215 protein-coding genes and 2 tRNA genes (1 of these 217 cut by a window edge) are annotated in these 230,686 nt (G+C 43.6%); 131 read left to right on the top strand and 86 right to left on the bottom strand.

Annotated elements, in window-relative coordinates; genetic code table 11:
• The 4 genes from J3998_RS01080 to J3998_RS01065 form a co-directional block, all read left to right on the top strand.
• Positions 1–972, top strand: partial view of an Arm DNA-binding domain-containing protein gene (locus J3998_RS01080; protein WP_208146556.1) — the 3' portion only. Its footprint begins 324 nt before the window's first position; only the last 972 of its 1,296 coding nucleotides appear in the window; its start codon lies off the left edge, out of view; its stop codon occupies positions 970–972.
• On the top strand, positions 965–2,197 hold the full coding sequence (locus J3998_RS01075; RefSeq protein WP_208146554.1) for a tyrosine-type recombinase/integrase: 1,233 nt from the start codon (positions 965–967) through the stop codon (positions 2,195–2,197). The genes J3998_RS01080 and J3998_RS01075 overlap by 8 nt, the downstream gene beginning before the upstream one ends.
• On the top strand, positions 2,194–3,120 hold the full coding sequence (locus J3998_RS01070) for a TraI domain-containing protein (protein ID WP_208146552.1): 927 nt from the start codon (positions 2,194–2,196) through the stop codon (positions 3,118–3,120). Before J3998_RS01075 ends, J3998_RS01070 begins: the two co-directional genes overlap by 4 nt.
• Positions 3,121–3,501: 381 nt before the next feature.
• Positions 3,502–4,506: a hypothetical protein gene (locus J3998_RS01065; protein WP_208146541.1), complete on the top strand. Its 1,005-nt coding sequence runs from the start codon at positions 3,502–3,504 to the stop codon at positions 4,504–4,506.
• Here the strand turns inward: J3998_RS01065 and J3998_RS01060 are convergent.
• A complete protein-coding gene (locus tag J3998_RS01060) occupies positions 4,487–9,910 on the bottom strand; it encodes a site-specific integrase (RefSeq protein ID WP_208146539.1) in 5,424 nt (1,807 codons plus the stop codon). The two genes, J3998_RS01065 and J3998_RS01060, sit on opposite strands and share 20 nt — an antisense overlap.
• Positions 9,911–10,648: 738 nt before the next feature.
• Here J3998_RS01060 and J3998_RS01055 point away from each other — a divergent pair.
• The 6 genes from J3998_RS01055 to nirB all read left to right on the top strand — a co-directional run bounded on the left by J3998_RS01055 (position 10,649) and on the right by nirB (position 19,238).
• The gene (locus J3998_RS01055; protein ID WP_208146537.1) at positions 10,649–11,842 is read left to right on the top strand and encodes a nitrate regulatory protein; all 1,194 of its coding nucleotides are present in this window, start codon (positions 10,649–10,651) and stop codon (positions 11,840–11,842) included.
• 266 nt (positions 11,843–12,108) lie between these two features.
• Positions 12,109–13,479, top strand: coding sequence for a CmpA/NrtA family ABC transporter substrate-binding protein (locus J3998_RS01050; protein WP_208146535.1), 1,371 nt, complete (start codon positions 12,109–12,111; stop codon positions 13,477–13,479).
• A 60-nt stretch (positions 13,480–13,539) separates the two neighbouring features.
• Positions 13,540–14,538 (top strand): ABC transporter permease, encoded by a 999-nt coding sequence (locus J3998_RS01045; RefSeq protein WP_208146533.1) that lies wholly within the window; start codon positions 13,540–13,542, stop codon positions 14,536–14,538.
• A 10-nt stretch (positions 14,539–14,548) separates the two neighbouring features.
• Positions 14,549–15,343, top strand: coding sequence for an ABC transporter ATP-binding protein (locus J3998_RS01040; protein ID WP_208146531.1), 795 nt, complete (start codon positions 14,549–14,551; stop codon positions 15,341–15,343).
• 12 nt (positions 15,344–15,355) lie between these two features.
• Positions 15,356–16,618 carry an NAD(P)/FAD-dependent oxidoreductase gene (locus tag J3998_RS01035; RefSeq protein ID WP_208146529.1) on the top strand — a complete coding sequence of 421 codons (1,263 nt, stop codon included), beginning with the start codon at positions 15,356–15,358 and terminating at the stop codon, positions 16,616–16,618.
• 52 nt (positions 16,619–16,670) lie between these two features.
• On the top strand, positions 16,671–19,238 hold the full coding sequence (gene nirB, locus J3998_RS01030; protein ID WP_208146527.1) for a nitrite reductase large subunit NirB: 2,568 nt from the start codon (positions 16,671–16,673) through the stop codon (positions 19,236–19,238).
• Between the two features lie 135 nt (positions 19,239–19,373).
• On the opposite strand, the gene J3998_RS01025 is transcribed toward nirB, so the two are convergent.
• The 3 genes from J3998_RS01025 to exaC all read right to left on the bottom strand — a co-directional run bounded on the left by J3998_RS01025 (position 19,374) and on the right by exaC (position 22,920).
• Entirely contained in the window at positions 19,374–19,988 is a 615-nt protein-coding gene (locus J3998_RS01025; RefSeq protein ID WP_208146525.1) for a D-alanyl-D-alanine carboxypeptidase, read from the bottom strand.
• A gap of 204 nt (positions 19,989–20,192) precedes the next feature.
• Positions 20,193–21,236, bottom strand: a complete 1,044-nt coding sequence (locus J3998_RS01020; RefSeq protein WP_208146523.1) for a protein adenylyltransferase SelO family protein — start codon at positions 21,234–21,236, stop codon at positions 20,193–20,195.
• Positions 21,237–21,399: 163 nt separating this feature from the next.
• Complete coding sequence (gene exaC / locus J3998_RS01015) at positions 21,400–22,920, bottom strand: acetaldehyde dehydrogenase ExaC (protein ID WP_208146521.1); 1,521 nt, start codon at positions 22,918–22,920, stop codon at positions 21,400–21,402.
• 321 nt (positions 22,921–23,241) lie between these two features.
• Between exaC and J3998_RS01010 the strand changes: the two genes are divergently transcribed.
• Positions 23,242–24,408 carry a helix-turn-helix domain-containing protein gene (locus J3998_RS01010; protein WP_208146519.1) on the top strand — a complete coding sequence of 389 codons (1,167 nt, stop codon included), beginning with the start codon at positions 23,242–23,244 and terminating at the stop codon, positions 24,406–24,408.
• A 133-nt stretch (positions 24,409–24,541) separates the two neighbouring features.
• Here the strand turns inward: J3998_RS01010 and J3998_RS01005 are convergent, their stop codons facing one another.
• From J3998_RS01005 to J3998_RS00990, 4 genes are all read right to left on the bottom strand, one after another.
• Complete coding sequence (locus J3998_RS01005; RefSeq protein ID WP_208146517.1) at positions 24,542–24,745, bottom strand: zf-HC2 domain-containing protein; 204 nt, start codon at positions 24,743–24,745, stop codon at positions 24,542–24,544.
• Complete coding sequence (locus J3998_RS01000) at positions 24,742–25,332, bottom strand: sigma-70 family RNA polymerase sigma factor (RefSeq protein ID WP_208146515.1); 591 nt, start codon at positions 25,330–25,332, stop codon at positions 24,742–24,744. Before J3998_RS01000 ends, J3998_RS01005 begins: the two co-directional genes overlap by 4 nt.
• Before the next feature lie 22 nt (positions 25,333–25,354).
• A complete protein-coding gene (locus J3998_RS00995) occupies positions 25,355–25,975 on the bottom strand; it encodes an HvfX family Cu-binding RiPP maturation protein (protein ID WP_208146513.1) in 621 nt (206 codons plus the stop codon).
• An 80-nt stretch (positions 25,976–26,055) separates the two neighbouring features.
• Positions 26,056–26,343 (bottom strand): HvfA family oxazolone/thioamide-modified RiPP metallophore, encoded by a 288-nt coding sequence (locus tag J3998_RS00990; RefSeq protein ID WP_208146511.1) that lies wholly within the window; start codon positions 26,341–26,343, stop codon positions 26,056–26,058.
• 507 nt (positions 26,344–26,850) lie between these two features.
• Here J3998_RS00990 and J3998_RS00985 point away from each other — a divergent pair.
• The 8 genes from J3998_RS00985 to J3998_RS00950 all read left to right on the top strand — a co-directional run bounded on the left by J3998_RS00985 (position 26,851) and on the right by J3998_RS00950 (position 38,054).
• Positions 26,851–28,308: an MFS transporter gene (locus tag J3998_RS00985; RefSeq protein ID WP_208146509.1), complete on the top strand. Its 1,458-nt coding sequence runs from the start codon at positions 26,851–26,853 to the stop codon at positions 28,306–28,308.
• A 350-nt stretch (positions 28,309–28,658) separates the two neighbouring features.
• Entirely contained in the window at positions 28,659–30,377 is a 1,719-nt protein-coding gene (locus J3998_RS00980) for a protein kinase domain-containing protein (protein ID WP_208146507.1), read from the top strand.
• Positions 30,378–30,652: 275 nt separating this feature from the next.
• Entirely contained in the window at positions 30,653–30,973 is a 321-nt protein-coding gene (gene nirD, locus J3998_RS00975) for a nitrite reductase small subunit NirD (RefSeq protein WP_208146505.1), read from the top strand.
• Between the two features lie 11 nt (positions 30,974–30,984).
• Complete coding sequence (locus J3998_RS00970) at positions 30,985–33,726, top strand: nitrate reductase (RefSeq protein WP_208146503.1); 2,742 nt, start codon at positions 30,985–30,987, stop codon at positions 33,724–33,726.
• Between the two features lie 29 nt (positions 33,727–33,755).
• Positions 33,756–35,207: a siroheme synthase CysG gene (gene cysG, locus J3998_RS00965; RefSeq protein WP_208146501.1), complete on the top strand. Its 1,452-nt coding sequence runs from the start codon at positions 33,756–33,758 to the stop codon at positions 35,205–35,207.
• On the top strand, positions 35,204–36,262 hold the full coding sequence (locus tag J3998_RS00960) for a glycosyl transferase family protein (RefSeq protein WP_208146499.1): 1,059 nt from the start codon (positions 35,204–35,206) through the stop codon (positions 36,260–36,262). Before cysG ends, J3998_RS00960 begins: the two co-directional genes overlap by 4 nt.
• Positions 36,262–37,473, top strand: a complete 1,212-nt coding sequence (locus J3998_RS00955) for a molybdopterin molybdotransferase MoeA (protein ID WP_208146497.1) — start codon at positions 36,262–36,264, stop codon at positions 37,471–37,473. The genes J3998_RS00960 and J3998_RS00955 overlap by 1 nt, the downstream gene beginning before the upstream one ends.
• Positions 37,470–38,054, top strand: coding sequence for an NTP transferase domain-containing protein (locus tag J3998_RS00950; protein ID WP_208146495.1), 585 nt, complete (start codon positions 37,470–37,472; stop codon positions 38,052–38,054). The genes J3998_RS00955 and J3998_RS00950 overlap by 4 nt, the downstream gene beginning before the upstream one ends.
• A gap of 195 nt (positions 38,055–38,249) precedes the next feature.
• Here J3998_RS00950 and J3998_RS00945 read toward each other — a convergent pair whose 3' ends face one another.
• The 8 genes from J3998_RS00945 to J3998_RS00910 all read right to left on the bottom strand — a co-directional run bounded on the left by J3998_RS00945 (position 38,250) and on the right by J3998_RS00910 (position 45,024).
• The gene (locus J3998_RS00945; protein ID WP_208146493.1) at positions 38,250–38,495 is read right to left on the bottom strand and encodes a hypothetical protein; all 246 of its coding nucleotides are present in this window, start codon (positions 38,493–38,495) and stop codon (positions 38,250–38,252) included.
• A gap of 283 nt (positions 38,496–38,778) precedes the next feature.
• Complete coding sequence (locus tag J3998_RS00940) at positions 38,779–39,390, bottom strand: DUF2238 domain-containing protein (protein ID WP_208146491.1); 612 nt, start codon at positions 39,388–39,390, stop codon at positions 38,779–38,781.
• Between the two features lie 141 nt (positions 39,391–39,531).
• Entirely contained in the window at positions 39,532–40,041 is a 510-nt protein-coding gene (locus J3998_RS00935) for a cytochrome P460 family protein (protein ID WP_208146488.1), read from the bottom strand.
• A 233-nt stretch (positions 40,042–40,274) separates the two neighbouring features.
• Positions 40,275–41,039 (bottom strand): anti-sigma factor, encoded by a 765-nt coding sequence (locus tag J3998_RS00930; protein ID WP_208146486.1) that lies wholly within the window; start codon positions 41,037–41,039, stop codon positions 40,275–40,277.
• Entirely contained in the window at positions 41,036–41,596 is a 561-nt protein-coding gene (locus J3998_RS00925; protein ID WP_208146484.1) for a sigma-70 family RNA polymerase sigma factor, read from the bottom strand. Before J3998_RS00925 ends, J3998_RS00930 begins: the two co-directional genes overlap by 4 nt.
• Positions 41,597–41,896: 300 nt before the next feature.
• Positions 41,897–42,196: a low-complexity protein gene (locus tag J3998_RS00920; protein WP_208146482.1), complete on the bottom strand. Its 300-nt coding sequence runs from the start codon at positions 42,194–42,196 to the stop codon at positions 41,897–41,899.
• A gap of 268 nt (positions 42,197–42,464) precedes the next feature.
• A complete protein-coding gene (locus tag J3998_RS00915) occupies positions 42,465–43,748 on the bottom strand; it encodes a 6-phosphofructokinase (RefSeq protein ID WP_208146480.1) in 1,284 nt (427 codons plus the stop codon).
• 70 nt (positions 43,749–43,818) lie between these two features.
• Complete coding sequence (locus J3998_RS00910; RefSeq protein ID WP_208146478.1) at positions 43,819–45,024, bottom strand: ribonuclease D; 1,206 nt, start codon at positions 45,022–45,024, stop codon at positions 43,819–43,821.
• 143 nt (positions 45,025–45,167) lie between these two features.
• Between J3998_RS00910 and mpl the strand changes: the two genes are divergently transcribed.
• A complete protein-coding gene (gene mpl, locus J3998_RS00905) occupies positions 45,168–46,523 on the top strand; it encodes a UDP-N-acetylmuramate:L-alanyl-gamma-D-glutamyl-meso-diaminopimelate ligase (protein ID WP_208146467.1) in 1,356 nt (451 codons plus the stop codon).
• Between the two features lie 113 nt (positions 46,524–46,636).
• On the opposite strand, the gene J3998_RS00900 is transcribed toward mpl, so the two are convergent.
• The 3 genes from J3998_RS00900 to J3998_RS00890 all read right to left on the bottom strand — a co-directional run bounded on the left by J3998_RS00900 (position 46,637) and on the right by J3998_RS00890 (position 48,655).
• On the bottom strand, positions 46,637–46,957 hold the full coding sequence (locus J3998_RS00900; RefSeq protein ID WP_208146465.1) for a hypothetical protein: 321 nt from the start codon (positions 46,955–46,957) through the stop codon (positions 46,637–46,639).
• Between the two features lie 210 nt (positions 46,958–47,167).
• Positions 47,168–47,692, bottom strand: a complete 525-nt coding sequence (locus J3998_RS00895) for an elongation factor P hydroxylase (protein ID WP_208146463.1) — start codon at positions 47,690–47,692, stop codon at positions 47,168–47,170.
• Between the two features lie 75 nt (positions 47,693–47,767).
• Positions 47,768–48,655: a DUF6502 family protein gene (locus J3998_RS00890; protein WP_208146460.1), complete on the bottom strand. Its 888-nt coding sequence runs from the start codon at positions 48,653–48,655 to the stop codon at positions 47,768–47,770.
• Positions 48,656–48,871: 216 nt separating this feature from the next.
• Between J3998_RS00890 and hrpB the strand changes: the two genes are divergently transcribed.
• Positions 48,872–51,403 carry an ATP-dependent helicase HrpB gene (gene hrpB, locus J3998_RS00885; protein WP_208146458.1) on the top strand — a complete coding sequence of 844 codons (2,532 nt, stop codon included), beginning with the start codon at positions 48,872–48,874 and terminating at the stop codon, positions 51,401–51,403.
• A gap of 170 nt (positions 51,404–51,573) precedes the next feature.
• Here hrpB and hemL read toward each other — a convergent pair whose 3' ends face one another.
• The 8 genes from hemL to J3998_RS00845 all read right to left on the bottom strand — a co-directional run bounded on the left by hemL (position 51,574) and on the right by J3998_RS00845 (position 59,047).
• Positions 51,574–52,854: a glutamate-1-semialdehyde 2,1-aminomutase gene (gene hemL, locus J3998_RS00880; protein WP_208146456.1), complete on the bottom strand. Its 1,281-nt coding sequence runs from the start codon at positions 52,852–52,854 to the stop codon at positions 51,574–51,576.
• Positions 52,855–52,927: 73 nt separating this feature from the next.
• A complete protein-coding gene (gene thiE, locus J3998_RS00875) occupies positions 52,928–53,569 on the bottom strand; it encodes a thiamine phosphate synthase (RefSeq protein WP_208146453.1) in 642 nt (213 codons plus the stop codon).
• Between the two features lie 66 nt (positions 53,570–53,635).
• A complete protein-coding gene (locus J3998_RS00870) occupies positions 53,636–54,139 on the bottom strand; it encodes a peroxiredoxin family protein (protein WP_208146451.1) in 504 nt (167 codons plus the stop codon).
• A 107-nt stretch (positions 54,140–54,246) separates the two neighbouring features.
• A complete protein-coding gene (rpiA, locus tag J3998_RS00865) occupies positions 54,247–54,912 on the bottom strand; it encodes a ribose-5-phosphate isomerase RpiA (RefSeq protein ID WP_208146449.1) in 666 nt (221 codons plus the stop codon).
• Between the two features lie 204 nt (positions 54,913–55,116).
• Entirely contained in the window at positions 55,117–55,617 is a 501-nt protein-coding gene (locus J3998_RS00860) for a hypothetical protein (protein ID WP_208146447.1), read from the bottom strand.
• 93 nt (positions 55,618–55,710) lie between these two features.
• The gene (locus tag J3998_RS00855) at positions 55,711–56,232 is read right to left on the bottom strand and encodes a copper chaperone PCu(A)C (RefSeq protein WP_208146445.1); all 522 of its coding nucleotides are present in this window, start codon (positions 56,230–56,232) and stop codon (positions 55,711–55,713) included.
• 36 nt (positions 56,233–56,268) lie between these two features.
• Complete coding sequence (locus J3998_RS00850) at positions 56,269–56,871, bottom strand: SCO family protein (protein ID WP_208146443.1); 603 nt, start codon at positions 56,869–56,871, stop codon at positions 56,269–56,271.
• Between the two features lie 160 nt (positions 56,872–57,031).
• Entirely contained in the window at positions 57,032–59,047 is a 2,016-nt protein-coding gene (locus tag J3998_RS00845; RefSeq protein ID WP_208146441.1) for a TonB-dependent receptor domain-containing protein, read from the bottom strand.
• A gap of 434 nt (positions 59,048–59,481) precedes the next feature.
• Between J3998_RS00845 and ilvA the strand changes: the two genes are divergently transcribed.
• Entirely contained in the window at positions 59,482–61,011 is a 1,530-nt protein-coding gene (gene ilvA, locus J3998_RS00840; protein WP_208146439.1) for a threonine ammonia-lyase, biosynthetic, read from the top strand.
• A gap of 43 nt (positions 61,012–61,054) precedes the next feature.
• On the opposite strand, the gene gshB is transcribed toward ilvA, so the two are convergent.
• From gshB to purM, 5 genes are all read right to left on the bottom strand, one after another.
• Entirely contained in the window at positions 61,055–62,098 is a 1,044-nt protein-coding gene (gene gshB / locus J3998_RS00835) for a glutathione synthase (protein WP_208146437.1), read from the bottom strand.
• A gap of 426 nt (positions 62,099–62,524) precedes the next feature.
• A complete protein-coding gene (gene dcd, locus J3998_RS00830; protein WP_208146435.1) occupies positions 62,525–63,160 on the bottom strand; it encodes a dCTP deaminase in 636 nt (211 codons plus the stop codon).
• 12 nt (positions 63,161–63,172) lie between these two features.
• Entirely contained in the window at positions 63,173–63,979 is an 807-nt protein-coding gene (locus tag J3998_RS00825) for a DUF3108 domain-containing protein (protein WP_208146433.1), read from the bottom strand.
• A 19-nt stretch (positions 63,980–63,998) separates the two neighbouring features.
• Complete coding sequence (purN, locus tag J3998_RS00820; protein WP_208146431.1) at positions 63,999–64,676, bottom strand: phosphoribosylglycinamide formyltransferase; 678 nt, start codon at positions 64,674–64,676, stop codon at positions 63,999–64,001.
• Positions 64,677–64,758: 82 nt separating this feature from the next.
• Positions 64,759–65,808, bottom strand: a complete 1,050-nt coding sequence (purM, locus tag J3998_RS00815; RefSeq protein ID WP_208146429.1) for a phosphoribosylformylglycinamidine cyclo-ligase — start codon at positions 65,806–65,808, stop codon at positions 64,759–64,761.
• Positions 65,809–65,979: 171 nt separating this feature from the next.
• Between purM and J3998_RS00810 the strand changes: the two genes are divergently transcribed.
• From J3998_RS00810 to J3998_RS00775, 8 genes are all read left to right on the top strand, one after another.
• A complete protein-coding gene (locus J3998_RS00810; protein WP_208146427.1) occupies positions 65,980–67,215 on the top strand; it encodes a DUF2066 domain-containing protein in 1,236 nt (411 codons plus the stop codon).
• 105 nt (positions 67,216–67,320) lie between these two features.
• Complete coding sequence (hda, locus tag J3998_RS00805; protein WP_208146425.1) at positions 67,321–68,037, top strand: DnaA regulatory inactivator Hda; 717 nt, start codon at positions 67,321–67,323, stop codon at positions 68,035–68,037.
• A gap of 135 nt (positions 68,038–68,172) precedes the next feature.
• Complete coding sequence (locus J3998_RS00800; RefSeq protein WP_208146415.1) at positions 68,173–68,679, top strand: TlpA family protein disulfide reductase; 507 nt, start codon at positions 68,173–68,175, stop codon at positions 68,677–68,679.
• Between the two features lie 227 nt (positions 68,680–68,906).
• On the top strand, positions 68,907–69,482 hold the full coding sequence (locus J3998_RS00795; RefSeq protein ID WP_208146413.1) for a thioredoxin family protein: 576 nt from the start codon (positions 68,907–68,909) through the stop codon (positions 69,480–69,482).
• A gap of 23 nt (positions 69,483–69,505) precedes the next feature.
• On the top strand, positions 69,506–70,936 hold the full coding sequence (locus tag J3998_RS00790; RefSeq protein WP_208146411.1) for a TolC family protein: 1,431 nt from the start codon (positions 69,506–69,508) through the stop codon (positions 70,934–70,936).
• A gap of 20 nt (positions 70,937–70,956) precedes the next feature.
• Complete coding sequence (locus tag J3998_RS00785; protein WP_243750529.1) at positions 70,957–71,484, top strand: efflux RND transporter periplasmic adaptor subunit; 528 nt, start codon at positions 70,957–70,959, stop codon at positions 71,482–71,484.
• A gap of 15 nt (positions 71,485–71,499) precedes the next feature.
• A complete protein-coding gene (locus tag J3998_RS00780) occupies positions 71,500–71,769 on the top strand; it encodes a hypothetical protein (RefSeq protein WP_208146409.1) in 270 nt (89 codons plus the stop codon).
• A 21-nt stretch (positions 71,770–71,790) separates the two neighbouring features.
• Complete coding sequence (locus J3998_RS00775) at positions 71,791–72,651, top strand: PilZ domain-containing protein (RefSeq protein ID WP_208146407.1); 861 nt, start codon at positions 71,791–71,793, stop codon at positions 72,649–72,651.
• Positions 72,652–72,737: 86 nt separating this feature from the next.
• Here J3998_RS00775 and J3998_RS00770 read toward each other — a convergent pair whose 3' ends face one another.
• Positions 72,738–74,042, bottom strand: coding sequence for an OprD family outer membrane porin (locus J3998_RS00770; RefSeq protein ID WP_208146405.1), 1,305 nt, complete (start codon positions 74,040–74,042; stop codon positions 72,738–72,740).
• A gap of 255 nt (positions 74,043–74,297) precedes the next feature.
• Here J3998_RS00770 and J3998_RS00765 point away from each other — a divergent pair, with 255 nt between their 5' ends.
• A complete protein-coding gene (locus J3998_RS00765; RefSeq protein WP_208146392.1) occupies positions 74,298–75,119 on the top strand; it encodes a metal-dependent hydrolase in 822 nt (273 codons plus the stop codon).
• A gap of 84 nt (positions 75,120–75,203) precedes the next feature.
• Here the strand turns inward: J3998_RS00765 and J3998_RS00760 are convergent, their stop codons facing one another.
• The 7 genes from J3998_RS00760 to J3998_RS00730 all read right to left on the bottom strand — a co-directional run bounded on the left by J3998_RS00760 (position 75,204) and on the right by J3998_RS00730 (position 85,045).
• Positions 75,204–76,121, bottom strand: a complete 918-nt coding sequence (locus tag J3998_RS00760) for a helix-turn-helix domain-containing protein (protein WP_208146390.1) — start codon at positions 76,119–76,121, stop codon at positions 75,204–75,206.
• Positions 76,122–76,634: 513 nt separating this feature from the next.
• Complete coding sequence (ylqF, locus tag J3998_RS00755) at positions 76,635–77,579, bottom strand: ribosome biogenesis GTPase YlqF (RefSeq protein ID WP_208146388.1); 945 nt, start codon at positions 77,577–77,579, stop codon at positions 76,635–76,637.
• Positions 77,580–77,655: 76 nt separating this feature from the next.
• On the bottom strand, positions 77,656–78,372 hold the full coding sequence (locus tag J3998_RS00750; RefSeq protein ID WP_208146386.1) for a DUF3581 family protein: 717 nt from the start codon (positions 78,370–78,372) through the stop codon (positions 77,656–77,658).
• Positions 78,373–78,382: 10 nt separating this feature from the next.
• Positions 78,383–80,098: a proline--tRNA ligase gene (locus J3998_RS00745; RefSeq protein WP_208146384.1), complete on the bottom strand. Its 1,716-nt coding sequence runs from the start codon at positions 80,096–80,098 to the stop codon at positions 78,383–78,385.
• Between the two features lie 225 nt (positions 80,099–80,323).
• Positions 80,324–80,851, bottom strand: coding sequence for a DUF2062 domain-containing protein (locus tag J3998_RS00740; RefSeq protein WP_208146382.1), 528 nt, complete (start codon positions 80,849–80,851; stop codon positions 80,324–80,326).
• Between the two features lie 159 nt (positions 80,852–81,010).
• On the bottom strand, positions 81,011–82,366 hold the full coding sequence (locus tag J3998_RS00735) for a Y-family DNA polymerase (protein WP_208146380.1): 1,356 nt from the start codon (positions 82,364–82,366) through the stop codon (positions 81,011–81,013).
• A gap of 171 nt (positions 82,367–82,537) precedes the next feature.
• Positions 82,538–85,045: an AsmA family protein gene (locus tag J3998_RS00730; RefSeq protein ID WP_208146378.1), complete on the bottom strand. Its 2,508-nt coding sequence runs from the start codon at positions 85,043–85,045 to the stop codon at positions 82,538–82,540.
• A gap of 253 nt (positions 85,046–85,298) precedes the next feature.
• On the opposite strand from J3998_RS00730, the gene J3998_RS00725 reads away from it, so the two are divergent.
• The gene (locus J3998_RS00725; RefSeq protein WP_208146366.1) at positions 85,299–86,657 is read left to right on the top strand and encodes an anti-phage deoxyguanosine triphosphatase; all 1,359 of its coding nucleotides are present in this window, start codon (positions 85,299–85,301) and stop codon (positions 86,655–86,657) included.
• A gap of 5 nt (positions 86,658–86,662) precedes the next feature.
• Here the strand turns inward: J3998_RS00725 and queG are convergent, their stop codons facing one another.
• Positions 86,663–87,910: a tRNA epoxyqueuosine(34) reductase QueG gene (gene queG / locus J3998_RS00720; protein WP_208146364.1), complete on the bottom strand. Its 1,248-nt coding sequence runs from the start codon at positions 87,908–87,910 to the stop codon at positions 86,663–86,665.
• Positions 87,911–87,992: 82 nt separating this feature from the next.
• Here queG and tsaE point away from each other — a divergent pair, with 82 nt between their 5' ends.
• Together tsaE and J3998_RS00710 are read left to right on the top strand one after the other, a co-directional pair.
• Positions 87,993–88,514 carry a tRNA (adenosine(37)-N6)-threonylcarbamoyltransferase complex ATPase subunit type 1 TsaE gene (gene tsaE / locus J3998_RS00715; protein WP_243750527.1) on the top strand — a complete coding sequence of 174 codons (522 nt, stop codon included), beginning with the start codon at positions 87,993–87,995 and terminating at the stop codon, positions 88,512–88,514.
• Between the two features lie 111 nt (positions 88,515–88,625).
• Positions 88,626–90,548 carry an N-acetylmuramoyl-L-alanine amidase gene (locus J3998_RS00710; protein ID WP_341829236.1) on the top strand — a complete coding sequence of 641 codons (1,923 nt, stop codon included), beginning with the start codon at positions 88,626–88,628 and terminating at the stop codon, positions 90,546–90,548.
• Here the strand turns inward: J3998_RS00710 and J3998_RS00705 are convergent.
• On the bottom strand, positions 90,541–91,155 hold the full coding sequence (locus J3998_RS00705) for a 5-formyltetrahydrofolate cyclo-ligase (protein ID WP_208146345.1): 615 nt from the start codon (positions 91,153–91,155) through the stop codon (positions 90,541–90,543). The two genes, J3998_RS00710 and J3998_RS00705, sit on opposite strands and share 8 nt — an antisense overlap.
• A gap of 480 nt (positions 91,156–91,635) precedes the next feature.
• Entirely contained in the window at positions 91,636–91,941 is a 306-nt protein-coding gene (locus J3998_RS00700) for a cell division protein ZapA (RefSeq protein WP_208146342.1), read from the bottom strand.
• Between the two features lie 190 nt (positions 91,942–92,131).
• On the opposite strand from J3998_RS00700, the gene J3998_RS00695 reads away from it, so the two are divergent.
• From J3998_RS00695 to J3998_RS00670, 6 genes are all read left to right on the top strand, one after another.
• Entirely contained in the window at positions 92,132–92,725 is a 594-nt protein-coding gene (locus J3998_RS00695) for a UPF0149 family protein (protein WP_208146340.1), read from the top strand.
• Between the two features lie 32 nt (positions 92,726–92,757).
• Positions 92,758–94,068: an aminopeptidase P N-terminal domain-containing protein gene (locus J3998_RS00690; RefSeq protein ID WP_208146338.1), complete on the top strand. Its 1,311-nt coding sequence runs from the start codon at positions 92,758–92,760 to the stop codon at positions 94,066–94,068.
• 23 nt (positions 94,069–94,091) lie between these two features.
• On the top strand, positions 94,092–95,312 hold the full coding sequence (locus J3998_RS00685; protein ID WP_208146328.1) for an FAD-dependent monooxygenase: 1,221 nt from the start codon (positions 94,092–94,094) through the stop codon (positions 95,310–95,312).
• Positions 95,313–95,327: 15 nt separating this feature from the next.
• The gene (locus tag J3998_RS00680; protein WP_208146326.1) at positions 95,328–96,584 is read left to right on the top strand and encodes an FAD-dependent oxidoreductase; all 1,257 of its coding nucleotides are present in this window, start codon (positions 95,328–95,330) and stop codon (positions 96,582–96,584) included.
• 166 nt (positions 96,585–96,750) lie between these two features.
• Positions 96,751–97,773, top strand: coding sequence for a potassium channel family protein (locus J3998_RS00675; protein ID WP_208146317.1), 1,023 nt, complete (start codon positions 96,751–96,753; stop codon positions 97,771–97,773).
• 156 nt (positions 97,774–97,929) lie between these two features.
• Entirely contained in the window at positions 97,930–98,883 is a 954-nt protein-coding gene (locus tag J3998_RS00670; protein WP_208146315.1) for a LysR family transcriptional regulator, read from the top strand.
• A 128-nt stretch (positions 98,884–99,011) separates the two neighbouring features.
• Here J3998_RS00670 and J3998_RS00665 read toward each other — a convergent pair whose 3' ends face one another.
• Together J3998_RS00665 and J3998_RS00660 are read right to left on the bottom strand one after the other, a co-directional pair.
• A complete protein-coding gene (locus J3998_RS00665) occupies positions 99,012–100,418 on the bottom strand; it encodes a PhoH family protein (protein ID WP_208146313.1) in 1,407 nt (468 codons plus the stop codon).
• Positions 100,419–100,514: 96 nt separating this feature from the next.
• Positions 100,515–100,985, bottom strand: coding sequence for a peroxiredoxin (locus J3998_RS00660; protein ID WP_208146311.1), 471 nt, complete (start codon positions 100,983–100,985; stop codon positions 100,515–100,517).
• Positions 100,986–101,272: 287 nt separating this feature from the next.
• On the opposite strand from J3998_RS00660, the gene dapA reads away from it, so the two are divergent.
• The 7 genes from dapA to J3998_RS00625 all read left to right on the top strand — a co-directional run bounded on the left by dapA (position 101,273) and on the right by J3998_RS00625 (position 111,613).
• Positions 101,273–102,151, top strand: a complete 879-nt coding sequence (gene dapA / locus J3998_RS00655; protein WP_208146309.1) for a 4-hydroxy-tetrahydrodipicolinate synthase — start codon at positions 101,273–101,275, stop codon at positions 102,149–102,151.
• A 68-nt stretch (positions 102,152–102,219) separates the two neighbouring features.
• Positions 102,220–103,344, top strand: a complete 1,125-nt coding sequence (gene bamC / locus J3998_RS00650) for an outer membrane protein assembly factor BamC (RefSeq protein ID WP_208146307.1) — start codon at positions 102,220–102,222, stop codon at positions 103,342–103,344.
• Between the two features lie 59 nt (positions 103,345–103,403).
• Entirely contained in the window at positions 103,404–107,273 is a 3,870-nt protein-coding gene (purL, locus tag J3998_RS00645; RefSeq protein WP_208146306.1) for a phosphoribosylformylglycinamidine synthase, read from the top strand.
• 607 nt (positions 107,274–107,880) lie between these two features.
• A complete protein-coding gene (locus J3998_RS00640; protein ID WP_208146304.1) occupies positions 107,881–109,800 on the top strand; it encodes a 5'-nucleotidase C-terminal domain-containing protein in 1,920 nt (639 codons plus the stop codon).
• A gap of 92 nt (positions 109,801–109,892) precedes the next feature.
• Positions 109,893–110,192, top strand: coding sequence for a hypothetical protein (locus tag J3998_RS00635; protein ID WP_208146302.1), 300 nt, complete (start codon positions 109,893–109,895; stop codon positions 110,190–110,192).
• Between the two features lie 109 nt (positions 110,193–110,301).
• Positions 110,302–111,210, top strand: coding sequence for a hypothetical protein (locus tag J3998_RS00630; protein ID WP_208146300.1), 909 nt, complete (start codon positions 110,302–110,304; stop codon positions 111,208–111,210).
• 4 nt (positions 111,211–111,214) lie between these two features.
• A complete protein-coding gene (locus tag J3998_RS00625) occupies positions 111,215–111,613 on the top strand; it encodes a hypothetical protein (RefSeq protein WP_208146298.1) in 399 nt (132 codons plus the stop codon).
• Between the two features lie 54 nt (positions 111,614–111,667).
• Here J3998_RS00625 and J3998_RS00620 read toward each other — a convergent pair whose 3' ends face one another.
• From J3998_RS00620 to ettA, 9 genes are all read right to left on the bottom strand, one after another.
• Positions 111,668–112,114 carry a tautomerase family protein gene (locus J3998_RS00620; protein ID WP_208146296.1) on the bottom strand — a complete coding sequence of 149 codons (447 nt, stop codon included), beginning with the start codon at positions 112,112–112,114 and terminating at the stop codon, positions 111,668–111,670.
• A gap of 353 nt (positions 112,115–112,467) precedes the next feature.
• Positions 112,468–113,262, bottom strand: coding sequence for an RMD1 family protein (locus J3998_RS00615; protein WP_208146294.1), 795 nt, complete (start codon positions 113,260–113,262; stop codon positions 112,468–112,470).
• A gap of 41 nt (positions 113,263–113,303) precedes the next feature.
• Complete coding sequence (locus J3998_RS00610; protein WP_208146292.1) at positions 113,304–114,122, bottom strand: ABC transporter permease subunit; 819 nt, start codon at positions 114,120–114,122, stop codon at positions 113,304–113,306.
• Positions 114,122–115,069 carry an ABC transporter permease subunit gene (locus J3998_RS00605; protein WP_208146290.1) on the bottom strand — a complete coding sequence of 316 codons (948 nt, stop codon included), beginning with the start codon at positions 115,067–115,069 and terminating at the stop codon, positions 114,122–114,124. Before J3998_RS00605 ends, J3998_RS00610 begins: the two co-directional genes overlap by 1 nt.
• A 2-nt stretch (positions 115,070–115,071) precedes the next feature.
• A complete protein-coding gene (locus tag J3998_RS00600; protein ID WP_208146288.1) occupies positions 115,072–116,172 on the bottom strand; it encodes an ABC transporter ATP-binding protein in 1,101 nt (366 codons plus the stop codon).
• 6 nt (positions 116,173–116,178) lie between these two features.
• Positions 116,179–117,300: a polyamine ABC transporter substrate-binding protein gene (locus J3998_RS00595; RefSeq protein WP_208146286.1), complete on the bottom strand. Its 1,122-nt coding sequence runs from the start codon at positions 117,298–117,300 to the stop codon at positions 116,179–116,181.
• Between the two features lie 277 nt (positions 117,301–117,577).
• Positions 117,578–118,072, bottom strand: coding sequence for a DsrE family protein (locus J3998_RS00590; protein WP_208146284.1), 495 nt, complete (start codon positions 118,070–118,072; stop codon positions 117,578–117,580).
• A gap of 93 nt (positions 118,073–118,165) precedes the next feature.
• Positions 118,166–119,080: a sensor domain-containing diguanylate cyclase gene (locus J3998_RS00585; protein ID WP_208146282.1), complete on the bottom strand. Its 915-nt coding sequence runs from the start codon at positions 119,078–119,080 to the stop codon at positions 118,166–118,168.
• 21 nt (positions 119,081–119,101) lie between these two features.
• Positions 119,102–120,772 (bottom strand): energy-dependent translational throttle protein EttA, encoded by a 1,671-nt coding sequence (gene ettA / locus J3998_RS00580; RefSeq protein ID WP_208146265.1) that lies wholly within the window; start codon positions 120,770–120,772, stop codon positions 119,102–119,104.
• A gap of 288 nt (positions 120,773–121,060) precedes the next feature.
• On the opposite strand from ettA, the gene glyA reads away from it, so the two are divergent.
• The 8 genes from glyA to thiL all read left to right on the top strand — a co-directional run bounded on the left by glyA (position 121,061) and on the right by thiL (position 128,181).
• A complete protein-coding gene (gene glyA, locus J3998_RS00575; RefSeq protein WP_208146263.1) occupies positions 121,061–122,332 on the top strand; it encodes a serine hydroxymethyltransferase in 1,272 nt (423 codons plus the stop codon).
• Positions 122,333–122,569: 237 nt separating this feature from the next.
• Positions 122,570–123,037 (top strand): transcriptional regulator NrdR, encoded by a 468-nt coding sequence (gene nrdR / locus J3998_RS00570; RefSeq protein ID WP_208146261.1) that lies wholly within the window; start codon positions 122,570–122,572, stop codon positions 123,035–123,037.
• 16 nt (positions 123,038–123,053) lie between these two features.
• Entirely contained in the window at positions 123,054–124,205 is a 1,152-nt protein-coding gene (ribD, locus tag J3998_RS00565) for a bifunctional diaminohydroxyphosphoribosylaminopyrimidine deaminase/5-amino-6-(5-phosphoribosylamino)uracil reductase RibD (protein WP_341829235.1), read from the top strand.
• Between the two features lie 24 nt (positions 124,206–124,229).
• Positions 124,230–124,892 (top strand): riboflavin synthase, encoded by a 663-nt coding sequence (locus J3998_RS00560; protein WP_208146243.1) that lies wholly within the window; start codon positions 124,230–124,232, stop codon positions 124,890–124,892.
• 1 nt (position 124,893) lies between these two features.
• Positions 124,894–126,009, top strand: a complete 1,116-nt coding sequence (gene ribBA, locus J3998_RS00555) for a bifunctional 3,4-dihydroxy-2-butanone-4-phosphate synthase/GTP cyclohydrolase II (RefSeq protein ID WP_208146241.1) — start codon at positions 124,894–124,896, stop codon at positions 126,007–126,009.
• Between the two features lie 117 nt (positions 126,010–126,126).
• Positions 126,127–126,588 carry a 6,7-dimethyl-8-ribityllumazine synthase gene (gene ribH / locus J3998_RS00550; RefSeq protein WP_208146239.1) on the top strand — a complete coding sequence of 154 codons (462 nt, stop codon included), beginning with the start codon at positions 126,127–126,129 and terminating at the stop codon, positions 126,586–126,588.
• Positions 126,588–127,082, top strand: a complete 495-nt coding sequence (gene nusB / locus J3998_RS00545) for a transcription antitermination factor NusB (protein WP_208146237.1) — start codon at positions 126,588–126,590, stop codon at positions 127,080–127,082. Before ribH ends, nusB begins: the two co-directional genes overlap by 1 nt.
• A 67-nt stretch (positions 127,083–127,149) precedes the next feature.
• Positions 127,150–128,181: a thiamine-phosphate kinase gene (thiL, locus tag J3998_RS00540; protein ID WP_208146235.1), complete on the top strand. Its 1,032-nt coding sequence runs from the start codon at positions 127,150–127,152 to the stop codon at positions 128,179–128,181.
• A gap of 78 nt (positions 128,182–128,259) precedes the next feature.
• Here the strand turns inward: thiL and J3998_RS00535 are convergent, their stop codons facing one another.
• Complete coding sequence (locus J3998_RS00535; protein WP_208146232.1) at positions 128,260–129,330, bottom strand: 3-deoxy-7-phosphoheptulonate synthase; 1,071 nt, start codon at positions 129,328–129,330, stop codon at positions 128,260–128,262.
• Between the two features lie 306 nt (positions 129,331–129,636).
• Here J3998_RS00535 and J3998_RS00530 point away from each other — a divergent pair, with 306 nt between their 5' ends.
• The gene (locus tag J3998_RS00530; RefSeq protein ID WP_208146230.1) at positions 129,637–129,957 is read left to right on the top strand and encodes a DUF3579 domain-containing protein; all 321 of its coding nucleotides are present in this window, start codon (positions 129,637–129,639) and stop codon (positions 129,955–129,957) included.
• 230 nt (positions 129,958–130,187) lie between these two features.
• Here J3998_RS00530 and J3998_RS00525 read toward each other — a convergent pair whose 3' ends face one another.
• The 3 genes from J3998_RS00525 to J3998_RS00515 form a co-directional block, all read right to left on the bottom strand.
• The gene (locus tag J3998_RS00525) at positions 130,188–131,003 is read right to left on the bottom strand and encodes a prepilin peptidase (RefSeq protein WP_208146228.1); all 816 of its coding nucleotides are present in this window, start codon (positions 131,001–131,003) and stop codon (positions 130,188–130,190) included.
• Positions 131,004–131,140: 137 nt separating this feature from the next.
• Complete coding sequence (gene queD, locus J3998_RS00520; RefSeq protein ID WP_208146226.1) at positions 131,141–131,521, bottom strand: 6-carboxytetrahydropterin synthase QueD; 381 nt, start codon at positions 131,519–131,521, stop codon at positions 131,141–131,143.
• A 97-nt stretch (positions 131,522–131,618) separates the two neighbouring features.
• A complete protein-coding gene (locus J3998_RS00515) occupies positions 131,619–132,500 on the bottom strand; it encodes a polyprenyl synthetase family protein (protein WP_208146224.1) in 882 nt (293 codons plus the stop codon).
• A gap of 299 nt (positions 132,501–132,799) precedes the next feature.
• Here J3998_RS00515 and J3998_RS00510 point away from each other — a divergent pair, with 299 nt between their 5' ends.
• The 16 genes from J3998_RS00510 to J3998_RS00435 all read left to right on the top strand — a co-directional run bounded on the left by J3998_RS00510 (position 132,800) and on the right by J3998_RS00435 (position 146,229).
• Positions 132,800–133,423 (top strand): CBS domain-containing protein, encoded by a 624-nt coding sequence (locus J3998_RS00510; RefSeq protein ID WP_208146222.1) that lies wholly within the window; start codon positions 132,800–132,802, stop codon positions 133,421–133,423.
• Between the two features lie 144 nt (positions 133,424–133,567).
• A complete protein-coding gene (locus J3998_RS00505) occupies positions 133,568–134,236 on the top strand; it encodes a DUF502 domain-containing protein (RefSeq protein ID WP_208146209.1) in 669 nt (222 codons plus the stop codon).
• Between the two features lie 94 nt (positions 134,237–134,330).
• Positions 134,331–136,115 (top strand): aspartate--tRNA ligase, encoded by a 1,785-nt coding sequence (gene aspS / locus J3998_RS00500; RefSeq protein ID WP_208146207.1) that lies wholly within the window; start codon positions 134,331–134,333, stop codon positions 136,113–136,115.
• Between the two features lie 14 nt (positions 136,116–136,129).
• Complete coding sequence (nadA, locus tag J3998_RS00495; protein WP_208146205.1) at positions 136,130–137,206, top strand: quinolinate synthase NadA; 1,077 nt, start codon at positions 136,130–136,132, stop codon at positions 137,204–137,206.
• A 33-nt stretch (positions 137,207–137,239) separates the two neighbouring features.
• On the top strand, positions 137,240–137,761 hold the full coding sequence (ruvC, locus tag J3998_RS00490) for a crossover junction endodeoxyribonuclease RuvC (RefSeq protein WP_208146203.1): 522 nt from the start codon (positions 137,240–137,242) through the stop codon (positions 137,759–137,761).
• 23 nt (positions 137,762–137,784) lie between these two features.
• On the top strand, positions 137,785–138,447 hold the full coding sequence (gene ruvA, locus J3998_RS00485) for a Holliday junction branch migration protein RuvA (RefSeq protein ID WP_208146201.1): 663 nt from the start codon (positions 137,785–137,787) through the stop codon (positions 138,445–138,447).
• Positions 138,444–139,457: a Holliday junction branch migration DNA helicase RuvB gene (gene ruvB, locus J3998_RS00480; protein WP_243750526.1), complete on the top strand. Its 1,014-nt coding sequence runs from the start codon at positions 138,444–138,446 to the stop codon at positions 139,455–139,457. Before ruvA ends, ruvB begins: the two co-directional genes overlap by 4 nt.
• Before the next feature lie 141 nt (positions 139,458–139,598).
• On the top strand, positions 139,599–140,336 hold the full coding sequence (gene tolQ / locus J3998_RS00475) for a protein TolQ (RefSeq protein WP_243750525.1): 738 nt from the start codon (positions 139,599–139,601) through the stop codon (positions 140,334–140,336).
• A gap of 34 nt (positions 140,337–140,370) precedes the next feature.
• Complete coding sequence (locus tag J3998_RS00470) at positions 140,371–140,832, top strand: ExbD/TolR family protein (RefSeq protein ID WP_208146199.1); 462 nt, start codon at positions 140,371–140,373, stop codon at positions 140,830–140,832.
• A 3-nt stretch (positions 140,833–140,835) separates the two neighbouring features.
• Positions 140,836–142,023 (top strand): cell envelope integrity protein TolA, encoded by a 1,188-nt coding sequence (gene tolA / locus J3998_RS00465; RefSeq protein ID WP_208146197.1) that lies wholly within the window; start codon positions 140,836–140,838, stop codon positions 142,021–142,023.
• Between the two features lie 15 nt (positions 142,024–142,038).
• Positions 142,039–143,337 carry a Tol-Pal system beta propeller repeat protein TolB gene (tolB, locus tag J3998_RS00460; protein WP_208146185.1) on the top strand — a complete coding sequence of 433 codons (1,299 nt, stop codon included), beginning with the start codon at positions 142,039–142,041 and terminating at the stop codon, positions 143,335–143,337.
• A gap of 91 nt (positions 143,338–143,428) precedes the next feature.
• Positions 143,429–144,067, top strand: a complete 639-nt coding sequence (locus J3998_RS00455; RefSeq protein ID WP_208146175.1) for an OmpA family protein — start codon at positions 143,429–143,431, stop codon at positions 144,065–144,067.
• A gap of 27 nt (positions 144,068–144,094) precedes the next feature.
• Positions 144,095–145,030, top strand: coding sequence for a tol-pal system protein YbgF (gene ybgF, locus J3998_RS00450; RefSeq protein ID WP_208146173.1), 936 nt, complete (start codon positions 144,095–144,097; stop codon positions 145,028–145,030).
• Between the two features lie 132 nt (positions 145,031–145,162).
• Positions 145,163–145,846, top strand: coding sequence for a 7-cyano-7-deazaguanine synthase QueC (gene queC / locus J3998_RS00445; RefSeq protein ID WP_208146171.1), 684 nt, complete (start codon positions 145,163–145,165; stop codon positions 145,844–145,846).
• Positions 145,847–146,026: 180 nt separating this feature from the next.
• Positions 146,027–146,102, top strand: a tRNA-Lys gene (locus J3998_RS00440).
• Positions 146,103–146,153: 51 nt separating this feature from the next.
• A tRNA-Lys gene (locus tag J3998_RS00435) sits at positions 146,154–146,229 on the top strand.
• A gap of 451 nt (positions 146,230–146,680) precedes the next feature.
• On the opposite strand, the gene J3998_RS00430 is transcribed toward J3998_RS00435, so the two are convergent.
• Positions 146,681–147,448: a hypothetical protein gene (locus J3998_RS00430; RefSeq protein ID WP_208146160.1), complete on the bottom strand. Its 768-nt coding sequence runs from the start codon at positions 147,446–147,448 to the stop codon at positions 146,681–146,683.
• Positions 147,449–147,594: 146 nt separating this feature from the next.
• Between J3998_RS00430 and J3998_RS00425 the strand changes: the two genes are divergently transcribed.
• The 4 genes from J3998_RS00425 (at position 147,595) to J3998_RS00410 (ending at position 151,615) form a co-directional block, all read left to right on the top strand.
• A complete protein-coding gene (locus J3998_RS00425; protein ID WP_208146159.1) occupies positions 147,595–147,849 on the top strand; it encodes a hypothetical protein in 255 nt (84 codons plus the stop codon).
• 405 nt (positions 147,850–148,254) lie between these two features.
• Positions 148,255–149,337 (top strand): nitrogen regulation protein NR(II), encoded by a 1,083-nt coding sequence (glnL, locus tag J3998_RS00420; RefSeq protein ID WP_208146157.1) that lies wholly within the window; start codon positions 148,255–148,257, stop codon positions 149,335–149,337.
• Between the two features lie 3 nt (positions 149,338–149,340).
• A complete protein-coding gene (gene ntrC / locus J3998_RS00415) occupies positions 149,341–150,792 on the top strand; it encodes a nitrogen regulation protein NR(I) (protein WP_279576173.1) in 1,452 nt (483 codons plus the stop codon).
• Between the two features lie 7 nt (positions 150,793–150,799).
• Positions 150,800–151,615 carry a hypothetical protein gene (locus J3998_RS00410; RefSeq protein ID WP_208146155.1) on the top strand — a complete coding sequence of 272 codons (816 nt, stop codon included), beginning with the start codon at positions 150,800–150,802 and terminating at the stop codon, positions 151,613–151,615.
• Here J3998_RS00410 and J3998_RS00405 read toward each other — a convergent pair.
• Genes J3998_RS00405 through asd form a run of 3 tightly spaced genes read right to left on the bottom strand, consistent with a single transcriptional unit; the run spans position 151,607 to position 153,336 of the window.
• On the bottom strand, positions 151,607–152,050 hold the full coding sequence (locus J3998_RS00405) for a YqaA family protein (protein ID WP_243750524.1): 444 nt from the start codon (positions 152,048–152,050) through the stop codon (positions 151,607–151,609). The two genes, J3998_RS00410 and J3998_RS00405, sit on opposite strands and share 9 nt — an antisense overlap.
• 50 nt (positions 152,051–152,100) lie before the next feature.
• Entirely contained in the window at positions 152,101–152,439 is a 339-nt protein-coding gene (locus tag J3998_RS00400; RefSeq protein ID WP_208146153.1) for a P-II family nitrogen regulator, read from the bottom strand.
• A 9-nt stretch (positions 152,440–152,448) separates the two neighbouring features.
• Positions 152,449–153,336, bottom strand: a complete 888-nt coding sequence (gene asd, locus J3998_RS00395; RefSeq protein ID WP_208146150.1) for an archaetidylserine decarboxylase — start codon at positions 153,334–153,336, stop codon at positions 152,449–152,451.
• Between the two features lie 116 nt (positions 153,337–153,452).
• Between asd and J3998_RS00390 the strand changes: the two genes are divergently transcribed.
• From J3998_RS00390 to J3998_RS00345, 10 genes are all read left to right on the top strand, one after another.
• Positions 153,453–154,664 carry an argininosuccinate synthase gene (locus J3998_RS00390; RefSeq protein ID WP_208146148.1) on the top strand — a complete coding sequence of 404 codons (1,212 nt, stop codon included), beginning with the start codon at positions 153,453–153,455 and terminating at the stop codon, positions 154,662–154,664.
• Positions 154,665–154,970: 306 nt separating this feature from the next.
• The gene (locus J3998_RS00385; RefSeq protein WP_208146146.1) at positions 154,971–155,330 is read left to right on the top strand and encodes a hypothetical protein; all 360 of its coding nucleotides are present in this window, start codon (positions 154,971–154,973) and stop codon (positions 155,328–155,330) included.
• A gap of 51 nt (positions 155,331–155,381) precedes the next feature.
• Complete coding sequence (locus J3998_RS00380; RefSeq protein ID WP_208146144.1) at positions 155,382–155,765, top strand: hypothetical protein; 384 nt, start codon at positions 155,382–155,384, stop codon at positions 155,763–155,765.
• A complete protein-coding gene (locus tag J3998_RS00375) occupies positions 155,749–156,258 on the top strand; it encodes a GNAT family N-acetyltransferase (protein ID WP_208146142.1) in 510 nt (169 codons plus the stop codon). Before J3998_RS00380 ends, J3998_RS00375 begins: the two co-directional genes overlap by 17 nt.
• Entirely contained in the window at positions 156,221–157,324 is a 1,104-nt protein-coding gene (locus J3998_RS00370; RefSeq protein WP_208146140.1) for a hypothetical protein, read from the top strand. The genes J3998_RS00375 and J3998_RS00370 overlap by 38 nt, the downstream gene beginning before the upstream one ends.
• A 203-nt stretch (positions 157,325–157,527) precedes the next feature.
• Positions 157,528–158,076, top strand: coding sequence for a hypothetical protein (locus J3998_RS00365; protein ID WP_208146138.1), 549 nt, complete (start codon positions 157,528–157,530; stop codon positions 158,074–158,076).
• A gap of 602 nt (positions 158,077–158,678) precedes the next feature.
• Positions 158,679–159,134, top strand: coding sequence for a GyrI-like domain-containing protein (locus tag J3998_RS00360; RefSeq protein WP_208146136.1), 456 nt, complete (start codon positions 158,679–158,681; stop codon positions 159,132–159,134).
• Between the two features lie 276 nt (positions 159,135–159,410).
• Complete coding sequence (locus tag J3998_RS00355; protein WP_208146134.1) at positions 159,411–159,917, top strand: phosphatidylglycerophosphatase A; 507 nt, start codon at positions 159,411–159,413, stop codon at positions 159,915–159,917.
• Positions 159,918–160,170: 253 nt separating this feature from the next.
• Positions 160,171–160,464 (top strand): rhodanese-like domain-containing protein, encoded by a 294-nt coding sequence (locus J3998_RS00350; RefSeq protein WP_208146132.1) that lies wholly within the window; start codon positions 160,171–160,173, stop codon positions 160,462–160,464.
• Positions 160,465–160,544: 80 nt separating this feature from the next.
• Entirely contained in the window at positions 160,545–161,807 is a 1,263-nt protein-coding gene (locus J3998_RS00345) for a dicarboxylate/amino acid:cation symporter (RefSeq protein ID WP_208146130.1), read from the top strand.
• A 48-nt stretch (positions 161,808–161,855) separates the two neighbouring features.
• Here the strand turns inward: J3998_RS00345 and J3998_RS00340 are convergent, their stop codons facing one another.
• From J3998_RS00340 to J3998_RS00325, 4 genes are all read right to left on the bottom strand, one after another.
• Positions 161,856–162,584, bottom strand: a complete 729-nt coding sequence (locus J3998_RS00340; protein WP_208146128.1) for a UDP-2,3-diacylglucosamine diphosphatase — start codon at positions 162,582–162,584, stop codon at positions 161,856–161,858.
• A gap of 117 nt (positions 162,585–162,701) precedes the next feature.
• The gene (locus J3998_RS00335) at positions 162,702–163,205 is read right to left on the bottom strand and encodes a peptidylprolyl isomerase (RefSeq protein WP_208146126.1); all 504 of its coding nucleotides are present in this window, start codon (positions 163,203–163,205) and stop codon (positions 162,702–162,704) included.
• A 19-nt stretch (positions 163,206–163,224) separates the two neighbouring features.
• Entirely contained in the window at positions 163,225–163,815 is a 591-nt protein-coding gene (locus tag J3998_RS00330) for a peptidylprolyl isomerase (RefSeq protein ID WP_208146124.1), read from the bottom strand.
• Positions 163,816–163,999: 184 nt separating this feature from the next.
• Positions 164,000–164,587: a peptidylprolyl isomerase gene (locus J3998_RS00325; RefSeq protein ID WP_208146122.1), complete on the bottom strand. Its 588-nt coding sequence runs from the start codon at positions 164,585–164,587 to the stop codon at positions 164,000–164,002.
• A 166-nt stretch (positions 164,588–164,753) separates the two neighbouring features.
• Here J3998_RS00325 and cysS point away from each other — a divergent pair, with 166 nt between their 5' ends.
• Positions 164,754–166,121, top strand: a complete 1,368-nt coding sequence (cysS, locus tag J3998_RS00320; RefSeq protein ID WP_208146113.1) for a cysteine--tRNA ligase — start codon at positions 164,754–164,756, stop codon at positions 166,119–166,121.
• A 287-nt stretch (positions 166,122–166,408) separates the two neighbouring features.
• Here cysS and J3998_RS00315 read toward each other — a convergent pair whose 3' ends face one another.
• The 3 genes from J3998_RS00315 to gloB form a co-directional block, all read right to left on the bottom strand.
• The gene (locus tag J3998_RS00315; protein WP_208146110.1) at positions 166,409–168,418 is read right to left on the bottom strand and encodes a transglycosylase SLT domain-containing protein; all 2,010 of its coding nucleotides are present in this window, start codon (positions 168,416–168,418) and stop codon (positions 166,409–166,411) included.
• Positions 168,419–168,600: 182 nt separating this feature from the next.
• Positions 168,601–170,481 (bottom strand): lytic transglycosylase, encoded by a 1,881-nt coding sequence (locus J3998_RS00310; protein WP_208146108.1) that lies wholly within the window; start codon positions 170,479–170,481, stop codon positions 168,601–168,603.
• A gap of 38 nt (positions 170,482–170,519) precedes the next feature.
• Entirely contained in the window at positions 170,520–171,317 is a 798-nt protein-coding gene (gloB, locus tag J3998_RS00305; RefSeq protein WP_208146106.1) for a hydroxyacylglutathione hydrolase, read from the bottom strand.
• A gap of 231 nt (positions 171,318–171,548) precedes the next feature.
• On the opposite strand from gloB, the gene J3998_RS00300 reads away from it, so the two are divergent.
• Both J3998_RS00300 and rnhA read left to right on the top strand, forming a co-directional pair.
• On the top strand, positions 171,549–172,346 hold the full coding sequence (locus J3998_RS00300; protein WP_208146104.1) for a methyltransferase domain-containing protein: 798 nt from the start codon (positions 171,549–171,551) through the stop codon (positions 172,344–172,346).
• Positions 172,347–172,358: 12 nt separating this feature from the next.
• On the top strand, positions 172,359–172,811 hold the full coding sequence (gene rnhA, locus J3998_RS00295) for a ribonuclease HI (RefSeq protein ID WP_208146103.1): 453 nt from the start codon (positions 172,359–172,361) through the stop codon (positions 172,809–172,811).
• Positions 172,812–172,831: 20 nt separating this feature from the next.
• Here the strand turns inward: rnhA and dnaQ are convergent, their stop codons facing one another.
• Positions 172,832–173,530 carry a DNA polymerase III subunit epsilon gene (dnaQ, locus tag J3998_RS00290; protein WP_208146101.1) on the bottom strand — a complete coding sequence of 233 codons (699 nt, stop codon included), beginning with the start codon at positions 173,528–173,530 and terminating at the stop codon, positions 172,832–172,834.
• Between the two features lie 72 nt (positions 173,531–173,602).
• Between dnaQ and J3998_RS00285 the strand changes: the two genes are divergently transcribed.
• A complete protein-coding gene (locus J3998_RS00285; protein WP_208146099.1) occupies positions 173,603–174,028 on the top strand; it encodes an FKBP-type peptidyl-prolyl cis-trans isomerase in 426 nt (141 codons plus the stop codon).
• A 108-nt stretch (positions 174,029–174,136) separates the two neighbouring features.
• Here the strand turns inward: J3998_RS00285 and J3998_RS00280 are convergent, their stop codons facing one another.
• Entirely contained in the window at positions 174,137–174,832 is a 696-nt protein-coding gene (locus tag J3998_RS00280; protein ID WP_208146097.1) for an MBL fold metallo-hydrolase, read from the bottom strand.
• A gap of 233 nt (positions 174,833–175,065) precedes the next feature.
• On the opposite strand from J3998_RS00280, the gene hrpA reads away from it, so the two are divergent.
• The 6 genes from hrpA (at position 175,066) to J3998_RS00250 (ending at position 181,603) form a co-directional block, all read left to right on the top strand.
• Positions 175,066–179,010 (top strand): ATP-dependent RNA helicase HrpA, encoded by a 3,945-nt coding sequence (gene hrpA / locus J3998_RS00275; RefSeq protein WP_243750523.1) that lies wholly within the window; start codon positions 175,066–175,068, stop codon positions 179,008–179,010.
• Positions 179,011–179,187: 177 nt separating this feature from the next.
• Positions 179,188–179,730: a c-type cytochrome gene (locus J3998_RS13190; RefSeq protein WP_243750522.1), complete on the top strand. Its 543-nt coding sequence runs from the start codon at positions 179,188–179,190 to the stop codon at positions 179,728–179,730.
• Positions 179,731–179,871: 141 nt separating this feature from the next.
• Positions 179,872–180,231, top strand: coding sequence for a hypothetical protein (locus J3998_RS00265; RefSeq protein WP_208146086.1), 360 nt, complete (start codon positions 179,872–179,874; stop codon positions 180,229–180,231).
• Between the two features lie 18 nt (positions 180,232–180,249).
• Positions 180,250–180,579 (top strand): DUF5052 family protein, encoded by a 330-nt coding sequence (locus J3998_RS00260; protein ID WP_243750521.1) that lies wholly within the window; start codon positions 180,250–180,252, stop codon positions 180,577–180,579.
• Between the two features lie 58 nt (positions 180,580–180,637).
• The gene (locus J3998_RS00255) at positions 180,638–181,054 is read left to right on the top strand and encodes a hypothetical protein (protein ID WP_208146084.1); all 417 of its coding nucleotides are present in this window, start codon (positions 180,638–180,640) and stop codon (positions 181,052–181,054) included.
• A gap of 108 nt (positions 181,055–181,162) precedes the next feature.
• Complete coding sequence (locus tag J3998_RS00250) at positions 181,163–181,603, top strand: FKBP-type peptidyl-prolyl cis-trans isomerase (RefSeq protein WP_208146061.1); 441 nt, start codon at positions 181,163–181,165, stop codon at positions 181,601–181,603.
• An 86-nt stretch (positions 181,604–181,689) separates the two neighbouring features.
• On the opposite strand, the gene J3998_RS00245 is transcribed toward J3998_RS00250, so the two are convergent.
• Positions 181,690–181,944 carry a PP0621 family protein gene (locus J3998_RS00245; protein ID WP_208146059.1) on the bottom strand — a complete coding sequence of 85 codons (255 nt, stop codon included), beginning with the start codon at positions 181,942–181,944 and terminating at the stop codon, positions 181,690–181,692.
• Between the two features lie 256 nt (positions 181,945–182,200).
• Here J3998_RS00245 and sucC point away from each other — a divergent pair, with 256 nt between their 5' ends.
• The 3 genes from sucC (at position 182,201) to J3998_RS00230 (ending at position 186,033) form a co-directional block, all read left to right on the top strand.
• Positions 182,201–183,361, top strand: coding sequence for an ADP-forming succinate--CoA ligase subunit beta (gene sucC, locus J3998_RS00240; protein ID WP_208146057.1), 1,161 nt, complete (start codon positions 182,201–182,203; stop codon positions 183,359–183,361).
• A gap of 12 nt (positions 183,362–183,373) precedes the next feature.
• On the top strand, positions 183,374–184,252 hold the full coding sequence (gene sucD / locus J3998_RS00235) for a succinate--CoA ligase subunit alpha (protein WP_208146055.1): 879 nt from the start codon (positions 183,374–183,376) through the stop codon (positions 184,250–184,252).
• 155 nt (positions 184,253–184,407) lie between these two features.
• Positions 184,408–186,033 (top strand): NAD+ synthase, encoded by a 1,626-nt coding sequence (locus tag J3998_RS00230; protein ID WP_208146053.1) that lies wholly within the window; start codon positions 184,408–184,410, stop codon positions 186,031–186,033.
• A 92-nt stretch (positions 186,034–186,125) separates the two neighbouring features.
• Here J3998_RS00230 and J3998_RS00225 read toward each other — a convergent pair whose 3' ends face one another.
• On the bottom strand, positions 186,126–187,022 hold the full coding sequence (locus J3998_RS00225; protein ID WP_243750520.1) for an outer membrane protein assembly factor BamD: 897 nt from the start codon (positions 187,020–187,022) through the stop codon (positions 186,126–186,128).
• Positions 187,023–187,164: 142 nt separating this feature from the next.
• Between J3998_RS00225 and rluD the strand changes: the two genes are divergently transcribed.
• Entirely contained in the window at positions 187,165–188,208 is a 1,044-nt protein-coding gene (rluD, locus tag J3998_RS00220) for a 23S rRNA pseudouridine(1911/1915/1917) synthase RluD (RefSeq protein WP_208146051.1), read from the top strand.
• 3 nt (positions 188,209–188,211) lie between these two features.
• Complete coding sequence (pgeF, locus tag J3998_RS00215) at positions 188,212–189,003, top strand: peptidoglycan editing factor PgeF (protein ID WP_208146049.1); 792 nt, start codon at positions 188,212–188,214, stop codon at positions 189,001–189,003.
• A gap of 5 nt (positions 189,004–189,008) precedes the next feature.
• Here the strand turns inward: pgeF and J3998_RS00210 are convergent, their stop codons facing one another.
• Both J3998_RS00210 and nadC read right to left on the bottom strand, forming a co-directional pair.
• Complete coding sequence (locus tag J3998_RS00210) at positions 189,009–191,024, bottom strand: cation:proton antiporter (protein ID WP_208146047.1); 2,016 nt, start codon at positions 191,022–191,024, stop codon at positions 189,009–189,011.
• A gap of 42 nt (positions 191,025–191,066) precedes the next feature.
• Positions 191,067–191,918 (bottom strand): carboxylating nicotinate-nucleotide diphosphorylase, encoded by an 852-nt coding sequence (gene nadC / locus J3998_RS00205; RefSeq protein WP_208146045.1) that lies wholly within the window; start codon positions 191,916–191,918, stop codon positions 191,067–191,069.
• Between the two features lie 142 nt (positions 191,919–192,060).
• On the opposite strand from nadC, the gene ampD reads away from it, so the two are divergent.
• Positions 192,061–192,615 carry a 1,6-anhydro-N-acetylmuramyl-L-alanine amidase AmpD gene (gene ampD, locus J3998_RS00200; protein ID WP_208146043.1) on the top strand — a complete coding sequence of 185 codons (555 nt, stop codon included), beginning with the start codon at positions 192,061–192,063 and terminating at the stop codon, positions 192,613–192,615.
• Positions 192,616–193,053: 438 nt separating this feature from the next.
• Positions 193,054–193,569 carry a flavodoxin gene (locus J3998_RS00195; protein WP_208146041.1) on the top strand — a complete coding sequence of 172 codons (516 nt, stop codon included), beginning with the start codon at positions 193,054–193,056 and terminating at the stop codon, positions 193,567–193,569.
• A gap of 87 nt (positions 193,570–193,656) precedes the next feature.
• Here J3998_RS00195 and J3998_RS00190 read toward each other — a convergent pair whose 3' ends face one another.
• Positions 193,657–194,313, bottom strand: a complete 657-nt coding sequence (locus J3998_RS00190; protein WP_208146039.1) for a histidinol-phosphatase — start codon at positions 194,311–194,313, stop codon at positions 193,657–193,659.
• A 182-nt stretch (positions 194,314–194,495) separates the two neighbouring features.
• On the opposite strand from J3998_RS00190, the gene J3998_RS00185 reads away from it, so the two are divergent.
• The 10 genes from J3998_RS00185 (at position 194,496) to J3998_RS00140 (ending at position 204,659) form a co-directional block, all read left to right on the top strand.
• Positions 194,496–194,978 (top strand): RNA pyrophosphohydrolase, encoded by a 483-nt coding sequence (locus tag J3998_RS00185; RefSeq protein ID WP_208146036.1) that lies wholly within the window; start codon positions 194,496–194,498, stop codon positions 194,976–194,978.
• Positions 194,979–195,378: 400 nt separating this feature from the next.
• Entirely contained in the window at positions 195,379–198,039 is a 2,661-nt protein-coding gene (gene aceE / locus J3998_RS00180) for a pyruvate dehydrogenase (acetyl-transferring), homodimeric type (RefSeq protein ID WP_208146034.1), read from the top strand.
• A gap of 131 nt (positions 198,040–198,170) precedes the next feature.
• Entirely contained in the window at positions 198,171–199,478 is a 1,308-nt protein-coding gene (aceF, locus tag J3998_RS00175; protein ID WP_208146032.1) for a dihydrolipoyllysine-residue acetyltransferase, read from the top strand.
• Between the two features lie 9 nt (positions 199,479–199,487).
• Positions 199,488–201,248 carry a dihydrolipoyl dehydrogenase gene (gene lpdA / locus J3998_RS00170; protein WP_208146030.1) on the top strand — a complete coding sequence of 587 codons (1,761 nt, stop codon included), beginning with the start codon at positions 199,488–199,490 and terminating at the stop codon, positions 201,246–201,248.
• A 523-nt stretch (positions 201,249–201,771) separates the two neighbouring features.
• Positions 201,772–202,932: a tetratricopeptide repeat protein gene (locus J3998_RS00165; RefSeq protein ID WP_208146028.1), complete on the top strand. Its 1,161-nt coding sequence runs from the start codon at positions 201,772–201,774 to the stop codon at positions 202,930–202,932.
• A 313-nt stretch (positions 202,933–203,245) separates the two neighbouring features.
• A complete protein-coding gene (locus J3998_RS00160) occupies positions 203,246–203,503 on the top strand; it encodes a type II toxin-antitoxin system Phd/YefM family antitoxin (RefSeq protein ID WP_208146026.1) in 258 nt (85 codons plus the stop codon).
• Complete coding sequence (locus tag J3998_RS00155; protein WP_208146023.1) at positions 203,494–203,757, top strand: Txe/YoeB family addiction module toxin; 264 nt, start codon at positions 203,494–203,496, stop codon at positions 203,755–203,757. Before J3998_RS00160 ends, J3998_RS00155 begins: the two co-directional genes overlap by 10 nt.
• Positions 203,758–203,907: 150 nt before the next feature.
• A complete protein-coding gene (locus J3998_RS00150; protein WP_208146021.1) occupies positions 203,908–204,165 on the top strand; it encodes a type II toxin-antitoxin system Phd/YefM family antitoxin in 258 nt (85 codons plus the stop codon).
• Positions 204,156–204,410, top strand: coding sequence for a Txe/YoeB family addiction module toxin (locus J3998_RS00145; protein ID WP_208146019.1), 255 nt, complete (start codon positions 204,156–204,158; stop codon positions 204,408–204,410). Before J3998_RS00150 ends, J3998_RS00145 begins: the two co-directional genes overlap by 10 nt.
• A gap of 27 nt (positions 204,411–204,437) precedes the next feature.
• Positions 204,438–204,659: a DUF3820 family protein gene (locus J3998_RS00140; RefSeq protein ID WP_208146017.1), complete on the top strand. Its 222-nt coding sequence runs from the start codon at positions 204,438–204,440 to the stop codon at positions 204,657–204,659.
• Between the two features lie 53 nt (positions 204,660–204,712).
• Here the strand turns inward: J3998_RS00140 and J3998_RS00135 are convergent, their stop codons facing one another.
• The 5 genes from J3998_RS00135 to J3998_RS00115 all read right to left on the bottom strand — a co-directional run bounded on the left by J3998_RS00135 (position 204,713) and on the right by J3998_RS00115 (position 209,095).
• A complete protein-coding gene (locus J3998_RS00135; RefSeq protein ID WP_208146015.1) occupies positions 204,713–205,882 on the bottom strand; it encodes a DEAD/DEAH box helicase in 1,170 nt (389 codons plus the stop codon).
• 118 nt (positions 205,883–206,000) lie between these two features.
• A complete protein-coding gene (locus J3998_RS00130) occupies positions 206,001–206,210 on the bottom strand; it encodes a cold-shock protein (protein WP_208146013.1) in 210 nt (69 codons plus the stop codon).
• Positions 206,211–206,550: 340 nt separating this feature from the next.
• The gene (locus J3998_RS00125; protein WP_208146011.1) at positions 206,551–206,970 is read right to left on the bottom strand and encodes an NUDIX hydrolase; all 420 of its coding nucleotides are present in this window, start codon (positions 206,968–206,970) and stop codon (positions 206,551–206,553) included.
• 74 nt (positions 206,971–207,044) lie between these two features.
• Positions 207,045–207,602 carry a DUF2058 domain-containing protein gene (locus J3998_RS00120; protein ID WP_208146009.1) on the bottom strand — a complete coding sequence of 186 codons (558 nt, stop codon included), beginning with the start codon at positions 207,600–207,602 and terminating at the stop codon, positions 207,045–207,047.
• Positions 207,603–207,619: 17 nt separating this feature from the next.
• Complete coding sequence (locus J3998_RS00115) at positions 207,620–209,095, bottom strand: DEAD/DEAH box helicase (protein ID WP_208146006.1); 1,476 nt, start codon at positions 209,093–209,095, stop codon at positions 207,620–207,622.
• A gap of 201 nt (positions 209,096–209,296) precedes the next feature.
• Here J3998_RS00115 and J3998_RS00110 point away from each other — a divergent pair, with 201 nt between their 5' ends.
• Positions 209,297–210,898, top strand: coding sequence for an ABC-F family ATPase (locus tag J3998_RS00110; RefSeq protein ID WP_208146004.1), 1,602 nt, complete (start codon positions 209,297–209,299; stop codon positions 210,896–210,898).
• 69 nt (positions 210,899–210,967) lie between these two features.
• Here the strand turns inward: J3998_RS00110 and J3998_RS00105 are convergent, their stop codons facing one another.
• Complete coding sequence (locus tag J3998_RS00105) at positions 210,968–212,167, bottom strand: methyl-accepting chemotaxis protein (RefSeq protein ID WP_243750519.1); 1,200 nt, start codon at positions 212,165–212,167, stop codon at positions 210,968–210,970.
• Positions 212,168–212,374: 207 nt separating this feature from the next.
• Here J3998_RS00105 and J3998_RS00100 point away from each other — a divergent pair, with 207 nt between their 5' ends.
• Entirely contained in the window at positions 212,375–212,827 is a 453-nt protein-coding gene (locus J3998_RS00100) for a YaiI/YqxD family protein (protein WP_208146000.1), read from the top strand.
• A gap of 47 nt (positions 212,828–212,874) precedes the next feature.
• On the opposite strand, the gene J3998_RS00095 is transcribed toward J3998_RS00100, so the two are convergent.
• Positions 212,875–213,480 (bottom strand): DUF938 domain-containing protein, encoded by a 606-nt coding sequence (locus J3998_RS00095; RefSeq protein WP_208145998.1) that lies wholly within the window; start codon positions 213,478–213,480, stop codon positions 212,875–212,877.
• Between the two features lie 76 nt (positions 213,481–213,556).
• Between J3998_RS00095 and nfsB the strand changes: the two genes are divergently transcribed.
• Complete coding sequence (nfsB, locus tag J3998_RS00090) at positions 213,557–214,210, top strand: oxygen-insensitive NAD(P)H nitroreductase (RefSeq protein WP_208145996.1); 654 nt, start codon at positions 213,557–213,559, stop codon at positions 214,208–214,210.
• Between the two features lie 10 nt (positions 214,211–214,220).
• Here the strand turns inward: nfsB and J3998_RS00085 are convergent, their stop codons facing one another.
• On the bottom strand, positions 214,221–214,802 hold the full coding sequence (locus tag J3998_RS00085; RefSeq protein ID WP_208145994.1) for a hypothetical protein: 582 nt from the start codon (positions 214,800–214,802) through the stop codon (positions 214,221–214,223).
• Positions 214,803–214,957: 155 nt separating this feature from the next.
• Here J3998_RS00085 and J3998_RS00080 point away from each other — a divergent pair, with 155 nt between their 5' ends.
• From J3998_RS00080 to J3998_RS00065, 4 genes are all read left to right on the top strand, one after another.
• Positions 214,958–215,509: a hypothetical protein gene (locus J3998_RS00080; RefSeq protein ID WP_208145992.1), complete on the top strand. Its 552-nt coding sequence runs from the start codon at positions 214,958–214,960 to the stop codon at positions 215,507–215,509.
• A 371-nt stretch (positions 215,510–215,880) separates the two neighbouring features.
• Positions 215,881–216,513: a ParA family partition ATPase gene (gene parA / locus J3998_RS00075; protein WP_208145989.1), complete on the top strand. Its 633-nt coding sequence runs from the start codon at positions 215,881–215,883 to the stop codon at positions 216,511–216,513.
• Positions 216,510–216,866 (top strand): hypothetical protein, encoded by a 357-nt coding sequence (locus J3998_RS00070; protein WP_208145987.1) that lies wholly within the window; start codon positions 216,510–216,512, stop codon positions 216,864–216,866. The genes parA and J3998_RS00070 overlap by 4 nt, the downstream gene beginning before the upstream one ends.
• Positions 216,867–217,125: 259 nt before the next feature.
• A complete protein-coding gene (locus J3998_RS00065; protein ID WP_208145986.1) occupies positions 217,126–217,290 on the top strand; it encodes a DUF3012 domain-containing protein in 165 nt (54 codons plus the stop codon).
• Positions 217,291–217,565: 275 nt separating this feature from the next.
• On the opposite strand, the gene bamJ is transcribed toward J3998_RS00065, so the two are convergent.
• Positions 217,566–218,186, bottom strand: a complete 621-nt coding sequence (gene bamJ / locus J3998_RS00060) for a BamJ family beta-barrel-assembly machinery protein (RefSeq protein ID WP_208145984.1) — start codon at positions 218,184–218,186, stop codon at positions 217,566–217,568.
• A 294-nt stretch (positions 218,187–218,480) separates the two neighbouring features.
• Here bamJ and J3998_RS00055 point away from each other — a divergent pair, with 294 nt between their 5' ends.
• The 8 genes from J3998_RS00055 (at position 218,481) to J3998_RS00025 (ending at position 226,680) form a co-directional block, all read left to right on the top strand.
• A complete protein-coding gene (locus J3998_RS00055) occupies positions 218,481–220,007 on the top strand; it encodes a diguanylate cyclase domain-containing protein (RefSeq protein WP_208145982.1) in 1,527 nt (508 codons plus the stop codon).
• A gap of 104 nt (positions 220,008–220,111) precedes the next feature.
• Positions 220,112–221,038 (top strand): hypothetical protein, encoded by a 927-nt coding sequence (locus tag J3998_RS00050; protein ID WP_208145972.1) that lies wholly within the window; start codon positions 220,112–220,114, stop codon positions 221,036–221,038.
• Complete coding sequence (locus tag J3998_RS00045) at positions 221,035–222,030, top strand: prepilin-type N-terminal cleavage/methylation domain-containing protein (RefSeq protein ID WP_208145970.1); 996 nt, start codon at positions 221,035–221,037, stop codon at positions 222,028–222,030. Before J3998_RS00050 ends, J3998_RS00045 begins: the two co-directional genes overlap by 4 nt.
• Before the next feature lie 9 nt (positions 222,031–222,039).
• The gene (locus J3998_RS00040; protein ID WP_208145968.1) at positions 222,040–223,272 is read left to right on the top strand and encodes a type II secretion system protein; all 1,233 of its coding nucleotides are present in this window, start codon (positions 222,040–222,042) and stop codon (positions 223,270–223,272) included.
• A 31-nt stretch (positions 223,273–223,303) separates the two neighbouring features.
• Positions 223,304–223,660: a hypothetical protein gene (locus tag J3998_RS00035; protein ID WP_208145966.1), complete on the top strand. Its 357-nt coding sequence runs from the start codon at positions 223,304–223,306 to the stop codon at positions 223,658–223,660.
• A gap of 11 nt (positions 223,661–223,671) precedes the next feature.
• Positions 223,672–224,433, top strand: a complete 762-nt coding sequence (locus J3998_RS00030) for a PQQ-dependent sugar dehydrogenase (RefSeq protein WP_243750518.1) — start codon at positions 223,672–223,674, stop codon at positions 224,431–224,433.
• Positions 224,411–224,815, top strand: a complete 405-nt coding sequence (locus J3998_RS13185) for a PQQ-dependent sugar dehydrogenase (protein ID WP_243750517.1) — start codon at positions 224,411–224,413, stop codon at positions 224,813–224,815. Before J3998_RS00030 ends, J3998_RS13185 begins: the two co-directional genes overlap by 23 nt.
• A 113-nt stretch (positions 224,816–224,928) precedes the next feature.
• Positions 224,929–226,680 carry a methyl-accepting chemotaxis protein gene (locus J3998_RS00025; protein ID WP_208145964.1) on the top strand — a complete coding sequence of 584 codons (1,752 nt, stop codon included), beginning with the start codon at positions 224,929–224,931 and terminating at the stop codon, positions 226,678–226,680.
• A 40-nt stretch (positions 226,681–226,720) separates the two neighbouring features.
• Here J3998_RS00025 and J3998_RS00020 read toward each other — a convergent pair whose 3' ends face one another.
• The gene (locus J3998_RS00020) at positions 226,721–227,092 is read right to left on the bottom strand and encodes a SirB2 family protein (RefSeq protein ID WP_208145962.1); all 372 of its coding nucleotides are present in this window, start codon (positions 227,090–227,092) and stop codon (positions 226,721–226,723) included.
• A gap of 234 nt (positions 227,093–227,326) precedes the next feature.
• On the opposite strand from J3998_RS00020, the gene J3998_RS00015 reads away from it, so the two are divergent.
• The 3 genes from J3998_RS00015 to J3998_RS00005 form a co-directional block, all read left to right on the top strand.
• A complete protein-coding gene (locus J3998_RS00015) occupies positions 227,327–228,214 on the top strand; it encodes a hypothetical protein (RefSeq protein WP_208145960.1) in 888 nt (295 codons plus the stop codon).
• 73 nt (positions 228,215–228,287) lie between these two features.
• Complete coding sequence (locus tag J3998_RS00010; RefSeq protein WP_208145959.1) at positions 228,288–228,626, top strand: DUF4156 domain-containing protein; 339 nt, start codon at positions 228,288–228,290, stop codon at positions 228,624–228,626.
• 510 nt (positions 228,627–229,136) lie between these two features.
• Positions 229,137–230,686, top strand: a 1,550-nt coding sequence (locus J3998_RS00005; protein WP_208145958.1) for a hypothetical protein, incomplete at its 3' end; no start/stop codon positions are given.

Below are 230,686 nucleotides of genomic sequence, written 5' to 3'. Positions count from 1 at the left end.
GGGTATCGAAATTACTACGAGAAGCGGATTCTGCCTTTCTGGGAAGGAAAAGAGGTCAGCGGGATAACACGGCAAGACATTTTAGAGTTTCGTTCAGACATCGCCAAACATACGAACGAAAACACTGGAAATCGTTTAGACCCTGCCACGGTTAACAAGACTCTGAAAATTTTCAGAATGATTATTAATGAAGCCGCTGACGAGTATGAGTTTACTTCACCTTATCGAAATATCCAAATGCTCAAGGAGCCCAAAAAGGAAATTCATCCTTTTAATTTGGAAGAAGTTCATCAGATTATTGACCATATCCAACCAGAGTTTCGCATTTATGTCTTGGTGCGTTTTTTCACAGGCTTGCGTACAGGTGAGGTTAATGGTCTGCGTTGGAAAAATGTGGACTTTGATAACAGAGTGATCAAAGTTCGAGAAACCTATTCTGAGCAAAGTGGTTTTCAGTACACCAAAAATGACTCATCACAACGTGATGTGCAGATGTCGGCATTGGTTTATGAGGCATTGAAAACCCATTTTGATTTGCACTATTTTGGCAATGATGAACAGACGGTATTTACCAAACCTGAAACTAGCGGCCCTGTGCACAGTAATAATTTCCGTTGCCGGGCTTGGAAGACCGTGTTGAAACAATTGGGTATTGAGTATCGAAGCCCTTATCAGTCCAGACATACTTATTGCTGCCTGCTGTTAGCGGCCGGTGAAAATGCTACCTGGGTGGCACGTCAGATGGGACACACCTCAACAGAAATGATTTTTACCACCTATGGGCGTTTTGTACCGAACTTGACGCGCCAAGATGGTTCGGCTTTTGAATCATTGATGAAAGAGAAAACATCAGTCGCGAATTCAATCACGCCACAGTTACCGGCAATGATTGGTGAGAGTGAAGCAACTTTTAACGAGGCAATGTTAGAAACTGATTTTGTCTTGAATGACAAGGAGGTGAACCATGGCTAAGGTAACCACTCGAAATGGCAAGCTGATCCTCGACTTTACTCTGCACGGTGTTCGCTTGCGGGAACAGACATCTCTCAAAGACACTAAAACCAACCGTAAAAAAGTGGATAAGGTGTTGAAACAGATTCTTGCTGATATTGAAAATGACTGCTTGGATTACAGAACATGTTTTCCAGAGAGTAGACTGCTTGGCAAAATTCAAAAGATTCAGCTTGAGTATTCCATGCAGGAAAATCAAGCAAGTCCTACTTTGGACGCCTTTGCAGAGATTTGGTTTCAACAACAGGCTAATAAGCTCCGACCACATTCACTTTCAGGCTATCTGAATTATTACCAAAAGCGAATTCGTCCGTATTGGGAAAAGACGGAACTGGCATCAATCAAGCGTGAGGATATTTTGGAGTACCGTGCAGCTTTATTGAAGATGGTAAACCCTGAAAATGGCGAGCTGATTAAACCTGCCACCGTGAATCGTAGCTTGCAGATTTTGCGTTTAATTATTGATGATGCGTCAAAGCAGTTACAGTTTGACTCGCCATTCATCGATATTCCTTTTTTGAAAGTGCCGCAAAAGATTTGGCCTTTCACAGAAGACGAAGTCGAGCAGATTATTAATGCGATTAACCCAAACTACCGAACCTATATTCTCGTTTGGTTTTATACCGGGTTGCGTACTCGAGAGATCAACGGCCTACGTTGGAAATCGGTTAATTTGCAAGCTGGTGTCATTCATGTGGTCGAAGTTTATTGTGAGCGAGTCGGGTTTCGTCCCATTAAAGGAGAAGATTCGAATCGTGTGGTTCATATGAGCTTAAGAGTGCATGAAGCGCTCGTAGAGCATTATGAGCAGACGTTTGATCATTTGGATTCCACTGTTTTTAAAACACAAGGTAAAGACACTCCCGTAAACAACTCTAACTTCTGTAACCGAGCATGGAAAACCGTATGCAAAAAGACAGGGATTGCTTACCGAAGTCCAGTGCATATTCGGCATACCTCGGCAGTGATTTGGTTAAATCAAGGAATAAATCCGACGGTTGTCGCCAAAGAACTGGGGGCGACATACCGTGGTGAGGTAATCCGAACTTATGGAGAGTTTGTTCCAAGCCTAACATTCCAGAAGAACCTATCGGTTGATAGTTTGTTGCAACGAGCGTATCAATCGCCTGACAACAATCCCATCGACTCATTGCAATCGATTGACCATCAGGAGGTGTCAGAATGATTAATTTACCCATGATGGCGCCAGCCAGTATGCAAAATGGTCAGCATAAAACAATTCTTGGCAGCTTAATGAAAGTGTCTGTTAATGCACAGCCAAATCAACCCACGCAATACAGCTGTTTGATTCTTTTAGAATCAAGCGAACAGGTTGTGTTTCAGGTAACTGAAGCGTTTTTTATTCAGTTCCAACAGTTGACACTTCAAGAAGATCATACAATTTTTGCATGGTTAAAATTTGACTGGCAATCTCAAGTGATCGACTGGCGGATTCTTCAAGCACCTTTGAGCTTTAAAGAACTATGGCCCGTGTATCAAAGTTGTTACCAGTTTGAATTGCTAGAGCGATTAATCCGTTTTGGCAACTTTCTTACTGGAGAAGCTGCCAAAACGTTTTTTTGGAATTGTTTTCGTCAAACCGAATTTATGAAAAAGTTTGTCGCCGTACCGGCCAGTAAATCGCACCATCATTCAGTGCCAAGTGGTTTGCTTGAACATTCTTTAGAATGCTTGCAAACCGCCTACAAAAACTTACCGGCCGGTATGAGCTTGAATGAGAGAGAACTGACCTTACTCGCAGCCTTGTTTCATGATGCAGGAAAAGTCTTTACCTTAGATGAGTCGAGTTACACCAATCTTGGTTATTCTGTGGCGCATGACTCTTTGAACTTAATGGCGTTGGCAATACCCTTGGCAGAGTTTGCGACTCAATGGAAAGATGGTCATGATGCTTTGGTGTATTTGCTTTCATGGACAGAGAAACAAGGGTTTTGTTTATACATGGGTGGCTACATCATCAAACTTGCTGACCAGATGAGCACTAACTGCAATCTTCGAAAAGTTTCATTTAAGGACAAACCAGAAAGCTATCAATTTGCCTTCTACCAAGCGGGGGCAAATCAGCAAAAGATCTGTCGCTTAAACTAACCAAAAGGCAAAGCTGATAATAATTTCGTCAGCCTAGCCTGCCAATCGATCTCGGAATTACAGCTTACACCATTCTTCTTAAACGTTTTATTACTCCAAAAATTTAAGTTCCTAACAGCTAAAAATCAAATAAAAAACTAATTACTCAATTTTTGAACGACTTTAGCAGTGGGTTTTACTTTTTTCGATTTAGCATCTACCTGCATTAATAAAAATCTTCGCAAAATTTTTTTATCAGAAAATCAAATTCTGAGTTTAAAACGCATGCAAAACACCTATTTATTGATGAATTGCAAAAAAATGCGCATTTCAGCACAAGCAGCTCTTAGTTGGGTAGTTAGAAAAACACATACGGTTTTGAGTTTTTAAAGGAGTCCTAAAATGTTTTTGAGATTAATTTTTGAAGATCGGCTTGAGGGTTTTTCTCTTGAAATAAGGGGAAAAAATCTTTTCGACATAACACAAGTACATAAACTCGATGAAGAAATTACGAGCTTAAAAAATTCTTTTGAACGAGTTTTTAAAAACGTAAATTTTAGCAATTTTCATTTCACGGTGGCCGAATCTGATAGCCCAAATCCAAAAATTCAGATTTATGCCCAAAGTAAAAATGACTGGATTGAAGGATTGGGCGTTCTATCGAGAGCCGAATTAATTAAGCATTTTGAAAAAATTAATGAATTGCAAGAGTTGGAAGAACCGACAAAAAAAAGCAAAAACGAAGATTTAATTCCAAAGCCGCCTTCGAATGCTGAATCGAATAACAATGGTGCTAAACTCTCAGAAGAAGACGAGCTAATTAATCCAGCCCCTGATGATAGTGTAATTTTGTCTGATGACAAAGTTGAAGGTGAGAAAGTTCAAAACCCACTCAACCAAAATTTACCAGATACTGAGACGCCTTCTGAAAATGAAAGTGTTGAGGATGACTTTGAAACAGAAGATCAACCGAGCAAGCCTACAAACCCTCAAATTGATCTTGCAGATACTGATGATTCACAAGGTAATTCGCTCAAATCGGAATTCAATAATTGTGATTTAAAATTATGGGTAAAAGAGTTTTCCGATGAAGCAAAATTCAAGAGGTTTGGTGGAGTGACGTCTGATGGGAGGCAATTCAAATTTTACGTACAAAATGATGATCAACTCAACTTAATAAAAGTTTCTGCGGTTTGGAATATACCTGTGAAGGTGACCTATAATCCGACGGCAGATAAAAGTAAAACTTTCAAAGACTATCTCGACATTGAATTTGAAGAAGAAATAGAAATGCTTTCACTAAACATGTCGAAAATAGCAAAAATGCCCAACAAGGATCACAAATTAGAGCTCTTAGATGAAATTTCAAAATATATTACGTCGAGAATTAAAATCTTTTCTGCATAAAATTAGCTATCAAAGCGGCCAAGAAGAAATAATAGTTAATTGTTCGGACCACTGACTTACCATTTCGTTTAACCACGGATAGTTCTGCGTCGACAGGTGATAAGTTCAGATTAAAGTATCGCTTTGATGCTTTAGATTTATGGCTTTTAGGATATGCTTCTTGATGAATGTTGCTGGAAATATCTAAGTCGATATTTCCACTTTGACTCTTCAGAACGATTTCTTTTTGCTGAATGCCGGAAGATTGTAAAAACTTAACAAAAGCCGAAAACTGTTCCGGTTTTTCAAATTTCCACCACGTTTCATCTGGATAAACATATCGAGACCAAATCTTGAGGTATTCAGATAACTCTACCGTCTCACTGCTCAATAAACTCTCAAAATTATGAATCCATGCCCGATCAATATTTTGCCTTGGTAAGTTTTGTAAATTGAATGACTTTTCTATGGTTTGACGTTGTTCTTCCGTATCAGCAAATAAAGATATTAATGGCCGTGGAACATATCCTGACCCTTCGATAATGGACTTTAAGATTTGTATAAAAACCTCAACATCACTCAAAGTGCAAGAAAATACCGTTGCAATATTTTGATGATTTTTAATGTTTTCAAACCTTGAGATGAACCAGTCAACTTGCTCAAATTTCAGGCTGCTTTGAAGTGGTTTACAGGAAGGAATCTCATATACATAATCTTCATACTGATAATCAAAGCAACTCGGCTCTAATATTTTTTCTAGACAGTAATGAATCAAATTGTCGGGTTTATGTCGTTTAACCCATTGACGTAAAGTCGGTTTAGAAACATTTGAGATCAGTGATATATATTCATAGTTCTTTCTAATATTTACAACCGAAGCGGTTTCCTCGAATTGATAGCCATCGAATATGTGAATGTAATTTAAAATAGTCGTCGATGGATGTGCATGCCCCATCAGTTCGGCAAGTTGAAAAAGTGCTTTGCGTGAACCTAAAAAATCAAAATGGCTCTGCACCATTTGTACTTTTTTATCAAGAATATCAATAATGTCGCTTGGGTACTTCAAAAGCGCAGTAGTCATCCAAGAAGCAAAAGAATGTCTCAGATGATGAAATTTCAAGCTCGAATCACCAGTAAACACTCTCATTATTTGAACGATTCTATTTTTGATAACGTCCTGATCTTCTACGGTTGATTTCGTGCTTGTTCCAACAAGCGGGTCCTCATCGATCGCACCTTCTGCTTTCCTCAACTCAACAAGCTCATTCAGTAGCAAAATTTCTTCGTCATTAAGCCATAAAGTTAACGGAAGATTACGTTTTGATGCGTCGGTTTTAAGTCTATCAATCTTATTAGGTTGTATCGTTAAAGTACTCTTTTCAGGATTTTCAGTGCAGATGTAGATATCTCTCATTGCAATCGAAAATACTTCACCGGCTCGTAATCCAAAATTAAAGCCTAAGCAAAAAACAACGCTTTGCCTGATCTGACTGGCCGATGAAGAATAGCTATCGTTCCGGAGTAATTTGAATATCTCATAATATTCAGTAAAGTTAATAAGATTTGCATTTACCATTTGGCTAGCCAAAATATCTGGGATATCTAAGTCTGAAAAATCGATATCCATTACGCCAAAAGAAGTCATTAAAAATTCATGAAATTCCATCAATCCTAATAGATGCTCTTTTATCTCTTGCGATTTATCGGAAAAGGACGGGTAATAAGACAGAACTTTATTGTAAGAATCAATAAAGTCACTTTCTGTCATCATGGCAGGATCAGCATCTTTAAAAATTTCGATCAACGCATTAGAGTTAGAATGAACTTTCTTATTAATGTATTTGGCTTTTCGTTTTTTCGACGTTCTAAGTTGATGTAGACCCCATTCCAGCAAAAAGCCATAAATCGGATAAAGCATGTCGCAGTGATTACCAATCTTTTCTTCTATTTCATCTATCAATAATTTTTTTTGTCTGGCTTCCTGTCCTGAAATATTTGGCTTTCTTAGTAGCTGTCTAATCCTTTTCTGTACAGCTTTTGTGGTTTTGTAATTTGGTTTTTTGGGATTAAAATATCGTGAGTCTTTATTGAGTTCATATGGGCGCATTTGTTCAGTGGAAGGAATACTTTTCATGGCTTTAGCATTCTTTAATGCCTGTTTTCGCTGAAATGGAATTGAGTAGTTTTTACTTACTCCAGTATAGATTCCTCGAATTACGCCAGGAAGCTCTATAACATCAGCAGCCGACGCCATTTTTAGAAGCTTCTTGATGGTCAAGCCTGAGTAAATTTTCTTAAGTTTTTTTATGATTTCATTAAGATGGTGCTTGTACTGTTTAGACTCAAATTCTCGACCTGAAGAAATCAACGTTTTTCTGGCTACCAAGAATAAACTTGTATCAACAGAGTATTGATAGCGAAATTTATTAGTATGATTAAGACTGTCAGTTAATTCAATAGATACCAAGTTATCTTCAAATCTAAGACTTTCACGAAAGCTTGTTGGGTAATTTGCTACCCAATTCGGTGAATGGATATGACCCACAAAGATTTCATTTAAAAGACTGTAAGCAACAACAAATTCTATAGAATCTTGTCCATTCAATATATCTGAAGTACTCTCTAAAAATGCATCACGAAGATTTATAAATGAATGATAATCCATGCCCGTATCTGGGTTTACTGGTGAAGGATCAGAAGAAAGGCTGCTTAGATTTACATTCAAGTTTAGTTCGATTGATTCAGTTTTAAGAAACCTTTTTATCAGGCGGTAAAAGGATCTTGTTGTATCTGCTACATTGATTACTTTCTTGTTTTCGATAAGAGCTTTCAAAGATGAATCAATCAAGCAGATAATTTCTTCATTAAACTCTTGTTTGTCCAACTGGGCGGGATTTGTATAAGCACCCTTAATATTGTTTTTAAGAGAAGTGATCTCATCGGTAAGTATTTTTTTTGCCGTTGCTAGTTTTTTAGCTCTGGTCTGAGCTCGTTGTTGATAGCCAAGCAGTACGTCATGATTTTTTTCGTCTAGTTTATGTCTATTGCTCTTTCGTCTTGAAGGAATTTTAGATTCAATTACTTCAAACCCAAGTTGCTCAAGTAGATGATCCAGTTTCTCACCCAAAATGGCTGAAATGTCAGATGGCGCTAAAGCCGATTCAGCGCCAAATGCCTGAGTGCCATTCTGGAAATGTCCGACTAAGTAATCAATGGGTTCAACATTACTCAGCAGAGGACGCAGATTCGTCGCCAAAAAGTGGCGGTTAGAGTTAAATGGTAAAGGCCATTGTGAAATTTCACTTTTGAGTACCGAACTTCGAATACTGACTGATTGCAAACCAGTGTCCGTTGATTCCAGTAAAAATAAAAACGGCAATGTTTGTTTGCCTTGCAACAGCTGTTCAATTTTAGAAGCAAAAGACTCTCCGTTCGCTCTAAGTTGAATAGCAAGTAGGTGTAGATGTTTCTGATAAGTTTCAAACTGGCTCCATGCGATTCGACCCATAGGACTTATTCTGCCCATATGGCTTACGTCCGATTCCTTATCAAAAACCAGTACGGATCGAATACTTTCGATAAAGTCTTGTGGTCTTGCAAACGGATCAACCACATCACGATGCCCAGTTGCGTAGCTCAACAATTGGTGTGTATAAATGGTGAAGTGATTATGATAAGCAACAAAGTCTTTTACATCTATATTATTGAGAACTTCTTTTAGAGATAAAACGAACTCACGATGAAAGCACTTATCAACTTGTAGTTTAGAGCCAACCTTTTGATTGGAGTCGCTGGTCTGAGACGATATTTTAGAATCAAATATCTCTGCCAATGTCTTTTGATAAATCTCGTTAAGACTTTTTGTATCGAATGCAGTATAAAAAGCTTGTATTGGTAATAAAAAAGTCGGTTGCCCACAAATGAAGTGCGCCGCGACTTCATCCATAGTCAATTGCATAACGGTAAAGTAAAGTTGATTTCGCAATTTTGCGAGCGTTAGTCCTCTGTTTCTTGGAGAAAGACTCAGTAACCACTGCGCAGTTACTTCTTGAAGTTTTTCAGGACTAGAACCTAGTAACTCAGCTAAGTTATTAGCACTACTGATCTGAACTTCCTGAAATCTTTGAAGTATCAATTTAGGGATGAACAGCTCCACTTGGTTACCAACTTCAGATAAATAACTTTTTAAGTTGTCATCAGGTTGCCAAGCATTTTTATGCTCATAGATAGAATGCCCCCACGTCATTTTAGGTATATCAAAATATGCTTTATCTACAGCTGAATGGGTTAATTCATATTCTCCCCAAACAATTGGTTCTGCACCTAAAGCAAGCGTTAACAACGCCGCAGTCGCTTCAATACACTCTTGGCTCCGAATGTGTTCTTGAATGATATGGTTTTCTGCTTGACTAAGCTGTTCCCAACGATACTTGCAAAATTGAGCCTGCATAACGCCTTTTTGCTGCGTTGCTTGGGCGGCAGTTTTTATTCCTTCAACTGAAAGTGGTTCGCCATCTATATTTGGATCGACCTTAGCTTTATCTTGTGGGGTTGTATCATCTAGTAGCTCACCTAATTGTTGAACGATTTCTTGGTCATTCTCCGGCAGAATCAGTAGCTCTTCATCATCGTTTTTTCGAGCAGAATTGGGAGAGATTTTCGGAAGTAATTGTCTTCTAGTGACGGGCTGTGAGATCGGACGATCAAAAGGATTATATGGCGTTTTTCTTTTGTTTTTCGATGAACCAGGTCTTGGTTTAGGTTTAGAGCCATTACTCTTGGCAGGACGAACAAGTTGTTCATTCGAGAAATAACGAATAATTTTTTTTAATGAATTCGAAATAGCAGGAAATAATTTTTCAAATTCATCTAATGCTTTTTTTAGCAATTCGTATGAGTTCAGTTCTACAGGAATACCACTCAAAGTTTCAAAGTATGGTTTACCTCTGTCGGCTAAAGTACGAATTTCTCTAGCGACACCTACAAATTCATTATTAGATAAGGATAGATCTTTAATGGTCCTGGAATGTTTTCGAGCTAAGAAAAGTAAAGCAGTTAGAAGTTCGAAAATATTTGACCCTGAACTGGAATGAGGTATTTTTATCAAACACTCATACACAGGATTAGTTGCAGCAAATCCCGTCCTAGAACTTTTTGTAGACTGTAAAATTTGTGTCAGTATTTCTGGTGTTTTTCTATGCGTATTTAAAACACGAGCAATTTTTTGTAATTCAGAAAATTCGTCTGAATTGAAGAGAAACAGAATCGCAGAGATATTTTCAAGCGCTTGGGTTAAGGGAAAGAGGCCATGATTGGCGGGTGGAATCTCGAAAAATTCTGTGAAGGTATCAATGTCTTCTTGCGAAAAGTCACCAATGCTCTTAGGAAGCTTCAGTTTTAAAAAAGTGCCATGACTGTGTTCCACTAAAAATCCTTACAAACAACGTAATAACATAGCGACAGATTTTGAATGTGGATATTGAAATGTCACAAAACAAGGAATAACTAGCTTCAAGTTTTAGTGCTATTGAGGTACTTAGTTCTTTCGACCAAGTTGCTTTTAAGACACCCAACTAGCGCGTAATGAAATAGACCTTATTTGTTGTTTTGTCACAAGCTTTGCATCAAAAGCTACGCTCGAGTTAATATAGTATTTTGTGACAACAAGGTCAAATTAAGTCTTATGAACACAAATTGTGTCACAAAATAATATTTAAGGAAGTAATGTCTTAAGCTATTGATTTGAAAGGGTTTAAAGACTTATTAATACAGCTTTTTAATTTTTTTATTTGTGACTTAATTTTTAATTAAGGGGTGACTTAGCTTCCGGAGGGCCGCGTTATATCCATTTAACTACGGGCACGGATATTGGAGTACGGTATTATAAGGGTTTGAGGAATTTAATGAAATTTTTTTGGACTCTAGTCTCAAAAGCATTATTTACGGGGCACGCAACGCCTTTGGAAGGGCTGAGACTCTAAAATCCGACTATAGCTTTTTGTATGAATATTCATTTTTTCTATAGAACTTGAGTGAAATGCCAAGGCCTTGAATTCTTTCGCGTGTGCGATCTATTTTGAAAAGTTGTGTTTAAGAGGTTATGCGGAGATGTTTTCTAATCTAAAGGACTGTAGAATCGTTTTAAAAAGCATAAGGTTGACTAATGGGCTCACAAAATAGTATTGCAAAATTATGGTTGGCATCAAAAAAGGCTGAGCATCAATCTCTACAAATGCTGTTTGAGTTATCGCAGTTAGTTGGGCAGTTGCACAAGATGATTCACTATCTGCAATTGGAGCGGGGTTCCAGCGTATTGTATTTGGCAAGCGATGGTGAAATTCCTGAGCAAATCAATTACCGTGCTTTTCGGAATGAGTTTTGTCAGCAAAGAGAGAGCTTTAATAAGAGTTTAGAAACCTGGTTAGAGTCGACTCAAGGCAAGAATCTTGGCGGTAGTGTTTATATCAATCTTGCTAAGGCGTTGAGTGTTTTACAAAACGAACTTTATCAAGCTCGGCGTGATATTGATGCCCGAGCCATTTCGTCGATTCAGGCAGCAGAAGCGATTAGTGCCGTTGTTAAGGTATTGATTAATGTTGTCGTTGATATGACCGAGTTGTCACAAGAATCGAAAATTGCGAAGTTGATGATTTCTTTGATTTACATAATGAAGGCTAAGGAAATAGCAGGTCAAGAACGAGCTTTGGGCGTGTACATTGTTGCTTCTGGGGCAATTAAAGATAGCGATTTAGCAAATCAGCGCCAAAGTTTAGTGGAGATGCAGCAATATTACTTAACCAATTTTGCCGACACTGCACCTAGGTCAACGGCAGATCAGTATAAAAAAATTAATGGATTTACTGAAATTGAACAGTACCGAGAAAAATTTCCGACGCAGCAATTGCTCGGTATGCAAGCTGCGCAAGATTGGTTTGCGGTCTCTACCCAGAGAATCGAGATGATGCAACTGATTGAAGATAATTTGGTACAGAGTCTACAGCTGCTTTGTGCCAAGCAACTTAATCAATCTGATGAACTATTGAATCAAGATCAGCAGTGGATTGATGATGTGATTGGTCGTGAATTGCATCAGTCTGGCGATGTAAATACGGCCGGTTCGACATCAATGTTTATGGAAAAATTAACCGAGCAGGGGCAAGCATTAAAGGTAACCCAGCAAGAGTTAGCGAAGACTAAACAGGCCTTACTTGACCAGCGAGTGATTCAGTTGGCGAAGTCAAAATTAATGAAAAGCTTTAAGCTTTCTGAAGAATCTGCGCATCGTAAGATGCAACAGGCAGCGATGGAAAAAGGCATAAAATTAGCGGAATTGGCTAACCAGATTATCGCTAAGTAAAACATAAGATTGTTTTTCAATAGTGCGTGTTTTGTTTTTTTATGGTGCGAAATTTTTAAAATAAGCCGGCTTCTTATAAGGCCGAAAAAAGTGGTTTTCTACTTAAGCTGTTGAAATTTAAAACTTAAATTTTTATTGGTCTCTATTTGGTTTAATTCTTAGAAAATTTAATGCGAGCAAAGACGCTCACTCAAATTCCTTTTGGGGGATTTGGGTGGGCGTTTTTTTTTGCTTCCAATTTCTTAAGACCGCTGGGAGAAACACCAATGAAACTAAAACGCCGTACTCTTTTAAAACATTCGCTGGCAGCACTTGCTATCAGTGCACTAGGAACCAGTAGCGCCTATGCAGTAGGTTATCCTGAAAAAGAAGACCTGAAGTTTGGCTTTATCAAACTCACTGATATGGCGCCTTTGGCAGTCGCTTATGAAAAAGGTTTTTTTGAGGACGAAGGGCTTTACGTTCAACTTGAAGCGCAAGCCAACTGGAAGGTTTTGCTAGATCGTGTCATAGACGGTCAACTCGATGGGGCGCACATGTTGGCAGGGCAGCCGATAGCCGCGACTATCGGTTACGGAACGAAAGCGGATGTCATTACACCAATCTCGATGGACTTGAACGGTAACGCGATTACGGTCTCAAATAAAACTTGGCAGGCGATGAAGGAGCATGTGCCGAGTGAAGGTGGTAAACCGGTTCACCCAATTTCTGCCGAAGCACTCAAGCCGGTAGTTAAATCGTATAAAGATGCCGGCAAGCCTTTCAAAATGGGGATGGTGTTCCCGGTTTCGACCCACAACTATGAGCTACGTTATTGGCTTGCCGCCGGAGGTTTAAATCCCGGTTTCTATGCACCGAAAAGTGGAGATACCTCAGGGACTTTAAAAGCTGATGTATTGCTGTCAGTAACCCCTCCGCCGCAAATGCCGGCGACCATGGAGGCAGGCACGATTGAAGGTTATTGCGTTGGTGAACCGTGGAATCAGCAAGCGGTTTTCAAAGGCATTGGCGTACCGGTCATTTCCGACAACTCCATTCAGAAAAACAACCCGGAAAAAGTCTTTGGCCTGCGTGAAGACTTCTATCAAAAATACCCGAACACGACTATTCGCGTAGTCAAAGCGATGATTCGTGCCGCGCATTGGCTTGATGAACAAAACAATAAGAATCGCCCAGATGCGGTCAAGATTCTGGCTAAGCCAAATTATGTCGGCGCAGATTACAAGGTTATCGCCAATTCCATGACCGGCACCTTTGAATATGAAAAAGGCGATAAACGTTCCGAGCCGGATTTTAATGTCTTCTTCCGCTACAACGCGACCTACCCTTATTACTCGGATGCTATCTGGTATATGACGCAAATGCGTCGCTGGGGACAAATTGCCGAGCAGAAGACTGACGATTGGTACAAAGATATGGCGAAAAAAGTCTATCGTCCTGATATCTATAAAATCGCGGTTGAAGAGCTAATCAAAGAAGGCAAATTCAGCAAAACGGATTTTGCCGAAGTCTATAAAACCGACGGTTTCCGTGGTGTGCAAGATGATTTTATGGATGGTATCTCTTATGACGGTTCAAAACCAAATGCCTATATCGAAAGCATGAAAATCGGTCTAAAAGGCAATCAACAGCCGTAACCATAAATGCAATAAACGTCCCGTGTTTTGCGGGGCGAACAGTTGGGTGAGGAATAAATAATGAATCCACTTAAATGGGCTTTAGTCGAGCCATTTTATAAATTAATTATCGGTGAAGACCGCAAAGGCCAGCTGAATTTGCTGACTAAAATGCTTGGGCTTCCGCTGGTTGGCTTATTGCTGTTTCTTTTGATTTGGCAAGGCGCATCAACGCACATTAATACATCGCTGGGTCAATTTCCTGGGCCGGTGCAAACCTATGAACAATTTATTTCTTTAAATCAAGAGGCCGATGAGGCGGCGCTTAAAGAAGCGGCATTTTATCAACGTCAAGAAGACCGCAATGCCGCGCGTATGGAGCAAGATCCAAATTATGAACCGCGTGTCCGTGAATATGTCGGGCCTCCAACCTTCTTCGACCAAATCTATCGCAGTTTAGTTACGGTGATGAGCGGCTTTATCTTAGCGTCGATTATTGCGGTGCCAATCGGCATCGTTATCGGGCTTTCTGCCAACGCTTATGCTGCCGTTAACCCGTTGATTCAAATCTTTAAACCGGTTTCGCCGCTTGCTTGGTTACCGTTGGTAACCATGGTGGTATCGGCTGTGTATGTCACCGATGACCCGATGTTCGACAAGGCGTTTTTGAATTCGATGTTTACGGTATTACTGTGTTGTCTTTGGCCGACCATTATCAATACCGCGGCAGGTGTAGCAACGGTCACGCAAGACCTGAAAAACGTCAGCCAAGTATTGAATCTAAGCTGGTGGACACACGTTCGTAAAATTGTACTGCCTTGCTCTATTCCGATGATGTTCACGGGCCTGCGTATCTCACTAGGTATTGCTTGGATGGTACTGATTGCTGCGGAAATGCTGGCGCAAAATCCGGGGCTAGGTAAGTTTGTCTGGGATGAGTTCCAGAACGGTAGCTCAAACTCGTTAGGACGAATTATGGTTGCGGTATTGGTAATTGGTGTGGTCGGTTTTGTACTGGATCGCGGTATGTTGCTACTGCAACGCGCAGTGTCTTGGGATAAATCAGTGGCTTTACGATAAGGAAAGAAACATGTCAGAAACACATCTAGAACTCACTAAAGTCGGCATCGAGTTTCCAACCCCAAAGGGGCCATTTCGTGCCTTGCAAGACGTTAATTTGAAAATCGAAGAAGGCGAATTTATCTCGCTCATCGGCCACTCCGGTTGTGGTAAATCAACGGTTTTGAATATTGTTGCCGGCCTATACGGTGCTACCGAAGGCGGGGTATTGCTTGATAGTCGTGAAGTCGATGCTCCAGGGCCGGAACGGGCGGTGGTTTTCCAAAATCATTCGTTATTGCCTTGGCTCACTGCTTATGAAAACGTCGAGTTGGCAGTGGATCAAGTTTTCAAAAAAACCAAGTCACCAGCCGAGAAAAAACAGTGGATTGAGCACAATTTAAAGTTGGTGCATATGGATCATGCTATGCATAAACGTCCGGATGAAATTTCCGGCGGTATGAAACAACGTGTCGGTATTGCGCGAGCTTTGGCAATGCAACCGAAAATCATGTTAATGGATGAACCTTTCGGTGCTTTGGATGCCTTGACTCGTGCGCACCTGCAAGACTCGTTAATGGAAATTCAAAAAGACCTGAATAATACCGTAATCATGATTACTCATGATGTGGACGAAGCAGTTTTGTTGTCGGATCGAATTGTGATGATGACGAATGGGCCAGCGGCAACCATTGGCGAAATTCTTAAGGTTGATTTGCCGCATCCACGAGATCGTTTAGCATTGGCGGATGATCCAACCTATAACCATTACCGTTCTGAAGTGCTGCGTTTTTTATATGAAAAACAGCGCAAAGTAGAACATTAAACGAGTTCGATAATGAGTAGCCTGAACGAAAAACCTAAATTGATTATGGTCGGTGCGGGCATGGCCGGTATGCGTTTTTTGGATGAGTTGTTAGCCTTAAGCCAAGCCTATCAAATCACCGTCTTTAACCGAGAACCGCATGGCGGCTATAACCGCATTATGCTCTCGCCTGTATTGGCAGGAGAAAAAACGCTTGAAGAGATTATCACTCATGATAGTGATTGGTTTGCGGCAAATGACATTACTTTGCATACTCATTGCAGCATTTCGAGAATTGATGCCAAGTCTCAAATCATCATCACAGAACAGGGAGAAGACTTTAACTACGACCGGTTAATTATTGCTACCGGCTCTAATCCTTTTGTGTTGCCAATAGCCAATACCGATTTAGCAGGCGTAGTCAGTTTTCGGGAAATCGCCGATGTTGAACTTATGCAAAAAGCGGCAGCAGGTGGTAAGCAAGCTGTGGTGATTGGTGGTGGTTTGCTAGGTTTGGAAGCCGCTTATGGTTTGCAGAAGCAAGGTATGCAGGTAGCGGTAGTGCATCGCAGTAGCATCTTGATGAATGCGCAGTTGGATGCGCGAGCAGGGGAGATTCTACAAAGTGAATTATCGAATGCAACGCCGCAACGAGCTGGAATGCAGTTTTATATGCAATCCGAGGTTGCCGAGATTATCGCCAACCTAACCGGAACGCATATTCAAGCAGTACGCCTTAAAGACGGTCGAGAAATTGCCTGCGATTTATTGGTGATGGCGATTGGAATTCGCCCGAATATTGTCTTGGCAGAGAGTGCCGGGCTTGCCAGTAATCGCGGTATTTTGGTCAACGATCAACTCGAAACGAATATCGCAAATATCTATGCTTTGGGTGAATGTGTCGAACATAACGGTCATACCTATGGACTTGTTGCCCCGCTGTATCAACAGGCCAAGGTGTTGGCGCAAATACTAGCAAGTAAGGTTGGCGATTATCAGGCCGAAGTCTTACCCGCTTATCAAGGCAGTTTGACTTCGACCATGCTCAAGGTAACCGGTATCAATCTGTTTTCGGCAGGCGAGTTTAACGGCATGGAAGATGCAGAAACCTTAGTGTTTACGGATGCTGCGCAAAACATCTACCGCAAGTTAGTCATCGCCAACCAGCGCATTATCGGCGCGGTCTTATACGGCGATACCTATGCTGCTAATTGGTTCTTTGAGTTACTGAAACAGCGAACGGATATTTCGCAATGTAAAGATACCTTGCTGTTCGGCGAAGGCTTTAGCAATTAATAAAATGACAAAGAGTTTTAAGTGTCGCGCACTGTGCGGCAAGGAGTGAGAGATGCAATACACAAAACAAAAAATCGTCGTCGTGGGTAACGGTATGGTCGGTCACAGCTTTATTGAGAAGCTGGTTAAAAGCGAAGCGCGTCAAAATTATGAAATTATTGTTTTCGGTGAAGAGCCGCGTAAGGCTTATGACCGCGTGTATCTGTCATCCTATTTTTCCGGCAAAACGGCCGATGACTTGAGTCTGGTCACACCGGGCTTTTACGAAGAGAACCAGATTGATATTCGCCTGAATCAAAAGGTTGTCTCAATTGACCGCGCAGCGAAAACGGTGACTGCTGACGACGCTTCGGTACAGGCTTACGACCGTCTGGTACTGGCGACCGGTTCTTATCCGTTTGTGCCGCCAATTAACGGCAATGACCGCGACGGCTGTTTGGTGTATCGCACTATTGAAGATTTGGATGCGATTCAAGCGGCGGCGGACAAAGGCAAAATTGGTACCGTGGTCGGAGGTGGTCTGCTCGGTTTGGAAGCGGCCAAAGCCTTGCGTGATTTAGGTTTGGAAACCCACGTGGTTGAATTCGCACCGCGCCTAATGCCGGTACAGTTGGATGAAGGCGGGGCAGCATTGCTAAAGCGCAAAATCGAAAATCTTGGCGTAATGGTGCACACCAATAAGGCGACGCAACTGATTAGCGACGGCGAAACGTGCATTAATAAAATGGAATTTGCCGACGGCCAAACGCTGGAAACCGATATTGTGCTCTTCTCGGCGGGGATTCGTCCGCGTGACGAACTCGCTAAACAGGCCGAATTGGAAATGGGCGCACGTGGCGGTATTGTTATCAATTCGCACTGTCTGACTTCTGACCCAAGCATCTACGCGATTGGTGAATGTGCCTTGTACGAAGGCATGATTTACGGGCTGGTTGCGCCGGGTTATGCGATGGCGCAGGTGGTGGTTGACCAACTGAACCTGGACGAAAACCGTTTTGAAGGTGCCGATATGAGCACCAAGCTGAAACTGATGGGCGTGGATGTGGCGTCTATCGGTGACCCGCACGGTAATGACGAAGATGCGTTGAGCTATGTTTACGAAAACGGGCCGGAAGAGATTTATAAAAAAATCGTGGTCAGTAAAGACGGCAAAAAACTGCTTGGTGCGGTGCTGGTCGGCGAAACCGAAGACTACGGCAATCTATTGCAGTTAAAACTCAACGATATGGAGCTACCGGAACATCCGGATATGCTGATTCTGCCAAATCGTGACGGCTCTGCCGGTGCGCTGTTCGGGCCGAATGCTCTGCCGGATACCGCGCAACTTTGTTCTTGCTATGACGTCTCAAAAGGTGATGTGATTTCTGCGGTTGAAGGCGGTGCCATGTGCCTGTCGGATATTAAATCCTGCACCCAAGCCTGTACCGGTTGCGGTGGTTGTACTCAGCTGGTCACCAATGTCTTAAATAACGAACTGGAAAAACGCGGTGTGGAAGTCAGCAAAGACATCTGCGAACACTTCCCTTATTCGCGTCAGGAGCTATATCACCTGTGCCAAGTAGAAGAGATTAACACTTTTGAAACATTGCTACACAAACACGGTAAAGGCCATGGTTGTCCGGTCTGTAAACAAGCAGCAGGCAGCATTTTCGGTTCATTGTGGAACAGCTTCGCATTGGAAAAAGACAAAATCCCACTGCAAGACACCAACGACAACTACCTTGGCAATATGCAGAAAGACGGTACCTACTCGGTGATTCCGCGTGTGCCGGGCGGTGAAATTACGCCGGAAAAATTAATTGTTCTCGGAGAGGTGGCAAAAAAATATAGCCTATACACTAAGGTTAATGGCGGGCAACGTATAGTGCTGTTTGGTGCGCAAATGAATGACTTACCGTCAATTTGGACGGATTTACTTGCTGCCGGATTTGAATCGGGGCAAGCCTATGCTAAATCACTGCGTACCGTGAAATCTTGCGTCGGTTCAACTTGGTGTCGCTACGGTCTGGACGATTCCGTGACCATGGCAATCGAGATGGAAAACCGCTACAAAGGTCTGCGTTCACCGCATAAACTGAAAATGGGGGTCTCCGGTTGTACGCGTGAATGTGCCGAAGCGCAGGCAAAAGACATCGGTCTGATTTCAACCGAAGAGGGATGGAATCTGTTTGTGTGCGGTAACGGCGGAATGAAACCGCGCCATGCCGATTTGTTCGCCACCAAATTGACCAAAGAAGAGGTGTTTAAATACGTTGATCGTTTGCTGATGTTCTATATCAAAACCGCCGACCGCCTACAACGTACCGCAACGTGGATGGACAATCTGGAAGGCGGCTTGGAATATCTGCAAGACGTGGTGATTAACGACTCGCTTGGCCTTGGCGAACAACTTGAAGCGCAAATGGCAGGGCTGATTGATACCTACGAATGCGACTGGAAACGTGCCATTGAAAATCCGGAATTCACCAAACGCTTTAAATCGTTTGTAAATACCGAACAACCGGCAAAACAAGTCTTTACTATCGAGCGTGGACAAGTCCGCCCATCCACCATCCAAGAAAAACTCGACGGCATCGCGGTTGAAATAAAAGCTCAGGCAAACCAGATAAAAGTAGCATAGTTTTATTAGATATAAAATTATTAATATTATCAACCACTTACTCTTATAGGTAAGTGGCTTTTTTGCTTTACATAGCGTGTGTTTTTTGTAATATGGAGAAAAGCTGACTAAAGTTTGTGAGAATGTTGGTTGGTTTTATATTAAAGCAATCGAGTCTGACCATTGCTTTGGTGCTAAAGCAGTCGGCATGGCATCGAACGGACTTTCACTTTTACTTAGGCCTGGAATTTTTAGATTTTTATCATAAAAACTGCTGTCTAATGTAATCTTGTTGATGCGCGTAATCTTTTGGCTTTTCAGATGTTTGGCAAGTTTCTTTGCCATCAGTTTTAGCTCTTCAGAAATCAAAAATGGATCGCCATAGCCTTTAAAAACCAGGTTTACATAGCGACCTTTATTGGTTTTAGTGATATGCGTATAGACATCAGTATGAAAATGGTGATCTCTGCCCCAATGCTCAAGAGCTAAAAGTGCGGTAACCACTTTTAGGGTTGAGGCTGGAATCAACGGCTTTTCGGGATTTTTGGCGTAAATCGCTTTTTTGGTTGGATCAAGCAGAACAAAACTCGCCTGATCAAACTTGTCCAACATGCGATACTCTCGTGGCAAGGACTTTGAATCCAAGGTCCAGTTTTGCGAAGCTTTCATGCTGACGTCGGAATCCATTGCCGCAGAAGCATTAAAGCTTAGTAATAGCGTACCAGCCATGACACTACTTAAAACCAGTGATGTAATCTTTCCTTCTCGCACAGCCTTTTTCCGTACTCCGTCCACAAATTTAGACTTATGGATTTGAAAAAATTTCGAAAGGCTTTGAGCTATAGATCGCATTCTCTACTCTTAGTTTTAGGTCTGTATCAGATTAGAATGAAATTATTATAGGTTAATTTCACTATAAAACGCACTACTCACTTAAAAAGATAGAAAGCAATCGAGTTTGACATCATTGGAAGTTCAATGGGGACAGGTGAGTTTGATTTTTTGATAGTAGGTTAAATAGGTTGGTTCGTATTCGAGTAGCGCTTGTCGAATGGCGTGTGGTTCTATCAACGGTGAGAGCGCTCGAGCCAATACATTGCAGTTCCACAGTCCGATTATCGGTTGATTACCAAAAGCGTAACGGTGTTTTTTATCAGCAGGGTTGGTTGTGAAGCTGGGATCAAAACTTGTATTGAACTGAGCATGGCTCAAGTCGAGGGTAATACCGATAATAGATTGATTATCGGTGTTCATGGTGCCATGAGTAAACCCTGTCGCTTGCCAATGCGCGATTAATCTTGCCGTGCGTTTGATGACTGTACTGAGAAATGCTGCATATTGCTGTGGTTTCGATAATTCGGTGTTTTGGCACTCTGGATAGTAATGTTTAATGACGTAGTCACATAGCTGTTGCAGCGCATCAAAATCTCGCCGGAAATAGTGCAGTTCAAAAGTACCAAAGCGGATATGGGTTGGTGCAATTCGACTTAGTATCGCAGAATCTTCAAATTGATGATTTCGATAGGCTGGTTGTTTATCGGCGATAACTGCCAGACAGTGCATGGTTGGTAAGCCAAGTTTAGCCAGCTGCTGACTGATGTCGAATTCATGCAGGCTTTCACTGATACCTGAAAAACCATCCGCATCTACTGAGTTTTGGGCAAGAGGTGTTCTGCCAATCCCTTTTAAACTCAGTTCCCAATTACCTTGCTGGGTGGTAATTTCGCCGAGCATTAGCACTCTACCATCACCGAGTAGCGGATTAAATTTACCAAATTGATGCCCTGCATAATCCTGTGCCAGCGGCCGCATAGTTGGCAAAGTCTGTCTGCCGCATAGAAGGTTGAACAGATTTGGATTGTTTAGATCAGTTGGCTTTAAACCGAGTAAGGAGAGGGCATCAGCATTAGAGGCGATTAATTTAGGTTCTTCAAGGACTCGAGGTGCAAAAGGCTTATAGAAATCTTCGCCTAGAGTATGGAAACTATTTTGGAATAGCCAATCAGGAAAAGCATTCATAGTGAGAATTATATAAGTTCCGACAGAATGTTATCCGCCGGAAATTAGGGAGGCACAGAATAAGTTCAAATGACTTCAATGTATAGAAGAATTTGCGCCTTGCAATATCTCGATTAAGTCAATGGGACTTGTTCAGTGTCTCCTCATAGGTTCAAACGATTACCTAGAAAAAACCTAGTGGATTAACGTCGTAACTAACAAGCAAGTTTTTGGTTTGCTGGTAGTGTTCTAACATCATCTTATGTGTTTCACGACCGACACCGGATTTTTTATAGCCACCGAATGCCGCGTGCGCTGGGTATAGGTGATAGCAGTTTGTCCAGACGCGACCTGCTTGGATACCGCGACCCATTCGGTACGAGGTGTTCATGTCTCTTGACCAGACACCGGCACCCAGACCGAATTCCGTATCGTTGGCAATCGCCAAAGCCTCTGCTTCATCTTTAAAGGTTGTTACCGAGACAACAGGTCCAAAAATTTCTTCTTGGAATACGCGCATTTCATTTGTGCCTTTCAATAATGTCGGCTGGATATAGAAACCGCCTGCGTAGTCGCCGTCCAGTGATTCTGACGAACCACCGGTAATAACTTCTGCCCCTTCGTCACGCCCAATTTGCAGATAACTAAGAATCTTGTCGTACTGCTCCTGTGAAGCTTGTGCACCTACCATCACTTCTGTATCTAACGGGTTGCCGCGTTTAATTTGTGCTGCGCGATCAATAACCATGCTGATAAATTTATCGTAGATATCTTCTTGAATCAGTAGACGAGACGGACAGGTACAGACTTCTCCTTGGTTAAAGAAAGCCAGTACTGCACCTTCAACACACTTGCTAAGGAATGCATCTTCGTGATCCATAATATCCGAGAAATAAACATTAGGTGATTTACCACCCAATTCAACGGTGGAAGGAATAATATTGTCAGCAGCATATTTCATAATCTGCGCACCAACCGGTGTAGAACCGGTAAAGGCGATTTTGGCGATACGAGTGCTGGTTGCCAGTGCTTTACCCGCTTCGATACCGTAACCGTTAACCACGTTTAAAACACCTTCCGGCAGCAGGTCTTGAATCATTTCAACCATGACTAAAATAGAGACAGGTGTCTGTTCTGCCGGTTTCAATACCACACAGTTCCCAGCGGCCAGTGCCGGAGCCAATTTCCAAGCAGCCATTAATAAAGGGAAGTTCCAAGGGATAATTTGCCCGACCACACCAAGCGGTTCGTGAAAGTGATAGGCAACGGTGTTGCTGTCGATTTCGCCCAAAGAGCCTTCTTGAGCACGAATACAACCGGCAAAGTAACGGAAATGGTCAACCGTTAAAGGAATGTCAGCGTTTAGTGTTTCACGCACCGCTTTTCCGTTATCCCAAGTTTCTGCTACAGCAAGAGCTTCCAGATTTTCTTCAATACGGTCTGCAATTTTTAGAAGAATATTTGAACGTTCAGTCACCGAAGCCGTGCCCCATGCATCTGCAGCAGCGTGAGCGGCATCAAGCGCTAGCTCAATATCTTTTTCATTGGATCTAGGTACCTGACAGAAAGCTTTACCATTAACCGGAGAGATATTATCAAAGTACTTGCCATCGACAGGGGCGACCCATTTCCCGCCAATAAAGTTTTCGTAACGATCTTTAAAGTTAATGACTGCGCCTTCGCTATTTGGAATTGCGTATTGCATGAAAGACTCCTCGTCTCTGAATTCTTGTTATTTATTTCTCTATTCAAAGCCTTTGCACCAAGCAGAGGTTTTGGTTCGACTAAGAACTTTACTGATCCAAAGGTTGGAAAAAGGTTGGTTTCCTAGCGAATAATCGAAATATTTATGAGTGGAGAAGGTATGCAGTTGTTTTATAAGTGAAAATTTTTCTTTCTATTGTCGGTTTAAGCAATGAGGGTTATAAATGAAAACGTTAGCGTTATAAAAAGAACAGTAAATAGACGAAATTAAGCACGACTATAATTTTGCTACTTATGATCAAAAAGGGAAAGGAACGCAATGATGAGTGACAACTTACTTGCGGGGTATAACCTTAAAGAGCGTCGCAATATTATCGAGAACCACTGGTGTGATTTTACCGAAAGCGCAATACGACCTGCTCAAGACCAGATTTCACAAGCGATCTCTCAGTCTTGGCAAAGAAGTGCATTAAGTCTCAATAAAAAAGTAACTCATGCACCTTCTATTGCTAAAACGCGTATTCGTGAAGAGTGGCAGATGTCTCCTCTATCTATCGCTGCACGACAAGAGCAGGATAATATGATGCAACTCGCTCGTGAAGGAGAGTTGGTGGCGGCAATTGCTGATCCGAGCGGATGTATGTTATGGAGTCATGCCAGCCGGCATATGCGCAGCCGAGCAGAATCAGTTAATTTTCAGGAGGGCGGACGCTGGGATGAGCAGTCAATTGGCACCAATGCGATTGGTTTGGCAAAAAAATTACGTAGTCCGGTAACGGTTTTTTCATCGGAGCATTATCAATCGTTTTTGCATGATTGGGTCTGTTATGCCGCGCCGATAATTCATCCGCAATCTGGCGAATGTGTAGGTATCCTGGATATGTCGACCACCTGGAAAAAACATACTGCTTTGGGTCAGGCGGCAGTGACTCAGCTGGCTTGTAATATTGCCCGTAATTTACCGGAAGTCTCACCGAGAGCCGAGTTGGAAATCCGCGCTTTAGGTCAGGCACAGGTGGTTTTTCGGGGACAAAATCTGCAGCTCAGCAAACGGCAGTTAGAAATTCTTTGCCTATTGGCGCTGAATCCGCAAGGTTTAAAACTTGAGGCTTTTCATGCTGCTTTATACGGCGATGCTCCAATCTCTTCTAGTACTTTAAAAGCGGAACTGTCCCATTTGCGTCACCTTTTGGATGGTCAAGTCGGTTCTCGTCCTTATCGATTGATGATGCCCGTATGGTGCGATTTTATTCAAGTCTGGCAAGCATTGCATGAACAGAATGTTAATGAAGCTTTCAGGCTGTATCAAGGTCCTTTGATGGCTCAATCGGAATCACCGGAACTAGAAGAATGGCGACACTGTATTGAAGCTGTAATGGGGAAATTACTTAACTCCTGCAATGAACCTGAGCTTTTAATGCAGCAACTTTGCGCTAAAACGTCCGGCAATGAAATGGTACGGGAACGTTTAGTTGAATTGATTTCTTGATGAGGTTATTTGTCACGGATAGTTTTGGTTTTACGATTTTTGTATTCAATTAAGTATTATGACAGATTCTTAAGTCTGCCTAGCATAGATTATAGATGTGCGAAAATTGTTTAAGCTGAATGAATCGAATGTGCTATTTAGTTTCCGGATTTTCTAATTCTTCCCTTCTTTCTTCACAGGCTTTTCCGATAATATCGAGTTGTTTGTTAAAACGACGACAATTTGCGCAAAGTGATAAATGCGTGATTAGCCAAGTCTGCTCTTTAAAGCTGAGTTCGCGATCTTGTTTTTGTGACATCAGTTCGGTGGCGTGTTTGCATGAGCTCATTTTTTTCATAATTTGTTCTCCTCTGCAATAAACCAGTTTTGTTCTAAACAGGCGCGCAGTTTTAGCCGGGCGCGGTGCAGAATAGTCCAGCAGTTTTCTTCCGAGATTTGTAGCGCTTGGCAAATCTGTTTGGTGTCAAAGCCAAGCAATTCGCGCATTGAAAAAACCTGTGATGTTTGTGGCGGCAGGTGGAAGACGCATAAATCAAAAACGTGCCAAAAATGTTCGTTTTCAAGTTCTTTATATGGCGTTGGCCACGTGCTTGGTGCGTGCTCTTTTTGCCAATGTTGATCTTCTTGAAATAAGGGGGCGGTATCCGGTAATTGGTTTTCGTCGTACTCGAAAAGTTGTATCTTTGAGTGATTGCGATAGAGGTCGATTATTTTGTGGCGCAGTATGCTAAATATCCATGTTTCTAAGCTTGATTTTGCTTGGAATTGTTCTAGACCGTTCCATGCCGAAATCAACGTTTCTTGGACGACATCATCAGCATCCGTTGTGCAGTTCAGGTGTAGCTGGGCAAACGAAATTAGCCGCGGGCGTAATTGCTCTACACGCTGTTCAAAATCCGCAGGGGCTATGCTGGGTGATGACATTCCTTGTCAGTTCCTTGATTTTTTAATTCTTGTCGGCAGTCTTTTTAATCCAGATAGTGATCCAGTAATCGAGACTGAAATAACGTCCGCCGCCGGTAAATAGCAGGCTTAGAAGCATGATGAAATAGGTGGCGGCAAACTCAATTCCGTTATTGAGTATAACAATTTGTCCGTTCATGGTCAGCCACTCGTAATTACCGTGTGTTTGCAGTAGTTCTTTACTCACTATTAACTGTTGCTGAGAGTCTAATATTTGTTGATTGGCGAGCCAGCTAGATGCATCGGAAATTGCCAGCCAGCCGTTTGACCAATGCACGGTGATGGCTGCAACAATCATGGTAATCATTAACGGAATCGAGAACCAACGTACTGCCAAACCGATTATCAGCGCGATACCGCCAAAAAACTCAGCCCCTCCGGCAAGGGCTGTCATCAGTTCCGGAAAGGGCAGTCCAAGTCCCCATTCCGGGTTGCCGAACCATTCTGCGGTTTCCGAGAAGTTGGCGAGTTTATTCCATCCTGCTTGCATAAAAATCGGTGCCAGATAGAGTCTGAGCAGAAGTGGTGCTAGGCCTTCAAAATAGGCGAGTTTGGTAAGTGTTGATTGATAGAGGCTAGTGGGTTTTCTGAATAAGGTGTTCATGATTTTCTCCTTCAAATTAGGGAAAGGAGAGCAAGGCATAATCAGGTGCGGTATACCTTGCTTACGATAGATTGATGGAATTATTTGCTTGCTCCGCACTTAGCGGCACCGCATTTTGAATCAGCCGGTTTTGCACTGCCGCATTTTGAGTCTGCTGGTTTTGCTGCACCGCATTTAGCATCGGAAGTTGGCTTTTCGGAACCACATTTTGCTGTTCCGCACTTGCCTTCAGGCGTATCAGACTGAGCCAGCACGGTAAAGCCGTTTTGAATTGTTGCGAATGGATTGCCTGTTGCGGCACTCGCGTTCATCGATACTGATAACAGCATTGCTGCAATAATTGAATAAAAAGTCATTTTGGTTTTCATGGTAGCTACCTCTGTTTTGAAAAGGGGAATCTAGAAGAAGGAGGAAGTTCGTATTGCGTTGAGGCTTTCACGAATTTCTTCTGCGTTCACTGCTTAGACGAAGCTAATTTGAATTCCTTACAGTTTTTTGAAAAAAAACTTAAAATTTTTTTAGATTGAATTTTCAGCAGTAAATTCTGTATGTATAGCCGAGCTTGAACATAAGTTGGGTGTCTGCCGCTTACGTATTTTTGTTTTACATTGGTGAAACGTACAGTCTTTAAAGGTGCAATTAGTGGGTTTTAACGGCTCTTTTGATGAAGTGAAATGCTTTTTAGTCAGTTCAACTCATTGTTTTTAAAGGCGTTTGGTTTTTAGTGGTATAACTCTTGTTAATTTAAACGAAATTTATAGAATTCTGAGCAATGAAGCTCTCTCCGCTTTTCTGTGGAGAGGGCTTTTTTTATGTCTAAAATAGACTAAGCGCGATCAGTTATCGCGTTTGGTCGTAGAGAGAGAAGTTTTACGATGTTTAATCTGTTTTCGTTTTCCGGCAATGTACGCATTTTGCATCTAACATGGTTTGCTTTTTTTATGAGCTTCGTGGTTTGGCTCGGTCTTGGGCCAATGATGCCATTTATCCAAGAAGCACTGCAATTAACCGATCAACAGGCGAAGGTGTTACTGATTTTAAATGTTGCCTTAACCATTCCGGCACGTGTTGTCGTTGGCATGTTGGTCGACAAATTCGGACCGCGGATACTTTATAGTGCGATTCTAATTGTCGGTGGTTTGGTCAGTATCGCTTTTGCTTGGGCTCAAACCTACGATCAATTGGCATTGTTGCGTTTTTTATCAGGCTTTATCGGCGCCGGGTTTGTTGTCGGGATTCGTATGATTTCGGAATGGTTCCCTGCAAAACAGACTGGCATTGCGCAAGGAATTTATGGCGGCTGGGGCAACTTTGGTTCTGCCGGTGCTGCCATGACTTTGCCGTTTATTGCGGTTGCCATTGGTGATACAGATGGTTGGCGTTACGCAATTAGCATCGCTAGCTTAGCGGCAATGGCTTACGGAATTGTTTATTACTTTAGCGTCTCCAACACGCCAAAGGGTTCGACCTATTTTAAACCGAAAAAAAATGGTGCTTTAGAAGTCACTTCTAAGGGCGACTTGCTGCTGTATATGTTGATGAATATTCCTCTGTATATTGCGCTGGCGGTACTGACGTGGAAATTGTCACCAAGCAATATGGGCTTGTTTAATGAACTGGCTACCTATGTGACTTATCTTGGTTTGTTGACAGTTTTCGCGGTGCAGACATGGCAAGTTTGGCAGGTCAATAAATCGATTCTAGTGAAGCCCGTACCACAGATGCATCGCTATAAATTCAAGCAGGTTGCGATTCTTAACTGGGCTTATATGGTTACTTTCGGAACCGAGCTGGCCGTGGTCTCGATGCTAGCGATGTTTTATGTATCATGGTTTGAGTTACCAAAAGTGACCGCTGCGCTTTTGGCAGGGATTTATCCGTTTATTAATTTAGTCGCACGCCCCGCGGGTGGTTGGTTTTCGGACTTTTTTGGCCGTAAACGTACATTGATTTGGATTTTTGCCGGTATCAGTATGAGTTTTATTGCACTTGGTTTTGTCGAGAAAGATTGGTCTGTCTGGTTTGTAGTCACAATTACCATTATCGCGGGAATATTTTCCAAAGCTGGTTCCGGGGCAGTCTATGCCATGGTTCCTTTAGTGCAACGCCGCTTAACCGGACAGATCGCCGGTATGGCTGGCGCATTTGGTAATGTCGGGGCGGTTCTGTTTTTAACCGCGAACTCGCTGGTCACTTACGATCAATTCTTTATGATTATCGGAGTCGTGGCGCTTGCCGTGTTTATGTTGATTTTCTTCTTCTTGGAAGAGCCGCAAGGACAGATGGCTGAAGTGATGTCGGATGGGACTGTGCAGTTAATCGACGTTCGCTAAGCTTTAAAGCTATTGCGAACCTCAAACTCTTTGTTGAAAGTCGACTCATTTACTTGCTGTAAACGTCGTCGACTTTCGCCTCGATTTTGCGGCTCTCATGACGCTTTAAATGAACAGGGCTTCTCGCTTCTCGTAGCGCTTTAGAGGAAGTTTAAACTCTTTGTTGAAAGTCGACTCATTTACTTGCTGTAAACGTCGTCGACTTTCGCTGCGATTTTGCGGCTCTCAAGACGCTTTAAATGAATAGGGCTTCCCGCTTCTCGTAGCGTTTTAGAGGAAGTTTAAACTCTTTGTTGAAAGCCAGCTAATTTACTCTGATTTATGTAACGGTTTCTAAAGGTGAAGTGTTTGTGTCTCAGCCCTTAAAACTTAGTATCGGTTTTGAATCCTCAGCCGGAGTGAAAGAGGAAAATCAAGATGCCGTGAATTTTAGTGTGCCGGAACCGCCTCTATTGCGGTCAAAAGGGGCGGTAGCGGTGTTGGCGGATGGGATTTCCAGTAGTGAGGCGGCACGCCAAGCCAGCCAAACCGCGGTACAGTCTTTTATCGAGGACTATTATTCTACGTCCGATATGTGGAGTACCGAACATGCTTGCCAACAGGTAATTGGTGCTTTAAATAGTTGGCTGTATCAGCAAGGGATTTCCGATGCTAACCCTCAACGTGGTTGGGTCACTACATTTGATGCACTGATTTTTAAATCCAATACAGTCTATGTGTTGCACGTTGGCGACGCGCGTATCTATCGGCTTCGCGATGGCGAGTTACAGCAATTAACCAATGACCACCTAACATGGTTGAATCGTGACAACCGCTATCTCAGTCGTGCTTTGGGCATGGATTCGAATCTGCAAGTTGATTTTTCCAGTCACACCTTGCAGCAAGGTGATCAGTTTTTAATGTGCAGTGACGGTGTTTATGAGCACCTTGGCAAACAGGAATTTCGTCAGACTTTGCAGAGTGACTTGGCGGTTGAAGAAAAAGCCAAAAAACTGCTCGCCATGGCATTGCATAATCAGTCCACCGATAACCTCAGTGCACAGCTTATTGAGGTTGTGCAACTGCCGCAAGTTAGTGAAGAAGAGGTGTATCAACAGTTAACGGCTTTGCCGTTTCCGCCGGATTTAGAGCCGGGAATGATTTTAGACGGCTATCAAATTCTTCAAGAAATTAGCCTTTCCCCGCGCAGCCAGATTTATCTAGCGCAAGATATTGAAACGCGTGAAAAACGGGTTTTAAAAACCCCATCTGCTAATTATTGCGATGACCCTTGGTATCTGGATGGATTTATTCGAGAGGAGTGGCTTGGACAACGTCTTAAACATCCAGGATTATTGAAAACTTACCGAGCGAATCGCCCAAAACAGTTTTTGTATTTTATTTGTGAGTATATCCAAGGCCAGACTCTAACTGAGTGGCTGCGGGCGAATCCGCAGCCGGATTACCTAACGGTTATTGGTTTCGTCGAACAGATTGCATCGGCCTTGCGAGCGTTGCACAGGCAAGACATTCTGCACCAAGATTTGAAGCCGGATAATATTTTGATTGAGGGCAATGGTCGAATTAAAATCATCGATTTTGGCGCCGCTAAAGTTGCCGGGGTGCAAGAGATGGCAACCGTTCTGCAACGCCAGCATCCCGAAGGGACATTGCACTATACCGCACCGGAATATCTGCTAGGTGAGCCGGCCTCCAAACGTTCCGACCTGTTTTCCCTTGCGGTTATCGCTTATGAAATGTTGACTGGCCAGCTGCCTTTTAAAGAAAAGCAACTACAGCCTTTTGTTTTACGCAGCTACAGTCATTTGCAATATCTGTCTTTACGCAGCTTGCGACCGGATTTGCCGGATTGGGTAGACGCGGTTCTCAAGAAAGCCTGTGCGCCTAATCCAATGCAAAGATTCGCCTTATTATCCGAGTTATTGAGTAATTTACGTAAGCCGAATGTGGATATTTTGATTCCACAAGATTATGTGCCGTTGATAGAAAAAAATCCGTTGTTGGTATGGCAAGGTATCAGCGCATTTCTTCTCTTAGTGATCCTTTTGCAATGGTGGTGGTTTGCTTGAAAATGGCTTTCTTTAATTGGCTTTTTGCACCTTTTTTGCGCGTGATATTTGCTTGTTTTAGTGCAACTTAGAGGGTGGCGGTATGGTTATGAGTCGTTAAAAATTTGCTAAAAATTCTTAACTCGTTGAAATTAAAGGTATTTTAATTTTAATGGCATGTAAGCTGCATTAATTAATCAAAATTAGAAATATCAGAGCAAAGAGGCTCACTCCGTTGTTTGGCGGGGTGGGCCTTTTTTATTTTCTGCTTCAGCAAAATGAATTTGGAGTACAAGATGACAGAATGGATTGAAATTTGTCCGGTCGAGGAATTGGTTGCAAATGCAGGGGTTGCAGCCTTAGTTAATGAACAGCAAATCGCATTGTTCTATATGGACGGGTTAGTTTATGCCACCGGGAATCTCGATCCGATACGAGATTCAAATGTGATGTCACGTGGTATGACCGGCGATGTACAAGGTGAGCTCTATGTTGCTTCGCCGTTGCATAAAGAGCGTTATAGCTTAACCACTGGCGAATGTTTGGATAAAGAAGGGATTTCGATTCCGGTTTATCCAAGCAAAATCGAAGCAGACATCGTTTGGTTACAACTGTAACGGAGTTGGAGATGACAGACGCCAATCTAACTTCATTAAGCTGCCAAACCAAGGAGGCGATTCAAACCACCTGCCCATATTGCGGCGTCGGCTGCGGTATGCAAATTACCGTGCAAGACAACAGCAATCCAAGTGCGGTAAAAGTGAAAGTGCTTGGTGATAAATCGCATCCGGCAAACTTCGGCAAGCTCTGCGTAAAAGGGTCATCGGCTGGGGAAACAATCGATTTTGCAGGACGGATGCTGTCACCACAGGTTAATGGAGAAGCCGTTTCTTGGAACCATGCTTTAGATGCCGTCGCGGATAAATTTCAGCAAGTGATTGATCAATATGGCCGTGATGCAGTGGCGTTTTATGTCTCCGGGCAATTATTGACCGAAGATTATTACGTTGCCAATAAGTTGATGAAAGGCTTTATCGGCAGCGCTAATATCGACACCAATTCTCGCCTGTGTATGGCATCGGCTGTGGTCGGTTATAAACGCGCGTTTGGCGCCGATGCGGTGCCTTGCTCCTATGAAGATTTAGAGCTGGCGGATTTGATTGTCATTATTGGCTCGAATACCGCTTGGGCACACCCGATTGTTTATCAGCGCATTGCAGCGGCGAAAAAACAACGCCCGCAGATGAAAGTGGTTGTGGTTGACCCGCGCCGCACTGCCACTTGCGACTTGGCAGATTTGCATCTGCAAATTGCGCCGGGTACCGACGCTATGCTGTTTAATGGTGTGCTTAGCTATCTTGCTCAGCAGCAAGCGTGTGATTTCAGTTATATCAAACAACACACCGAAGGCTTTGATAAAGCCCTACAACATGCGCAGATTTTGCAGGGTGATATGAATCGTGTTGCCAAAGACTGTGCGCTGTCCGTAGCAGAACTTGAGCAGTTTTATCAACTGGTTCGAGATAATCAAAAGATGGTTTCGCTGTATTCGCAAGGCGTTAATCAATCATCCAGTGGCGTCGATAAATCCAATGCGATTATCAATCTACATCTGGCAACCGGCCGTATCGGTAAAGAAGGCATGGGGCCGTTTTCGATTACAGGTCAACCGAATGCAATGGGCGGGCGTGAAGTTGGCGGACTTGCTAACCAGTTGGCGGCACACATGGATTTTGCCAACCCGGAGCACATTGATACCGTATCGCGCTTTTGGCAGGCTCCGAATATGGCGCAACAAAACGGCCTAAAAGCGGTGGATATGTTCCAAGCAGTGAATGACGGCAAAATCAAAGCCATCTGGATTATTAATACCAATCCGGTCGTGTCGATGCCGGATGCTCAAGCGGTGCGCGAAGCTTTGCAAAAGTGCGAAATGGTTGTGGTTTCCGATTGCATGCAGTGTACCGATACCACAGAAATGGCCGATGTCCTTTTACCTGCGCTCACCTGGGGGGAGATTGACGGCACGGTAACCAATTCCGATCGTACCATTTCTCGTCAACGTCGCTTTATCAATGGACCGAATCAGGCTCGTGCCGATTGGTGGCAACTGTGTCAAGTTGCCCAGCGCATGGGCTTTGCCGGGTTTGATTACCGGTCGGTTGCGGGAATCTTTCGCGAACATGCCGCTTTGTCCGGCTTTGAAAATAATGGGCAGCGCGACTTTGATATTTCCGCTTTAGCTAGGATTTCAGATGAGGATTATCAAAACCTGAAACCGATGCAGTGGCCGATTAATCAAGCCAACCCTCAGGGCTGCAAGCGCCTATTCGCCGATGGCAAATTCTATACCGCTTCCGGCAAGGCGCAATTTATTCCAATCACTCCGCAGCTTCCTAGAAATCGAACCGACAGCGAATTTCCGTTTGTATTGAATACCGGACGTTTGCGAGACCAGTGGCACACCATGACTCGCACCGGTAAGACCGCTAAATTAATGGCGCATCGTGATGAGATTACTGTGGCGATGCACCCACAAGATGCGGAAAAGCAGAATTTACAAAATGGTCAATTAGTCGTTTTACTGGGCAAAACACAGCAAGCTTATCGTGTTATTGCTCGCTTAGATGTCACTGATCAACAGGCTAAAGGTTCGGTGTTTGTGCCGATGCATTGGACTCGCCAATTTGCCAGCGCCGGTAATGTCGATGCTTTGATTCCGGCGATTACCGATCCATTATCCGGCCAGCCGGAAAGCAAACATGCGGTGGTCAAAGTCGAGCCTTTTGATGCGCAATGGCAAGGCGTGATTCTGAGCACTAAAACCTTGGATTTATCTGCGGCACATTATTGGAACCGGATTACCGGCAAAACATTTAACCGTTATGAATTCGCGATTGAAGCGAACGAAAGTAGCCGATTCAACGAGCAATCAGAAGTTGAGACATGGTTTGAAAAATTAGGAAAAAGCGACAACAGCCAAGTACTGCGTTATCAGCAAAATGACCAATTTCGTTTTGCGGTAATTGCCGATAACCGCGTTCAGGCGGTTGGCTTTATCGGCAAATATATTCCGAAAATCGAACGCTCATGGCTGGGCGAAACCTTCGCCAAAGAACTTGAACCGCTGCAACGTCGTTATTTACTTGCGGGGAAGATGAGTGGTGCGAAAGATGTCGGTCCAACTGTTTGTAGCTGTTTTGGCATCGGTTTAAACACTATTGTTGAGGCGATTAGCGAACAGAAATTAACCAGTGTTGAGGCGATTGGTCAAGCGCTTAAAGCGGGCACTAATTGTGGAAGTTGTGTGCCGGAATTAACAGAGATTTTGCAGCAGACCCTAACGGCAGCTGTGACAGACGTGGCTTAACGTAGCCTGCATTTTGGGAGAGAGACAAAATGGATTATTTACCGATTTTTAGCAAGATTAAAGACCAGCATTGTTTGATTGTCGGCGGCGGGGCTGTTGCTGCCCGCAAAGCAGATCTGTTTATTAAAGCGGGTGCGATTGTGACCGTTATCTCACCGGAACTTAAACAGGAAATGAATTATCACCTTGCGCGTGGTTTGGTGATTTGGCAATGGGGAGAATTCAGCGTTGAGTTAATGCAGCAAGTGCCACGTCCGCAGTTGGTGATTTCTGCGACCGATAACCAAGCAGTCAATTTAGCCGTACATGCTTATTGCCAAGAGCAAGGGATTGCGGTGAATGTCGCTGATCAAACCGAGTATTGTGATTTTATCTTGCCGGGCATTGTTGAACGCGGTTCGATGACGGTCGCAGTTTCTACCGGAGGGCGCTCGCCGGTGTTGGCGCGTTTAATGAAGTCGCGTTTGGATACGCAAATTCCATACGGCTTTGCTAAAGCAACCGAATTGGTCGGTAAATATCGCCAAGCGGTTAAAGAGAAAATTCTGCATCCAGATGGCCGAAAGCAGTTTTGGGAAGAGTTATTGAATGGTGTGTTTCTTGACAAAGCTGTGCAGGGCGAGGAAGCCCAAGCCGAACAGATTCTACAAAGCAAACTAGCACAAGATTCACAAACAGGATACCAACCGCAGGGCGAAGTTTATTTAATCGGTGCAGGGCCGGGTGATCCAGAGCTGATGACCTTTAAAGCATTGCGCCTTTTGCAACAGGCTGATGTGGTGGTGTATGACCGTTTGGTTTCTGATGAAATTGTGGATATGGCACGCCGCGAAGCCGAACGCGTATATGTCGGTAAACGTGAGCGTTGGCACCGAATGCCGCAAACCAAAATTACGCAATTGTTATTGGAATTGGCACAGCAAGGTAAAAAAGTTGCACGTCTAAAAGGCGGCGACCCTTATATTTTTGGTCGCGGTGCCGAAGAAGTGGAATTGCTGGCGGAGCATGGCGTCCCTTATCAGGTGGTTCCGGGGATTACTGCGGCAGCGGGTTGTGCTGCCTATGGTGATTTTCCACTTACTCACCGTGATTATTCTCATTCGGTGTCGCTGGTGACTGGTCATGAACAGGCTGGAGCGGATGAAATTGATTATGCGCGTTTGGCAAGTTCCGGTGACACCATGGTGTTCTATATGGGCATCAAAAACGCGGCCAAAATTCAACAGGGGTTAATCGCTCACGGCGTTAATGCAGATATGCCGGCAGCGATTATTGAAAACGGCACTCGGGTTAATCAAAAAGTCACCGAAACGACTCTTGGTGAACTATCGCAAACCATTGCCAATAATAAAATTCAGCCGCCGGCTTTATTGGTGGTGGGCGAGGTGCTCAAGGTGCGTCAAAAGCTCAACCAACTAAAGTTAGCGGCGGCGCAACGTCAGAACTCAGCTGAAACCGAGTTGCTGAAGGTCGCAATATGATTGCAGTGGTACCTAGTCCAAATCCTATCGCAAAACCTAAAGATGATTTACCTTTTAGCGAGTACTTGCGCATTTTGGGCAAGGGGCCTAAGACCCGTCGTTCGTTGACTGATGATGAAGCTGCACAAGCTTTGCAAATGGTATTGCAAGGAGCGGTGACCGATCGACAGCTAGGTGCTTTTTTGTTGTTAATGCGTGCTAATGGCGAATCAAACGATGAGCTTCAAGGTTTTTTAGGCGAGTTGCGTCGTTACTACGCTCTCGGCAGCGATATTAATTCGGGAATTGATTTGGATTGCTCGGCCTATGCAGGTAAATGGCGTTATCCTCCGTACTATTTACTGGCTATCAAATTATTGGTGCAAAACGGTTTTCGAGTTCTATTGCATGGCGATAGCGGGCAATTTAGCAATCGCGTTTATGCGCATGATTTACTTGAACCGCTTGGGTTTAGCATTGCTAAAAACAGACAAGACGCAAAACAGCTGCTTGCCAGCAATGGACTCACTTATTTGCCATTACAAACTTTTGCGCCGGAGTTACGTGAAATTCTGCACCTTAAAGAAGAGCTGGGGGTGAGAACCGTTTTCAATACTTTGGTGAAGCTGATTAATCCATTAAATGCCAAGGCCTCGATGCAGGGAATTTACCACAAAGGAGTTGAGAACCTACATGATGCTGGCGCACAGACGATCAAAACCCAAGCCAACTTGGTTTTCAAGGGCGAAGGCGGAGAACCGGAAATACGTCCTGATGCATTGAACAAGCTTTATCTGTCCCAGACGAACAGTGATTTGCTTGAGGTGGTGATAAAAGCCAAAATCGAACGACAACGCCGTCCGGAAACTTGGAAAAATGAGGATTTGCTACATCTTTGGAAAGGTGAAAAGGCTGATTTATATGGTGAGCAAGCGGTGATTTGTACCGCTGCTGCCGGCTTGCTGTCGATTCGTTGTTCGCAAAACACGGCTGTTTTTAAGGCTACAGAATTAGCCGGATGGTATGAAGAGTGTTATTTGTTGGCGACCAAATTTTGGAAGCAAAGGAGCGACTGATGTTAATGCAAGCGAAACCACAATTTGACGAATTTGATGACGTTTTTGAGTCTTTGATGAGCAGGGTAACCGCTTTGCAAACAACAGAAATGGTTCCTTTATTGGCTGCGCAAAATCGAGTATTGGCCGAAGATATTTTCTCACCAATGAATGTTCCCGATAAAGCGATTAGCGCAATGGATGGCTATGCTTTGAATTTAAAGGATGGAACTGCGTTCTTGAAAATCGCAGCAAGTCAGTTTGCCGGCCCAAATATCAGTGAGCCTTTAGCAAAAGGTGAGTGCATTAAAATCATGACAGGGGCGGTCATTCCAGATAACGGCACGGCCGTTATTCCGGTTGAAATGGCGGCAATTCAGCAGCGCTTAGATGGCGATTATCTATTTAATCCTAAAAATGAGTTGCAAACTCAACATATTAAAACCGTCGGTTCTGATATCAAGCTAGGGCAAGTTTTGGCTCGAAAGGGAACCCAGTTGAATGCCAAATTAATCGGCGTTTTATCTTCGGTAGGGATTGCCGAAGTTGAAGTGTCTAAAAGGTCAAAAGTGGCTTTGCTTACCCTCGGGGATGAACTCGGGACGCCGGGAAAACCGTTGGCGAATGGCGCAGTTTTTAACGCCAATTGGTACTTGTTGGAAAGTTTATTGCAGAAACAGAATATTGATTATCTGGGGCACTGGCAATTGCAAGATGATTTGCAGGAGATTGATTGCAAAATCCAACAATTGAGCAAGCAAGCCGATTTGATTCTCAGTATTGGCGGTAGCTCGCAAGGAGATAAGGATTGGATGCCGAAAGCGTTAAGTACGGCACAGGACTTTCAGCGATTTAAATTGAATATGAAACCGGCAAAACCTTTGTTGTATGCATATTCCGGCAAAGCTCATGTGCTCGCTTTACCCGGTAATCCGATTGCCGCTTTTTTTAGTTTTCAGTTATTTGCAGTGCCTTTTTTACAAAAACTTTCCGGGCGAATTTACCGAGATTTCAGCCAGCCAGCCAAGGAGTCACTACGATTAACTCAGGCTATTTCATCGACTTCTAAACTGAGATGGATGCCGGTAATCAAACAAGATTGTGAGTGTGTACCCTTGCAGATCGGTTCTAGTCAACTGGCATTGCTATGCCAAGCAGATGGCTTTGTACGTATTGAGGCAAACCAAGATTATCCGCTAGGTAGTCGGGTTAATTACTGGCAAGAGCTATGATTGGTGTAGTGATACTTGCCGGCGGCCAAGGACGACGTATGGGCGGACAAGATAAAGGTTGGTGTCAGCTCGCTGGAAAAGCCTTTATTGAAATTGTTTTAGAGAAGCTCGAACGTCAAGTAAGTCTACTTAATCAACCTGTGCAGATTGTAATCAGCGCGAATCGTAATATTGAACAATATCGGCAATTTGGGGTTCCGGTAATTACTGATTTACGTGACGGTTTTCAGGGTCCCTTAGCCGGTGTGGAAACGGCATTAAATTACGGCTTAAAGAATGACATCTCAATATGGATAACCTGTCCAATAGATTGCTTGCAATTGCCGGATGATTATCTGCAAAAAATGTCTCGGAACCTGTCGGAGAAGATAGTCGTCTGGGCGCAAAACGGTCGGCAGCATTTTAGCCATATGAGGTTAACGACCAAGAGTTTTACGGTTTTGCAGGATTACTTAAGCGATCAGAATTCGATAAAGGGTTTTCTTTATCAACAAGGCCATAATCAACAATTCGCATCGGATTCAATAGAAAGTGATAACTGGCTTTTTAATGTCAATGGAATTGAGGCGTTACAGGTTTAAACTTATTCTGGAAAGGGATGCAGAGTAACAATAAAGCCGGTTCTGTAAAAAGAAAAACCTCAGATGGTAATTTGGTAACGACGGTGCCAAGACAATATCACTTGCAAAAGACAAGTATAATGGGCAAAGAATGGGTTTTAGGAGTACTGTTATTTTTGTAGGTTGGCCAACTGAAACTAGTTGGCCGATAGAGGGCTAAGCATCATAAGTTCGGTCTTCACGGATAGTCTCAAGTCCGACTTTTGCAGCGAGTCCTGCGATGAAAACTAAAGTGACTGCGAATAGAGTAAATAGTCCGATTTGGTATCCTGCAAGTTGCTGTAATTGGAACATTTGCATGATGTTGTTGTTAGCGTGGAAAAATACATTGAACCAGATTGCAAGTAAGCTAATGGTTAATGCCAGTAGGACGCATCCTTGGAAGCTACATCTAGAAAGCATATTAGTATCCTCTTAATTTAAGTGTGGAAAAATACCTGTTTAAGCTTTAGTTATAGTATGCGTATTTTTACTCAGTATGTAAATGGCGATAAGTAAAAATATGAGTAAATTATTTTTCATAACGAGTACTTTCTTTGTATTCAATTGAATATTTCACATCATTTGATGCCTAAGATAACAACCGAGAATGCGACAAAAAGTCAGATTCCGGTTCAATTTTGGTATGGTGATTGTGTCTGAAGTGTTTTAAATGTCTTGAACAGTGAGGTGTTGAGACAACTTGCTAGAAAGATTTAGGTAATTGTTGAATCTGTTTTGTGTGGGTTTTGCTAAGTAGGATCAGTGCGCTAACGGCACCAATGAGAGCGTAAAGCATATCGGATTGTGTATCCCAAATATAACCTTGGGTTCCTAAGAAAGATTCTGCAGCTTCTTCACTTAAAAGGGCTGTCCACCATTCAATGAGTTCGTAGAAAGCGCTAAAAGCCAAGCAGATGGAAACAACCATTAAATTTTGCCAAGCCACTTTGCTTTCGGCAATGACTCCCAAGCGAATAATAATTTCTCTAGCCAGAATTGCCGGCACAAAGCCTTGAGCAAAATGCCCGACCTTGTCATAGTGGTTTCGGCTTAGTTCGAATTGTTCTTCAAGCCAGTTAAAGAACGGTACTTCCGCATAGGTATAGTGGCCGCCAATCAATAAGATGATGCAGTGAATAAGAATTAACTGGTATAGCAGAGGGGTGAGAGGAAAAGATTTATAAGTCAGGGCGATAATGACGATAGCAATCATTGCCGGAATCACTTCTAGCCACCAAGTTAAACGGTCGTATGGATTGATTGCCGACCAGATAAAAAACGCTATAAAGACGCTAAGCCAGATCCACTTTTTCATAGCAACTCCTAGTCAACTCACTTTAATTTGAACTTAAATAATATTCGCCTTTTGTGTTGCCGAGCATGATAAAGATTAGCTTTACATGGGATTGTTTGGTGAAAAAACCGCCAGAAAGCTTAACTCTGGCGGTTCTGAAAATTATCGATTAGCAAAGTATTTATTGTAGTGAAAGATATAGTCGCTTGTTGTTAGCGGTAAGTGGCAGCTACGACAACCATCATAATTTACATCTAACTTATTTCCTTTGCCGTCAAATGCACTATAAGCCCAGTCTCCGTTTTGAAGACCAGCCGGTGCGTATTTACCGTTTCCGGCATTCTTGTACATCACGAACACTTTTTGCAGTTCGCCTTTGGTCATTGAACCAGCAGAGCCGGACGCTTTATAAATTTCCATTACACTCACCGTGCCGTCAGCAAAGGGTTGGCCTTTTTGGGCTTTTGCGCCAATGCTATTGATATAAATGTCGCGAATGTGGCCGGATTTTTTTTCGATACCGCTAAGAAAGGCATCCCACTGTTTATAGTCAGCCGGCATTGCCATGCTCCCGTCTTTAGCAGCGCCTGCTTGTGCCTGAGTAGTGAATGCTAAACTTGCGAAGACTGCGCAAAGGGTCAGAGCTTTAGAGTTGATAGTTGGTGTTCTCATCGGATTACCTCTTTCGATCGTCATTGAGATGGTGAGAGCACTTTCATAAATTTAAAGGCTCTCAAAGAAAGGAACGAAATGGCAAACTGATTGGATGCAAAATAGTTGATAAGTTTTTTAAAAGTCAAAGCCGCATAAGAAGGTGCACTGTGAACAAGTGCAGATTATTTTAGGCACCGCGTAAAAGCGCGGTTGTTGTCCTTAATATACGGTTCGCAAAAGAAAGTTGTAGGTTATATTTTATTGACATCACCTAAGTAAACTGGGGCACTTGTTGGCAGACCGGTTGGCGAACCTCCGGCTGGTTCGATACTGACCGCGAATTTTTTCACCTTAGCCACTAACATCATTTGCTGTTCTGTAAGTTTTAACTCATATTCGCCAACTTCCGGCATTAATCCCAGAGATTTTGGTTGCTCTACACCATCGGCAATAATCCAAAGTTCATAAGTTCGTTGATGATCAAGCCTTAGCGCTTGCAACGTCTGCACATGAATGCGCTGCGTACCTTGATGGTATTTTAAAAGCCAGCCAGCTTGTTTATCGTCATTAATCAAGACGGCAAGATGTTGGTTGGTTGCCTCGTCCATTACAAACTGTTGGGTATTGTCATTTATTGGCAGGCTTATTTGCGTTATCCCAATATAAGCAGTTAAACCAACGGTTGCAAGACTGGCGGCAATTGCCCAAGTTTTAATCCAATTCGTTTGCTGGATTTGTGGCGTGCTTTGTAAGTTTCTTCTGATTTGACTTATCGACTTCGGTTTTTCATAAAACAGCTGAGATGCGATATTGTTCCAGACATGGCGCGGCGGCGTTCTTTCCGGAATCGATAGGCTTAATAGGTTCCATAGTGCTTCGCTACGTTGAACTTGTTCTCGTAATTGAGAATTTTGACGCATGCGTTTTTCAAAATTGCGGCGTGCTTGTTGAGACATCAACCCTATTACATAATCATCTGCTAAACGTTGTTGCAAGTTGCTCTTATTTAGTTTCATCGCTGCATACACTCCCTGACACTTTCCATACCACGTCGTATCCAAGATTTAATGGTACCCAGAGGACGTTTTAATCGTGTCACCATTTCACTGTGTGAATAGCCGTAGTAGTAAGAAAGTAATACTGACTTACGTTGTTGCGAATCAAGCGCTTTCAAGCACTCTTGCAGTAACTGCAAATGCTGGTCTTCATCGACATGAAGCTCATGAATAAAAAAGTCTTCACCTTGTTGCAGGGCGAGCTGTTCGTTGGCCATGGCTTCACTTCGGTTTTGTTGCGATTTCTCGCGACGGATAATATCCAAAGCGCGATACCGGACAATGGTTGCCATCCAAGCAAAAGCACTGCCTTTTTCGGGGTCATATTCCGACGCCTTATGCCAAATATGTACAAAAGCTTCTTGTAGAGCTTCGTCGGCTAATTCACCATTCTGCAATAATCGCATTGCTGTGCCGTACAGCTTTGGAGATGCCTGTTGGTAAAGTTGTTCGAATGCGGTTTGGCTGTGTGTGCCGCATAGCACGAGTAGTTTTTGTATTTCTGCTTGATTCTGCATTGCGCCTCTCATTTACACAGCACCGGATACTTTTTTTCTAGCAAGATAAAGATTCGGTTTATCTGGGTTTACAACCTTTTCAGCGCTTTAAAGCTTAACATTGATAAATACGTTGCGAGGCAAAATTTGGATGCAAAATTTTTATGTATATATGCGATTTGCGAGGTTTTTAGACAAGTGTCTGTCGTTGAAGTGGAGATAGGTTAAAAACACTACCGTTGTTTGAGTTTGCTTATCAATAACGGTAGTGCTTGGTGAAGTCATTTGGACTTGTTCTGCGTTTCCCTAGCTCTTAAAACGTTATTTTGTTGCACCGCATTTTGCTGAACCGCACTTAGACGGTTTTTCGGTAGCGCCGCATTTACCTGCACCACATTTCATTTCACTACCGCATTTCTTTTCGCTGCCACATTTTTTCTCTCCACCACATTTGGCAGTACCGCATTTTTTCTCGCTACCGCATTTCGCATGACCATCGGCAATAAGAAGAGTTTGTGAGCCATCTAGCATTTGGAATGGGTTAGTTTGTGCCATAGCCGTACCTGAAAGCATCAATGCACTCATCGCTAGACCGATAAAAATAGATTTCAATTTCAACATGAGGATTCTCCAGAGTTTCTCAAAATTAACCTGTAACCGAAGTTACTATTAATGATTACGGTACTTGACTAAATTTGGATGCAGGCATGTCAAGAATATTCTTTGTCGGTAAGTGCTTGCCGGTCAAATACGCAGATAAAGGATATATTAAATGGACGCTGAGAGAAATTCTTTTTTGGATGGGAAGCAGCAAATTGTATGAGGATAAAAGATAAGAAAATTTTAATATTAAATGCCGCATTGTTGGATGCGGCATGTTGAGATTAGATTATTTGACAGCGATGAAAGTGGGCAGAACAGGATCTACTCGCTGTGAATGGATGGGGGTGATTGCCGGTAAACCGTTGACAAAAGGAGGTTGGCGCTCACCTTGAATTAGAGGCAATAAATAATCAAGTCCGGCATCGGTAATATCCATGCCGTCGGCACTAATGAATTGGTCTGGTACGCGCAGTTCCAAGTTTGCAACTTCCTGCAAATCAACCGATTGATAATCCCATGCAAATGGCTCATCAGAGGTTTTAATTACTACCGGCAAGGTTCCGTGCTCGCCGTTGATTGCCGCGAGAACAGCCGCCTTTCCAGCGCCGTAAGCCATTAGCCAATCGGTTTCGGAAACACAATGGCTGGCTGAACGTTGTAGATAATCTGGAATCGCACAGTGGGTTTTGCAATCAAGATGGTCGGCGGCGATTTTCGCGATTACTTCGCCGACGCCACCAAGTTGGGTATAGTCTTGTTCGATGGTGTGTTCAACGGCCGTAATATTGACATAATTGCCGTGTTCGTCTTGCAGTCCCTCGGAGACCATGCACACGCAGTACCCTTGTTGTTCGACCAGTTCGCTGACCCGCTGTAAGAAGGCTTCGCGTCTAAAAGGGCGCTCTGCTGGAAGAAGTAATAGCGGCGCGTCTGGAATGACTTTCTTTACCAAACCGGCAGCCATCGTTAGCCAACCGACGTTCCGGCCCATCGCTTCCATCACAAAGAATTTGGTCGAGGTCTCATGCATTGAGCGAATATCTAAGGTTGCTTCGATAAAGCTGGTTGCTAAGTATTTAGCGGCACTGCCAAAGCCAGGGCTACAGTGTGATAAAGCTAAATCGTTGTCGATGGTTTTGGCTACGCCGATACAGATCACTTCATGACCGTGCGCACGACAATAGTCAGAGACTTTTTGTGCGGTGACCATTGAACCGTTGCCGCCATTGTAGAAGAAATAACCGATTTGATACTGTTTGAAAACTGCTAGCACCCGCTCATACTGTGCCGGGTTATGCTCCAGTGGATCAAGATCGAAGCGGCAGGCGTGAAAAGCGGCGCCGGGTTGATATTTAAGTTGTTCAAGAACTGTATTATCAATATCGCTTAAATCAATCAGTTCTTCCTCAAGCACACCTTTAATGCCGTTAATTGCGGCGTAGCTCTTGCCAAAAATTTGCGGGTATTGCTGTACCGTTTCGATTACCGCTGCCGCAGAGGCGTTAATTACCGCTGTGACGCCGCCGGCTTGAGCATACAGAACATTATTGGCCTGTGGTGCTTGAGACATATCAGAACTCCAAATAAGTAAAATTTAATATGGGTTTATTCTAATGGATTCAGCCTGAAAATTATGCGTATTAATCGGTCATTAAGGTTATCTTTTGATGACGAAGACAGACATTCCCATGACCGCTCAGCCATTTCTGTAAAGGGGTGCCGAGAATCAACTGCCGCCAACCGCTCATTGGCGACTGTTGCGGTTCTCTGATTAGTTGTAATAAATCTTCTTTCGAGGTGAGATTATTGACTTGTAGTAGATAGTCGCGGGCTATTTGTTGGCTGAGTGCTTGAGCGATAAGAAGTAAAGACTCTTCCTCAGCCGACGGCGTTTTAGGCGAAGCGGGTAGTTGCGGATAATCGTCGGCATGCATGGTAAAAACCTCGTCGATAAATTGGATGAGGGTTTCGCCAAATTCACGCACGCTAGAGGCTTTAATGTTCGGAACCTTATAGAGCGCTTGCGCGGTTTGCGGCGGGCGTTTTGCAATACCGATAATAACCTCGTCGCTTAAACTCCATTTTTTTGGCTGATTATTTTCAACGGCATGGGTTTCGCGCCAAGCAGCCAATTTCTGTACGATAGCGAGCTGTTTGGGTTTGAGGCGTTTTGTGCCCTTAATTTTCAACCAAGCTTGTTGCGGTTCAGTGACGTATAGCGTCTCCTGTAGCAGAGAGTCATTGTCCTCTTGTAGCGCACTAAGCTGGACTTGACTGAGTTTAGTTTGGCAGGTTTGATAAAGGTCAACCAAGTAATCGACATCATCCAAAGCGTATTCAATTTGCTCAGCACTTAGTGGACGGGCATGCCAGTTGGTACGTGTCTGGCTCTTTGGTAATTGCACCCCAAGTTGTGCTTCGATGACTCTGGCAAAACCGGCCAAATCACCTTGCCCTAAGAAAACCGCTGCAATCTGAGTATCGAAAATATTTTGCGGCATGACATTCTGCAGTTGAAACAGCACTTCGATATCTTGTCGGGCGGAATGGAAAACCTTACGGATTTTAGTGTTGGCGAGTAGGTCGACCAATGCTTGTAAAGGAAATTGTTGTTCTGAAGGACGAGCATTAGCCAGGATTGCAATCGGATCAAGTAGATAAAATTCTTTTTGCGGTGTCGCCACCTGCACCAAACTCAGTTCTGGAAAATAGGTGTCAACTCGAACGAATTCGGTATCTACGGCTAGCCATTCGACATCAGCTTCAATGAACTGCTGGCAAACGTGTTGAAGCTGTTGTGAGGTTTCAATGTATTGATAAGGGCGTTGTGTTGAGTTTGAAGGCATCTTGGCAACTTTCATCATGTGTATTACAGCGAAGTTTAGCCAGATGAAGCCAAGCTGGCAAATTTAACTGGGTAGGATGGCATTGGAATAGCGCACACTTTGCGTACAATAGACGTTTTTACAAGAATTCAGGAAAAAAGCGGGTGAAGATTCATATTCTTGGCATTGCCGGAACATTTATGGGCGGTGTCGCGCAATTAGCGAAAGCTAAAGGCTTTACGGTAACAGGGTCTGATAAGGCAATCTATCCGCCGATGAGTACCCAATTAGAGCAAGCCGGAATCCGTGTTTCCGACGATGAAGATTGCACTTTTCTGCAACAAGCACCGGATTGCGTGGTGATCGGCAATGCTAAGAGTCGCGGGCAGACGACCGTTGAAGCAACTTTAAATGCACAACAAGTTTATCAATCCGGCCCGCAATGGTTAGCGGAGAATATTCTGCAAGACCGCTGGGTAGTGGCGGTTGCCGGTACTCATGGTAAAACGTCAACCAGCTCGATGGTGGCATGGATTCTTGAAGATGCCGGTCTTAATCCCGGTTTTCTGATTGGCGGGGTTCCGGAAAATTTCGGGGTTTCTGCTCGTTTAGGTGCCGCGCCGTTTTTTGTCGTTGAAGCGGATGAATATGACACCGCTTTTTTTGATAAACGCTCTAAGTTTGTCCATTATCATCCTCGTACCTGTGTGTTAAATAACCTTGAATTCGACCATGCTGATATTTTCGATTCGATTGAAGATATTCAGCGACAGTTCCACCATCTCGTGCGCACCGTTCCGCAAAACGGCCTTATTGTCATGCCGAATGATGAAAGCAATATAGATGACGTGATTGCAATGGGTGTCTGGACGCCGATACAAACTCAGGGCGATAAGGCTGATTGGAGCTATAAATTACTCGCTGAAGACGGTTCAAAATTTGCCGTTAGTTTGCAAAATGAATTCTTAGGTGAAGTTAATTGGCCGATGAGCGGCCTGCATAATGTCCGTAATGCGTTAAGTGCTATCGCCGCCACGGTGCATTGTGGCGTCCCTCCCAAAATCGCGGTAGATGCTCTGAATCGTTTTCAAGGCATTCGCCGTCGTATGACCTTAGTCGGCACTGCTAACGATATTGAGATTTATGATGATTTTGCCCATCATCCAACGGCTATTGCCACCACCTTAGCGGGCGCGAAACATTCGCAAGAAAACGGTGGGCGTTTGATTGCCGTTTTTGAGCCGCGTTCCAACACCATGCGAATGGGAATTCATGCCGAGACTTTGCCTGCGTCTTTTAATGATGCGGATGCGGTTTTTGCTTTTATTGATCCCCAATGGGACTGGCAGCTGCCACTAACAAAGTTTTCGCAGCCTATTAGCGTTGCGCGATCTTACGATGACCTATTAAATGAACTACAAAAACAACTGCAACCGCGTGATCGTGTGGTGATTATGAGCAATGGGGCTTTTGGTGGAATTCATCATAAGCTGCTGGCTGCTTTGTCGGTATTGAGCTAGGAATCGAAAATGTGGGCACTCCTAGAAATTACGGTTGTTGTCGTGCTGGCTTTGTTAATTTGGTGGTGGATTAAGCCGCCACCAGAAGGGTGAATCGTTGATTCTACTTTTCGTTAACAATCATCGGAATAACCTGAACCTCGTTCCATAATGCTGTAGATCAAGTCATGTCGGATTTTTTTCAGCAGCGTTCTATCGACGCCTGTAACCGGCAATAAATCTTCCGCTTTGCGACAAGTATAATACTGGCAGTGTATCGAGATACGCTCGGCGGTTCTTTGCGGGATTTGCAAAGCCTCGGCAATTTCGTGGGAACTGGCTAAATTGACGTTAACCGCGCTTGCTTGCAATTTGGGCGTAATCAGCAATAGCCCTAAGAGAATAGCGGTTACTGGATTTTTCAAGTAACGAATAAGGGTAGAGTAATAAAGCATATTCAACTCCTGAAACGAGGTAATCAAGCTGACTTCTTATCAAGCTGCGATGAAAATCAAATGTTTCCTTAGCTGCTAATCGGAATTGGGGCTTCATCCACAAGCCAAGACGATCCTTGTTCTATCTCAGTGATAATGCATGTATCGACCTGATTTCCTCCATGAAAAACCAAAATGTAAAGGATTAGTTTACCTAGACGGTATAACTCTTCACAGAGTAAATTCTGATTTTTGTAATGGATTGTTACTGCGGAAATGGGATTCTAAGGCATGTTGCCACATGGCGGCACGCTCGGGTAGTCCATTGTTTAGATAGTTTTGAACTTGTTCGAAAATTGCATTTTTAAATCTGTCTGAGATTTGATTATCGGCAGCGATATTGTCGGCGCTGAAGTGAAATTGAAAAGCGGCACTTTGCGAAAATATCCATTCCAATGCTTGTGGTTTAACCTCGACTTTCTCGAATTCTGCCTGACGTTGTTGTGACCGTCCATCTGGCTCGTACCAATATCCATAATCTTCTAACAGCCGCCTTTTTTCACCGGCAACGCACCAATGTGCAATCTCGTGAAGTGCTGAAGCGAAGAAACCGTGTGCAAAAACAATGCGGTGATGTGGGTACTGCTCATCAGCTGGGCGATATATCGGTTCGGGCTCGCAACAGACTAGCTGAGTATTAAAGGTGTTTAGAAAAGTTTGGTTAAACAGTGAAATAAGGGTTTCGGTTTGGTGCATAAGTTATTGGTAAGAATTTCTTAACAGATCAAAGATCTTTGCCCAAGCGTTAGTGGGTTAGCTTGGACATTGAATTTATGGTTTATCTTGTTCGGCAACTTCGCTTAAATTTCGATAAAAATAACTACCGAAATGTATGGCGGAATTGGCGTTTGCGTGTTGTACATCTTTTTGTTGCAGTTGGCTGGCTAGCTGGTTGATTTCCAGTAAGGAGTTGAGAGCGTTCTCTTTTGCTTTACTCTCTAGAATTTGCACCGATTTTTCGCTGAGGTTTTTATAATAGACTGAACGGTCGAACATCGGTGCCGCTCGTGCCGCTGTCTGCGGATCGATATGATCGTCTTCGGTAAGAGGTTTAGCTTGTAAATTATGATTGATGATTTCTAGGTGGTAGTGAATGTTACGGCCGGCAAAAAATACTTTTTCATCTTCGTCCTCATCAGGAACAAAGCTTTCTGCACTGAGGCAAACATAGTTATCTTGATCCAGATTGACAATGCCTTGATGTAACCAGTCATCTAACACCGAACGAAAATGTTTATCTTTCGATACAGAATAGACCAAACTTTCAAAGGAAGGTGCTTCGCCATTTCTAGCAAGTTTTAATGGTTTGTTTTGTTCATCGGTATAGTCTTCGGACGCTTGCCATAGTGCAATGATGGCAGCGCTAATTCCCGCTTTTATTTCCGGCTCGCTGATTTCATCCTGCAGGTTTTCGCGCAGACGTTTCACCTCTTTGCGGTGAATTCCAGTCAGTAGGCTGATGCGGCTATCTGTTAAGCGTTTGTTATCAAGTTTGAAGGATTCTTCAGCAACTTCTATATAGATTTGTTTTAGCGCTTCCAGCAATGAGGTATAGGTAATCCCTTTACTGAGAAGTAATTTGATTAATGGTTTTAGTATCTTTTTCAAAGCGCGTTTGAAGGCGCTGGATACGATTGGATTAATGAGAGCTTCTGACATTATTATTGTTTTCGTGAAAGTTTTGAAAATATTTTACAGCATTTTAGTAAGTGTTTTTGTCGCTAGCGATAAATTAAAATTTATGAAAATATCAACGTGTCTTATTTGCAATTATTATTGATATATAGCGATATAGAACTGTGTTGCGATTGATCTTCCTAAGGAGGTCGTAAAAACGATAAAATTAGCCCTTTCATTTTTATCCTCCAGATTATCATGCCTCAAACTTTAGTCCGCTCCTTTTCCTCTCAGCTCCCGATTGATAAAGTCCTTGATCAGTTAGCTTCTGAAGTGACAAGCTTTCCACAAGTTATTTTGCAGGCTGAGCCGGGAGCGGGTAAGTCAACTGCCGTGCCTTTAGCGTTATTATCTTTGGATGCTTTGCAAGGACAGAAAATTCTAATGTTAGAACCGCGTCGCTTAGCGGCAAAACGCTTGGCAGAGTTTTTGGCACAACAGTTGGATGAAAAAGTCGGGCAGAGCATTGGTTATCGGGTGCGCAATGAAAGCCAGGTGAGCGCTGAAACACGTTTGGAGATCATTACCGAAGGCGTGCTGACACGTCTGATTCAGAATGATCCAGAGTTAACCGGTGTCGGCTTGGTTATTTTTGACGAATTTCACGAACGAAATCTACAGGCGGATCTAGGCTTGGCTCTGTTGCTGGAAATCCAACAGGGGCTAAGAAACGATTTGCACTGTTTAATCATGTCGGCAACTTTAGATGAAGCGGAAATTAAAAAATTTCTTCCGCCGGCTCGTTCGGTGTTCTGTGCCGGTCGAAGTTATCCGGTGCAAATTTCTTATCAGCCGGCACCGTCCCAGAGCAGAATAGGTCAGCTTCCGCAATTGGCAAAGGTGTTAGCGCAAGCTTTGCAAGATTCAGATGGTGATATCTTACTGTTTTTAGCCGGTCAGGCGGAAATCCATAAGGCCATTCAAGAGTGTGCTGCAATTTGTCAAAAAGCCGATGCTTTAGCCTTGCCGCTGTATGGTAGTTTAAATCCCACGCAACAAAATGCCGTTTTTAAGAGAACGCCACAACGCAAAGTCATTTTTAGCACCAATATCGCGGAGACCTCAATTACCTTGGAAGGAATTACCGCGGTGATTGATAGTGGTTTGCAGAAACAGATGAACTACGATCCAAATGTCGGCATGAGTCGATTGTCATTGCAACGAATTAGCCAAGCGTCGGCAACTCAGAGAATGGGGCGTGCCGGTCGTGTTCAAGCGGGGCATTGTTATCGTTTGTGGAATGAAACACAACAACAAGGTTTATTGGCACATGATCAACCGGAAATCTGCCGTGTTGATCTGACCAACCTACGCATGGAAGTTGCGCAATGGGGGGTGAATTGCACTACTGAACTGGAATGGTTGACAGAACCTCCGGCGGCACATATTGCTGCTGCGGAAACGTTATTACAGCAGTTGGACTTTCTTTCTGAGCAAGGACGTTTGACCATGCAAGGTGAGCAGGCCATCGCTTTACATCCAGAGCCTCGATTCGCCAAGTTATTACAGACAGCTGAAGAGTTTAAAGTGCTTGAGTTAGCCTGTGATTTGATTGCTTTGTTACAAGAAGGGGACGTTATCGCACCGAGCCGACAAACTGAAACGGTGGATATTGCATTGCGCCTACATTGGCTGTGGCAGGCTTTGGATGATCATACCGCTGCTAGCCGATTGCACCGAGCGCGGTGGCAGAATTTTAAACTATCTCGGCAAAAGCTCTATCAACGTTTTGCTTTAGATTTCAAGAGAACCGGTGAGCGAGATATTGATAAGCTCGGTGTACTATTGGCACTTAGCTATCCTGACCGAATTGGTAAGGTTCGTGATCAGAATGGCAGCTATAAACTCAGCAATGGACGTGGCGTTCAGCTACCGGAAAACGATGCGATGCAGAGTGATTGGATTGTTGCGATTGATGTTAATGCGCAAACGCATTATCAAAATCAGTATGGTCGAATCTATTTGGCCGCGACACTGGATTGGTCTAGTGTCGAGAGCTTATTACCATTCGAGAGTCATCAATCAGTCGTTTTTAACAAACAGAAGCAGCGGGTTGAGGGACTTGAGCAGCTGTGGCTAGGCAAGTTGCTGGTTGCTTCAACGCCAACTAATAATGTACCGGCAGATTTGGCACAAGCTTGTCTTTTAGGCGCTCTTCAGAATGACCTGTCGCTTTTGCCGTGGTCAAAGGCAAGTAGCAATTTTGTTGAGCGTGCCAGTTGGTTATCTCAGTTTCAAGGGTTTGAAAGCTATCAGGTGTTAAATGAAAAAGCATTGCAGCAAGATGTTGGTTGGTTGCAACCCTATACCTTAAATATGGATTCAGTTGCCGATTTACAGAAACTAAATTTGTTACAAATTTTACAAGCGATGCTTGAATATAGTGATTTACAAGTCTTGGACAAAGAAGCGCCGGAAAATTATTTAGCGCCAAGTGGACGAGAGTTTCCGATTAGCTATCAAGATAAGCAAGCTAAGGTCAGTTTGCAACTACAGCAGTTGTTTGGCGAATTGGCTTCACCAAAATTGGCAGGCGGTGCGGTTTCGTTAACTTTTGAATTACTGTCACCGGCACAGAGGCCAATCCAGACCACCGCCGATTTAGCGAATTTTTGGCAAACGTCATATTTTGACGTAGCGAAGGAGATGCGTGGCAGGTATCCAAAACATCGTTGGCCGGATGAACCATTACGAGAGAAAGCCGGCGGTTCGGTTAAAAGACGTCAATAAACAATTGCCGAGCGTTATAAAGCGAGCAAAAGATTTTTAGAAAAGGTTATTGAAAAGAACGGTAAATCAAGTAACGCAACTAAATCTCGTTTTGAAAAAAGAGAGGTTTGCGGAAATGCAGAACCGGAATTGTTCTGTATTTCCTTACTTGCGTTCAGCGTTATGGCACGTTACAGCGTTTTCATAACCTTAGCTGCTGCGTCGATAGTCGCTTGGATATCTTCGTCAGTATGCATAATCGATACAAAGCCCGCTTCGAATGCGGAAGGCGCTAGGTAAATACCTTCATCCAACATGCCGTGGTAGAACTTTTTGAAGCGTTCCATATCGCCTTGGCAAACTTGTGCAAAACGCGAAATGTCTTTTTGATCGGTGAAGAAGAAACCGAACATGCCTCCGACTTGGTTAGTGGTGAAAGCAACGCCAGCTTCATCTGCTACTTGTTGTAAACCTTGAACCAGTTTTGTTGTTTTTGCCGTTAATGCTTCGAAGAAACCATCGGCAGAAATAAGCTCAAGGGTTTTTAGACCGGCTGCCATCGCAATCGGGTTACCGGATAGGGTACCGGCTTGGTAAACCGGACCTAGAGGTGCGATGTGCGACATGATCTCTTTTTTGCCGCCGAAAGCGCCAACCGGCATACCGCCGCCGATAACTTTACCGTAAGTCGTTAAATCAGGCTGCACATTATAGTAACCTTGCGCACCTTGTAGACCGACACGGAAACCACACATGACTTCGTCAAAAATCAATACGGCACCTGTTTGGTCACAGACTTCGCGTAATGTTTCTAGGAAGCCTTGTTCCGGAGGAATACAGTTCATATTGCCGGCCACTGGTTCGACGATAATACAAGCGATTTGATCACCGATTTCTGCGAATACTTTGCGAACTTCTTCAGAATCATTGTGCGTTAAGGTGATGGTTTCAGAAGCCAGACCTTCCGGTACACCTGGTGATGACGGTACACCAAGCGTTAGCGCTCCAGAACCGGCTTTAACCAATAACGAATCCGAATGCCCGTGATAACAACCTTCGAACTTAACGATTTTGTCGCGGCCAGTGTAACCACGCGCTAGACGGATTGCGGTCATGGTTGCTTCCGTTCCCGAGCTAACCATACGCACCATATCGATTGACGGAATCAAATCGCAGATAAGATCAGCCATCGTGGTTTCAATCGCCGTCGGCGCACCGAAACTTAGACCGTTTTCCGCTTTCTCTTGCACGGTTTTGATTACTTCTGGGTGAGCATGACCCAAAATAGCTGGGCCCCACGAGCCAACGTAATCGATGTATTGTTTGTCATCTTCATCGGTTAGGTAAGCGCCTTTGGCCGCTTTGAAGAAAACCGGTGTGCCGCCAACGCTTTTGAATGCGCGAACGGGTGAGTTAACGCCACCAGGGATGTGTTTTTGGGCTGCTTCGAACAGCATTTGCGACTTGCTCATAAAGTATCCTTTTTTTCTTGTCGCCGCAGCACTCAATGCCTGCGACGGCTTTTCTAAAATTTTGTGTGGAGCATTATAGCGATTTGTCGCTTTGAAACAAATTGCTAAGGCTGTGTGCCGATTTTTGAATGTTTGCTTGTGCGAAGATGCCTTGGATGACGGCGATGGAATCCGCACCGGAATCAAGCAATTGTTGCGCATTGTCGGTGTTGATTCCTCCGATGGCGACCAGCGGTATCTTTAACTTTTGTTTGGCAAGTTGTAATGTCTTGATCTCTGCTTGCGGTGCATTCTGTTTGGTTTTTGACGGGAAGAAACGACCGAAAGCAACATAGTCGGCACCGAGGTTTTGCATCTGTTGCGCCCGTTCTAACGAGTTGTAACAGGAGATACCGATAATCGCTTGTTCTCCCAGAGCGACTCTAGCTGCTTGGATTGCGGTGTCGTCTTTACCTAGGTGAATACCGTCGGCTTGGCTATATTGCGCTAGTTCGATGGAGTCATTCACAATGAAAAGGACATTATGTTGCTTACACAGTTTTGCCAGTTTATGAGCCATTGCTTTTTGCACAGCAAACGGTTGCGTCTTATCGCGGTACTGTATGATTTTGGCGCCGCCATCAATCGCTTGGTTAACTTTATCGATCAGTGTGTCATTTGGACATAACGCCGGGTCGGTTATGGCGTAAAGCCCTTGGATCGGTTTCGAGGTCATTAATTTTCTGCTTTAAAAATGAAAAAGCCACGCTTAACGTGGCTTTACATGAACCGTTGTAGTGAATTAAAACTGCGGGCTCATCTGTTTGATGCGTTCAGTCACTTGTGCGAAATGCACTTCACCGATTTGCTGATAAACAATCTTACCGTTCGGTGCAATCAAGAAGCTGGTTGGGGTAAGTAGCACATCCCCAAAAGCTTTAGCGATTTTACCGTCTGTATCCATCACAAAACTAAATGGGTAAGGGTTGGCCTGAATGAATTTCTCAACCTGTTCTTTTGGATCATAATCCATTGAAACGGCGATTAATTCAAAACGATCACCCAGTTCTTGTTTCATTTCAGCAAGAGCCGGCATCTCTTCAATACAGCCCGGACAAGAAGTGGCCCAGAAGTTAACCAAAACCGGTTTCATCGGTTTACTTAAGGTGATTTCTTGCCCTTGGCTTGTTGTTACTTTAACTTCCGGCGCATTGCCTAAACCATCTGAAAAAACCGTGGCGTAAATTAACGCGGCCAGCAGGGCAACCACCACTAACCCGAAAAGTTTGCTGCCAATGTTTTGCATAAGGCTCTCCTAAGACTTGTTAATTTTGGGTAATTAAACACCAAAGTATTTTGGCATGAGCTCTGTCAACGAAATGTGAACAGAGCTTGGATATGCCGCTTAAGAATTTATTTAGCAGTGATGGTTTCTACGCCGTCTTTGGTTCCGCATAGGAAAACATCGGCATTACGTGCTGCAAATAGACCGTTAGTCACTACGCCTACAATGCTGTTCAGTTCGTTTTCCATTGATACCGGATCAACAATTTCAAGACCGTGCACGTCTAGAATAACGTTGCCGTTATCCGTTGTGAAACCGTCACGAAGAACCGGCTCACCGCCGAAACGCTTAACAACTTCACGAGCAACATAGCTGCGCGCCATTGGAATCACTTCAATCGGAAGCGGGAATTTACCGAGTACGTCGACTTTTTTAGAATCGTCGGCGATACAAACGAATTTATCGGCTACCGCAAGTACGATTTTTTCACGCGTTAGCGCGCCGCCGCCGCCTTTAACTAGGCATAGACCTGGATCGGCTTCGTCAGCGCCGTCGATATAAACCGACATTTCGTCAACGCTGTTTAGGTCGAATACAGGAATACCGTGACCTTTCAGACGCTCAGCGGTCGCTTCCGAAGAGGCGACCGTGCCTTTGATTGTGCCTTTGATTTTAGCCAACTCATCAATAAAGAAGTTTGCTGTAGAACCGGTTCCAACACCGATAATAGTATCTGGAACAACGTATTCGATTGCCGCTTTAGCTACTTCTAACTTTAGTTCATCTTGTGTCATCTTTGAGTATCCTTTGTCTAAAATAAGGTCTAATTTTTATCTGTTTTTTTAAGGTAACTCGCTATTTTAATCACTTTAGCCGCTAGCGCAAAATTATTTATTGGTTACGATTTCGAGTATCAAAATGCATTCTGAGTAAACCCTAATAAAAAACCGACAGAGCACAAGACGCTGTCGGTTCTAAAAAGCAAGTAAAGAGGAGTTTTACTTTCTTAGTGTTGGTGACGGCTCAACTTCCGGCGTAGGTACTGCAAGGGCAGGAGGCATAACGCCTTCTTTCCGCTCATAGCTTTCGACAATCATGCCCGATTGGGTTACGAAATAATTGTTTTCGTAAACATGAACCGTTTTAAAGGTCATCGGACGGATTTGACGAGACTGTTCCGCCAGCGGTTTGCCTAACGCCATGTACATGCCGCACATAGTCATCGAATTGATCGCTACTTTTTTCGGAATATTTTCGTGATCCTGACCGCTTAACTGGCCGCGAATATCCAATTCTTGAATATAGGCTTTCTTTTGTGTTTCATCGGTCAGAGAGTTATATCTAACGCAAAGATCAAGCGTTCCCATTTTGGCTAATTCGCTATCGCGATTTAGCATCTCTTCAGCACTTGGATTTGGCATGTTCTTCGGCATTGCGAATGCCATGCTGGTCACGAATGTTGAGGCGATAATTCCGGCAGAAAGAATACGTTTATTCATAATGCTTATCCTTGATTTTGCAGGCCGTTGATTCTAAGGAGTTTTTTTATATCAGTAAAGTCTTATCTATTTATTCGGCACTAAAGATTTTTATTAGTGCATCATCCCGCCGCCACACTTATGCCCGGCGCCGTGATTCATCATCGGTTTTTTCATCATCCCCATAAATGATTTAACCGGCATGTCGACCGACTTTTTACTGCCGTCGGCAAATTCAAGTTCAACATTGACGGTTTGCCCAACTTTAATCGGGTTGTGTGGGCCGATTAGCATAATGTGCAGGCCGCCCGGTTTCAGCTCGGTTGTGCCATTTGCAGGAATGGCGATAAAGTCGATTTTACGCATGCGCATCACGCCGCCGTCGTTGGTATGAGTATGCAGTTCTATCGTTTTCGCCACATCTGAGTGTGCTTGTACCAGTTTAATTTCCGATCCGGAGTCATTGCTTAAGGTCATAAAACTCGCCGAAGCCGGTGCTGTTGGTGGTACTTCTCGTGCAAATGGATTGTCAACTTTGATGTGATCTGCATCGGCGGCGAAAGCCCCAAAACTGGCAAAAGTAGCGGCCATTCCTAAGGTTAGGGTGGCGATTGTTTTAGAAAGTCGGTTTTTCATAAAAGATCCTATAGAATTTTTATAGATATTAATAAGTTATGGTAAATACTTGCTAATGGTTTTGACAAAAGTCTGCGGTGTGGTCGCATGTGGTAGTTGTTCTTGAAGAACACCTTCCTTGTCAATTACATAGGTGAATGCACTATGGTCAACTGCGTAATTCGTACCGTTATTAGGATCATCGACCCTTGCATAGACAACACCATAGCGCTGTGCAATTTCCATTAGCTCTTTTGGGGTACCGGTTAAGCCAAGCACATTGGCATCAAAATAGTCGGAATACTGTTTTAAACGTTGCGGCGTATCGCGTTCAGGGTCGACCGAAACAAATAGAATTTGCAGGTTTTGCTTTTGCTTGTCGGTTAAGTTGCGGTAGGCCACTGACAAGTTACCTAGGTTGGTAGGACAAATATCCGGGCAGAAGGTATAACCGAAATAGAGTAATACCAATTTGTTTTGGTAGTCGGACAGACTGTGTTTGCCGTCATAAGCCAAGAGCGTGAAGTCTCCGCCTTTTGGCTTTTCGGCGGTAATTAAGTGTGCTTGTCCGGTTTTATTGTCTTGCATCGGGGTAAGTAGCATAGCGAGGCCGATTAGCGCACCGATCAGGATAATTCCCAGAGTGATTTTATTGTTCATGACTGTTTTCATTGTTAGTTAGGGAAGCGCAGAACAAGTCCATCGGGACTTATTCTGCGTTTCCTTAGGCCTTTTTCATAGAGGTAAATGATAAAACGCCCAGCAATAATTAAAGAATTGTTGGGCATTATTTTAAGGGGTTTTATAAAGTAAAGTCTTTCTAGAAAGTGACTTTGACTTTTGCCCAAGCGATGCGACCTGGCTCATTGAGGTTATAGACTTTACCGGTAGTCGGATCGATTCGATTCAACGCATTTTGATAGGCCTTATCAAAGACATTGTCAATACCAAGCATCATCGAAGCGTTTTTATGAAGCTTGACGTTAGCGTAGACATCTAGGGTTCCCCAGCCCGCAGTTTCTAGTTCGTTGATATTGTCGTTAACATTTTCTTGTGATTTAGCAAAGTTAATTCGAGCTCCTGCTAACGTATTACCGGCGTGGTATTCGGTATAGAGTTTGCCGGATAGCGGTGTCATGTTCGCTAGGTAGCGGTCATCGGTTTTGTTCTGTCCAAAGGTGACATTAGTATCGAAGCCGATACGGAACTGTTTCGAAATTTGCTGTGTACCGGAGAGCTCTAGACCGTAAATATGAGCGTCGACATTGCCGTAACGTTGGTTTGCGCCATCAAAATAGTAGAGGATATAGTCCTCAACCACATCGTAATACGCCGAAGCGGATAGGCTTCCGTTAGCGTAGCTTTTAGCGATTCCCATATCAAACTGGTTGTGTTGTTCCGGTTTTAAATCAGGATTCCCGGTCCAAGCCGAACCTTTTACGATGTAAAGTTCGGTTGCATCCGCAAAACGGTAGCTACGAGAAAGTCCTGCATAGAATTCGGTTGAGGCGTCTAACTGGCGTTCATAACGAATCAGCGCACTTAGCTTATCGGCTTGATTGTCTGTATCAGTTGAGCCATAAACATTTGCATACACATCTGATGGGGTGCCGCCAGCCGTGCTTGTGTCGGCGCTGTCCGCTTTGGCATCAAACACGTCATAACGAAGACCGAGAATAACTTTTTGGTTATCTTTGAAGAACGAGGTTGATTCCGCGAAAACCGAGTTAGTCGTGGTTTGTGCATCCGGCCACATATACCAGACAGATGTTCCCATGCCGTTTTTCAGATTAGAGAACTTTTTAACAATCTCGGTTTGAATTCCGTAATCCAACTGAGTATGGCCGAGCATTGAAGTCAACTTTAGTTTTACGCCATCCGTCGATACATCGGTCTGGTTAATCATCGGCATGCTACCACTGGCTAAAGTCCGAAGGGTATGGTTATCCATAATATGGTCAACATCAGAGTGGTAAGCATCGAATTCGATGTTACTAACAAAACCGTTCAGATCTTTACCACGATATTGCAGACGGGTGGTGCGGCCGTCCGATTCTGGAGAATCCATCATCGCGCCTTGGAAAAGTGCATCTTCGATAACGCTTTGTTCGTAAGACAGTTTCAGCATGTGGTGTTTATTCGGTGTCCAGCCTAAGTCAATGTGTCCCTGTTTGCTTTCATAGCTGGAACGCACTTCATAGCCGTTACCGTCGCGATAGTTTTCCGCGCTTTTCTTAGAGCCTTGTAACACGATAAAGCCTTTTTCACCGACCGCTTCAACGGTCGCACTCAAGTCTGCGTTCAGACCATTATCGGTCGTGCCTAGATTAATCTCACCGCTAACGGGCTTTTCAGGATTATATTGCGGGGCATCGCGCTCAAATAATACCGTGCCACCTGTTCCGCCAGCTGCCTGAGTAAGGGTTCCGACACCTTTGATTACGGTAATGGTGTCATAGCTACTTAACTCGGCGTAAGCTGTCGGAGGATCCATGCGATTCGGGCAGCCGCCTTCAATTTTTGCACCGTCTAATAAAATATTCAGTTGCGAAAGGCTTTGTCCGCGAATATTTAGGTCAACGCCATGTCCACCCATGCGAGAAGCGTCAACGCCATTGATATTACGAAGTGCCGTGCCGGTCTCGGAATTTCCATTGGTTACAAGCTCTTCTGCCGGAGTCGTTAAAACCTGTGCTTGGTTGACGGTTTCGTTTACATTCACTGTCGGAAGCTGAGTTTGCTCGTTCGCTAAAACGGCATGACTGCTTAGGCTTACAGAGAGTACGGAGAAAATCGCGAGTTGTAACTTGCTAGGCATAAATACTGGATGTGACACGGATAAATCCTTATGTTAGAGAAACGGAGAATAAGTCCAAATGGTTTTAGGCAAATTTAACCAAGCCTCTGTCTCGACTTACCCCTTCGAGCGTCGAGTTCTTCGTTTCCTTGGTGAAAGTGAAATAAAAAGTGTGCGTATTGTATATTATTGAATGCTTATGTTTAATAGAGAAACTCTGTGTTTTGCCCGTGAATCTTGAAAAGATTCTTTCAGAAGTCTTGCTAGATTCTTAATTGACTGGGGTCTATTGCAAATACTTCATTCGGCTGCGTTCATGAATGGTTCAAATAGACGTAATCGAATTTACTCTGAAAAAGTTGCAGGTGCTATACTATGCGGCACGAAAAAACCTTTAAATATAAAGCGCCCAGCGAGTTTTGCCGACTTATTCAGCGTTTTCCCCTTGCTTGCCGCGACTAAATGGATTCCCTATGCCCGAACAGATTTTACGACGTGTATTAACCGCTCCGGTTTACGATGTGGCGCAAGAAACGCCGCTGGATTCAGCACCGATTTTGAGCAAGCGTTTCCGTAATCAGATTTGGTTGAAGCGCGAAGACCTACAACCGGTTTTCTCTTTTAAGCTACGCGGTGCTTACAACCGAATGGTTCAGTTGACCGAAGAACAAAAAGCAAAGGGCGTTATTGCTGCTTCAGCAGGCAACCATGCTCAGGGAGTCGCTCTCGCGGCCGGAAAACTCGGTGTTGAAGCAACCATTGTAATGCCGAAAACCACGCCACCGATTAAATACAAAGCGGTTGAACGTCATGGCGGTAAGGTGGTTCTATATGGTGATTCATTTGACGAAGCGTCGGCTTATGCACAAGAGCTGATGCAAGAGCAGGGCTTAACCTTTATTCATCCATATGACGATATTGATGTCATTGCCGGTCAGGGAACGATTGCTCTAGAAATTTTTCGACAGCACCCGACACCCTTAGACGTTATTTTTGTACCAGTCGGCGGGGGTGGTTTGGTGGCCGGCGTAGCCGCGGTGATCAAACAGGTTTGGCCAAGCACGCGCGTAGTTGGAGTTGAACCGGAGGATGCGCCTTGTATGACCGAAGCACTTAAAGCCAACGAACGTATTGTGCTTAATCAAGTCGGTTTATTTGCCGACGGCGTTGCTGTGGCACAAGCCGGCAAGTTGCCGTTCGCTATTGCTAAGACCTGTGTCGATGAAATGGTCACGGTCACCACCGATGAAATCTGTGCCGCAGTTAAAGATATCTTTGTTGATACGCGTGCTATTTCCGAGCCGGCCGGTGCTTTAGCAGTGGCCGGCATGAAACGTTATGTCGAGAAATATCAATTCAGTGGCAAGCAACTCGGTTGTATCGTTTCCGGTGCCAATATGAACTTTGATCGTTTACGACATATTTCCGAACGTACTGAGCTCGGTGAAAAACGCGAGGCGATTTTTGCCGTAACTATCGATGAACGTCCCGGCAGTTTTAAACAATTCTGTGAAATCCTTGGCGGCCGTCGTTCCATTACCGAATTTAATTACCGTTATTCGGATGACCAGAAAGCGGTGGTGTTTGTTGGCGTTCGTACCGAGGGCGGCGTGCCGGAGCGTGAAGCGATTGTGCAGACTTTGAAAGAGCAAGATTATCCGGTTGAAGATATGACCGATAATGAAATGGCTAAGTTGCATTTGCGTTTTATGGTCGGTGGTCATGCTAGCGGTATTCCAAACGAGCTGTTATATCGTTTTGAATTTCCAGAACGTCCGGGTGCTTTATTGAACTTCTTAACTCGCATGAGTGAAGAGTGGAATATTAGTTTGTTTCATTACCGTAATCACGGTGCGGCTTATGGTCGTGTTTTGGTTGGGGTTCAAGTGCCGGATCATCAACAACACGATTTTGAGGTTTACCTAGAAAGTTTGGGTTATCCGTTTGAGGATGAATCGGACAACATGGGCTATAAACTGTTCTTACAGCCTCTGAATAAATAAAAAAACGCCGATGATTTCATCGGCGTTTTTGTTTCGAGGGTAATTAATGATCGTTTTGACGTAAATCGCTTAGGCGTTTTAGCAGATATTCGAGTTCGGCATGTTTTTCTTGTTTTTCATGAACCATTTCTTCAATAAAATCAACAACCTGAAGGTGAAGTTTGACTTTGTTTAGACGGTTGATATTAGAGATGCCTCCCGGATTTAAGACATTCACTTCTAAAATTTTATCGCCAATCATATCGACGCCAACGAAATACAAACCGTCCGCTGCTAGACGCGGGCCGATTTTACGGCACACCTGCATTTGCGAGTCAGTCATTTTGTATTTATGCGCCGTGCCGCCAATCTGAATGTTAGCTCGGATATCGCCTTCTGGCGGTTGGCGGTTGTAAGCGCCGATATATTTACCGTTTAGCATCAGTACGCGTACATCACCTTTCTCAGCGCCTTCAATATACTCTTGGATAATGACGTAGTTGGCTTCGTCTTTACCGGAAATATAGAAGTCCAGAATCGAGCTAATATTCGATTGCGCGTTCTTTTCCAAGACGATGACACCGTGACCGCCTGAACCGACCAAGGGTTTAAGAATAACTTTATCGCCCGGCATTTCATTGATGGTTTGGCGGATAAACTCCTTGTCTTTGGACACATAGGTAATCGGTAAATAATCATTGTTCGGGTCATTGAAAGTACTGGTAAACAGCTTGTTATTGGCTTTACGGATACCATCGACATCGTTCAAAATGACACATTCGTTTTTAATTGAGTCCAAGAAGTTGAAGATAACCGCATCAATTGGCGGATCTTTACGAATCATCAGGCTATCTAAGCTATGCAGCGGTGTTTGCACTGTTTTGAAGACGGCTTTTTTGTGGAACTGGGTAATATTATCTGGAACTTTTTCCATCGGCTGTAGGCGCAGCATCTTGGCATAAGCGACATTGTTCTTTACGGTTAGGTTTTCCGTATATAGTAGAGAAACCTTATGACCTCGCTTGAGGCATTCGCGGATCACTAAAATGGTTGAGTTTTTAGTTGGGGTCAGGTTTTCCCAGTGGTCAATCATAAAGCCGATGTGCATAGTAATACCTCAATTCAATTAGGGGTGATCTCATCTTTTTTAGATGAAAAAGAGCAGATCGAATTGTTGAAAAAAATGTAAGGTTTTCCGTCAGAAATGTGGCGGAATTCGGGATTGATTAAAAGTTGGAATTATCGGTATTTTTTAGCATAGGTAAAGCGAAAAATGCACCGAAATCTCAAAAAGATTTTATTGTGAAAATTAGAGATTTTTATATGCCGTCTATTGTGGCACGGGAGGTTGGCTTGTTTCTCTTAAAGCCAACCTTAAGTCAATGCTGTTCACTTAGGGGATTTGTTTATTAAAACAGGGGATTGCCACGACCCATAGATGAGAATGGGCCTCGCAATGACCGTCATTGCGAACCTAGTGAAGCAATCTTTATTTCCTAAGTGAATGGCATTGCCGCCTTAAGTTGCTAGCTGGTTATTCGCCAAGTAGGTCAAGTTGTGGACTGGCCGGTTTTGGCTTTTCCTGTTTCTGATCTTGGTTGATGCGACTTGCCGTTGGTCCTTTTTGGTTACGGTATTTGGCATCCAGTCGCTTGTTATAAGGTTGATCCGATGCGCTCGATAAGGTCTCAAAGTTAATTGCGCAAATATCCATGCCAGGACGCAATGCCAAAGGCAGTTTGCCACTGTTGAAGATTTCTAAAACGATCTGACCTTCCCAGCCCGGATCGATGCGATGAGCCGTGACATGTACCATTAATCCAAGGCGCGCTAAACTGGAACGGCCGTCTAGCCAACCAACTAAATCGTCTGGAATCGAAACCGCTTCAAAGGTTGCGGCTAGCGCTAATTCACCCGGATGCAAGAAAAACGCATCACCCTCGGCGATTTCGATTTCATCACCCATGACCGTATCCATGATTTTTTGGACTTCATCTCGTGGCCCGCTTAAATCGATGTATGGCGCTGTGTGATCATTGAATACGCGGAATTTATTGTCCAAACGCAAATCAACGCTAATGCCTTTGATTTTGGATTCGTCCGGCATAGGTGTGATGGCGATTTTGCCGGAGGCTAGGTTTTTCTTAATATCGCGGTCGCTAAGTTTCATAGGTTTGTCTTTTTAATCAAATTCAGGGGCTTGCTGTAAAGTCAGCGTTAAGGTCTGGTCTTCATCTCTATCGTGAATTCGAACCTTTCCAGGAAAGTAATGCGTTTGCGGCAATAGCCATAAGTCTATCTCATATCGTGCGTTTCCAAAACTGAATTTCTCTGCTTCGAGACGATCATATTCCAGTTGTACGCGAGATTTTTGGTACTGTTCTTTAAAGGTAATGTCGTATTGATGTCTGCCGCTTTGTAATTTCAATTGCGCTTGATTGATATCGATCTGATTTAAAGCGTACCACTGAATGGCATAGACAATAGAAGTGGTGTCGAATAAACCGCTACTCCAGTCAAATTGCAGCGCTTTTTCCAGATAAGCAACTTTATTGTCTTCGACTTGGTAGGTTTGGAATTTATCTTTCTTATCACTGCCTTTGCTGCGAATGATGTGTTTTTGATAGCCTTGCCAAAGAAAAGCGTCGGTGCTTTGTTGGATTTTAATGGTTTCTATGGCGGAGTCTTTAACAAACCAACTCGCTAGTCCTTTTGGAATCGACTCTGTGGTTAATTCACAGTTGGAGTTATCGTCTTCGTTGTCGGAAGAGCAGTTGAAAACATGTTTGCTATTGCCGAGGTCCATGCCATAAAGATTGACGAGGAAATTGGCTTGGAAATTCGGAATTTCTTGGTGCTGTGACGTTGCAGAAGTCGCTGTTGCTAAAGCGTTAGAAGAAAACAGCGTGCTTGCAAAGAGTGAACAGCCAATAAATATTGTCACGATACGTTTTGGCTCAAAATGAGAGAAAATCTCTTTGCTATTCAAATTGTCTCCAGTACTCCGGTTAATCCGAAGTTTGCTCTGCAAGCAGTAGCGGTTGTTGCAGCTGTTGTCCGAAATAAACGACTCGATTATCGATCAATTGGATGCGCTCTTCGCAGAACCAACGCACAACCAACGGATAGGCGATATGTTCCTGCTGATGCACCTTTTGTTGCAGACTTTGTTCGGTTTCGTCATTCTCTATCGCCACCTTCGCTTGCAAAATAACCGGGCCGCCATCGAGTTCAGGCGTTACAAAATGAATACTTAATCCATGCTCGGTATCACCCGCCTCAAGCGCGCGTTTATGCGTGTGTAGCCCTGTGTATTTAGGCAATAGCGAAGGGTGGATGTTTAACATTTTACCTAGAAAATGCTGAGTAAAACCTTGAGTGAGAATGCGCATAAATCCTGCAAGGACAACTAAATCAATTTTGGCTTGATCTAATTGCAATTGCATTTGAGTATCAAATTCTTCTCGCGAAGCATAATCGGTATGATCGATACAAAGGGTGGCAATTCCGGCTTTCTTGGCGCGCTCTAATCCGTAAGCGTCTGGACGATTGGATATGACCAAAGCGATTACATAGAGATCGGATGTTTTGGCTTGGTCGTCGATAATAGCTTGTAAATTGGATCCGTTACCGGAAATCAGCACGGCAATTTTTTTGGGGGAGTGTTGAACCGTTGAGTCTGTCATTTGGGGAATGTTTTTATAAAATCAATCTGATTTGAGTTGGTAAAGCGGTAAAGTGCAGAAGACTTTACCGCCAAAATTGATTTTACTCAGAAACCAACTCAACGGACGGTTCAACTGAATCGGATGCTTCAATGGTACCGATGACTGAAACCGTTTCGCCTGCTGCTTCAAGAGAAGCAATGGCTTTTTCTTGATCCGCTGCGTCAACCACGATGACCATGCCGATACCGCAGTTTAGAGTGCGGTGCATTTCTTCATAGGTAACGTTACCTTTCTCGGCAATCCAATCGAATACTTGTGGGCGGTGCCACGCGTTAGTATTGATTTTTGCCATGGTGTTTTCCGGCATAACACGTGGAAGGTTCTCCAGTAGACCGCCGCCAGTAATGTGCGACAGGGCGTGAATATCGATTTGTTTCATTAGTTCAAGCAATGGCTTAACGTAGATACGAGTCGGCGCCATCAGAGCGTCGATCAGCGGTTGACCATCAATTTCTTGGTTAATGTCTTCGCCGCTCACTTCAATGATTTTACGAATCAAAGAGTAACCGTTCGAGTGCGGGCCGCTTGAGCTTAGGCCTAGCATGACATCGCCGGCTTTAACTTTCGTGCCGTCGATTAGATCAGATTTTTCTACGATACCAACACAGAAACCGGCTAGGTCGTAATCGCCTTTCGGGTACATACCCGGCATTTCCGCAGTTTCACCACCGATTAACGCACAGCCTGATTGTAAACAACCTTCGCCGATTCCTTTAACCACATCGACGGCAACGTCCAATTCTAATTTACCGGTTGCATAGTAGTCTAAGAAGAATAGTGGCTCTGCACCTTGAACGATTAGATCGTTAACACACATTGCTACTAAATCAATCCCTACTTGGTCATGCTTGCCGCTGTCAATCGCCAAACGTAGTTTGGTACCAACGCCGTCAGTACCCGATACCAAGATTGGGTTTTTGTATTTGCTCATGTCCAATTCAAAGAGTGCACCGAAACCACCAAGTGAGGCTGGAACTTCAGGGCGTGTCGTCGCTTTGGCAATAGGTTTGATTGCTTGTACCAGAGCGTTACCGGCATCAATATCTACACCTGCGTCTTTATAACTGATTGATTGGGTATTTTGAGTCATAATCTTCTATCTAACTTTTAAGTCCGTTACAGATCCATCAAGTTTGCATGGACATGGTTGAATGTGATTTGTGACTAAAGTGAATTCAAGTGGTGTAAAACAGCCACTAAAAAACGCTAAAGTCTGCAAAAAAAATATTATGATATTGTAACGAAATTTTTAGGCCGCTATATGAGAACTTTTAAGCAATTATTACTCTCGACTATATTTATTCTGCCAAGTGTCATCAGTGCGCACTCTGCACATGCTGAAGTTGGCTCCCAAACCCCGCATAGTACAGTACCAAATACATCGCTTATTACATCAAATCGTTCTGCAAATGTTGCGTCTTCGGCGTTACAAACGCCTATATCTGAGTCAAATCTACCGGCACCGCCACCAGAGGTGACGCCGATTACCGAGATAAATCTCTACCAAGTTGAGTTGGCAGATATTTCGAATAGCAATAGTGTGGCATTAAATGAAACGCAGTTGGTGCAACTGTCCGAAGCAGGCATGAAAAAATTGTTAGTGAGACTGACGGGCAAAAGCGTTTTATTAGATTCGCCTCGAACGGAGTTTTTATTGAGTAATGCTCGTAATTGGTTGCGAACTTATAGTTATGTGCCGATTGTGCAAGAAGGGGTTCAGGTCGGTCAAAAATTACGTTTAAAGTTCGATGAGGTGGCGATCAAAGCGGCGCTAGCACAAGCGCAAATTAAAATCTGGCCACTGAATCTACGCCCTGAATTGTTATTAATGGGAACCTTGGTTGAAAATAGTTCGGTAACCAAGCTTGACCAAGAAACTCTGCAATACCGAATTGACATTAATCTTCGCTACCTGTTTGCTGATATGGCTTTAAGAGTGCAGACTCCGCAGTCGTCGACGCCGTGGATTTATCCGATGAATCCGGCCAATAATATTGGTGCTTTGCAGGATTTATTAGTGCAATCCGATTTGGATAAATTACTCAGTTATAAATTGGTCAAACGTGATGACAGCTATGAATTGAGTTGGTATCTGTTTTCCGAGAACGGTTCGGTGTTGGCGAAAGGTAAAGCTGAGAATGCTAGCCGCAGCCAGTTGATGGATGATATGGTCGCCTTGGTAATGGCGCGTTTGGTTGAACTGAATCGTGAAGTGTTAGAAATTAACGATCAGGTGATCATTAATTTGACCAATGTCAGTGATTTAAAGTCAATTCAGCAAGCGATGGCTGTATTACAGGGTAATATGCCAACCTTAACCGAACTTAACTTGGTTGCTGTTCAAGATCGTTTAGCGCAATTGCAAATTGCTTTTCGTGGTGACTATGCCAGTCTTATGCAATGGCTATCAGCTATGCCGCAGTTTTCGGTGGTTCGTTCTTCGGAAATGTTACGGCAGATTGATGCCAATTTTACTTATGTTGAGCCTGTAGAATAGGTGCTCGTTGATTGACAGACTGGCGCATATATTACAAAAGCCAGTAAGAAATTGAACAAAATCTAATTCATATGCGATTGATACTTTGAAAGGAGTCTAAGTACTGTGTTTGTACAAATGCCATTAAAAATGGGGCTGCGCGATGATGCAAGCTTTGAAACCTTTGTCGCCGAACAAGAGTCGGTGGCAGTGGCATTAAATGTACTGCAGAACACCTTGTCCAAACCACGCGGTAGTGCTTTTTATTTAAGCGGTGTGCAAGGTGTTGGTAAAACCCATGTGTTGCAAGCCGCTTGTCGGTTTATGACCGAACGTAATCAGGACAGCGTGTATCTGCCGATGGGGGATGAGTCTTTGCCTTTGATTCCCGATGTTTTGCATGGCCTCGAACAGACCTCTCTGGTCTGTCTGGATGATGTTGACGTGATTATCGGCAATAAAAACTGGGAAGTTGCTTTAGCAAACTTGATTGTTAAGTCGAGTGTGCAGGGTAATACCTTACTTTTGGCTGGTGGTACCCACATTAATAATTGGAATATTGTTATGCCGGAACTGGCAAAGGCTTTAGTTAGTGTTTTGCCGATAGGATTACTTCCTCTAGCCGATTCAAGTGAATTAATCAGTGCTTTGCAACGCCATAGTCGTAAGCGAGGCTTCGAATTACCGGATAATGTCGGTGATTATCTTCTTAAACACTGCTCGCAAAACCTGCCGGAATTGATGCAGATATTGGATCTCTTGGAAGAAGCGACTTTAGTCGAGAAGCGTCGTTTGACTCTCGCCTTAGTCAAATCGGTTCTGCCGCAAGAAGCCAGTGCCTAGCCATCTGCTCAACAGACCCACGTCAAAACACTATGAATAGAAGATGGCGTTCAACTTTTCTGACTTGGTACGCAAGCTAAGTTTGCTTACAATGGGCGCCAGTTTTATTACCAATTTCTAATACGGGATCTGATTATGAAAACATTTCTGTCTTCAACAAGAACGGGACTGCTAGCACTTTTTACCGCTTTATCTCTTATGGCCGCACCAAGTTACGCGCAAGAGTTAACGGATGTTACCTTTGTTGATCTAGATGGCAATAAAAGTAAATTGTCTGATTATCGCGGTAAATGGGTGGTAGTCAATTTATGGGCCACTTGGTGCCCGCCGTGTTTGAAAGAGATCCCGGATTTGGTGATGTTTCATGAAGATCATTCGAAAAAAGATGCGATTGTAATTGGTGTCAATTACGAAGACATTGACCCGCAAAAGGCCAAAAATTTTGCGGAGTCACAAATGGTGAATTTCCCGATCGTGCGTTTTGAAGGTAAGCCCGATGGTCGCAATACGCCATTTGGTCCTTTAAAAGGCTTGCCAACCACTTATATGGTCACCCCGGAAGGTAAAATCGTTGCTGCTCGAACAGGGATGGTGGATAGCAAAATGTTGGAAGACTTTATCGAGTCGTTTCAGTCGAAATAACTTTCGCACAGTTTCCTATGTTGAAACGCGGTTGAGATTCATCTTAACCGCGTTTTTTATTTCTATATATTTCTTTGGCAAGCTATAAATTTTTCTTGGTCAGTGTCACCAACAATTGATTTTAGTCCTAACGATTAAGTTGATATATTTCTCAAGCTGATTACTTTGCAAAAAATCGTCATGAGAGTAGGCAATTGTAAAATAACGATAGATTAAGAGGAGTTCGCATGAAAAGCGCTGCGTTGCAAATAACAAATCACCATTTTAAGGCTCGATTGCTTATCGGTTATGCCGCTTTATTACTTGGATTACTTAGCCTGAGTTTGTCATCAAATGCCGTTGCTGCCGATCCCTTTTTTGATGAATCGTTCGGTAATTATCAGGAAGATTTGCAGACTGCGAAAGAAGATGGAAAAAAAGGCGTGTTTGTGTTCTTTCATATGGAAGAGTGCCCGTTTTGCCACCGCATGCGTACGACGATTATGCAAGAGCCGGATGTTATCGAAAAATACCGTTCCAACTTCTTGACTTATATGCATGACATTGAAGGCAGTAACGAAGTTGTCGGTTTTAATGGCGATAGCATGAGTGCGCAAGACATGGCTGAAAAAGTTTTTCGTGTCCGTGCGACGCCGGTGATGATTATTTTTGATCTGCAAGGCAACCCGATTGTTCGTTATACCGGCCCGACGCGTACTAAAGAAGAGTTTATGTGGATTGCTGATTACGTGCTGGATGGCTCATACAAAAATCAATCTTTCACGGCTTATAAGCGCGATCGTAAACGCGCCGCACGTCAATAAATTTAAAGGATAAGGATCAACTCTTGAAAGTCACTCCATTCTTTACTTTACGAGGGGTTCAGCGTCATTTCGCTCTCCCTGTTTTAGCTTCTAGCTTATTATTGGCTATGAGCCCTCATGTTATTGCTGAAGAGAAAAAAGTTGCTGAAAGCACTCAAACCGGTCCTGAAATTTGGACGGTAACAAGCCAAATGCCTGCTCAGCCATTACCGAATCCGCTAACATTGGAATATCTGCTCAATGAATTTCCTTTACGCTCATATCAGGCCGGTTTAAATCAAGCATTATGGCAAGTAAATCAGGCACAAGCACAAAGTTATGCTGTACAGAATAATGTTCAGCTGAATCTCGAAGGAAGATTGTCGCGCCGAGAATTTACCGAAGAGGCGCAAAGCCATAATCGCTTGGCGTTGCATTTTGGAAAGGTGCTTTATGACGGCAATCTTAATCAGAAGCAGCAACTTGCCTTGCAAGGGATGGCTGATGCGGAAAAGATACGTTTTGAAGCGCAACGCGAATTACATAAAATTTCGGTGATGCGAGCCTTTTTCGATGCCATTCTTGCAGACTTCCAGTTCCGTATCGATAATGAGGCAATGGCGATTGAGTATATCGCTTTTGATAAAACTAAGGATCGTCATAGTTTGGGTCGAGTTTCTGATGTCGACTTATTGCAGGCAGAATCCAATTATCAGACTGCTTTGCTTAACCGCTCGCGCTCGGAACAGAATCTACTGAAAATGCGTTTATTTTTGGCGAATACGTTAGGGTACGCCGAGGCGCGCCCAGATAAGCTACAGCTGCCGAATCTAAAAATCTATGCACAGCGAGATGCTAAGCAGCTCAAGCTGAATGAATTGCAGCAATCGGTTGAGCAACATCCGCAATTGGTCGCGTTAAAACAGCAATGGCAGGCGCAATTGCATAAAGTTGTAGCGGCTAGAAATGCTAATCGACCAGTGATTCGAGCGGATGCTTGGGTTGGTCAGCTTTCCAGTTATCCTGAATTACGAGAAGGTAGCTGGCGTGCAGATTTAAGTTTGCAAATGCCCTTGTATGATTCTGGGTTGCAAGACAGCCAAATTGAACAAGAGCAAGCTAAGCTCCAACATTACCAAGCGCAGTACGATGCTTTGTCAATGGAATTGCGGGAACAGGTAACCGACCTATATTTTCAATTGCAATTGCTGAAAACAGAGCAGAAAAAACACTATCTTTTTGGGGATTATGCAGATCTGTATTTGGACTACAGTCGTGCGTTGTATGAAAACGAGACCGCTACCGATTTAGGCGATTCGATGGTGCGTTTGTCGGAAGCCAATTACAACATGACTGAATGGCAATTCAAACAAGCTCTACTATGGGCTCAGTTGGATTATCTACAAGGTAAGCCATTGGCACTGTTTGTGGCGGCCAAGACTGAGTCCGAGCCGCAAAGTGATGCTGAAAAATAGATTTTATTGAGAGAAAAACCATGAATTCACTATTTCCCTTTGTAACAAAACGTTTTGTTGTTTCTACGGCTATGGCGTTGAGCCTCGGTTTGTCGACGGTAGCGGCGCATGCGCAGAATGTGATAATCGGCTCGTTAGTCGCTTCTCAGGTTCAGAAGGTGTATGTCCAAAATGGGCAGGGCGTGAAAGCCGGTCAGAAATTAATGGATTTGGATGACGCGCGCTATCAAGCTAAATTAAAGCGTCTTAAGGCAAATGCCGACATGAAGGTTGCCTTATTGCAAGATGCTCAGATCGAACTGGATCAAGCATTGGATCTGTTTGATCGAACCGTCACTTCGCGACGTACCTTAGATGCAGCTAAGTTAGCGCATATTAAAGCGAAGGCTGAAGCGGAAATGGCACAAGCAGATTTACAAATGCACAAAGCTTGGGCTAAGTACGTCTATATTCGCGCGCCGATTAGCGGTAAAATTAGCAAAATTCACGCGCCAGTCGGTACTACCGTCTTTAAAGAGAATTCCCCTTTAATTGAATTGGCGCAATAAACGATTGGAAGTTTTATGTGGTCGACTCGAATTAAATATGGAATGAAATACTGGCGTTTGGCCATTCATTTGCTCTTTAAAACCAAACACTTTGGAGTGAATAATTTATGGTGGGCATCGCAGCCTTCAGCAATTGGTTGGCATTGGTATCAAATTCTATTTGGTATGTTAACGGTAATGCCGATTATTCGTAATTATCAGTCTCTGAAGGTGCGTAGCTGCTTGGGTTGGTTACCGGAATCGGAATGCCTCGCGCTTGGTTTTAAGCCAAAGTCTTCTTCCTAGCGGTTCTAAAATGAGGTGTGAATGTTTCAACTAGATATTGAGCAACGCCAGTCATATCGAGTGACACGCCAATTTGAAGTGACCGATTTCGACGATATTGATTTTCTAGAGCCCTTTGCTGGAAATGACGTTAATCTGACCGGTCTTAGCTTCTGGGTCGAGGAAGCGGATTGGTTTCTACCCGATCAGGAAATCAGCCTGCGGGTTCGTAATTTGGAAAGCGGTGAAATTTTCTGTCTCGATTCTCTTCGCGTTGTGCATATTCAGGCGCACGACGGTCATTTCTTGTGCGGTTGTCATATTCAGCAAGTTACCAGCTCGCAACTGCTCAGTCACCATCGCTTGGTAATTACCGATGCCAAGACAGCGAATGATTCTTTACTTGGCTCGGAAATTGGTGAGTTTAATTTTATTGAAGAGGGCTCGCCGATTTCTACCGACCCGGCCGATTTACAAGAGGCTTCAATGGCCTTAGATTTAGCGGTTGCTGAGATGCAATATAATCAGCGTGAGGGTGAACAAAGCCTAAGTGAGATGTTGCAGCAGTTGAAATGGCAAGAAACGACAGAACCGTCGTTACTTGCACTCCAACAGCAGTTGGAAAAATTTGAGCAATTTTTTCGACAAGTTGGTAATTCAGCAATGGCGTTAAGTATTTTGGCAAAATTGATAGCGCATACACCCGAAGACGGAGCCGATAAAAAAGCTTGGAAAACCATGCTGTCGGATTTTGAAAATCGATTTTTAACCGAGAAGTTGCAAATCGCTTTTGATTATATGCACCAAGGTATGGCACCACAAGAAGCGTTAGCAAATGCTGAAAAGTTGTTGCAGGAAAATATTAATTCTGAGATGGCAGAAAAATCGCAGATAAACCACTAATTATTTGAATTAGCGTGCGTAATGGATAAACAAAACGGCAGAGGTATTGGGCTCCCTGCCGTTTTTTACGTTTTGTAAGGTAAGTATTAGTATTTCCAAACCATTACTATGCGGCTATGCGATTGAGTTCGGTCATTAGAATCCGTATCGTATTCACTGGTTCGGCTCACATGGAAAGCCTTGAATGTCAGGTTTTTGCTGTATTTCCAAGCTAGGCTAATATCGAATTCTGTTGCATCACTTGCAGCGGCTAGAGAACCTACTGTTGTGTCAGACTGACCATAATCGGCATAAGCGGCAGAAAGAATCCATTTAGGAGTGATTTTGTATTTGCCGCCCACTTTATAAGCGGTGACATTTTCACGGTAAGCATTGCGAGAGAAAATGGTGCTAGTGTAAGCAGGGTCGCCGCCCCAAGCATTTAGCATTGCGGTATCGCCGGAGCTTGAGTTAGCTGCTAGATAGGCAGACCAGCCTTTGCTGATATAGGTGGCTTTGGCACCGACTAGAGTGTAATCTAACTCTCCAGCTAGTCCGGTACCTACCTCTTTCTGGTTCAGAAGTTGTGCTTCTACTTTCAGGGCTCTTTTGTCAGCAATTTTGAACTTATGCTGGCCTTGCACATAAAAATTATTGCTGATTTTATCGGCATAGTAATTCCAGATAGAAACTTTGCTCGCTTTTGAAATATTGAAGTCCGCATTAACGGCCGTAATACCATTTGTTTCAGGCGTTCCAACGCCAAGCGTTGCCTCTTCGATATCGATAAATTTCGCCTGCATAGATGTCGGATTGATTGCTGTCCCAGAAGTACCGGTTCCTTCACCAATTAACCCCCATTCGGTTGCAGTACGAGCGCCAAAAGCCATTTTGGTAATTTGTGTCGCACTTAATTTTATGGCCTCGTTGACCTTGTAATTGATGCCATAACCGTGGTGAAAACTAGGCATAGTACTGCTAGAGCTAACGGTCAATGGTGACTTAAAGATAGTACGCCCAACAAACCAACCGAAATCGCCGTGCTTACCGGTTAGGTTTAGTTCCCCCATTAGGCTATTAGCATGAGTGTCGCCAGCGGTATACAGGCCGCGTGCTATTTTGTCATCGGCGGAAGGGTTGTCTAGATTATTGCCGAGCAAGTCACCATCCATATAGAATCCGGCAGATAAGTTGACGCCGTTCCAGCGAACCGAAGTGTATTTCATTTTCAGCAGTTCGGCAGTGCCGTAGTTAGGGTCGAAACCGTTTGACTTGCCATCAACAACGGTCAGAGCTTTAAACATGAAATCAAGATTCCCCTTATCTTCTCCGTCAATGGTGAAGTTTTTCGCGTAGGCTGAATTGGATATTACTCCTAGAGTCACGGCAACAATGATTGGCTTTAATTGCATTGGATAATTTCCTGTATTTTTGAATAGGTTAAGTGAGCTTTTACAAGAATTTCACTTTTCAGCTATTATAAAGTAAGCATCCGTGGCTTTGTTGTTTTGCACTGGTTTCATGCATAATTATTTTTTTATTAATGTAATAATTAAATTTAATAACTATTTTTTATGTATTGATAATAATAAGTTATCTACATGTTGGGCATTTTAGGGTTTGATATACACTGTAATACCCCTCAATGTTCATTTTGGAGAAAAGCTATGTTGAAGAAGCTTCTAATTGTTACGGGTTTTGCCGTAACTCAATTTTTTACCGCGTCGACTTTTGCGAAAACCGACATTACTTATTACGGTCAGGCCGGTTATAAAATTGTTACTCCGCAAGGTCATGTGATTATGATCGATCCTTGGCTAACCAATCCGAAAAATCCGAAGGGTCAGGAGCAGTTAAACGCTTTGCAAAAGGTGGATTTGATTTTATTGACGCATGGCCATTTTGATCACATTGGAAATACGGTAGAAATCGCTAAAAAGACGGGGGCAAAATTGGTGACCAACTTTGACTTAGGTAAGGTTATGGTTGAGAAGTTGGGCTTTCCGAAAGATCAGTTCGGCTATCCGACGACGGGTAATATCGGTGGGCAAATTCCGCTATTGGATGGAGAAGTAAAGGTTGGTTTTACCCAAGCGATTCATAGTTCTAGTGTTGGTGTACCTCTAGCGGATGGTACTGAAACTTATTATGGCGGGACAGTAACCGGATTGCATATTCAGATTAAAGACGGTCCAAGTTTTTATCACACCGGTGATACTGATGTGTTTAAGGATATGGAGTTAATCAATCTATTCGGGCCGGTGGATATTATGTTGGCTGCTATTGGCGATACCTTTACTATGGGGCCGAAGCGTGCTGCGCATGCGGTTAAGCTGGTGCAACCTCGTAAAATGGTCATTCCTAACCATTTTGGAACTTTTCCATTATTACGTGGTACGCCAGAACAATTTGCAGGTTTCTTGAAAGAGGAGGGCGTTGTGACGCCGATGAGAGTTATGCAAGTTGGCGAAACCATTCGCGTGGAATAGCCTTCTAAAAGCCTCATCCATAAGTATTGACTCATTCCGTATGGCCCCGTATCGACAAGATTGTTGTACGGGGCTTTTTATTATCTAGCTATTCTCAGGGCAGCTTTCCGGGTTAAACAGCATTTTCACAACATTTTCGGTAATTAGCATTTGATCGACGCTGGCTTGAAAGTTCATTACTGTCGTATTTTGTACTTCAATAGTGTTAATGCATTCAGTATTCATATTTTTGGCAATGATTTCGCCTTCTTTGGAAACAATCATGGCGCCGAGATCTTTAATGGTTTTTTGCTGTTTAATCAAATAGGTATAGAAATGAATCCAAATCAAAGAGATCACCAGTTCTCCTAGGCTAAAAAAGCCAAAGAAATAGTAACAACCGATTTCATTTTGATCTGCTATGTCGTCAACGCTGATTTCATCGGCGCGCATGGTAAAGTCCATCAGGCGTTTGAAAATAGGCGGCTTTAATCGTAAAGCAAAAAAGTGCCCGTAGTAGTCATCTTGATACTCGCATACAGCAAAATAATTAGCGGGGTGCTGAGCAAGATTTTCATGTAATTGATTGCAGAATTGTGGCCCGTAAATTTCTTGCATAATCATGTGGTTACGGCGTAACGCGGTCATTTTGTGGCTGGATTCAAGATAAGATTTTACCTTAAACTGTTTGGTGTCCATATTTTTGGTTGGAAAATCCATCACCATTTTATGGCGCCCGAGCAGCTTTGAAAAACCAATTGCGCAAAAACTTTTTTCAATCTCAATTGACTCTGCCTCATTCAAGAACGGGTAGATGCGATCAAAGAAATTGGAGAAGTATTTAATAATTAAGGTTTGTTTGCTTAGGGCGGGTTTTGATACGCCTCTTTCCCAACGGCTTAAAGTGGTGGCATCTAAGGAACTGAAAATTCTGTCAGTGTTAATCAATTCTTCGACAAGTTCTGTTTGAGTTACCCCTTTGTTTTCACGGCAAATACGCAAGTAATCACTAAACTTAAACATGGTTGTCTATTCTCTTATATTTTTTGCAGGATATTATGTGTTGTTTTTTTTGAGATGTAAAATTCATTGCTGCAACTCAGGATTTATATGCCCTGTTGTTAAATAGATCATAGGCATATTAAAAAATAATTTTTTTTCATTTTGCTCTTCAGAGCGAAGGAGTGCAGAAATAAAATACACGCTGTAAACAGACCGCAATTTTGTTTTTTATTTTATGAACAGAAAGGTCGTCGAAGTTTTGTTTACATTGGAAGAGAAATCTTCCGGATCACTCTCTTTGTTAAGAGTCAGATTTGGCGATTTACTTATTTAGTCTTTTAAATATGGCGTTTTGGCTAAAAAAGAATTTTGCTTGGTCGATCCAATTTGTTTATTTCCCAAAAGGTCTTTAGTGCCTTGTTTGATTCCTGAGAAAATATTTAAGTTCTTTAAATGCTTACTCGGGATTTTTTTGCCTTGTCGATTTGCTTTTTCCGAACAAAACCCGTGTATCAACCGTTTCCGTACGTTTGATTAGCGTTTATTTTTCTTATGTCGAGAGCGACGTGCTTTCTTGGCTTCCTCGCGCGCTTTTTTCTTTGCTTCTTTGGCTTGTCGCTGCAATTCAACTTGTTTAAGTTCCTCTTCCATCATATCCGGCGTTTCTAGGGTTAAATCACCGAGGTAACGGTCGCGATATTCCATAATAAACAGGCGTGAGACTTTTTCTAAATCGACCATGCCGCCGGAACGTAAACAACCGCGTTTGCGACCGATTTCTTCTAGCAACTCGATGTCGGTATGCGGTAGCTCGTTAAATTCATAGCGTTGCTTAATTTGCTCAGGGTAGGCTTGCATCAGGAATTCGCAAGCGTAAGAAGCGATGTCCGGCAGTTCAAAAGCCGTCTCTTTAATGCCGCCGGTAATTGCTAAGCGGTAGCCGCTGTTTTCATTTTCGATATTCGGCCACAGCATTCCCGGAGTATCGATTAGGATAATATTTTCTTCCAGTTTGATACGTTGCTGTCGTTTGGTTACCGCCGGCTCATTACCGGTTTTTGCGATTGTTCGGCCAAGAATATTGTTAATTAACGTCGATTTGCCGACATTTGGAATTCCAATAATCAGTGCGTGGATAGTTTTAATGGTTTCCGCTTTTTGCGGAACCATTTTCTTAATAAGGCTAAGAACTTGTTCGCGGCGATCCGATTGTTGGGCATTAAAAGCGAGCGTTTTGACGCTACTTTCCTGTTCCATATAAGCCTGCCACTGTTCCGTTGTTTGAGGATCGGCCAAGTCGGTTTTGTTAAGGATTTTGATGGTCGGTTTGTCTTTACGGATCTCTTCAATCAACGGGTTTTGACTGCTGAAAGGAATACGGGCATCCAATACTTCGATAAAAACATCCACCTGATTGAAGATTTCACGCACTTCCTTTTGAGCTTTGTGCATGTGTCCTGGATACCACTGAATGCCCATTTTGTTTTTTCTCCGTACTGGTTTTACAAAAAACGCCCAACAGGGCGCTTTTAGACGTTATGTCCTGAGGGCGGGATTATGCAACCGCTTGCTGATAGTCTTGTTTTGATCGTTCGTAAACGTCAATCAATTGCTGCATCTGCTCTTCGTTATATTCGCGTAAACCGCCGATGGTCATGTTTTTAGAGCCGTGGCCGACTTCGATGTCGTTTTCGTAGATTGCGAAGTGTAGTTTTACCGTGCCGCGTTTGCCTTCAACATCTAGCGTACTATCGGTTAGCTTTAGAATAGGGTTGCTTAGATTTAAGTCATGCAGTTCAAACGCCATACTTTCATAGATAACCATCGGACGAACCGGATTAATCATCACATTATGTTTTTGCATCAATGGCACTAGGATATTTGGGAAGCTTAGGCCAGAGAAGGAGACGTAGTTGCGTGCGAAGTTTTCAATCAATTCCGCATCGTCAGTCACTGCGCCAAAACGTCCAACTTGCAAATATTCCTTGTCTTTATCATCGACGATAGATAAATTTTCTGTATCGGTTTCCGGGAAGAGTAGAGCGGTGTTATTACCAACCATGCCAGTGTATTTAAAGGTCATGTTTTGCGACAATCCCAGTTTTTTCAAAACCAGAGAAAAAAGCAAATCCCCAGGTACGCAGAAACGTTTGGAATCGGCGTTGTGCAGTGGGTTGAAGTCATTAGCGACTTCTTTGGCAAAACGGCTACCTTGCTCGGCGCTGATTTGCGTCAAGTTGCCGTTGCTCTGAAAAAATTGTTCTAAAAACATAGCCTTCCTTTTACTTGGCCAATTGCTGCATTAAGAAAGCCATAAACTCGTCTTCGGCGATATCTTGCGGTTTCTCGTCACGGCGATATTTGTATTCGATCATGCCGTTGTCCAGACCGCGTTCACCGATAACGATGCGGTGTGGAATACCGATTAAGTCCATATCAGAGAACATGACACCAGGACGCTCCGAACGATCGTCGAACAAGACATCAATTCCTTGTTCCATTAGCTCGTCATAAATTTTCTGAGCGGCTTCGGCAACACGAGGTGATTTATGCATCTGCATCGGCACGATACAGACTTGGAACGGGGCAATCGCATCCGGCCAGATAATACCGCGGTCATCGTGGTTTTGCTCAATTGCCGCAGCCACAATACGCGTTACCCCAATACCGTAACAGCCCATTTCTAGTACTTGTGCACGGCTGTTTTCGTTTTGGACAGTGGCGTTCAACGCTTCAGAGTATTTGTTACCCAGTTGGAAGATGTGGCCGACTTCGATGCCTTTATAGATTTCAAGTTTACCTTGACCACAAGCGCTTGGATCGCCTTTCTGCACATTGCGTAAATCAACGATTTCAGTGATTTGCGCGTCGCGTTCCCAGTTTGCCCCTTTATAGTGGAAACCGTCTTCGTTAGCACCACAGATAAAGTCCGAGCTGTTTGCTGCTGTACGATCAACCAATACTGGAATATTCAGGTTTACAGGCCCGATTGAACCGGCAGAGCAACCAGCAGCAGCTTGAATTTCTGCATCGCTTGCCATGGTTAGTGGGCTTGCCACTAGAGGGTGTTTTTCTGCTTTCAGTTCATTTAATTCATGGTCGCCGCGAACGACTAGCGCGATTACTGGAGCACCTTCGGTCGCGCCTTGGACGAGTAGAGTTTTAACGGTTTTCTTTTTCTTAACCTGTAGCAGGCTAGACACTTCCTCAATGGAATGAGTATCTGGAGTAGCAACTTTTTCTAGTTCTTCGCTCGCTTCTGGACGCGTTCCACGTGGTGCAAGTGCTTCTGCCAATTCAACGTTAGCAGCATAGTCAGAATTGCTACAAATGGCGATATCGTCTTCACCTGATTCAGCCAGAACGTGGAATTCGTGCGAACCGTCACCGCCAATAGCACCGGTATCGGCTTGTACGGCACGGTATTCAAAACCGATGCGGGTAAAGATTCGGTTGTAGGCTTCGAACATGGTGTCATAAGTTTCTTGCAGCGATTCTTGCGACAGGTGGAAAGAGTAGGCGTCTTTCATAATGAATTCACGCGAACGCATCACCCCGAAACGCGGACGACGTTCGTCACGAAACTTGGTTTGCACTTGGTAGAAGTTCACCGGCAACTGTTTATAACTGCGAATTTCTTTACGTACGATATCGGTAATGACTTCTTCATGGGTTGGGCCTAAAACGAATGAGCGGTCATGACGATCGGTAAAACGCAACATTTCTGCGCCCATGGTTTCATCACGACCGGATTCTTCCCATAATTCAAGCGGTTGAACCACCGGCATTAGTAATTCTTGTGCTCCGGCGCGATTCATTTCTTGACGAATAATTGCCTCGACTTTACGCAGTACCCGTAGCCCCATCGGTAGCCAGTTATAGAGACCCCCTGCGAGCGGTCGAATCATGCCGGCACGAATCATTAATTGGTGGCTAGCTACAACAGCATCAGAAGGAGTTTCACGGGTAGTGGCGAGCAATAAGCTGGAGGTTTTCATTTACGGAATTACCTTAAAAAAATCGCAATTATCAAAACCGCGTATTTTAGCAGAAAGGACTACACAAATTAAGCTTTGAAATGTAATGGTTAATGCGTTTTTAGAATGCTGAAGAAGGTTGCCATAACTTGATGACCTCAAAAAGGAACCGCAGACTGATGCATTAGGGTAGCGTTTGCAATAAAGCGCAATGAGGGTGTTGCGCTTCAGTCAGCAGGGAGCGGTTTAACCTTTGTGGGCTCGTAGCGAATGCAATTTGGCGCGAATCCACTGGAAGTTGAAATGGCCGATTAGCAGATACATGACACTGCCGAAAAGCAGACCTAGACTCGCATTTCCGATAAAGAACGGCATCCATATATGCGGGAAAACGTCCGAGAACCATTCGCTAGAACCGATGACAATACCTTGCGATGCATGGAACAAATCTGGTGTACCGAGCACCCAAGTGCCGAACATATAGCCACCGTACCAGATCGGCCACATGGTAAGCGGATTGGTAATCCAAGCCAGTGCGGTTGCTAAGGGAATATTGGCGCGCACATAGTAGGCTAGAACCGAACCGAATACCATCTGGAACGGAATCGGCAACATCATGCAGAAACAACCGACAAAACCCGCACGAGCGAAAGATGAGCGATCACCAGCCCAGTAGACGCGGTCTTTAAAGCGCGGGAAGTATTTATTCAAAAAAGCCGAGCGTTTGGTAGCGCGACCGATTTGATGTAATTTAAAGCGCAGGTATCTCAGCATAGTTTCGGTGTGTTCGAGTTTTTTAGGTATATCTTTGATTATATAAAACTTTTTTGCGTTACTCGGTGACCAAAGTATGAAAATCTGGTCGCCTGCAAAGTAGGTTTACATATTAGCTTATAATTATGTTTTGTAAATAATTATCGTGAATTTAGTGTTTTAGTCAACGGTAAGAATTTCATCCCAGCGAGTGGTATAACGCGGTGACATCAGCTGCCGTTTCATCTGCCAAGCGTTTTTCTTGGGAATGCCTTGTGTGCCTAAGAACAAGGTATTTCGACCATAGTGATAATTAACTTGGTCAAGTACCTGCATCAGTTTGTCCTGTTTTGGGTTGGCGGAGTAACGCGGCTGCTGGGCAAACAGATCGGTTTGCAGAGGGCCTTTGGGACTGATTTCGCTGAGTATGACGCCGGCCTTGTGATAATAAAAACCTTCTCGCCAAATCGCGCGTAGCGCACGCCGTGCTAATTTGCTCAAAAGGATGCTGTTATCGCTCGGGTAAATTAGACCGATGCTATAACTTGGTCGATATTGTTCCATCTGTTTATGCGGGTTGGTGCGAATATAGATGGTTATCATCTGGCAGACATTGTTTTGGCGTCGTAACTTTTGCGCGGCGCGAGTGGTGTAGTCGACTACCGCTTGTTCAACCGCTTTATAGTTCTTCTGTTCTTGCCCAAATGAACGCGAGCTGATGATCTGCTTTTTGTCTGTCGATAAAGCTTCTAAACTCAGGCAAGATTCGCCGTTTAATTCCTGAATGATTCTTTCCAGCACAACACTGTATTTCTTGCGCATCACTTTTGGGTTAGTGCGACGTAGATCTAGTACGGTTTTGATTCCCTCGGCGCGGAGTTTGAGTTCAAGATTTTTGCCAATGCCCCAGATATGGTTGATGTCAATTTTGGCCAGCAATGGTTCTAGGGTGTTTTCTGGCAAGGTAGTAAGGTCGAAAACGCCGTTATTGTGGGCGTGTTTTTTAGCGAGATGGTTGGCGAGTTTTGCTAAGGTTTTGCTGTGTCCGATGCCGACAGCGACCGGTAAGCCGAGTTCTTGTTGCACTCGCTGCTTTATCGTTTGGCCATAGTCGGTTAGGTTATAGTGCTGTTCTAGGCCGGATAATTCCAGAAAGCTTTCATCAATCGAATAGATTTCTTGCCTTGGAGCCATTTCTCCGAGAATGGTGTGCATGCGATTGGACATGTCGGCATAGAGTTCATAGTTGGAGCTGAAGACCGCAGCCTGATGTTTATCTAATAGCCATTTCACTTTAAAGTAGGGTTGAAACATCATATTAGTCGGCCGTGCAGCGTAATAGCCGCCGGAACCTAAATCGCCAACCTTGGCAATTAATTCCTGATTTAGAGCTTTGGCAAGGGAATTCGCAGCGACCACGCAACCATCGTTATTGGAAAGAACCACCACCGGACGTTTTGCCAAAGAAGGGTCGAACACAATTTGGCAAGAGGCGTAAAATGAATTTCCGTCCACTAAAGCAAAAATGGGGCGCATTTTTTTCTCTTGTACCATCGCTTTCTATCCTGTCTTGAATTTTGTTACAAGAATATTGTAGAAGATTTTAGAGGGTAGAGGTAAATGAAAACAGACATTTGATGGTAATAAAAAACCGCCGTAAGAAAGGTTCTTAACGGCGGTTGTTTTTAGAAGTGAGAATGAGAGGTTTTAGAAACCAAATCCTTTGAGAGCATCTTTCAGCTTGTCTTGCATTTGCTCTTCGACTTTCTTTTTAGCATCGTCAATGACTTCTTGCTTTTTCTCTTCGATTTTTTCTTCTGCTTTTGCTTTTAGCTCGGCCTTTTTCTTTTCAAGTTCGGCTTTGGCTTTTTCGGCAAACAGCGATTTTAAATCCAGAGAAATATCAGGATCCATCCAGTTACCCTTTAATCGCACTGGAACGGTTAAACCTTTAAGGTCTTGTAGCGCTTTACCGCCTTGACCTTTCTCGGTGCTAACGATTTTAGCGTTCACTAGATAGTTCAAAGACTCTTTAGCAAGGTTGATAGTGCCTTCGCCTTCGACGCGCATATAAGGCGCCAGTGCTTGCAATTGTTCGGTGGTCACCAAACCGTTAACGATATTGGCTTTAGCAATTAATGAACTGAAATCGGTCTGCTTCGGCGCTTCATCGCTAGAGGTTGCTTCACCTTTTAATTTAGCTTGTGCATCACGTATGGTTTGTGCCAAGTTAAAGCCTTTTACGGCGCCATCAGCCAAGTCCATATCGGTGCGGCCGTTCAGATTAGCCATAAATTCTTTAATAGTTTTACCGCTAGTCGTAAGGTTTAAATCAACGCTCCCAAGTCCGCTTAGTTTATCGTCGCCGGTGAAAGCCATCAGCACATCGCCAACCGGCACTTTCGGCGCATTGGTTTGTACGCTGTATTTAGGCGTGTCTTGGGTGACATCCAGACCAGCTTTGGCGTTGATGGTGGTTTTAAATAAGTCAGCTTTTAGCGGCGCGACATTCACTATGCCGTCTTTCGCTTTTACTGTAACCAGGATGTTTTTCGGATTCAGTTTGTCGATGGTTAAGTCGCCGACCTTTAAAGTCCCGTTAATGTCTAAAGAACGGATTAGTTCATTTGGCAGTTCAATCACTAACTCTTCATCGGATTTTGGCTCTTCTTCGACCGGCTCATCGCTTTTCGGTGGTAGATATAAGTTGGCGTCGATTTTGTCTAACGCTAAGTCGTAACGCACTTGCGGTTTAGAGAAATTTGCTATTGATGCTTTACCCTTCAAGGAGCTGTCATCGAGAACGAATTGTTTCACGTTAATGGCAACCGCTTCATTTTTGCCGTTGAAGTCAACCGCCAAATCCGCAGACACTTTCTGTAAACGGTTGGCGTCAGCCATTGGTGGTAGCTCGATACCGATGCTTGTAAGCAGTTGTTTAAGATCGAATTGCGCCAAAACTAACTGAGTGTTTACTTGAGGTGCGTCGATAATCTGGCTACCTTTAATCGAGCCCTTAATGGCAAGGTTTAAAGCAGCTAAATCGAGGTTTTGCACGGCTAGAGTTTGCTTGCCTAAATCGACATTAATGTTGGCGTTGAACTTGGCATTTTGCAAGCCGGCCGGAATGGCAGACCCTTTGGCATTGGTGTTAGAGGCCAGTGTCGTGTTCAGCTGTTGTGGTTCAACCGCAAACGAAAAATCATTTAGCTGTAGCGTATTATCTAAGTCGGCAATCGCGAAATCGGCTTTCCCTTTGGCTTGGGTTGCCAGTTTCACTTGGGTGATTTGCAGCAACATCTGTTCTAAGTTAAAGGACAGGTTTTGCAGCGAAACTTGATTGTTAATGCTGGCTAAAGGCAGGCTTGTTCCCGCAGTGTTTTGCAGATCTAGCGTCATTTCCGGTAGATTGATTTGGTTTTCCGCCAAGTTTAAATCGATGGTCGGAATGGACAGCTCAGCCAAGACTTTGCTGACCGGCAGTTCGGAACTTTCGGTTTGGTTGTTTAGAACGAGGTTGCGAACCGCATAAGCGCCGTTTTTATCAACTTTTGCTTCAATATTTAAATCAACTTTAGTGGTGAGTTGCGGCGCATTTAGCGTCGTAGTCGCTTGAATATTGATAGGGAAAAATTCACCAAATGAAACCGTGCCTGTGGTGATATTCAGCTCGCTGAGCTTGATGTCTTGACCCGTTGTTGCATCTTGCCATTGTACTTGGCCGTTCTGAATATTAAGGCCACCGAAGCTAAGCGCTGCTAGTTTGTCTAATGGGTTCTCGGATGGAGAGTCGTCTTTCTGTTCGGTTTCCTGTTCTGTCTCCGAACCAACTAAGTCATCCCAATTCGTTTTCCCCTCGGCATTTTTTTGCAGAGTTACCTGAACACCATCTAGCGTCAATTGATCAATTTCCAAACGCTGTTGCAATAAAGGCATGATGGCAGCGCCAACGCTGATGACATTTGCTTGCAGCATTTTGTCACCGGCAAAGCCTTCGGCATTCGATAAACTTGCCTGTTCAAGGTTAATTGCCAGATGCGGCCAGACCGATAGGCTCATATTGCCGACCTTTAGTTCACGGCCAGTCTGTTCTTGAACAATGTCAGTAATTTCTTGACGATAGTCGTTTGGGTCGACAAAAGCGAAGAGTGCGCCGATGGCGATAACAATGGTAAGGATTAACCCAAGCACTATTTTTAGCAACAGTTTCAGCATGGTAGGTAACTCCAATATTTGAAGAGAAAAGTAAGTGACTACACAGTATAAAACAGCAGCAAAAGGGAATCTGTAAAAATTGCTCGGAGTGCAAAACCGATGAAAAATTGATGAAAATAAGTGCAAAAATCGGCATTAGGCTTGGAAATAGTTTAAGAAAAGGTTTTAATATGCTTGATTTTAAAGAAGATTCTTGTCTTTTTAAAACTTTAGAGAAGGAAGTTTTGGTACTCGGCCAAGCAAGGAAATCGCTATGTTAGACCAATTGGAATGGACGCAACGTTACACTGACTTTTTATCTAATAAAGAGTCACGCCCAGCGCGCATAGTCTATCAGCGCGATCGCGCCCGAGTAATCCACTCGGCGTCTTTTCGCCGCTTGCAAGCAAAAACGCAAATCTTCGGTCTAAATGAATCGGACTTTTTCCGCACGCGCCTCACGCATTCAATGGAAGTGGCGCAAATTGGTTCCGGTTTGGTCGAGCAATTAATTACTGTCGGTACTGATGCGGCCGGAAATGAACAAGATTATGTACAGTGGCTGCCATCAATGTACTTGATTGAAGCAATTTGTCTGGCACATGATTTGGGACATCCACCGTATGGGCATGGTGGTGAAGTAGCTCTGAATTATATGATGCGCCATTATGGCGGCTTTGAAGGTAATGCACAGACTTTACGAATTATGTCGAAGCTTGGTGAATATACGCGTGAGAACGGTTTGGACTTGTCGCGTCGTACCACTTTGGGGGTGATGAAATATCCGGCGCTTTACCAAGATGTGCTCTCACAAAGTGCCGACTATCAAGAAAAGTTAGCGCGTCCGGAAACCACGGATTTTAGAGTGTTGGACTTCGCTAGTTGGTCACCACCGAAAAGTATTTATGCGGAAGAAAAATATATTCTAGATTGGGTGTTGCAGCCGTTTAATGAGGCTGACCGTCATCGTTTCACGCAATTTTCTCCGAGCGATGGTGGGCACCAGCGTACTCACTATAAGGCTTTAGATACCAATATTATGGAGTTGGCCGACGATATTGCTTATGGCATTCACGATTTGGAAGATGCGGTAACTATGAAAATGGTGCGTCGTGAGCGTTGGCAAGAACAGGTTATGGAAAGTGACGTGCTGGCAAAGTATCCATTGTGGGGCGATGAGATGACGGAACGGCTATTTAGTGATTCCTCTAAAGCGCGTAAGCATGCGGTTAGTCAGATGGTCGGAATTATGGTTGAAGCGATTTATATGCATGAAAACGCTGAATTTTCCCATCCGCTACTGGCTTACCAAGCCAAGTTGGAAGAGGGGGCAATGGCGGTGTTGGAGTTGCTGAAAAAATTTGTGTTTGAAAACGTTATCACTATCGCCGAAGTGAAGCAGATGGAATACAAAGGGCAGTTGATTGTCTTGGAGTTGTTTAAGTCGTTGCGTGCTAATCCTAGCGCTTTGCTACCGTCTAAGAATTATAAGAAGTATCTTGCACAAGAGACTGAGCAGGAACAGCAAAGGGTTATTTCTGATTATATTGCCGGTATGACCAATACATATGCATCGCGTCTATACGCTAAGCTGTTTACCCCGTCACAGGGTTCGATTTTCGACATGTTGTAATCTTTTTATCTTTGCTTGGCCAAACGATTGGCTGGGTAGTGATATTTTCGAACTTTAAACGGTTTAATCTGTTGCGGGTTTTTAAGTTCAACCGCGATAGTGTCGATAGTTGGTTGAACGGAGTCTTGCCAGTTATCGAGACGGTTTTGCAGTTCGGTTTGCGCCCAAATAAGATGCTGGTCGACGATGTCATCTAGGCTACCGATTTTTAAACTGACCGCTGCCAAGGCCGTTTCGATAAGGAGTTTATCAACCTGTGAGCGGCTTAGGTTGCCGATAGCGATAGCGAGGTTGCGAGTCCATTTGGCATAGCCGATTCGGCGGATAGGCGAGCCTTCAAAGTACTTTAAAAACTTGGTTTCATTCCATTCGAAGAGTTCCAGTAGGGCAACTTCATCCAACGGGTCGCGATGCGTGAAATCCGATTCGTCGGTGAAGTCGGCAAAACGGTTCCATGGACAGACTAATTGACAGTCATCGCAACCGTAGATGCGGTTGCCGATTAACGGTCGGAGTGATTCGTCGATAACACCGTCATATTCGATGGTTAAGTAGGAGATGCAGCGACGTGCGTCAACTTGGTTGTTTGGCAAGATTGCTTGTGTCGGGCATTCGTCAATGCAGGCGGTACAAGGTCCGCAACCTTGCGAATGTTGCTCTTTATCGGCCGGTAGCGGCAAGTTAACGAACAGTTCGCCAAGGAAGAACCACGACCCGGCACGCGGGTGGATGATTAGACTGTTTTTGCCGATAAAGCCAAGCCCTGCTTTTTCAGCAATGGCTTGCTCCAAAACTGGCGCACTGTCGGTAAAGGCACGAAATTGTAAGTTAGGCACGATGGTTTGGATTTTTTGCGCCAGCTTTTGCAAGCGCTTGCGCAGGACTTTGTGATAATCTTTGCCCAGCGCGTAGCGGGAAATATAGGCTTGTTGCGGTTGGTGTAGTTGCTGCAAAGCATGGCTTGCTGAACCGTCAAAGTAATTAAGGCGTACCGAAATAATGCGTACGGTTTGCGGTTCAAGTTCTTTGGGACGAGTCCGCTTGGTGCCGTGGCGTTGCATATAGTCCATGGTGCCGTGATTGCCGTTTTCGAGCCACTGAAAAAAATGGGGTTCGTATTGGCTTAAATCGCAATCACTGATACCGACATCGGCAAAACCAAGCTCTTGACCCCATTGTTTAATCTGCTCGGCAAGTTCGGCGAGCCGCTTGGTACTAAGAGTGGTAGTGGTCGGCAGGTTTGAGTCGGGCATGGATACAAGATACGCAAAAGAAAGATATATTTTAGCAGAGCGGAATCGAAGCCAATACAATTCCGTTGAATGGAGAAGCTTTTTGGAAAAGTTACACTATTTTCTGGCAGATGAGGCAGCCAGTAAATCGATGGCGGAAGCCTTAGCAAAGCAGATTGAAAAGGCATTACAACTGAACCGAATGAGTAGTGGCTTAATCGTGTATCTGAAAGGCGATCTAGGTGCAGGAAAATCGTATTTGTCGCGTGCTTTGATTCAATATTTTTTGCCGGGTCAAAAGGTGAAAAGTCCGACTTATACATTGGTGGAGTCTTACCCTGTGGAATTAGAACAGGGTGATTTAATGATTCACCATTTTGATTTGTATCGTTTGTGTGAGCCTGAAGAGTTGGAGTATTTGGCGATTCGCGACATCCTGCAAGGGAAGTTTTTGGCACTAGTGGAGTGGCCGCAAAACGGTCAGCCGGTTTTGCCGAATGCGGACTTATTGATTGAGATACAGCACCTTGATGAGGGACGAAACCTGTCCATCAGATTGCAGAGCGATAAAGGCCAACAGTTAATGCAGAGCTTTGAGTTTGGGGGCTTGTCACCCGTGTTATAAAACTGACAAGACAACTTGGCAAAAAGGTTGCTTAGTCAATAATTCACACTAAATTATTTTGTTCAGTATGGCTCTGTCATAGAGTCAAAAAGTGATAAGCGGAGGTTTGCCGTGCTGGAAACACAACAGAAACGCCAACGACTTCAGGACAGTATGCAATCTGAGGATGCTTCCGTGCCGGTCTCTTCTTCACTGCTGAAGTTAAAAGGTACCTTAAAAAAACTAACCTCTGCCGGATTGGCTGTCGGTTTACTGTTTAGCAGTTCTGTCGCTTATGCCATTGGTACCATTAAGCAAGTTCGTGTCGGCCAAGATGTTCAGAAAACGCGAATTGTTTTTGACTTGCAGGACAAGGCAAAATTCCAGATTCGTATGTTGAATAATCCGTCGCGTGTGATGGTGGTCTTTAATCACGTTGACAACAACATCAGTTTTAACGAAAAGACCTTCAATGATTCTCGTCTTTATAAAATGCAGGTGAGTGATAAGGGCAACCAGACGCAAGTAACCATGCAATTACATAAGACTCTGGATATCAGTAGCTTCCACCTCGGTGAAAACGCGCACGGTTTTAATCGCTTGGTTATTGATTTAAAAGATGCCGCCGAGAATTCGCCAAAACCCAAAATCGTTCCAGCGAAAAAAGAAGTTAAGGCGCAGCCTCAATTAGCAGCAAAACACACACCGGAAACCACTGCTGAAATTGCTCAGCCGGCAACAAAAGAAGTAACTCAAAGTTCTGTTATAACGTCTGTTGAAGCCAAGCAGAAAGAAGTTCAAACGCCTGCTGTAGTAGCCGAGCCAGAAATCCAGTCAGAAGAAAAACCGCAAGACGCGATTGATAAGTCAGTCGATATTCTTTTAGGTACTAAATTACCTGAGAAAGTTGTGGCAGAAGAGGCTGAAGGAAAAGCCTTAGTAACTAAAGCGGGCGAAAAAGCCATTACTGAAAAAACAGAGCCGCTAGAAGCGGCTCAGACAAAAATTGCGCAAAAGTCTGAATTAGTCGTTGCTGATAAACCTGAGCAGACGAAGCAAACGTCTGCTAAAGCTGCGAAAGCTGAAAACCAAGAGCATGAAGTTGCGAAAGCTGAGTTAAAAGCCAGTGTGCAGAAAATCGTAAAACCTCCTGTGGGTAATGGTCTTGAATTGGTCGTGGCTCTTGATGCAGGGCATGGTGGCAAAGATCCGGGAGCGGTGAATCGTCAAACCCGGATTATGGAAAAAGACGTAACCTTGCAAATGGCGAAACAGCTGAAACGCCAAATTGATGCACAACCGAATATGCGTGCGGTTTTGATTCGTGAAAAAGATGTTTTTATTCCGCTTTATGAACGTCAAAAAATTGCTAAAAGCAAAGGTGCCGATATTTTTATCTCCATTCATGCCGATGCATTTGAAGATGAACGCGTGCATGGCGGTTCGGTTTATGTACTGTCGCGTCGCGGCGCCAGTTCACATATGGCCCGTCTATTGGCGAAAAGCGAAAATGCGTACTTGCAGGATGTTAAATTGAGTGGCTTTGATGATGACGTTGCTTATGCATTGAGTGATCTTTCTCGTCGTTCAAATATCGATCATAGCCAAAAACTGGCAAAATCCGTTTTATTTGAAATGGATAAAAAGTTGACTATGCATCGGGCGCATGTTCAGTCGGCGCAATTTGCGGTATTGAAGGCAATTGATATGCCGTCTATGCTGATTGAAACAGCGTTTATTTCTAATCCGAAAGAAGCGCGCAATCTGGTTAACCCTTTGTTTCAAAAGAAAATGGCGAATGCGATTGTATCTGGGTTAAATCATTATATTGAAACGCATCGACAAGCCCCGGTGCAAGCGCCGAATACTCTTTTTGTTCGTTATGAAGTCAAAAGCGGTGATAATTTGACGACGATTGCCAAAAAATTCAATGTCACTGTCGCCAAGATCAAGCATCATAACGGCATTCGCAATGCGAATCGACTTTATGTTGGCAAGAGTTTACGTATTCCGGTAAGTCAGGATTTACTGGCTAAAATTGATCAAATTAGCTGAGAAGGCCATTCTCAAACCAATCAATTTGTTTTTCATTAATTAGGGCATATAGCGGAATATCCCATGGCTGTGTTGGCAAGCTTGCCACTTTTTGTAAGCTATGCGCCCAACCAATCAAATAAGGTTTGTTTGACGGTCTGCTTTGTTGTTTGAAAGCAAAGGTTCTGTCATAGAAGCCACCGCCCATTCCCATTCTATTGCCTGTTTGGTCATAAGCGACCAGTGGCACAAACACCCAATCAAGTTCAGCAGCAGTAATGCTTTTGGTGTTAAAGGGCTCAGGAATATTAAAACGATTTTTCTGTAACCGACTGGACTCAGTGTAGTGCGCAAACGTCATCGGTTCTTTTTCGAGTGTATGTAGAACTGGCAGATAGACTTCATGCTGGGTTTCTTGCCACAGATATTGAATCAGTGGGGCGGTACTGAGTTCGCCATCTTGGGTGAAGAATAACGCAATCTTTTGTGGTTTGCTAAATTCGCTATTATTGAGTAATTGTTTAGCGAAGTCTAACGCCTGTCTAGCGTTTTGTGTTTGCATGGATTGACTGAGTTGTTGGCGTCGAGCGCGCATGTCTTTGCGAAGTTGATTTAGGTTTGACGGCATAACAGTAAAAACGGCTATTGATTTACTGTGTAGTGTAGCGGGATTTGAAAAAGAAAGGTAATAAATAGAAAAGCATACAGCCCGGGCTAAATCCCTGAACCGCTAAGTTCAGGTGGCAGCCTCCCATAAAAAGTTTAGGCTTCCCGGGTTAGCTAAGCTAACGAGATGCGCACCACTTAAAATGTCTGGCCCCGAGGTAGTAAGTATCGGAACGGGGTTTACGCCCGTGACCATATGCTTGATTGCATTATACCAAAATTGCGGTTTTAGTCAGCGTTAACTGGAGCCAGAGTTTACAAAAAATGTCTTTGTTTGTAGGGAATTTGATGTTAAGCAAAAAACGGTTTTATTATTGGGCAATCACCGTTTGAGTTGGGCTAAAAATCCGACTGCTTGTGTGGTTGATCCTCAATTTAAAACAAGCAAACTTTTAAGCGACCGCAGAAAAAAGTATGAGTTTTCATGAGGCGCGAAGGTTTTTTAGTTAACCGATGTTTTGCTTTCTTCTGAGTGAGACTGTGCTTCGATCGCACTAGTCAAAATAGTGTGAATAGCGTCAATTTTCGACTTCATGTCTTCGCTGTTGTGATGCGCTTCCTCTTTCAATTGAATGAAATCGTAGGCGATATTAATTGCCACCATTAATAAGCTGCGCTCGTTGCGGTTGGCTTTGGGTAATTCCAACATTTTCTGTTCAATCATTTCAGCGGCGGCTTCTAAGCGTTTGCGTTCGTCATCTTCGCACTGAAATTTAAATCGATGACCCATCGTGTTAATTTCGATCATGGGTGTAGCTCCTAAACTGCTTCGATTACTGAAAAATTACGGCGAATTTTATCGCTCGACCCATGCTTATATTTATCTTGTTTTGCTATGGGGATGATGTTGGCGTTTTACCCATTGCCGGAGATACTTTTTCTAGCACTGGATATGGTATTATTCCTCAATTAATCAGCTTTAACAAGAGAAGAAGTTCATGGATTTTCAGAGCATAAATGAAGCGGTCGCGCCATACCCAGAATTAGAATCGCCATCTTTTATTCAGGGGATGTTAATTGGTTTGTTGTGTGTCGATAACGATATTCAAGAGACAGTTTGGATTCGTAAGTTACTGGAAGAGGCTCAAGTAAAATCGATTAAAGAATCATTTTTGGTGGTGTTGCATGAAATGTTTCTGTCGACCAATAAAGGTTTGAACGGCTCTGGTTTCGAGTTGGAACTGTGCTTGCCGGATGATGACGATTCTTTAGTGATGCGCGCGGCGATGATCGGCCAAATTTGTGAAGGCATTATCTACGGCATCGGTTTAGGTGGCGGTTTGAACGAAATGGAAAAAGACCTTAGTGAACAGGTTCGTGAATTGGTGAATGACCTGAGCGAAATCGCTCGAATTGACATCAGTGCCTTGGCAGATTTGGAGAAAGAAACTGCGGCTGAACAGATCGAACAGGATTTGATGGAGTTGAGCGAATTTATTAAGGTCGGTGTTTTGATGTTGAATGAAGAATTGAACCCGACTCAAGCCGCGCCTATTATGGATCCGCCACAAGGCGAATACCAAGTTCACTAATCTATCTTGTATTGCAGAAATTTGGAGACCGAATGATCTCAGCTGTGTCTAATCGCGAAACCCTTTTTAGTCAATTACCGAAAAAAAGTGCCATTCTTGTCCAGTCGGGAGAAGAGTTGATTCGCAACCGCGATGTCGAATTTCCGTTTCGCCCGCATAGCGATTTTTTCTACTTAACCGGTTTTAATGAGCCGGATTCTTTATTGTTAATGAGTAATATTGACGGCGAAGACGTTTCGACGATTTTCGTGCGCTCAAAAGATTTGCAGCAGGAAATCTGGCAAGGTCGTCGTCTTGGGGTTGAAGACGCAGCCGAAACTCTGCAAGTAGAACAGGCAGCGCCGATTGAGGAATTAGATGAGCATCTGCCGGAATTATTAAGCGGCATCGAACAGATTTTTGTCAGCTTCAGTGATTTCGCAGAATGGATGGAGATTTTAGCACCGGTCATTGATTCGTTGAAAAAGCAGGTGCGTAAAGGCATTGATAGTCCGGTCGGGGTTATGGATTTAGATAGCCTATTGCACGAACAACGTGTGATTAAAACCGAACCTGAAATCGATGCGATGCGCAAAGCAGCACAAATTTCCGTGCAAGGGCATTTGGCTGCGATGCGGGTCGCAGCGAATGCTAAGACTGAGCGTGAAGTGCAGATTGCTTTGGAAACCGATTTTTATCGTGACGGCGGCGAGCGGGTAGCGTTTAACTCGATTTGTGCCAGCGGCGAAAATGCCTGTATTTTGCATTACACCGAAAACACTTCGTTGCTTGAACCGAATGCACTGTTGTTAGTTGATGCCGGCGCTGAATATCAGGGTTATGCCGGTGATATTACTCATACCTATCCGCCATCGGGCAAGTTCAGCGAAGCACAAGCGGCACTTTATAGTTTAGTGTTAAAAGCGCAGCAAGCGGTCATTGAAATGGTTAAGCCGGGTGTGCTTTATGGCGATTTACACCAAACCACCTTGCGTATTTTGACCGAAGGCTTAATCGAGCTTGGCATCCTGCAAGGTGATTTGGAAACGCTACTCGAAGAAAAAGCTTATATGGATTTCTTTATGCATGGTACCGGCCACTGGCTTGGAATGGATGTGCACGATGTCGGCGTTTACAAGATCGATGGTGAATGGCGTCCGTTGCAAGCGGGGATGGTTTTGACGGTTGAACCGGGCTTGTATATCTCAGATCGTCATCAGCATGTTGATGCCAAGTGGCACAATATCGGCATTCGCATTGAGGATGATGTTCTGGTTACCGCCGACGGACATGAAGTATTGAGCGAAGGTTTACCGCGCACAGTTGCGGAAATTGAAACATGGTTTGCCGAACAGGCAAAGTGATCGAGCGTTAAGGGTTAATCGAAATGCAGAAAAATTCCGATACGATTATTGTTGGCGGTGGGCCGGTCGGATTGATGTTGGCATTAGGTTTAAGCCGACAAGGTTTTCGTGTGCAGTTATTGGAAGCTCAGCCAATGGAAATTGAGAGTGCTGAGGAAAATACGAACGGCGCTTTTGATGGCCGTGTTTTAGCACTTTCATTCGGCTCGATTGAAGTCTTACAAAAGCTTAGCGTCTGGGAGGCATTAAAACCCTATGCGACCGCAATCGAGCATGTGCACGTTTCACAGAAAGGTTATCTAGGAATCACCACAATCCATGCTAAAGAAATGGGGGTGAATGCCCTTGGTTTTAGCGTGCAAGGTCGTGATTTGGGTAAGGTTCTATGGCAAGCGGTAAAACAGCAGTCGGCGATTGAGATTTTAGCGCCGGCTAAGTTACAGAGTTTTACCGAAGATGATTCTCAGCCGTATCCGATTTGCGCTCAGGTCGAACAATCCGGCGAAACGCTTCGTTTGCACGCTAAATTGATTGTCGGTGCCGATGGCACCCATTCTATGGTGCGACAAACACTTGGTTTGCAATTGCAAGAAAAGTCTTATGGTGCCTATGCCGTGTTAGCGCAGATTGAAACCGAACAACATCCTCAAGGCTGGTCCTATGAACGCTTTACTGTTGAAGGGCCGGTCGCATTATTGCCGATGCAAGGTAATCAACATAAGGCGGTGATGGTTATTCCGCAAGAGCAGTTGGACGAAGTGATGGCGCTAGATGATAAAGCCTATCTTGAACGTTTCTCTGCGAAAATGGGTGAGCGTTTAGGCGCCTTTGTCAAAACCAGTCCGCGTTTGGCGTATCCGTTAAAAGAAACCTATGTCGAACAGTTCACCAAGGGGCGTGCATTGTTATTGGGGAATGCCGCGCATACTCAGCATCCGGTCGCTGCGCAGGGTTTGAATTTAGGGATTCGAGATATTGCTGTACTCCTACAGCAAATTGAAATGTTACAACTGCCGCCGCAAGAGGCCATTGAGCAAGTTGCCAGTGAAGCATTTCTACAAGATTACGCTAAATTGCGCCAGCCAGATCACCAGAAAGTCATGGGCATGACCGATAGTCTTATTGACCTATTTCAGCATTCTTCACCGATGGTCGGACATTTACGCGGTTTAGGGTTGATGGCATTGCAGGCGGTGCCGATGGCGAAAAGACGTTTTTCGCGTTTTGCGATGGGCAAGGTTTAAAGGTTGGATAGATTGATGAATACTCAGGTAGAACAGGCAGCGATTTATCAAAAGATTTGGGATGTTGTGGTTGTCGGTGGTGGCATGGTCGGAGCGGCAACAGCGCTCGGTTTGGCGAAAAACGGTTTTTCAGTTTTGTTGCTGGAACGCCAAGCACCGAATTTAGATTGGAATGAACTGACGCCGATGGGAATCCGAGTCAGTGCTTTAACCCGTGCCTCGGAAAATATCCTGCGAAACCTTGGCGGCTGGGATTTCATTTTACAACAGCGTCATCATCCGTTTACTGCAATGCGAGTTTGGGATGAGTTCACGCAGGCGGAAGTCGCGTTTGACGCCAAAGAAATCGGCGAAGCCAATCTTGGTTATATTGTTGAAAATGATCTGATTCAGGCGGCATTGTGGAGCGAGTTTAAACAGTACGATAATTTGTCAGTACTGCTAGGAGAGCGTTTTGATGGGCTTGAATTGCCGGAGTTTGCCGGAGAGCTGACAAGCTTATCAATGGCAAATGGTGCAAGCTTGCAAACGAAACTGGTGATTGCTGCTGACGGCGGTCGTTCGCAGATTCGTCAGATGGCCAATATCGGTTTGAATCGTCAAGACTATGATCAATGTGCAGTGGTCGGGACGGTGAAAACCGAATTGTCGCACGAGAATTGTTGCTGGCAACGTTATACCGAAAACGGCCCTTTTGCGTTTTTATCGATGGGTGCGAACTACAGTTCTATCGCTTGGTATTTACCGATAGAAAAACAGCAGTGGGCTCTGTCGCTAACGGATCAAGAATTTGCTCATGAAATCGCCAAGGCGTCTGATTATCGTTTGGGGCAAATTATTGAAGTCGGGCAGCGCGGCGCTTTTCCGTTGATTCGCCAGCATGCCAATCATTATGTGAAAAATGGTCTAGCTCTGATAGGCGATGCTGCGCACACCATTCACCCGCAAGCAGGACAGGGAGTGAATTTAGGCTTGTTGGATGCTGCCGCGATGGTGGATGTTTTAGCAAATGCCAAGCAAGCCGGTAAGGATTTTGCCAAGTTAAGTAACCTAAGGAAATATGAACGTTGGCGTCGTGGAGATAACGCCATAGTGCAGCTTTCGATGGAGTGGTTCGCTTGGTTTTATCAAAATCAGCTGGTCAAAAACGGTGTTCGCCAAACGGTACTGCCGATTGCCAACCAACTCAAGCCGGCGAAAAACTGGCTAATGGAGCAAGCATTGAATGGCCGTGAAGCGCTGCCGAGTTTGGCGCAAATCTATGCCATCTAAGTTTTAATGTTCTGCGGATTGCCTGAATTTTTTGCGCTTGGATAAGTAATCCTGTTATTTCCGGCTAAGTTGTTTTTTCTTGGCACAGCTTGGTTAGAAATCCTTTAGTATTGACTGATATAACTCTATACGATTAGCGAACTGTCTGAATAATCGGAATTGCTGCATGAATTTAAAAGTGTTACTAGGTGTTGCCGGCGTTCATAAAAAAGAGAGTGACCGTGCACGTAGTGTTGGCAGAGTTTTCGAATATTTAGTGGCGGTTGCCATTTTGGTTGTCTTTCTGCAGTTGGTATTGTCTTATACCGACTACCCCATTGAATATGCCGGTCTGGATTTTATTCTCTGGGGCGTATTTGCCGCTGAGTTGCTGGTTAATCTTTTTCTTGTACAAGACCGTTCCCGCTATCTTTTACATAACTGGTTGAGCGTTTTGATTGTCCTCGTGGCTGCACCGTGGATTCCATGGAGTGGTGATTGGGCCTTGATTTTCCGTTCTTTGCGGTTAGTGCTTTTCGTTCGTTTCGTTTCCAGTTTTTTTCATGATGTCCTGCGTTTATTAAAACGTAATCGCTTTGGGCAAATTTTGGTCGGCTTTTCTTTTTTGGTAATCGGTGCTGGCGGCATTTTTTCCTATGTCGAGCAACGACCTATTATTGATGGAATTTGGTATGCGTTGGTAACAATTACAACGGTCGGTTATGGCGATGTCGTTCCTTTAACTGAAGAGGGTAGAATCTTTGGGGCGGTATTAATTATTTTCGGCGTGATGTTTTTCTCTTTGGTAACGGCGAACTTCTCGGCATTTTTGATTGGTTCGGATCAGCGTAAATTGGAGCGTGAGATTCTGAATTATGTGCGCCAGACAGAGAAGCGCTTAGCCAAGCAGAGTATTGATAATGAAAAACATGTTGAAAGTATTATGTTGCATTCAACTCAGGAAATTGATCGCTTAACGGAAGAGCTGCATCGTTATCGAATGCTTGAAGAGTATTTATTGGAAATGCAGCAGAAAAAAGAAGTTGATCGAACCACGACGATGATGGAGTCCAGTGATCAGCCGCAAATGGAAGCAGGCCAGAAAATCGAACGCAAAAATGTCGGGCCTTCTCCTTTTAGTTCTCCGCATTTAGATGCTTTAAAGCAGATTGAGAGGGAATTATTTTCCAAACCCAATCATCGTAAGTAATTGCCCGGACGTGACTGAAGAAGTTATGATTTAATAACAAAATACATTCCCAAACTTACTTTATCGATTTATCGAAGAAGATTGACTTTTTTTATTGGAAAGCCTATATTCACGGCTAAATTTTAGAAATCATTACAAACAATAAGGACAGAGCAGATGGCAGATAGACGTCTTCAGGTATTTCATACCGTAGCTAAGGTAATGAGCTTTACCAAAGCTGCAGAGACCCTCCATATGACTCAACCTGCGGTTACCTTCCAAGTTAAGCAGTTAGAAGATTTTTTTAACACCCGCCTCTTTGACCGTACTCACAATAAAATTACCCTGACCGATGCCGGTAAAGTCGTATATGACTATGCTGATCAGATTCTTGAACTTTATGAAAAAATGAATTCTGAAGTTCGCGAGTTGACGGGCGAAGTTACCGGTACTTTGGTTATTGGCGCCAGTACGACTATTGCTGAATACATGTTGCCAAGCCTATTGGGTGCTTTCAAGAAACAGTACGAAGATGTCAATATCCGTCTTCAGGTCGGCAACACCGATGCGATTGTTTCAATGGTTGAAAATAATATGATCGACCTTGGCTTGGTTGAAGCGCCGGTTCAGAATAAGAACTTGGAAGTTGATGTTTGTCGTATTGACGAGATGCAACTGATTTGTCCTCTAGATCACCCATTGGCGAAACGTGACAAAGTAACGGTAGAAGATTTCCGTAAATACGGCTATATCTCGCGTGAAGAAGGTTCCGGCTCGCGTCAGGTAATCGATTCTTATATTCGCGAACAAGGGCTTAGCTACAGTGATTTGAGTGTGGTAATGGAACTTGGTAGTCCTGAGTCTGTGAAGATGGCGGTTGAATCTGATGTCGGAGTTGCGGTTGTTTCGCGTACCACTATCGTTAAAGAACTTAAGCTTGGTACCTTGAAAGCGATTCCTCTGGATCCGCCAATTCTGCGTCCATTCTCGCATGTTCGTCAGAAGCATAAGTTCCGTCACCGTGCGGTAGGTGAGCTTTTAGAGTTTGCAATCAACTACTGTCGTGCGCGTGCACAAGAGTTAGGCTTCCGTATCCCGACCGAAGAAGAGCAGAAAACAATGGGGCGTTAAACGCTGAATTGCTGCCAGTGAAGCCCGAGCTTTATGCTCGGGTTTTTTGTTTTCAGGCCTAATAAATGCCTAATAAATAAAAAAGGCAGATTATTCATTCTGCCTTTTGAGTTTGATTGTTGAGAGAGTTATAGATTGTCGGAAGCGAATTCCGCCAAGCGAGAACGTTCTCCTTGTTGTAAGGTTATATGTGCACTGTGTTTCCAGCATTTGAAGCGATCAACGATATAAGTTAAACCGGTTGTTGTTTCGGTCAGGTATGGTGAATCGATCTGGCTAATATTACCGAGGCAGACAACCTTAGTGCCTTCACCTGCACGCGTTACCAGAGTTTTCATCTGCTTTGGAGTTAGATTCTGTGCTTCATCGAGAATAATGAATTTCTTCTGAAAAGTGCGGCCACGCATGAAGTTCATTGACTTGATTTTAATTCGTTTGCTCAGCAATTGCTGGGTACTCTCTTTTTCCCAATCAGTGTAGCCGTCCGATTCGGTCAGTACCTCAAGGTTGTCCATTAAGGCACCCATCCATGGGGTCATTTTTTCTTCTTCCGTGCCCGGTAAAAAACCAATGTCTTCACCGACCGGAATGGTCGCGCGGGTCATAATGATTTCGTTATACAGGTTTTCATCAAGGGTCTGCTCTAGAGCAGCAGCAAGAGTTAGCAAGGTTTTACCGGTTCCTGCAACACCAAGAATTGATACGAAATCGATTTCCGGATCCATTAGATAGTTCATTGCAATGTTTTGTTCGGTGTTGCGAGCGTTGATTCCCCAGACGGCACTATTGTCAGAATTAAAATCATGCATGTATTCAAGAATCGCTTTGCCGTCACGAATCTCGCGTACTAATGCTGAGAAGCCGGAATCGTTAGCACTGATTAATGCTTGATTTGGATACCAGTCACAATCATGGTCAACTTCAAGTTCGTAGAAGGTGCTTTCACCTTCCTGCCAGGATTTCATGTTCTTACCGTGGGTTTCGAAGAAATCTTCCGGTAGGATTTCCCACCCGGTATAGAGTAGATCAGCATCTTCAAGGACTCGGTCATTATAGTAATCTTCCGAGTGTAAGCCGACTGCTGAGGATTTAATCCGCATATTGATGTCTTTAGTAACTAGGGTGACATTGCGTTGCGGGTACTGTTCTTTTAATGCTAAGCCGGTTTGTAGTATGTGGTTATCAGCTTTGTGGCTTGGTAAATGCGCAGGCAGCTGGGCAACCATGGGTTCAGTTTCGAAAAAAAGTTTGCCTAAATGTAGGCTCTCCATGCCGCTATTTGGATGAATGTTCTCTAGGCTTAAGCCATTCTTGATTTCTTCAAAACTGGCATTGCTGATGATCTGGTCGATTAAGCGGTTAGTCTCACGAACGTTACGAGAAACTTCCGACATGCCTTTTTTACCTGCGTCGAGTTCCTCAAGAACGGTCATCGGCAAAAAGATGTCGTGTTCCTCGAAATTGAAAAGAGCCATAGGATCGTGCATGAGCACATTGGTGTCCAAAATAAATAAGCGGCGTGGTTCATCAGTCATGATGGCATCCTTTAGCGAACAGCATTTAGATTAAGTGGACCTGTTATTAATGGATTGTTGACAGGCCGAATTGTTTTGTCTGGCAGTTGTTAAAAACTAGCTGACCATTTCTTGTAGCGTTTCCAGAACCTCCTTGGCATGGTCTTTGACTTTCACCGGGCTCCAGACTTTTACGATCGTTCCCGTTGGGTCAATTAGAAAAGTTGAACGCACTAATCCCATGTATTCTTTACCGAAATTCTTTTTCAGTTGATAGACGCCCAGTGCTTCGCATAATTCATGTTCGGGATCGGAAATAAGCTCAAAAGCAAAATTTTGTTTGCCTTTAAAGTTTTCGTGACGACGCATTGAATCCATTGAAAGCCCGTAAATTTGAGCGTTTAATGCTGAAAAATTGTCTTTTAATGCACTGAAGTCTAAACCTTCGGTGGTGCAACCTGGAGTGGAATCTTTAGGGTAAATATACAAGACGCTATAACGCCCTAGAAAATCTGCTTCTGAAATGATTTGTTCGCCGGTGGCGGACAGTGAAAAATTGGGGAGTTTGTCGCCTTGTTTGGCTAACATAGTGCAAAATCCTTTATGGGGCTAAATTGTTTAGCATCATCACTATGGCGATGTGCTTGATTAAGCTTTACTGATTTGCAATTCAGTATGCCTATTTTCAACAAGGCAAGCAATAGCCTTAATGCTTTTAAAGAGATAATCAATAAGGCTTTTATGGTGAAACTTAAGCCGTCTCTAGGTGCGATAGATTAAGGCGGGCGCAACAGGCAAATTATGTTGAAGTGTTAGGGGTGAACGGTTAATATTACGTTTTTAAAAATTGCGTTACTGGATTGGAGACTTTGACTGTGTATACAGGCAGTATGGTGGCACTGGTCACACCGATGTTAGAAGATGAATCTGTCGATTACGATGCGTTACAAAAACTGATTGAATTTCACATCGAATCAGAGACCGATGCAATCGTTGCGGTCGGGACAACAGGTGAATCAGCGACTTTAGGATTTAAAGAGCATTGTGAAGTCGTTAAGTTTGTTGTTGACAAGGCAGCAGGTCGAATTCCTGTTATTGCCGGAACCGGTGCCAACTCGACACGCGAAGCGATTGAATTAACGCAGTGTGCAAAAGAAGCCGGGGCGGATGCTTGTCTATTGGTAACGCCATATTACAATAAGCCGACTCAGGAAGGTCTATACCTGCATTATAAGAAAGTGGCCGAGACAGTTGATATTCCACAGATTCTTTATAATGTTCCAGGTCGTACCGCAGTTGATATGTCGTCGGAAACGGTAATTCGCCTTTCGAAAATTGACAATATTGTTGGTATTAAAGATGCAACTGGTGATTTGGCTCGCATTGCTGAAGTTAAATCTGCAGTCGACGATGACTTTGCACTATACAGTGGTGATGATGCCACAGCGATTGATTTCATTTTAGCTGGCGGTCATGGTGGTATTTCAGTAACAGCGAATGTTGCCCCAAAACAGTTGCGAGACGCTTATGCAGCAGCCTTGGAAGGGGATGCCGAAACTGCACATCAATTAGATACGCCATTAATTTCATTGCATAATGACTTGTTTGTCGAAGCGAATCCGATTCCGGTGAAATGGGCTCTATTTGATATGGGGATGATTGGGAAGGCGATTCGTTTACCTTTAACGGTGTTAACGGAATCGGCTCAGCCAACGGTTCATGCGGCCTTGCAAAAGGCTGGAGTAATCAAATAATTTCTCGCCCGGTTAAGCCGGGCGTTGTTATCTTTCTAAATCAGAAAAATATTAAGGTTAAAAAGTTTATGCGCTTTGCCAAAAAAACAGTGCTGGCTTCAACGCTGGCAATGACATTCGGTACCCTAGGTCTGAGTGGATGTTCTACCCTAAACAATATGTTCGGGTCTGATGACTCTTACCGTGACACGGAGACCAAAACGGTAAAAAATCTGGAAATGCCGCCGAATCTTTTTAACCCAGGTAAAGCAGATAGCCAATTTGCACCAGCGTTACAAGATGCGCAAAATGCTCTAGCAAAACAGCAAGCCTCTGATACGATCCCTACTTTCCAAGCAAATGGTCTAGCGATTAAAGCGGATTTGTCCAATCGTTGGCTGGAGCTGAAAACCATTAATTCAGAAGATGCATGGCGCGGTATTCAGCGCTATTTCACGAATGCCGGTTTTCAAATTGCCGAAGCACGTAAAGACATTGGCATTATCAAAACCGACTATCTACCACGGGAAGAAGTGGCACCGACTTCCAAAGAAGACGGCCCTCTAACTCGTTTATTCAATAGCTGGCGTCCAGAGTTGGCGAAAGGCGCTTACGACAAGTTTATCGCTCGCGTTGAAACCGACAAAGCGGCTGGTGTTACTCGTGTTTACATCAATCACAACGAAATGGTTGCGCCGGGCGATCGCAATGAGAACTTGAATGATGGCAATTGGTATGTACGTCCTTATAGTCCTGTTTTAGAAGCACAAGCTTTGTATCAAGCAATGGTCTTTTTTGGATCTAGCAGTGAACAGGCTTTGGCGCAACTTGAGTCGACTCAGAACATGGTTGAAACTATAGACGGTGAAGAGTTTAACGGTCTTAAGTTCAAAGCCGGTATGGATGAGTCTTGGTCGTATTTGCAGGCGATGGTGTACAGAGCTGGATGGAATGTTCATACAGCAAGCAAAGGCAATGGCACGATGCAGGTCGACATACCGGAAGATATTCGTGAGCAAGAGGGGATTCTTTCAAGCTTAGCTTTTTGGCGTGATCGTTCAAAAACGGATTTACCACAACGTGTTGTGCTGAAATTGGCTGCTGAAGATGACGGTACGACAATTTTTACCGCTTCTGCTTTAGAAGGTGAAGAACCGCTTACGGCCTTACAAAGAAAGTATTTATCTGAAAGTCTCGGGTTATTGGCGAAATAATCCGAAACCTACTTACCCTCTTAACAGAGGGTTTTGTTTTTTCAAAGGACAAAAAAACTATGCAAATTATTTGGGGAAATCCTGCACATTCAACTTACCGAATCAACCAACTTTTAACCAAAATGCAAACGGTTGCTTCAGTGAATGGATTGAGTTCTCAGTTCGTATATTTTGTTGATACCGCTTCTGATTTATCAGCTGAAGAAATCGAACATTTGAATGTATTGTTAAACAAAACTGCAGACAATCAAAATGGTGATCTATCAGCGGATAGCTGTATTGTTACACCGCGTATTGGCACGATTTCTCCATGGTCTTCAAAAGCGACCGATATTACCCATACTTGCGGTATTGATAAAGTGCTACGCATTGAGCGTGGAATTGTGTACCACTTTGAAGGTGTTACCGCAGAAGATAAAGCCGCTGTTGAAGCACTGGTACATGACCGTATGATGGAAACCGTTAGCCACGATTTCGCAGCATTGGAAAACCTGTTCTCACACCAATCACCAAAACCGATGACGACGGTTGATGTTCTTGGTGGTGGTCGTGAAGCCTTAGTGGTTGCCAACAAAGAGATGGGCTTGGCGCTATCTGAAGATGAAATCGATTATCTAGTTGACGCTTTCAATGGTTTAGGTCGTAATCCGGTGGATGCCGAGTTAATGATGTTTGCACAAGCAAACTCTGAGCATTGTCGTCACAAAATCTTTAATGCTGACTGGACTATTGATGGTCAAGATAAGCCGAACTCACTGTTCGGTATGATCCGCAATACTTATCAGAAGAGCCCGGAAGGCGTTCTTTCGGCTTATAGCGATAATGCCGCAGTGGTTGCAGGGGCGCAAGCAACACGTTTCTTCCCGAATCCAGAAACTCGTAAATACGAATTCTCTGAAGAGCCGGTTCATTTCCAAATCAAAGTAGAAACCCATAACCATCCAACAGCAATCTCGCCTTGGCCGGGCGCGGCAACCGGTTCCGGTGGTGAAATCCGTGATGAAGGGGCAACCGGGCGCGGTTCTAAACCAAAAGCCGGTCTAACTGGTTTTACGGTTTCTAACCTAAATATTCCTGGTTTTGAACAGCCTTGGGAAAAGCCATACGGTAAGCCAGGGCGTATTGTGACGCCAATGGATATTATGCTTGAAGGTCCATTGGGTGCCGCTGGTTTCAATAATGAATTTGGCCGCCCGGCAATCAACGGCTATTTCCGTACCTATGAAAATGCGCTAATTACGCATGAAGGTGAAGAGATTCGTGGTTACCACAAGCCGATTATGTTGGCAGGTGGTTTAGGTAGCATTCGTGAAATGCACATTGAAAAAGGCGATATTCCAGTTGGTGCGAAACTGGTTATTCTGGGTGGTCCTGCCATGTTGATCGGCCTAGGTGGTGGTGCGGCATCATCGGTTGAAACCGGTTCTGGTGCGGAAAACCTAGACTTCGCTTCAGTACAGCGTGAAAACCCTGAGATGGAGCGTCGTGCACAAGAAGTTATTGACCGTTGTACTTACCTCGGTGAAGAGTCACCGATTGCGTCGATTCACGATGTCGGTGCCGGCGGTATCTCCAATGCATTCCCTGAACTGGTAAACGATGCTGGTAAGGGTGGAAAAATTGACCTACGTTCTGTGCCAAATGATGAACCGGGCATGTCGCCAATGGAAATCTGGTCGAATGAATCGCAAGAGCGTTACGTTATCGCAGTTTATCCAGATAAGATTGACCAGTTTGTTGAAATCTGTAAGCGTGAACGTGCGATTTACGCTATCGTCGGTGAAGCGACTAAAGAACAAGAATTGGTTGTTAACGATACCGTATTTGACAACAATCCGGTCGATATGCCGCTAAACGTATTGCTTGGTAAGCCGCCTAAGATGCATCGTACCGCTGAAACACGTTCTATTCCGCAAGCCGGTTTTGAAACTGCTAATTTGGATTTGAACGACGTAGCGGAACGCTTGATGAAGTTGCCGACGATTGCGTCGAAAAACTTCCTGATTACTATTGGTGACCGTACCATCACCGGTATGGTTACACGTGACCAGATGGTGGGGCCTTGGCAGGTTCCGGTTGCCAACGCAGGTATTACCGCTTCTGACTATAAGGGTTACACCGGTGAAGCCATGGCTTCTGGTGAACGTCCTCCTGTAGCACTGGTTAATCCTAAGGCGTCTGCACGTTTATCGATTGCTGAAGCAATCACGAACATTGCTTGTGCGAAAATCGGCAAGATGTCGGATATTAAGATTTCGGCAAACTGGATGGCTGCAGCAGGGCATCCGGGTGAAGATTCGGCTCTTTACGACGCCGTTGAAACGGTTGGTTTAGAGCTATGTCCGGCGCTAGGAATTGCGGTTCCGGTTGGTAAGGACTCTATGTCGATGAAAACCGTTTGGAATGACAATGGTGAAGACAAAGCCGTTATCTCGCCAATGTCTTTAAACATCACCACTTTTGCGCCTGTGGAAGATGTCCGTAAAACGGTAACGCCGCAACTGCGTACAGATTTAGGTGATACTGAACTATTGGTGATTGACTTAGGTAAAGGTCAAAACCGTGTCGGCGCAAGCTGTCTAGCGCAGGTTTATGGTCAAGTGGGTGAAAATACCGCTGATTTGGACTCTGCGGATGATCTGCTAAATCTATTTAATGCAACTCAGCAGCTAATGGCTGACGATAAGATTGTTGCTTACCATGATCGTGCCGATGGTGGCCTATTGGTCACCCTAGCGGAAATGGCGTTTGCGGGTCACACCGGTATTAGCGTCGATATTACAGCGCTTGGTAATGAGCCGGTTGCAGCACTTTGTGCTGAAGAAGTCGGTGTGGTTCTGCAAGTTAAATCTGCAGATAAAGCAGCGGTTGAAGCGGTACTTGCTACAAATAACCTGTCTGCTATGTCACACTTTATCGGTTCGGTTTCAGAAGACGATACAATCTCGATTTCTGCAAACGGTGCAGAAATTTTCAATATGCCTCGTAAGCAACTACAGAAGTGGTGGACGGAAACCTCTTACCGCATGCAAGCAATTCGTGACAACGAAGATTGTGCGAAACAAGAATTTGATGCGATTGAAAACGACGCGAACACTGAAATCAATCCAGTAGTCACTTTCGATATTAATGATGATATTACTGCTGAATTTGCCGATGCGCCGCGTCCGAAAGTGGCAATTCTGCGTGAGCAGGGGGTTAACGGTCAGCAAGAGATGGCGGCAGCTTTCACTAAGGCCGGTTTCGATGCAATCGACGTTCACATGAGTGACGTGCTTTCCGGTGAAGTGAAGTTCGATGATTTCCGCGGTCTAGTGGCTTGTGGTGGTTTCTCTTATGGTGATGTCTTAGGTGCTGGGCGCGGCTGGGCGAATTCAATTTTGTTCAATGACAATGCACGCAGCACTTTCGAGAACTTCTTCCAGCGTGAAGATACCTTCTCGCTAGGTGTTTGTAACGGTTGTCAGATGCTATCTAATTTGAAAGAGATTATCCCGGGTGCGGAAAACTGGCCGGCATTTGTTCGCAATGAATCAGAGCAATTTGAAGCGCGTTTCTCGCAAGTTCAAATTGAAGAGTCGCCGTCTATCCTTCTTAAAGGGATGGCGGGTACGCGTATTCCTGTAGCAGTAGCTCACGGTGAAGGACGTATGGACTTTGGTGCCGGTGATTCCTCGCAAGTTGAAGGTCTGGTCGGTGTGCGTTATGTGGATGCACAAGGTCAAGCGACTGAAACCTATCCGTTTAACCCGAACGGTACCGCAAATGGTATGACGGGTCTGACTACACCAGATGGTCGTGTCACCATTATGATGCCGCACCCTGAGCGTGTGTTCCGCGCTGTGCAAAACTCTTGGTGTCCTGACGAGTGGCAAGAGGATGCGCCGTGGATGCGACTGTTCCGCAATGCACGTAAGTGGGTTGGTTAGAAACGTCTAAATTTTCCCTACTCTTTGTTAAAGATTTTGCCAATAGGTATACTATTGGCTTCAATCTTTGCCGCGATTAGGAAAAATTTATTCCGTTTCTAATACTTGAAAGTTCGCTTCGAAACTCGCCTTGACCTTCAGCCTTTTATCTCTTTTTAACAAGGGTGGATTTTTGTCGTGGAGGGTTGTGCTAATAGTTAGTTGTACTATTAGCTGTAACTTCTGCCGCGATCTAACAAGTTTTATTTGGTTTCTAATACTTGAGAAGAAGTTCGCTTTGAACTTCAGGCTTCTTGGTTTTCTTTAGATAGAAGAGTTTGCAAGCTATGTTAGGTCGCTTTTATACAAAGGCAGCGTTTATCGCTGCCTTTGTTATTTCTGCGTTGAAAAAGTATGCCTTATAAATGAATTCATTAAGTCTATTAGAAAATTCTAATAGGAAATAATTTTCATTTATTTGACTTTAAAAGGTATAACCCTTAAATTTGACTGAATTTTTTGGCGGGTAGTTCCCGTCTGACAAAAAAGCCATGAAAAATGACTTTTTTGCATTGATATATAAACTTCCGCTTAAACGGAACAACTTTAATAACAACGGAGAGACCTGATGTCTTTAAATCGCCGAGAATTTCTACATGTAATGTCATTGGCTGCTGCGGCAGGTATGTTACCTGGTACTGCTTCTGCAATGTCTGGTGGTGCGGATAAAGCTGCTGCTGCAAAAGCATCTGCGGAGATCTACAACAAGCCTATGAAAGGTAAGGTTCGTCTGCTACACATTACAGATACACACGCTCAATTGAAGCCAATCTACTTCCGTGAGCCGAATGTAAACTTGGGTACAGGTCCTGCGTTTGGTCAACTTCCTCACGTTGTTGGTGAAAAACTTCTTAAAGAATTAGGTATCGACAAGAACGCAAACCCAGAGCTTGCGCACGCTTTCACTTACCTAAACTTCCAAGACGCGTCTGAGACTTACGGTAAAGTTGGCGGTTTCGCGCACCTTAAAACGGTTCTAGACATGCTACGTGATCAAGCAGGTGGTTCTGCTAATACGATTACTATGGATGGTGGTGATTTGTGGCACGGTTCTGGTACTGCGCTTTGGACTCGTGGTGCGGACATGGTAGAAGCATCTAACCAAATCGGTGTAGACATCATGACTGGTCACTGGGAATTCACTTACAAAGCTGAAGAAGTTCTTAAAAACTTGAACAACTTCAAAGGTGAGTTCGTTGCACAAAATATCCGTATTAAAGAAGACTCTCTATTCGGTGATGCATACCGTGATATGGTTGATGCGAACAACGGTACGGGTCTATTTGACGAAGATGAAGCACGTGCATTCAAACCTTACGTTGTTAAAGTTATAAACGGTGAGCGTATCGCTGTTGTTGGTCAAGCGTTCCCACGTACTGCAAACGCTAACCCACAATCTAACTTCCCAGATTGGTCTTTCGGTCTTCGTGAAGACGCGCTACAAGAAACAGTAGACAAGATCCGTGCAGAAGAAAAAGTTGCTGCGGTTGTGATGATCTCTCACAACGGTATGGACGTTGATATCAAGATGGCTTCTCGCGTTAACGGTATCGATGCGGTATTCGGTGGTCACACGCACGACGGTATTCCAAAAACGATCGACGTTAAAACGCCAAACGGTGGTGTTTGTTACGTAACTAACGCTGGTTCTAACGGTAAATACGTTGGTTGTATGGATCTTGACATCCAAGGCGGTAAATTGAAAGGTGTTAACTACTCTCTACTACCAGTCTTCTCTAACGTAGTTAAAGCGGATGCTGGTGTTCAGAAGTTCATTGACGATCTATACGCAACTAAGTACGACAACAACATCGTTGAATCACGTCGTGAAGATGCTTATGTAAACAAAGACCGTCTAGGTAAAACTTACGGTGAGATCCTAGGTGAAGAACTAGCGGTAGCGGAAGACACGCTATACCGTCGTGGTAACTTCATGGGTACTTGGGACCAAATCATCGTAAACTCACTACGTGAAGAGCATGACACGCAAATCGCTATGTCTGCTGGTGTTCGTTGGGGTACTTCGGTTCTAGCGGGTGAAACCATCACTATGGAACGTGTAATGGATGAAACGTCTATGACTTACGGTGAAACTTACAAGTCAGAAGTTACTGGTGCGCAAATGAAAGATATCCTAGAAGGTATCTGTGAAAACCTATTCCAAAAAGACCCATACCTACAATCTGGTGGTGATATGGTTCGTCTTGGTGGTATGGACTACACTTGTGAGCCAAACGGTTCATTCGGTAACCGTATCTCTGACATGCGTCTTGATGATGGTACGCCACTTGAAGCGAACAAAACTTACTCAGTTGCTGGTTGGGCGCAAGTTGAAGCAATCGGAGAAGGTCGCCTAATGTGGGACGTTACTGCTGACTACCTACGTCGCAACAAAGGTGACATGAAGCTTAAGAAAGTTAACCATCCTAAGCTTAAAGGTGTTAAAAACAACCCAGGTATCGAAGCATACCCAGGTGAAATGGCTTAATTCTGAATTAAGTTTTAACACTCAAAAAAACCCAGCCTTGAGCTGGGTTTTTTATTTTTATGTAAAGCGAAAGCGCTGATTAAGGAATGTAGATGGTAGAGAATTATCAAGATTTATATCAATTGATTCAACAGGCAAGTGTGTTATATCAACAGAAAAATCCGAGTAAGTCATTTGAAGTGACTCAGCAAGAAAATGGCTCTTGTAGTTGGACTGAGCAAACAAGTGGTAAGAAATTTGTCTTTATGTTGGCAAAGTTGGGAGATGAACTAAAGATTGGCTATGCCTACTTTGAGCCAAATGAGCAACAGCCTGATTGGATTGACGATGTTCTTGCGAGTGTTGTGACGGCTGAAAGTGTATGCCAGTTAGTTGACTATGACTTTAGCTAGCAGTTTTAGCTTGGAGTATGTGTAATTTACATGCTTACTGGTTTCAGCTATTATGATAGAAATTGACTTTCTAGCTGAAATTTAACTAAGGTTAATAGGGGATGGCGATATGTACTCATATAAGCATCAAAGTGATGTGATGACGCGGAGATATTTTCGTATTGATGCGAAGATGCGCTATCGAATTGAATCTCATGAACCTTTACAAAACCATAATATAAAACATGCTAATCAGGCTGTTTTGGATTTTTCAGCAAAGTATCATTTAGCATTTAAGAATCTCTTGGCGAGTGAGTACCCGAATTCTGAATATGTAGAATTTTTAGTTAGTCAAATTTCAGCTAAATTACAAGCGCATTATCAAATTCTGGAAGAGTTAGAGAAACCGGGAACGCCAGATCCAGATTTTATTTATCGTTGTGCAAGAACAATCCATAAAAATTTAAATATTATTTATGCATTGCCGGCTGACCTAGCTCATGCGCTTGAAAAATTACGGCTTTTTCAAAGTGATTTAGGTCAAATTATTGTAGGCCTATGCATTGAAAACGACCGACGGACACTCAGCGAGTTTAATGAAAAGATTAAGGAGTGGCGTGTTTTTATTAAGCAAGCTGATAAAGACATCTCAGGGCAGTCCGCTATTGCGGTAAAGGCAGTTTGTTACGCATTTGATGTCATTTTTTGTTCGTATTCAACTTATTTGAATGATCATTTTCAATCGGGTTTTTGGCGTTCAAGCGCGTTAAATATATCTGCTTCAGGCGTTAAGTTTAGTTCACTGACTGAATTTGTTTTTGGGGCGCATTTAAAGATGCACTTTTTATTACCTGATTTAGAAAATCAAGCCATTGCCTTAGAAGCTAAGGTTATCTCATCGACTTATTTACCGTCGTCATACTGTTTTGAAACTAAGCTGGATTTTTATATTCCAGATGCTATTTCGCAATTTGCTTTACTTCAACAGTTACAAATTTTAGAAGCCAAAGAGGGCTGTAAAGTATTCCGAGGCAGATGATTTTATGGCAAGTTTTACCCATCAAAATGAGAACGAAAACTTACAAGCTTTAAGCCATTATGAACAGCAAGCTGCAGAGTTCTTAATTGGCAGTAAGCAATTTAAAGATTTATTGAAATTTTATTATGAAGGCTCTCCGGGTGAGTTGATTGAGAGAAAATTCTCCAAGATAAATAATTGGCCAGCTCTGTTATCCGAAGTGTTGCTCTCAAAGATTACCTATTTTGAATTGACTTTAAATTATGAGCTTTCTTTATTACAGAACTTGCAAGCTATCTTTGAGGATTTATTACTTGAGAGAGATGGCGATTCTGTTTTAGATGTTTTATATGATAAGAAATATAAACATGCTGAAGTTTGGTACAAAAGCCTGATCGAACTAATTGAAACTAAGCAAAGTTAATATTCTGTGCTTTCCTAAATTATCGTGTTTATTGGATAATCTGGCTGTTACAAGCTATATATTGGATTTTTTCTCATGTTGCATCATCTGCATGAGATCCTTAATTCGATAAATTTTTCCTGCACCACCCCAGTTACCATCAGGTACTTCTTCTATCATTATCCAAACGCGCGCTGCATTCAGTAAATTATGATCGGTTGCTTCTGTATTTAATACTAAATCGGTTAATTGTGCGGTCAGCTTTTCCTTAATAGCGGCTGTCATCGTCCCTTGAAAGACACGAACTTCAATTCGATAGTGCGGTTTATCGACAGGGTGTCCGGCTAAATAAAAATCTTCTTGTTTAAATGTTTGAAATTGCACCCAACTCAAATTCTCTGCTAGATGGTTGTTTTGCATTCCTTCAAGACTGAGTAAGGTGTCCGTAGCACGTTTAGCAAAATCTTGTTTTTGCTCGGCAGAAAAGGCATTTTCAGGTAAGTTGACGGTAATTAATGGCATCTACTTTGTCCTTATAAAATTTAGGGAAATGCAGAACAAGTCCAAATGACTTCAGGCAAAGTAAAATTTTGTCTAAGAAAGGCGTCTGTTTGCCGTCATGTCTAGACCTGGCAAAAACAGACAACACCGCTTAGACAAATTTTACTAAGCTCTGTCTCGACTTCTCCCTTCGGGCGTCGAGTTCTTCGTTCGTTGTTAACGTTCTCAACCATAGCTAAGGCTATGCTTAGCAAATGCTGCCTAGAACTTATCTCTTCAAATTCCACGCTGAAGTCAATGGGGATTTATTCTGTGTTTCCTTAGAAACCGCTAGAAGTATTAAAACAGAATCCGACTTTTGTTTTTAAACGACTTTAAAACCAATTAAAGTGTTCGCCTAAGCCCATAATGACCTCAAAAAGAATTAATAAGATAATAATCCACTCCAGAAAAGAGCTGTGTTTATGATGATGTAAATCCATTATCATCGCGATATCGTCTTTTAGCGTATCGAGCTTGTAGCTGATAATATCAAAGCGCGATTTAAGTTCTAAACTCTCGGAGAGTTGCGTGTATAGTCGTTCTAAATCTTCGTTATCCCATAATACATCGGGTTTATCCAATAGCATTAAATCCAGAACCATATCGTGCCGCAATAGACTAATTTGTTTAGCGTAGTCAGAGAATTGTTTACGCTGAATCCAGCTAAAACGGCTGCTTTTTTCTAGAAGCTTTCGGCCTTTGGTGTAGTTGCGTTCAACTTCGATTTCGAAATGTTCTAAGCCAACACTTTGTGCTAACACCAAAGCCACAATTATGAGAGAGGAATGATTAAATTCCTGTAACCGGATAATGTCATTATCGATTTTAAATGCACGCTCTAGCTTGGCATCGTGGGTGATTTGATAATCTTGATGCAGCAAATTCTCAGTGAAGTGGTGCGCTCTGTCAATGCCGAGTTTTTCCAGAGCATCTATAATTTGCAGACGATTCCAATTGATAAACGTTAGCACGTCAAACTGACAGAAAAAAAGCCAACGGTTATCGGTCAGTTGAGCATAGTGGGTCGCTTCAATGCCTTTACGGAGGGGAATAGTGAGCTGTTCGGAAATCTCTTGCACAGAATAGTCAGGGGGTAGGTAAATGGAAATAAAGTTAGAGTTTTGCATTTCTACCCCCAAAGAGAATTATTCTGCGTTTCTTAGATTTTTTAGGAATTGATTTCTTTTTGCCGGTGTTTTTCTTGGCGATACATAACAACGCCGGCAATGAGTACTGCCGTACTGACTAGAGCAACAATGATAGTAGCTAAAGCATTGATTTCAGGGCTAACGCCGAGACGTACGCTAGAGTACACGACCATCGGTAGCGTTGTGGCTCCCGGACCTGAGACAAAGCTAGCGACCACTAGGTCATCTAAGGATAAGGTAAAGGCGAGCAGCCATCCAGCTAATAAAGCCGGCGCGATGAGCGGCAGAGTAATTGTGAAAAATACTTTAATCGGTTTGGCTCCCAAGTCCATCGCGGCTTCTTCTAAGCTAAAGTCAAAGTGCGCCAAACGTGATGTTACGACCACGGTGACATAAGCTGTGGCAAAGGTCATGTGTGCAAGGATAATCGTGGTTTGTCCTCGTCCTTGCGGCCAACCAAACACTTCTTCCATACTGACAAATAACAGCAGTAGTGATAGGCCAATAATCACTTCCGGCATGACTAATGGGGCGGCCATCATTAGGCGTAAGCTGCCGCGGCCGCGAAAACGCTTGAATTTAATCAATGCCATCGAGGCAAGCACACCCAAAACCACGGCAAGACTGGCGCTGATAAAGGCAATTTTAACGCTTAGCCAAGCGGCATCTAAAATCTGTTGGTTTTGTAATAGCTCGCCATACCATTTAGTACTCCAGCCTGACCAGACGGTGACTAGGCGGCTTTCATTAAACGAATAGATAATTAGACTAAGAATCGGACCATACAAAAAAGCGTAGCCAAATAAGAGGATGGTCAATAAAGGTAGCTTACGAGCCATTAGCTTTGCTCCTCTATCCGTTGCTGACGTTGTTCAAAATGTTGCCAGAGTACGAACGGCACAATCAACACCAATAACAACACTGCCGCAAGTGCACTTGCGACCGGCCAGTCCTTATTGCTAAAGAACTCGGTCCACATCAGTTTACCAATCATCAGAGTGTTTGGTCCTCCCAATAAATCGGGAATAACGAATTCACCCATCACTGGAATAAATACCAACATTGATCCGGCAATAATGCCGGGCATTGAAAGTGGCAATGTCACGGTAAGAAATTGCTTCCACGGCGGGCAGCCTAAATCGGCGGCGGCTTCAAGCAGGGTGTCATCCATGCGAATTAAGGTTGCATACAGCGGCAGAATCATAAACGGTAAATAGGTGTAAACCAGTCCGATATAGACTGCGGTTTGGGTATAAAGAATCTCAAGAGGCTGGTCAATAACGCCCATTGCCATTAATGTTTGGTTTAATAAGCCGTTGTTTTTCAAGATTCCTATCCAAGCATAAACGCGAATAAGAAAAGAGGTCCAAAACGGCAGAATGATTAGCATTAGTAGTGGTAAACGCCATGCCGCCGGTGCTTTGGCAATTGCATAGGCCATCGGGTAGCCAAGCAGAAGCGTTAATAAGGTAGCGATTGCGGCGATTTCTATTGAATTCACCAATGCTTGCCAGTATAGAGCGTCTTCAAAAATGAGCATGAAATTGCTGAAATTAATCACCAAAGTCACTGCGCCATCTTCAATTTCCCGAATAAACGGTAAATACGGCGGTTGCATTAGCGCTGCTTCCGAAAGGCTGATTTTCAGAATAAACAGAAACGGCAAGACAAAGAAAATCGCCATCCACAGATAAGGGATTCCGATTAGGGTTTTCTTGCTCAGGCTAGCACGCCAATTTACCTTGGTGGGCTTGTTTGACGCTATAAGACTTGACTCTAACGGCATGGTTATTCCAGCAATAGATTGCAAGCATCTGCTTGCCACGTCAGGCAGACTTTGTCTTCCCAGTTGAGCGGTTGTTCTGCTAACGCTTGAATGTTGGACTGGGTAAATTGCACACGTTTGCCACTCGCCAATTCGACATGGTAAATCGACACATCGCCAAGGTAAGCAATCTCTTTGATGACACCCTGTATTTGATTCGGGCGGCCGGCTTCACATTGCGGTACAACGCGAATTTTTTCCGGCCGAACGGCAACGGTAACATCCATGCCCTCAATTAAAGGTTGACCATGATAGACCTGCATTTTTTGTGAAAACGCATCGGTTTTGAGCGTGACCAAATCGTCCTCTTGTTTAATCACCTCTGCATCTAACAAGTTGATAGTCCCGATAAAATCGGCGGAATAGCGGCAGTTAGGGTATTCGTAGAGGCGTCGTGGAGCATCGACTTGAAGCACTCGACCTTCTCGAAGTAACGCAATCCGAGAGCTCATTGTCATTGCTTCTTCTTGGTCGTGAGTCACTACAATAAAAGTGATGCCGAGACGCTCTTGTAAGTTAACTAATTCAAACTGAGTCTGTTCGCGCAGTTTTTTATCCAGTGCGCCAAGCGGCTCATCCAGCAATAGAATTTTTGGGTGTTTGGCTAAGGCGCGAGCCAAGGCAACACGCTGTCGCTGTCCACCGGAAAGTTGATGCGGCTTTCGTTTGGCGAGTTTTTCAATCTGTACCAGATGCAACATTTCTTGCACCCGAGCATCGCGTTCGGCCTTCGGCATGCGCTCTTGCTTAAGTCCAAAAGCGATATTGTCGGCGACATTCATATGCGGAAACAGCGCGTAGGATTGAAACATCATATTTACTGGACGTTTGTATGGAGGTAAATCAGTGATGTCCTCGCCATCGATAAAAATACGCCCGCTGGAAGGGGATTCAAAGCCTGCTAGCATTCGTAGCAAGGTGGTTTTACCACAGCCAGAAGCCCCCAAAAGAGAGAAAAACTCGCCAGGGTAGATGCTTAAACTAACGTCATCAACGGCATAGAGTGAGCCAAAATGTTTGCTGACATTTTGGATCTCAACAATCGGTTGTTGTTCTAATGACATGAAGGTTTATTGCCCCGTTTTAACACGTGTCCAAGCGCGATTCATATTGCGGGCTTGTTTGTCGGTTGGGGTTTTGATCACTAAAAAGTTGGCACGAGTTTCTGCCGGAGGATAGATTCCTTGGTCATTGCGGACTTCCTCATCGACAAGATCGGTAGCATCCTTATTGGCATTAGCGTAAGCAACGTAATTTGTAATCGGCGCAATGACTTTTGGTTCTAAGATATAGTTGATAAAAGTATGTGCGGCCTTAGCATTAGGTGCGTCTGCCGGAATCACCATGACATCGGTCCAGACTACAGCGCCTTCTTTTGGCGCTAAATAGGCAATTTCAACGCCGTTTTTCGCTTCGTCTGCTCGATCTCGTGCCTGTAAAATATCACCTGAATAGCCGTGCGCAACGCATAAATCACCATTGGCTAAGTCATTGATATATTGTGACGAGTGGAAATAACGGATATTATCGCGAACTGCTCGTACGGTTTCACTGGCGTCATTGATTGCGTTTTTGCTGTAATCGTTACTATCTTGACCTTTATAAGCGTGTGCAGCAGCAAAAACTTCGGTGACATCATCCATTAAAGAGATACCGCATTGTTTTAGTTTGGCGGTAATTTTAGGGTCAAATAATAGTGCCCATGTATCCAGTGGCATCTCATCCCCTAAAATTTCTTTGACCTTTTTGATATTGATGCCTATTCCCGACGTTCCCCACATGTACGGAACAGCGTAAGCATTTCCTGAGTCAATATCTGCCAGCGATTTCATGATGTCAGCATCGAGATGTTGGTAATTAGGTAATTGGGTTTTGTCGAGTTTTTGGTAAATACCTGCTTGAATGTGTCGATCAACAAAAGGGCGCGCAGTCGGAAATACCAAGTCATAACCACTTTTGCCTGCTAGTAATTTAGCTTCCAAGACCTCATTTGAATCATAAACATCGTAAACCACCTTGATGCCGGATTGTTTTTCAAAATCGGCAATTGCTTCATCGGTAATATAATCCGACCAGTTATAAATATGTACGCTCTCTTGTGCCACAGCATTGGCAGAGAAGCCGATTGATAGAGCCATAGCTGATGTTTTAAAGGCGTTTACTAAAAATGATGATGAGGTTTTCTTTGGCATAAGAGGTCTCCAAAAAGTGCTTAAAAACAAACGGTTTTTCGGAACATTATTGGCAGTGCAGAAGGCGCTGTTGCTAAGGTCTGAAACAAAACAAAATGTAAGGCAAAATGCGGCAAAACAAAAGTTAAATTTCACCTATAAATAAAAATATTTGCATTCTGATTGAGCTGGTTTGATTTCATGGTAAGAAAGGGAATTTAAGTTTTGATAAGTTTTATTCACGCCAAAAATGCAAAAAGCCCTAAAAAGGGCTTTTCAGTTGCCTACAGTTTGTCGATCACTGTATCTTCAAATACGCAAATCCTTCACTTTGTAGAATGGCAATTTTCGCGACACCCGATTTGGCGAACTCAATGCCTTTATAGACTTTATCTTGAGGCAGACCGACTTCATCACGGGTTTTATCACACAGATGGACCTTAACACCACGCACATTCATCAAAGCATCCAGACGGCCTTTAAATTCATCACGACGTTCTAGTAGTGGCGCATCATGTTCATAAGGCGTCCCTTTTAAGGCATCATCAGTGGTGAAGCGCAGCCCAAACCCAACAAACACTAAATGCACCTCTGGCTCCATCAATTCATTCTCGTAGAAGTTCATAATGTTATTGATAGAGGTTAGGGTGGCTGAATAACGAGTCGGGTCTTTAAAGTCGACATGGTAAACCACCTTGGCTCCGTCATCTGCTGCTTGAGCGGTATGGACGAGTCCAAAAAAGGCAATAGAGAATGCGATTGCGGTAAGTAGGGGTTTAAATAGATTTTTCATAGCGAGTCTCCTCTAGAGATGACAGTTTTATTTTTATGTATTGTGAATGCGAAAAAAAAAGCGGTAACCCGAAGATAACCGCTTAGTTTTAAATTACTGAATCTTGATGATTTCTCGTGTGCCTTTTAATGCGCCAATGGCTTCATTTACCCGTTTGAATAATACTTGGCTATCTTCCGCAGGATCACGCAGTTCGGTGACGCCAGCATGAGAAGTTAAGCAGGTGGTGGTGCCGTCATCCAGTTTGAACTTATGACCGGAGATTTTCTCTTGAATCAGCTTGCCGATACGGTACGCATCCACCGCTTTAACTTCCGGTAGAGCAACCATAAACTGATCACAGCTTAGACGGCCAATTGGCCCCATGTCTTTAATCACTGATTTGATTGCATGTGCTGCCCCCAGAATCGCTTTATCGCCCATTTCATGACCGTAGCCATCGGTAATGTTCTTAAAGCAATCCAGGTTAATCTTAATTAAAGACAGCGGCTGATTATTCATTTTGGCGCGGTTCATCTCTTCATTCAGTAAATCCAAGAAGAAATCGCGGTTATACAAATTCGTCAGCGGGTCATTTGAAGACAGGTGTTCAATCTGTTCTTCCATGTGCTTACGAGAAGTAATGTTAATCGCTAGCCAAATCGCCGCAGGTTGATCATAAGAGCCATCCGTTAGCGGATAGACACGAGCCTCATACCACTGACCACCAGTAGGGCCTTCCGAGATGCCATCTACCTCATCATTTGCCAGTTGGTATTCAATCTCTTGCAAGGTGTTGGAGGCAATCGATTTCTGCACGACTTTCAAGAAACGCTGCGCCATTTTCTCCGGCAGAACGTCTTGGTATTTTTTACCAATTAAGCTTGAGCCGTCAGCATAAAGCGTACGCTCCTGACCACCGACGATGTCCAGATAAGTTCCATCCTCACCCATAATAAATATCGGGTCTGGCATAGCACTGGCAATCGCCTCGAGATGGGAATAGGTATGTTTTAAAGCATCGCTCATGGGTTGGTCTCCAGCTATGGCTTAATCTTTACTGATCGGCTTATATTTAATTCTGTGCGGCTGTGCAGCATCAGCACCTTTACGGCGTTTCAGGTCTTCTTCGTAATCCGAGAAGTTACCCTCGAACCACTCTACATGAGAGTCACCTTCAAAGGCAAGCATATGCGTCGCAATACGGTCTAGGAACCAGCGGTCGTGGGAAATTACGACCGCACAGCCGGCAAATTCCAGCAGGGCTTCTTCCAAAGCTCGTAGTGTTTCCACATCTAGGTCATTGGTCGGTTCATCGAGTAACAGTACGTTACCACCAGAACGAAGCGTTTTCGCTAAGTGCACACGGTTTCGTTCACCACCGGACAGTTGGCCGATTTTTTTCTGTTGATCGCCGCCTTTGAAGTTGAAGCGAGAGCAGTAAGCGCGCGAGTTGACTTCAATATTGCCGACCATGAAGTTATCGTCGCCTTCAGAAATTTCTTCCCAAACCGATTTGTTGTCATCAAGCGCATCACGGCTTTGGTCAACATAAGAAAGTTGTACCGTTTCACCAAATTCAATCGAACCTTCGGTTGGTGGTTCTTGGCCTGTCAGCATTTTAAACAGAGTTGATTTACCGGCACCGTTAGCCCCGATAATGCCGACAATACCGCCTTGCGGTAAACGGAATGACAAGTCTTCAATTAATAGTCGGTCACCGAAGGATTTTGAAACATTCGATATTTCGATAACTTTTTCGCCCAAACGCTCCGCAACCGGGATAAAGATTTCGCTGGTCTCGTTACGTTTTTGCGATTCGTACGAGCTCAGTTCTTCAAAGCGAGATAGACGCGCTTTCGATTTAGCATGACGACCTTTAGCCCCTTGGCGGACCCATTCTAGCTCGCTCTTAATGGTTTTCATGCGTGCTGCTTCAGACTTCGCTTCTTGTTCCAGACGTTTTTCTTTCTGCTCTAGCCAAGAAGAGTAGTTGCCTTGGTAAGGAATTCCTTCACCACGGTCCAGTTCCAGAATCCATTCGGCGGCGTTATCCAAGAAGTAACGGTCGTGGGTGATGGCGACAACGGTGCCAGGGAATTCAAGTAGGAAACGTTCTAACCATGCGATAGATTCCGCATCCAAGTGGTTAGTCGGTTCATCAAGAAGTAGCATGTCCGGTTTTTCAAGCAGTAGTTTGCAAAGCGCGACACGACGCTTTTCACCACCAGATAGTTTAGACACATCGGCATCCCATGCCGGTAGACGTAATGCATCGGCAGCGATTTCCAAATTGCGGTCTAAGTTGTGACCGTCCATCGCTTGGATGATGTCTTCGATCTCGGCTTGCTTCTTAGCCAGCGCATCAAAGTCAGCATCCGGTTCAGCATAAGCGGCATAAACCGCGTCCAGCTCCGCCATTGCATTCTTAACTTCGCTTACCGCGAGTTCAATATTGCCGCGAACATCTAGGCTTTCGTCCAGTTGTGGTTCTTGTGGTAAATAACCGACTTTAATCCCCGGTTGCGGGCGCGCTTCACCAACGATGTCGGTATCCAGTCCGGCCATGATTTTTAGAAGTGTTGATTTACCTGAACCGTTTAAACCGAGTACGCCGATTTTGGCGCCAGGGAAAAAAGATAAAGAAATGTCTTTTAAGATGTGGCGATTTGGTGGAACAACTTTGCCCACTCGGTTCATGGTATATACAAACTGTGCCATGCTAATTCCTGAGATATGTGTTTATCAAAAATGTAATTGTGCGCAAGTTTACCGAGATTTATTGCCTATATAAAGCCTTTCGGAATAGCTTTGAATAACAAATTGTTAGAAAAAATCTTTTAAAAAGTCTGTCGTTACGGAAAAAGGGCGCTTTTGTATTTGGTTAAACAGGCTAAAAGCGGTAAAATTTGCGCTTTGAAATTTAGGGTAATGCTCGTTAATCGTCAAATAATCAATTTGCGGTATACGAACTTTATCCAGTCTACTGTTTGTATGGAGTGCCGAAGAATGTTTACCAAGTCCATGACTATCGCTGGATACGATGATCTAATTGCTGATGCGATTAAAAACGAAGAAAACCGTCAAGAATCGCATATTGAATTAATCGCTTCTGAAAACTACACCAGCCCGCGTGTAATGGAAGCGCAAGGTTCTTATTTCACCAATAAATATGCGGAAGGTTATCCTGGTAAACGTTACTACGGTGGTTGTGAGTTTGCTGATATTGTTGAACAAGCGGCTATCGATCGTGCGAAAGAATTGTTTGGTGCAGACTACGCAAACGTTCAGCCACACTCTGGTTCACAGGCGAACGCAGCTGTTTATATGGCACTTTGTGAGCCGGGCGATACGGTTCTTGGTATGAGCCTTGCACACGGTGGTCACTTGACGCACGGTTCTCACGTTAGTTTCTCAGGTAAAATCTACAACGCAGTTCAGTACGGAATTGATCCGGTTTCTGGTCAAATCGATTACGACGAAGTCCAAAAACTCGCTGACGAGCACAAGCCAAAAATGATTATTGCCGGTTTCTCTGCCTACTCGCAGGTTATCGATTGGTCTAAATTCCGTGAAATCGCGGATTCTGTTGGCGCATATCTATTCGTCGATATGGCTCACGTTGCGGGCCTAATCGCGGGCGGTGAATATCCAAACCCAGTGCCATTTGCTGATGTAGTAACGACTACGACTCACAAAACGCTACGTGGTCCACGTGGTGGTCTGATTCTGGCAAAATCAAATCCGGAAATCGAGAAGAAATTGAACTCGGCAATTTTCCCGGGCGGTCAAGGCGGGCCTTTGGTTCACGTTATGGCGGCGAAAGCAGTGGCATTCAAAGAGTGTTTGGAACCTTCTTGGAAAGAGTACTGCGTTAACGTAATTAAAAATGCGCAAGCGATGGCTGAAGTATTTAAAGCACGCGGTTGTGACGTAGTTTCAGGCGGCACTGAAAACCACTTGTTCCTAGTTTCTCTAATCGAGAAAGGGCTGACTGGTAAGCTGGTTGATGCCGCTCTGGATGCAGCGCACATTACGATCAACAAAAACTCGGTTCCAAATGATCCAATGTCTCCATTCGTGACTTCCGGTATTCGTGTTGGTACGGCAGCAGCAACGACTCGTGGTTTCGATGTAGAAGATTGCACGAACCTAGCAACTTGGATGTGTGACGTAATCGACGCTTGTAACCAAGAATCTGAATCTTGGGACGAAGCGGTTGTCACTGAAGTACGTGAAAAAGTATCTGCACTGTGTGCGGCAAAACCAGTCTATAAGTAATGTTGAAGCACTTGGTAATGGTCGAGATGTTGCGAAAATATGGCTATCCACCGTTGCTTGTGATATAAACGTTATGCAAATGGAAAAACCACCAAATCTGGTGGTTTTTTCGCATCTAGGCACAATATAAATAAGTGTTTGCTTAATTTAAGCATTGTTAATATGTTTCTTCATGTGGGCGCTTTATTTATATTTTGCTTTAGTTGGTTCACTATTTAAAAAGTTGAGAAAAGTCTTATGCACTGTCCTTTCTGTAATGCTCCTGATACAAAAGTAGTTGATTCTCGTTTAGCGACGGAAGGTGTGCAAGTTCGCCGCAGACGTGAATGTATTCAGTGTGCGGAACGGTTTACGACTTATGAGTCAGCGGAGTTATCTTTGCCGCGAGTGATAAAGAGTGATGGCAACCGTGAGCGTTTTGATGAAGAGAAAATTCGTAGCGGTTTGGTGAAAGCCTTAGAAAAACGTCCGGTGCAAAGTGATGCCATTGATAAGGTCGTTAACCAAATCATGAAAAAAGCCATGACTGAAGGCGTGCGTGAAATCTCTTCCAGTATGATTGGAGAGTGGTTAATGGATCAACTGGGTGAGTTAGATCAAGTTGCTTACGTGCGCTTTGCCTCGGTATACCGCTCTTTCCAAGATGTTAATGCTTTCCGCGAAGAGATTGAACGTCTAATGGTTTCTACTACGGCAAAATCTTAACAATTAAAGGTCTATTGTGGCGATTAGCGAACAAGATATTCAATTTATGCAGCGAGCCATTGATTTGGCCGCGAAAGGGAAATACTCAACTAAGCCGAATCCGGCAGTGGGTTGTGTGTTAGTTCGTGACAAGCAGATTATTGCCGAGGGATGGCATCAAAAAGCGGGACAGCCACATGCTGAACGCGTTGCCTTGGCGAATGCAAAAGAAAAGGGTGTTGAGGTCGCTGGAGCGACGGCGTATGTCACTCTTGAACCTTGTTCACATCATGGTAAAACGCCGCCTTGTAGCGATGGGTTGATTGAAGCAAAAGTCGCCAGAGTCGTGGTGGCGATGCAAGACCCAAACCCTCTAGTGGCAGGTAACGGAATTAAAAAAATACAAGCAGCCGGTATAACGGTTGATGTTGGTGTGCTTGAAACGCAAGCGCGAGCTCTGAATACAGGGTTTTTACAACGCATGCAGGATGGATTACCTTATGTTCGCGTGAAGATGGCCGCCAGCTTGGATGGGCGCACAGCAATGGCGGATGGTTCAAGTCAATGGATTACTGGATCGGCTGCTCGCGAAGAAGTGCATAAAATGCGTGCTCAATGCGGTGCGGTGATTATGGGGATCGGTACGGTTTTGGCGGATGACCCAAGTATGACGGTGCGCCTAGATGATGCAACTTTAGCTGAAATGGGGCTGACTGCCGAAGACGCCAATCCCATTCGCGTTGTTCTTGATCCGCACTTGAGCATGCCGCTGTCTGCTAAAATGCTGGATTTGCCGGGTCGTACAATATTAATGACTTCTAAGCATTCTGTGGAAGCGGAGTCGCCAATGGTTGAGCAGCTTTTAGCACAAAATGCCGAAATCGTTGCGGTTGCTTCCGTAGAAGATAAGCTGGATATCGAATCGGTTTTGCATTATTTGGCTGACGAAGAGCAGGTTAATGATGTCATGGTCGAGACCGGAGCGGTTGCCGCGGGCGCTTTTATCGAATCAGGTTATGTGAATGAAGTGCATGCATTTATTGCTCCAGTTTTAATGGGGGATAAAGCTCGTCCGATGTTTGAGTTACCAAGTATCGTTAATATGAGCGATAAACTTCAATTTTCGATTACCGATATTGATAAGTTTGGTGACGATGTTCGTCTGATTCTACAACCCAAAAATACATAATAAAAACAGAGAAAAACAGAAAACATGTTTACAGGAATAATTGAAGCTGAGGGGAGTATCAGCAAAATAGAACCGCGTGATGGCGATTGGAAAGTAACCATTAATACCGGCAAGTTGGATATGAGCGATGTTGCTTTAGGTGACTCAATTGCTGCTAACGGTATCTGTCTTACCGCTATCGAATTTGGTAGAGACTATTACGTTGCCGATGTTTCGGGTGAGACCTTGAGCGTAACCACTGCAACTGACTGGTCGGTTGGTACTCCGGTTAACCTTGAGAAGGCGTTACGTTTGCAAGACCGTCTTGGCGGACACTTGGTTTCCGGCCATGTTGATGGTGTCGGAACGGTTAAGACTATTTCACAAGATGCACGCTCATGGCGTTACCAAGTCGAAGCGCCTCTGGCGATTTGTAAGTATATCGCTACCAAAGGTTCTGTTTGTATAAACGGCATTAGCTTGACCGTCAATCATGTTGATGGGTGTGTGTTTGATGTCAATATCGTGCCGCATACTCGTCAAGAAACCACGATTAAGCATTTCCTAGTTGGAACTAAGGTTAACCTTGAAGTAGATCTTTTAGCGCGTTACCTTGAGCGTATGTTGAGTGCGCCGCAGGCGAGCGAAAATGATGCGCAAGTTTCTAGTATTACCGAACAATTTTTAGCAGAAAACGGATTTAAATAAGATGTCATTAAACACCATTGAAGAACTGATTGAAGATTATAAACAAGGCAAAATGGTTATCCTGATGGATGACGAAGATCGGGAAAATGAAGGTGATTTATTGGTTCCTGCAGAAACGGTTACACCGGAAGACATCAATTTTATGGCGCGTTACGGGCGTGGTTTAATCTGCTTGACTATGACTCGTGACCGTTGCAATCAACTGCACTTGCCGTTGATGGTGCATAACAATACTGATCCGCATGGTACTAACTTTACGGTTTCAATTGAAGCGGCAGAAGGGGTTACCACGGGGATTTCAGCGGCAGATCGTGCGGTCACCGTTCGCACAGCGGTTAAGCAAGGAGCGGGTCCGCAGGACATCGTCACGCCGGGTCATATTTTTCCTTTGATGGCGCAGCCGGGCGGTGTTTTGACTCGTGCCGGGCATACTGAAGCGGGTTGTGATTTAGCGCGTTTGGCCGGATTTGAAGCATCGTCAGTGATTGTGGAAATTATGAATGAAGACGGTTCTATGGCACGTCGTGATGATTTGGAAACCTATGCTGCCGAGCATGGGATTAAGATCGGTACCATTGCTGATCTGATTGAATATCGCCTGCAAAACGAAAAAACCATCGAGCGCGTTTCCGAGTGTAAGCTGCCTACCGAGTTTGGCGAATTCCGCTTAATTGGTTACCAAGATATTCTAGATCAGAAAGCGCATTTTGCTTTGGTATACGGCAAGGTTGATACCGATGAGCCGGTCGCGGTGCGTGTGCATATGTTGGACACCTTGTGTGACGTGTTTGGCTCGCAGCGTCCTGAATGTGGCTGGTCTCTACAATTGGCAATGAAACAAATTGTTGAAGAAGGTGCCGGTGCGATTGTTGTTCTACGTAAGCATGAGGATGCCACTGAGTTATTGGATAAGATTCAAAGCTACCAAATGAAAGATTTGGGTGTAAATGCGCCTGAAACCTCTAATCCTGATGATACGAAGACCTATGGTTTGGGGGCTCAGATTATTGCAGATTTGGGGATGACTAAGTTGAATGTTATTGGTTCTGCGATGAAGATGAATGCCTTAAGCGGTTTTGGCTTAGAAGTTTGCGACGTACTCGCGAAAAAAGATTAATCGCTAAACGCCATTACCTATCCATCGTAGAGTGATTTATGGCAAAATAAGCGGCCGCTAAACAAAATGCTGTCTAGCGGTTATAAATGTATAAAAATAAAAAGAGGCTCAGGAAACATGAAAATGATCGAAGGAAACCTAAGCGCACAAGATATGAAAATTGGTTTTGTGGTGACGCGTTGGAATAGCTTTGTGGTTGATCACTTGGTAAAAGGTTCAATTGAAACCATTGAACGCCATGGTGGTTCGGCAGAGAATATTACTCAAGTTATGGTTCCGGGTTCTTTTGAGGTTCCTTTGGCAGTAGAAAAAATGGCTGCTTCAGGAAACTATGATGCGATTGTTGCCCTGGGTGCTGTGATTCAAGGCGGTACGCCGCACTTTGATTATGTTGCAGGTGAGGCTGTTAAGGGTATTAGCCAAGTTATGTTGAAACACGGCGTACCTGTCGCCTTTGGAATTCTTACGGTCAACTCGATTGAGCAGGCGATTGAGCGTTCGGGCACGAAGATGGGCAATAAGGGTGAAGAAGCCACGCTTGCTGCCATTGAAATGGTTAATGTATTGAAGCAGATTTAATGAAAATTAGTGACTCTATTCAGCCTGGTCAAGGCGAAGAAATTGTTGAAAAAGAAAAACCGGTAAGTCCTCGTAGTCAAGCACGTCGTGCTGCGCTACAGGCGATTTACCAGTGGCAGATGACTAATGCAGCAGCATTGCAGATCATGCAGCAGTTTAGCGAAGATGGTTATCTGGAAAAATTGGACTTTGATTTATTTAAAGATTTGCTTTTCACAATCACTGATGAAGCTGAACAGCTTGATGAGATGTATGCTGAATTCATTGATCGTGATATCAAGCGTCTTGACCCAATCGAGAGAGCAATCTTACGTATCGGTTCATATGAATTACGTTCAAAGATTGAAATTCCATACCGTGTTGTAATCAACGAGGCGGTGGAGTTGGCGAAGCGTTTTGGTGCAGAAGAGAGTCACAAATTTGTTAACGGTGTTTTGGATAAGGTAGCGAAGCAGACTCGCGAATTAGAAATATCGACACAAGCTGACAAATAGGTATTGCCCAATTAATCATAGATAAAAGCCCTCAGTAGAGGGTTTTTGTTTTTTTAGGATAGTGAATATGGAATTCGATTTAATACACCGTTATTTTGCTCCGCTTGGTTTAACTAAGAGTGCTGAGCAGGCGGCAATCGATGGTACGGATATCGGCATTGGTGATGATGGTGCTGTACTCAGTATTCCTGCCGGTCAGCAACTTGTGGTGGTTACCGATACTCTGGTTTCTGGCGTGCACTTTCCTGAAAATACTTCGGCCTATGACATTGCCTGGAAGGCTTTAGCGGTTAATTTGAGTGATTTGGCGGCGATGGGGGCGACGCCGTTTGCTTACTCTTTAGGTTTAAGTTTACCTTTGGAATGCGCAAGCGACGAGGAGTGGATGCAAGACTTTGTGCAAGGCTTTGCAGGGTTGGTTAAATCAACCGGTTTACCGATTGCATTGGTTGGCGGCGATACTACCCGTTCAAAAACGCTGACTCTAACGGTAAGTGCTAAAGGTTTGGTTGGAAATGGTCAGGCTGTCCTTCGTAGCGGTGCGCAATCCGGTGATTTGATTGCTGTGACCGGTGTGTTAGGCGAGGGGGCTTTGGGTCTGCAAGTCGCGTTTGGCAATATTGATTCTGAGCTAACCGCAGAACAAAAGCAAACTGCACTGAACGCTTTAAATCGCCCACAGCCGCAATTGGCTTTGGGAATGTGCTTAAAGCAAATTGCTAATAGCGCGATTGATATTTCCGACGGGCTATTGCAAGACTTAGGGCATATCATAAAAAGTTCCACTAAAAGACAGGTTGTTTTAGGCAAAACAGTACAACTGGGCGCAAAGATTTTCTTGGAGAAGATTCCTCTGTCTTCTGGCATGCAGCAGCTGTTTGCGAGTAAGGTGAGTTGGTCGTTAGCATTAAGTGGCGGCGATGATTATCAGCTTTGCATGACGGTTTCACCGGATAAATTGACCGAGCTAAAACTGAGAGCTGATGAGCTTGGGGTTGAGATTGCTGTTATTGGTGAGGTTACAGATGGCGCAGGCATCAAAACCTATTTAGATGGCAAGTTAGTTCAGCAGACTGAAGCCGGCTTTCAGCATTTTTAATGGGTTTCCTATAAAACAAAAAATCCCGCATTAAAGCGGGATTTTGTTGGGCAAGAAAAATGCTTCAATCTCTTCAATCTAACTCGCATTTTTTTCGCGGCGAGTACGAACACCGTCAGCCAATAGGTTTAGCAACTCAATGCTGGTATCCCAGTCGATACAAGCGTCAGTAATGCTTTGCCCGTAAGTCAGTTGTTGACCCGGGTGAACATCTTGGCGTCCACCGACAAGGTGGCTTTCCACCATGGCGCCCATGATTTCTTGGTTGCCGCCTTTCAGTTGATCGCTGATCGATTGCGCAACAATCATTTGGCGAGTATGGTCTTTCTGGCTGTTAGCGTGGCTACAGTCAATCATTAGTTTGTTTTGTACGCCGGCTTCGTTCAGCTGTTTTACTGCTTCAGCAACATATTGTGGCTCGTAGTTCGGGCCATCGTTGCCGCCGCGAAGAATAACGTGACAATCGCCATTACCAGTCGTTTCAAAGATTGCCGAGTGGCCTTCCTTGGTCAAGGACATGAAAATATGTGGATTATTCGCGGCACGGATTGCATCTACTGCAATACGGAAACTACCGTCGGTACCGTTTTTGAAACCAACCGGGCACGAAAGACCGGAAGCCAGTTCACGATGGCCTTGGCTTTCCGTAGTGCGTGCGCCGATTGCACCCCAGGAGACTAGGTCTGAGATGTACTGCGGAGAAATCAAATCTAGGAATTCAGTTGCCGCCGGAACACCAAGGTTGTTGATGTCTGATAGTAGTTGACGAGCAAGACCAAGACCTTTGTTGATTTCGAAAGATTCATCTAGGTTCGGGTCATTAATCAAGCCTTTCCAGCCAACAGTGGTACGAGGTTTTTCAAAGTAGACGCGCATGACCACTAAAAGGTCTTCTTTATGCTTTTCGATTTGGCCTTTCAATTGCGCTGCATAGTCACGTGCCGCTGCCGGGTCGTGGATTGAGCAAGGCCCGATAATTACAAGCAGACGATCGTCACGACCCGCTAAGATATTATGGATTTGCTGACGAGTGTCATATACCGTTTGTGAAGCTGTATCGGTTAGCGGATATAGCTCATGCAGCTCACGAGGAGAACGCACTTCGGTAATATTTTTGATTCGTAAATCGTCAGTTTGATACTTGCTCATTGTCTACTTCTTCTGTCGTTATAACGGCTGTAATTCGTCTTTGCCAATGGTATTTTTAAAGGCAAAAAACGAAAAAATAATCAAGCCGCTTATTATGCCATTAATAGTCTGGGTTTGGGAGGGTTATCGCCTTATTCTTTGCGATTATCTACTCGGTGGATATTGCTTTTCTCTGTGAACTTCATCCATTGATAACCTATATGGATTTGATAGGAAAAAATAATTCCCTAGCCTCTCGGATTTGCGGATAGTTAGTGTTAAAATCCCACACCAAATTTTAGAACATGCTTATGTAGGCAAAAAATAGTGCATTGTAAATATATCATCAAAGGGTTTACCGAAGACGGGCGAAAGTTCCGACCAAGTGACTGGATCGACCGTATCTCATCGATGTGTGCGAGTTTTGGTGATTCGCATCGCTTGGTTTATTCAGATTTGTTGCATCCTGAACTTTTTGAAGGTCAGAAGTGTTTGATGATCGATACCGAGTTGGAAGTGAAAAACCCGAATATGTTCAGCTACGTTATGAATTTTGTAAAAAGTAACGGGTTGGTCATGCATCAAGTTTGCATGAGTGATGAAGGTGAATGGTCCAAAGTTGAAAAGGAAGAGGCGGTTAGCGAATAATCCCTGTCTGTATTCTTATCCGTTGTAAAAAGCCGGTGTAATAGCCGGCTTTTTTGCTTTTGCGGCTATAAGAGTAAGAGTGCTTTGTATGAGTGAGAAGTGATACATAAAATGAGGAAAAATTTTGCTGAACAAGGCAAAAAGTGCAGGGAATATCGAGATATTCGCTAGATTTTTAACGATGTTCAGGGGGGGGATTTTTGGTCATTAATCAGCTCATGCAAAGCGCTCTATAGTAAATTGCTTCCGCCAAAAAGCGTAACAAGTCCTGCGAGCGCTAAATAAGGCCCAAAAGCAAAAGGTGCATCATGCGAACGCAGTTTTAACACGGCCATTAATAATCCAATAATGATGCTACTGAGTGCAGCAATAAAGATCATTTGTGCAATCGCAAAGACACCAAACCAAGCTCCTAGAGCAGCCAGCATTTTAAAGTCCCCGTAGCCCATGCCTTCTTTGCCGGTCAAGATTCGGAAACTGTGAAATACCAGCCACAATAAAAGGTAGCCAAGTGCTGCGCCCCAAACCGCCATTTCCAGACTGGTAAACATGCCTTGACTGTTTAGCAGAAGACCTAGCCAAAGCAGCGGCAAACTTAGATCATCGAGAATCAATTGGTGTTCAAAATCGATGACGGTAATCGCCAATAGAATCCAACTGAAAAGCAGAGCGGCCATGCCAATTGGCGTGAAGCCGAAGTAAATCAGTACCGCTGTCGTCAAAATCGCTGACGACAATTCAATCAATGGGTAGCGCTTGGAGATGTCGGTATGGCAGTTATGACACTTTCCTTTGCTGTATAGCCAACTAAAAAGTGGAATCAATCGATACCAAGGAAGTTCGGCTTGACAGTGTGGACAGTGCGAACGGCCGGTACTCATGATTTTATAGTGTGGTGTTTCTTCCTCTTCGTCAAACAGTGCCAATGGCATGCGCCAAGTCAGCATGCTTAAAAAGCTGCCGATAATTAATCCGAAAACAATGCCGAAAAGAGCGGTAATAAGAGGATTCAGTTCAAGGAAAGGGGTCTGAAAATCAGCGGGCATGGTCGCAATCCTAAGCTAAATGAAAGGGCTAAAAGATTTGCTCATGCTAAGAGTTAGCTGGTTAAAGGTCAAGCATAAAGGCTGGGCAAAGGCATCGGTCGACGATGCCTTGAGAGTGGGATTTATTCTGTGTTTCCTTAGTCCTGCGAGTAGATAACGCAGTTGCGGTCATTTTCCCAAACAGTAATGCTGTGCATGCGAACCAGCTCCGAACCGATGCGTTTATCGATTTCCTGATACAGATAAGCGGCAATGCTCTCCGCCGTAGGGTTGGTTTCTTTAAAATGCGGATGGTCATTCAAATAAGTATGGTCTAGCTCTTTAATGACTTCTTTCGCGTGGCGTTTAATTTCTTTGAAATCGACGACCATACCGATTTCATTTAGTTTATTACCGACAATTTGTACTTCGATTTTCCAATTGTGACCATGTAATTTGGCACAGTCGCCCGGGTAGCCGCTTAGCGTGTGCGCCGCAGCGAAATCCAACATCGTTTTTAGAACAAATTGTTGTGCCATGAAAGCCTTCTCGAAAATTTTAGTTAAGCAAATAATTATATCGCAATGTTCGTGTTAATGAAAAGGTAAGCTACTGAAATTTATTGCTTTTTAGTCATTAATAGTCGCGCGATGCAATGTAATCGGTTAAGTCCCAGAGGAATTCGCTTTCAAATGGAAGTTTCTGTAGGGATTTTTTCGCTTCGATGACTAGATTGTCGCGATACTTTTTTGCTTCATCCAGTCCTAGTAGTTTTGGGTAGGTGGATTTGTCGGCTTGTTCATCCGAGCCTTGCGGTTTGCCGAGTGTTTCGGTGTCGGATTCAATATCGAGAATATCGTCTTGCACTTGGAAAGCCAGTCCTAGAGCACGCGCATATTGGCTAAGGTCGGCTTTGATTTCGTTATAGGCGGGGTGTTGGCATGCACCTATTAAAAGCGAGGCTTCGATTAAGGCACCGGTTTTTAATGCGTGCATGTTTTCTAATTGTTTGCGTTCCGGTAAATGACCCGCCGAGTCTATGTCGATCTGTTGTCCGCCGATCATGCCGTATGGGCCGGCCGCTTTGCTAAGAAGTCGGATCATTTCAACCTTGTCATCGGCGTTAATTTCTTCGACATTTGCCAAAATTTCAAACGCCATCGTTTGTTGAGCATCGCCAACCAAAATTGCTGTTGCTTCGTCGTATTTTATATGTGTGGTCGCTTTGCCACGCCGCAGGTCATCGTCATCCATTGCCGGAAGATCATCATGTACGAGTGAATAGCAATGAATTAACTCGACTGCAGCAGCTGGCGCATCTAAGTCTTCTTCGGGGATTTGCAAAGCTCCGCCACATGCGTAAACCAGTGCTGGGCGAAGACGCTTTCCTTGGTCAAGTGTGGCATATTCAAGCGCTTCATGCAGTCTCGCTGGGCAGTTCAGGTGCTTAAGATTTTGTAAATGAATTGCAAGTACTTGATTGATGCGCTGTTGGTATTGACTGAGCTGCTTTTGCAAAATGACTCCGAATTTTAGGCATTGATGAAAAATGATTGGCATTTTAATGAAACTGTCAGCGGTTGCCAACTAAGGAAGCGCAGAACAAGTCCAAATGACTTCAGGCAAATTTTACAAAGCCTCGCTGAAGTCAATGGGGACTTATTCTGCGTTTCCCTGAATATCAGGTGCTTATCTGTGTGTGATTGCAGAAGATGTTTTGTAAGATACTTTATCTAAAGTAATGAAATTTAATTATAAAAAGCAATGCTTGGCCGTTATAGTTAATATGACTTAATGTTTAGAGTAAGAGAGTGATTATGTTTGTTGTTTACAGTCCCGAAGGTCAGTCACTGGCTTCCACAGTGCAACAAATACCTGTCTTGCGCGTCGATCCCTCTACGCGGGTCAATCAGATTGAAAATTCGTGGTTAGATGAACTGAAACCGGATGAAAAAAGTTTATTGGCTAAGCCTTCCAAAGAGGTCAATGCTTATCAGCAGAATAAAAAAGAGTCTCAGCATCGTGTAGTGGTTAAGGTGGCGGAAATTATGTCTGAGCCGATCATCACGATTAATCAAGAAGCTTTGCTTGCGCAGGCTTATGATCGAATGTCTCGTTTACAAATTGATTATCTGCCGGTATTGGACGATAAACGTCTGATTGGTTTACTGAGTCGCGAACAGGTGCTTAGAAAAGTTATTGTTGCTGAAAATGGTGACTTGGAGCTTGGCGGGGAGCGTTTGGTTGGCGCGGTCATGCAGCAGCAAATTATTACTACTGAGTTGGATACTGATATCCGCCAAGTAGCGCAAGTTTTCACACAGTTTGATGTCGGTGCTTTAGTTATTATGAATTCGATGGAACAGCCGGTCGGGATTGTTACCCGTGGCGATCTGGTTAAACGTTTGGCAAAAGAGCCGCCATTAGAGATTTATGTTTAACTAGGAGCGGTTGAAACTTCATACTTCGTTTCTACTAAAGCCAATTTTGCATGCACGGTAAAAACATAAACCTTTCATTTTCAAATCCCTTCAATATTCCTTTATAATGAGTCGTTTATATTTTCCGACGGTCTTGGGTGCGGTATGGCCTTCTTAAAACGTTATTTGATTGCTGGGCTTCTAGTCTGGTTGCCATTAGGTGTCACTATCGCGGTAATCAAGTTTTTGGTTGACCTCTTTGACCGAAGTCTATTGCTGTTACCAATGCAATATCGACCGGAGGTGCTACTTGGTGTAGACATTCCTGGCTTAGGTATTTTGCTGTCGTTTTTACTGATTCTGGTAACCGGGATTCTAGCGGCCAACTTACTAGGCAGCAAGCTGGTCAAAATTTGGGAAGCTATGTTGTCGCGCATCCCGCTTGTCCGCAGTATCTATAAGGCAGTTAAACAAATTGCAGAGGCGGTATTCGGTTCTGGTGAACAGACATTTCAAAATGTCTATCTGATTGAGTATCCTCGCAAGGGTTTGTGGACTTTGGCATTCCAGACCGGAAAAAATATTGCTGAACCGCAAAAGAAGACCGGGATAGCGGATGTAGTGAATTTATTTGTTCCAACTACGCCAAACCCCACTTCCGGTTTTTTTATTATGGCGGATCGTGCGGAGATTATTAAACTTGATATGGAAGTAGACGACGCTTTAAAAATGGTTATTTCCGGTGGCGTGGTTGCCCCGGAAGAGAAGCAAATTGCTCTGCCATTAGAGTCTGAATCTGATTCAGGCGCTTCGCCTCGAGCAACCGACAAATAGTAGGCACAAATTTTTACCGTTCTGTCGAACATTCGGCAGAGCGGTTTTGTTTTGAATAATTTATAAAGAACTTTGAGTAAAAGGGTTTAAAAATATGCGTACGCATTATTGTGGACAAGTAACAGAAACTTTAATCGACCAAACGGTACAGGTTGCTGGTTGGGTGCATCGTCGTCGTGACCACGGCGGCGTTATCTTTATCGATCTTCGTGATCGTGAAGGACTTGTTCAGGTAGTAGTAAACCCTAGCGCTGCGGATAATTTCGCAAAAGCGGAAAAACTACGAGCGGAGTGTGTATTAAGTATTACCGGTAAGGTGATTTCGCGTTCGGAAGGTACGATTAACCCGAATATGAAAACCGGTAAAATCGAAATTGTTGCTGATCAGCTAGATGTATTGTCAATGGCTGAGCCGATTCCATTCCAGCTTGATGAAAAGAATGTTGGTGAAGAGACGCGTCTAAAATACCGTTATATCGATCTACGTCGCGACGAAATGCAAAACAATCTAAAACTGCGTTATGCCATCACGTGTTCTATGCGTCGTTACCTTGATGACAACGGTTTTATGGATATGGAAACGCCTATCCTGACTAAATCAACGCCTGAAGGCGCGCGTGATTATCTGGTTCCGAGCCGTACCCACGCTAATAAATTCTTTGCACTACCGCAGTCCCCGCAGCTATTTAAACAGTTGCTGATGATGTCCGGTTTTGATCGTTATTACCAAATCACTCGTTGTTTCCGTGATGAAGATTTACGTGCCGATCGTCAGCCGGAATTCACTCAGTTAGATATTGAAACCTCTTTTATGACTGAAGAACAAGTCATGCAGACCATGGAAGGCTTGACCAAAACCATCTTTAAAGAAGCGATTGGTTATGAATTCGACGGTGAATTTCCGCGCATGACTTACGCGGATGCGATTGAGAAATACGGTATTGACCGTCCAGATCTTCGTATTGATATGCAGTTGGTTGATATTGCGGATTTGTTGCAAGATATTGAATTCAAAGTATTTGCAGGTCCTGCAAAAGATCCGAAAGGGCGTGTGGTTGCACTGCGTGTTCCGGGTGCTGGCTCAATGTCGCGCAAAGAGATTGATGCCTATACCAAATTTGTTGGCATCTACGGGGCAAAAGGCTTGGCTTACATTAAAGTTAATGATATGTCTGCCGGTCTTGATGGTCTGCAATCGCCAATCATCAAATTCTTCCCTGACCAAGTGATGCAAATTATGGAGCGCGTTGGCGCGCAAGACGGCGATATTGTCTTCTTCGGTGCGGATTCAGCGAAAGTAGTTAACGATGCAATCGGCGCGCTACGTGTCAAGCTGGGCGAAGACCTAGACATGTTAAACGGGCGTTTCAAACCGGTATGGGTTGTTGATTTCCCGATGTTTGAAGCCGACGAAGAAACTGCACGTATGACGGCGATTCACCATCCGTTCACTCAGCCGAAAGCGACTACCGAAGAGATTCTAAATCATGACGAGCCGGAGCAAATGCTATCGCGTGCTTATGACCTTGTTATCAATGGTCTAGAAGTTGGTGGTGGTTCAGTGCGTATTCACGATACAAATATGCAGGCAGCAGTATTTAAGTTGCTTGGTATTTCTGACGATGAAGCGCAAGAGAAATTCGGCTTCCTATTGGATGCATTAAAGTTTGGTTGTCCTCCACACGCGGGTATGGCATTTGGTCTTGATCGTCTCGTGATGATTCTTGGTAATATTCCTTCGATTCGTGATGTTATTGCTTTCCCTAAAACGCAGTCGGCAGCATGTCCTCTGACTGAAGCCCCGGGTCTGGTTGATAACGCTCAGTTGGAAGATCTATTGTTGCGTTTCCGCAAGCCTCAACGCGGTGCGGATAAGTAAAGCGAGCTAGTTTTATGTCTGCAGATCAGTTACAACAGATTCCGGTTGAACTCGAAGCCAGTATTCAGAGTCTGGTGCAAAACGCACCGACTCAGCCTTGGTTGAATAATCAGCAGAAACAAGTGCTTAGAGAAGAAATTAAACAACTTCTCAAAGCGAATAATGCGCAGTTGGTTGCGCATTATTATGTTGATGATGATTTACAGGCTCTAGCGGAAGAAACTGGCGGCGTGGTTGCAGACTCGTTAGAAATGGCGAATTTCGGCGCGCAGTCGGACGCCGATGTATTGGTTGTCTGCGGCGTACGCTTTATGGGGGAAAGCGCTAAAATTTTCAGCCCTGAAAAGACCGTACTCATGCCGGATTTAGATGCAACCTGCTCTTTGGATGTTGGTTGTCCGGCAAAAGAATTCGCAGAATTCTGCGCACAGTACCCAGAACACAAGGTCGTGGTTTATGCCAATACCAGTGCCGAGGTGAAAGCGTTAGCTGACTGGGTGGTTACTTCCGGTAATGCCTTGCAAATCGTTAGTCACCTAAAAGAGCAGGGCGAAAAGATTATCTGGGCGCCGGATCGCCATTTGGGTAACTGGATTGAAAAAGAGACCGGCATTGAGATGATTCGTTGGCAGGGACATTGTATTGTGCATGACGAATTCAAAAGCTTTGAGTTAGACGAGTTACGTCAGCAATATCCGAATGCTAAGGTTTTGGTTCACCCGGAATCGCCTTCTTCAGTGGTTGAGCAGGCTGATGTGGTCGGTTCGACTAAGGTGCTTTTGAATGCGGTACAGGCTATGGACGACGACGAGTTTATTGTCGCCACCGATTACAATATCTTCTATAAGATGCAGCAATTGGCACCAAACAAGAAACTGTTGGTGGCGCCGACCGGCGGGCACGGTGCGACTTGTAAGAGTTGTGCGCACTGCCCTTGGATGGCGATGAATGGTCTGCAAAACTTAGCAGAATGTTTACGTAATATGGCACCATTGGTCGACGTGGAAGAAGCAACGCGAGTTAAGGCTTTAGAGTCATTGCAACGCATGCTGGACTTCTCACGCCAAGCCGGATTAGTGCAGTCTAAATAGCCGCATTGTTTTTTATCAGACAGGGAGCTTAGCTTGCAACAAGCACGCAAACGAATCTTAGGCGTTGACCCTGGTTCCCGCAAAACCGGATTCGGTATTATCGAATCTGGTCGTTTCAATCCTAATTATCTTATCAGTGGTGTTATCCGAGTCGAAAAATACTCAGGTGCACAGCGCCTAAAAAACATCTATCAATCTATCTGCCAGATTATCGAGCAATATCAGCCGGATGTTTTGGCGATTGAAAAAGTCTTTGTCTATAAAAACCCGAAATCGGCAATTACGCTTGGACAGGCACGAGGGGTTATTCTGTGCGCCGCCGCGATGTATGATGTGCCGATAATGGAATACACGCCAACCCAAGTCAAAAGTACCATTGTCGGCAAGGGGCATGCTGGTAAGACGCAAGTTCAGTTTATGGTTCAGAATCTTCTCAAGTTAACCGAAGCACCTCAAGAAGATGCGGCGGATGCCTTGGCTTGTGCATTATGTCACGACCGCTATATGTCTTTGGGTATTGATCCAGAAGTGATGTCTAAGGGGTCTAAGTTCTAAAAGTTATTTGGAAACAGGAAGTTATGATTGGTTTTTTAAAAGGAATCTTGGTTAAAAAGCAGCCGCCGTTGTTATGGTTAGATGTACGTGGTGTCGGCTATGAAGTGGAAGCACCGATGTCAACCTTCTATCAGCTGAGCCAAGAAGCGGAGGCTGAAGTTTTACTGTTGACGCATTTGCATGTACGCGAAGACATTATGCAGCTGTTCGGTTTTGCCACCGAAGCGGAACGAACTTTATTTAAAACCTTAATTAAGGTAAATGGCATTGGTGCCAAAATGGCTTTAGCGGTATTGTCGTCTATGTCAGTTAATGAGTTTTGCCAATCGATTGAGCAGAGTGACGTTACTGCTTTGACTCGTATTCCAGGCGTAGGTAAAAAAACGGCGGAGCGTCTACAAATTGAAATTCGTGATCGTCTAAAGCCACTCATCGAAGCAGGTCTATTGGATTACGGTTCGACAGAGTTTTCTTTGCAGCATTCCGGGGATTTAGGCACGACTTCTGATGCACTTTCCAATAAACTTCAAAATGATGTCATGGTTTCCTCCAAGGCAGTTGAGGCATTATTGGCGTTGGGTTATAAATCAGCCCAGGCTGAGAAAATGGTCAAGCAGGCGTATCAGGAAGGCATGGCTTTAGAAGAGGTCATCAAAGCAGCTCTTCAAGGAGTTAAATTAGCATGATTGAAACGGATCGTATTGTTGGCGCTCAGCAAACCGATGATGATATTTACAACGTGCCATCGGTGCGTCCGCAACAGATGTTCGATTACATTGGACAAACTGCGGTGCGTGAGCAGCTAAGTCTATCGATGCAGGCCGCCAAAATGCGTGGCGAGCCTTTAGATCATGTGTTGTTGTATGGCCCGCCGGGTTTAGGGAAAACCACATTATCAAATATTATTGCCCAAGAAATGGGCGTGACACTGCGCCAGACGTCTGGGCCGGTAATTGAAAAACCCGGTGATTTGGCGGCTATTTTGACTCGCCTTGAACCGCATGATGTGTTGTTTGTTGATGAGATTCACCGCCTCAGCCCAGTGGTTGAAGAAGTTCTCTATCCGGCAATGGAAGATTTCCAAATTGATATTGTGATTGGCGAAGGGCCGGCAGCGCAAAGTGTGAAGATTGATTTACCGCCGTTTACCTTGGTGGGTGCCACTACCCGTGCCGGATTGCTAACATCGCCATTACGTGACCGTTTCGGATTAGTGCAGCGTTTGGAATTCTATTCGCATGATGAACTCTGTCAAATTGTACAGCGCTCGGCGAGTATTTTGGGCATGGATTCAGAGTTAGAAGGTGCTTTGGAAGTTGCACGTCGTTCGCGTGGTACGCCTCGTATTGCCAATCGTTTGTTGAGACGGGTTCGTGATTATGCACAAGTGAAAGGCGATGGTATCATCACTCAGCAAATTGCTGATTTTGCTTTGAATTTGTTGGAAGTTGATCAGCTCGGTCTCGATAAGATGGATTTACGTTTTTTGGATGCACTGGTTAATAAATTTGACGGTGGCCCGGTTGGAATTGATAGTATTTCCGCTGCGCTCGGTGAAGAGCGTGGAACGATTGAAGATGTGATTGAACCGTTTTTGGTGCAGCAAGGTTTCGTGATACGTACTTCTCGTGGGCGAATTGCGACCAATAAAGGTTACCAACATTTGGGTGTTGAAAAACCGGAAGCGAATGAGTAAAGTGCTTTGCTAGATTTTCATAAACATTATTTACCCTTAATGGGTTAGGCACAGTTTATGTGCGAACTCTAGGTGAATCGTGTAGGTTTTGTAATTAAATATAAATTATTTCTTGAGCTTTAAAGAGTAGGACTAACGATAATGGATAGCGATTTATTTGAACTCATATTACTGGCTAGCCCGGTAGTACAGGCAGTGATGTTGATTTTGGCAATCATGTCGATTGCAGCTTGGACGGTCGCTATCGCTAAATCTTATCAGGTTAAAAAGTCGAAACGGATTGCCTACGCCTTTGAAAACGATTTTTGGGAAGCACAAGATTTAACGAATCTGTATTACAAAGTTGAAGCAACTCGCGATACCTCGGAAGGTATGGCGCTGATTTTTGCGGATGGTTTTAAAGAATTCATGCGTTTGCAAAAACAAGGTGTAACTACCTCGGCAGATTTACTGTCCGGTTCGCAACGAGCTATGAAAATCGCTTTTAGCCGCCAAGCGGACGTTCTTGAGCAGCGTTTATCATTACTGGCTACGGTTGGTTCTTCAGCGCCTTATATTGGGTTGTTTGGAACGGTTTGGGGGGTAATGCATGCTTTCCAATCACTGGGTGATGTTCAGAATGCGACACTCGCAACCGTAGCACCAGGTATTTCTGAAGCGTTGATTGCGACAGCAATTGGTCTGTTTGCAGCCATTCCAGCCGTTATCGCCTATAACCGTTTGTCGAATAAAATTGACCGACTGCTTGCTGAATATGAAAACTTTGCCGAAGGTTTTATGAGTATTCTGCAACGTCAGGCACATGTCATCGAGTCGAAACAACAGTCAAAATCGAAAACTGAAGAGTCTGCGCCGGAAGTGCAAGCTCCGGTTGCTTAACAGCCGTTGATTTAACTTTTTAGGAGAACGACTCATGTTTAATCAAGGTTTTCGTAGCAACCGCCAAAAACGTCGTTTAATGGCCGAAATTAATGTTGTGCCGTATATTGATGTCACTTTGGTCTTGTTGATTATCTTCATGGTTACTGCGCCAATTGTGCAACAGGCCGTCAGTGTTGAATTACCGCAAACTCCGCAAGTGAATGAGCAGACGGTCGAACAACTTGAAGCGGCTCCGCCATTTGTCATCACCATTACGTCAGACGGTCTTTATAAAACTTCGGTACAGCCGGAAGTGGTTATTAGCGACCGAGAAGTACAGACACTGGTCGCGCAAGTGATTGCGCAGTCGCAGTTGAATCAAACTCAGCAGTTTTATATTCAAGGTGACCGCGCGGCTCCCTATGGTAAGGTTATTAAAATCTTCACTTTGCTGAAAAGTAACGGCGTTGCCAATGTTTCTTTAATTACTCAGCCTGAAGTGCAGGAGCAGTAATTAATGTTGGACTTCATAAAAACGCATCCAAAAGCTTTTTCTCTGGCACTGGCATTGCATTTAGTATTGGTTGGTTTATTGGCATTTAACTGGGATATGTTTGCCGATAAGACACCGATTGAAATCAATGGCAATAATCAGCCAACTAAAATCGATGTGATCGAGCCGAATGTGGTAGAGCCTATGCAGACGACAGCGGTTGATGCGACATTGATACAGCAACAGATGCAACTTTTACAAGAACGCCAACAGCAGCGTTTAGATGAAAGTAAGCGTTTACAGCAAGAACGTGAATTAGAAGAGCAGCGTTTACAAGAAGCTAAGCAAAAAGCGGCAGAGGAAAAACGTCTGGCCGAAGAAGAGAAAAAACGTCAAGAAGAGGCGAAAAAGCAGCGTCAAGAAGAGGAACGCAAGGCGGAAGAAGCGCGTAAAAAGGCAGAAATTGAGCGTAAAAAAGAATTAGAGGCAAAGCGTAAAGCTGAAGAAGAAACCAAGCGCCAATTGGAAGCAAAAAGACAGCGTGAGGAAGAGGAGCGTAAAGCGGCTGAAGCGAAACGCAAAGCTGCCGAAGAGAAAAAGCGTCAGGAAGAAGCTGAGAAAAAACGCATAGAAGAACGTAAGGCGAAAGAAGCGGCGGCTAAGGCGGCTGAAGAAAAACGCAAAGCGGAAGAAGAGATTGCACGTAAGAAAGCCGAAGCCGAGAAAAAACGTTTAGAAGCAGAGCGCAAGGCTAAAGAAGCTGAGAAAAAACGCCTTGAAGCAGAACGTAAAGCTGAGCAAGAGCGTAAACGTGCCGAGGCGGAATTACAGCGACGAATGGAACAAGAGCGCTTAGCGCGGGAAGCCGAACTACAACGACAGTTGAAGGCGGAAGAGCAAGCGCGGATTAATGCGGAAAACCAAAAACAGCTACGCACTCTGCAACAGCGTTATGTGACCTCAATTGCGGCAAAGGTTAAAAATAACTGGCGTACGCCAGCTCGCGTATCGCCGCAAGCGCAGTGTGATTTGCGCATTGTGCAACGTCGAGACGGCACCATTGTTGGTGCGAATGTGACCAACTGTAATTCGTTTGCCGATAGACAGTTCCAGAATGCGGCTATTGATGCGGTTTATCGTGCTGCGCCACTTCCTTTAGCACCGGTTCCGGAAGTATTTGATAAAGAAATCTTGTTTACCTTTAAACCATAAAAATAGGACATCCCAATGCGTTATACAAAGCTATGGATTTTGAGTTTAAGTCTGTTTTTGAGCTTATTTAGTTTGTCTGCAAAAGCGGCTTTAACGATTGAAATTAATGAAGGGTTTGATAATGCATTGCCGATTGCTGTAGTTCCGTTTGCAAATGAAAACTCTGGTTTAGCGAATGTTTCCAATGTGGTTGCTGCCGACTTAAAGCGTAGTGGCCAGTTCAAGCCTCTAGCGAGTAATCAGATGCCGTCGTTGCCAAGTGAGTTGAATCAAATCGATTACAATCAATGGCGTACCTTAATGATTGATAATATGGTGATCGGTAAAGTCTCGCAAATGGCGAACGGCCTTTATCAAGTTGATATGCGTTTGATTAATGTACTGCGTAAAGAGCAGATGATGGGGAAACGTTGGAGTAATGTTCCGGCCAAAGGGTTGCGTCAAGTAGCTCACCAAATCAGTGATGCCGTTTATCAAGAGTTGACTGGTAAACGCGGTGCATTCAATACGCAAATCGCTTATGTGACGATGGTTAAGGGCTCTAAACAACGTTTCTATACTTTGGAAGTTGCCGATGCCGACGGTTATAACGCACAACCATTATTGAAATCGACCAAGCCGATTATGTCGCCAAGTTGGTCTCCGGATGGTAAAAAACTGGCTTATGTATCATTTGAAGACGGGCGCTCTAAAGTTTATGTGCAAAGTCTGGATGGAAAGTACCGCAAGATGGTTGCCGGTTATAAAGGAATTAACGGTGCACCGGCATGGTCTCCGGACGGCCAAAAACTGGCGGTGACGCTTTCTAAAGGTGGTAATGCTGATATCTATATTTTGGATTTAAATACCAACCGTCTTCAGCAAATTACACGCGACCGTGCGATTGAAACTGAAGCGACTTGGGCACCGGATGGTCAGTCTATTCTCTATAACTCGGATCGTCGCGGGCAGCCGCAAATTTTCCAGTATTTCTTTGATACCCGTGATGAAGTTCGTATCACCTTTGAAGGTAAGTATAACTCTGATCCACAGATGTCTCCGGATGGTCGTTATGTTGCGGTCGTACACGGTAGCAAGGGTTATCACATCGGTTTAGTGGATAACCAGACTAAACGCTTTGAAGTGATTACCGATACCTTCCTCGATGAGTCACCGAGCTTCTCGCCAAACAGTGAACTTATTCTGTACGCGATGAATAAAGGTGGGCGCGGACAATTAGCGGTAACAACCACAGATGGACGTTTCTCGCAAACCCTTCAGGTTAAGAATGCCGAAGTGCGTGAACCGGCTTGGGGACCTTATTCAGCGGAATAATGACTTTGATTGCATACAGTCGAAGCTAAGTTACAATGCTTATCGAATGAAATCTTAAATTCATTATGGATTTAAGTTCTAAGGAGTAGAGATGAAAACCTTATCAAAACTAGCGGTAGCAGTTCTGGCTGCTTCACTTGCTGCTTGTAGTACACCGCCGCAAAAAGAAATGGATGCGATTCTTGATGGCGACTCAATGCAAGATACCGCTCCCGGTCTGGATGGGCGTTACCAAATTCAGCAACAAGATTTAGACGGTGGGGCGACGATGACCCCGGTCGAAGTTTACGGTCCGGATGGGCAATTATTAACCACTATCGATCCGTTAGACGGTATGCAGAATATTGGTGACAGTGATCCGCTTGACCCACGTTTACCTGAGTATAAGTTGCTTAATGCACTGCATGAAAATGTAGTGTATTTTGGCTATGACCAATATTCGGTCGATGAAAAAGGGATGGAAGTACTGCGTTATTATGCAGATGTTCTGGCGCAAGACCCTCGACGCATTGCGGCTCTTTATGGGCATACCGATGAACGCGGTTCACCTGAATATAACTTGGCACTAGGAGAAAAACGTGCCAAAGCGGTTTTTGATGCTTTAGTTGTATTGGGGATTGATCCAAAGCGCTTAGGTGTCAGCAGTATGGGTGAAGAAGAGCCTGCGGTATTCGGCTCTAATGAATCGGTTTATGCAAAAAACCGTCGTGTAGAAATTATTCTTAAGTAGATTTTCAAAGAGATGAAAGGCAATAGAATGTTGGCAATTGACGCTCTAGTTAAAAAATCCTTAATAACCGGCGCTGTCGCAATGGCTATATTTAGCAATCAAGTCCAGGCGCAAACCCTTGAGCAGCGTATCGACCGTTTGGAGCGCATGAGTAATAATCCGGTTTTACTGGATATGACCCGTAAATTGAATGACCAAGAGCGCGAAATTCAAAATCTGCAAGACCAAGTTGACCGCCTAAAGCGCGATATCTCTTTGATGCCAGAACCGGCAACAGTACCGGCAGGTAATGTTCAGAATCCGCAATCCGGCGATCAAGTAACACAACTGCAACAGATGGTGGTTAATCTTCAAGCTCAGCTTAAACAGGCTGTTGATAAACAGGAAGTTCAAGCTGCGCGTTTAATCGTTCTGCAAGATGATCTTCGTAAGTTACAGGCTCAAGGCGGTTCAACAGTGGCGGCTAATCCTGCATCGACCAGCCCTAAAGTGGAGGAAACGCCGGAGCAGCCGACAGTTGCAGCACAAGCTGAACCGGCTACAGCCACTCCAATTGTGACTCCGGCGCGTTCAGAGCTTCGTCCGGCAACGGCTGAAGAACAGAAGGCTTATCAAGCTGCGTTTGGCTTGATGCGTAATACGGATTACGCCGCTTCGGTTAGTTCTTTCGGCGAATTTATTGAAAAATATCCGCAGTCAGATTTATTGCCGAATGCCTACTATTGGCGTGCTGAAGGGATGTTTATCGATAATAAATATGAGCAGGCGCTTGAGGTCTACAGTAAGCTTGTGCAACTGTTTCCTGAATCGAGTAAAGCCAGTGATGCGATGTTGCGTGCCGGTGATTGCTTGACGAAGTTGAAACGTAACGACGATGCAAAAAAGGTTTATCAACGCGTTGTTGAAGATTTTCCTGACAGTCGTGCAGCATCCAATGCGACTAAGATTTTGGAAAAAATGTAATTTAACCTAAATCTTAAGTTGTCGATAACCCGCCATAAGCTTCTGCTTTGGCGGGTTTTTTATTATTGCCATCGCTCTGGTTATAATAGCGCTGAATTTACGACCTTGCGGTCAACAATAAGAGATTAGAAAATGAATAAGAAAAAGAAGGCGGTTATCTTGCTCTCTGGTGGCTTGGATTCGGCCACGGTCTTAGCGATTGCTAATGACGAAGGCTATGAATGTCATACCATGAGCTTTGATTATGGACAGCGCCATCGTGCGGAATTAAAAGCGGCGGAAAATCTGGCTAAGCAGATGGGCGCTGCGACCCATAGAGTCATGGATGTCGACATGCGTAAGATTGGCGGTTCAGCGCTTACCGACGATTCTATGGAGGTACCAACGGAAGGTGTGGTCGAGGGTGAGATTCCAATCACTTATGTACCGGCTCGTAACACGGTGTTTTTATCCTATGCGTTGGCTTTAGCGGAAGTCGTTGAGGCAGATGATATTTTTATCGGCGTCAATGCGGTCGATTATTCCGGTTACCCTGATTGTCGCCCAGAGTTTATTAACGCTTATGAAGTGATGGCTAATCTTGCGACTAAAGCCGGCGTAGAAGGACATAAGTTAAAGGTGCAGACTCCGTTGATAGATCTAAGCAAAGCGCAGATTATTCAAGCCGGTGATGCATTGGGCGTTGATTACGCTTTAACGGTTTCTTGTTACCAAGCGGATGATCAAGGTAAAGCTTGCGGAGTTTGCGATTCTTGTCGTCTGCGTAAAGAAGGTTTCCGTCAGGCAGGTGTTAGCGATCCGACACTTTATCAGTAACGGCTGGAAATGAAAGCTTAAGCGCTGTATTTTGCTAAGTTTTTGTTTTTAAAGCGCTATTACAAAACTCAGCGTTTCCCTGAAAATAGTGCTTTAAAAAAAACGAAAAAAACTTATAAAAAAACTATCAAAAGGCTTGCGCTCAATGTTCATACTTGTATAATACGCCGCATTCCGAAAGGGTCGTTAGCTCAGTTGGTAGAGCAGTTGACTTTTAATCAATTGGTCGAGCGTTCGAATCGCTCACGACCCACCACGGAATAAACCACTTCTTTAATCATTAGGAACTGGTTACCCTTTACAATATGGGTCGTTAGCTCAGCCGGTAGAGCAGTTGACTTTTAATCAATTGGTCGAGCGTTCGAATCGCTCACGACCCACCATATTTTTAAACCCCGTTAAGGCTTGTTCTTAACGGGGTTTTTTATTGCTTAAGACATAAGGATTGTTCACTCCGTTCACAATGACCGTCGTAGCGAGGCTCATTCCTTTTTATAGACCGTGGCAATCTCCTACTTTAATTGACCAATTCACTTCGTGAACAGCGTTGTCTTTTTGGCGATGTTTTAAAAAGTCACTTCGTAGCTAGCGCGCTCAACCAGAGCGATGGCTATGCTTGTCAAATCCCTTGCTAAAGCCAAATGGGGACTTCTTCTGCACAATTTCGCCACATGGGTTGTTTCATCGCGCTTCATTGCTATAAAACCACTGGCGGCTTTCGGTAACAGGATGTTGAATTTCATGAATCATAAAACGACCTTTCTCAATGGTGCAATGGTAAGTGAATCAGTCGTAATCTACCCGGCATGTGAAGTGCATACCGGATAGCGTAGATTATTGAGCTTGCTTAGCGATTTCTCTTAGCTTGGCAACTTCAAGATTTGCTTGGTCGGCAAAAGTCAGTGCGCGTTTTAAGCGTGCTGGTGCGGAACGTCCCATGCAGCCGTGTTCCGGATCACCGGCAAAGGCTTCTAACATACCCTTGATTAAATTGTCGATCGCATGTGTTTGACCGGTCAGATAGGCTTGAATTTCCAAGATATCATGGGCAACTGCGTTCATCACTTCAGCGTGTTCTTGCTGTAGTTGTTGTACATTGCCGCCAACTTCCAGTCCGGCGATATTGGTGGTTAGAATGTAGAGGTTTTTACGAACCAATTCGTACAGCAACTCTTCTTCGCTGTCGACAATGTAGGAAGGTAGGTCAACTTTTGCAAGAGCATCAAAAACCAGCTTGGCTTTAGTCCCGAAGATAGGAGATGGGATGACTACTTTGGAATCCATGCCTTTTTTCTTTTCGAACCAAACAGAAATTACCGTTGGCGTCGGTAAACTGGCGGCTTGCCAATCTCTAGGAAGTAGTTCGTTTTGTAACAAAATTAAGCGATCTTGCCATGCATTAGGAATATCTTGTAGCACCGAACTAATATCGGCTTCACCGACTGCGATTAACACCGCTTCCGGATTTGGTATATCTTTCGCTAAGGCCTGTAAATCTTGACCGCGCATGGCACCTTGAACCGGATAGCCAAGACGTAAAAAACCACGTGCAAAAACGCTGCCGAGTTCTCCTAGGCCGACAACAATAATGGGATTTTTCATATAGATTCCTATGATTTGATGAAAATTCTATGGTGTTAATTTGGTGCATGGTTGCACTAAAACTGTAAAAATTTCGTTATTTGGGCGAGCTTTGTTTTAGAATAGGCGCAGCAAAACAACCTAAATTATTAGCAAGGATATTAACAATGAATCAAGCAAAAGCAAAGTTCACTTGGCACTATTATGTCATGGCATTTGGTGCTTTGTTGTCGATGCTCGCGGCAACTTTGGGAGCTTGGGGTGGCGTGGTTTCCGGTTTGGCAATCGCGGTTTTGAGTCATCCTAAAATTCAATTTCAAGGTGTCGGTCGTTTTGTTTTTTATGCCATTTTTTTGGTGATTTACGTCTTCGCGTTTCCCGACCCTGAGGTAGTTAGAGAGATGATGTCTCAGCCAAACTGATTTAATTTCTTACCTTAAGTTATTGATAATTAATTTATTTTATTTTTTATGCGTTGATTCCGATTCGTTGTTTTAGGCATCTAGCGATAGCTGAAAACAATTCGTTATTTTTAAAATAATTTCAAGCCTTGGCTAAACCCATTTGTGCGTTCTGACTATCTGTGGCCGTGGTTTGAATAAAGACTCTTTTTGCTATTTTTAAACACAATTTACCATTGAGTTAAACCATTGAGAATGACTGAAATTTCTCTCTTTTGTTTGTTTTCGTAAAGTAAATCGAATAATAAATTTTGCTGTTTTGGTGCGAAAAACCCCAAGTTGGAACATTATTTGATTAGGGCACTAAGATTTGAGTTTCGTAACAGCTGACATGATTAGTCACTACTCAATTAATAGAGATTTTTAATGAGCAAACAAACCCTGCAAAAATTACCTCTGGAAACGTCCGGCTTCTTTCGGGAAGTCTTAGAAGGCCTGACAACCGCAGTACTTTGGGTCAACCACGAACAGAAAATTACTTTTATGAACGTGGCGGCAGGTGAGATTTTTCAGACCAGTCCTTCACGTGTTATGGGCATGCATTGGGAAAAAATGATGCCGGACTTAATTGAGTCTTTAGACCAAGCCAAAGAAAAGAAGGTCACTATTCACGAATATGTGATTGAACAGAAAGATCTGTTTAAAGTTCGTGTCAGTTGCACTATTTCACCTTATGACTTGGGTACCGAAAAAGGGTGGTTGTTTGAATTGTTTAATACCGAAAGGCATCACCGAATTGTGGAAGAAGACGAGCGCTGGCATCAATACGAAGCGGGTAATTTGCTGGTGCGAACCTTGGCTCATGAGGTGAAAAATCCGTTAGCAGGTATTCTTGGCGCGACGCAACTGTTACAGCGTCGTTATAAGCCGGAAGACAAAGCAAATGATTTTCTAGAGATTATCTCTAAAGAAGTCCAGCGCTTGAAAAACTTGGTTGATCGCATGTTAGGCCCTAAACAATCAAGTGAAAAAGAATTACACAATGTGCATGAATTAATTCGTTATGTATTGCAGATTGTTGAAGGTGAAAAACCGAATAATGTCTATGTGAAGCTGGATTACGACCCGTCTATTCCGGAAGTGATGATTGATTTTGAAGCGATGGTGCAAGCCATTCTGAACTTAATTAAAAATGCCATTCAAGCGATGGAACAGTTTGGCGGTATGCTCACTATCAAAACGCGTGTTGAACATAAATTTACACTCGGTACACAGACCTATCCGTTAGTGGCATTAATTAGTATTACTGATGAAGGCGAGGGTATTCCGCCAGAAGTTTTCGATTCGATTTTCTATCCGATGGTTAGTTCTAAGAAGGAAGGTAGCGGACTCGGGTTGCCGGTTGCACAGAATGTTTTGCGCCAACATGATGGCTTGATTGTCGCCGAAAGCGAACCGGGTAAAACCACTTTTAATGTATATCTACCACTTAAGCAAAAGGAACGCTAAGCAATGCGTGAGGAAAACAAAAACGTTAACGACATGGAAGACGCCCCAATTGTTTGGGTGGTTGATGATGATGCGTCAATTCGCTGGGTGCTTGAGGCGGCATTAGAAGAAAAACCGTATATCGTTAAAGTCTTTGACTCGCCGTTGATGGCGTTAAAGAATATTGAAGCGTTTCCGCCGGCAGCAGTCTTGTCTGATGTGCGAATGCCGGATATGGATGGCTTGACGTTCATGGAAGCGATTCATGAACATGACAAGCAAATTCCGGTCATTATTATGACTGCGCATGCTGACTTGGATACCGCCGTTAAATCTTTCCAGAGTGAAGCCTTCGAGTATTTGCCGAAACCGTTTGATATTGATGAAGCGATCTCTTTGATTGAGCGTGGGGTAAAACGCCACTTATCCGGTGGTCAATCACGTAAACATCATCCGAAAAAGAGTAGCAAGCAACCGTTGAATATTATCGGCGGCGCTCCGGCAATGCAGGAAGTCTTTCGTGTACTTGGTCGCGTCTCGAAACTGGATGTTACGGTGTTGATTAATGGTGAAACCGGTACCGGTAAAGAGCTGGTGGCACGTGCATTGCATGAGTTAAGTCCGCGTTCTGAAGGGCCGTTTGTGGCGTTGAACACGGCGGCGATTCCTCGTGAATTATTGGAGTCGGAACTTTTTGGTCACGAGAAAGGCTCTTTTACCGGTGCGCATTCGCAACGCGTTGGGCGTTTTGAACAAGCTGACGGCGGAACACTATTCTTGGATGAGATCGGGGATATGCCGGTCGATTTGCAGACCCGTTTGCTTCGTGTTTTGAATGACGGCAGTTTCTACCGTGTTGGTGGTCGTAATGCGATTAATACCAATGTACGTATCGTTGCGGCGACGCACCAAAATATGGAGCGTTTGGTACGTGAAGGCAAGTTCCGTGAGGATTTGTTATACCGACTGAATATTATTCGTATTAAGGTTCCGGCGTTGCGTGAGCGTCGCGAAGATATTCCGTTATTGGCGCGCTTTTATCTGGATTTGGAAGCGAAGGCACTGGGTTTAGAAGAAAAAATTCTCAGCAAAGATGTCGAGAAATTCCTATCAAATCTTCCATGGCCGGGTAACGTTCGCCAGCTACGCAGCCTTTGTACTTGGTTGACGATTATGGCTCCGGATAAAACCGTGTATATCGAAGATTTGCCATTGGAATTGCAGATGCCGTCTGAAGACTCCGGCGGTGATTTAAGTAATGATAACTGGGAAGGCCCGCTACGTCGTTGGGCGCAAAACTTCTTGGCATCCGGTAAGGAAGGTTTACACACTTCGGCAGAACCGAAATTTGAAACGGTTCTGATTGAAGAAGCCCTAAAACACAGTAATGGCCATCGCCAGAAAGCTGCGGCTTTATTGGGGTGGGGACGTAATACGCTAACCCGTAAGACGCAGTCTTTAGGTTTAGACGACTAAGCACGCAATGTTATGGGAATATTGGCAAGTTTGGCGAACGCCGGTTAGCTTGCCTTATGTCAAGCCAATGGGATTTTTGCATGAGTCCATCGCTATGCGCGCTCGTGCCAAACGTTGTCAAACTGCTTGGCATGAGCATTATCAGCACTGTCAACACAGTATTCTTCAGGCAATTCAGTTAGCTGAAGAGCAAAACAAAACACAGCAAAAAACAGCCCTAATCTTGGGCGCGGGTCATTTGCACGATATTCCGCTCGAATACCTTTCCCAAAAATTCCAGCAAGTGGTTCTGGTGGATTTGCTTTTTAGCCAAGAGGCGCGCCGACAGCTTAAGCGTTTTGCTAATATTGAGTTAGTTGAGCAGGATGTTACCGAAAATCTTCAGACGATTTATCAAGGGGAGCTGGAATCAGCTCAGCAATTAACACCGCCACAAGGTTATTTGACAGAAGATATCGGGTTAGTGGTGTCGCTAAACCTGATTACACAGCTACCGTTATTGCCTGCTAAATATTTAATAAAGCATTTCGGTTTCACTTTGCAGCAAGCGCAAGAGATTTCGCAAACCTTGATTCAACAGCATTTGGCTTATCTGCGTCGCTTTGAATGCCCGGTTTGCCTGATTGCCGACCGGAATATCGAAGAGTTTGACCGCCACAATCACTATATCGATGGCTACAATCCTTGGTGGGAAGTCGAGCCACCAGAAGCCCAAGAATCATGGCAATGGCTATTAGCTCCTTATGGTGAGATCAGCCGAAATCGTTGTCAGATTCATCAAGTTGGCGTGAGTTATTTTCAAGGCAATGGTGAGTTAGATTAACTGTAACAGCCCTAAAATGATTGCGTAACGTACGCCTTTACCGATCAGAACCAGTAATATAAATAGCCCAAAATGCATGCGCATCATGCCGGCAATTAAGGTTAGTGCGTCGCCAATTAACGGTGCCCAGGCTAATAACATTGACCAATAGCCATATCGGTTGAACCAATGTTGGCTCTTATCCAGTTGTTTTTGTGTGACTGGAAACCATTTTTTATTCTTCCAGTGCAGTAAATAGCGTCCGAGAATATAGTTGATCGCTGAACCGAGCGTGTTGCCAAGCGTAGCAATTAACCAAAGAATCGAAAGGGCGTATTCTGGTTTTTGTGAAAGGGTAAGCAGATAAACTTCCGAACCGCCAGGTAGTAAGGTCGCGGAGAGAAGGGCGAGAATAAAAAGAGTGAGGTAATCGAAAAGCATGTCAAAGAGGCGCAAACAAAAACAGCCCATTCAAGGGCTGTTTCGTTAGGCATTGAGGAGAGCGATTAAAGCGCTTCTTCGCCAGTTTCGCCGGTACGGATACGAACCGTCTGTTCGATATTGGTAACGAAGATTTTACCGTCACCAATTTTACCGGTTTGTGCGGCATCGATAATCGCTTCAACTGCTGATTCTACAATGCTTTCGCTAACAGCGATTTCCAGTTTCAGTTTTGGTAGGAAATCGACAACGTATTCTGCACCGCGATACATTTCGGTATGACCTTTTTGACGGCCGTAGCCTTTCACTTCGGTTACTGTCATGCCGTGAATATCGATGTTATGCAAGGCATCACGAACGTCGTCCAGTTTGAAGGGTTTAATAATCGCAGTAATCAACTTCATTGTCTTTCCTCAGTCTGTTTCGGCGGATTTATTATTATCTGGATAGTCTGCCAGATGTTGACCCATTTGAATAGGGGTGTTGGCCTGGATTTTTCCTAAACTTGGCATTTGTTGCTGTGGCGTCAATAAAACCACGGTTGACCCCATATTAAAACGGCCGATTTCTTCGCCTTTGGCAAAGTGTAAGTCTTGATCACTATAATCCCAATGACGAATAGTCGGTTCATATTCCGGTGTAATTTTACCGGCAAATACGGTTTCCATCGATCCCACAAAGATCGCACCAACCATAATCAGGCAGAAAGGGCCGTGTTGGTTTTCAAAGCGAAGCACTAGGCGTTCATTTCGTGCGAATAAACCTTCAACATTGCGCACCGTTGCAGGGTTAACGGCAAACAGGTCTCCTGGAACATAAGTCATGGACAATAACTTGGCATCGGTCGGCATATGGATACGGTGATAATCTTTTGGCGATAGATAAATCACCGCCGAGTCACCGTTCTGAAACTTCTTAGCATATTCAATGTCGCCGCCGACTAAGGCTTCGGTGGTGTACATATGGCATTTCGCTTGAATCAGCTTATTGCCTTCAATCGACTGCGATTGACTGATTAAGCCGTCAACCGGCGAACACCATGCATTCGGGTTGTCATCCAAAGGACGGACATCTTCTTTTAAAGCGCGAGTGAAAAAAGCATTGAAGTGCGGGTAATCATCTAGATCATCGCTCGCCGCTTCAGACAGGTTGATTCCATAGAGGCGGGTCAGTAATTTAATGGTGCTGTTCTTAATCCATTTAACTTCGATATGCATAAAACGATGCATCATTTCGGACAGCAAATGCTTTGGAATTAAATACTGTGGTGTGACTTTAAAAAAGTCTATGATTTTGGTCATACCTTATTACTCTTTCTCTCTAAAGAAATTTGCTGAAGCGCAAGCTAGGTTTTGAATTTTAATGTATAATCGCGCGCAATTTAAATATTTCTTAAAGTTTTACCAAGGGGACACAAATGTCTGACGTAAAAAAAGTCGTTCTTGCCTATTCAGGTGGTCTTGATACTTCAATTATCGCTAAGTGGTTACAAGAAGAATATAACTGCGAAGTGGTGACTTTCACTGCCGATATCGGGCAAGGTGAAGAGATTGAGCCGGCACGTGCTAAAGCACAGGCAATGGGGATCAAAGAAATCTACATTGAAGACCTACGTGAAGAATTTGCGCGTGACTTTGTATTCCCGATGATGCGTGCTAACGCCATCTATGAAGGTGAATACCGTCTAGGAACATCGATTGCTCGCCCACTTATTTCTAAGCGTTTGGTAGAAATCGCGCAAGAGACTGGCGCAGATGCTATCTCTCACGGTGCGACCGGTAAAGGGAATGACCAAGTTCGTTTTGAAATGAACGCTTACGCGCTAATGCCGGACGTTAAAGTCATCGCGCCTTGGCGTGAGTGGGATCTAATGTCTCGTGAAAAACTGATGGCGTATGCCGAAGAGCACAATATTTCTATCGAGAAGAAAAAAGGTAAGAAATCACCTTACTCAATGGATGCAAACCTACTGCACATCTCCTATGAAGGTGGCATTATCGAAGATCCTGCTAACGAGCCGGAAGAAGATATGTGGCTATGGACAGTTGCGCCAGAAGCAGCTCCAGATGCACCAACTTACCTAGACATCACTTTCGAGAAAGGCGATATCGTGGCAATCAACGGTGATGCTATGTCTCCAGCGACAGTAATGGAATTCCTGAACAAAGTCGGTGGCGAAAATGGTATTGGTCGCGATGACATCGTTGAAAACCGCTTTGTTGGTATGAAGGCGCGCGGTTGTTACGAAACGCCGGCGGGAACCATTATGCTAAAAGCGCACCGTGCTATGGAATCGCTAACGCTAGACCGTAATGCGGCTCACTTGAAAGACGAGCTAATGCCGAAATATGCAGAGATGATTTACAACGGTTTCTGGTTTGCGCCAGAGCGTGAAATGTTGCAAGCGATGATCGACAAATCACAAGAAAACGTATCGGGTAATGTCCGAGTTAAACTTTACAAAGGTAACGTCGTCGTTGTCGGTCGTACTTCTGAAAACAGCTTGTTCGACGAAGCAATCGCAACCTTTGAAGAAGACGGCGGTGCATATAACCATAAAGACGCAGAAGGGTTTATTAAACTAAACTCTCTACGTTTACGTACAGCGGCGAAAAAACGCGGTAAGTAATACATCTAGATTTGTCGCGTCATTCCCACGAAAGTGGGAATCTGTGAAGCATAAGAAGGCGTTAGAGCAATAGTCTCTAGCGCCTTTTTGGTTTTTAAAACCTCGTTCTATAAAAAGGGTAAGTGGGCTAGTAAGTATTTACACACAAAGGCTTTATGAATTGATCTTGGTAAATGCGTTTTATGCAATTAAATGTGATATTTTTGATATAGAATAGTCGCGGTAACGACTTTTTCTAAGTTTGTTAGAGCAATGTCTCAGAAACAAATCTATATTTAAAATTAGTATCAAAACTATGGGAATCAAATGAAAGAAATTATTCAGAAAACGTTTGGCGGTCTAACAACTCAGTACTACTTTAGAAATTTATTTTTTGGTCTGTTCATAACAGCATTTGTTGTATATATGGAAATGAATGCTACTCGGCCTACAGAATGGGCATTTTATCCTTTTGTTGTACTGAGTACTTTTTTATACCCATACTCAAGGTTTGTTTACGAAAGTATTGTTGATTTTGTAATGGGTGAAAATATGCTTTTCGTTAATGTTTTTCTAGTCATTCTTGTAAAAGTTTTCACAATAATGATTTGCTGGTTTTTTGCTATTTTTATTGCGCCAGTTGGTCTAGCGTATCTTTATTACTATCACAATAAATCAACAAGATAGCAATTCTCTTAACCAGACCTCAGCACCCCGTTATAAATAAATAGGAATATTATGAAAAAGTTCATTGCTAATAAAGATTTGTTAAAAGATTTTTTTCAAGCTATCACATATTTTGTTTTTATCGCTGGTTTGCTTAAACTAGCTATGCCCTCACTTAATAGTGAACCACTTACATATAAGCTCTTATTTATTAGTATTATCATTCTACTTTCAGTATTAGCTACTTTTTATGCAATGTTCCATGTAAGCGGATCAATAACAAAGTTATATTTTCCAGACTTCAAAATACCTTTTGTTGATCCTGAATTTAAACCTACACCATTAAAGCAAGCATTTAAAACGTTAAAGAGAGCAGACTATGCGCTGTGGCTATTTCTAGGTGTCCCATATTATCTAATAGGTCTACAGATCATTCAGTATGGCTTTAATTTATAACAATGCACTCAAGCGAATGGTGCTACGCACCGCACACTTACTTTGGTCGTTATATATCATGAAAATTCATTTTCAGAAATACGATAATAATGATAAAGCATACATATGGAGAACATATGTAAATGCGATGAAACCTCATATTAGAAAAATATGGGGTTGGGATCAAAACTGGCAAGAAAACGATTTCAATTTAGGTCTCAAGCAAAGTAAGACAGAAATTATTTTTGTTAATGGATGCGTAGCTGGATATTTGCAAACCCAGCAAAAAGAAAATGCATTATTTATCAGGATGCTAATTTTAATACCTGAATATCAGTCAAAGGGCATTGGGACTAAAATTCTAGATATGCTCCAACCTTTAACCTCTGGAAACCTTTTAAAACTCAACTGTTTCAAAGTAAATAAAGATGCTTACAGATTTTATAAAAAATCTGGTTTTGATGAAATTAAAACAGATGAAAACTTTATCTATTTGCAAAGGCAATCAACCTGACGTGTTTCACACCCAAAAAATTAAAGACAATCTATTCTCTTATGTATTTTCTTTACTGCTAGGTGGAATTATAACCATCTTACTGTTTTTCTTTAGCTCTAATCCGGTTTCTCCGAAAGATGTAAAGCATGAGTTGCTTGAGATATCCCTAGATGAAATGAAGAGGAGATATGGGGATGTGATAACTGAAAACAATATCGATAAGATCTCTTCAACAGAACTCGAAGCAGGTGCAGATAAGAGCATAATTTTGTCTGGCTCGACAAAAATAAATGAAAATATTTACCGGTGGGTATCTATTTTTGAAAGAATGCCCCCCAGCGTCTTCGACAAACTAGTAGGGCGCACAGGGTTTTTCAACTTAGCTTCTTTAACTAGTTATGAGGCTCCATATTTCAACTCTCTTTTAGTAGATAAGATAGAAGTCATTGATTTCGATGGCGATGGAATATCAGAAGTACACATCAGATTACAGTCAATTTGGGCGGATTCAACTTCTGTAGGCCCGCTTATACTTTCGAAAAAAGATGACAGCAAGTGGAATTTGAACACCCTACCGTTAATATCTAATGCAATAAACTCACCTTTAAAAATCCCCAAAATGGGTGGTAGGAGACCATATAATTACTTTGGGATGGTAGGCGAAGAAGATCCAAAGCCGAAGCCTCTAATCGAATTGAAACAACTAGGAATTTCAGAGGAATCATGGACCTTAAATCACAATGGTGAAGAACAGAATTTTTCTACACTAAGAAATGGTGGTGATTACATTTTTAGAAATCACACAGTCAAAGGGTATGCCCAAATCCAAACTCTTTCTTTTTTTATTGATGGAGGCGCCGTATTAGGGCCGCATTATGCAGTGGTTAACATGTTTAAATTGGGAGAAGATGGTATAGAGACCGACGAACTATGGAATTGGGAGTATCCCATGTATTCGACTCGACCGTTAAGGTTATCAGAGATTGATATGGATTCAATTCTAAAGGCGGGGATTATGTCTCATACAGTGGGGGATGTTTTTTATGGGTATACGGAATTTGAGAAAATTCGAGTACAGAAATAACTCGGCTAACAAAGCATTGCAGCGGACGAGCCGCTGAATGCGGCGTTAGCCAGACCAACCTTAGAAGCTAAAGAGAGGCTGAAGTGGTAGATTTTTTTGCGAATGGGTTGTGCATCCACTGCCACCTAGCCAAGAGTGAGCTCATCGACTTTGCGTAATTCAATCATGAGGTTGAAGCCTCTTGGAAGGAAAAAGATAGCAAGTTGCAGGAAGAGGTTGGTAAACTTCTTGAGAAATATCCAGAAAAGCATCATGAAGACATTGTAGATAATTACTCTTGGGAGCTTCATTTAAGCCAAAGTAAATATCCTGGATTACACAGGGAATCTCTAGTCATAACAATCTTCAATTTTTTAGAGCACCAGTTGAATACCTTATGCTCAATTTTTTATGAAAGCATTGATAGCAAGTTAAAGCTAAATGATTTGAACGGCAATGGAGTCGAAAGAGCACTATTGTACTTGACGAAGGTGGTCAAAATAGATTTATCGAAGTTCGGCTATGAGCTGCCAATTATTAAAGGCGTCAATCTAGTTAGAAATTTGATAGTGCATAATGGTGGTGGCCTACCTGATGATCCAAAATCTAAGGTTAATAAGTTTGTTCAAAGTTCTGAGTATTTGCTCGGGGTTGAAGGTGGCTTTGTAAATATTCACCCTGAATTCATTGACTTCTTCCTCAAAGTTCTGGAGTCCTTTTTCGAAAAGCTTGATCTAGAGGTTCAGAGTCATATTCAAAGCTACAATGGCTAACAATACGCGTCACACGGATGTCCTTTACGTCGCTTCGCTCTGTAAAGGTCACCGGTGCGCTCAGCGTTAGGCTTGAAGAATAAAGGAGGTGATTTTATTGGCTAAATTTTTGAAATAACGCTGTGCTATTTATCCAGGTAAGCTGGCAGGATATAGCTATTTAAGGCGGCGTCTGGAAGCAAGGTGGCCTTGTGAAAAGCGTACGACCTCACAGCATAGCTCTGAACGGATTACCAGTACTTTTGGGAGAGTATTGTAGAGTGCCAAATGGTTTTTTAAAGGACGGCTCAAAGCCAGCATATTTTATACTTTAGTAGGCAATGGCCACTTGTTTACTGCTATGAAACTATAAAGCATTTATTTAACTGTGCTGTATTGTCCTGGTTCCCAAGCCTAACAATCAGTTCAAAGGGACGCGCCTAACGGCGCGCCCCTTAACTTAAACGTTAGAGCCGACCGCAGATTCCCTTGTCAGACCGCCTGCGGCAGTCTAACAATGCAATCAACCTGTCGTGTTTCACACCTAAAAAATTAAAATTTTCCGTGCGCGAAGCCACGAAGATTTTCCCGTCCCGTTATAGTAAGAGCAGAATGGAGGCTTTATGAATGTTGTTGATGTTGATGAGAAAGAAATCTATGGAATTTCGGTTAGGACAACGAATGCAAATGAGATGAATCCTGAAACGGCAAAGATTGGTAAAACATGGCAAAAATTTGACCGTGAAGTGCCGGTTAATTATCAAGCCGGCGAGAGAGTTTATGGTGTTTATTATGATTATCAATCTGATGCAAATGGTGAGTTTCAAGTACTCGCAGGAACCGAGAGCCGAAATGATTCTCTTGAGAAAGTAACTATTTTGAAAGGGAAGTATCTCGTTTTTGAAAGCCAAGCGAAATCAGCTGATGATAAGGCAAGAATTCAAGCGGTTATCGAGACTTGGGGCAGAGTATGGGATTACTTCAGCCTCGATGATTCAGAGTATAAAAGAGCTTATAAAACCGATTTCGAACACTACAAAAATGAAACTGCTATCAATATCTATATTTCTGTGATGTAAAAAGCTCTGGAAAAATACTTCTTTGATTTATTCACAATTTCAATAAACCTGAGCATGGTTTTGACACGGATTGAAAGTAGGCTACGAAAATACTCCCGTACAGATTAAGCTGGCACTTTACGAATCAGAGGCTGTATTAGTTCCGCCAGCAGGGCGAATGCGCCACATTCTGTTTCTTGTAATACGTTGTCTGAACCATTTCTTGTCAGCAAAACTAGGTGCATAGTCTGCTATAGTAATGCCGAAAATTTTCAACCCACTATTTTGAGTCTGCTTGTGAAAAATTCCGAAAAAAATCGAGTTCCTGCGCCGCCGTTTTCGCAAATTACTAAAGATCCCGCTCAGTTTCTTGGCTATGGTTTAGGTTCTGGTTTAATTACGCCTGCTCCGGGCACTTGGGGAACCATTGCCGGTTTGATTTTGTTTTTACCGATTTTGCTTTGGTCGGAAACTGCGGCATGGGTTGTTTTATTGGCGGGTTTATTTGCCGGTAGTTGGATTTGTCAGAAATCAGCCGATGCGATTGGTGTGCATGACCATGGGGGAATTGTCTGGGATGAATTTGTCGGTATTTGGATTGTTCTGATTTTGCTGCCGGAACAGACTTGGATTTGGTGGTTAGCGGCCTTTGTCAGTTTTCGTGTTTTCGATATTGTTAAACCTTGGCCGATTAAGTGGCTTGATCATCAATTAGAAGGTGGTTTCGGGATTATGGCTGATGATGTTTTGGCGGCGATCTTTGCAGCGCTAACGATTTGGTTTATACACGCACTGTTTATTTAGTGAAACGGATGATACCTACTAAAATTCTATGTGCTAGTCACTGTTTTTCAAAAGTGTTCGTGCCAATTTCTCGGTAAGTTTATGCGCTATTTTGAGAAAAATATTTTGAGCAAGTGACTGGTTAACCCGTTCTATTTACGAGGGTTATTACAAAAAATATTTAGAAAAATTAAGCTCTTAAGATTGAGTTTAGCGTTTATTTCTGTATTATTAGCAAAAACTGAAATAATGAAACTTTGGAGAAGCTAGGAAAATGTTTATTTCTTGTGAAGAAGCCAAGCAACTTGTAAAAAACCAAAACGCACAATTGGTCGATGTTCGTACTCCTGAAGAGTATTTGGCGTCAAAAATCGAAGAAGCGATTAACTTACCACTACAACAACTTGATAGCCTAGCGGCGCAATTAGATAAATCACGCCCAGTTGTTGTTTTCTGTCGTTCAGGACAGCGTTCGCAGATGGCTTTGCAAATGCTTACAAGCATGGGGTTTGCCGATGTTAAGAACATGGGGCCTTTTACCACTTGGATGCAGTGTCCGGATAGCTAATAAGTGATCCTAGATTTATAAAAAAGAGAGCGCTTTTCAAAGCGCTTTTTTTTTGAATTCATAAAAATAAGGAGTTCATTATGAAACTCGCGCTGCATTGGCAGATATTAATTGCTTTGGTTCTTGCTACGATAATGGGAAGCTGGAGTGGCACTGAAGGCACGATCTTTGGTATTCACTGGTTAGCGGTTTACACTTTTATCGGCACGCTTTTCTTGAATGCCTTAAAAATGATCGTGGTGCCGTTGGTTATGTCGGCGATTATTACCGGTATTGCCAATATTGGCTCAAATGGCGGTTTCGGACGCCTTGGTATGAAAACGCTTGGTTATTACGTTATGACCAGTTTTATTGCCATTATTATCGGTTTAACGATGGTCAATTTGATTGAGCCCGGAGTCAGTAACAATCCGCCGCCGCCAATTGAAACTAATGAAAGTGTTACCGCAGCAGTCGAAGGCAAATCTGCCGGTGATGTCGTTGAAGTTTTCCTACGGATGATTCCTACTAATATTGTTGATGCGGCCGCTCAAGGGCAGATGTTAGGTTTGATTTTCTTTAGTTTGCTGTTCGGCTTTTTTATGACCCAGATAAAAGGCGATGGCGCTGACACACTGCGCAATTTTTGGCAAGGTGTGTTTGATGTAATGATGTTGATGACCACGTTGATTATGAAATTCGCGCCGATTGGGGTTTTTGGTTTAGTTGCCGCTTCAGTCGCCAAAACCGGCTTTGATCAGTTTGGTAACCTTGCGTTGTTCTTCGTCACGGTTGCGGGAGCCTTGTTAATTCACTTTGCTATCGCTATGCCGTTGATTCTGCGTTTTATTGGCGGAATCCAGAACCCTTGGTTGCATTACCAAGCGATGCTACCGGCTCTACTGACGGCATTTTCGACCAGTTCCTCCTCCTCGACCTTACCAGTGACAATGAATGCGCTAGAGCATCGCGCAGGTGTTTCCAACCGGGTGAGCAGTTTTGTGTTGCCATTGGGGGCGACGGTGAATATGGACGGTACCGCATTGTATGAATGTGTCGCGGCGATTTTTATTGCCCAGCTGTTTGGAGTGCCATTGGATTTAGGTACACAGCTGTTAATTGTATTAATTGCGCTGACTACATCGATTGGCGTGGCAGGAATTCCTTCGGCCAGTTTGGTGGCGATTTCGATTATTCTGGTCGCAGTTGGCCTGCCAGCGGAAGCGATTGGACTATTACTGGTGGTGGATCGAATTCTTGATATGATGCGAACGACTGTCAATGTGTTTAGTGATTCGGTCGGTGCGGCGGTGATCGCTAAATCGGAAGGTGAACAGCACGTGCTAGTAAGTAAAAACTTCTAATCGAACGTTAATCGCTGTTACAGAAAGCCGCCTTCAAAGGCGGTTTTTTTATGCAAAATCCAAAACTTGAATGTGATTATCGTTAATAGATAGATAACTGGTTTGCGGTCGCCAATCGCTTAGTACATAGCGTTGGACGTTTTTGCCATTGACCTGTAGCTGCTCATGCGTTGGCTTGTGGGTGTGACCATGAACTAAAATATTGGCGGAAGGGTGGCGTTGAACAAGTGCCGCGATTCCCTCTTTGGTCACGTCCATTAATTGCCCGCTTTTATGCGATCCCGCTTGTTTGGATTCATTACGCATTTTATTGCCGATGCTTAGGCGTTTGCTTTTGGGAAGGTGCAGGAAAATCCACTGAATAATAGAGTTTCTAAACCAACGGCGCATCTTTTGATATTGCTGATCAGCGGTACAGAGTTGATCGCCATGCACCATAATAATGTTCTGATCGGCGACTTGAATTTCATACTCTTCCGGTAAAAGTTTAGCGCCACTGGCTTTACAAAAGCTTTTACGCATTAGGAAGTCGCGATTACCGTATTGCAGCAAAATCTCTACATTCTGTTCGCTAAGTTGCCTTAAGGCCGCGATTTCAGATTCAAATAACGCTAGGCTGATATCGTCACCAAGCCAAACTTCAAATAGGTCGCCCAAAATGATCAGAGTTTTAGCGTTTAATGCTTTCTCTTTTAGAAAACGTTTAAAGGCAATGTTGATAGGGTGATTTGGTTGGTTCGGTTGTAGGTGAATGTCGGCAATAACAAGTGTTGACATAATGCTTGTCTAATAATGTGTACGATGCAATCTTAATGGAAGATGTTTATGAGTGCTACAAATAAAAAACCGAAGCTTTTAAGCCTCGGTTTTTTTATTGAAAACAGCGGAACAGAATTAGTCTTCGATAAGTGTTGTTTTAGTAATTAAAATGTCTTCAACCGGCACATCTTGGTGACCACGGCGTGAAGTGGTTTCTACGCCTGCCATCGCATCGACAATGTCCATCCCTTCGACAACTTGTCCGAATACGGCATAGCCCCAACCTTGCGGGTTTTTACCGGTATGGTCTAAAAAGCTGTTGTCTTTTAAGTTGATAAAGAATTGCGAAGTCGCTGAATGCGGGTCCATCGTTCTTGCGTAAGCTAAGCTGCCGCGAACATTTTTCAGACCGTTATCAGCTTCGTTTTCAATTGGATCGCCGCCGTCTTTATCTTCCATACCTGGTAATAGACCGCCGCCTTGTACCATGAAATTAGGAATGATGCGGTGGAATAGCGTGCCTTTATAAAAACCTTCCATCACATAGTGGATAAAGTTTTCTGCGCCAACCGGTGCTTTTTCATCGTCTAGTTGGACTGTAATATCACCCATGGTGGTGCTGATAATAACTTTAGACATTCTAATTAATTCCTTGTTTTTACTTTACTTGTCTTGCTTTAATAATTTCAATCGTTTCTGCCGGTACGTCACCCATACCATCTTTAAAACCGGTACGTACATGACTGATTTCGTTAACCACACGCATGCCTTTAATCACTCGACCAAACACCGTATAGCCCCAAGCACGCGAAGAAGATTTTTCGCGGTGGTCAAGAAAACCGTTTTGGTTGGTGTTGATGAAGAACTGCGAACTTGCCGAATGAGGATCATCCGTACGTGCCATCGCCAGAGTGCCAATGCGGTTGCGCAGACCGTTGTCGGCTTCGCTTTTGATTTCGGCATGGGTTGGTTTGCGGTTCAGGTATTTATCAAAACCGCCGCCTTGTACCATAAAGTTTTTGATAACTCGGTGGAAAATGGTGCCGTCGTAGAATTTTTCATTAACGTAAGTTAAAAAGTTTTCAACGGTTTTTGGCGCTTTATCGGCATAAAGTTCGACCAAAATCGGCCCTTTGTTGGTTTCGATTAATACTTGCGGATTGCTGGTCGCGGCAGAGGCATTGATTGAAAAACTCAATAACGAACCTAAGGCGATTGCTTTAAGGGCTAAAAATAGACGTCTAGTCATGCTTGGCTCCAAAATTTAATGAAATGCTTGAAAATACTAGGCGCAATTTTAACACCTGAAAACAGAGATGAAAGCTTGTTGTTAAACGCAGATTGAAAACAGCCTTAATATTCTATGGATGCGAACGGTAGGCATAAAAAAACCGCAAACAATGATGCGGCTTTTAGCAGAGAAGAAGAGCAGATTATTTAATCTGACTGGCTTTGATAATGATGATTGGTTTAGCCGGAACATCTCCGCGACCGTTTACCCGTGTGGTGCTGACTTTAGCAATGGCATCAACGACATCCATTCCTTGTGTTACTTTACCGAACACGGCATAACCCCAGCCTCGGGAATTTTTCCCTGTATGGTTCAGGAAATTGTTGTCTTTATGGTTGATAAAAAATTGCGAGGTGGCTGAATGCGGGTCGCCGGTTCTTGCCATCGCAATGGTGCCGCGATCATTGCTTAAGCCATTATCGGCTTCATTGATGATTGGCGCTTTACTCGGTTTCTTTTTCATAGATCCATCTAGTCCGCCACCTTGAATCATAAAACCGTTAATGACTCGGTGGAAAATCAAACCATCATAATAGCCGCTGTTTACGTAACCTAAAAAGTTCGCGACGGACTTTGGCGCTTTGTTCGCATTTAATTCAAGGGTGATATTTCCCTTAGAAGTTTCCAACAAAACTTGAGGGTTTTCCGTCTGTGCAGTCGCATTGAAGGAAAAGCTCAGTAATGCTCCTAAAGTCACTGCTTTTAGGGTTAAAAATAAACGTCTTGTCATGAATTCACTCCGAAAAAAATCGAGCCATAAGATACAATAGGCGCATTCTAACACCTCCCTGCATAGAGTAAACCGGTGGTGTGGAATTTTGGCATCGAAAGGATGACAGAAGTCTGGCAAGACTGTTATATTGTAACATTTCAACCAACAGCAATTAGGATGCGTAATGAGCCTACAGATCTATAATACCGAAACCCGTCAAAAAGAACTTTTTACCCCTATTCATGAGAATAAAGTGGGTATCTACGTTTGTGGTGTCACGGTTTATGATTTGTGTCATATCGGTCATGCACGTGTCATGGTGGTTTTTGATACAGTGGTTCGTCACCTACGAGCGCTTGGTTATGACGTAACTTATGTTCGAAATATTACGGACATTGACGACAAAATTATTAAGCGTGCTCTTGAAAATAATGAGTCGATTCAAGCGCTGACTGAACGCATGATTGCCGAGATGCATGCCGATGAAACCGCAATGAATGTATTGCGCCCGGATATGGAGCCAAAAGCAACCGAGCATATGGATGAAATCAAACATATGATTCAAGCCCTGATCGATAAAGGTTTCGCTTATCCGGCAAGCAATGGTGATGTGTATTTCAAAGTAAAAGCGTTTGAAAATTATGGTCGTCTTTCCGGTAAAAACTTGGAAGATTTAGAAGCCGGTGCTCGTGTTGATGTCAATGAAGTAAAACAAGATCCTATGGACTTTGTACTTTGGAAAGCGTCTAAAGAGAATGAGCCTGCTTGGGAGTCTAATTGGGGCGGTGGTCGTCCGGGTTGGCATATCGAATGTTCAGCTATGTCGACCAAATGTTTAGGTAACCATTTTGATATTCACGGTGGCGGCATGGATTTAAGTTTCCCGCACCATGAAAACGAAATCGCGCAGTCGGAATGTGCGACTGGCGAACACTATGTCAATACATGGATGCACTGTGGTTTTGTGCGCATTGATGACGAGAAGATGTCGAAGTCTCTGAACAATTTCTTCACCATCCGTGAAGTGCTAAAACTGTATCATCCGGAAGTGATTCGTTACTTCCTGTTAGCAAGCCACTATCGCAGCCCGGTGAATTATTCTGAAGAGAACTTAGAAGTCGCTAAAGCGTCGGTTGGTCGCTTGTATTCGGCATTGCAAGAAGTTGAAATTGGTGCAGCAGCGACAGATACCCATTTCGAGAAAGATTTTATCGCGGTTATGAACGATGATTTCAATACACCAAAAGCAATGGCGGTATTGTTTGAGCTGGCGAAAGAAGTGAATAAAACCAAGGATGCCGCTCTAGCTGGGTTATTGGTCAAGTTGGCTAACCAAATTGGCTTGTTGGAACAAGAAGTTGATACCTTCTTTAAGTTGCAGCCATCTGATTCTGATTTGGACGAAACGCAAATTGAAGCATTGATTGAAGAGCGTAAGCAAGCACGTGTTAATAAGGATTTTGCTCGTTCGGATGAAATTCGCGATCAATTAAAAGAACAAGGAATTGAATTGTTGGATAGTGCGGAAGGAACAACTTGGCGTAAAGTTTAAGTCACTGCTGATTCTTTTCATCTCCTTTCTAAAAGCGCCATTAGTTGGCGTTTTTTTATGCCTGCGAAATGCATTAGAAAATCAGTCGAGTTGGATGATATGTAAAATTAGGTATAAAAAAGATTAATGTAGAATTAATTTAAATTAATGATTGACAGGATTAGGAAATACTAATATACTTCGCCTATTCATGTTTCTTCATGAGTATCCTCCTCTGATTATTTCTAATGAGATAAGTTATTTAGAACCACGGCTTGGTAAGTACCGTGGTTTTTTTTTGACTTTTTTCAGTCCAGTTTATTTTCCGCCAAAGTTGCCTCATTACCAATTAAAGGCATTTGATCTCGTAAACGAGCATATTTACCGTGTAGTAGGGAATTAAACACAGTGGTGTATTCCATCACCGCTTTAACGTAATTGCGCGTTTCAGTGAATGGAATCGAATCGACCCATTGGTCGGCTTCTAAGGTAGTTAAGTTTTTAGTCCATTGAGTGACACGGTGCGGCCCGGCATTATAAGCAGCGGTCGCCAAGACTTTATTGCCGTTATATTTTTCCGATAGATAACGCATATAAGCACTGCCGAGTTGAATATTATTTTTCGCTTCGGTTAGGGCATAGACAGAAGTCTTTTTACTGCCTATTTTCTTACCGATATATTTAGCGGTTTTTGGCATTAATTGCATTAAGCCTACAGCACCGGCCGAGGATCGAATATCTTCGTTAAAAGCGCTTTCGCGACGGATAATGCCGTAAATCCAAGCCGGATCGATATCATTTTTCTTAGCGTTTTCCATGACCGGCTGTTTGTGAGGGGTTGGGAAGCGCAGATCGATTTGATTCCATTCTTTCGCCAAAGCCATACTGCGAATCGCATGCGGGTATTGTTTCCACTGTTTAGCTAAGGTGCCAATGGCAATTAATTCGTTGGAATCGACGGTTGGTAAAAAGTGATGCCACTCAACGCGAGCCGTTTTTACCCAGTCAATGGCAATAAGTTCTTTAATGCGTTGTAGCGCCGGATATTTTTTTATCAGTGCCTTTTGATCTAATTCTTCTTTAGGTTCTGGATTAAAGCGATAGTCGGCATTGATTCGATCGGCAGCGAGAAAACCGTAGTAATTGCGTAGTTTAGCAAGCTCTTGATAGAGCTTTTGCGCAGTCTGCTTATCCCCTTGCTTCTCTAATGCACGGGCTCGCCAGTAACGCCACTGTTTATCTTGTTGATCGCTCTTGTCCATTAATTCAATGGTGTCTAGCAAATCAATCCAGCGTGAATTACGAATAGCGATTTGTGCTTGCCAGCGTAGAGTGTCTTCAGTGCGGTCACCGTTTTGATTGACTTCCAATAATAAATCTTTGGCTTCGTCTTTGTAACGGTAAGCGCTGCGAAGCGCGATTTTGCGTTCAATATCCTGATATTGTTTTTTGCTTAGACCATATTGTTCAGAAAATTGATCAAGAGACTGTTTGGCAAGAATCGGATCTTGGCTTGCCAGATAGCGAACCCCTTGCATAAAGGCTTCTTTACGAGCAAACCCGCTGATGTTGGTAATTGACTGGGTTGTTAGTTTTGGATTGCGGACAATTTTAATCCAGTTAGCAACGATGGCTCGATCTGAATTGGAAAGGTCTTTTGCCACTTTTTCAGCGCGACTGTACTGTTTTTTCTGGATTAGCATAGTAATGCGATTCCAGACCATCTGTGCGGTAAATTTTTTGTTGTTACGGAGATAGTTTTCAACGGCGACACAAGCTTTGGGAACGCTAGTTAAATTTTGCCAGAGTTGTTGGGATTCTGCGACGGCAACGGCTTTTTGCTGGGTTGTTCCGAATTTCAAACTCGCATTATAGAAGTGGCACTGTAACGACTTGCTACTTTGTGGACTGTAGTGCTTTAAATAGCTTTTCCACTGCTTTTGCTTGGCAAGATGTTTAAGCCAGTGTGTGCGCAATTTTTCACTGAGATAAAGGTTTTGGTAGCGTTTGAGGAAAAATTCAATAACTCGAGGCGGTGTATGCTCAATATTGACTCGATAATCGTGGTACAAAACATAAGGATAGAGTGCGTAATCCTGTAATTGTTTTTTGTACATGGCGATGGCAGGGCGGTCATTACGCTTAATCGCTTCATAAGCATTAACATAGGCTTTTTGCTCAATGGAAAGGTTATCTTGCGCAGAAGCATTTGTGCTGTACAGCGTTAATGCAATCAGGGTGAGCAAACTGGAAATAAATAGTGCAACGTGAAGATTGAATCTCAAGAGTGCTTGAGTTGAGCGCGTGTGGGCGAGCATAAGAAAACCGATTTGTTATCAATGCGATTATTCTAACAAATACACATTGGGTTTCCTTAAGGATCTAATTACTTTTATTTGCTGAAGATAATAAAGATTTATTGATAAGCGCAGTAGAGGTGTGAATTGATAAAACGCGACACTTTACCTGTTGTTTTGTCGCGTTTCATATGGAAAAAGCACTAAATCGTTTTAAAAGGAATTTTTAAGATTTGTCCTGGACGAAGTAAGGTTTTCTTGGTGATTTGATTGTATTTCGCCAAACCATCGACACTGAGTTCGAACTCCTTGGCAATCACCCAAAGATTGTCGCCGTTTCGTACTATATATTGTTTATGTTTGGAAGTATTTGAACCAAGCCAGATATTCAATTCCTGATTTGGTTTTAGTGATTTTGCTGAAGAAATACTGTTCCACTGCATTAACTGTTTTACTTTAACGCCGTGTTGATAAGCGATTTCGCTGAGGGTTTCACCGGATTTTACTTTATGCACTAACTTCTGATTCTGAATGGCATTTTGGTCTAAAACCAAATTCTGCCCGACACGAATGGTGGATTTCTTGCCCATTTTATTCCAGTCACGAATTTGCTGTACATCGACACCATTTCGTTCAGCAATTTCACTCAAGGTGTCACCGGCTTGCACTTTATAAAGCAATCGGGTGCTAACCGATTTTGCCGGAGCTTTAGCGACTTTAGATGATGCGTGGTCTCGTGAAGATGAACGTAAGGCTTCTGTTGGCGAAACTGTATTCACTTTTACGAGATTGGTCGAGTCTGCAACCACCGGAATCAATAAGGTTTGTCCGACACGAATAAAGTTTGAACGCATCTTGTTAAGCTTTTTAATAGCGCTGACCGAAGTACCGTAATTTTCAGCAATTTTACCGAGATAGTCTCCGGCGCGGATTTTATGTCTTTGCCAATGAACTTCGAAGTTTTTGGCGTTTTGTTCATAAAACTGGGTAAACAAAGGTTCTTTGTCTACCGGTAGTAGGATGTGGTGTGGGCCGTTTGGCGGTGTTGCCTGACGAATATACGCTGGATTGAGCTGGGCTAACAAGCTTGGTGATACCTTGGTGTTAGCGGCAACGGCATTCAGCGAAATCTGGTTATTCAGTTCAATAACGTCGAAAAATGGTTTATTGGCAATGGGAGCGATATCGATATTGTATTTATCGTTATGTTCAATCAGATAAGCAATTGAGAGCAGTGACGGAACATAGTTCTGGGTTTCTCTTGGCAGATATTTGCTGATTTGCCAAAAGGTCGGCAAGGTTTCGGACTTACTGTGTTTTTTCTGGTAGCGCTTAATCGCCTTGAGAACATTACCGTAACCGGCGTTATAGGAAGCCAATGCCAGTAGCCAGTCATTGGTGTTGTTATAGTGGCGTTGCAAATAGGTTAATGCAGCCTCTGTACTTTTGACGACGTCTCGACGACCGTCATACCACCAGTTATTTTCCAGTCCTAGGCTTTTACCGGTCGCCGGCATAAATTGCCATAAACCTAGTGCTTTGGCGTGTGATTTGGCGTGTGCTTTAAAACCGCTTTCTACTATCGGTAGAAGCGCGATTTCCATTGGCATATTGCGCGCTTTGACTTCTTGAACAATATAGTACAGATAGGGCTTGGCACGTTTAGATACTTCGATAAGGTGCTTTTGGCGTTTTTGATAAAAACTCACCGAGTGTTCAAAGTGTCCTTCATTCTTGATAACTAACTGGAAAGAACCCGCAAAAGTATCCCATAGATTGTCTGATTGTACGGTCTCGAGGTGTTGGTATTGAGCTTCAATTTCTTGCTTGATTTGCGGCTTTTCACTAAGGTGAAGCGTACTAGGTTTTTGTGCTTGCGGGCGCGTAATCGGGTTATAGCTTTGTGTTGTTTGTACGCTAACCGTTTTCTGGATTTGAGACGTTTCGGTTGTTTCAGATTGGTCGAGACTAGGAACTGAAACACAGCCGTTTAAGGTTAATGCAACGATACCCAAGGTTATAGCCAGCGGTAAAGTTTTTGGTGTTGTCCAGTTTTTTTGTGGGGATCTTTTTGCTGTATTCATTTTTATATTTTTTGTTAACCATTCGGTTACGAAATTGTTTAATTGATGTTTTCTACGCCTTGATCTACATGATCTTTCCATGTACGAAGTGTCGCAAACAGTTGTGCCGGTGTTTCGGCACTGCCCTTAGCGAGAAGTTGCGACTTTAACGGCTCCATATCGAAGCGCATAAATGGGTTGATCTGCTTTTCCAAACCCAGCGTGCCAACCTTGCCATCGTGCAACGCTGGGTAGTTGATGACGGTCTCTTTAAGGCGCTGTTGTAACACTGGGTTACCTGGGTCTACGTAAGCGGCAAAAGCGAGATTATCTGCTGTGTATTCATGCGCGCAGTAGAACAGTAGGTCGTCGCTTAAGTTTCTCAATTTAATGATTGAGTCTGCAAATTGTTCTGCTGTGCCACCTAAGATTCGACCGCAACCACCGGTAAATAGCGTGTCCGCACAGAACAGAAGATGATCATTGTAATAACTTATGTGGTCTTCGGTATGGCCCGGGGTTTCAAGAACTTGAAAGCTTAAGTCACCACTTAAAGTCACTTGATCGCCTTCTCGTAAGCGCTTGTCGATTAAGTTGAATGGTGTCAGCTCCGGACCGTACACGGTGCAGTTTGCAAAGTTTTGCTTTAAGGCTGCGATGCCATCAATATGATCAAAATGGCGATGGGTGACTAAAATAGCGGCCAAATCGAGATTGTGTTGTTGTAGGAAGTCGATAACTTGTTGAGATTCGCCTGGGTCGACAACCCACGCTTTTGCAGTGTGTTCATCGAAAAGAACCCAAATGTAATTATCGTATGTGCCGACTAAAGCCGGAATTCCTACTATTTTTATCATGCGGTTTGGTGACATTTTGTTTTCAAATTGACACGGATTTTACTGGTTAAAAACAATTATTTCTATGCGGATTTATGCGGTCAGCGGTAATTTTTGTGCGCACAGCCGCAAAAAAATGCCATAAAAGCAGGATATTGATCGAAATAAATTCGATTGGAATTAAATCGATCGCTAATAAAATGTATTATGAATTCAGCTTTTTATTGCATATTTACCGATGGAGCTTAGCGCATGTCTGCTAGTTTTCAACAGCAATTAAAACAGTTGTTTAGCCAGCAACCGTTAAACCGAATTTATCAAGATGAAAAGGAACTGATTGACCGTTCGCTAAATAATTTATTTGGCTATTTTATCTTGCAGTTGGGGTGTATCTCGCAGGAAAACTTGATGCAACATAGCCGAGTTAACGTCAAGGTGTTACTCGATTCGGTCTATCCTGCTGATCAGGTGATTCTTGAAGGCGTACAATTTGTGCAGTCCGATTTGGATTATCTACCGATTGGCAAAGATAAAGTCGACCAAATTCTGTTACCGCATACTTTGGAAACAGCCGATGACCCGCTGTATTTGCTTCGCCAGCTGGATGCGATGTTGTTGCCGGAGGGGCATCTGGTGATTACCGGATTTAATCCGAAAGGATGTTGGGTTTGGCGGCACCGCTGGTTCCATCGTAATCGGTTGATGAAATCGGCCAATTTGATTTTGCCGCGGCGTATAAAAGAGTGGTTAGGCGTTCTTGGCTACGAAATTCAAAAGCTAGACTATACGCCGATACGCTGTTCTAGCAGTCATTGCGAAGGTGGATTCTGGCGGCAATTATTGGAACGGATTGAAAGATTGATGCAAAAACTCGGCTTTGAATTCGGTAATGCCTATTGCTTGGTCGCTAAGAAAAAAGTCGATGCGCCGACGTTGGTTGGTGTAAGGTGGCGCATGCCGCGCTGGCAGTCGATTCGTGGCGGCGCTTTAAGTAATAAAGTTATGGGCGCCAAAAGTGAATCTGCAATGAAGAACCTGCACAAGAAATAATTAAGGAAACAGATGACACAAGGAAGTTTACCAACCGTTCACGTTTTTACTGATGGTGGCTGTCGAGGTAATCCCGGGCTTGGCGGATGGGGAGCCTTATTAAAGTACGGTGAACATTTAAAAGAATTGAAGGGTGCTCAGGCTGAAGCGACCAATAATCAGATGGAATTAATGGCCGCGATTCAGGCATTGGAAGCGCTGACTAAGCCTTGTCATGTCATTCTAACGACCGATTCGCAGTATGTAAAAAACGGTATCACTGCATGGATTGCCAATTGGAAAAAGAAAAATTGGCGCACGGCAGCTAATAAACCGGTTAAAAACAAAGAGTTGTGGCAGAGACTTGATGCTGCAATTACGCCGCACCAAATTGAGTGGAAATGGGTTAAAGGCCATTCAGGTCATCCGGAAAACGAGCGAGTGGATGAGCTTGCCAATATCGCGATGGATGAATTCTCAGGGTGATAGAGGAGGCTTAATTCGGGTTACCAATTAAGCTCCTGGCCGGACTTCTTACTAATTTCTGCCAATTTCTTTTGATGCCGGTTCAGTTCGTCTTCGTCGGCACGAATCACTTTCAATGGCGAGCGGTTCGCGCTGCTCGCTAGTTGCATGCCATCTGCGTTACTGTTTCCGTAATCATTATCTAGAATCAAATCGGTTTGACCGCCAGTCATTGCCAGATAAACATCGGCAAGAATTTCCGAGTCAAGTAAAGCGCCGTGGAAAGTACGGCTACTGTTGTCGATATATAAGCGGCGGCAAAGGGCATCAAGGTTATTTCGTTGACCCGGATACATTTTGCTGGCGAGCTTTAAAGAGTCGGTAATCGTGCAGTGATCTTCTATCTTGCCCCAGCAGTTGTTCGGCAACATCGAGAGTTCGTGGTTAATAAAGCCGACATCGAAAGGCGCATTGTGAATGATCAATTCAGCACCCTCAACGTACTGCATAAAGGCGTCTATGACCTCAGCGAATTTCGGCTCATTGGCAACGCGATCGTCAGTGATGCCATGCACTTGAATGGCTTCGGCAGGAATGGATCTTTCAGGGTTGATATATTGATGGTAATTGTTTCCGGTTAGGCGGCGTTTGACTAGCTCAACCGCACCGATTTCAATAATTCGGTCGCCGGTTTGCGGGTCAAAACCCGTGGTCTCGGTATCCATTAATATCTGACGCATCAAATGATCCTTTGCAGTAAAATAAGCGTTTATTCTAGCGAACTTTTAAGCTTAACGGGAGCTAAGCAAACTATGAAAATTAAAAAGGGTAGCCGCGTCTCTTTCCATTACGAACTACGTGATGAAGAGGGCAATGTAATTGACTCGACTTTTGACGCAGAGCCTGTGATTTATATCCAAGGTGAAGGTGAAATTATTCCAGGTTTGGAAGAGTTTTTAGAAGGTGAAGAACCGGGCTTTGAAGCGAAGCTGACATTGCCGCCTGAAAAAGCTTATGGGCCTGTTAATGATGACTTGATCGTATTTGCCGGCCCAGATAACTTCGATGACAATGTGCAGATTGAAGTCGGATCAGCAGTTGAGACTGAAGATCCAGATGGCGAAATTGTCACTTTCCGTATTATCAGTATCGAAGAAGACAAGGTTTACCTAGATGGTAACCATCCGCTTGCTGGTAAAACACTAAACTACAGAGTAGAAGTGTTAGAAGTGCACTGATTCTTAATCCCTAGTAGCAATAAAAAAGCCCCGATTGTGAAATGATTTCATCACTCGGGGCTTTTTTTGACCTGAAAATTTTTCAGGTCATAACTTAACCAAGCCGAATTATTCTTCGTCTAGGTTACCGCACTTAAGGTTACCTGGTACCGAGATATCAATACGCTTAGGACGCGGTAGATTTAGATTGTCCATAATGGTTGAGAAATCTTCAAACGATTTCTTGTCACCGGCACGAACATTAAATTTCTTCTCTTCACCGATTGTTGACTGCGTGAAACCTTTATAGTCGTGCGCAGGGAAAACCATGGTGTCTTCCGGCATAGTGAATAGTTTGTTCGTTAGTGAGTTGTACATGTCTTCGTTACTTCCTAATTGGAAGTCAGTACGACCGCAGTCTCGAACCAAAAGAGTGTCACCAGTAAATACCGCACCGTCGATTACGTAAGTAATGTCCGTGTTGGTGTGACCCGGTGTGTGCAGAACACGAATTTCTTGTTCGCCCAGTTTGAACGAATCGCCTTCAACTGCAAGAACATCAGCACACTGTGATTCGGAGTTTTTATGCACAACAATTTCCGCACCAGTGCGTTTACGAAGTGGGCCTGCACCGGTAATGTGGTCAGCATGGATATGTGTTTCAAGTAGGTACTTAACATTCAGCCCCAACTCTTCAATATGCTGCATATCTCGTTCTACTTGTTCGATTACTGTGTCGATTACCGCCGCTTCTTTTGTTTCTTCGTCCCAAAGAAGGTAGGTATAAGTCCAAGTGTCATAATCAAATAATTGGCGAATTTTCATTGTTAAAGCCTTGTATTTTGAATTTGCTATAATGCCGATTTTCAGTGGATGTACAGTGAAAATCTACTGCGATATAGAGACTTGCATTTAAGCAGATCTTAATTTAGTTCTATAAATACTTTTGTGAACGTATAAAAATAACTAATGTCTATATCAGAATTTATTAATATTATGCGTATTGTGAGACTGTCCGTCAACCTATGTTATTGAATTTCCCAAAGAAAAAGAGCAGCTTGATAAATTTTATCAATCAACAATGCATGGTTGTTGATAGGTTTAAACTATTAAACCAGTTGAGAGGGAAGCCTGAGGTTATTGGTGATTTAGAAAATGGCATTGATAATGGATGGCTTAACCGATTAACAAAATCTATTGAAATTGCAAAATCGCGATTAGAAAAAATTCCTGAAATTTCTTATCCAGACAAGCTTCCTGTCTCGGCACGCAAAGATGAATTAGTTGAGTTAGTTAAAAATAATCAGGTTGTTGTCATTGCCGGCGAGACCGGTTCGGGTAAAACCACGCAGATTCCTAAGATTTGTCTGGAGGCTGGGCAAGGGGTATTCGGTAAAATTGGTTGTACCCAGCCACGTCGTTTAGCCGCGCGAAGTGTTGCCGAGCGTATTGCAGAAGAATTGGGCACTACGATTGGTGACTTAGTGGGTTACCAAGTTCGCTTTCTCGATCAGGTTAAGCAGCATAGTTTAATCAAAGTCATGACCGACGGCATTCTGCTGGCGGAAATTCAAAACGACCCTTACCTCAATCAATATGACACGATTATCATTGATGAAGCGCATGAACGCAGTGTTAACATCGATTTCTTATTAGGGATTCTAAAAAAACTTCTGCCAAAGCGTAAAGACCTAAAAGTTATTATTACCTCGGCAACCATTAATACCGAGCGTTTTGCTAACCACTTTGCCATAGACGGTAAACCGGCCCCAATTGTCGAAGTCTCCGGGCGTACCTATCCGGTGGAGGTTCGTTATAACCCTCTAATTAGTTATGAAGACGATGCCGGTAATGTTATTGAGCAAGATGTATCAACGGCTGTTGCTGATGCGGTTGAAGAACTTGCGCATGAAGACCCTTTTGGCGATGTATTGGTGTTCCAGATCGGTGAGCGCGATATTAAAGAAACCGCCGAGGTTTTGCGTAAGCGCAATCTGAAAAACACCGAAATTGTGCCGCTGTATGCACGACTGTCGATGGCCGAGCAAAATAAGGTTTTTCAGCTTTCGCAAAAGCGCCGCATAATTTTATCGACTAACGTTGCCGAAACCTCCTTGACCGTTCCGGGGATTAAATACGTCATTGATCCGGGTCAGGTAAGGATCAGTCGTTACAGCGTACGTTCCAAAGTACAGCGTTTACCAGTCGAGAAAATCTCGCAAGCCTCTGCTAATCAGCGTAAAGGTCGTTGTGGTCGTGTTAGCGAAGGTATCTGTATTCGTCTATATGATGAAGAAGATTTTAATAGTCGTCCGGAATTTACCGATCCGGAAATCCATCGTACCTCCCTGTCTTCGATTATTTTGACCATGGCGCAGCTGCGCCTCGGCACGGTCAAAAAATTCCCGTTTATCGAGCCGCCGAATGATAAGTCGGTGAATGATGGCTATCGTCAGTTATATGAGTTAGGTGCCTTGGATGAAAATCGTCGCTTAACCGACGAAGGTCGAAAAATCGCCAAACTGCCGATTGATCCGGCGGTAGCGAAAATGGTTATGCAGGCTGAAAAAAATGGTGTGTTGGCAGAGGTTATTATTATCGCCAGCGTGCTGAGCATTCAAGATCCGCGCGATATTAATGAGTCGAATATGTCGGCAGCACGCCAAGTGCATAAACAGTGGGATGATGAACGTTCAGATTTTCTGTTCTTTTTGAATCTATGGCGTTTTTATGAATATCAGCGCCGTCACCTTTCACAGAATAAGTTACGCAAGCTTTGTAAGACCAATTTTCTTTCGTATTTACGGATGAAAGAGTGGCATGAACTGACCATGCAGCTGGAGCACAGCCTCAAGCGGATTGGTATGCAAGTTGGTGAACTGCATATGTATGAAGAGGTCAAGCAGGGTAAGAGTGTCATTGAGCGTTTAAGTGACATCCATTCTATTGCACTGCATCGTTCTTTAATGGCCGGTCTGCTTGGTAATATCGCTAATCGTGATGATGAGCGTTCATACTTGGGGGCGCGTAATACCAAGTTGTTTATTCATCCGAGTTCAGTGCTTTTTAAACGCCGCCCGAAATGGATTCTATCGGCGGAATTGGTGGAAACCTCAAAATTATTCGCTCGCACTAATGCAGAAATTGATGTGCGCTGGGTCGAGCAGTTGGCGCCACACATTATTAAACACAGTTATGCCGACCCGCATTGGCAGAAAAAGGCAGGCCAAGTTGGTGCTTATGAATCGATTACCTTGTTCGGTCTGCCGATTATCAATCGTCGACATTGTAATTACGGGCCAATTAATCCTAAAGATGCACACAAGATTTTCTTACGGCATGCATTGGTCGAAGGTGAGCTACACTCCAACGTCGAGTTTTTTGTTCATAATCGCCAGTTGGTTGAAGAGATTGAACGCTTAGAGTCAAAACTGCGTCGTCCTGATCTATTAGTCGATGACGAACAGGTTTACCAGTTTTATGCCGAACGAATTCCTGAGCATATCTACAGCAAGCCAGCGTTTGAGAAGTGGGTTCGCAAAACTGAGAAAGCGGCTCCTGAAAAGCTGCAAGCACTGTTTTTGACTAAAGATTGGTTAATGAAGCAGCAAGCTGACGAACAGCTGAATTACGATTTCCCAGACCAGATGGCATTGCCGAATAAATTGCAGATAGCTGTTGACTACCGATTTGAGCCGGGCAAGAAACAAGACGGGGCTACTTTTAAGATTGCGCTAGCGCAACTTAATTTGTTGGATTCGCAAGATTTTGAATGGCTGACTCCGGGATTGATTAAGGAGAAGGTTGCGAGTTACATCAAGGCATTACCGAAGCATCTTCGTAAGCAGTTTATTCCCGCTCCGCAATATGCAGATTTGGTGTTAAAAGAGATGTCGCCAAGCAAAGCCGAAAAAGGCCAAGCCATTCCTTTTATCAATCAATTAGTGTGGGCATTGAACCGTCGCGCTAATCAAAAAGTGCATAGCGAAGATTTTGCCGAAGTCGAATTGCCGATACACTTAAAGCCTTATTTTATTTTGTTGGACAGTAAGCTCAAGCAATTGGCTGAAAGCGATGACCTTGACCAATTAAAGGCGGACTATCAGCATCTAGTTGACGCGCAAATCAAACGTCATCAATCTAAACGAGCGGCTGAAAGTAAAGTTATTACTCATTGGAATTTTGGTGATCTCGCTGTTAGTAAGACAATAAAAGAGCGCGGTGTGCAGATGGTTGCTTACCCAGCGTTAGTGCTTGAAAACGGCAATATCCTTTTGAAATTACTTGGTGATGAATATGAAGCCAGTCAAAGTCATGCCCAGTCCGTCATTGAATTAATTCGTCGTGAACTAGCGGATAAAGAAAAATACCTGCTGAAGAAGTTACCGTTACAGAAAGCGTGTCTTTGCTATGCGCCATATGGAACTTGCGCGGATTTAACCGCTGAAATTGTTGATCGTGCTTTGTGCCAACTTATTCCACACCCTTCGCAACTGCGTAAACAGGAAGATTATGAAAACGCCTTAAACTTGGCTCGCTCTAAATGGATTGAGCAAGCGCAAGGTTTGGCAAAGCTGGTGACTGAAATTCTAACTCTGCACCAGAAGGTTGCTAGGCAGGTGAAAGGAAATATTAATCCACGCTGGTTAATGTCTTTAAGCGATATTAAGGGGCAGTTAGATGATCTAATTGCCGCAGGATTTGTTAAAAGTACGCCGGATCAATGGTTGAAACAGATTCCACGTTACCTACAAGCGTTGCAAAAGCGCCTAGAAAAAATTGACCAAGATCCGAATAAGGATCAACAGGCAATTCGTCAGATTCAACCGCTACTGGACTTATATCAGCAACGTGCCCAGGATAAAATTTACGCCAGTCATGAGGAATTGATTGAAATTCGTTGGTTATTGGAAGAGTTACGAATTTCTATTTTCTCGCAGCCGCTGAAAACCATCCAACCGGTTTCTATTCAGCGTTTGGAGAAACGTTTGCTCAGTCTGTAGACTTTGACAAAATTCTGGTCAGAATTTCTTAAAGCTTTATCTCGATAACTGGCTCAGAATAAATTTTAGGGTAAACGTCAGCAAGTGAGAGTAAACGTTTGCCAGCTAGCATTAGCTTGGGTATATTGAAAACTTATTTTTTATAAATTATACCGGTCCGGTATTAAAGGTTGTTTTATGTCAGCGAAAATCTCAAAAAATATGCTTGCACTGCTTATGATGGCGGGCGTCTTATCACTTAGTGCCTGTTCTGATAAAGAGGCTGACGAGCAAAAATCGGCAGAAGCGTCGACTCAGCAAATGACGAATGCGATGGATGTAAAGCAGCCAGAACCTTCGGCTGCGCCAAAAATGCCTTTGGCAGAAGAAATGCCTAAAGTTGCTGCTCCTGAACCTGCTGCCCCAGCTCCAGAAGTAAAAGCTGAGCAAGATATGCAGCAAATGGTGGAGACTAAGGCTAAAGAAGCGGTTGCAGCTGCTACAGCAGGCGTGTCCGGTGAAAAAGTCTATGCAACTTGTATCGGTTGTCATGGCGCGGCTGGTGAAGGTGGTGTGGGGCCTAAGCTTGCCGGGCAAGAGGTTACTGCGATTGTCGATAAATTGCAGCGTTATAAAGCCGGCGAACAGGTTGGCCCTATGACCGGCATGATGGCACCGATGGCTTCTGGGCTTTCCGATGACGATATGCAAGCGGTTGCCGAGTATGTTAACTCGCTATAAATGTGCCTAGCGAGTTAAAAAATGAACGCCTGTCAGTTGAAAAACTGGCGGGCGTTATTATTATTTGAGAGTGGAAAATTATTTAATGAGTCAAGCGAGCCAATGGAATCAAGTGCTCGGCGACTTTTACGAGGTGAAATTATGAAGAATCTAAAAGCGAAGAATATTGCTTCAACATTATTGTTAAGCGCGCTAATGAGTGTCCCATTTAGTGTGCAGGCGGAAGGCGATTGGTGGGAGAAAACCAAACAAACCGCGAGCGAGGCTTGGGATAGTACGACTGAAACCGTTTCTGGTTGGACCAAACAGGCGAAAGAATCGGAAACCATGCAGTCGGTTAAAGAAGGCACTTCTGAAGTGGTGGATACCATGAGTGACAAGCAGACTTATATCAAGGCTTGGGAAGCGACTAAGGAAACCGCCGGTGAAGCGAAAGAGAAGGTGGTAAAGGCTTATGAAGAAGCTAAAACCACTAACGATACACCAGCCTCCGGTGAGTAGTAGTTAAGGATAAGGGAAATGTTCAATAACGGCAGAAAATTAAAGCGTATTGCTAAAATGGCTACCTTAATGCTGTTGCCAATCACAGCGCTTGTGGGCTTAAGCGGTTGTGATAAGGTTGCTAACAGCGCTAAAAATCTACAGTCGGACTGGGTCGGCCTAGACCGTAAGGTAGAAATCTATAGTTGTATGAGTGGTAAATTGCTTAAGGTGTATGAAGGTGATGTCCGTTTGAACGAAGACGATAAGCTTGGTTTGTCGTTGTTGGTTGACGGCAAAAAAGTCAATACCAATATGTGCTATATCATCTCGGAAAAAGGCTCCAAAGAGCAAATTTTAGCGCAATAACAGAGCAAATTTGCTAAGATGCGTGTCATTATTTTATTCAAGAAAAGAAGCACAGCTGATGAATGTGAGCAAACTTTCTAGCCTGACTGCTGCACTTGTTGCCACTGCTGTAATTAGCGGTTGTTCTGTGCAGAGCGGCGCTGCTAAGATTGAACAAGGATTTAACGCGGTCGCCAGTACTATTGATAAGTTGGATAGTCCGGTACAAAGCGAAAAAATTGCTGAAAACGAATTCCGTCTTTGGCAAGAGTCGAACCATAGTTTTAAAAGTTTTGAGTCAACGCAAATGCGCGTCCTTTCTCGAGAGTTGTGCCCAATCGGTTATTATCCTGTTTCTCGTCAGGCGCGTAGTAATAACGAGCTAAAAGGTTCTGATTTAGATTGTTTAGGCGGTTCTTGTCAATATACTCTGGAATGGCATATTCGTTGCCAAGATGTACCTGAAGAAGAGTTTAGCTTATTTGGCAAGACCTAAGAAGATCCGAAATTAATGGGTTTGGGAAAGTGTTTCCTTAAAGAGGAAGCACTTTTTTTATGCCTGAAATTTTATATTCTGTGAAGTTGATTTAGAGTGAAAAGCAATATGTCTAAGCCGTTAGCACGCGTTCAGGAAAACAGTGAAATCAGTTTGGTTTTCAAAATGGAGTTGCCGGACGGTACCTTGGTTGAGGAAGCCACTGATAACGAGCCTTTTCGTTTTCGTTTGGGTGAGGGCGAGTTTCTAGATAAATTGGAAGATATGTTAGTTGGTCTAGAAGTCGGAACGACTGCGAAATTAACATTGTCGCCGGAGCGTGCTTTCGGCGCTTCGAATCCGGAAAATGTGCATGAAATGCCGCTAACTTCTTTTCCCGCTGAAATGCCGCCGGAAAAAGGGCAGGTGATCGGTTTTAACACTCCTACAGGTCAAGAAGTACCGGGCACAATTGTTGAAGTAAAAGCTGATACTGCGGTAGTGGATTTTAATCATCCTCTCGCCGATGCAACTATTATCCTTACCGCTAAGATTGCAGAGATTCATTAAAGTAGCATCGCTGTACCGAAAGCTTATAAAAATAAACCCGGGTTAAATACTTGGGTTTTTTTATGGCTTAAGAATGGAGTTCGTGTTTACTCATTATCTACAAATTGTTGTAGGTGCTTCTTAGAGCAGAAACATTTGTCCTCTACGCAAAGTGCCTGAGATTCGGGTAGATAAGTTTGGCAGATTTCGCAGCACACCATTTTTTCATTCCCTTGTGCATTCTTTTGCGTTTTTTTCTGAGCAAGCTGTTGTTCGAATTTTTTTTGTTGGCGACCGCGAATAACCGCCATCACCAATAAAAACACCACGATAACAATCAAGAATAAAAATATTGAGCGCAAGATGCTCTCCTAAGCAAACTAAAATTTGTGACTATTCTAGCACTACCGAAAGCATCATTTTTACTGTGCTTGTGAAAAGCGGAATTTTCGCTAAAAAAACCGGACAAAAGCCGGTTAAAACCCCAATCAATGATGCAAATTCATTACAAAAATCTTACAATAGCGGCATTTTTAACAGCACCAAATTGGCAGGCCCTCCTGCAAATGAATTGCTCTGGTGTTGCGATAGCCAAAAGAGTTTGGAGAACACAGCAAAATGAATCTACACGAGTATCAAGCCAAGGCGTTGTTTACGCAATATGGCATCAACGTCCCGAAAGGGGAGTTAATTGACGATTTAGCGCAGTTGCCTGATGCTATGCAAAAAGTCGGTTCTGATGCTTGGGTAGTGAAAGCGCAAATCCATGCCGGTGCTCGCGGTAAAGCGGGAGGCGTTAAGCTGGTAAAAACTGCCGAAGAAGCGCAGCAAGTTGCATCTGAACTGTTAGGCTCAAAATTGGCAACCATCCAAACAGCGGGCAAAGAACTACCAATTAACTCGCTGCTAATTGAAGAAACGCTGAATATTGAAGAAGAGTTGTACCTAAGTCTTTTGGTTGATCGTGTTGAGCGCAAGCACACCTTTGTGATTTCTGCTGCCGGTGGTATGGATATCGAAGAGGTCGCGGAAACTTCTCCAGAGAAAATTTTCACTGTGCATATTGACCCAACCGTTGGTGTCATGCCGTACCAGTGTCGTGAAGTCGGTTTTGCGTTAGCTCTAAAGGCGGAAGCTTTCAAACAGCTTGGTCAGCTAATGAATAAATTCTATAAGTTGGCGCTGGACAAAGATGTTTCGCAGCTTGAAATCAATCCGTTGATTCGTACCGCTGAAAACAATCTGGTGGCATTGGATGCAAAAGTGAATATCGATTCAAATGCACTGTACCGTCAGCCTGAATTGGTTGCGATGCGCGACTTCTCGCAAGAAGACGAGCGTGAGGCAAAGGCATCTGAGCACCAACTGAACTATATCGCCCTAGATGGTGATATTGGTTGTATGGTTAACGGAGCTGGTTTAGCAATGGCGACCATGGATTTGATTAAGCTGAATGGTGGTTCACCGGCTAACTTTTTGGATGTTGGCGGCGGTGCAACACCGGAACGGGTTGCGGAAGCCTTTAAGCTGATTCTGTCTTCTTCAGAGGTAAAATCGATTTTGGTCAATATCTTCGGCGGCATTGTGCGTTGTGATTTGATTGCCGAAGGCATTATTCAAGCGGTGCAAGAAGTGGGGCTGGAAATTCCGGTGGTCGTGCGTCTAGAAGGCACCAATGTTGAGCTAGGTAAAGAGAAATTGGCGACTAGCGGTTTAAGTATCGTTAGTGCAGATGGCCTGGCGGATGCGGCGAAAAAAGTAGTGGAATTGGCGAAGTAAGGTAGATTTGAAATGAGTATTTTAATTAAGAAAGACACCAAAGTCATTTGCCAAGGTTTTACCGGTAAACAAGGAACTTTCCATTCTGAACAGGCGATTGCCTACGGCACCAAAATGGTGGGGGGCGTAACTCCGGGCAAAGGTGGCCAAACTCACTTAGGTCTTCCGGTTTTTAATACCGTTAAAGAAGCCGTTGAAAAAGCCGGTGCAGAAGCGTCAATGATTTACGTGCCACCTGCTTTTGCGGCGGATTCAATTATCGAAGCCATCGATGCCGGTATTAAAGTGATTACTTGTATTACCGAAGGGATTCCGGTTGCCGATATGTTGAAAGTACGTGCAGTATTGGAAAAATCGGACGCTTACCTAATCGGGCCAAACTGTCCGGGGCTTATTACTCCAGGCGACAAAGGTGAAGGCTGTAAAATCGGTATTATGCCAGGGCATATTCATTTGCCGGGTAAAATAGGGATTGTGTCACGCTCCGGTACTTTAACCTATGAAGCGGTTCATCAAACTACCACTAATGGTTTGGGTCAATCGACTTGTGTTGGTATTGGTGGTGACCCGATTCAAGGCATGAATTTTATCGACTGCCTGCGTTTGTTCCAAGACGATCCGCAAACCGAAGGAATTATCATGGTCGGCGAAATCGGTGGTCAAGCTGAAGAAGACGCGGCTGAGTTCATTGCGGCGAATGTGACCAAGCCAGTGGTGGCTTATATTGCCGGTGTTACCGCGCCTGCTGGTAAACGTATGGGGCACGCCGGAGCGATTGTTTCAGGTGGTAAAGGCACTGCGGAAGCGAAATTTGCGGCACTGCGTAAAGCCGGTGTCACCGTGGTCGATTCTCCGGCTGATCTTGGCTCGGCAATGGTTAAAAACTTCTAATCGTTTTTTAACACCAAGAAATAACCCTTCACTCTGTTTGCGTCGCGTGCTTAAATCTATTCCATCGTGGCGCAAATAACTGTTTCTAAAACAGGCAATATCTTTTACTAAATACTTATCAAAACTCGCACTAGCGCGTTGATAAAGGACTCTGCATGACTGATACCGTTAAATTAATCATGGCGCAAATCAACCCGAAAGTGGGCGATATTCAAGGTAACGTTGATTTAATTCTAGAAACCCTAGAGCAGGCAAAACAAAAAGAGGCCGAATTGGTGGTGTTTCCGGAAATGACGATTACCGGCTACCCGCCGGAAGATTTGCTGTTACGTGACGGTCTCTATTCGCAGGTTGAAGCGGCTTTACTGAAAATTGTGAATGCTAGTCAAGATATTGCTTGTGTCATTGGTTATCCGATGATGGATGAGCTGGGTGAGCGCTTTAATATGGCGGCCTTTATCGCCGATGGCGAGTTGCTGGCGAGTTATGTAAAACAAAATCTGCCGAACTACAGTGTGTTTGACGAACAGCGCTATTTCAATTCCGGTAAACAGGATTGTGTGGTCAATTACAAAGGCATTAAATTCGGCATTCTAATTTGTGAGGACATCTGGAAAATTTCACCGGCAGCACAAGCCAAGCAAGCTGGTGCAGAAGTTTTACTGACTTTAAATGCGTCACCTTTCTCTCAGGAAAAACACCAAGATCGTTTGGATACTTTGGCACATCGAGTGAATGAAACTGGTTTGCCGATTGTCTATGTTAACCAAGTCGGTGGGCAGGACGAATTAGTGTTTGATGGCGGGTCCTTTGCTGTCAGCGCCGATAATGATGTCTGTGTGCAGGCGCCGGAATTTGTTGAAAACCTTTGTGAAGTCAATTTCATTAAACAACAAGATTCAGTGGTGATGGTTCCGGGTGAAAAAGCCGAATTATTTGCCGAGGAAGCACGAATCTATCAAGCATTGATTACCGGCGTGCGTGATTATGTTGGTAAGAATGGTTTTCCAGGAGTGTTATTGGGACTTTCCGGCGGAATCGATTCGGCTCTAACCTTGGCTGTGGCAGTGGATGCGCTTGGAGCTGAAAATGTTGAAGCGGTAATGATGCCGTTTCGCTACACCGCGCAAATCAGTCAGGACGACGCTGCCGAGCAGGCGAATATCATGGGGGTGAACTATCAGTCGATACCGATAGAGCCCATGTACCAAGCTTTTGAAATGTCTTTACAGGCAACGCTGGCAGTTGGTGAACCGGATATTACCGAAGAGAATTTGCAGGCACGAATTCGTGGCACTTTATTGATGGCAATGTCGAATAAAAACGGCAAAATGGTGCTTGCGACCAGTAATAAATCGGAAGTCGCGGTGGGTTACTCGACGCTATACGGTGATATGGTCGGCGGTTTCTCACCGTTGAAAGATGTTCCGAAAACCATGGTTTATCAGTTAGCGAAGTATCGTAATAGTATTTCTCAAGTCATTCCTGAACGCGTCATTACCCGTCCTCCATCCGCGGAATTGCGTCCAGATCAAAAAGATCAAGATTCCTTACCGGATTACGACAGTTTGGATGCGATGATTAAAGCCTATGTTAAGCAAGATATGTCACCGCAACAAATTGTTGAGATGGGCTATGAAGAGAGTGAAGTGCGTCGAGTGATTCGTTTGATTGATCGCTCTGAATATAAGCGCCGCCAGTCTGCACCAGGAGTGAAAATCACGCATCGTGCTTTTGGACGTGACCGCCGCTATCCGATTACCAGCGGTTATAAAGAATAAGTTTTGGTTTGCAGTTGCATACAAAAAAGGCGTTAAGAATGTTTCTTAACGCCTTTTCTTTTCAAAGCTCTCTAAGGAGTTGTGCTAAATGTTTAACCGCCGAATAGACCTTTAAAGCTATCGACAAAACGATCCCAGTAGCTACGATTCGGATTAGCGAGATCTTCCATGTCGTCATCAGTCGAACGGCTCACTTTAAACTTGTCTTGGTTTAAGGTGTAGACTTTTAGCGCGTCGTCTCGGTTCTGGGTCATGCCCATCTTGTCGTAGGAGTAGGCAAGGATTCGAATCGCTTCACCGGTTTCTGCTGCATTTGGATATTCCTCCAGAACGCGGCGAGCACGGTTTACTGCGGCAAGGTAAGCTTCGCGTTCAAGATAGAATTGCGCGACTTGAACTTGATGGCGTGCCATTTGGTTGCGTAGAATCAAAAGACGTTTTGAGGCTTGGCGCGCATAATCCGTATTCGGGTAGCGGTTAATCAACTCGACATAATAACCGTAAGCTCGATCCGCAGATTTGGTGTCACGGCTTGCAGGGTCGGTAATGAATTTATCTAGCCAACTACGCGTAATCGAATCAGCAGCCAAAGCTCGCAAGTAGTAAGCATAGGGAAGTTCTTGGTGTTTAGGGAATAAGCGCATGAACTCTTCCAATTCACGGATTGCTGATTCTGGCTCGTCATAACGGTAATAGGCGTAAGCCAGTTCCAAATATGACTGTTCCGCAAAATTGCCGTAAGGAAAGTAGGCTTTGAGTTTTTCATACTCTTCAATGGCGACATCCCATTGTTCAGATGCAAACGCTTCAGTTGCGTCTTCATAAAACTCGGCTACGGTTTTATCTTCATCTGGTTTCTCCACCAGGTTGGAAATTGTGGAACAGCCGGTAAGCGAAATGCTTGCCGCCAGAAGAGCGGATAACAACGTTTTTTTCATCATTCTTTTGTACAATACGACATAATCAAAAATTGCCGTCGAGTATATCATAAAATATTGCTTGGAAAATGGCTGAAAACGGGCTTTATTGCTTGCTTTAGGCGCCATGGAAATCCGCAGCATGAATAGCGGAAAAGCGCATATGTTATGTGTAAAGTAACAACTCGACTGATACTCAATTAAGGAGCTATTCTTGTCTGAACAGATAATGCAGATCACCATCCCGGAAGGGGCTATGAACCAGCGTTTAGACGCTATTTTGGCGCAACAGCTTCCAGATTATTCGCGCAACAGAATCCAAGCTTGGATTAAAGAAGGTCTGGTTGAATTGGATGGCAAGGTGTGTAAAAAGCCTCGCTATGCATTGTTTGGTGGCGAGCAAGTCAAGTTGACCGTCTTGATTGAAGAAAGTACTCGGATTGAAGCGCAGGAAATTAATTTGGACATCGTTTATGAAGATGATGCCATTATGATTATTAATAAACCTGTCGGCTTGGTAGTGCATCCGGGGGCAGGGAACCCAGATGGTACTTTAATGAACGGTTTACTGTATTACAATCCTGATTTACGGGAAGTGCCGCGAGCCGGGATTGTCCATCGACTCGATAAAGATACCTCTGGCCTAATGGTCGTCGCTAAAACCATTGGCGCACAAACGCATTTGGTAGAGCAATTACAACGTCATGCTGTAGAGCGGATTTACGATGCTGTTTTGGTTGGTAATCTTGCAAAAGGGGGGACGGTCGATAAACCGATTGGACGTAGTCCTCAAGATCGTAAGAAAATGGCGGTGCGTGAAATGGGCGGAAAACCGGCCATTTCCCATTATCGTGTACTGGAACATTTTCGTGCCCATACCCGTGTTCGCGTTAAACTGGAAACCGGCCGTACCCATCAGATTCGTGTACATATGGCGCATTTGGGTTATCCGCTAGTCGGTGATCCGGTTTATGGCAGTAAATTTCGAATTCCAAAACGTATGCACGAACAGTTTGTTGAATATTTGCGCGGTTTTCATCGTCAGGCATTGCATGCCGGGGCGCTTTCATTAACTCATCCGGTTAGTGGCAAAGTCATGAAGTGGCGTTCGCAGATGTCGGAAGATATGTTGGAACTGGTCGATATTCTGCGTGAGGATATTGAAGTCTTTGAAGAAGAACAGCTCGGTTACGACGAGTTTGACTACGATTATGGTGTCGAAGTTGAATGGGTCACTGACGAAGATATTCCAGAATAAACAATGTCATTCTCAATACCGCTTATTCATCCTAACTGGCAGGTTTCTCCTAAGATACAGGCATTGTGTACGACGCGAATAGGTGGTGTCAGTCAAGCTCCGTTTGCTTCTCTTAATCCTGCACTGCATGTGCAGGATGATTTGCAAGCAGTTCAACAAAACCGCACATTGATTGAGAGTTTTCTACCTGCTAAGCCTTTATGGCTGTCGCAACAACACACCACCGATTTACTCTATTATTCTGATTCTATTAATACACCGGCTGAGCCCGTAGCTGATGCAGCGTGGACTGAAAAGGCAAATCAGCCATGTGTGGTCATGACAGCGGATTGTATGCCTGTTTTACTGTGTGATAAAGATGGTTCATGGGTGGCTGCTGTGCATGCTGGTTGGAAAGGGTTGTTGAATGGTATTATCGAGCACTCTCTTCTGCAAATCTTGGCGGCTAAAAATACATCCATAAAGAATGTTCAAGCTTGGATTGGGCCGGCAATTTCGCAAGCTAACTTTGAAGTGGGCGCAGAAGTGAGAGAGCAGTTTGTTGCAAAGCATGGTTTCGCTGAAGATTACTTTTTGGTTACCGAAAATACGGGCAAATATTTGGCGGATTTAAACGGCATCGCTGAACAGATTTTGCGCAATTTAGGTGTGCTCAATGTTGAGCTGAGTCGGCTCTGTACTTACACTGAGCCAGAGCGTTTCTATTCTTATCGCTATGCTTGTCACCATTCTGATAGCCCGGAAAATACCGGCAAAACAGGAAGGCTAGCAACGATTATCTGGCTCCAGAATTAAACTTTTCAATTAGGCATGGAACCTGTTCTTAGATAGAACTCGGCTTTATCAACATCTTCAGGTAAGCCACTTAACACGACATGGTCGTTAACTCGAAGTTTAGTCTCCTTGGAAGGATTATCGCCACGAACATGGCCTCGCTTAATGGCATCGACACTCACTTGCAACTGCTCAAACGGAATTTCTTTCAAGCGTCTACCCACGGCAAAGCTCTCTTCAGTAATTAAGGCGCTATGAATAATCCCTTTCATCAGCTGGTGCGATTGCAACGGATTGGAAGGATTATCGTCCTCGCCCGGATAGAAGTTTTCCAGAATACGGTAACGGTCTTTACGGATAATACGAGTTTTGCGCAATACTTTACTTGGCGGCTGGCCAATCATTAATAGTAAATGCGATGCAAGCATAATGCTTGATTCGAAAGTGTCCGGGATAACCTCATTGGCACCGGCTTCAATCAAATCATTGACATGAGTGTCGTCTATGGTGCGTACCAAAATCGGAATATCTTTATCTAATTGGCGAATGGTGCGCAGGATTTTAATTGAAGCGTGGTAGTCGCTAAAAGTAATAATGACGATTTTGGCTCTTTCTAAACCGGCCGCATGGAGGATACTTTGTTTCGAAGCGTCGCCGTAATAGACGCTTTCCCCAGCCGCTCTCGCTTCGTAAACGCGTTTGATGTCCATATCCAGTGCCGAGAATAGCTCGTTTGAGCTATGTAGGAATCGCCCGACGGTCTGCCCGACACGGCCAAAACCGCACAAAATAACGTGGTTGCTAATGTGCTTGTTCTGTTCGGCAATGTCACTCTCAATTTGTTCGTGACTCTCGCCGTAACTGGTCTTATGCAGGAATTTAGCAATCTGACCATTAAACTTGACCAGAAATGGCGCAATTGCCATGCTCAATACAGCAGAGGTTAATAGGATATTGCCGGTGTCTTCAGGTAGCAGGTTGTAGGTAAAGGCAAGCGTCATTAGCACTAAACCGAATTCGCCGACCTGAGAAAGGGATAGCGAAATACGAGCAGAAACCCCGGGTTCTTTCTGAAATAGGCGCGAGACAAAATACAAGATTACCCCTTTGACCACAAAAATGGCTAGGGTGATCGCGAGCACCATTGGAAAATGATCGAATAGGATTTCGACAGAAATAATCATGCCGACCGTGACAAAGAACAGTCCTAAAAGTATGTCTTGGAAAGGACGGATATCTGATTCAATTTGATGGCGATATTCGGTTTCTGAGAGCATCATACCGGCGAGGAAGGCGCCAAGTGTCATTGATAATCCCATCTCCTCGGTGAAAGCAGCAGCTCCTAGTGCAACGGTCAAAACGGTGAGAGTAAACAGTTCTTGGGACTTAGCAGAAGCGACTTCATGAAATAACGGGCGTAACAGGTGGCGACCAATCAAGTGCATGATCACCACTACCATAATTCCTTTTAGAAAAGCGATGCCCATTGATGAGAGTAAGGCGCCATCTTCCCCTGAGCTCATAGCAAGGGTAGGGATTAAGATAAGCAATGGAATCGCCATGATATCTTGAAAAATCAGGATGCCGACAGTTGAGCGGCCATGACGAGATTGAATTTCGGATTGTTCGGTTAACTGTTTGATAACAATGGCTGTTGAAGAGAGTGCGAAGGCACCTGCAATCACGATATTAGTGTTGGTATCTAGACCGGCAAGATAGCCGATAAAATACACAACGACGGCTGTCGTCAGTACTTGAGCACTACCCATGCCGAATACTTGGCGTCGCATCGCCATCATTTGGCCGAGTGAAAACTCCAACCCGATTGCGAACAGTAAGAAAACAATTCCAAGTTCAGCAAGTAGAGCAATGTTCTCTTCTTGCTCAATAAGGCTGAATCCATGCGGGCCGACAATCATGCCGACAATGATATAGCCCAGAATCGGCGGAAAAGAAAGACGGCGAGACAGAGCTACTGTCGAAACGGCAATCGCTAATAGAATAACAGTGTGAAATAGCAGGTGTTCTTCATGGACAGGCATTCGGTCAATCCGTTTCTGGGTAATTTATTTTAAGGGAACGATCTATTCAGCAATATCCATATTAAAACGCATGGAAAGATCGATGGCGCGAATATGTTTCGTTATTGCTCCGGTGGAAATAAAATCAACGCCGGTTTTTGCTATTGCAGCTAAATGTTGGATTTCAACATTACCGGAAACTTCCAATTTAGCCGCGTTTTGCACCATTTCGACGGCTTGTTGCATCATCTCTAAACTAAAGTTGTCTAGCATTATGATATCTGCACCAGCTTGTAGAGCCTGCTGAACTTCATCAAGGTTTTCGGTTTCCACCTCAACCTTTACACCGGGAAAATCTTGCTTTGCGGTGGTTACAGCATTCTCTATGCCACCGGCTGCCATAATATGATTTTCTTTAATTAGAATCGCATCGAATAAACCAATGCGATGATTGGTGGCGCCGCCGCAGGCGACAGCATATTTTTGTGCAAGTCGTAAGCCTGGAAGCGTTTTACGGGTGTCGAGCAAGGTGGTATTGGTATCGTGTAAATATTTCATGTAGGCGGCAGTAGTGGTTGCTGTCGCCATCATTGTTTGTAGAAAGTTTAGTGCGGTACGCTCTGCCGTTAGAATATGGCGCGCTGAGCCGGTTATTTCGCACAGGGTTTCATCGGCATCAATGCTTGCGCCTTCCTCTTTCAGCCAGTGAATTTTGATAGATTCGTCTACCTGACGAAAAACTTCATCAAACCAAGGGCGGCCACAGAGAACGGATTCTTCTCGGCACACGATTTTTGCATGTGCCTGATTGCTCTCCGGTATCAAACTAGCAGTTAAGTCACCATCTTTAATGTCTTCATTAAGTGCTTGTTTAACGGTAAGTTCTATATCTTCAAAGTAATTGATGTCAGTCATGAGGTTTTTGTCTGTTCGTTTTTTACATACAGGGTTTTTAGATTTTGTTTCTTACTGAAACATCAACCCTCTAAAATGAGCATGATTATACAGAATTACAATTATACTATTGGCATTGTTACGAGGGATTTTAAGAAAAATTATGCAAGTACTCGCGGATTTAGGTTTATTAGACAAAGCTGAATATATTCCCAGCCCAAACGCTGATTTGCGCCCGGATGAAGCGGATTTATCGCTAATAGTCGTGCATGGGATTTCCTTACCTCCGAATCACTTCGGTGGGCCGGAAGTCGAACAGTTGTTTACCAATCAGCTTGACCCGAAAGCCGATCCGTATTTCGAGATGATTAAGGATCTGCGGGTTTCAGCCCATTTATTTATTCGTCGTGACGGCTCCATTATTCAGTTTGTGCCTTTTCATAAACGTGCTTGGCATGCGGGTGTTTCTGATTTTAACGGTCGTCCGAAATGTAATGATTTTTCGATTGGAATCGAATTGGAAGGCACTGACCATACTTTATATACGGCGATTCAATATGAATCTTTAGCGGCGTCAATTAAAGCGATTTGGAAGGCTTATCCGCAGATTCCGAAAACGGCTGTGGTCGGTCACTGCGATATTGCTCCGAATCGCAAAACAGATCCGGGGCGATACTTTCTTTGGTCGGCCTTGCGAAGAATGTTGGAAAGCGCGTAAAGTCCAGCGGTTATTGATTTTGAATAGGCGTCGTAGCGTTGTTTTGTTTTATTCTAGGCAAAATGTTGAATTAACTACGCGGTCCAGCCATCTCGTTGCAGTTTACTAGAGGCTTTGTCATCCGCATTTTTTGGGGTGAATTTTAAGCAGTCGTCACCGGAAGTCTCCAAGACAACTTGGCTAGGTATTTTGGCGGTTTTAAAGCCAAATGCCTTACAGCCTCTTGGGTTGGCAGGCTCCCAAGTGATATAAAAATACTTGCATTGAAAACAGTCGACGGGATTAGTTTTTTTCATCATTTCAAATAAAATTAAATGTCTGGACGGGGAATGTCACTATGCTATGATTGCGCCCAATTTTAACAGACTCTCCAAGTGGTTGTCTTGTTTGCAATAGACAGTCACTGGTTACCTTATATTGCAGATAAAGGATCTAAACATGAGCAAAGTTGGCTTATTCTACGGAACGGATACAGGTAATACCGAACGTGTTGCAGATTTAATTAAGCAAAAAATGGGTGCGGACTTGGTAGAAGTGCATGATGTTGCAACTGCCAGCGCCGATGATTTTGCTAAATATGACAAGATCATTCTTGGTCAACCGACTTGGTACTATGGTGAGTTGCAAAGTTCTTGGGATGATTTTTGGGAAGATTTTAAAGGTATCGATTTTACCGGTAAAACCGTGGCCTGTTTCGGTTTAGGTGACCAAGCGGATTACTCGGAATATTTCTTGGATGCAATGGGCTTGATGCATGACATTGCGGTTGAAAACGGAGCGATACCAGCAGGTTATACCTCGACTGACGGTTTTGAGTTTGATGAATCTAAAGCGGTGACAGAAGATGAAGAGTTCTTTGTCGGTTTAGGTATCGATGAAGATCAGCAGCCGGAATTAACCGATGCACGCATCGATGCTTGGGTTGAGCAAGTTAAAGAAGAGTTTGAGCTCTAATTTTTGCTTCAATCTATAAAAAATACTGTTTAAGGAAAAGCACCGTTTAAGGTGCTTTTTTGTTGAGGATTGACGCGAGAAAGTAAATTAGTCTCGTAAGGTGATACACTCCCAGCCTTGTTCCTTGGCATAAGCAAGCAGCTTATCATCGCCGTCAACCACGACCGGATGCTCAACCAGTTTTAATAACGGTAAGTCATTGTGTGAGTCCGAATAGAAATAACTGCCTTGTAAATCTTTACCGTTTTCCGCTAACCATTCATTTAAACGAACCACTTTGCCATCCTGAAAAGTCGGCGTTCCAGCTACTTCGCCAGTATAGCGGTCATCAATAATTTCACCTTCTGTACCAAGCAAAACCTCAATGCCGTAGCGTAAACCGATAGGGCGAGTAATAAAGGTGTTGGTGGCGGTGATAATCATCACATCGTCACCTTGTTGCTTGTGTTTCTCGACCAGTGCCAGTGCTTTTGGCAAGACAATCGGCTCGATAAATTCAGCCATAAATTGCTGATGCCAATCAGCAAGGGTTTCCATACTTTGCTTGCTTAACGGCTCTAAGGCAAAACGTTGATAGGCATAGATGTCTAAGGTACCGGCTTTATAGTCTTCATAGAACTGGGCATTGGTCGCAGCAAATGCTTCACCGTCAACAAACCCTTTGCTGACCAAGAATTCGCCCCAAAGATAATCGCTGTCATTGCCAATCAAGGTATTGTCTAAATCAAAAATTGCCAAGGCCATGTGGTTTTCCTAAAGCTGCTTGTGTTCAAATTGTCGCTCATCGTAGCGTAAAGTGTGTTTTTGTCAATTATTGATATTTGTATCCTAAGACAATGCTGTGAAACTGTATTTTTGAATTGAAAATTTAACGATTTTTCGGCACTATTACATTTAATTAGAATTTACTGGAATTTAACTTTTAAATGATTGACCAAGATGGCTATAGACCCAATGTTGGGATTATTATCGTAAATAAGGAAGGTAAGCTGTTTTGGGGAAAGAGAGTTCATCAAGATGCGTGGCAGTTTCCACAGGGAGGAATCCGTGAGAATGAAACGCCACAACAAGCGGTCTTTCGTGAATTGAAAGAGGAAGTGGGGCTGGAGCCATGCGATGTACGCGTTTTAGGGCGTACTGACGATTGGCTCTGTTATGACCTGCCTAAACATCTCATTCGCCATAACAGCACACCGGTGTGCATTGGCCAGAAACAAATCTGGTTTATGCTTGGCTTGGAAAGTGACAATAATCGTATTGATTTGAATCGACATGACTCACCAGAGTTCGAGGCTTGGGATTGGGTGGATTACTGGCGCCCTGTGCAAGATGTCGTCAATTTTAAACAGGCGGTATATCACAAAGCACTGACTGAGCTAGAACACACAATTGATAAATTTTGGCTGTAAAGCCTTTTTGAAAGCCCCGAAAAGGGGCTTTCCTGTTTCTGCGGTGAGTTTTGAAACCTACCGTAACTAATTTTTATTAAGTAAATTGTCAGCGTTAAGCAAAAAGATAAAACAAAACAAAAACTTAGCTTTGTTAAGGGGCTGTAAGCGCCCGCTAGTCAGGCATATCACTGAAAACTTAAATAAAAAATGGTATCATGCGTCAACTTTTGTCTAACCGAAAAGCCTTGCGTCAGTACGCTAAAAACCGATTCGGTTACACCTGGGAAATACTAAGTAGCTGGAACCCTTGGTGTTCAAAATTGTTGGCAATGACGGTATGAACTACCGTTGTTGAACGACTTTAGGCCCACCCAGCACCTAAAGACAGAATTCCAACCCTATTGAGGAAAAATACATTATGAGCGAACAGTTTATAGATCAAGATCCACAAGAAACCCAAGAGTGGATCGATGCGCTAGAAGCCGTAGTCGAGTTTGAAGGCTCAGACAAAGCCCAGCACATCATTGCATCTCTAATCGAAAAAGCGCGCGTTCATGGAATCGATATTCCATATTCTGCGAACACTCCGTACATCAATACCATCTCAGTTGAAGAACAAGAAAATTATCCTGGTGATTTAACGCTAGAACACAAAATGCGTGCTCTACTGCGTTGGAACGCTATGGCGATGGTGGCGCGTGCCAACAAAACAACGAGCGTAGGTGGTCATATCGCTTCTTACGCTTCAAGCTGTACGCTTTATGAAGTGGGGATGAACCACTTCTTCAAAGGGCCAAAACATGAACTTGGTCAAGATATGGTGTTCTTCCAAGGGCATACTGCACCAGGTATGTATTCACGTTCTTTTATTGAAGGCCGCCTGAATGAAGAACAACTGAAGAGTTTCCGTCAAGAAGTAGACGGTAATGGCCTTTCTTCTTACCCGCACCCATGGTTGATGTCTGACTACTGGCAGTTCCCAACCGTATCGATGGGTCTTGGGCCGCTAATGGCAATCTACCAAGCTCGTTTCATGAAGTACATGCAAGCACGCGGTCTAGCACAAACTGACGGTCGTAAAGTCTGGGCGTTCCTAGGGGACGGCGAAATGGACGAGCCGGAATCACGTGGTGCGATTCAGCTTGCGAAACGCGAGAAGCTGGACAACCTAATTTTTGTTATCAACTGTAACCTACAGCGTCTTGATGGACCGGTTCGTGGTAACGACAGCATCATCCAAGAATTGGAAGGTATGTTCCGTGGTGCAGGTTGGAACGTAATCAAAGTAATTTGGGGTTCTGGTTGGGATCGTCTACTACAAAAAGATAAGACCGGTAAGCTGGTTGAGCGTATGGGCGAAGTTCCAGACGGCGAATACCAAGCCTATAAAGCGAAAGACGGCGGTTTTGTTCGTCAACACTTCTTTGGTAAATACCCAGAGACGGCTGAATTAGTTAAAGATATGACTGATGATGAAATCTTCGGTCTGACTCGTGGTGGTCACTCTCCTCGAAAGATTTACAATGCCTATAAGCGTGCGACCGAGCACAAAGGTCAACCAAACGTAATCCTAGCGAAAACCGTTAAAGGTTACGGTATGGGTAAATTTGGTGAAGCGGCAAACACGGCTCACCAACAGAAGAAACTGGATAAAGACGGCCTGAAATACTTTCGTGACCGTTTCTCGGTACCGGTTTCTGACGAAGCGCTAGAAAAAGACATTCCTTTCTATCGTCCAGATGAAAACTCTGAACTAATGAAATACATGAAAGAGCGTCGTGAAGTGTTAGGTGGTGATATGCCATCGCGCGCAGATAACGCTGAACCGCTTCCTGTTCCTGAACTGTCTACTTTCAAAATGCTGACCGAAGGGACTGGTGAGCGTGAAATGTCGACTACCATGGCATTCGTTCGTATTATCTCAATCCTACTTCGTGATAAGACGCTTGGGCCACGTGTTGTGCCAATCATCCCAGATGAAGCGCGTACATTCGGTATGGAAGGTCTATTCCGTCAAGTCGGTATTTACGATCCAGCGGGTCAGTTATATGAGCCAATGGATGCTGACCAACTGATGTGGTACAAAGAATCTGCCAACGGTCAGGTATTTGAAGAAGGTATCAACGAAGCCGGTTCGATGGCGAACTGGGTTGCTGCGGCGACGGCTTACGCGAACTACGGCGTTAGCATGATTCCTTTCTACATCTACTACTCAATGTTCGGTTTCCAACGTATCGGTGACTTGGCATGGGCAGCCGGTGATTCACGTGCACGCGGTTTCCTAATCGGTGGTACGGCAGGTCGTACAACGCTAGAAGGTGAAGGTCTTCAGCACCAAGATGGTCACAACTTGATCCAGTTCGATCACGTTCCTAACTGCCTTTCTTACGATCCGACTTTCGCGTATGAAATGGCAGTCATTATCCGTGATGGTATTCGTCGCATGTTCCATAACAAAGAAGACGTTTATTACTACATCACCGGTATGAACGAGAACTACAGCCATCCAGCGATGCCGGAAGGTTCTGAAGAAGGTATCCTAAAAGGGATCTACTCATTCAAGAAATCGGATTCTAAAGCGAAGAACAAAGTTCAGCTTATGGGTTCAGGTACCATCTTCCGCGAAGTTATCGCTGCGGCAGAAATGCTTGAATCTGAGTGGGATGTGGCGGCAGACATCTGGGGTGTTCCAAGCTTCAACTTGGTTCGTCGTGACGGTATTGAAGCAACGCGTTGGAATATGCTGCATCCGGAAGCCGAGCCTAAGCAAGCTTATGCGACTGAAGTGCTTTCTGGTTCAGAAGGCCCGTTCATCGCAGCGACTGACTATATTCGTGACTACGCTGAGCGTATTCGCCAATATGTTCCAGGTGATTATTATGTATTGGGTACAGACGGTTTCGGTCGTTCTGATACTCGTGAACAACTACGTAAGTTCTTTGAAGTTGACCGCTTCTACGTTGTGATTCAGGCACTGAAAGCACTGGCTGACGCTGGTAGCATCAAGTCTGAAGTAGTCACAGAAGCAATGACGAAATACGGCATCGACGCTGAGAAAATGTACCCAGTATATGCCTAATAAATAAGCCGCTCCAAACTCCAATTTGGAGTGGCTTTTTATTATTCGTCTTGTTCAAAATACAGAATAATTAACGTTGGTTGTAACATGAGAAAATGGCTGCAACCGACTGTTTAGCAAGGAAAATTCCAATGGCTATCGAAAAAATCAATGTACCTGATATCGGTGATTTCGACTCAGTTGAAGTCATCGAAGTCCTCATCGCAGAAGGCGATGAAGTCGCGATTGACGACTCTCTAATTACCCTAGAATCAGACAAAGCAACCATGGAAATCCCGTCACCGGTGGCAGGGAAAATCACTAAGGTTGCGGTTTCTGTCGGCGATTCCGTTTCTGAAGGTGACTACATTCTAGATATCGAAGTCGTGGCAGGCGCAGCAGCACCTGCTCCGGCAAAAGAAGAAGTGCCAGCGCCAAAAGCAGAAACGCCTGCGCCAGCGGCGGCACCGACTCCTGTAGCCGCTCCAGCTCCAGTAGCGCCGGCGGCATCCGCTTCTAAACCGGTTAATCCACAAGCAATGGGCGCGTCTTTCCACGCTTCACCATCGGTTCGTTCTTTTGCTCGTAACTTAGGCGTAGACCTTACCCTCGTTTCGGGTACAGGGCCTAAAGGTCGTATCCAACAAACGGACGTTGAAGCGGCCATTAAAGCGGTAATGTCTGGTCAAGCAGCGGCTCCGGGCGCTGGTGCGACTGGCGGTGCCGGTATTCCGCCAATTCCTGCGATTGATTTCTCACAGTTTGGTGATACCACGACTGAAGAGCTTGGCCGTATTAAAAAAATCTCTGGTAAGTTCCTTCACGCGAGTTGGTTAAATGTTCCGCACGTTACTCAGTTTGACGAGTGTGACATCACAGAGATGGATCAATTCCGTAAAGACCAAAAAGCGGCCGCGGAGAAACAAGGTATTAAGCTAACCCCTCTCGTATTCGTAATGAAGGCAGTGGTTAAAGCGCTACAAGATTTCCCGAGCTTTAATGCATCACTCTCTGAAGACGGTCAATCGATTATCAAAAAACACTACTACAATATCGGTATCGCAGTCGATACGCCAAACGGTCTTGTGGTGCCAGTGGTTAAAGATGTTGACCAAAAAGGGATCTACGAGCTATCTCGCGACCTAATGGAAATCTCTGCCAAAGCGCGTGACGGCAAACTTGGACCAAAAGATATGTCTGGCGGCACTTTCACCATTTCGTCTTTGGGCGGTATCGGTGGCACGCAGTTTACGCCTATCGTTAATGCACCGGAAGTGGCAATCATGGGGCTATCAAAAGCGAAAATGCAGCCGGTTTGGAACGGTTCAGAGTTCGAACCGCGTCTAGTGATGCCGTTCAGCGTTTCTTACGACCACCGTGCCATTGACGGTGCCGAAGGTGTGCGCTTCACCACGACTGTGGCGAACTACCTATCTGACCTACGCCAGCTAATTCTATAAGGAAACCTCATGACTAAGATTGTTGATATTACGATTCCTGATATCGGTGACTTTGCCGAGGTAGACGTAATCGAAGTATTGGTTGCAGCAGGTGATGAAGTTGCACAAGACGATTCTCTGGTAACTCTGGAATCAGACAAAGCGACCATGGAAATTCCGGCACCGTACGCAGGTAAGATTGTGTCTTTGACAGCGGCAGAAGGTGACAAGGTTTCTGAAGGTTCGATTATCGGAACTATGGAAATCGCCGATACCGATACGGTTTCTGCCAATGTGGAAGAATCGGTTGCAGCAACCGCTGCGCCAGAAGCGGCACCGGCGCCAACAGCTGTTTCTGCTGACGGTATTGATGCCGATATGACTTGCGAAGTGCTGGTGCTTGGTTCGGGCCCGGGTGGTTATACTGCCGCGTTCCGCGCCGCCGACCTTGGTAAGAAAGTGGTCATGATTGAGCGCTATGACAACATCGGTGGTGTTTGTCTAAACGTTGGCTGTATTCCATCAAAAGCGCTACTGCACATGTCAGTGGTACTGAACGAAACCCGTGAAATGGGTGCGCACGGTATTACTTTCGCAGAGCCGGAAATTGACGTAAACAAAATGCGAGCCTATAAAGATTCGGTTATCGGTAAGCTAACCGGTGGTCTGTCTGGTCTAGCTAAAGCGCGTAAAGTTGAAGTGGTGCACGGTTACGGTAAATTCAGCTCTTCAAATACAGTAACGGTTGAAGCGGCTGACGGTTCTACCAAGACCATCGCCTTTGAAAAAGCCATTATTGCGGCCGGTTCTCGCGTGATTAAACTGCCGTTTATCCCACATGACGATCCTCGCGTTATGGATTCAACCGATGCACTGGAACTGGAAGAAGTACCAAACCGCATGTTGGTTATCGGTGGCGGGATTATCGGTCTGGAAATGGCGCAGGTTTACGATTCACTGGGTGCCAATATCACTGTCGTTGAATTGGGCGATACCATTATCCCGGGTGCCGATAAAGACATCTCAAAACCTCTGCTTAAAACCATTAAGAAGAAATACGAGAACATCTACCTGAAATCTAAGGTGACCAATGTCGAAGCCAAAGAAGAAGGGCTAGAGGTTACTTTTGAAGGTAAAAATTGCCCAGAGAAAGACACCTTTGACCGTATTCTAGTAGCAGTAGGTCGTGCACCAAACGGTAAACTGATTGATGCTGAAAAAGCCGGTGTTGCGGTTAATGATTGGGGCTTTATTGAAGTCGACGAACGTCAAAAAACCAATGTTGACCACATCTATGCGATTGGTGACATCGTTGGTCAACCAATGCTCGCGCACAAAGCAGTGCACGAAGGTAAAGTAGCGGCAGAAGTTATCTCGGGAATGAACTCAGCGTTTACGCCAATGGGCATTCCATCGGTTGCTTACACTGACCCAGAAGTCGCTTGGGCAGGTAAAACAGAAGACGAGCTTAAAGCCGAAGGCATCGAATACGAAAAAGGTGCTTTCCCTTGGGCAGCGTCTGGCCGCAGCCTAAGTCTAGGTCGTGACGAAGGTCTAACCAAAGCCATGTTCTGTGCCAAAACCCATCGTCTACTAGGTTGCGGTATTGTCGGTCCAAACGCCGGTGAACTGGTTGCCGAAGCGATGTTGGCCATCGAAATGGGCGCCGATATGCAAGACATTGGTCTAACTATTCACCCTCACCCAACACTGTCAGAGACAATCTGCTTTGCGGCGGAGATGGCGGAGGGGACGATTACGGACTTAATGCCACCTAAGAAGAAAAAATAAGTTTAAACCTACTGCGAACCGCTTATGCGTTGTTAAAAATTCTCTCAAGATGTTCATTTACTATTTGTAAACTCCGCTCTTTCGAGAATTTTTGCCTAGCCTAAGCGATTCTCGTCACGGTTTAATTCTTATTTTGCGAAAGTAATTTGAGTAGCGTCTAAAACTCGCCATTTCTGCGTTATGAAAATGATTACATAGTTTTACTATGCTCAACATTTCCCCGCCTCGAATTTGAGCGTTTTATTTCGCAACTTAGTGCTTTCAAAAACCAGCCTTAGTGTTGGTTTTTTTTTGCTGTAATGTTTTTAATACAGGTTTAGAGAATTTTACTTTAGTTTTACTCTGGCAATTTTATTTACAAATTTTCGATTCATCTCTATAAGAATGATTTATCGTGCCTTAAGAAAAAGCACCGAAAAAAAGGGTAACGTCCCCTTTTTCTTTTTCGCCTTTTCCCTAATGTATTTAAGTATAGTATAACCTGCAAAAATAAAATTAGAAACGAAATCTAAACGGAACCTTTATGAAAAAAATAATCTTGGCCACAGTTCTTTCAACATTATTACTTCAACCTGCGTACGCTGATTTTCAAGATGGCTTGAAAGCTTGGGAAAGAGGTGACTTCCAAACTGCACTTAAAAATTGGAAACCTTTAGCTGAAGAAGGCGATGCTTCAGCACAGAACAATTTAGGGATCATGTACGAAAAAGGACAGGGCGTTAAACAAGATTATTTTAAAGCCGTTGAGTGGTATCGAAAAGCCGTTGAACAAGGCTGGGCTTCAGCACAGAACAATTTAGGGTCGATGTACCAAAATGGACAGGGCGTTAAACAAGATTATTTTAAAGCCGTTGAGTGGTATCGAAAAGCCGCTGAACAAGGCAATGCTTTAGCACAGTCCAATTTAGGGATCATGTACGAAAAAGGACAGGGCGTTAAACAAGATTATTTTAAAGCCGTTGAGTGGTATCGAAAAGCCGCTGAACAAGGCAATGCTTTAGCACAGAACAATTTAGGGTTCATGTACGCCAATGGACAGGGCGTTAAACAAGATTATTTTAAAGCCGTTGAGTGGTTTCGAAAAGCCGCTGAACTAGGCTGGGCTTCAGCGCAGCACAATTTAGGGTTCATGTACGAAAAAGGACTGGGCGTTAAACAAGATTATTTCAAAGCCGTTGAGTGGTATCGAAAAGCCGCTGAACAAGGCTGGGCTTCTGCACAGCTCAATTTAGGGTTCATGTACGCCAATGGACAGGGCGTTAAACAAGATTATTTTAAAGCCGTTGAGTGGTATCGAAAAGCCGCTGAACAAGGCAATGCTTCAGCACAGTACAATTTAGGGCTCAGGTACGCCAATGGACAGGGCGTTAAACAAGATTATTTTAAAGCCGTTGAGTGGTATCGAAAAGCCGCTGAACAAGGCTATGCTTCAGCGCAGTCCAATTTAGGGGGCATGTACGACAATGGACAGGGCGTTAAACAAGATTATTTTAAAGCCGTTGAGTGGTTTCAAAAAGCCGCTGAACAAGGCTATGCTTTAGCGCAGTACAATTTAGGGGTCATGTACCAAAATGGATGGGGCGTTAAACAAAACTATCAGAAAGCAAAGGAGTGGTTCGGTAAAGCTTGTGACAATCGGTATCAAAATGCCTGCGATGCTTATTCTAAATTAAACAAACGTTAAAACGAGCCTGTAAATAGTTTTGTGTAAACGCTCACGGGGTTAAACATAATCTTGCAGGCGTTCTTCATGCAAAATTGAGAAAAGAGGGACGCTACCCTTTTTGTGAATAAGTTCTGAAAATCAATGGGGTCAGACTCGATTGCTTTTGTGTAGTTTCGTTGTAGGGATATAGAATCCAGTAAAAACCAGCCTAGGAAAAAGGGGACGCTACCCTTTAATTATTTTGTAAACCAGCCCTTGTGCTGGTTTTTGTTTTTGAGGAGTTGTTTAGGCTATAATTGCCAAAATGTTGTACAACTGTGAGGTGTTTACAATGAAAGCGGTAACTTATTCCTGGGCGCGTAATAATTTGGCGCAAACCATTGATAGTGTTTGTGATAATCACGAGGCGATGATTATTACTAAAAAGAATGATAAAGCGGCAGTGTTGCTTTCGCTTGAGGATTATCAGGCGTTGGAAGAAACGGCTTATCTTTTACGTTCGCCAGCCAATGCTAAACGTCTAATGGATTCGATTACGCAATTAGAAGCCGGTCAAGGTAAGGTGCGTGAGTTAGTCGAATGCGACTGATTTTCTCGGATAATGCGTGGGAAGACTATCTGTATTTTCAAACACTAGCTGATTTGAATAAAAAAACTCTCAAACGCATAAACCTTCTAATCAAAGAGATTCAGCGAGACCCTTTTGAGGGCATTGGAAAGCCGGAGGGTTTGAAACATGCGCTGTCTGGCTATTGGTCTCGCCGCATTAACCAAGAACATCGCATCGTTTATAAAGTTGAAAATGATGGTTTATTGATTGCTCAACTTCGCCATCACTATTAAAGTCATTCAATCAAATCTTTTCTATTTATGGGAAAAGGGGACGCTACCCTTTAATTTTGTTGGTAACCAGCCTTTGTGCTGGTTTTTTGTTTTTACAGAGCTGTTTAGGCTATAATTGCCAAAATGTTGTACAACTGTGAGGTGTTTACAATGGAAGCTGTAACTTATTCTTGGGCGCGTAATAATTTGGCGCAAACCATTGATAGTGTTTGTGATAATCATGAGGCGATGATTATTACTAAAAAGAACGATAAAGCGGCAGTGTTGCTGTCGCTTGAGGATTATCAAGCCTTAGAGGAAACAGCTTATCTGTTGCGTTCGCCTGCCAATGCTAAACGCCTAATGGATTCAATTACGCAATTAGAAGCTGGTCAAGGTAAGGTTCGTGAGTTAGTCGAATGCGACTGATTTTCTCGGATAATGCTTGGGAAGATTATCTGTACTTTCAAAGACAAGATAAAAAGACGCTGAAACGAATTAACTTACTTATTAAGGAAATTCAGCGCGACCCTTTTGAGGGGATTGGTAAGCCTGAAAGTTTAAAACACGCGCTTTCAGGTTACTGGTCACGTCGAGTCAATCAAGAACATCTCATCGTTTATAAAGTGGTCGATGATGATTTATTAATTGCTCAACTTCGTCATCATTACTAAAAGCCGTTTAATTTAATTTTGCTACTTATGAACCCAGAAAACTTAAAAAAGCTTGTTGTCGTGACCATGCCTTATGGCAAATACAAGGGGCGTGTGATTGCGGATTTGCCGGGTAATTACCTGAATTGGTTTGCGGCTAAGGGTTTCCCTGAGGGGAATTTGGGGCAGTTATTGGCTCTGATGCATGAGCTAGACCACAATGGCTTAAAGCATCTGCTTGATCCCTTAAAAAAGAGTAACCAAGTTTAAATTCAATAGATTTCGACAGTTTAATGAGCCTGCAATTGCAGGCTTTTTTGTGCCTAGCGTTTGTGGTAGTTAAGAATTGAAATCGGTACGGCTTTGCGTATTGGGAATTCTTCGATTTCGCGGCGTTCAAGCAGGTGGTTAAGCAGGCTTTCAATCATGCAGAGATTTTTGAAGTCGTCTTTTGATACCAGTGAAATCGCTTCGCCTTTTTGGCCAGCGCGGCCAGTTCGACCGATACGGTGGATATATTCTTCTGCCGGATAAGGTAAATCGTAGTTAATCACTCGGCTAAGGTTTTGCATATCGAGTCCGCGGGCGGCAACGCCTGTCGCGACGAGAAATTGCAGTTTGCCGGTTTTAAAGTCATTCCAAACACGTTCGCGTTGTGCCTGACTACGCCCGGCGTGAATTGAATCCGCAGTAATACCGCGTTTAGCTAACTGTTCAACCAGTTTTGCCGCTGAGTGTTTTTTCTCGACAAAGATTAACGCTTGATCCCAATCGTTTTCTTTAATCAAATGGCTAAGCAGGGCGGATTTGGTGTCTTTATCGACCGCAATCATCCACTGTTCAATATTTGGTGTTTTGCCTTTTGGCGAAACCTTAACCTCGACCGCATCGCTATAAACCGTATCTGCCAGATAGCGTACTTTGCCGTCTAAAGTTGCGGAAAATAGCATGCTTTGGCGATCACTAGGTAGGCGGTCGATGATTTTATTAAGGTCGTCAATAAAGCCCATATCGAGCATTTTGTCGGCTTCATCCAGCACTAAAAATTCTAAATCGTTAAAAAACAGATTGCGTTGATAGGCCATGTCTAGCAATCTGCCCGGTGTGGCCACCAGAATATCAATCCCTTTCGCTAGTTTTTCCTTATCCGCGTCAATGTCCGTGCCGCCGTAAATTGCCAGTGAACTCAGATTTAGGTTTTTGCCGTAGCGTTGAATGCTTGTATCAACCTGTTTTGCCAATTCTCGCGTCGGTACTAAAATCAAAGCGCGAATAGAGCGACCACGAACGGCATCGCCATTATTCAAAAGCTCAAGCATCGGCAGGACAAAACTGGCCGTCTTTCCGGTGCCGGTTTGTGCCGAGGCAATAATGTCTTCACCTTTTAAAATCAGCGGAATGGCTTTTTGCTGAATCTCAGTCGGCTTTTGGTAGTCGGAATCCGTAAGTGCTTTTAGAATCGAGTCGGATAATCCAAGTTTAGCGAAAGACATAATGGCCTCGTACAAAGTATGTAAGTTCGAAAGAGTGGTTTAGATTTTTTATGCTGTAAAAGCAAAAAAGCCGAGACATTGCTGCCTCGGCTTTTTAAGAAGTCTTATGCAGACAAGCTTAGATAACAGTGATGTTTTCCGCTTGTGGACCTTTTGGACCGTCTTTAACTTCGAATTCTACTTTTTGGCCTTCAGCTAAAGTTTTGAAGCCTGAGCTAGAGATTGCGCTGAAGTGAGCAAAAACATCTGGACCGTTTTCTTGTTGTAGGAAGCCAAAACCTTTTGTTTCGTTGAACCACTTAACGGTTCCTTTTACTGTATTAGACATAATATAACAACCTTATATTTTAATGAATTAACTGCCTGCAATAGGCGGGTGGTGCTGAAGGTAAAACTGTTGAAACTTAGATACTGCAGGCCGAAATGTCATAAACAATACGGCAAAATGTAGGATGTAAATCTTTTAGAATTTTTTCGAGCACAAAAAGTATATGACGAATTTTAAGAAATAGCTAGCTTTAATCCATTTATTTCAGGTTTTAATGCAGATAGCTTAATAGTTCACCTATAAAACCAGTTACATTAGACTAGCTCAAGAGTTAAAAGGCTTGTATTAAAATTGTATTAAAGTTACCTCGGACTTAAGAACTGGCCTCCTTTTTGGAGGTTTAGAACAACTGCTGTTTAAGCTTAATCAACGTTTCTTTCTGCACAGAGTGGACGATTTCGATTGCTTGATCTAGTGGCACAATCTGACGATTGCGATCTCGCATTTCATCCCATGTATCAAGAATTTCAGTTACTTCGAGGGTGTAAACTTTGACAAGCATTTTTCCACCCCATTTTTGATGTTGGTATTGATCGAAAAGGGTGGAATTAATTCGGCCAATTACCCCAGCTTCTTCAAACGCTTCTTTGGCGGCAGAGTCATAGGCAGTCATGCCGAGTTCGACTTGTCCTTTAGGAAAAATCCAGTTGTCTTTTTCTTTCGGTTTTGTGGTTACTAAAACGACGTTAAAGCCGCTTTTATCCTTAATTATCGGGATTGCTGCGGAGCGTTCATTTAGCCAATCAGGTTTATTTGCCATCTAGAATTCGCTTAGGTCTGTTTGTTTAGTGTTGTCTATGGTAACGGTCTGAAGTCGATAAACCAAACCGATCATTACCAGACTAAATCGTCTGGGATTTCAAATTTGGAATAGTAATCTTCGTCTTCTTTAGAAAGCTTGGTTTCTAAGCTTTCGTTTTTGACGATAACCGAGGCATCGCGCTGTTCAATTTTCTCTTGCTGATCAGCATTAAGCAACGCATAACTGTTGCCAAAACGCACAATTAGAAGTTGTTCTTTAGCGAGCGCTTTTTGCGTTTTTTCATTGATGTGTAGGGTTTTAACATTTGAACCATCGGCAAAGTTATAGGCGATATCACCTTCATAGCCTTTAAGCTGATTGCTTTGGATAATCTGTTTAAGCTCGGCTTGTTTGGCTTTTTCGGCTTGTTCTTGCTGGCGCTTCTGATTTAGTTCTTTATCACGTTGCGCTTTTTCTTCAGCGGCTTTAGCAGCAAGCAGGGCGGCTTCATTCTGTTGACGTTCGCCTTTTTTTGCTTTATTGGCCTTTTGCTGTTTATTCTGCTGTTGCTTTTCGCGTTGAACTTTCTTGGCTCTTTTATCATCTACCAAGCCGGATTTTTTCAGTTGGTCAAAAAGTGAACCCGCCATTGTGTTTTCCTAATTGTTTAATCTTGGTTGTTTCGATTTGCAGGGCGATTGGAATTTGCTCTTCTGCTGTTACTACGGTTACCGTTTTCACCATTGGCTTTTTGGGCGTTGGCCGGTCTGCGATTTCTCGGGCGACGATTAGCCGGTTTTTGTTCCTGTCTAGGTTGTTCACCGCTATCCGGCTTACGACTTTGCCCTTGTGGCTTTGACTGACGACGCTGTTGAGGTTTTGGCTTATCAGTTTGTTTAGTTGCTGGGCTACTATTCGTGCTTGCCTCAAGGTTGTCTTGCCAGACTTTTTTCTTTTTTGGCTTCTTCGGTTTTTTCTTTTTAATGCCAAGTCTTGATTCAGCAAGCGGATTGCTTGGTTCAAAACCTTTTACAATCTCACGCGGCAGAATTTGGTTGATTAGGTTTTCAATGCCGACCAGCTCTTTGTGTTCTTCGGCGCAGACCAGAGAAATTGCTTCACCATTTGCACCGGCGCGACCGGTACGGCCAATGCGGTGTACATAATCTTCAGAGACATGCGGAAGGTCAAAGTTGACTACGTGTGGTAGCAGATCAATATCAATCCCGCGAGCGGCAATATCCGTCGCCACGAGAACTTGCAGTTTATTGTCTTTAAATTCGTTTAAGGCACGTACACGAGCATTTTGGCTTTTATTGCCGTGAATGGCCGCAGCTCGGATTTTATTTTTTTCAAGTTGCGTTGCCAGACGGTTGGCACCGTGTTTGGTTCGGGTAAAAACCAAAACCTGATACCATGCGTGGTCTTGAATTAATTTAATAAGTAGTTTGGTTTTCTGTGATTTATCAACCGGATAGATTTTCTGCTTAACCGTTTCTGCGGTTGAGTTTTCCGGTGTTACCGAAATCTCGATTGGGTTATGCACTAAGCCTTTTGCCAGGGCACGAATTTCTTCCGAAAAGGTTGCTGAGAACAGTAAGTTTTGACGATTTTTCGGTAGTAAGGTCAGAATCTTTTTAATGTCGCGGATAAAGCCCATATCTAACATGCGGTCAGCTTCGTCTAAAACCAAAACTTCTAGATCGTCAAAACGTACCGCATTTTGTTGATACAGATCCAATAAACGCCCCGGTGTTGCCACCAGAATATCAACCCCTTTGCATAAACGCTGCATTTGCGGGTTAATCTTAACGCCCCCATAAACTACGGTTGAGCGCAAAAACAGCTCTTTACCATAGGTCTCGACGCTTTCACTAACTTGTAAAGCAAGCTCGCGTGTTGGCGTTAAAATCAGTGCGCGCGCGCGATTTGATTTGGCTTTACGGCCTTTGGATAGGTTTTCCAATAACGGTAAGGTAAAGCCGGCCGTTTTTCCTGTACCGGTTTGAGCTGCCGCCATCACATCATGCCCTTCAAGAATCGCCGGAATTGCTTGCGCTTGGATTGGCGTCGGTTCGGTATAACCGGTGTTTTCGACGGCTTTAAGGATGTGAGCGTTTAGACCTAGTTCAGTAAATTTCATGGCGACCTTAAGATGGAGCATTTTTAGGGTGAGCAAATAGCTCGAAAAAATAATCTGCGTAGAATAGCCGATTCATGCCAAAAAGTTTGAATTAAATGCCAAATCAGCTACTTAAAGACGCCGACTATCGTCAAATTCTCGGCAAAATATGCAACAATAGCGCCCATTCAAAATGACTAGAAAGTTTTAAAGGATTTTAAGGTGTTATCGACCGCGAATATTACGATGCAATTTGGCGAAAAGCCACTTTTTGAAGACATTTCCGTTAAGTTTGGCGACGGTAACCGCTATGGTCTGATTGGTGCCAATGGTTGTGGTAAGTCTACGCTAATGAAAATTCTTGGCGGAGATCTTGAGCAAACTAGCGGGACAGTGAGTCTTGATCCGAATGAACGTCTGGGTAAATTGAAACAGGATCAGTTTGCCTATGAAGAGTTTACCGTAGTGGATACGGTAATTATGGGTGATGCCGAACTGTGGGAAGTCAAGAAAGAGCGTGACCGCATCTACGGCTTACCGGAAATGTCTGAAGAAGAAGGCATGCTGGTTGCCGAACTTGAAGTACAGTTTGCCGAAATGGACGGTTACACGGCTGAATCGCGCGCCGGTGAACTGTTATTAGGCGTAGGGATTCCGGTTGAACAGCATTTCGGACCGATGAGTGAAGTTGCCCCAGGTTGGAAGTTGCGTGTGCTTTTGGCACAAGCGCTATTCGCTAATCCGGATATTCTGTTACTTGACGAACCGACCAATAACTTGGATATCGATACCATCCGTTGGTTGGAAACGGTTTTAAATGACCGCAAATCAACCATGATTATTATTTCCCACGACCGTCACTTTTTGAATTCGGTTTGTACTCATATGGCGGATTTGGATTATGGCGAACTGCGCATTTATCCGGGGAATTACGATGAATACATGACGGCTTCAACCCAAGCACGTGAGCGTCTATTGTCTGATAATGCCAAGAAACAGGCGCAAATTAATGAGCTGAAATCGTTTGTTAGCCGTTTCTCGGCCAACGCTTCTAAAGCGAAACAAGCGACTTCACGTGCCAAGTTAATCGATAAAATTGAATTGGAGGAGGTGAAGCCTTCTAGTCGTGTTAATCCGTTTATCCGTTTCGAACAAGAGAAGAAGCTGTTCCGTTTGGCATTAGAAATCGAAAACCTGAGCAAGACCTATGCGGACGAAGAGGGCGACAATGAAGTCATCAAAGACTTTAGCCTGATGCTGGAAGCCGAAGAACGTCTAGCGGTTATCGGTGGTAATGGTATCGGTAAAACCACTTTCTTGAAATGTTTGGTGGGCGATACCGATTTAACGGCTGGGGAAGTTAAATGGTCGGAAAACACTACTATCGGTTACTACGCACAGGATCATGCAGCCGACTTTGAAGAAGATTTGAATCTATTGGATTGGATGAGTCAATGGAAGCAAGCAGGTGATGACGAGCAAGTTATCCGCGGTATATTGGGGCGTTTGTTGTTCTCGCAGAAAGAGATCGGTAAGTCGGTTAAGGTGCTATCCGGTGGTGAGCAAGGGCGTATGTTATTCGGTAAGCTAATGCTGCAAAAGCCGAATGTACTGATTATGGATGAACCGACCAACCACTTGGATATGGAATCCATTGAATCATTGAACATCGCTTTGGAAAACTTCCCGGGTACAGTGATTTTCGTATCGCATGACCGCGAGTTTGTTTCATCGATTGCCACGCGTCTGATGGTGATGACCGAAAACGGTATTGAAGATTACCGCGGTGATTATGAGTCATATCTTGAGAAGATGGCTGACTAATTTTCGTCGTTTCCAATAAAAAGGCAGAGTTGATACTCTGCCTTTTTGTTTTAGGGGAATAGGGATGATTTAACGGGTTTTAAACTGCTGAATCAGTTGTTGAAGCTCGGCAGCATAGCTGTTTACTTTCTGGCAAGCATCGGCAGTGTGGTCAGCGCCATCGGCAACACTGTGACTGACTTGTTGAATTGATTGCATATTCGCTTTGACGATTTCTGATTGCTGTTTTTGTTGTTCGGCCGATTTTTCGATTTGCAGGTTCTTCTGAGTGATTGTGCGCACGGCATCGGCAATCAAGTGTAAGGCTTCTCCAGCATTATTGGCTTGATTAACACTCTTTAAAGCTTGGTCTTGACCATTTAACATCACACTAACGGCATTATCGGCAACGCCTTGCAGTTGCTCGATAATCGCTTCAATCTGCACTGCGGATGCTTGCGTTCTCGCAGCGAGAGTGCGTACTTCATCGGCTACTACGGCGAAGCCTCGGCCGTGTTCACCGGCACGTGCCGCTTCAATCGCTGCGTTCAGAGCCAAAAGATTGGTCTGTTCGGAAATCTCTTTGATAACAGACAGTACTGAGGTGATATTTTCACTGTCGTTTTTCAGGTTTTGGATAACTTTGGAAGTATCTTCGACTTCATTGGCAAGTAATTGGATTGATTGAATTGCTTGATTGACTACTTGCGAACCGGAATCTGTGGCCTGTTCTGCCTGCTTGGCGGCATGAGTTGCATCCAGAGTATTACGGGACATTTCAAACGCGGTCTGCGTCATGTTGTCGATGGATGCGGCAACTTCTGCCGTCCCGTTTTTCTGTTCGGTGACGCCTTGATGTGTATTTTGGGATACCGACATCATACTGTTAGATGCATTGTTCAACGAATCGGTAACGTTTTTAATTTGTTCGACCATTTGGCGTAAATTTGCTGTCATCTTGTTGAAGCTGGCTGCCATATCACCAATGAAATCATTACTTTGCAGCGTGCATTGCTGCGAGATGTCGTTTTGACTGATGGCATTTGCGACTTGGCCGATACGCATGAGCCTTTTTAGCAGGCGCTCTTTAAGTAGCCAGTAGTTAAATACCCCAATAGATATGCCTGCAAGCACACAGCCGATAACAAACCAAAGTAACATCCCCTCCTTATAGTTCACAAACAGGCTGGCAAACACCGGAAAGACTAGCCCCATTCCTAAACCGGCACCGATGTAGGTGAAGAACATATTGCGTAGAATACTGGGTTTACTGAAATCCAATGAAACCATAGCAGTTGCATCCATAATTAAATTTGTGGTTTTTGGGAGTTAAGCATTTTTTAAGCCAAGTTTTTGAGGCAAAGATTCCTTCAAAATCTGGCAATAACACAATTATTTTAGACTTTCATCGCTTGCTAGAAACCATTTGCAGACTTCATTTCTGGTATATTCCCCTGCATGGAACATAAGGGTTAAAGCTGAATTTAAGGAAATGCTGTGAGAACTATATGGGTTGATGCCGATGCGTGTCCGGTGGTGATAAAGGAAATACTTTTTAAGGCGGCGCTCAGAACGGAAATGCCGTTGGTCTTGGTAGCGAACCACTTTATGCGTATACCGAGCTCGAAGCATATTCAGTTTCGCCAAGTGGAAGCCGGTTTTGATGTAGCCGATAACTGGATTGTGCAGAATTGCCAAGAAAATGACTTGGTGATTACTGCCGACATCCCATTGGCTTCAGAGGTTATTGCTAAGGGGGCGTTAGCCTTAAATCCACGGGGCGAACTTTATACCGAGAGCAATATTAAACAGCGCCTGAATATGCGAGATTTTATGGAAACTTTACGCTCTAGCGGAATTCAAACCGGTGGCCCAGACGCGCTTAATCAAAAAGATCGCCAAGCTTTTGCCAATCAACTCGATAAATGGCTAGCTAAGCACAAGAGTTAGGGAAGGCGGAATAAGTCCTCCGCGTTCAAATCGAAGAGGACTTCTTCTCAGTTTCCTAAGGTGTTTTGCCAAACCAATATTCTATTGTTCTGCGGCATCTCAATATCGTTAATCAGAGTTAAGCCGGCCTGTTCTGCGAGTTGGTCGCACCATTCAAAATCCTTAATCCCACTGTTTGGATTGCGCTGTTTTAGCCAATCATTAAAACGGGCGTTACTGTCACTGGTGAACCGGCCATTGTAATTAAAAGGGCCATAAATCATCAGTGTGGCTTTTCTGGCGAGTACTTGTGGAAGATGTTCGAATAAATCGACAATATTTTGCTTAGCCATAATGTGAAAACTGTTCGCGCTAAAAACGGCATCAAACTGCGTTTTTGGCCATTGTTCCGGCTCAGATACATTAAGCTCGATAGGGCTGATAATATTGTCGATTTGTGCTTCTTCAAGCCATTGGCAAATGCCCGAATGAGATTCGATTAAATCGGAAGTTTGCCAGCTTAAATGGTTAAGCTGTTCAGTAAAATGAATGGCATGCTGGCCTGTCCCGCTGGCAATTTCTAAAACCGACTTTTTATCTCTTAAATAGGGGGTGATAGATTCGAGAATCACGTGTTTGTTTTCTTCACAAGATTGGGAGAAGGGTTTGTTCATGCTTGATTCTTTGGTTTATAGGACTTTAATTGTTAGAAAGCTTATCATAGCGTTAAAACGTCAAAAGGAAAGACTGATGAATATTGTTGAAATTGCCAAAAACCGTTATGCCACTAAAAAGTTTGCTGCGGATAAAATTATTAGTTGCAGCGATTTTGAGCAGATAAAACAATTATTGCGTTTTAGTCCTTCGTCAATTAATTCGCAGCCTTGGCATTTTATTATCGCTGACAATCAAGCTGGTAAGGCCCGTATTGCGAAGGGCGCACAAACTCCCTACAACGCCAATGAGCCAAAAATAATGGATGCTTCGCATGTTATTCTGTTTTGTGCAAAAACCGAAATAAGTGATGACTATCTGCTGAAAGTCACTGAGCAAGAAGCGCAAGATGGTCGTTTTGCTAATTTAGAAGGAAAAGAAATGGCGATGAAGGTTCGTCGTTTCTATGCCGATCTGCACCGTAAGGATTGGGATGATGTCGAGTGTTGGACACAGAAACAAGTTTATCTGAATATCGGCACGATTTTATTAGGTGCAGGAGCTTTAAGGATTGATGCAGTACCGATTGAAGGCGTTGATCTAGATAAACTCGACCAAGAGTTTTCTCTGCTAGAAAAAGGCTTGAAGGCTGTGGCAGTAGTTGCATTGGGTTATCATGCAGAAGATGATTTCAATGCAACATTACCAAAGTCACGTTTTGCTGAGAACGATGTAATTACTGTACTGTAATTATGTCAAACTAATCGATATGGGAAATCGGAAAACTAAAAAATGGGGTAGAGAATTTATCGCTTTTCACGCGAGAATGAATTTTTCCTTTCTTAACCACCTTGCCGTTTGCTAGCTCGGTTAAGTAAAAATTGCCTTCTGCAATGCCGTGATACATATCGATTGCCAAAATATTTACGATGGCGCTCTGTTCAGGATCGCTTAAATTGACTATCGGTATCGAAAGTCCCGCCGAATCACGGTCAGTTCCCAATGAGGTATAGAACATATCTAGGCGGTAGTCGGCTTGTTCTGGTGTTTCGACAAAATTTACTTGGAAGCGATCAGCCAGTTCGGCTTGTAATCGTTGATGAGCATATTTGACCACTTGGTTGTCAATGACGAAGTGACTTTTCAATAACAGCTTTTGGCCAACGATGATACCCATATCTTCAGGCGTTAAGTTCTGCATCATATGGTCGATGCTGTAGGTAACGAGGCGCTGTTCGGTCGATCCTTTGAAATTGGCTCCTTCTTGTCGAGTACTACAGGCTGTAATGAAAAAGACAGCAAAAAGTAATGTAGCGATACGAATCATTGTTGAGTAGTCCATTATAATTTTTAGAAACGAAGTATAACGCGGGATGCATTGATAAATAAATACGGTTCAGGTGTTTATCTTGGCATTCGTTTTGCGTTAGCTTTTCTTAGTAAACCTGTAATGATACGGTTTAGGTTGTCTTTTCTAGCAGAGGTGAAAAAAAGAACATGGTTAACTCCGCACAGCGTAATGTTTATATCGAAAATTTATGCTTTATTATGCCGTTGAAAACCTTACGCACAACGCCGAATGTCGCGTTTTATCAAGTGGATGGCGTGGTCGATGGGTTATCAGGGGTGGATTTGGTTGTACACGGTAAAGACGGCAGAAGTCCGATGATTGCCGGAGATGATACTTGGTATTGGTATATGCATACCAATCAAGAAGATAAGCTAGTGGTGCATACCGGGCATAGAGTGGTGCAACTCTTCTCGCAAGCACACGGAAAGGTAGAACAGTTTGAGGTAACGTCTGATGCGATTTATCATAATTCGGAGAAAATTTTTGACGGTGCAGCCATTTTAGGTTGGCCGCCGCATGTCTTTCATCGAGTCCACTCACCGGAAGGCAGTGTTTCTACTAATTACGCGAGTCGCTTGGAAGGTTTTGATATTGATACCAACTTCAATATCTACCAGCTAGACCCGCTGAGTGGAGAATATAGTGTCGCCCGCATCGGTTCAGAAGACCAGCCGAAACAAGCAGGTCAAGCGGCATAAAAACCTGCGTTTCCTTAATGAAGAGTGCATCAAGCAAAGGCTGATTAAACGAGTTTTAATCAGCCTTTTTTAAGTGACTTGGAAACGATTGATCTTTATTGGTGTTTCTTGTTAAGGACGCGCACAACCCAAAGAGCCATTGCCATTTTCTTCGAATCTTTACTTTTTTGTATTTTCCTAACTGTCCTAACCATTCTGGTTTTGTTAGTCGCAAAAATGATTGTGCGAGTGTGGAATAACCTGGTTATGAATTTTCAACAGTCCCTAACAAAGCACCTGTATAATGGCTCTCAATTGATTTATAGGTCAATCTGAAGAAATGCTCAATCGGCATTGTTTTAATTAGTATTTTGGAATTTGGATTCAATTTTATGGCGGCAAGAATTTTTTCAATTGCAAACCAAAAAGGCGGCACCGGTAAAACCACGTTAAGTATGAACTTTGCGGCAGGACTGGCACAACGCGGCCGTGTTTTGGTGATTGATGCCGATCCGCAAGGTTCAGCCGGACAATGGTGTAGCATCTCGGCGGATGACAAACCTTTCCCGGTTTCGGTAATTGCAGTTGGCGGTAATCTAGCTCGTGAAGCTGAGCGTTTTGCAAAAGATTACGATTTTATTGTGATCGATTGTCCCCCAACTTTGGAAAACAGCAATATGTCTTTGGCAATGCAAGTGTCGGATGATATTTTGATTCCTGTTCTTCCTTCTCCGGTTGATCTATGGGCAAGTATTCGTCTTGCTGATGCGATTGAACATGCAAAAATTCGCAATCGTAAATTAAAACCTTATATAGTAATTAATCAACTGGAGCCGCGCAGTGCTTTGTCGAGTGCGATGGCCGAAGCGCTTCAGGAATTTGATATTCCAGCCTTGAAAGGCAGTGTTCGCCGTCGAGCGATTTATCGAAATGCCGCAGTAGAAGGTTTAAGCGTATACTGTATGGGCAAACGCGGTGAAGCGGCAGTTAAAGAGATTGATGAAATTATCGAGGAGGTACTATGAGTACAAATACTACAGGCTCTAAGTTAGCGGATAGTTTACGTAAAGCGAAGTCCGGTCAAGAGACAGAAACAAGCACCGAAGCGACACCCGAAGCTTCGGCCCCGGCAAAAGCGGAAGCTGCTAAACCGGCAGCTACGACCGCTAAAACCACGACAGCGCGCAAAACAACAACTGCAAAAAAAGCGACTACAACGCGTAAAGCACCTGCTCGTAAACCCGCTGCGAAGAGTCCCGCTAAGACAACAACTCGTAGTCCGGCTAAAAAACCTGCCGCCGCAAAACCAGCGGCTAAAAAAGAGACAGAAGAAAAGGTTACTTACCTTAAGCCTTCACAGCGTAGATGGCCTGATTAATCATTAATGCATTTTCTCACAATGTAAACGCCTGCTTAATGCAGGCGTTTTTGTTTACTGAAGGTTGTGATAATGTTTAGCAAAACAAAAAGGATTTAAGATGCCAATAAAATTCGATTTTTCGTTATTGTTGTTTTTCGCTATTTTCATTATCGCTTTCTTGCTGATGTTTTTTACGCGTAATAAATAGCGCTGCTAACCTCGGTAAACTTTGCTTTAATAGGTCGTGCTGAGAAGCGAGATAATAAAAGGAAATCTTATGAAAACTATTTATGCAATGATGATTGGTGCGGTAATCATGTTAAGCGGTTGTAGTGCGGAAGTTGGTTCGCCGGAGTGGTGTGCGGATATGGACGCAAAAGCGAAAGGTGAATGGACTGCAAATGAAGCCTCTGATTATGCGAAGAATTGCATTCTCAAATAATCGATCGATAAAGTCTAAAAAAGCCGGTATATTTTGAAAATACCGGCTTTTTGCGTTTTTAAGCAGAGTTAGGAAAAAACAGAACAAGTCCAAATGACTTCAAGCAAAGTAAAATTTAGGCTAAGCAAGGCATCTGTTTGCCGTCATGCCTCGACCTGATAAAAACAGGCAGCACCGCTCAGACAAATTTTACAAAGCCCTGTCTCAACTTACGCCCTTCGGGCGTCGAGTTCTTCGTTTGAAGTCAATGGGGACTTATTCTGTGTTCCCTTAGATTAGCGTTCGATAGCCAGTAGCTCTACTTCAAAGACTAATGCCGAGTAAGGCGCGATTTTGTTACCAGAACCTTGCGCACCATATGCTAAGTCTTGCGGGATAAATAGACGCCATTTTGACCCTTGCGGCATCAGTTGTAGCGCTTCAGTCCAACCGGCGATAACACGGTTAACCGGGAAAGACGCCGGTTGACCGCGCTCTACAGAGCTATCGAAAACCGTTCCATCAATTAATGTACCGTGGTAGTGAGTTTGTACAACGGAATCAGCTGACGGTTTTTCGCCGTTACCTTCAGAAATAATTTCATATTGCAGGCCTGATTCCAGAACCACAACGCCGTCTTTCTTGGCATTTTCAGCTAGGAAGTTTTCACCTTCTTGCGCAGCCGCTTTGGCTTTTTCCGCTTGTTTAGCTTGCATGATTTCGTTGATTTCTTGGAAAGCTTTGACGAAACCTTCTTGATCGATCGGACTTGGTTTGCCGCTAAGCGCGTCCATCAAACCTTGTGCAACGGCTTCTGCATTCATACCTTCAAATGGATCGCCTGCTAGTTGGTCTCCCATTTGGCGGCCTAGACCATAGCTTACGATATCCGGTGTGGTTGTGTAGGTTGCTGACATCAGCGTCTCCCTTTGATTGACTAAACGAGAAAGCGGGCATCTTAGCATATTTTGAAGCGTTTTAATTGGGTCGCCATTGGTGGTGCATTGAGGTTGATTGTTAACAATAGAAAGAAATAGTGAAGGGTTTGAGAAAGTTGGCTAAAAGTAACTTTTTAATCATTGATAAGCCTAAATTTACTAAATCCATGTTGTAGCTAGGGAAATCCTTTAGCTTGGCTGTTAGAATGGCGGTCTTAAGTAACAGTGCTTATTTTTTATCTATCAGTTTCAAGTTACAGGATGTTACTTGCTATGTCGCCAATGATTTCAATCTTAATTTTTGCCGTTTTATTGTTGTTCGCTTTCTCAATGTGGTTTGCGATTTCCTACCGCAAAGCTGAAAAATCAAAGCAGCTCTATCTGGATATGTTATCTGCATCGGATTCGATGCCGTTTCATTGGACGATAGACAGTGACTCGATTGTCATTAATAAGCAGTGGAGTAAGTATCTTGGTTTCAGCATTTTCGAACTACAACCTTTTAGTTATCGAAAAGCCATTAAATTAGTGCATCCCGATGATAGCGACAAGGTTAAGCAGTCGGTGGATGCGTTGGTTCATGGTGAACAGCACGTTCTGAATTTACAATTTAGAATTGAAACCAAAGACGCAGGTTATAAATGGGTGCTCCTCTCAGGACGTGTCAGTGATCAGGACAAGAAAGGCCATCCATTAAAAGTTAGCGGCTCTATGACGGATTGTCATGAATCGGTCATTAATACCATTTTGTTAGAGCAACACCAACATCGCGATCGTTTCCTGTTAGAACTACCTCAATTGGCACAACGCCATAGCGAGCAAGTTATCGCGGATAAAGCGCTTGCCTTACTGACCTCAATTACATCGAGCAGCAAGGCTTTTCTTTACCTTTTTTCAGAAAGTCAGCAGGCTTTAAACTTGAAGGCGGTAGCGACTAACGGCAGAGAGCCACAGCAAGAATTGTCTAATTTTTTACGAGCTTCCAACTTGGTAACACAAGTCCTGCCTTATAAAAAACCATTTATTATCAATAACATCAGTGATAATCCTGAGCTGGAAGACTTTTTGCAAAATGAGTTGCAGTTTACTCGAGCGATTTTTGTGCCTTTAACTGAGCACGGCGAGGTGGTTATGTTACTGGCCGTGGCGAATGATGAAAATGCTGAGCAGACGTATTCGGCGGATGATTTACAGACGGTGCAACTGCTCGCACAGCAGTTATGGCTCAATTTTCAACAGAAGCGAGTGCTAAAACAGTTGGCTAGCCAAAAACAGGCTATGGAACAATTAGCGCATTTTGATTCCCTGACATCATTACCGAATCGAAATTTAGTGGTTGATCGTATTCAACAGGCGTTGGAACGGCAAAAGAGGAATCGCAAAGATTTAGCACTCTTGTTAATTGATCTGGATGGGTTCAGTGAAATAAATGAACGCTATGGAAATCAAGCCGGAGATCGTTTATTGCAAACTCTGGGGCAACGTTATATGCAATCCTTACGTAAAGTCGATAGTCTGGGTCGTATTGGTTGTGATGAATTTGTGGTATTGATAGAGAGCTATGAAAACAGTAAAAACATTATGTATATCGCCAAGCGATTACTCGAAGATAGCTGCATGCCATTGCAGTTTGAAGGTCATGAGTTACAAACTAGTGCCAGCATTGGTGTGTTCTTCTATCATGAACCGGAACAACAGATGACACCGGACGACTTAATTTCTAAAGCGGAACTTGCTTTACAGCATGCACAGAAAAAAGGCGCTAATGGTATTACGGTTTATCAGCCAGGGATTAAATAACATCATTACATTACTATCTTGATACCGCTGTTAACTGGTGTATTCTAGTAACTTTGTAAGTTCTTTTCTTGGAAGACGCTCGGTTGATAAATTTACGTTCGAGAGTGAAAATTTCTCAAAAATCATCTCCTAGGCAGCAGGGAGCGGTATTACTTCTCACCACTCTCGTATTAGCGATTATTGTTAGTCTTTGGCTTAGTTACAAATACACAAATATTTCGAGTAAATTTAATTCGATTTTTGTTGATCGACAGCTTACTGATTTAGAGGATGCCAAACAAAGTTTATTAGAGTTTTCCGTGCTACTCCCTGAACTTTTTTTGGCTAATTCTGTGGCCTTGGTTAACTTTCAGAACGTGCCTGCTCCAGGTTATTTCCCTTGTCCTGACAGTGATTCTGACGGGGTCGCAGATTCTATTTGCCATTCAGTAAATGATGTTTTGCCAGATCCTGAAGTAACCGTCAGTGCGAAGCTTCCTAAAGAGGTAAAAACTCGCATTCTATTTGGTCTTCTAGGCGACTCATTGAGCTATTATTTTCCATCCGAAAACAATTATCTGTACTTTCTTGATAAACGTTTTGCTGTCTACGATGACTCAGGTACAGGATCACGTTTTGCTCCCTTGACACCACAGGTTTTGGATTCTGAGAATTACGCTTCAGCAATTAAGCCGCAACTGACTTTGAACGGTAAAGCCGGTTATATTGCAATTTTGATTGATCCCGGCAGTGATGGAAATGTCGATAATGCAGAAAATCGAGATGGCGATCGACATTTTATATACAGACCGGATCAAGAATTTCTAAAAAACGCACTGGATAAATTATCCCCAGACGCTTCGACGCAGGATAAAATCGTTGGGATTCACTTTGATGAATGGATGATCTTGATGGCGCAACGGGTTTGTAAAGAACGTGAACGATTTGAGCCTGGAACGGACATGCCGGTGTTGAATTTACTTGGCAATGATCATTGGTACGGTAATGGTGCCAGCTTAAGTTGGCAAACATGGTCTGAGGCATGCCCTTGAAAAAGAATTTCTGCAAAAAAACGGCAAATATAAACGGCTTTACGTTACTTGAAATTGTAGTTGTTTTAGTTCTGCTTGGGGTTGGTGCCGGTATGCTGAAAGGCGTATATGGTTTCTTCTCGGAGACGGATAAACGATTTCAGCAAGTAGAGAATAGCTTGATGGTAAGAGAGTCACTGGAAACTTATCTTGCGACTAATTCACGTTTGCCTTGCCCAGATGATCCAAACAATCCTGATGGCGTCGAAAATCTGAAAGCCGGTGCAGGGGGAAGCTTGGTTTGTACGTTTTCCAAAGGAAGTTTACCGTTTCAAGATTTAGCTATTGAGCGATTCGATGCATGGGGTAATGATTATTTCTATGCGATCAACACTGAAACAGGAGATGTTGACTTAGCAAACGAAAATCGTGCTTGTCATGCTGCCGGTGTTTTCGGTAAAACGGGGGCGGTCAACCTTGATAATTTATTTATCTGTCCAGTTAATAATGCCGCTTATTGCGATAAAACTCCGTTAGGAATTGGCGTTGGTTGTTCTTTGAATTGCGGCGGGCTTTTGAACTTATGTCGTAGTGCCAGCAATTATCAGTATTACGAATCTACCAAAGCCCCTTATTTTGGCTTGTCGACGCCGCCGGTAGGTACGAATCTACTGCCAATTGATGTACTTAATATTTTTAATTTAATGACCGATAACGGTAATTTAAGTTTGTTGAATCAAGGTGATTTTTTGCAAGGGCTGAAAAAGGGAGAAAAAATCGGCGTGGTTGCAGTGGCGATTTCATGGGGAGCAAACGGTGCTAGCGTCAATCAAAATTCCTGCATTCAAAGTGAACTACCTATTGACGAATACGAAAACTGTGATGGAGATAGTATCTATGTAAATATGCTCGCCGCTACTTCAAACAATCAAACAGATAATCGTGATTATGTCATTCCGATCACCATGTCACAGGCGAAAACTGCCATTATCCGTTCCGGAAAAATTAGATAAGGAGCCTGCATGAAATTAGCGGCAAGCCGACAACGAGGATTTAGTTTAGTTGAATTGGTCATTGTTTTGACCATTGTCGGAATTATTTTCGGTACAGGAGTGAGCACATTAGGGGCATATTTGGATAATGCTAAGCAAGCACATACCCTAGGAAGCTTAAAAATCAGTAAAAGGGCGCTATTAGACTATGTCAAAGTAAACCGTTATTTGCCGTGTCCGGATATTAGTGGCGATGGTTTTGAAAACCGTGAACAGGAATCGCCATTCGAGTGCAGCGCTTCAGTTGGATGGATTCCGAATAGTTCGATTGGATTATCGTTAGACGCTACCAGTGATGATTATGGAAACCGTTTTGCCTATGGTATTAATAAAGCGGCGGCAAATGAAAATTCTGCTGAGATTATCGACCCTTGCCATAGTGCCAGTTATTTTGCGGTAAGTGGAAATGAAGTGGTATTTGATGACGATCTGAACATTTGTGAACCGACCGGCGCCACGGTGCCAGCACCGGTTTTTATTTTAGAAACGCCGCCGACTGATCAGTTACCAGATGCGACTGAGAGTTATCATATCTGCCTAAAAGATTCTGCAAATTGTAGTAACGATATTGCCACCAGTGAAGTTGAATCCATTCCGGCGGTTTTGGTTGCTTTCAATGCAAATGGTTATAACACCTTATTGAACCAGTGCCAGAATGAAAGTGGCAGGGAGCAGGAAAATTGCGACGGTGATTTGCTTTTGTGGCGTAATAATTTCAGTGAGGAGGGCTATGATGACCAGATGGTAACGATTTCTGCTTACGAAATTAAACGCCAAGTGTTAGATCTGCTGAACTCAATCGAACTTAAAAAAACAACCGAACAAATCGTTTTGGTTAACCTTCCTGATGGCTTCGATTACATCCTAAACAAGGATTTAAATAGCACCAATGAATTAAATGTCGCTACAAATTCAGGTGAATCGATGTATATCAGTGGTGATGTGAATAAATCGATTAACCTTTTGAAAGGTAATGACACCATAGCCGTTATGGGAACGATAAATGCCAATATTAATGGCGGAGCAGGTACTGATCGCTTATATGTCTCTGAAGAAACTTATGCGGCCAATTCTGGTTCACTTACCGATAAGCTTAGCCGTTTACAACAGGTCTCTAATCTTAGCGAATTATCGAATTTTGAAGAGATTTGTTATTTTCCGTTTGATGAGAACTTTGCGGATGCTGTTTGCTATAGTCCGTAATGCTTAAATCGTTTTAGTTGAGGAGAGTTTAATGGCACGGGTGAAGGAAAAAATCAGGTTATTGTTATCACTGGTATCTTTTGTTGTATTTTCAGCAATAGCGGTGAGCGGTTGTAACCAAAATCCGTTATACGATTCTCTTACCGAGAAGGAAGTCGCTATACAGCACGCGGCGGATGCGGCAACGGCTTCGATATTATTTGCCAATGAAATGGATAATCAAGCTTCTTATATCGTTGACGGTTCAGGTCATGTGCATATTAAATTTGTTGGCGAAGTCAGATTTTCTGATTACAACCGAGTTGTTGAGCAGTTACGAGCCGATTCGCAAATTCGTAGTGTATTTGCCGAGCAATCCGGTTCAGAAGTGTGTCCGTTGAGTAAATAGAAGGGCTAAAGATGTTGTCATTTTGTCGTCCAGTTTCTCGGCTTTTCAGCGTGCTGTTAATTGCATGCCTTCCATTATTTTCTTGCGTGCAAGCGCAAAGTTTGCAGGCTCCTGAGTTTTCCAGCGAACAAGCATCCTTATCAGTAACTCCCTTAGTTGATGGATTAAAAATAACTTGGGGGATGGATTTTATCGATGACCGCCAGTTATTGTTTACGCAGCGTAGTGGCAAGCTAGGTCTGTTGAATTTACAAACCAAGTCGATTACTTGGTTAAGCGGGTTGCCGGAAGTTTATGCTCAACGTCAAGGCGGTTTATTGGATGTCAAAGTAGCAGAGAGTTTCGCATATACAGGACTTGTTTATCTCACCTATTCTAAACCTGTTGCTGCAAGTTCTGTGACAACCCTTGCCAGAGCTAAATTACAGGGTGACAAATTAGTAGATTGGCAAGATTTATTGATTACGGATTCTTCATCGGCAACTTCCATACATTACGGCAGTCGAATTGCTTTTGATGGTAAAGGCCATGTGTTTTTTTCGGTTGGGGATCGTGGTCAGCGTCATCAAGCTCAGAACTTAAGTAATCATCAAGGGACAATTATTCGCTTACATCTTGACGGTAGTGTGCCTGAAGATAATCCCTTTGTTAACCGTCCTGACGCGCTACCGGAAATCTGGAGTTACGGTCATCGTAACCCTCAAGGGCTGTTTTTTGATAAAACAACAAATCAGCTTTGGGAAATTGAACATGGACCCACGTGGTGGCGATGAAATTAACCTTATTGAAAAAGGCAAAAACTACGGTTGGCCAGTTGTGTCGCAAGGCAAAGAGTACAGTCGTGAACAGGCAGTAGGTGTAAAACATCAAGCTGGCATGCAAGAGCCGGTACAGGTGTATATTCCATCAATTGCCCCTAGTGATTTACTGTTTTATCGGGGGACTAGTGTTCTGTTACTAAAGGATAAGTTGATCACTGGAGCCATGAAATTACGCCACCTGAATGTAGTGTCTATACAAAATAATCTTTCCCGAAGCGAAAAACGCTATTTACTTAATCTAAATCAGAGAATCCGAGCTTTGGCACAAGCCCCAGACGGGCGTTTATTTGTGGCAACTGATCATGGCATTATTTACCAAATTCACCAAAAGTAAATCTGAGTAATCGTGTCTAAATTAATAATTATTTCATAAATTTATTGACATAATTCACTTGGTGTTGCGTAATATTACCTATGTAATTTTTACTTACTGTCTGGGGGTGGGTTATGTGGCGTTTTGCATTGAAAGCCGAACAAGAGTTGGCAGATGTATTAGAAAAGTATCAGCAACAACAGTCGGTTATCGAGGCTTTGAATAAAGTTTCTGCAGTAATTGAATTTGATTTGAATGGCCATATTCTGACGGCCAATGACAACTTTCTGCAAACAATGGGCTATAAGTTGGAAGATATTCAAGGAAAGCACCATCGTATTTTTGTCTGCCCTGAAGATGCTGCTTCCCCTGATTATACAAAGTTTTGGCAAGCTTTAAACCGTGGAGAATTTTCAACGGGTCGTTATCGACGCCAGAAGCGAAATGGTGAGGCAGTGTGGTTAGAAGCCAGTTATAACCCTGTTTTAGATGAGGCAGGTAAACCGTATAAAATCATTAAGTTTGCTACGGATATTACTTCTCAGGTTCAGATTGAACTAGATGCAAAAGCTCAAATTAAGGCGATCAATAAGGTAATGGCTGTTATTGAGTTTGATACGCAGGGCCACATTTTATGCGCGAATGAAAATTTTAGTAAAACGATGGGCTATAACGAGCACGAAATTATCGGCCAGCATCATCGTATGTTCTGTGATGAGCAATATGCACGGTCATCAGAATATCAGAACTTTTGGAATAAACTGTCTCAGGGTGAAAGCTTTTCCGGTACTTTCCACCGGATAGATAAAGACGGTAAAGACATTTGGCTTGAAGCCAGTTATAACCCGATCATTGATCCTCAAGGTCAAGTCATTAAAGTGATTAAATACGCCACCGATATTGGTTCTAACGAAAGTAATATTTTGCTGGATAACGTGATCGAAGATGCGGCAAATACCATTAATAAAATATCGGATGGTGATTTAACTGCGCATATGCAAGATCATTTGCAAAAAGCCAGTGGTGGCTTATATGAGAAAAATATTAAACGGATAACTCAAGCGCTTGAAAATATGACAGATAAATTGTCTACAGTCATTGGGCGATCAGTACGTGCCTCTATTAATTTCCAGAACGGCACCACAAACATTCACTCCAGTACAGTTGATTTAAATAGTGCCATTCAATCTCAGGCAGCAAGCCTGCAACAAACCAATGCGACTATGCATCATGTCAAAAACGGTATTAAGGAAAATTCTAAATATGCGCATGAAGCATCGCAAGTGGCCTCACAAGTTTTGATGGAGACCCAAAATGGCGCGCAAGTAATGAACAACACGGTAACCGCGATGAATGCAATTCAAGAATCCAGTAATAAAATTTCTGAAATTGTCGGTTTAATTGATGGCATTGCTTTTCAAACAAATCTCTTGGCACTGAATGCGGCTGTTGAAGCAGCTAGAGCCGGTGAGCATGGGCGCGGCTTTGCCGTAGTGGCCGGTGAAGTTCGTTCTTTAGCGCAGAAATCCGCAGATGCCGCAGCCGAAATTAAGGATTTGATTTTAGAAACGGTCTCTCGAGTGGATCAGGGAGCAGAGCTGGCTACTAAATCGGGCAAGGTATTGGAAGAAATTAATAAGTCGGTCGGTTCGATGGAGCAGATGGTCAAGCAGATAGCGAATGCATCTTTAGTTCAGTCAAATGGTGTGCAAGAAATCCACCAAGTAATTTCAGGTATTGATCAGACTTTCCAAGAAAATGCGTTGAGATTAGAGCAGACTGCCGAAACGTCTTCTGCTATTCACCAACAAGCATCTGATATGAGAGAGGATATGGCTTATTTTAGAATTTCGAATAATTCTAATGCTTTGATTTCTCTACAGTAAAAAGGCTCCGAAAGGAGCCTTTTTATAAAATGACCGTTGTTTAGGCAAAAGGTATTGCTAAATGTGTTTTTGCAACCGCAACTAGGTAAAAGATAACGATAAGTGCTAAAAGCCAGTAAATTGCTTTTTGTAGACGATTTTTAGCAAAACGAAATGCCATTAATCCTAAAAAAATATATAGCACCAATCCAAGAATCTTAGCTTGAACCCACCCCTCGGAAATCGACCAAGGCCCAATTACCAATAAAATGATGGCACTGACCAGTAGTGCCGTATCGATAATGTGCGGCAAAATCTTAGCTGGTTTTTTTGTCACCCAGCCTTTATCAAAAATATGTCCGATTCCACGAACAAAAAATCCAATAATACTTAGAATAACGCTGATTTGGTGAATCAGTAGTGCACTTGCCATAGTGTTTTCCTATCGTTCTGTTTAGATTAAATGCAAACATTCTAACGGAAACTGACGAATTCGGTATAGCATTTAATAGTGCCTGCGCTTAAATGGTGCGTTTTTGGGAAATAATTTTCTCAGCTAGACCTCCAACCTCGTACTCCAAATAATAAGTATTTGCTTATCAAAGAAAACTTGCAAAAAGAATGGTTTTTGCTTGCATTGTGGGAATACAAACAAAGGAATGTAATGATGCAGGAATACATACATATCTATGATCAACATAAGTCTGAAATAGAAAAGTTTTTGGTGGAGACCATTCATAACAATGGTCACCATATTGCCACTGACTTTGAACAACTGCACAACTTCTACGGTATTTTGCCTAGCTTAGAGTTGATTTATGTCACGGATGATAAATATCAGCAAATTTCTCCGAATATCACACGTCGCCGGCAGATTAAAAGTGCGATAGGCCGTGATCGTTGCTATTTGGTAGATCGAGTGCATGAAGCAGATAGTGATATTGCAATTAGCGATCCCTATATCAGCTCTGCAACAGGAGAGCCTTGCGTCACCCTCATGCAGTACCATGAAGGGCACGTTATTTTCCTTGATTTTAATTTATTGACGTTATTGACTCGTTTTGGCTTTTTAGAAAGACACCCAGTTTTTAACCGTGTGACCTATAGTTTTTATTTAGCTATCGGTGTTTCGCTAATGTTCTTTTCGGTGATGTCGATAGGCTATGCGTTCTTTGATTATTTCAAGCAGTTGATGAACCCCGTGGAGTATACGTTAGAAGCGGTTTTTAAACCGATTATTGCTTTGACGATGGGCTTGGCAATTTTTGATTTAGCGAAAACGCTTATGGAACGAGAAGTGTTTTTTAAGGCTTATGGTGATAAACAAGACGATGCAAAATTGTTAACCAAGTTCTTGTCTGCAATTATTATCGCTTTATCGATTGAAGCTTTGATGGTGGTCTTTAAGATTGCCTTACATGACACTTCGCAGTTACTTAATGCTTTGTATTTGATTATTGGCGTTACTCTAATTATTCTGTCTTTGGCCTATTATTCAAAAATTGTCTTCAATGAAGACAATAAAGATAAGAAGCGGGATGAACATAAAAGATAAGTCTTATTTTATTAGCGGAGTCAGTCAGTTACTATGATTGCCGATTTTTATTTTTATCTCTAAAGGATTGTTGATGTTTCAAACAAAAAGTTTTAGCAAAAACATCATCTCGATGCTTGCTGTGTCTACAGTTTTGCTAATGTCCGCTTGTAGTTGGGTTGAACCACTTGATGGAGTTGATCAAGTAAAGGTTGTGACTTTGCCAGATGTATTAAGGTGTGAAAAGCTTGGTTCTGTCAATACTTCGGTCTTGAACAAAATTGGTTTTATCAATCGGGATAAAGATGCGGTTATGTATGACTCAATCGCTTTAGCAAAAAATGAAGCTGTTCGTATGGCTGGTAATCGCCTAGTGGCGGTAGAGACAATTCAGGACGGGCATATGCGTTTCGATGTTTATCAGTGTCGCTAGCCTTTATTTTTAGTCATTACGAATCTCTCTAATCAAAGTTTTTTTTGTTACTAAATTTTCATTACTCATAAACCCCGTTTTAAGTTGTGTTTAAAACGGGGTTTTTTGTTTTTATTGCTTTTCTAGTTTCACTTTTAGCAGAAATTTTCGACAGATTTTGCTTTGCCTGAAGTGATTTGAACTTGGTTTTTAGTTTACTTGGACTCCTTTAAAAGAAAAAAATGAAAAATAATGCAATTTTTTTCAAAAAATTAACTTTATTTTAAATAAAAATTATTTACTCGTAGTAAGTCTTACGTACTGTATTTAATGATATTTTTTTTAGCATAAAAGGCCTTTGCGAGTAAGTTTTAATACTTATTAAAATGGCAAAGAGTAAATAATATTTATCTATGTAAGGAAAATGTACTGGAACCTAAAGACAATTTCCTCCTGTAAAAGAGTTTTTTAAGATGGCCTCAAGTTAAGAAATTAAACACGACCAAACAAAGCTTAATCTGGAGGCTCGACATGGCAAAAGTTATCGGAACAATTCAATCAACAGTGGGTGAAGTTAAAGCAGTAGACACAGTTTCAGGTACTGAACGAGTCTTATTTAAAGGTGCAATTGTCTATGAAGGTGAAACTGTTGTTACTGGTGTTGATGGTAAAACCACTATGGCTCTTAATGATGGGTCATTAACAACTCTTGGTAGTGCGAATGGCATGTTGCTTAATGAAGATATGTTTACCCCTACCCAAGATATCGATGCATCTTCATCAATCGCAGCACTTCAGAGAGCAATTTTTGAAGGCAATGGTGAAATTGACCTTGAAGCAACTGCATCTGGTGGTGAAACTAGCGGTTCGATTGGTTCGGGCGTGGCTATGGAACGTCTCGGTTATGAAGGTGAAGTTTCCAATCAATTTGCAACCAATACTCAAGGTATTGCTGGTTATGCATTCCAAGATGTTGCTTCTACTGGTGGTGGTTCAGGAGACGTTACAATCGTAAACAACATAACTGAAATAACTCAGCCTATTATCGAAGTGATTGAACCGGTAGCTGACATTGTTGAAGACGTTGTAGAAGATGTTAAAGATATAGTCGATGATGTCGTAGATGTGATTGATGATACATCGACTACTCTATTAGGACCTGAAGGTGAAGTTGATCAAGTCATTGATCAAATCACTGATATCGTTGATGACACTCTAGGCACAAACCTTGGTGAGCTAGATGAACCAGTCGATGAGGTTACAACAACAATTGACGAACTAATTGATGGTGTTTTGGCTGGTGAACCCGATATTGCAGAAACAGTAAATAGTTTGTTAGGTGAAGAAGGCGATGTAGACCAAGTGGTAGACGGTGCAACAACGGTACTTGACGATATCCTAGGAACCGATCTAGGTGCATTAGATGAGCCGGTAGATGAGGTTACGAATACAATTGACGAACTAATTGATGGTGTTCTAGCCGGAAACCCTGATCTAGGCGGTACAGTAAATAGTCTACTAGGTGGTGAAGCTGAAGAGGGTACTTCAGGTGATGTTGATAAAGTTGTTGCGGCAGTGACTGACATTGTTGATGGCACGCTAGGTACAAATTTAAGTGAACTTGATGACCCTGTTAATGAAGTGACGACAACGGTTGACGAGTTAGTAAATGGTGTTCTAGCAGGAGACCTTGATCTAGGCGGTACAGTAAATAGCCTACTAGGTGGTGAAGCTGAAGAAGGGACTTCAGGTGATGTTGATAAAGTTGTTGCAGCAGTGACAGACATTGTTGATGGCACGCTTGGTACAGACTTAAGTGCACTTGATAACCCAGTAAATGAAGTGACGACAACAGTTGACGAGTTAGTAAACGGTGTTCTAGCTGGAGACCTAGACCTAGGCGGTACAGTAAACAGCCTACTAGGTGGTGAAGCTGAAGAAGGCACTTCAGGTGATGTTGATGAAGTTGTTGCAGCAGTGACTGATATTGTTGATGGCACGCTTGGTACAAACTTAAGTGCACTTGATAACCCAGTTAATGAAGTGACGACAACGGTTGACGAGTTAGTAAACGGTGTTCT

This window comes from Thiomicrorhabdus marina (genome assembly GCF_017571465.1).
Taxonomy (GTDB): Bacteria; Pseudomonadota; Gammaproteobacteria; order Thiomicrospirales; family Thiomicrospiraceae; genus Thiomicrorhabdus; species Thiomicrorhabdus marina.
This window is presented reverse-complemented; position numbering and strand designations above follow the sequence as displayed.

Bases quoted from the DNA above. Each gene is read 5' to 3' on its own strand.
- J3998_RS01075 (WP_208146554.1), top strand. From the start codon at position 965: ATGGCTAAGGTAACCACTCGAAATGGCAAGCTGATCCTCGACTTTACT.
- J3998_RS00690 (WP_208146338.1), top strand. From the start codon at position 92,758: ATGATCTCAGCTGTGTCTAATCGCGAAACCCTTTTTAGTCAATTACCG.
- J3998_RS00760 (WP_208146390.1), bottom strand. From the start codon at position 76,121: ATGTTTAAGTTTAGTGATTACTTGCGTATTTGCCGTGAAAACAAAGGG.
- J3998_RS00930 (WP_208146486.1), bottom strand. From the start codon at position 41,039: ATGAAACTAAATAAGAGCAACTTGCAACAACGTTTAGCAGATGATTAT.
- J3998_RS01000 (WP_208146515.1), bottom strand. From the start codon at position 25,332: ATGTCATCACCCAGCATAGCCCCTGCGGATTTTGAACAGCGTGTAGAG.
- J3998_RS00120 (WP_208146009.1), bottom strand. From the start codon at position 207,602: ATGGCGGGTTCACTTTTTGACCAACTGAAAAAATCCGGCTTGGTAGAT.
- cysS (WP_208146113.1), top strand. From the start codon at position 164,754: ATGAGCCTACAGATCTATAATACCGAAACCCGTCAAAAAGAACTTTTT.
- J3998_RS01045 (WP_208146533.1), top strand. From the start codon at position 13,540: ATGAATCCACTTAAATGGGCTTTAGTCGAGCCATTTTATAAATTAATT.
- J3998_RS00990 (WP_208146511.1), bottom strand. From the start codon at position 26,343: ATGAAAACCAAAATGACTTTTTATTCAATTATTGCAGCAATGCTGTTA.
- J3998_RS00560 (WP_208146243.1), top strand. From the start codon at position 124,230: ATGTTTACAGGAATAATTGAAGCTGAGGGGAGTATCAGCAAAATAGAA.
- sucC (WP_208146057.1), top strand. From the start codon at position 182,201: ATGAATCTACACGAGTATCAAGCCAAGGCGTTGTTTACGCAATATGGC.
- J3998_RS00765 (WP_208146392.1), top strand. From the start codon at position 74,298: ATGTTGAAGAAGCTTCTAATTGTTACGGGTTTTGCCGTAACTCAATTT.
- J3998_RS01065 (WP_208146541.1), top strand. From the start codon at position 3,502: ATGTTTTTGAGATTAATTTTTGAAGATCGGCTTGAGGGTTTTTCTCTT.
- J3998_RS00385 (WP_208146146.1), top strand. From the start codon at position 154,971: ATGAAAGAAATTATTCAGAAAACGTTTGGCGGTCTAACAACTCAGTAC.
- J3998_RS00860 (WP_208146447.1), bottom strand. From the start codon at position 55,617: ATGAATAAACGTATTCTTTCTGCCGGAATTATCGCCTCAACATTCGTG.
- J3998_RS00340 (WP_208146128.1), bottom strand. From the start codon at position 162,584: ATGTCAACACTTGTTATTGCCGACATTCACCTACAACCGAACCAACCA.
- J3998_RS00895 (WP_208146463.1), bottom strand. From the start codon at position 47,692: ATGCACCAAACCGAAACCCTTATTTCACTGTTTAACCAAACTTTTCTA.
- J3998_RS00330 (WP_208146124.1), bottom strand. From the start codon at position 163,815: ATGACTAGACGTCTATTTTTAGCCCTTAAAGCAATCGCCTTAGGTTCG.
- thiE (WP_208146453.1), bottom strand. From the start codon at position 53,569: ATGACCTCGAAACCGATCCAAGGGCTTTACGCCATAACCGACCCGGCG.
- J3998_RS00955 (WP_208146497.1), top strand. From the start codon at position 36,262: ATGTTAATGCAAGCGAAACCACAATTTGACGAATTTGATGACGTTTTT.
- J3998_RS00620 (WP_208146296.1), bottom strand. From the start codon at position 112,114: ATGCCATTAATTACCGTCAACTTACCTGAAAATGCCTTTTCTGCCGAG.
- J3998_RS00725 (WP_208146366.1), top strand. From the start codon at position 85,299: ATGTTAGACCAATTGGAATGGACGCAACGTTACACTGACTTTTTATCT.
- J3998_RS00600 (WP_208146288.1), bottom strand. From the start codon at position 116,172: ATGTCATTAGAACAACAACCGATTGTTGAGATCCAAAATGTCAGCAAA.
- J3998_RS13190 (WP_243750522.1), top strand. From the start codon at position 179,188: ATGTCAGCGAAAATCTCAAAAAATATGCTTGCACTGCTTATGATGGCG.
- J3998_RS00280 (WP_208146097.1), bottom strand. From the start codon at position 174,832: ATGAAAATTCGCCAATTATTTGATTATGACACTTGGACTTATACCTAC.
- J3998_RS00055 (WP_208145982.1), top strand. From the start codon at position 218,481: ATGTCGCCAATGATTTCAATCTTAATTTTTGCCGTTTTATTGTTGTTC.
- J3998_RS00325 (WP_208146122.1), bottom strand. From the start codon at position 164,587: ATGACAAGACGTTTATTTTTAACCCTAAAAGCAGTGACTTTAGGAGCA.
- J3998_RS00095 (WP_208145998.1), bottom strand. From the start codon at position 213,480: ATGAACAAACCCTTCTCCCAATCTTGTGAAGAAAACAAACACGTGATT.
- aceF (WP_208146032.1), top strand. From the start codon at position 198,171: ATGGCTATCGAAAAAATCAATGTACCTGATATCGGTGATTTCGACTCA.
- J3998_RS00770 (WP_208146405.1), bottom strand. From the start codon at position 74,042: ATGCAATTAAAGCCAATCATTGTTGCCGTGACTCTAGGAGTAATATCC.
- cysG (WP_208146501.1), top strand. From the start codon at position 33,756: ATGGATTATTTACCGATTTTTAGCAAGATTAAAGACCAGCATTGTTTG.
- J3998_RS00130 (WP_208146013.1), bottom strand. From the start codon at position 206,210: ATGTCTAATACAGTAAAAGGAACCGTTAAGTGGTTCAACGAAACAAAA.
- J3998_RS00310 (WP_208146108.1), bottom strand. From the start codon at position 170,481: ATGAATACAGCAAAAAGATCCCCACAAAAAAACTGGACAACACCAAAA.
- purM (WP_208146429.1), bottom strand. From the start codon at position 65,808: ATGACTCAAAATACCCAATCAATCAGTTATAAAGACGCAGGTGTAGAT.
- J3998_RS00370 (WP_208146140.1), top strand. From the start codon at position 156,221: ATGAAAACTTTATCTATTTGCAAAGGCAATCAACCTGACGTGTTTCAC.
- J3998_RS00810 (WP_208146427.1), top strand. From the start codon at position 65,980: ATGAGAACTTTTAAGCAATTATTACTCTCGACTATATTTATTCTGCCA.
- J3998_RS00035 (WP_208145966.1), top strand. From the start codon at position 223,304: ATGGCACGGGTGAAGGAAAAAATCAGGTTATTGTTATCACTGGTATCT.
- J3998_RS00900 (WP_208146465.1), bottom strand. From the start codon at position 46,957: ATGCTTTATTACTCTACCCTTATTCGTTACTTGAAAAATCCAGTAACC.
- J3998_RS00425 (WP_208146159.1), top strand. From the start codon at position 147,595: ATGAATCAAGCAAAAGCAAAGTTCACTTGGCACTATTATGTCATGGCA.
- J3998_RS00850 (WP_208146443.1), bottom strand. From the start codon at position 56,871: ATGAACAATAAAATCACTCTGGGAATTATCCTGATCGGTGCGCTAATC.
- J3998_RS00255 (WP_208146084.1), top strand. From the start codon at position 180,638: ATGAATGTGAGCAAACTTTCTAGCCTGACTGCTGCACTTGTTGCCACT.
- J3998_RS00595 (WP_208146286.1), bottom strand. From the start codon at position 117,300: ATGCCAAAGAAAACCTCATCATCATTTTTAGTAAACGCCTTTAAAACA.
- J3998_RS00610 (WP_208146292.1), bottom strand. From the start codon at position 114,122: ATGGCTCGTAAGCTACCTTTATTGACCATCCTCTTATTTGGCTACGCT.
- pgeF (WP_208146049.1), top strand. From the start codon at position 188,212: ATGTCATTCTCAATACCGCTTATTCATCCTAACTGGCAGGTTTCTCCT.
- J3998_RS00125 (WP_208146011.1), bottom strand. From the start codon at position 206,970: ATGGCAAATAAACCTGATTGGCTAAATGAACGCTCCGCAGCAATCCCG.
- purL (WP_208146306.1), top strand. From the start codon at position 103,404: ATGCAAATTATTTGGGGAAATCCTGCACATTCAACTTACCGAATCAAC.
- J3998_RS00265 (WP_208146086.1), top strand. From the start codon at position 179,872: ATGAAGAATCTAAAAGCGAAGAATATTGCTTCAACATTATTGTTAAGC.
- J3998_RS00135 (WP_208146015.1), bottom strand. From the start codon at position 205,882: ATGTCTTTCGCTAAACTTGGATTATCCGACTCGATTCTAAAAGCACTT.
- J3998_RS00065 (WP_208145986.1), top strand. From the start codon at position 217,126: ATGAAAACTATTTATGCAATGATGATTGGTGCGGTAATCATGTTAAGC.
- bamC (WP_208146307.1), top strand. From the start codon at position 102,220: ATGCGCTTTGCCAAAAAAACAGTGCTGGCTTCAACGCTGGCAATGACA.
- exaC (WP_208146521.1), bottom strand. From the start codon at position 22,920: ATGCAATACGCAATTCCAAATAGCGAAGGCGCAGTCATTAACTTTAAA.
- J3998_RS00375 (WP_208146142.1), top strand. From the start codon at position 155,749: ATGGCTTTAATTTATAACAATGCACTCAAGCGAATGGTGCTACGCACC.
- J3998_RS00680 (WP_208146326.1), top strand. From the start codon at position 95,328: ATGAATACTCAGGTAGAACAGGCAGCGATTTATCAAAAGATTTGGGAT.
- J3998_RS00410 (WP_208146155.1), top strand. From the start codon at position 150,800: ATGTTATGGGAATATTGGCAAGTTTGGCGAACGCCGGTTAGCTTGCCT.
- J3998_RS00775 (WP_208146407.1), top strand. From the start codon at position 71,791: ATGTTTCAACTAGATATTGAGCAACGCCAGTCATATCGAGTGACACGC.
- J3998_RS00730 (WP_208146378.1), bottom strand. From the start codon at position 85,045: ATGCTGAAACTGTTGCTAAAAATAGTGCTTGGGTTAATCCTTACCATT.
- thiL (WP_208146235.1), top strand. From the start codon at position 127,150: ATGGAATTCGATTTAATACACCGTTATTTTGCTCCGCTTGGTTTAACT.
- queG (WP_208146364.1), bottom strand. From the start codon at position 87,910: ATGCCCGACTCAAACCTGCCGACCACTACCACTCTTAGTACCAAGCGG.
- J3998_RS00250 (WP_208146061.1), top strand. From the start codon at position 181,163: ATGTCTAAGCCGTTAGCACGCGTTCAGGAAAACAGTGAAATCAGTTTG.
- J3998_RS00525 (WP_208146228.1), bottom strand. From the start codon at position 131,003: ATGCCCGCTGATTTTCAGACCCCTTTCCTTGAACTGAATCCTCTTATT.
- J3998_RS00675 (WP_208146317.1), top strand. From the start codon at position 96,751: ATGAATTTAAAAGTGTTACTAGGTGTTGCCGGCGTTCATAAAAAAGAG.
- J3998_RS00910 (WP_208146478.1), bottom strand. From the start codon at position 45,024: ATGCCTTCAAACTCAACACAACGCCCTTATCAATACATTGAAACCTCA.
- J3998_RS00400 (WP_208146153.1), bottom strand. From the start codon at position 152,439: ATGAAGTTGATTACTGCGATTATTAAACCCTTCAAACTGGACGACGTT.
- J3998_RS00285 (WP_208146099.1), top strand. From the start codon at position 173,603: ATGAAAATTAAAAAGGGTAGCCGCGTCTCTTTCCATTACGAACTACGT.
- J3998_RS00985 (WP_208146509.1), top strand. From the start codon at position 26,851: ATGTTTAATCTGTTTTCGTTTTCCGGCAATGTACGCATTTTGCATCTA.
- parA (WP_208145989.1), top strand. From the start codon at position 215,881: ATGGCGGCAAGAATTTTTTCAATTGCAAACCAAAAAGGCGGCACCGGT.
- J3998_RS00015 (WP_208145960.1), top strand. From the start codon at position 227,327: ATGCAGGAATACATACATATCTATGATCAACATAAGTCTGAAATAGAA.
- J3998_RS00535 (WP_208146232.1), bottom strand. From the start codon at position 129,330: ATGAGCAAGTATCAAACTGACGATTTACGAATCAAAAATATTACCGAA.
- J3998_RS00115 (WP_208146006.1), bottom strand. From the start codon at position 209,095: ATGAAATTTACTGAACTAGGTCTAAACGCTCACATCCTTAAAGCCGTC.
- J3998_RS13185 (WP_243750517.1), top strand. From the start codon at position 224,411: ATGGACCCACGTGGTGGCGATGAAATTAACCTTATTGAAAAAGGCAAA.
- dcd (WP_208146435.1), bottom strand. From the start codon at position 63,160: ATGAAACTTAGCGACCGCGATATTAAGAAAAACCTAGCCTCCGGCAAA.
- nusB (WP_208146237.1), top strand. From the start codon at position 126,588: ATGAAAATTAGTGACTCTATTCAGCCTGGTCAAGGCGAAGAAATTGTT.
- J3998_RS00335 (WP_208146126.1), bottom strand. From the start codon at position 163,205: ATGTCTAAAGTTATTATCAGCACCACCATGGGTGATATTACAGTCCAA.
- J3998_RS00070 (WP_208145987.1), top strand. From the start codon at position 216,510: ATGAGTACAAATACTACAGGCTCTAAGTTAGCGGATAGTTTACGTAAA.
- J3998_RS00625 (WP_208146298.1), top strand. From the start codon at position 111,215: ATGGCAAGTTTTACCCATCAAAATGAGAACGAAAACTTACAAGCTTTA.
- asd (WP_208146150.1), bottom strand. From the start codon at position 153,336: ATGACCAAAATCATAGACTTTTTTAAAGTCACACCACAGTATTTAATT.
- J3998_RS01010 (WP_208146519.1), top strand. From the start codon at position 23,242: ATGAGTGACAACTTACTTGCGGGGTATAACCTTAAAGAGCGTCGCAAT.
- J3998_RS00705 (WP_208146345.1), bottom strand. From the start codon at position 91,155: ATGCCGTCAAACCTAAATCAACTTCGCAAAGACATGCGCGCTCGACGC.
- J3998_RS00195 (WP_208146041.1), top strand. From the start codon at position 193,054: ATGAGCAAAGTTGGCTTATTCTACGGAACGGATACAGGTAATACCGAA.
- J3998_RS01070 (WP_208146552.1), top strand. From the start codon at position 2,194: ATGATTAATTTACCCATGATGGCGCCAGCCAGTATGCAAAATGGTCAG.
- J3998_RS00920 (WP_208146482.1), bottom strand. From the start codon at position 42,196: ATGTTGAAATTGAAATCTATTTTTATCGGTCTAGCGATGAGTGCATTG.
- J3998_RS00140 (WP_208146017.1), top strand. From the start codon at position 204,438: ATGAACCCAGAAAACTTAAAAAAGCTTGTTGTCGTGACCATGCCTTAT.
- J3998_RS00155 (WP_208146023.1), top strand. From the start codon at position 203,494: ATGCGACTGATTTTCTCGGATAATGCGTGGGAAGACTATCTGTATTTT.
- J3998_RS00945 (WP_208146493.1), bottom strand. From the start codon at position 38,495: ATGCTTTCTAGATGTAGCTTCCAAGGATGCGTCCTACTGGCATTAACC.
- ribBA (WP_208146241.1), top strand. From the start codon at position 124,894: ATGTCATTAAACACCATTGAAGAACTGATTGAAGATTATAAACAAGGC.
- J3998_RS00855 (WP_208146445.1), bottom strand. From the start codon at position 56,232: ATGAAAAACCGACTTTCTAAAACAATCGCCACCCTAACCTTAGGAATG.
- J3998_RS00315 (WP_208146110.1), bottom strand. From the start codon at position 168,418: ATGCTCGCCCACACGCGCTCAACTCAAGCACTCTTGAGATTCAATCTT.
- J3998_RS00230 (WP_208146053.1), top strand. From the start codon at position 184,408: ATGACTGATACCGTTAAATTAATCATGGCGCAAATCAACCCGAAAGTG.
- J3998_RS00380 (WP_208146144.1), top strand. From the start codon at position 155,382: ATGAAAAAGTTCATTGCTAATAAAGATTTGTTAAAAGATTTTTTTCAA.
- J3998_RS00970 (WP_208146503.1), top strand. From the start codon at position 30,985: ATGACAGACGCCAATCTAACTTCATTAAGCTGCCAAACCAAGGAGGCG.
- J3998_RS00940 (WP_208146491.1), bottom strand. From the start codon at position 39,390: ATGAAAAAGTGGATCTGGCTTAGCGTCTTTATAGCGTTTTTTATCTGG.
- J3998_RS00030 (WP_243750518.1), top strand. From the start codon at position 223,672: ATGTTGTCATTTTGTCGTCCAGTTTCTCGGCTTTTCAGCGTGCTGTTA.
- J3998_RS00890 (WP_208146460.1), bottom strand. From the start codon at position 48,655: ATGTCAGAAGCTCTCATTAATCCAATCGTATCCAGCGCCTTCAAACGC.
- tolQ (WP_243750525.1), top strand. From the start codon at position 139,599: ATGGATAGCGATTTATTTGAACTCATATTACTGGCTAGCCCGGTAGTA.
- J3998_RS01055 (WP_208146537.1), top strand. From the start codon at position 10,649: ATGGGCTCACAAAATAGTATTGCAAAATTATGGTTGGCATCAAAAAAG.
- nadC (WP_208146045.1), bottom strand. From the start codon at position 191,918: ATGACTGACATCAATTACTTTGAAGATATAGAACTTACCGTTAAACAA.
- J3998_RS00185 (WP_208146036.1), top strand. From the start codon at position 194,496: ATGATTGACCAAGATGGCTATAGACCCAATGTTGGGATTATTATCGTA.
- J3998_RS00225 (WP_243750520.1), bottom strand. From the start codon at position 187,022: ATGATATACTCGACGGCAATTTTTGATTATGTCGTATTGTACAAAAGA.
- J3998_RS00685 (WP_208146328.1), top strand. From the start codon at position 94,092: ATGCAGAAAAATTCCGATACGATTATTGTTGGCGGTGGGCCGGTCGGA.
- J3998_RS00020 (WP_208145962.1), bottom strand. From the start codon at position 227,092: ATGGCAAGTGCACTACTGATTCACCAAATCAGCGTTATTCTAAGTATT.
- nfsB (WP_208145996.1), top strand. From the start codon at position 213,557: ATGAATATTGTTGAAATTGCCAAAAACCGTTATGCCACTAAAAAGTTT.
- J3998_RS00785 (WP_243750529.1), top strand. From the start codon at position 70,957: ATGAATTCACTATTTCCCTTTGTAACAAAACGTTTTGTTGTTTCTACG.
- purN (WP_208146431.1), bottom strand. From the start codon at position 64,676: ATGACAGACTCAACGGTTCAACACTCCCCCAAAAAAATTGCCGTGCTG.
- hemL (WP_208146456.1), bottom strand. From the start codon at position 52,854: ATGAGCAAGTCGCAAATGCTGTTCGAAGCAGCCCAAAAACACATCCCT.
- glyA (WP_208146263.1), top strand. From the start codon at position 121,061: ATGTTTACCAAGTCCATGACTATCGCTGGATACGATGATCTAATTGCT.
- J3998_RS00700 (WP_208146342.1), bottom strand. From the start codon at position 91,941: ATGATCGAAATTAACACGATGGGTCATCGATTTAAATTTCAGTGCGAA.
- J3998_RS01020 (WP_208146523.1), bottom strand. From the start codon at position 21,236: ATGAATGCTTTTCCTGATTGGCTATTCCAAAATAGTTTCCATACTCTA.
- bamJ (WP_208145984.1), bottom strand. From the start codon at position 218,186: ATGTCAGCAACCTACACAACCACACCGGATATCGTAAGCTATGGTCTA.
- tolB (WP_208146185.1), top strand. From the start codon at position 142,039: ATGCGTTATACAAAGCTATGGATTTTGAGTTTAAGTCTGTTTTTGAGC.
- gloB (WP_208146106.1), bottom strand. From the start codon at position 171,317: ATGATAAAAATAGTAGGAATTCCGGCTTTAGTCGGCACATACGATAAT.
- nirB (WP_208146527.1), top strand. From the start codon at position 16,671: ATGCAATACACAAAACAAAAAATCGTCGTCGTGGGTAACGGTATGGTC.
- J3998_RS00190 (WP_208146039.1), bottom strand. From the start codon at position 194,313: ATGGCCTTGGCAATTTTTGATTTAGACAATACCTTGATTGGCAATGAC.
- J3998_RS01040 (WP_208146531.1), top strand. From the start codon at position 14,549: ATGTCAGAAACACATCTAGAACTCACTAAAGTCGGCATCGAGTTTCCA.
- J3998_RS00260 (WP_243750521.1), top strand. From the start codon at position 180,250: ATGTTCAATAACGGCAGAAAATTAAAGCGTATTGCTAAAATGGCTACC.
- ruvA (WP_208146201.1), top strand. From the start codon at position 137,785: ATGATTGGTTTTTTAAAAGGAATCTTGGTTAAAAAGCAGCCGCCGTTG.
- J3998_RS00390 (WP_208146148.1), top strand. From the start codon at position 153,453: ATGTCTGACGTAAAAAAAGTCGTTCTTGCCTATTCAGGTGGTCTTGAT.
- J3998_RS00670 (WP_208146315.1), top strand. From the start codon at position 97,930: ATGGCAGATAGACGTCTTCAGGTATTTCATACCGTAGCTAAGGTAATG.
- rnhA (WP_208146103.1), top strand. From the start codon at position 172,359: ATGACACAAGGAAGTTTACCAACCGTTCACGTTTTTACTGATGGTGGC.
- J3998_RS00505 (WP_208146209.1), top strand. From the start codon at position 133,568: ATGGCCTTCTTAAAACGTTATTTGATTGCTGGGCTTCTAGTCTGGTTG.
- J3998_RS00025 (WP_208145964.1), top strand. From the start codon at position 224,929: ATGTGGCGTTTTGCATTGAAAGCCGAACAAGAGTTGGCAGATGTATTA.
- J3998_RS00800 (WP_208146415.1), top strand. From the start codon at position 68,173: ATGAAAACATTTCTGTCTTCAACAAGAACGGGACTGCTAGCACTTTTT.
- J3998_RS00660 (WP_208146311.1), bottom strand. From the start codon at position 100,985: ATGTTAGCCAAACAAGGCGACAAACTCCCCAATTTTTCACTGTCCGCC.
- ybgF (WP_208146173.1), top strand. From the start codon at position 144,095: ATGTTGGCAATTGACGCTCTAGTTAAAAAATCCTTAATAACCGGCGCT.
- J3998_RS00640 (WP_208146304.1), top strand. From the start codon at position 107,881: ATGTCTTTAAATCGCCGAGAATTTCTACATGTAATGTCATTGGCTGCT.
- aceE (WP_208146034.1), top strand. From the start codon at position 195,379: ATGAGCGAACAGTTTATAGATCAAGATCCACAAGAAACCCAAGAGTGG.
- ampD (WP_208146043.1), top strand. From the start codon at position 192,061: ATGCAAGTACTCGCGGATTTAGGTTTATTAGACAAAGCTGAATATATT.
- J3998_RS00615 (WP_208146294.1), bottom strand. From the start codon at position 113,262: ATGCAAAACTCTAACTTTATTTCCATTTACCTACCCCCTGACTATTCT.
- tolA (WP_208146197.1), top strand. From the start codon at position 140,836: ATGTTGGACTTCATAAAAACGCATCCAAAAGCTTTTTCTCTGGCACTG.
- J3998_RS00210 (WP_208146047.1), bottom strand. From the start codon at position 191,024: ATGCCTGTCCATGAAGAACACCTGCTATTTCACACTGTTATTCTATTA.
- nirD (WP_208146505.1), top strand. From the start codon at position 30,653: ATGACAGAATGGATTGAAATTTGTCCGGTCGAGGAATTGGTTGCAAAT.
- nrdR (WP_208146261.1), top strand. From the start codon at position 122,570: ATGCACTGTCCTTTCTGTAATGCTCCTGATACAAAAGTAGTTGATTCT.
- J3998_RS00695 (WP_208146340.1), top strand. From the start codon at position 92,132: ATGGATTTTCAGAGCATAAATGAAGCGGTCGCGCCATACCCAGAATTA.
- J3998_RS00165 (WP_208146028.1), top strand. From the start codon at position 201,772: ATGAAAAAAATAATCTTGGCCACAGTTCTTTCAACATTATTACTTCAA.
- rpiA (WP_208146449.1), bottom strand. From the start codon at position 54,912: ATGACACAAGATGAACTAAAGTTAGAAGTAGCTAAAGCGGCAATCGAA.
- hrpB (WP_208146458.1), top strand. From the start codon at position 48,872: ATGCCTCAAACTTTAGTCCGCTCCTTTTCCTCTCAGCTCCCGATTGAT.
- J3998_RS00750 (WP_208146386.1), bottom strand. From the start codon at position 78,372: ATGTTTTTAGAACAATTTTTTCAGAGCAACGGCAACTTGACGCAAATC.
- lpdA (WP_208146030.1), top strand. From the start codon at position 199,488: ATGACTAAGATTGTTGATATTACGATTCCTGATATCGGTGACTTTGCC.
- J3998_RS00345 (WP_208146130.1), top strand. From the start codon at position 160,545: ATGAAACTCGCGCTGCATTGGCAGATATTAATTGCTTTGGTTCTTGCT.
- J3998_RS00430 (WP_208146160.1), bottom strand. From the start codon at position 147,448: ATGAAAAATCCCATTATTGTTGTCGGCCTAGGAGAACTCGGCAGCGTT.
- J3998_RS00040 (WP_208145968.1), top strand. From the start codon at position 222,040: ATGAAATTAGCGGCAAGCCGACAACGAGGATTTAGTTTAGTTGAATTG.
- J3998_RS01005 (WP_208146517.1), bottom strand. From the start codon at position 24,745: ATGAAAAAAATGAGCTCATGCAAACACGCCACCGAACTGATGTCACAA.
- J3998_RS00010 (WP_208145959.1), top strand. From the start codon at position 228,288: ATGTTTCAAACAAAAAGTTTTAGCAAAAACATCATCTCGATGCTTGCT.
- J3998_RS00870 (WP_208146451.1), bottom strand. From the start codon at position 54,139: ATGCAAAACATTGGCAGCAAACTTTTCGGGTTAGTGGTGGTTGCCCTG.
- ylqF (WP_208146388.1), bottom strand. From the start codon at position 77,579: ATGGGCATTCAGTGGTATCCAGGACACATGCACAAAGCTCAAAAGGAA.
- J3998_RS00665 (WP_208146313.1), bottom strand. From the start codon at position 100,418: ATGACTGATGAACCACGCCGCTTATTTATTTTGGACACCAATGTGCTC.
- J3998_RS00740 (WP_208146382.1), bottom strand. From the start codon at position 80,851: ATGCTGAGATACCTGCGCTTTAAATTACATCAAATCGGTCGCGCTACC.
- J3998_RS00360 (WP_208146136.1), top strand. From the start codon at position 158,679: ATGAATGTTGTTGATGTTGATGAGAAAGAAATCTATGGAATTTCGGTT.
- J3998_RS00735 (WP_208146380.1), bottom strand. From the start codon at position 82,366: ATGCGCCCCATTTTTGCTTTAGTGGACGGAAATTCATTTTACGCCTCT.
- J3998_RS00350 (WP_208146132.1), top strand. From the start codon at position 160,171: ATGTTTATTTCTTGTGAAGAAGCCAAGCAACTTGTAAAAAACCAAAAC.
- ruvB (WP_243750526.1), top strand. From the start codon at position 138,444: ATGATTGAAACGGATCGTATTGTTGGCGCTCAGCAAACCGATGATGAT.
- queC (WP_208146171.1), top strand. From the start codon at position 145,163: ATGAATAAGAAAAAGAAGGCGGTTATCTTGCTCTCTGGTGGCTTGGAT.
- J3998_RS00745 (WP_208146384.1), bottom strand. From the start codon at position 80,098: ATGAAAACCTCCAGCTTATTGCTCGCCACTACCCGTGAAACTCCTTCT.
- J3998_RS00925 (WP_208146484.1), bottom strand. From the start codon at position 41,596: ATGCAGAATCAAGCAGAAATACAAAAACTACTCGTGCTATGCGGCACA.
- J3998_RS01035 (WP_208146529.1), top strand. From the start codon at position 15,356: ATGAGTAGCCTGAACGAAAAACCTAAATTGATTATGGTCGGTGCGGGC.
- J3998_RS00455 (WP_208146175.1), top strand. From the start codon at position 143,429: ATGAAAACCTTATCAAAACTAGCGGTAGCAGTTCTGGCTGCTTCACTT.
- J3998_RS00635 (WP_208146302.1), top strand. From the start codon at position 109,893: ATGGTAGAGAATTATCAAGATTTATATCAATTGATTCAACAGGCAAGT.
- J3998_RS00630 (WP_208146300.1), top strand. From the start codon at position 110,302: ATGTACTCATATAAGCATCAAAGTGATGTGATGACGCGGAGATATTTT.
- J3998_RS00585 (WP_208146282.1), bottom strand. From the start codon at position 119,080: ATGAGCGATGCTTTAAAACATACCTATTCCCATCTCGAGGCGATTGCC.
- J3998_RS00795 (WP_208146413.1), top strand. From the start codon at position 68,907: ATGAAAAGCGCTGCGTTGCAAATAACAAATCACCATTTTAAGGCTCGA.
- J3998_RS00105 (WP_243750519.1), bottom strand. From the start codon at position 212,167: ATGGTTTCATTGGATTTCAGTAAACCCAGTATTCTACGCAATATGTTC.
- J3998_RS00085 (WP_208145994.1), bottom strand. From the start codon at position 214,802: ATGGACTACTCAACAATGATTCGTATCGCTACATTACTTTTTGCTGTC.
- ettA (WP_208146265.1), bottom strand. From the start codon at position 120,772: ATGGCACAGTTTGTATATACCATGAACCGAGTGGGCAAAGTTGTTCCA.
- J3998_RS00590 (WP_208146284.1), bottom strand. From the start codon at position 118,072: ATGAAAAATCTATTTAAACCCCTACTTACCGCAATCGCATTCTCTATT.
- J3998_RS00470 (WP_208146199.1), top strand. From the start codon at position 140,371: ATGTTTAATCAAGGTTTTCGTAGCAACCGCCAAAAACGTCGTTTAATG.
- J3998_RS00605 (WP_208146290.1), bottom strand. From the start codon at position 115,069: ATGCCGTTAGAGTCAAGTCTTATAGCGTCAAACAAGCCCACCAAGGTA.
- J3998_RS00995 (WP_208146513.1), bottom strand. From the start codon at position 25,975: ATGAACACCTTATTCAGAAAACCCACTAGCCTCTATCAATCAACACTT.
- J3998_RS00780 (WP_208146409.1), top strand. From the start codon at position 71,500: ATGTGGTCGACTCGAATTAAATATGGAATGAAATACTGGCGTTTGGCC.
- J3998_RS00950 (WP_208146495.1), top strand. From the start codon at position 37,470: ATGATTGGTGTAGTGATACTTGCCGGCGGCCAAGGACGACGTATGGGC.
- J3998_RS00960 (WP_208146499.1), top strand. From the start codon at position 35,204: ATGATTGCAGTGGTACCTAGTCCAAATCCTATCGCAAAACCTAAAGAT.
- J3998_RS00935 (WP_208146488.1), bottom strand. From the start codon at position 40,041: ATGAGAACACCAACTATCAACTCTAAAGCTCTGACCCTTTGCGCAGTC.
- gshB (WP_208146437.1), bottom strand. From the start codon at position 62,098: ATGCACATCGGCTTTATGATTGACCACTGGGAAAACCTGACCCCAACT.
- J3998_RS00915 (WP_208146480.1), bottom strand. From the start codon at position 43,748: ATGTCTCAAGCACCACAGGCCAATAATGTTCTGTATGCTCAAGCCGGC.
- ilvA (WP_208146439.1), top strand. From the start codon at position 59,482: ATGCCCGAACAGATTTTACGACGTGTATTAACCGCTCCGGTTTACGAT.
- queD (WP_208146226.1), bottom strand. From the start codon at position 131,521: ATGGCACAACAATTTGTTCTAAAAACGATGTTGGATTTCGCTGCGGCG.
- glnL (WP_208146157.1), top strand. From the start codon at position 148,255: ATGAGCAAACAAACCCTGCAAAAATTACCTCTGGAAACGTCCGGCTTC.
- nadA (WP_208146205.1), top strand. From the start codon at position 136,130: ATGTCTGCAGATCAGTTACAACAGATTCCGGTTGAACTCGAAGCCAGT.
- J3998_RS00080 (WP_208145992.1), top strand. From the start codon at position 214,958: ATGGTTAACTCCGCACAGCGTAATGTTTATATCGAAAATTTATGCTTT.
- J3998_RS00145 (WP_208146019.1), top strand. From the start codon at position 204,156: ATGCGACTGATTTTCTCGGATAATGCTTGGGAAGATTATCTGTACTTT.
- J3998_RS00160 (WP_208146026.1), top strand. From the start codon at position 203,246: ATGAAAGCGGTAACTTATTCCTGGGCGCGTAATAATTTGGCGCAAACC.
- ntrC (WP_279576173.1), top strand. From the start codon at position 149,341: ATGCGTGAGGAAAACAAAAACGTTAACGACATGGAAGACGCCCCAATT.
- J3998_RS01050 (WP_208146535.1), top strand. From the start codon at position 12,109: ATGAAACTAAAACGCCGTACTCTTTTAAAACATTCGCTGGCAGCACTT.
- aspS (WP_208146207.1), top strand. From the start codon at position 134,331: ATGCGTACGCATTATTGTGGACAAGTAACAGAAACTTTAATCGACCAA.
- J3998_RS00510 (WP_208146222.1), top strand. From the start codon at position 132,800: ATGTTTGTTGTTTACAGTCCCGAAGGTCAGTCACTGGCTTCCACAGTG.
- ribH (WP_208146239.1), top strand. From the start codon at position 126,127: ATGAAAATGATCGAAGGAAACCTAAGCGCACAAGATATGAAAATTGGT.
- J3998_RS00150 (WP_208146021.1), top strand. From the start codon at position 203,908: ATGGAAGCTGTAACTTATTCTTGGGCGCGTAATAATTTGGCGCAAACC.
- sucD (WP_208146055.1), top strand. From the start codon at position 183,374: ATGAGTATTTTAATTAAGAAAGACACCAAAGTCATTTGCCAAGGTTTT.
- J3998_RS00300 (WP_208146104.1), top strand. From the start codon at position 171,549: ATGTCTGCTAGTTTTCAACAGCAATTAAAACAGTTGTTTAGCCAGCAA.
- dnaQ (WP_208146101.1), bottom strand. From the start codon at position 173,530: ATGCGTCAGATATTAATGGATACCGAGACCACGGGTTTTGACCCGCAA.